The 226525-nt window shown below is 62.3% G+C and carries 207 protein-coding genes, 1 tRNA gene, 2 other RNA genes and 1 pseudogene (2 of these 211 cut by a window edge); 125 read left to right on the top strand and 86 right to left on the bottom strand.

Annotated features, from left to right (window positions below; all coding sequences use genetic code 11):
* Window positions 1-941: the 5' portion of a glutamine-hydrolyzing carbamoyl-phosphate synthase small subunit gene (gene carA, locus ACVTFQ_RS11330; RefSeq protein ID WP_111563009.1), read on the bottom strand. 265 nt of this gene lie to the left of the window's left edge; the window shows 941 of its 1206 coding nt (coding positions 1-941); the start codon lies at window positions 939-941; its stop codon lies off the left edge, out of view.
* A gap of 273 nt (window positions 942-1214) precedes the next feature.
* Between carA and ACVTFQ_RS11325 the strand changes: the two genes are divergently transcribed.
* A complete protein-coding gene (locus ACVTFQ_RS11325; RefSeq protein WP_026282805.1) occupies window positions 1215-1667 on the top strand; it encodes a GatB/YqeY domain-containing protein in 453 nt (150 codons plus the stop codon).
* Between the two features lie 19 nt (window positions 1668-1686).
* Here ACVTFQ_RS11325 and ACVTFQ_RS11320 read toward each other — a convergent pair whose 3' ends face one another.
* Window positions 1687-2565: a hypothetical protein gene (locus ACVTFQ_RS11320; RefSeq protein WP_470423893.1), complete on the bottom strand. Its 879-nt coding sequence runs from the start codon at window positions 2563-2565 to the stop codon at window positions 1687-1689.
* A 652-nt stretch (window positions 2566-3217) separates the two neighbouring features.
* Here ACVTFQ_RS11320 and dnaG point away from each other — a divergent pair.
* The 7 genes from dnaG (at window position 3218) to ACVTFQ_RS11285 (ending at window position 13815) form a co-directional block, all read left to right on the top strand.
* Complete coding sequence (gene dnaG, locus ACVTFQ_RS11315; RefSeq protein WP_112435317.1) at window positions 3218-5236, top strand: DNA primase; 2019 nt, start codon at window positions 3218-3220, stop codon at window positions 5234-5236.
* A complete protein-coding gene (gene recQ / locus ACVTFQ_RS11310; RefSeq protein ID WP_112949649.1) occupies window positions 5236-7092 on the top strand; it encodes a DNA helicase RecQ in 1857 nt (618 codons plus the stop codon). Before dnaG ends, recQ begins: the two co-directional genes overlap by 1 nt.
* Before the next feature lie 92 nt (window positions 7093-7184).
* Window positions 7185-8372, top strand: coding sequence for a glycine C-acetyltransferase (locus ACVTFQ_RS11305; protein ID WP_111562184.1), 1188 nt, complete (start codon window positions 7185-7187; stop codon window positions 8370-8372).
* A gap of 43 nt (window positions 8373-8415) precedes the next feature.
* The gene (tdh, locus tag ACVTFQ_RS11300; protein WP_111562183.1) at window positions 8416-9450 is read left to right on the top strand and encodes an L-threonine 3-dehydrogenase; all 1035 of its coding nucleotides are present in this window, start codon (window positions 8416-8418) and stop codon (window positions 9448-9450) included.
* A gap of 15 nt (window positions 9451-9465) precedes the next feature.
* A complete protein-coding gene (locus ACVTFQ_RS11295) occupies window positions 9466-9813 on the top strand; it encodes a GFA family protein (protein ID WP_047505981.1) in 348 nt (115 codons plus the stop codon).
* A gap of 475 nt (window positions 9814-10288) precedes the next feature.
* A complete protein-coding gene (gene rpoD / locus ACVTFQ_RS11290) occupies window positions 10289-12343 on the top strand; it encodes an RNA polymerase sigma factor RpoD (protein ID WP_018897453.1) in 2055 nt (684 codons plus the stop codon).
* Between the two features lie 191 nt (window positions 12344-12534).
* Window positions 12535-13815, top strand: a complete 1281-nt coding sequence (locus tag ACVTFQ_RS11285; protein WP_111562182.1) for a DUF930 domain-containing protein — start codon at window positions 12535-12537, stop codon at window positions 13813-13815.
* A 47-nt stretch (window positions 13816-13862) separates the two neighbouring features.
* On the opposite strand, the gene blaOXA is transcribed toward ACVTFQ_RS11285, so the two are convergent.
* The gene (gene blaOXA, locus ACVTFQ_RS11280) at window positions 13863-14675 is read right to left on the bottom strand and encodes a class D beta-lactamase (protein ID WP_111562181.1); all 813 of its coding nucleotides are present in this window, start codon (window positions 14673-14675) and stop codon (window positions 13863-13865) included.
* Window positions 14676-14781: 106 nt separating this feature from the next.
* Between blaOXA and ACVTFQ_RS11275 the strand changes: the two genes are divergently transcribed.
* The 4 genes from ACVTFQ_RS11275 (at window position 14782) to ACVTFQ_RS11260 (ending at window position 17333) form a co-directional block, all read left to right on the top strand.
* Window positions 14782-15675 carry a LysR family transcriptional regulator gene (locus tag ACVTFQ_RS11275; protein ID WP_111562180.1) on the top strand — a complete coding sequence of 298 codons (894 nt, stop codon included), beginning with the start codon at window positions 14782-14784 and terminating at the stop codon, window positions 15673-15675.
* A gap of 173 nt (window positions 15676-15848) precedes the next feature.
* A complete protein-coding gene (locus ACVTFQ_RS11270) occupies window positions 15849-16010 on the top strand; it encodes a hypothetical protein (protein ID WP_018897457.1) in 162 nt (53 codons plus the stop codon).
* Between the two features lie 46 nt (window positions 16011-16056).
* Window positions 16057-16830 carry an APH(3') family aminoglycoside O-phosphotransferase gene (locus ACVTFQ_RS11265; RefSeq protein WP_313760475.1) on the top strand — a complete coding sequence of 258 codons (774 nt, stop codon included), beginning with the start codon at window positions 16057-16059 and terminating at the stop codon, window positions 16828-16830.
* Between the two features lie 122 nt (window positions 16831-16952).
* Window positions 16953-17333, top strand: a complete 381-nt coding sequence (locus ACVTFQ_RS11260; RefSeq protein ID WP_111562178.1) for a DUF427 domain-containing protein — start codon at window positions 16953-16955, stop codon at window positions 17331-17333.
* Between the two features lie 194 nt (window positions 17334-17527).
* Here the strand turns inward: ACVTFQ_RS11260 and ACVTFQ_RS11255 are convergent, their stop codons facing one another.
* The gene (locus ACVTFQ_RS11255; protein ID WP_111562177.1) at window positions 17528-18547 is read right to left on the bottom strand and encodes a porin; all 1020 of its coding nucleotides are present in this window, start codon (window positions 18545-18547) and stop codon (window positions 17528-17530) included.
* A gap of 495 nt (window positions 18548-19042) precedes the next feature.
* Here ACVTFQ_RS11255 and ACVTFQ_RS11250 point away from each other — a divergent pair, with 495 nt between their 5' ends.
* The 5 genes from ACVTFQ_RS11250 (at window position 19043) to ACVTFQ_RS11230 (ending at window position 21967) form a co-directional block, all read left to right on the top strand.
* On the top strand, window positions 19043-20008 hold the full coding sequence (locus ACVTFQ_RS11250) for a LysR substrate-binding domain-containing protein (RefSeq protein WP_111562176.1): 966 nt from the start codon (window positions 19043-19045) through the stop codon (window positions 20006-20008).
* A gap of 124 nt (window positions 20009-20132) precedes the next feature.
* Entirely contained in the window at window positions 20133-20486 is a 354-nt protein-coding gene (locus ACVTFQ_RS11245; RefSeq protein WP_111562175.1) for a DUF1428 domain-containing protein, read from the top strand.
* Between the two features lie 81 nt (window positions 20487-20567).
* Window positions 20568-20990 carry a secondary thiamine-phosphate synthase enzyme YjbQ gene (locus ACVTFQ_RS11240; RefSeq protein WP_111562267.1) on the top strand — a complete coding sequence of 141 codons (423 nt, stop codon included), beginning with the start codon at window positions 20568-20570 and terminating at the stop codon, window positions 20988-20990.
* A gap of 101 nt (window positions 20991-21091) precedes the next feature.
* A complete protein-coding gene (locus ACVTFQ_RS11235) occupies window positions 21092-21406 on the top strand; it encodes a hypothetical protein (RefSeq protein WP_111562266.1) in 315 nt (104 codons plus the stop codon).
* A gap of 165 nt (window positions 21407-21571) precedes the next feature.
* Window positions 21572-21967: a hypothetical protein gene (locus ACVTFQ_RS11230; RefSeq protein ID WP_047506436.1), complete on the top strand. Its 396-nt coding sequence runs from the start codon at window positions 21572-21574 to the stop codon at window positions 21965-21967.
* A 107-nt stretch (window positions 21968-22074) separates the two neighbouring features.
* On the opposite strand, the gene ACVTFQ_RS11225 is transcribed toward ACVTFQ_RS11230, so the two are convergent.
* Both ACVTFQ_RS11225 and ACVTFQ_RS11220 read right to left on the bottom strand, forming a co-directional pair.
* Window positions 22075-23031, bottom strand: a complete 957-nt coding sequence (locus tag ACVTFQ_RS11225; protein ID WP_111562174.1) for a DMT family transporter — start codon at window positions 23029-23031, stop codon at window positions 22075-22077.
* Window positions 23032-23223: 192 nt separating this feature from the next.
* Window positions 23224-23601: a hypothetical protein gene (locus tag ACVTFQ_RS11220; RefSeq protein ID WP_313760477.1), complete on the bottom strand. Its 378-nt coding sequence runs from the start codon at window positions 23599-23601 to the stop codon at window positions 23224-23226.
* Between the two features lie 257 nt (window positions 23602-23858).
* Between ACVTFQ_RS11220 and ACVTFQ_RS11215 the strand changes: the two genes are divergently transcribed.
* Window positions 23859-24347 (top strand): GAF domain-containing protein, encoded by a 489-nt coding sequence (locus tag ACVTFQ_RS11215; RefSeq protein WP_111562173.1) that lies wholly within the window; start codon window positions 23859-23861, stop codon window positions 24345-24347.
* Between the two features lie 73 nt (window positions 24348-24420).
* Here the strand turns inward: ACVTFQ_RS11215 and cydX are convergent, their stop codons facing one another.
* The 7 genes from cydX to hemN all read right to left on the bottom strand — a co-directional run bounded on the left by cydX (window position 24421) and on the right by hemN (window position 32812).
* A complete protein-coding gene (cydX, locus tag ACVTFQ_RS11210; RefSeq protein ID WP_018897469.1) occupies window positions 24421-24531 on the bottom strand; it encodes a cytochrome bd-I oxidase subunit CydX in 111 nt (36 codons plus the stop codon).
* Window positions 24532-24543: 12 nt separating this feature from the next.
* Window positions 24544-25698: a cytochrome d ubiquinol oxidase subunit II gene (gene cydB / locus ACVTFQ_RS11205; RefSeq protein WP_111562264.1), complete on the bottom strand. Its 1155-nt coding sequence runs from the start codon at window positions 25696-25698 to the stop codon at window positions 24544-24546.
* Window positions 25699-25704: 6 nt separating this feature from the next.
* Complete coding sequence (locus ACVTFQ_RS11200) at window positions 25705-27285, bottom strand: cytochrome ubiquinol oxidase subunit I (RefSeq protein ID WP_112437269.1); 1581 nt, start codon at window positions 27283-27285, stop codon at window positions 25705-25707.
* Between the two features lie 74 nt (window positions 27286-27359).
* Window positions 27360-29051 (bottom strand): amino acid ABC transporter ATP-binding/permease protein, encoded by a 1692-nt coding sequence (locus tag ACVTFQ_RS11195; RefSeq protein ID WP_111562171.1) that lies wholly within the window; start codon window positions 29049-29051, stop codon window positions 27360-27362.
* Window positions 29048-30736: a thiol reductant ABC exporter subunit CydD gene (cydD, locus tag ACVTFQ_RS11190; protein ID WP_470423892.1), complete on the bottom strand. Its 1689-nt coding sequence runs from the start codon at window positions 30734-30736 to the stop codon at window positions 29048-29050. The genes ACVTFQ_RS11195 and cydD overlap by 4 nt, the downstream gene beginning before the upstream one ends.
* 4 nt (window positions 30737-30740) lie before the next feature.
* Complete coding sequence (locus tag ACVTFQ_RS11185; RefSeq protein ID WP_047506429.1) at window positions 30741-31319, bottom strand: GbsR/MarR family transcriptional regulator; 579 nt, start codon at window positions 31317-31319, stop codon at window positions 30741-30743.
* Between the two features lie 149 nt (window positions 31320-31468).
* A complete protein-coding gene (gene hemN, locus ACVTFQ_RS11180; RefSeq protein WP_112437422.1) occupies window positions 31469-32812 on the bottom strand; it encodes an oxygen-independent coproporphyrinogen III oxidase in 1344 nt (447 codons plus the stop codon).
* Window positions 32813-32930: 118 nt separating this feature from the next.
* Here hemN and ACVTFQ_RS11175 point away from each other — a divergent pair, with 118 nt between their 5' ends.
* Window positions 32931-33647: a Crp/Fnr family transcriptional regulator gene (locus ACVTFQ_RS11175; protein ID WP_210208044.1), complete on the top strand. Its 717-nt coding sequence runs from the start codon at window positions 32931-32933 to the stop codon at window positions 33645-33647.
* Window positions 33648-33739: 92 nt separating this feature from the next.
* Window positions 33740-34903 (top strand): aminotransferase, encoded by a 1164-nt coding sequence (locus ACVTFQ_RS11170; protein ID WP_111562167.1) that lies wholly within the window; start codon window positions 33740-33742, stop codon window positions 34901-34903.
* A gap of 49 nt (window positions 34904-34952) precedes the next feature.
* Here ACVTFQ_RS11170 and ACVTFQ_RS11165 read toward each other — a convergent pair.
* Window positions 34953-35108: pseudogene (locus ACVTFQ_RS11165) on the bottom strand (bifunctional diaminohydroxyphosphoribosylaminopyrimidine deaminase/5-amino-6-(5-phosphoribosylamino)uracil reductase RibD); the annotation flags it as partial.
* 77 nt (window positions 35109-35185) lie between these two features.
* On the opposite strand from ACVTFQ_RS11165, the gene ACVTFQ_RS11160 reads away from it, so the two are divergent.
* A complete protein-coding gene (locus ACVTFQ_RS11160) occupies window positions 35186-35524 on the top strand; it encodes a hypothetical protein (protein ID WP_162718235.1) in 339 nt (112 codons plus the stop codon).
* 19 nt (window positions 35525-35543) lie between these two features.
* Here the strand turns inward: ACVTFQ_RS11160 and ACVTFQ_RS11155 are convergent, their stop codons facing one another.
* The gene (locus ACVTFQ_RS11155) at window positions 35544-37265 is read right to left on the bottom strand and encodes a GGDEF domain-containing protein (protein ID WP_313760701.1); all 1722 of its coding nucleotides are present in this window, start codon (window positions 37263-37265) and stop codon (window positions 35544-35546) included.
* 203 nt (window positions 37266-37468) lie between these two features.
* On the opposite strand from ACVTFQ_RS11155, the gene ACVTFQ_RS11150 reads away from it, so the two are divergent.
* Both ACVTFQ_RS11150 and ACVTFQ_RS11145 read left to right on the top strand, forming a co-directional pair.
* Complete coding sequence (locus tag ACVTFQ_RS11150; protein ID WP_047505933.1) at window positions 37469-38377, top strand: DUF1003 domain-containing protein; 909 nt, start codon at window positions 37469-37471, stop codon at window positions 38375-38377.
* A 142-nt stretch (window positions 38378-38519) separates the two neighbouring features.
* Entirely contained in the window at window positions 38520-38780 is a 261-nt protein-coding gene (locus tag ACVTFQ_RS11145) for a hypothetical protein (protein WP_111562165.1), read from the top strand.
* Between the two features lie 73 nt (window positions 38781-38853).
* Here ACVTFQ_RS11145 and ACVTFQ_RS11140 read toward each other — a convergent pair whose 3' ends face one another.
* Window positions 38854-39663 (bottom strand): class I SAM-dependent methyltransferase, encoded by an 810-nt coding sequence (locus ACVTFQ_RS11140; protein WP_112437186.1) that lies wholly within the window; start codon window positions 39661-39663, stop codon window positions 38854-38856.
* Window positions 39664-39821: 158 nt separating this feature from the next.
* Here ACVTFQ_RS11140 and ACVTFQ_RS11135 point away from each other — a divergent pair, with 158 nt between their 5' ends.
* Window positions 39822-40295: a nucleoside deaminase gene (locus tag ACVTFQ_RS11135; RefSeq protein WP_112437187.1), complete on the top strand. Its 474-nt coding sequence runs from the start codon at window positions 39822-39824 to the stop codon at window positions 40293-40295.
* Window positions 40296-40354: 59 nt separating this feature from the next.
* Here the strand turns inward: ACVTFQ_RS11135 and ACVTFQ_RS11130 are convergent, their stop codons facing one another.
* From ACVTFQ_RS11130 to ACVTFQ_RS11105, 6 genes are all read right to left on the bottom strand, one after another.
* A complete protein-coding gene (locus tag ACVTFQ_RS11130; RefSeq protein ID WP_111562163.1) occupies window positions 40355-41461 on the bottom strand; it encodes a Gfo/Idh/MocA family protein in 1107 nt (368 codons plus the stop codon).
* A gap of 11 nt (window positions 41462-41472) precedes the next feature.
* Window positions 41473-42258: a ThuA domain-containing protein gene (locus tag ACVTFQ_RS11125; protein ID WP_111562162.1), complete on the bottom strand. Its 786-nt coding sequence runs from the start codon at window positions 42256-42258 to the stop codon at window positions 41473-41475.
* 74 nt (window positions 42259-42332) lie between these two features.
* Complete coding sequence (locus ACVTFQ_RS11120) at window positions 42333-43361, bottom strand: ABC transporter ATP-binding protein (protein WP_111562161.1); 1029 nt, start codon at window positions 43359-43361, stop codon at window positions 42333-42335.
* A 12-nt stretch (window positions 43362-43373) separates the two neighbouring features.
* Complete coding sequence (locus ACVTFQ_RS11115) at window positions 43374-44204, bottom strand: carbohydrate ABC transporter permease (protein WP_111562160.1); 831 nt, start codon at window positions 44202-44204, stop codon at window positions 43374-43376.
* Window positions 44204-45190, bottom strand: coding sequence for a carbohydrate ABC transporter permease (locus ACVTFQ_RS11110; RefSeq protein ID WP_111562159.1), 987 nt, complete (start codon window positions 45188-45190; stop codon window positions 44204-44206). Before ACVTFQ_RS11110 ends, ACVTFQ_RS11115 begins: the two co-directional genes overlap by 1 nt.
* A gap of 84 nt (window positions 45191-45274) precedes the next feature.
* Window positions 45275-46540 carry an ABC transporter substrate-binding protein gene (locus ACVTFQ_RS11105; protein WP_112437191.1) on the bottom strand — a complete coding sequence of 422 codons (1266 nt, stop codon included), beginning with the start codon at window positions 46538-46540 and terminating at the stop codon, window positions 45275-45277.
* A gap of 317 nt (window positions 46541-46857) precedes the next feature.
* Between ACVTFQ_RS11105 and ACVTFQ_RS11100 the strand changes: the two genes are divergently transcribed.
* Together ACVTFQ_RS11100 and ACVTFQ_RS11095 are read left to right on the top strand one after the other, a co-directional pair.
* Window positions 46858-47874 (top strand): substrate-binding domain-containing protein, encoded by a 1017-nt coding sequence (locus ACVTFQ_RS11100; protein WP_018897489.1) that lies wholly within the window; start codon window positions 46858-46860, stop codon window positions 47872-47874.
* A gap of 360 nt (window positions 47875-48234) precedes the next feature.
* On the top strand, window positions 48235-48600 hold the full coding sequence (locus tag ACVTFQ_RS11095) for a hypothetical protein (protein ID WP_018897490.1): 366 nt from the start codon (window positions 48235-48237) through the stop codon (window positions 48598-48600).
* Here ACVTFQ_RS11095 and ACVTFQ_RS11090 read toward each other — a convergent pair.
* The 3 genes from ACVTFQ_RS11090 to ACVTFQ_RS11080 all read right to left on the bottom strand — a co-directional run bounded on the left by ACVTFQ_RS11090 (window position 48597) and on the right by ACVTFQ_RS11080 (window position 51892).
* Entirely contained in the window at window positions 48597-48986 is a 390-nt protein-coding gene (locus tag ACVTFQ_RS11090; protein WP_111562158.1) for a DUF779 domain-containing protein, read from the bottom strand. The genes ACVTFQ_RS11095 and ACVTFQ_RS11090 overlap by 4 nt on opposite strands.
* Window positions 48987-49276: 290 nt before the next feature.
* A complete protein-coding gene (gene adh / locus ACVTFQ_RS11085) occupies window positions 49277-50785 on the bottom strand; it encodes an aldehyde dehydrogenase (RefSeq protein ID WP_018897492.1) in 1509 nt (502 codons plus the stop codon).
* A 147-nt stretch (window positions 50786-50932) separates the two neighbouring features.
* Window positions 50933-51892, bottom strand: a complete 960-nt coding sequence (locus tag ACVTFQ_RS11080) for a helix-turn-helix domain-containing protein (protein ID WP_112437188.1) — start codon at window positions 51890-51892, stop codon at window positions 50933-50935.
* Window positions 51893-52122: 230 nt separating this feature from the next.
* Here ACVTFQ_RS11080 and ACVTFQ_RS11075 point away from each other — a divergent pair, with 230 nt between their 5' ends.
* Genes ACVTFQ_RS11075 through ligD form a run of 3 tightly spaced genes read left to right on the top strand, consistent with a single transcriptional unit; the run spans window position 52123 to window position 55789 of the window.
* A complete protein-coding gene (locus ACVTFQ_RS11075) occupies window positions 52123-52389 on the top strand; it encodes a hypothetical protein (protein WP_111562156.1) in 267 nt (88 codons plus the stop codon).
* A 2-nt stretch (window positions 52390-52391) separates the two neighbouring features.
* Window positions 52392-53249, top strand: a complete 858-nt coding sequence (gene ku, locus ACVTFQ_RS11070) for a non-homologous end joining protein Ku (RefSeq protein WP_111562155.1) — start codon at window positions 52392-52394, stop codon at window positions 53247-53249.
* Between the two features lie 2 nt (window positions 53250-53251).
* Window positions 53252-55789 carry a DNA ligase D gene (gene ligD, locus ACVTFQ_RS11065; protein ID WP_112437190.1) on the top strand — a complete coding sequence of 846 codons (2538 nt, stop codon included), beginning with the start codon at window positions 53252-53254 and terminating at the stop codon, window positions 55787-55789.
* A gap of 18 nt (window positions 55790-55807) precedes the next feature.
* Here ligD and ku (ACVTFQ_RS11060) read toward each other — a convergent pair whose 3' ends face one another.
* Together ku (ACVTFQ_RS11060) and ACVTFQ_RS11055 are read right to left on the bottom strand one after the other, a co-directional pair.
* The gene (gene ku / locus ACVTFQ_RS11060; protein WP_111562153.1) at window positions 55808-56611 is read right to left on the bottom strand and encodes a non-homologous end joining protein Ku; all 804 of its coding nucleotides are present in this window, start codon (window positions 56609-56611) and stop codon (window positions 55808-55810) included.
* A gap of 514 nt (window positions 56612-57125) precedes the next feature.
* Window positions 57126-57323, bottom strand: coding sequence for a hypothetical protein (locus ACVTFQ_RS11055; RefSeq protein WP_470423891.1), 198 nt, complete (start codon window positions 57321-57323; stop codon window positions 57126-57128).
* Between ACVTFQ_RS11055 and ACVTFQ_RS11050 the strand changes: the two genes are divergently transcribed.
* Both ACVTFQ_RS11050 and ACVTFQ_RS11045 read left to right on the top strand, forming a co-directional pair.
* The gene (locus ACVTFQ_RS11050; protein WP_111562261.1) at window positions 57297-58217 is read left to right on the top strand and encodes an MYG1 family protein; all 921 of its coding nucleotides are present in this window, start codon (window positions 57297-57299) and stop codon (window positions 58215-58217) included. The two genes, ACVTFQ_RS11055 and ACVTFQ_RS11050, sit on opposite strands and share 27 nt — an antisense overlap.
* A 101-nt stretch (window positions 58218-58318) precedes the next feature.
* Window positions 58319-58495 (top strand): hypothetical protein, encoded by a 177-nt coding sequence (locus ACVTFQ_RS11045; protein WP_156144761.1) that lies wholly within the window; start codon window positions 58319-58321, stop codon window positions 58493-58495.
* Window positions 58496-58671: 176 nt separating this feature from the next.
* Here the strand turns inward: ACVTFQ_RS11045 and ACVTFQ_RS11040 are convergent.
* A tRNA-Ile gene (locus ACVTFQ_RS11040) sits at window positions 58672-58747 on the bottom strand.
* A gap of 152 nt (window positions 58748-58899) precedes the next feature.
* Between ACVTFQ_RS11040 and ACVTFQ_RS11035 the strand changes: the two genes are divergently transcribed.
* Together ACVTFQ_RS11035 and ACVTFQ_RS11030 are read left to right on the top strand one after the other, a co-directional pair.
* Window positions 58900-59643, top strand: coding sequence for an SIMPL domain-containing protein (locus ACVTFQ_RS11035; RefSeq protein ID WP_111562152.1), 744 nt, complete (start codon window positions 58900-58902; stop codon window positions 59641-59643).
* A gap of 250 nt (window positions 59644-59893) precedes the next feature.
* Window positions 59894-60277: a BRA0787 family protein gene (locus ACVTFQ_RS11030; RefSeq protein WP_047505903.1), complete on the top strand. Its 384-nt coding sequence runs from the start codon at window positions 59894-59896 to the stop codon at window positions 60275-60277.
* Window positions 60278-60669: 392 nt separating this feature from the next.
* On the opposite strand, the gene ACVTFQ_RS11025 is transcribed toward ACVTFQ_RS11030, so the two are convergent.
* Window positions 60670-61383 (bottom strand): GntR family transcriptional regulator, encoded by a 714-nt coding sequence (locus ACVTFQ_RS11025; protein WP_313761082.1) that lies wholly within the window; start codon window positions 61381-61383, stop codon window positions 60670-60672.
* Window positions 61384-61650: 267 nt separating this feature from the next.
* Between ACVTFQ_RS11025 and ACVTFQ_RS11020 the strand changes: the two genes are divergently transcribed.
* The 6 genes from ACVTFQ_RS11020 to ACVTFQ_RS10995 all read left to right on the top strand — a co-directional run bounded on the left by ACVTFQ_RS11020 (window position 61651) and on the right by ACVTFQ_RS10995 (window position 67409).
* Window positions 61651-62739: an ABC transporter ATP-binding protein gene (locus tag ACVTFQ_RS11020; protein ID WP_111562151.1), complete on the top strand. Its 1089-nt coding sequence runs from the start codon at window positions 61651-61653 to the stop codon at window positions 62737-62739.
* Between the two features lie 34 nt (window positions 62740-62773).
* Window positions 62774-64081 carry an ABC transporter substrate-binding protein gene (locus ACVTFQ_RS11015; RefSeq protein WP_111562150.1) on the top strand — a complete coding sequence of 436 codons (1308 nt, stop codon included), beginning with the start codon at window positions 62774-62776 and terminating at the stop codon, window positions 64079-64081.
* Window positions 64082-64325: 244 nt separating this feature from the next.
* Window positions 64326-65240, top strand: a complete 915-nt coding sequence (locus tag ACVTFQ_RS11010; RefSeq protein ID WP_111562149.1) for an ABC transporter permease — start codon at window positions 64326-64328, stop codon at window positions 65238-65240.
* Window position 65241: 1 nt separating this feature from the next.
* Window positions 65242-66063: an ABC transporter permease gene (locus ACVTFQ_RS11005; RefSeq protein WP_111562148.1), complete on the top strand. Its 822-nt coding sequence runs from the start codon at window positions 65242-65244 to the stop codon at window positions 66061-66063.
* A 4-nt stretch (window positions 66064-66067) separates the two neighbouring features.
* Window positions 66068-66808: an aspartate/glutamate racemase family protein gene (locus ACVTFQ_RS11000; protein ID WP_111562147.1), complete on the top strand. Its 741-nt coding sequence runs from the start codon at window positions 66068-66070 to the stop codon at window positions 66806-66808.
* Window positions 66809-66917: 109 nt separating this feature from the next.
* Complete coding sequence (locus ACVTFQ_RS10995) at window positions 66918-67409, top strand: heme-degrading domain-containing protein (RefSeq protein ID WP_111562146.1); 492 nt, start codon at window positions 66918-66920, stop codon at window positions 67407-67409.
* A gap of 52 nt (window positions 67410-67461) precedes the next feature.
* Here ACVTFQ_RS10995 and ACVTFQ_RS10990 read toward each other — a convergent pair whose 3' ends face one another.
* The gene (locus ACVTFQ_RS10990) at window positions 67462-67731 is read right to left on the bottom strand and encodes an antibiotic biosynthesis monooxygenase (RefSeq protein ID WP_111562145.1); all 270 of its coding nucleotides are present in this window, start codon (window positions 67729-67731) and stop codon (window positions 67462-67464) included.
* Window positions 67732-67896: 165 nt separating this feature from the next.
* Between ACVTFQ_RS10990 and ACVTFQ_RS10985 the strand changes: the two genes are divergently transcribed.
* The gene (locus ACVTFQ_RS10985; protein ID WP_313760865.1) at window positions 67897-68475 is read left to right on the top strand and encodes a hypothetical protein; all 579 of its coding nucleotides are present in this window, start codon (window positions 67897-67899) and stop codon (window positions 68473-68475) included.
* Between the two features lie 42 nt (window positions 68476-68517).
* Here ACVTFQ_RS10985 and ACVTFQ_RS10980 read toward each other — a convergent pair whose 3' ends face one another.
* Window positions 68518-69777: an AGE family epimerase/isomerase gene (locus tag ACVTFQ_RS10980; protein ID WP_111562144.1), complete on the bottom strand. Its 1260-nt coding sequence runs from the start codon at window positions 69775-69777 to the stop codon at window positions 68518-68520.
* Between the two features lie 173 nt (window positions 69778-69950).
* On the opposite strand from ACVTFQ_RS10980, the gene metH reads away from it, so the two are divergent.
* Window positions 69951-73724, top strand: a complete 3774-nt coding sequence (metH, locus tag ACVTFQ_RS10975) for a methionine synthase (RefSeq protein WP_111562143.1) — start codon at window positions 69951-69953, stop codon at window positions 73722-73724.
* 106 nt (window positions 73725-73830) lie between these two features.
* On the opposite strand, the gene ACVTFQ_RS10970 is transcribed toward metH, so the two are convergent.
* The 8 genes from ACVTFQ_RS10970 to ACVTFQ_RS10935 all read right to left on the bottom strand — a co-directional run bounded on the left by ACVTFQ_RS10970 (window position 73831) and on the right by ACVTFQ_RS10935 (window position 81663).
* Window positions 73831-74700 (bottom strand): hypothetical protein, encoded by an 870-nt coding sequence (locus ACVTFQ_RS10970; protein WP_111562142.1) that lies wholly within the window; start codon window positions 74698-74700, stop codon window positions 73831-73833.
* Window positions 74701-74776: 76 nt separating this feature from the next.
* A complete protein-coding gene (locus ACVTFQ_RS10965) occupies window positions 74777-75082 on the bottom strand; it encodes an NIPSNAP family protein (protein ID WP_018897517.1) in 306 nt (101 codons plus the stop codon).
* 69 nt (window positions 75083-75151) lie between these two features.
* Window positions 75152-76495 carry an MFS transporter gene (locus ACVTFQ_RS10960; protein ID WP_111562258.1) on the bottom strand — a complete coding sequence of 448 codons (1344 nt, stop codon included), beginning with the start codon at window positions 76493-76495 and terminating at the stop codon, window positions 75152-75154.
* Window positions 76496-76675: 180 nt separating this feature from the next.
* Window positions 76676-77737: an ABC transporter ATP-binding protein gene (locus ACVTFQ_RS10955; RefSeq protein WP_018897519.1), complete on the bottom strand. Its 1062-nt coding sequence runs from the start codon at window positions 77735-77737 to the stop codon at window positions 76676-76678.
* An 11-nt stretch (window positions 77738-77748) separates the two neighbouring features.
* On the bottom strand, window positions 77749-78537 hold the full coding sequence (locus ACVTFQ_RS10950; RefSeq protein ID WP_111562141.1) for an ABC transporter permease: 789 nt from the start codon (window positions 78535-78537) through the stop codon (window positions 77749-77751).
* A complete protein-coding gene (locus tag ACVTFQ_RS10945) occupies window positions 78534-79430 on the bottom strand; it encodes an ABC transporter permease (protein ID WP_111562140.1) in 897 nt (298 codons plus the stop codon). Before ACVTFQ_RS10945 ends, ACVTFQ_RS10950 begins: the two co-directional genes overlap by 4 nt.
* Before the next feature lie 77 nt (window positions 79431-79507).
* Window positions 79508-80611: an ABC transporter substrate-binding protein gene (locus ACVTFQ_RS10940; protein WP_111562139.1), complete on the bottom strand. Its 1104-nt coding sequence runs from the start codon at window positions 80609-80611 to the stop codon at window positions 79508-79510.
* A 179-nt stretch (window positions 80612-80790) separates the two neighbouring features.
* Complete coding sequence (locus ACVTFQ_RS10935; protein WP_047505874.1) at window positions 80791-81663, bottom strand: MurR/RpiR family transcriptional regulator; 873 nt, start codon at window positions 81661-81663, stop codon at window positions 80791-80793.
* Window positions 81664-81843: 180 nt separating this feature from the next.
* Between ACVTFQ_RS10935 and ACVTFQ_RS10930 the strand changes: the two genes are divergently transcribed.
* From ACVTFQ_RS10930 to ACVTFQ_RS10890, 9 genes are all read left to right on the top strand, one after another.
* Window positions 81844-82614: an N-formylglutamate amidohydrolase gene (locus tag ACVTFQ_RS10930; RefSeq protein WP_111562138.1), complete on the top strand. Its 771-nt coding sequence runs from the start codon at window positions 81844-81846 to the stop codon at window positions 82612-82614.
* Between the two features lie 126 nt (window positions 82615-82740).
* Window positions 82741-84288, top strand: a complete 1548-nt coding sequence (locus ACVTFQ_RS10925; protein ID WP_047505872.1) for an amino acid permease — start codon at window positions 82741-82743, stop codon at window positions 84286-84288.
* Between the two features lie 147 nt (window positions 84289-84435).
* Window positions 84436-85803, top strand: coding sequence for a glutamine synthetase family protein (locus ACVTFQ_RS10920; protein WP_047505870.1), 1368 nt, complete (start codon window positions 84436-84438; stop codon window positions 85801-85803).
* Window positions 85804-85882: 79 nt separating this feature from the next.
* Window positions 85883-86359, top strand: coding sequence for a helix-turn-helix domain-containing protein (locus ACVTFQ_RS10915; protein WP_111562137.1), 477 nt, complete (start codon window positions 85883-85885; stop codon window positions 86357-86359).
* Complete coding sequence (locus ACVTFQ_RS10910; RefSeq protein ID WP_112436868.1) at window positions 86352-86765, top strand: type II toxin-antitoxin system VapC family toxin; 414 nt, start codon at window positions 86352-86354, stop codon at window positions 86763-86765. Before ACVTFQ_RS10915 ends, ACVTFQ_RS10910 begins: the two co-directional genes overlap by 8 nt.
* A gap of 16 nt (window positions 86766-86781) precedes the next feature.
* Window positions 86782-88167 carry an aldehyde dehydrogenase family protein gene (locus ACVTFQ_RS10905; RefSeq protein WP_111562135.1) on the top strand — a complete coding sequence of 462 codons (1386 nt, stop codon included), beginning with the start codon at window positions 86782-86784 and terminating at the stop codon, window positions 88165-88167.
* Window positions 88164-89315 carry an iron-containing alcohol dehydrogenase gene (locus ACVTFQ_RS10900; RefSeq protein WP_111562134.1) on the top strand — a complete coding sequence of 384 codons (1152 nt, stop codon included), beginning with the start codon at window positions 88164-88166 and terminating at the stop codon, window positions 89313-89315. Before ACVTFQ_RS10905 ends, ACVTFQ_RS10900 begins: the two co-directional genes overlap by 4 nt.
* A 242-nt stretch (window positions 89316-89557) precedes the next feature.
* Entirely contained in the window at window positions 89558-90271 is a 714-nt protein-coding gene (locus ACVTFQ_RS10895; RefSeq protein ID WP_018897531.1) for a ParA family protein, read from the top strand.
* A gap of 215 nt (window positions 90272-90486) precedes the next feature.
* Window positions 90487-91590: a helix-turn-helix transcriptional regulator gene (locus ACVTFQ_RS10890; RefSeq protein ID WP_111562133.1), complete on the top strand. Its 1104-nt coding sequence runs from the start codon at window positions 90487-90489 to the stop codon at window positions 91588-91590.
* A gap of 278 nt (window positions 91591-91868) precedes the next feature.
* Here ACVTFQ_RS10890 and ACVTFQ_RS10885 read toward each other — a convergent pair whose 3' ends face one another.
* Entirely contained in the window at window positions 91869-93230 is a 1362-nt protein-coding gene (locus ACVTFQ_RS10885; RefSeq protein ID WP_470423890.1) for a L,D-transpeptidase family protein, read from the bottom strand.
* 242 nt (window positions 93231-93472) lie between these two features.
* On the opposite strand from ACVTFQ_RS10885, the gene ACVTFQ_RS10880 reads away from it, so the two are divergent.
* The 3 genes from ACVTFQ_RS10880 (at window position 93473) to ACVTFQ_RS10870 (ending at window position 95165) form a co-directional block, all read left to right on the top strand.
* A complete protein-coding gene (locus tag ACVTFQ_RS10880) occupies window positions 93473-94312 on the top strand; it encodes a DUF4432 family protein (protein WP_111562131.1) in 840 nt (279 codons plus the stop codon).
* Window positions 94313-94408: 96 nt separating this feature from the next.
* On the top strand, window positions 94409-94747 hold the full coding sequence (locus ACVTFQ_RS10875) for a protein tyrosine phosphatase family protein (RefSeq protein ID WP_018897535.1): 339 nt from the start codon (window positions 94409-94411) through the stop codon (window positions 94745-94747).
* A 76-nt stretch (window positions 94748-94823) separates the two neighbouring features.
* Complete coding sequence (locus ACVTFQ_RS10870; protein ID WP_047505852.1) at window positions 94824-95165, top strand: RidA family protein; 342 nt, start codon at window positions 94824-94826, stop codon at window positions 95163-95165.
* A gap of 46 nt (window positions 95166-95211) precedes the next feature.
* Here ACVTFQ_RS10870 and ACVTFQ_RS10865 read toward each other — a convergent pair whose 3' ends face one another.
* From ACVTFQ_RS10865 to ACVTFQ_RS10850, 4 genes are read right to left on the bottom strand one after another with little or no spacing between them, the layout of a single operon-like run.
* Window positions 95212-96870: a thiamine pyrophosphate-binding protein gene (locus ACVTFQ_RS10865; RefSeq protein WP_111562130.1), complete on the bottom strand. Its 1659-nt coding sequence runs from the start codon at window positions 96868-96870 to the stop codon at window positions 95212-95214.
* Window positions 96867-98063, bottom strand: coding sequence for a succinate--glutarate CoA-transferase (gene caiB, locus ACVTFQ_RS10860; RefSeq protein WP_111562129.1), 1197 nt, complete (start codon window positions 98061-98063; stop codon window positions 96867-96869). Before caiB ends, ACVTFQ_RS10865 begins: the two co-directional genes overlap by 4 nt.
* A gap of 17 nt (window positions 98064-98080) precedes the next feature.
* Complete coding sequence (locus ACVTFQ_RS10855; protein ID WP_111562128.1) at window positions 98081-99040, bottom strand: DMT family transporter; 960 nt, start codon at window positions 99038-99040, stop codon at window positions 98081-98083.
* A gap of 34 nt (window positions 99041-99074) precedes the next feature.
* On the bottom strand, window positions 99075-100013 hold the full coding sequence (locus ACVTFQ_RS10850; RefSeq protein WP_111562127.1) for an alpha/beta hydrolase: 939 nt from the start codon (window positions 100011-100013) through the stop codon (window positions 99075-99077).
* Window positions 100014-100168: 155 nt separating this feature from the next.
* On the opposite strand from ACVTFQ_RS10850, the gene ACVTFQ_RS10845 reads away from it, so the two are divergent.
* From ACVTFQ_RS10845 to metF, 5 genes are all read left to right on the top strand, one after another.
* Entirely contained in the window at window positions 100169-100903 is a 735-nt protein-coding gene (locus tag ACVTFQ_RS10845; RefSeq protein ID WP_111562126.1) for a ribonuclease T2 family protein, read from the top strand.
* A gap of 74 nt (window positions 100904-100977) precedes the next feature.
* A complete protein-coding gene (locus ACVTFQ_RS10840) occupies window positions 100978-102786 on the top strand; it encodes a hypothetical protein (protein WP_313760855.1) in 1809 nt (602 codons plus the stop codon).
* A gap of 134 nt (window positions 102787-102920) precedes the next feature.
* Complete coding sequence (gene ettA, locus ACVTFQ_RS10835) at window positions 102921-104570, top strand: energy-dependent translational throttle protein EttA (protein ID WP_047505839.1); 1650 nt, start codon at window positions 102921-102923, stop codon at window positions 104568-104570.
* A 168-nt stretch (window positions 104571-104738) separates the two neighbouring features.
* Complete coding sequence (locus ACVTFQ_RS10830) at window positions 104739-105764, top strand: ArsR/SmtB family transcription factor (RefSeq protein WP_111562124.1); 1026 nt, start codon at window positions 104739-104741, stop codon at window positions 105762-105764.
* Window position 105765: 1 nt separating this feature from the next.
* Window positions 105766-106665, top strand: a complete 900-nt coding sequence (metF, locus tag ACVTFQ_RS10825) for a methylenetetrahydrofolate reductase [NAD(P)H] (RefSeq protein ID WP_047505834.1) — start codon at window positions 105766-105768, stop codon at window positions 106663-106665.
* Window positions 106666-107188: 523 nt separating this feature from the next.
* On the opposite strand, the gene ACVTFQ_RS10820 is transcribed toward metF, so the two are convergent.
* The 4 genes from ACVTFQ_RS10820 to ACVTFQ_RS10805 all read right to left on the bottom strand — a co-directional run bounded on the left by ACVTFQ_RS10820 (window position 107189) and on the right by ACVTFQ_RS10805 (window position 111373).
* Complete coding sequence (locus tag ACVTFQ_RS10820; protein ID WP_111562123.1) at window positions 107189-108448, bottom strand: lytic murein transglycosylase; 1260 nt, start codon at window positions 108446-108448, stop codon at window positions 107189-107191.
* Window positions 108449-108530: 82 nt separating this feature from the next.
* The gene (locus ACVTFQ_RS10815; RefSeq protein ID WP_026282822.1) at window positions 108531-109328 is read right to left on the bottom strand and encodes a glycoside hydrolase family 25 protein; all 798 of its coding nucleotides are present in this window, start codon (window positions 109326-109328) and stop codon (window positions 108531-108533) included.
* A gap of 123 nt (window positions 109329-109451) precedes the next feature.
* On the bottom strand, window positions 109452-110132 hold the full coding sequence (locus tag ACVTFQ_RS10810) for a class I SAM-dependent methyltransferase (RefSeq protein WP_111562122.1): 681 nt from the start codon (window positions 110130-110132) through the stop codon (window positions 109452-109454).
* Window positions 110129-111373, bottom strand: a complete 1245-nt coding sequence (locus tag ACVTFQ_RS10805) for a BtaA family protein (RefSeq protein ID WP_111562121.1) — start codon at window positions 111371-111373, stop codon at window positions 110129-110131. Before ACVTFQ_RS10805 ends, ACVTFQ_RS10810 begins: the two co-directional genes overlap by 4 nt.
* A gap of 178 nt (window positions 111374-111551) precedes the next feature.
* On the opposite strand from ACVTFQ_RS10805, the gene ACVTFQ_RS10800 reads away from it, so the two are divergent.
* Window positions 111552-112943, top strand: coding sequence for a serine hydrolase domain-containing protein (locus ACVTFQ_RS10800; protein WP_111562120.1), 1392 nt, complete (start codon window positions 111552-111554; stop codon window positions 112941-112943).
* A 20-nt stretch (window positions 112944-112963) separates the two neighbouring features.
* On the opposite strand, the gene ACVTFQ_RS10795 is transcribed toward ACVTFQ_RS10800, so the two are convergent.
* From ACVTFQ_RS10795 to ACVTFQ_RS10785, 3 genes are all read right to left on the bottom strand, one after another.
* Window positions 112964-113878 (bottom strand): transglycosylase SLT domain-containing protein, encoded by a 915-nt coding sequence (locus ACVTFQ_RS10795; RefSeq protein ID WP_111562119.1) that lies wholly within the window; start codon window positions 113876-113878, stop codon window positions 112964-112966.
* Window positions 113879-114026: 148 nt separating this feature from the next.
* Window positions 114027-114662 (bottom strand): LysE family translocator, encoded by a 636-nt coding sequence (locus tag ACVTFQ_RS10790; protein WP_111562118.1) that lies wholly within the window; start codon window positions 114660-114662, stop codon window positions 114027-114029.
* 59 nt (window positions 114663-114721) lie between these two features.
* Window positions 114722-115933: a pyrophosphate--fructose-6-phosphate 1-phosphotransferase gene (locus ACVTFQ_RS10785; protein ID WP_018897553.1), complete on the bottom strand. Its 1212-nt coding sequence runs from the start codon at window positions 115931-115933 to the stop codon at window positions 114722-114724.
* Between the two features lie 400 nt (window positions 115934-116333).
* Between ACVTFQ_RS10785 and ACVTFQ_RS10780 the strand changes: the two genes are divergently transcribed.
* The 18 genes from ACVTFQ_RS10780 (at window position 116334) to murB (ending at window position 136314) form a co-directional block, all read left to right on the top strand.
* On the top strand, window positions 116334-117041 hold the full coding sequence (locus ACVTFQ_RS10780; RefSeq protein ID WP_111562117.1) for a J domain-containing protein: 708 nt from the start codon (window positions 116334-116336) through the stop codon (window positions 117039-117041).
* On the top strand, window positions 117038-117802 hold the full coding sequence (locus ACVTFQ_RS10775) for an N-acetylmuramoyl-L-alanine amidase (RefSeq protein ID WP_111562116.1): 765 nt from the start codon (window positions 117038-117040) through the stop codon (window positions 117800-117802). The genes ACVTFQ_RS10780 and ACVTFQ_RS10775 overlap by 4 nt, the downstream gene beginning before the upstream one ends.
* A 260-nt stretch (window positions 117803-118062) precedes the next feature.
* The gene (locus ACVTFQ_RS10770; protein ID WP_111562256.1) at window positions 118063-118719 is read left to right on the top strand and encodes a lytic transglycosylase domain-containing protein; all 657 of its coding nucleotides are present in this window, start codon (window positions 118063-118065) and stop codon (window positions 118717-118719) included.
* A 118-nt stretch (window positions 118720-118837) separates the two neighbouring features.
* Window positions 118838-120025 carry an FAD-dependent oxidoreductase gene (locus ACVTFQ_RS10765; RefSeq protein ID WP_111562115.1) on the top strand — a complete coding sequence of 396 codons (1188 nt, stop codon included), beginning with the start codon at window positions 118838-118840 and terminating at the stop codon, window positions 120023-120025.
* 12 nt (window positions 120026-120037) lie between these two features.
* Window positions 120038-121234, top strand: a complete 1197-nt coding sequence (locus ACVTFQ_RS10760) for an NAD(P)/FAD-dependent oxidoreductase (RefSeq protein ID WP_111562255.1) — start codon at window positions 120038-120040, stop codon at window positions 121232-121234.
* A 49-nt stretch (window positions 121235-121283) separates the two neighbouring features.
* Window positions 121284-121679: RNase P RNA component class A (gene rnpB, locus ACVTFQ_RS10755), an RNA gene on the top strand.
* 823 nt (window positions 121680-122502) lie between these two features.
* Complete coding sequence (gene mraZ / locus ACVTFQ_RS10750; protein WP_047505812.1) at window positions 122503-122943, top strand: division/cell wall cluster transcriptional repressor MraZ; 441 nt, start codon at window positions 122503-122505, stop codon at window positions 122941-122943.
* A gap of 14 nt (window positions 122944-122957) precedes the next feature.
* Window positions 122958-123983: a 16S rRNA (cytosine(1402)-N(4))-methyltransferase RsmH gene (gene rsmH, locus ACVTFQ_RS10745; RefSeq protein ID WP_111562113.1), complete on the top strand. Its 1026-nt coding sequence runs from the start codon at window positions 122958-122960 to the stop codon at window positions 123981-123983.
* A 1-nt stretch (window position 123984) separates the two neighbouring features.
* On the top strand, window positions 123985-124383 hold the full coding sequence (ftsL, locus tag ACVTFQ_RS10740; protein WP_018897561.1) for a cell division protein FtsL: 399 nt from the start codon (window positions 123985-123987) through the stop codon (window positions 124381-124383).
* Between the two features lie 2 nt (window positions 124384-124385).
* Window positions 124386-126137, top strand: coding sequence for a peptidoglycan D,D-transpeptidase FtsI family protein (locus ACVTFQ_RS10735; protein ID WP_047505809.1), 1752 nt, complete (start codon window positions 124386-124388; stop codon window positions 126135-126137).
* A gap of 67 nt (window positions 126138-126204) precedes the next feature.
* The gene (locus tag ACVTFQ_RS10730) at window positions 126205-127665 is read left to right on the top strand and encodes a UDP-N-acetylmuramoyl-L-alanyl-D-glutamate--2,6-diaminopimelate ligase (RefSeq protein WP_111562112.1); all 1461 of its coding nucleotides are present in this window, start codon (window positions 126205-126207) and stop codon (window positions 127663-127665) included.
* Window positions 127662-129095 carry a UDP-N-acetylmuramoylalanyl-D-glutamyl-2,6-diaminopimelate--D-alanyl-D-alanine ligase gene (locus ACVTFQ_RS10725; RefSeq protein ID WP_111562111.1) on the top strand — a complete coding sequence of 478 codons (1434 nt, stop codon included), beginning with the start codon at window positions 127662-127664 and terminating at the stop codon, window positions 129093-129095. Before ACVTFQ_RS10730 ends, ACVTFQ_RS10725 begins: the two co-directional genes overlap by 4 nt.
* A 22-nt stretch (window positions 129096-129117) precedes the next feature.
* On the top strand, window positions 129118-130218 hold the full coding sequence (mraY, locus tag ACVTFQ_RS10720; RefSeq protein WP_047505803.1) for a phospho-N-acetylmuramoyl-pentapeptide-transferase: 1101 nt from the start codon (window positions 129118-129120) through the stop codon (window positions 130216-130218).
* Between the two features lie 7 nt (window positions 130219-130225).
* Window positions 130226-131638: a UDP-N-acetylmuramoyl-L-alanine--D-glutamate ligase gene (murD, locus tag ACVTFQ_RS10715; RefSeq protein ID WP_111562110.1), complete on the top strand. Its 1413-nt coding sequence runs from the start codon at window positions 130226-130228 to the stop codon at window positions 131636-131638.
* Window position 131639: 1 nt separating this feature from the next.
* Window positions 131640-132794: a putative lipid II flippase FtsW gene (gene ftsW, locus ACVTFQ_RS10710; RefSeq protein ID WP_026282825.1), complete on the top strand. Its 1155-nt coding sequence runs from the start codon at window positions 131640-131642 to the stop codon at window positions 132792-132794.
* A gap of 6 nt (window positions 132795-132800) precedes the next feature.
* A complete protein-coding gene (gene murG / locus ACVTFQ_RS10705; protein ID WP_111562109.1) occupies window positions 132801-133931 on the top strand; it encodes an undecaprenyldiphospho-muramoylpentapeptide beta-N-acetylglucosaminyltransferase in 1131 nt (376 codons plus the stop codon).
* Complete coding sequence (gene murC, locus ACVTFQ_RS10700; RefSeq protein WP_111562108.1) at window positions 133928-135343, top strand: UDP-N-acetylmuramate--L-alanine ligase; 1416 nt, start codon at window positions 133928-133930, stop codon at window positions 135341-135343. Before murG ends, murC begins: the two co-directional genes overlap by 4 nt.
* A complete protein-coding gene (murB, locus tag ACVTFQ_RS10695; RefSeq protein ID WP_111562107.1) occupies window positions 135340-136314 on the top strand; it encodes a UDP-N-acetylmuramate dehydrogenase in 975 nt (324 codons plus the stop codon). The genes murC and murB overlap by 4 nt, the downstream gene beginning before the upstream one ends.
* Window positions 136315-136366: 52 nt before the next feature.
* On the opposite strand, the gene ACVTFQ_RS10690 is transcribed toward murB, so the two are convergent.
* Both ACVTFQ_RS10690 and ACVTFQ_RS10685 read right to left on the bottom strand, forming a co-directional pair.
* A complete protein-coding gene (locus ACVTFQ_RS10690) occupies window positions 136367-137464 on the bottom strand; it encodes a metallophosphoesterase (protein WP_111562106.1) in 1098 nt (365 codons plus the stop codon).
* 118 nt (window positions 137465-137582) lie between these two features.
* Window positions 137583-138887 carry an MFS transporter gene (locus tag ACVTFQ_RS10685; protein WP_111562105.1) on the bottom strand — a complete coding sequence of 435 codons (1305 nt, stop codon included), beginning with the start codon at window positions 138885-138887 and terminating at the stop codon, window positions 137583-137585.
* A gap of 499 nt (window positions 138888-139386) precedes the next feature.
* On the opposite strand from ACVTFQ_RS10685, the gene ACVTFQ_RS10680 reads away from it, so the two are divergent.
* The 8 genes from ACVTFQ_RS10680 to ligA all read left to right on the top strand — a co-directional run bounded on the left by ACVTFQ_RS10680 (window position 139387) and on the right by ligA (window position 150709).
* Complete coding sequence (locus ACVTFQ_RS10680; RefSeq protein WP_111562104.1) at window positions 139387-140313, top strand: D-alanine--D-alanine ligase; 927 nt, start codon at window positions 139387-139389, stop codon at window positions 140311-140313.
* Window positions 140301-141233, top strand: coding sequence for a cell division protein FtsQ/DivIB (locus ACVTFQ_RS10675; RefSeq protein ID WP_047505794.1), 933 nt, complete (start codon window positions 140301-140303; stop codon window positions 141231-141233). Before ACVTFQ_RS10680 ends, ACVTFQ_RS10675 begins: the two co-directional genes overlap by 13 nt.
* Window positions 141230-142561, top strand: a complete 1332-nt coding sequence (gene ftsA, locus ACVTFQ_RS10670; RefSeq protein WP_018897575.1) for a cell division protein FtsA — start codon at window positions 141230-141232, stop codon at window positions 142559-142561. Before ACVTFQ_RS10675 ends, ftsA begins: the two co-directional genes overlap by 4 nt.
* Window positions 142562-142618: 57 nt before the next feature.
* On the top strand, window positions 142619-144340 hold the full coding sequence (gene ftsZ / locus ACVTFQ_RS10665; RefSeq protein WP_111562103.1) for a cell division protein FtsZ: 1722 nt from the start codon (window positions 142619-142621) through the stop codon (window positions 144338-144340).
* Between the two features lie 288 nt (window positions 144341-144628).
* On the top strand, window positions 144629-145585 hold the full coding sequence (gene lpxC, locus ACVTFQ_RS10660) for a UDP-3-O-acyl-N-acetylglucosamine deacetylase (RefSeq protein ID WP_111562102.1): 957 nt from the start codon (window positions 144629-144631) through the stop codon (window positions 145583-145585).
* A 273-nt stretch (window positions 145586-145858) separates the two neighbouring features.
* The gene (locus tag ACVTFQ_RS10655; protein WP_181459232.1) at window positions 145859-146725 is read left to right on the top strand and encodes an outer membrane protein assembly factor BamD; all 867 of its coding nucleotides are present in this window, start codon (window positions 145859-145861) and stop codon (window positions 146723-146725) included.
* A 5-nt stretch (window positions 146726-146730) separates the two neighbouring features.
* Entirely contained in the window at window positions 146731-148404 is a 1674-nt protein-coding gene (gene recN, locus ACVTFQ_RS10650; protein WP_111562100.1) for a DNA repair protein RecN, read from the top strand.
* Window positions 148405-148546: 142 nt separating this feature from the next.
* Window positions 148547-150709, top strand: coding sequence for an NAD-dependent DNA ligase LigA (gene ligA / locus ACVTFQ_RS10645; RefSeq protein ID WP_111562099.1), 2163 nt, complete (start codon window positions 148547-148549; stop codon window positions 150707-150709).
* A gap of 52 nt (window positions 150710-150761) precedes the next feature.
* Here the strand turns inward: ligA and ACVTFQ_RS10640 are convergent, their stop codons facing one another.
* Window positions 150762-151295, bottom strand: a complete 534-nt coding sequence (locus tag ACVTFQ_RS10640) for a GNAT family N-acetyltransferase (RefSeq protein WP_112437075.1) — start codon at window positions 151293-151295, stop codon at window positions 150762-150764.
* A gap of 270 nt (window positions 151296-151565) precedes the next feature.
* On the opposite strand from ACVTFQ_RS10640, the gene ACVTFQ_RS10635 reads away from it, so the two are divergent.
* The 3 genes from ACVTFQ_RS10635 (at window position 151566) to ACVTFQ_RS10625 (ending at window position 153776) form a co-directional block, all read left to right on the top strand.
* Window positions 151566-152156, top strand: a complete 591-nt coding sequence (locus tag ACVTFQ_RS10635) for a 3'-5' exonuclease (protein WP_047505782.1) — start codon at window positions 151566-151568, stop codon at window positions 152154-152156.
* Window positions 152157-152303: 147 nt separating this feature from the next.
* Window positions 152304-152798 carry a CreA family protein gene (locus ACVTFQ_RS10630; protein ID WP_018897584.1) on the top strand — a complete coding sequence of 165 codons (495 nt, stop codon included), beginning with the start codon at window positions 152304-152306 and terminating at the stop codon, window positions 152796-152798.
* A gap of 108 nt (window positions 152799-152906) precedes the next feature.
* Window positions 152907-153776, top strand: coding sequence for an aldose 1-epimerase family protein (locus ACVTFQ_RS10625; RefSeq protein WP_111562098.1), 870 nt, complete (start codon window positions 152907-152909; stop codon window positions 153774-153776).
* An 85-nt stretch (window positions 153777-153861) separates the two neighbouring features.
* Here ACVTFQ_RS10625 and ACVTFQ_RS10620 read toward each other — a convergent pair whose 3' ends face one another.
* On the bottom strand, window positions 153862-154332 hold the full coding sequence (locus tag ACVTFQ_RS10620) for a chemotaxis protein CheW (RefSeq protein WP_037110830.1): 471 nt from the start codon (window positions 154330-154332) through the stop codon (window positions 153862-153864).
* A gap of 2 nt (window positions 154333-154334) precedes the next feature.
* Window positions 154335-156299 carry a methyl-accepting chemotaxis protein gene (locus ACVTFQ_RS10615; protein ID WP_111562097.1) on the bottom strand — a complete coding sequence of 655 codons (1965 nt, stop codon included), beginning with the start codon at window positions 156297-156299 and terminating at the stop codon, window positions 154335-154337.
* Between the two features lie 304 nt (window positions 156300-156603).
* Here ACVTFQ_RS10615 and ACVTFQ_RS10610 point away from each other — a divergent pair, with 304 nt between their 5' ends.
* From ACVTFQ_RS10610 to ACVTFQ_RS10600, 3 genes are read left to right on the top strand one after another with little or no spacing between them, the layout of a single operon-like run.
* Window positions 156604-157206: an SCO family protein gene (locus ACVTFQ_RS10610; RefSeq protein WP_018897588.1), complete on the top strand. Its 603-nt coding sequence runs from the start codon at window positions 156604-156606 to the stop codon at window positions 157204-157206.
* 4 nt (window positions 157207-157210) lie between these two features.
* Entirely contained in the window at window positions 157211-158335 is a 1125-nt protein-coding gene (locus ACVTFQ_RS10605; RefSeq protein ID WP_111562096.1) for an FAD-dependent oxidoreductase, read from the top strand.
* Window positions 158336-158350: 15 nt separating this feature from the next.
* Window positions 158351-159229, top strand: coding sequence for a 50S ribosomal protein L11 methyltransferase (locus ACVTFQ_RS10600; protein WP_111562095.1), 879 nt, complete (start codon window positions 158351-158353; stop codon window positions 159227-159229).
* Window positions 159230-159467: 238 nt separating this feature from the next.
* Here the strand turns inward: ACVTFQ_RS10600 and ACVTFQ_RS10595 are convergent, their stop codons facing one another.
* Window positions 159468-159617, bottom strand: coding sequence for a hypothetical protein (locus ACVTFQ_RS10595; RefSeq protein WP_018897591.1), 150 nt, complete (start codon window positions 159615-159617; stop codon window positions 159468-159470).
* 285 nt (window positions 159618-159902) lie between these two features.
* Here ACVTFQ_RS10595 and ACVTFQ_RS10590 point away from each other — a divergent pair, with 285 nt between their 5' ends.
* The gene (locus tag ACVTFQ_RS10590; protein WP_111562094.1) at window positions 159903-161738 is read left to right on the top strand and encodes an aminopeptidase P family protein; all 1836 of its coding nucleotides are present in this window, start codon (window positions 159903-159905) and stop codon (window positions 161736-161738) included.
* Between the two features lie 47 nt (window positions 161739-161785).
* Here the strand turns inward: ACVTFQ_RS10590 and ACVTFQ_RS10585 are convergent, their stop codons facing one another.
* Complete coding sequence (locus ACVTFQ_RS10585; RefSeq protein ID WP_018897593.1) at window positions 161786-162094, bottom strand: AzlD family protein; 309 nt, start codon at window positions 162092-162094, stop codon at window positions 161786-161788.
* 1 nt (window position 162095) lies between these two features.
* Window positions 162096-162812 (bottom strand): AzlC family ABC transporter permease, encoded by a 717-nt coding sequence (locus ACVTFQ_RS10580; RefSeq protein ID WP_018897594.1) that lies wholly within the window; start codon window positions 162810-162812, stop codon window positions 162096-162098.
* Window positions 162813-162945: 133 nt separating this feature from the next.
* On the opposite strand from ACVTFQ_RS10580, the gene ACVTFQ_RS10575 reads away from it, so the two are divergent.
* Window positions 162946-163194, top strand: a complete 249-nt coding sequence (locus tag ACVTFQ_RS10575; protein ID WP_111562093.1) for a DUF2164 domain-containing protein — start codon at window positions 162946-162948, stop codon at window positions 163192-163194.
* Here the strand turns inward: ACVTFQ_RS10575 and pncA are convergent.
* The 5 genes from pncA to ACVTFQ_RS10550 form a co-directional block, all read right to left on the bottom strand.
* The gene (gene pncA / locus ACVTFQ_RS10570; protein WP_112437073.1) at window positions 163191-163817 is read right to left on the bottom strand and encodes a bifunctional nicotinamidase/pyrazinamidase; all 627 of its coding nucleotides are present in this window, start codon (window positions 163815-163817) and stop codon (window positions 163191-163193) included. The genes ACVTFQ_RS10575 and pncA overlap by 4 nt on opposite strands.
* 103 nt (window positions 163818-163920) lie before the next feature.
* Window positions 163921-165216: a sugar MFS transporter gene (locus ACVTFQ_RS10565; protein WP_047505763.1), complete on the bottom strand. Its 1296-nt coding sequence runs from the start codon at window positions 165214-165216 to the stop codon at window positions 163921-163923.
* A 1118-nt stretch (window positions 165217-166334) separates the two neighbouring features.
* Window positions 166335-167975 carry a Na+/H+ antiporter gene (locus ACVTFQ_RS10560; protein WP_047505762.1) on the bottom strand — a complete coding sequence of 547 codons (1641 nt, stop codon included), beginning with the start codon at window positions 167973-167975 and terminating at the stop codon, window positions 166335-166337.
* A gap of 262 nt (window positions 167976-168237) precedes the next feature.
* Window positions 168238-168741 (bottom strand): hypothetical protein, encoded by a 504-nt coding sequence (locus ACVTFQ_RS10555; protein ID WP_111562254.1) that lies wholly within the window; start codon window positions 168739-168741, stop codon window positions 168238-168240.
* An 860-nt stretch (window positions 168742-169601) separates the two neighbouring features.
* A complete protein-coding gene (locus ACVTFQ_RS10550) occupies window positions 169602-170438 on the bottom strand; it encodes a siderophore-interacting protein (protein WP_111562090.1) in 837 nt (278 codons plus the stop codon).
* A gap of 288 nt (window positions 170439-170726) precedes the next feature.
* Here ACVTFQ_RS10550 and ACVTFQ_RS10545 point away from each other — a divergent pair, with 288 nt between their 5' ends.
* From ACVTFQ_RS10545 to ACVTFQ_RS10530, 4 genes are all read left to right on the top strand, one after another.
* Window positions 170727-171074 (top strand): hypothetical protein, encoded by a 348-nt coding sequence (locus ACVTFQ_RS10545; RefSeq protein WP_111562089.1) that lies wholly within the window; start codon window positions 170727-170729, stop codon window positions 171072-171074.
* A gap of 99 nt (window positions 171075-171173) precedes the next feature.
* Window positions 171174-171842, top strand: a complete 669-nt coding sequence (locus ACVTFQ_RS10540; RefSeq protein WP_162724736.1) for a hypothetical protein — start codon at window positions 171174-171176, stop codon at window positions 171840-171842.
* 3 nt (window positions 171843-171845) lie between these two features.
* Window positions 171846-172463 carry a DUF488 domain-containing protein gene (locus ACVTFQ_RS10535; protein ID WP_210208043.1) on the top strand — a complete coding sequence of 206 codons (618 nt, stop codon included), beginning with the start codon at window positions 171846-171848 and terminating at the stop codon, window positions 172461-172463.
* 1 nt (window position 172464) lies between these two features.
* Entirely contained in the window at window positions 172465-172908 is a 444-nt protein-coding gene (locus tag ACVTFQ_RS10530) for a DUF488 domain-containing protein (RefSeq protein WP_111562087.1), read from the top strand.
* A gap of 310 nt (window positions 172909-173218) precedes the next feature.
* Here the strand turns inward: ACVTFQ_RS10530 and ACVTFQ_RS10525 are convergent, their stop codons facing one another.
* Both ACVTFQ_RS10525 and ACVTFQ_RS10520 read right to left on the bottom strand, forming a co-directional pair.
* Complete coding sequence (locus tag ACVTFQ_RS10525; protein ID WP_111562086.1) at window positions 173219-175714, bottom strand: ATP-dependent helicase; 2496 nt, start codon at window positions 175712-175714, stop codon at window positions 173219-173221.
* Window positions 175715-176294: 580 nt separating this feature from the next.
* On the bottom strand, window positions 176295-177116 hold the full coding sequence (locus ACVTFQ_RS10520) for an alpha/beta fold hydrolase (protein WP_111562253.1): 822 nt from the start codon (window positions 177114-177116) through the stop codon (window positions 176295-176297).
* A gap of 352 nt (window positions 177117-177468) precedes the next feature.
* Here ACVTFQ_RS10520 and ACVTFQ_RS10515 point away from each other — a divergent pair, with 352 nt between their 5' ends.
* The 4 genes from ACVTFQ_RS10515 to ACVTFQ_RS10500 all read left to right on the top strand — a co-directional run bounded on the left by ACVTFQ_RS10515 (window position 177469) and on the right by ACVTFQ_RS10500 (window position 183937).
* Entirely contained in the window at window positions 177469-178668 is a 1200-nt protein-coding gene (locus ACVTFQ_RS10515; RefSeq protein ID WP_111562085.1) for an efflux RND transporter periplasmic adaptor subunit, read from the top strand.
* Entirely contained in the window at window positions 178668-181823 is a 3156-nt protein-coding gene (locus tag ACVTFQ_RS10510; protein WP_111562084.1) for an efflux RND transporter permease subunit, read from the top strand. Before ACVTFQ_RS10515 ends, ACVTFQ_RS10510 begins: the two co-directional genes overlap by 1 nt.
* 266 nt (window positions 181824-182089) lie before the next feature.
* Window positions 182090-183085, top strand: a complete 996-nt coding sequence (locus ACVTFQ_RS10505; RefSeq protein ID WP_111562083.1) for a flagellin N-terminal helical domain-containing protein — start codon at window positions 182090-182092, stop codon at window positions 183083-183085.
* 186 nt (window positions 183086-183271) lie between these two features.
* Window positions 183272-183937, top strand: coding sequence for a YiaD family glycine zipper/OmpA-like lipoprotein (locus tag ACVTFQ_RS10500; RefSeq protein ID WP_111562082.1), 666 nt, complete (start codon window positions 183272-183274; stop codon window positions 183935-183937).
* 117 nt (window positions 183938-184054) lie between these two features.
* Here the strand turns inward: ACVTFQ_RS10500 and ACVTFQ_RS10495 are convergent, their stop codons facing one another.
* The gene (locus tag ACVTFQ_RS10495; RefSeq protein ID WP_111562081.1) at window positions 184055-184462 is read right to left on the bottom strand and encodes a DUF2000 family protein; all 408 of its coding nucleotides are present in this window, start codon (window positions 184460-184462) and stop codon (window positions 184055-184057) included.
* Window positions 184463-184588: 126 nt separating this feature from the next.
* Here ACVTFQ_RS10495 and ACVTFQ_RS10490 point away from each other — a divergent pair, with 126 nt between their 5' ends.
* On the top strand, window positions 184589-185446 hold the full coding sequence (locus ACVTFQ_RS10490; protein ID WP_409527946.1) for an AraC family transcriptional regulator: 858 nt from the start codon (window positions 184589-184591) through the stop codon (window positions 185444-185446).
* Here the strand turns inward: ACVTFQ_RS10490 and ACVTFQ_RS10485 are convergent.
* Together ACVTFQ_RS10485 and ACVTFQ_RS10480 are read right to left on the bottom strand one after the other, a co-directional pair.
* On the bottom strand, window positions 185406-186494 hold the full coding sequence (locus ACVTFQ_RS10485; RefSeq protein ID WP_111562079.1) for an AbrB family transcriptional regulator: 1089 nt from the start codon (window positions 186492-186494) through the stop codon (window positions 185406-185408). The genes ACVTFQ_RS10490 and ACVTFQ_RS10485 overlap by 41 nt on opposite strands.
* Before the next feature lie 157 nt (window positions 186495-186651).
* Window positions 186652-187554, bottom strand: a complete 903-nt coding sequence (locus ACVTFQ_RS10480; protein WP_111562078.1) for a LysR family transcriptional regulator — start codon at window positions 187552-187554, stop codon at window positions 186652-186654.
* Between the two features lie 92 nt (window positions 187555-187646).
* On the opposite strand from ACVTFQ_RS10480, the gene ACVTFQ_RS10475 reads away from it, so the two are divergent.
* The 3 genes from ACVTFQ_RS10475 to ACVTFQ_RS10465 all read left to right on the top strand — a co-directional run bounded on the left by ACVTFQ_RS10475 (window position 187647) and on the right by ACVTFQ_RS10465 (window position 194195).
* On the top strand, window positions 187647-188681 hold the full coding sequence (locus ACVTFQ_RS10475) for an aldo/keto reductase (protein WP_111562077.1): 1035 nt from the start codon (window positions 187647-187649) through the stop codon (window positions 188679-188681).
* Window positions 188682-188787: 106 nt separating this feature from the next.
* A complete protein-coding gene (locus ACVTFQ_RS10470; protein WP_111562076.1) occupies window positions 188788-190200 on the top strand; it encodes an FAD-binding oxidoreductase in 1413 nt (470 codons plus the stop codon).
* A gap of 242 nt (window positions 190201-190442) precedes the next feature.
* On the top strand, window positions 190443-194195 hold the full coding sequence (locus ACVTFQ_RS10465) for an AsmA family protein (protein WP_111562075.1): 3753 nt from the start codon (window positions 190443-190445) through the stop codon (window positions 194193-194195).
* 36 nt (window positions 194196-194231) lie between these two features.
* Here ACVTFQ_RS10465 and ACVTFQ_RS10460 read toward each other — a convergent pair whose 3' ends face one another.
* The 5 genes from ACVTFQ_RS10460 to ssrA form a co-directional block, all read right to left on the bottom strand.
* On the bottom strand, window positions 194232-194741 hold the full coding sequence (locus ACVTFQ_RS10460) for a GrpB family protein (RefSeq protein WP_111562074.1): 510 nt from the start codon (window positions 194739-194741) through the stop codon (window positions 194232-194234).
* The gene (locus ACVTFQ_RS10455; RefSeq protein WP_112436497.1) at window positions 194725-194994 is read right to left on the bottom strand and encodes a ribbon-helix-helix domain-containing protein; all 270 of its coding nucleotides are present in this window, start codon (window positions 194992-194994) and stop codon (window positions 194725-194727) included. Before ACVTFQ_RS10455 ends, ACVTFQ_RS10460 begins: the two co-directional genes overlap by 17 nt.
* Before the next feature lie 79 nt (window positions 194995-195073).
* Window positions 195074-195268: a DUF4169 family protein gene (locus tag ACVTFQ_RS10450; RefSeq protein ID WP_018900293.1), complete on the bottom strand. Its 195-nt coding sequence runs from the start codon at window positions 195266-195268 to the stop codon at window positions 195074-195076.
* A 63-nt stretch (window positions 195269-195331) separates the two neighbouring features.
* Window positions 195332-195850 carry an SspB family protein gene (locus ACVTFQ_RS10445; protein ID WP_018900294.1) on the bottom strand — a complete coding sequence of 173 codons (519 nt, stop codon included), beginning with the start codon at window positions 195848-195850 and terminating at the stop codon, window positions 195332-195334.
* A 127-nt stretch (window positions 195851-195977) separates the two neighbouring features.
* Window positions 195978-196347: a transfer-messenger RNA gene (ssrA, locus tag ACVTFQ_RS10440) on the bottom strand.
* A gap of 116 nt (window positions 196348-196463) precedes the next feature.
* Between ssrA and ACVTFQ_RS10435 the strand changes: the two genes are divergently transcribed.
* The 5 genes from ACVTFQ_RS10435 (at window position 196464) to ACVTFQ_RS10415 (ending at window position 201767) form a co-directional block, all read left to right on the top strand.
* Complete coding sequence (locus ACVTFQ_RS10435; RefSeq protein ID WP_111562032.1) at window positions 196464-197258, top strand: thymidylate synthase; 795 nt, start codon at window positions 196464-196466, stop codon at window positions 197256-197258.
* Window positions 197259-197270: 12 nt separating this feature from the next.
* On the top strand, window positions 197271-197783 hold the full coding sequence (locus tag ACVTFQ_RS10430; RefSeq protein WP_111562031.1) for a dihydrofolate reductase: 513 nt from the start codon (window positions 197271-197273) through the stop codon (window positions 197781-197783).
* 154 nt (window positions 197784-197937) lie between these two features.
* Window positions 197938-199032 (top strand): FtsH protease activity modulator HflK, encoded by a 1095-nt coding sequence (gene hflK / locus ACVTFQ_RS10425; protein WP_047505628.1) that lies wholly within the window; start codon window positions 197938-197940, stop codon window positions 199030-199032.
* Between the two features lie 3 nt (window positions 199033-199035).
* Window positions 199036-199980: a protease modulator HflC gene (gene hflC, locus ACVTFQ_RS10420; protein WP_047505626.1), complete on the top strand. Its 945-nt coding sequence runs from the start codon at window positions 199036-199038 to the stop codon at window positions 199978-199980.
* A gap of 197 nt (window positions 199981-200177) precedes the next feature.
* On the top strand, window positions 200178-201767 hold the full coding sequence (locus tag ACVTFQ_RS10415) for a DegQ family serine endoprotease (protein WP_111562030.1): 1590 nt from the start codon (window positions 200178-200180) through the stop codon (window positions 201765-201767).
* A 66-nt stretch (window positions 201768-201833) separates the two neighbouring features.
* On the opposite strand, the gene serB is transcribed toward ACVTFQ_RS10415, so the two are convergent.
* Entirely contained in the window at window positions 201834-202724 is an 891-nt protein-coding gene (gene serB / locus ACVTFQ_RS10410) for a phosphoserine phosphatase SerB (protein ID WP_111562029.1), read from the bottom strand.
* Here serB and miaA point away from each other — a divergent pair.
* Window positions 202723-203616, top strand: a complete 894-nt coding sequence (miaA, locus tag ACVTFQ_RS10405; protein WP_111562028.1) for a tRNA (adenosine(37)-N6)-dimethylallyltransferase MiaA — start codon at window positions 202723-202725, stop codon at window positions 203614-203616. The genes serB and miaA overlap by 2 nt on opposite strands.
* Before the next feature lie 15 nt (window positions 203617-203631).
* Here the strand turns inward: miaA and ACVTFQ_RS10400 are convergent, their stop codons facing one another.
* Window positions 203632-205722 (bottom strand): ATP-binding protein, encoded by a 2091-nt coding sequence (locus ACVTFQ_RS10400; RefSeq protein ID WP_111562027.1) that lies wholly within the window; start codon window positions 205720-205722, stop codon window positions 203632-203634.
* Window positions 205723-206063: 341 nt separating this feature from the next.
* On the opposite strand from ACVTFQ_RS10400, the gene ACVTFQ_RS10395 reads away from it, so the two are divergent.
* From ACVTFQ_RS10395 to ilvN, 4 genes are read left to right on the top strand one after another with little or no spacing between them, the layout of a single operon-like run.
* Entirely contained in the window at window positions 206064-207857 is a 1794-nt protein-coding gene (locus ACVTFQ_RS10395) for an acetolactate synthase 3 large subunit (RefSeq protein ID WP_111562026.1), read from the top strand.
* Window positions 207858-207913: 56 nt separating this feature from the next.
* Window positions 207914-208204 (top strand): AbrB/MazE/SpoVT family DNA-binding domain-containing protein, encoded by a 291-nt coding sequence (locus ACVTFQ_RS10390; protein WP_111562025.1) that lies wholly within the window; start codon window positions 207914-207916, stop codon window positions 208202-208204.
* On the top strand, window positions 208185-208586 hold the full coding sequence (locus ACVTFQ_RS10385; protein ID WP_111562024.1) for a type II toxin-antitoxin system VapC family toxin: 402 nt from the start codon (window positions 208185-208187) through the stop codon (window positions 208584-208586). Before ACVTFQ_RS10390 ends, ACVTFQ_RS10385 begins: the two co-directional genes overlap by 20 nt.
* A gap of 25 nt (window positions 208587-208611) precedes the next feature.
* A complete protein-coding gene (ilvN, locus tag ACVTFQ_RS10380; protein ID WP_018900306.1) occupies window positions 208612-209184 on the top strand; it encodes an acetolactate synthase small subunit in 573 nt (190 codons plus the stop codon).
* Between the two features lie 41 nt (window positions 209185-209225).
* On the opposite strand, the gene ACVTFQ_RS10375 is transcribed toward ilvN, so the two are convergent.
* Window positions 209226-210074, bottom strand: a complete 849-nt coding sequence (locus ACVTFQ_RS10375) for an aldo/keto reductase (RefSeq protein WP_111562023.1) — start codon at window positions 210072-210074, stop codon at window positions 209226-209228.
* A 201-nt stretch (window positions 210075-210275) separates the two neighbouring features.
* Here ACVTFQ_RS10375 and ACVTFQ_RS10370 point away from each other — a divergent pair, with 201 nt between their 5' ends.
* Genes ACVTFQ_RS10370 through ACVTFQ_RS10355 form a run of 4 tightly spaced genes read left to right on the top strand, consistent with a single transcriptional unit; the run spans window position 210276 to window position 212627 of the window.
* Window positions 210276-210869, top strand: coding sequence for a LysE family translocator (locus tag ACVTFQ_RS10370; protein ID WP_111562022.1), 594 nt, complete (start codon window positions 210276-210278; stop codon window positions 210867-210869).
* 60 nt (window positions 210870-210929) lie between these two features.
* Window positions 210930-211613: a nitrile hydratase subunit alpha gene (gene nthA / locus ACVTFQ_RS10365; RefSeq protein WP_111562021.1), complete on the top strand. Its 684-nt coding sequence runs from the start codon at window positions 210930-210932 to the stop codon at window positions 211611-211613.
* A complete protein-coding gene (gene nthB / locus ACVTFQ_RS10360; protein ID WP_112435955.1) occupies window positions 211610-212269 on the top strand; it encodes a nitrile hydratase subunit beta in 660 nt (219 codons plus the stop codon). The genes nthA and nthB overlap by 4 nt, the downstream gene beginning before the upstream one ends.
* Window positions 212256-212627 (top strand): nitrile hydratase accessory protein, encoded by a 372-nt coding sequence (locus ACVTFQ_RS10355; RefSeq protein ID WP_111562019.1) that lies wholly within the window; start codon window positions 212256-212258, stop codon window positions 212625-212627. The genes nthB and ACVTFQ_RS10355 overlap by 14 nt, the downstream gene beginning before the upstream one ends.
* Window positions 212628-212654: 27 nt before the next feature.
* On the opposite strand, the gene ACVTFQ_RS10350 is transcribed toward ACVTFQ_RS10355, so the two are convergent.
* The 3 genes from ACVTFQ_RS10350 to ACVTFQ_RS10340 are packed head-to-tail and all read right to left on the bottom strand — an operon-like array spanning window position 212655 to window position 214351.
* On the bottom strand, window positions 212655-213437 hold the full coding sequence (locus tag ACVTFQ_RS10350) for an anti-sigma factor family protein (protein WP_111562018.1): 783 nt from the start codon (window positions 213435-213437) through the stop codon (window positions 212655-212657).
* Window positions 213434-213949, bottom strand: coding sequence for an RNA polymerase sigma factor (locus ACVTFQ_RS10345; RefSeq protein WP_111562017.1), 516 nt, complete (start codon window positions 213947-213949; stop codon window positions 213434-213436). The genes ACVTFQ_RS10350 and ACVTFQ_RS10345 overlap by 4 nt, the downstream gene beginning before the upstream one ends.
* 21 nt (window positions 213950-213970) lie before the next feature.
* Complete coding sequence (locus tag ACVTFQ_RS10340) at window positions 213971-214351, bottom strand: COG4315 family predicted lipoprotein (protein ID WP_111562016.1); 381 nt, start codon at window positions 214349-214351, stop codon at window positions 213971-213973.
* Between the two features lie 174 nt (window positions 214352-214525).
* Between ACVTFQ_RS10340 and ACVTFQ_RS10335 the strand changes: the two genes are divergently transcribed.
* Complete coding sequence (locus tag ACVTFQ_RS10335; RefSeq protein WP_111562015.1) at window positions 214526-215653, top strand: ATP-dependent DNA helicase; 1128 nt, start codon at window positions 214526-214528, stop codon at window positions 215651-215653.
* 2 nt (window positions 215654-215655) lie between these two features.
* Here the strand turns inward: ACVTFQ_RS10335 and ACVTFQ_RS10330 are convergent, their stop codons facing one another.
* Window positions 215656-216345, bottom strand: coding sequence for a MerR family transcriptional regulator (locus ACVTFQ_RS10330; RefSeq protein ID WP_111562014.1), 690 nt, complete (start codon window positions 216343-216345; stop codon window positions 215656-215658).
* A gap of 429 nt (window positions 216346-216774) precedes the next feature.
* Here ACVTFQ_RS10330 and ACVTFQ_RS10325 point away from each other — a divergent pair, with 429 nt between their 5' ends.
* Entirely contained in the window at window positions 216775-217527 is a 753-nt protein-coding gene (locus ACVTFQ_RS10325; protein WP_111562013.1) for a pyridoxine 5'-phosphate synthase, read from the top strand.
* Window positions 217528-217595: 68 nt separating this feature from the next.
* Here the strand turns inward: ACVTFQ_RS10325 and ACVTFQ_RS10320 are convergent, their stop codons facing one another.
* Window positions 217596-218483 (bottom strand): SDR family oxidoreductase, encoded by an 888-nt coding sequence (locus ACVTFQ_RS10320; protein WP_111562012.1) that lies wholly within the window; start codon window positions 218481-218483, stop codon window positions 217596-217598.
* A gap of 123 nt (window positions 218484-218606) precedes the next feature.
* Between ACVTFQ_RS10320 and ACVTFQ_RS10315 the strand changes: the two genes are divergently transcribed.
* A complete protein-coding gene (locus ACVTFQ_RS10315; protein WP_018900326.1) occupies window positions 218607-219026 on the top strand; it encodes a winged helix-turn-helix transcriptional regulator in 420 nt (139 codons plus the stop codon).
* A 53-nt stretch (window positions 219027-219079) separates the two neighbouring features.
* Here the strand turns inward: ACVTFQ_RS10315 and ACVTFQ_RS10310 are convergent, their stop codons facing one another.
* The 3 genes from ACVTFQ_RS10310 to ACVTFQ_RS10300 form a co-directional block, all read right to left on the bottom strand.
* Window positions 219080-220291: an MFS transporter gene (locus ACVTFQ_RS10310; RefSeq protein ID WP_111562011.1), complete on the bottom strand. Its 1212-nt coding sequence runs from the start codon at window positions 220289-220291 to the stop codon at window positions 219080-219082.
* Window positions 220292-220364: 73 nt separating this feature from the next.
* Window positions 220365-220982, bottom strand: coding sequence for a TetR/AcrR family transcriptional regulator (locus tag ACVTFQ_RS10305; RefSeq protein ID WP_111562010.1), 618 nt, complete (start codon window positions 220980-220982; stop codon window positions 220365-220367).
* Between the two features lie 65 nt (window positions 220983-221047).
* Window positions 221048-221965 (bottom strand): bifunctional helix-turn-helix transcriptional regulator/GNAT family N-acetyltransferase, encoded by a 918-nt coding sequence (locus tag ACVTFQ_RS10300; protein ID WP_111562009.1) that lies wholly within the window; start codon window positions 221963-221965, stop codon window positions 221048-221050.
* A 218-nt stretch (window positions 221966-222183) separates the two neighbouring features.
* Here ACVTFQ_RS10300 and ACVTFQ_RS10295 point away from each other — a divergent pair, with 218 nt between their 5' ends.
* Entirely contained in the window at window positions 222184-223446 is a 1263-nt protein-coding gene (locus tag ACVTFQ_RS10295; protein WP_111562008.1) for an NAD(P)/FAD-dependent oxidoreductase, read from the top strand.
* A gap of 152 nt (window positions 223447-223598) precedes the next feature.
* On the opposite strand, the gene ACVTFQ_RS10290 is transcribed toward ACVTFQ_RS10295, so the two are convergent.
* Entirely contained in the window at window positions 223599-224645 is a 1047-nt protein-coding gene (locus ACVTFQ_RS10290; protein WP_047505580.1) for an NAD(P)-dependent alcohol dehydrogenase, read from the bottom strand.
* A gap of 237 nt (window positions 224646-224882) precedes the next feature.
* On the opposite strand from ACVTFQ_RS10290, the gene ACVTFQ_RS10285 reads away from it, so the two are divergent.
* Window positions 224883-225785 carry an AraC family transcriptional regulator gene (locus ACVTFQ_RS10285; RefSeq protein ID WP_018900334.1) on the top strand — a complete coding sequence of 301 codons (903 nt, stop codon included), beginning with the start codon at window positions 224883-224885 and terminating at the stop codon, window positions 225783-225785.
* A gap of 120 nt (window positions 225786-225905) precedes the next feature.
* A protein-coding gene (locus tag ACVTFQ_RS10280) for a TetR/AcrR family transcriptional regulator C-terminal domain-containing protein (protein WP_037178795.1) crosses the window boundary here: on the top strand, window positions 225906-226525 show its 5' portion. The gene runs 34 nt beyond the window's last position; the window shows 620 of its 654 coding nt (coding positions 1-620); its start codon is at window positions 225906-225908; its stop codon lies off the right edge, out of view.

The following is a 226525-nucleotide window of genomic DNA, read 5'->3' as shown; positions in this document are numbered from 1 at the left end:
TCCTTGACCGGATGGTTGGCGCCGTGGTGGCCCTGGTGCATCTTTTCGGTCTTGGCGCCGAGCGCCAGGCCCAGCATCTGGTGGCCGAGGCAGATGCCGAAGAGCGGGATATCCGTCTTGATCAGCGACTGGATGACCGGAACGGCATATTCGCCGGTTGCGGCCGGGTCGCCCGGGCCGTTCGACAGGAAGATGCCGTCGGGCTGCATGGCGAGCACTTCCTCGGCGCTCGTCGTTGCCGGCATGACGGTGACCTTGCAATCGAGGCCGGCGAACAGGCGCAGGATGTTACGCTTGACGCCATAGTCGAGGCAGACGACGTGGTACTTGGCGTTTTCGGCCTTCAGTTCGCCGTAGCCTTCGTTCCAGACCCACGGGGTCTGCGACCACTGCGAGGACTGGCCGGAGGAGGCGATCTTGGCGAGGTCGAGGCCTTCGAGGCCGCTCCAGGCCTTGGCTTCGGCCTTCAGCGTGTCGACGTCGAAGACGCCGTTCGGATCGTGGGCGATGACGGCGTTCGGAGCGCCGTTCTCGCGGATCCAGGCGGTCAGCGCACGGGTGTCGATGCCGCAGAGGCCGATGACGCCGCGGGCCTTCAGCCAGGCGTCGAGATGCTTGGCGGCGCGGTAGTTGGAGGGGTCGGTCATGTCGGCCTTGAAGATGACGCCGACCGCGCCGTGGCGTGCTGCCGGCGTCAGGTCTTCGATGTCTTCTTCATTGGTGCCGATGTTGCCGATATGCGGGAAGGTGAAGGTGACGATCTGGCCGAGGTAGGAGGGATCGGTCATGATCTCTTCGTAGCCGGTCAGCGCGGTGTTGAAGACCACTTCGGCCTGGACCTTGCCGGTCGCGCCGATGCCCTTGCCTTCGATCACTGTGCCATCCGCCAGAACGAGCAGGGCGGTCGGCTTTTCGGTTGTCCAGGGTGCTGTCGCGGTCATCTTCATCCCGTTTCCGGCCGCCAGACGTCCTTGGGCAACGTTGGCCGGCCATTTTGGTTCGCAAGCGTGTACGCGCGGCAAGGCGCGCGCTCTCAGGCCTGATCACGAATTTTGGTGCAGGTGGCGGTAAATAGCCACGCTATTTCCTGAGGTCAATCTTTGTACCGCAGATTCTAAGGGTTTTCTGCCGCTTTATGTCGCGCGTTTCGCAATTTATTTGATCCCACGCATTCGTCTGGTTTATGAAGCGGCATTCAAACAGGAGTGTTTATGATGTTGCGCGATCAACTCGCCGCCGCCCTCAAGGATGCGATGAAATCCAAGAATGCCGAGCGTCTTTCGACCGTTCGCCTGATCCAGGCCGCGATCAAGGACCGCGATATCGCCAATCGCGGCGCCGGCAAGGAAGAGGCCAGCGACGACGAAATCCTGCAGATCCTGGCCAAGATGGTGAAGCAGCGCGACGAATCGGCGAAGATTTACGACGAGAACGCCCGCCCGGAGCTCGCCGCCAAGGAGCGCGCCGAAATCAAGGTGGTGCAGGACTTCATGCCGAAGCAGCTCTCCGATTCGGATGTGCGCGCCAATATCGCGGCGATCATCGCCGAGACGGGTGCCGCCGGTCCGAAGGACATGGGCAAGGTGATGGCGGTGCTGAAAGAGCGCTATGCCGGGCAGATGGATTTCTCTAAGGCCTCGGGCGCCGTCAAGGAACTCTTGAACTGATCGATCAAGTCATTCCCACTCAGGCGAGGCGCGCGGTCTTCGGGACCGCGGGCCCCAGCACGCTTGCTGCGGCCGCGTCGATGACGGCGAATTTCGCGGCCTGATAGCCCCAATATTCCCGCACGAACTTCTTCGACATCCAGGTCTCGCCCTTGAACGAGGCCTCCGACCAGCCGATGCTGCCCATCTCGGCTGCCTGCGACAGCAGTCGCTTCAGGTGCGTGTTGGAGATCATGAACTGGTCGCGGATTTCCTTCAGCGACAACCTCCCGATCGCGATGCGCTCCATCGATTTGTCGAAAGAGGTTATCCGCGTCATCAGCAAGTCCATGACGAGCCCGCCGGAGTTCGCCCAGTTGAAGAGATTGTAGGTGGCGCCGGGATCGCGCACCGCGTCGCTGTCGATGATGCCCTTGGCGATCAGCGGCTGCATGCGGGCAAAGACCATCGGATCCTTCATCGCCGCCTCGAGGCGATGGCCGCCATCGAGGTTGTCGAGGATCATCAGATGGGCGGCGAGCCATTTGTGGAAATGCTCGAGCGCCGTTTCGGTCGGCTCCAGCAGGCGCGTACGCTTGTCGGATGGGCTTTCGACGGGGCGCAGGAAACGATAGGCGAGCATTTCCTGCATGAAGGCGGCCGCCGTGTTGCGGCTGGCGATCTTCTTTTCGATCGCGAATGAAATGAAGCGGCCGGAGTAGAGGCCGCCCTTGGGATCATCGGGATAGCCGAAATAGAGAGCGAATCCGAGTTGCGCCATCAACCAGCGCTGCTGGGCGGCGAATATCGACGCGATGCGTGGGCTTTCGCGGTAGATCGCGAGCATCTCGCGCGCGAATTCCAGAACCAACGCGAAAAATGCGTCACTCTCTAAAAATTCTTCAACCTTATGTGGCATGCTTGGCAACCATCCGAAGTTGCCGCCTTCATTGGACTTGCGACCAACGACTGTCAATCAATTGCTGGTGGAATCTGCCTGTGATTGGCAGCTTGGAACCAAAATATAAAACGTCAGGTAGAAATTAAAGAAGGCAGGAACTGGGGGCGTTCCTGCCTTCTTGCTCTTTGCTCCGGCTGACGACGCAGGACCTGAGTCCTCATCAGCGGGTATTTGCAAAGGCACCCTTGCAAGGCGGCGCCGGGGGTAGGGATGGTGCCTTGCGAGGGGATCGCTTTGTTGAAACTGACGTTATTGCGATGCGGCATCGGATTCAAATTACAAAAAAATAATAATTGGCGGGAATCGCCGCCTTAAAGCGAACACCAGTTATGCCGTCCGGCTCGCAATCGGAATCGAGTCTCGGCCGTAAGGCCTTGTTTTGCTTATAGAGGGCGAGGGCCCCGCACCGCTGTTGCCTTCGTTCTGTCTGCAAACGCGGCAGCAGCTAACAGACGAGGGACTTCAACAGTCACGCTTTGTTGAATGTATGACGTGGCCGCTTGGTCGGGTGCCGGTCATCGAAGCAACCTGTGTATAGCGTGGCTATCGGCCAAAGTTCGTGGCATGCGCCCGGGAACTTGCTTATATGGAGGATAGCCAAGAGGTAGAAATGCGCTTTTCAAACTCCTTTCTCGACGAGATACGCGACCGCGTCCTGATTTCGGACGTGATCGGCCGCCGTGTGAGCTGGGACAAGCGCAAGACCAATGTCTCGCGCGCCGATTACTGGGCCTGCTGCCCGTTCCACGGCGAGAAGTCGCCTAGCTTCCACTGCGAGGACCGCAAGGGCCGCTATCATTGCTTCGGCTGCGGTGTGACCGGCGACCATTTTCGCTTTCTGACCGAGCTCGAAGGCTTGAGCTTTCCCGAGGCAGTGCAGACGATCGCCGATATGGCCGGCGTCGCGATGCCGGTCGCCGATCCCGCCATGGAGAAGCGCGAGAAGGAGCGGACCACGCTTCTCGACGTGATGGAGATGGCGACGCAGTTCTTCCAGGACCAGCTGCAGACGGCGAACGGCGCCCGGGCCCGCGCCTATCTGCGCGACCGTGGGCTGACGGGGCGGACGATCGAGACCTTCCGTCTCGGCTTCGCGCCCGATAGCCGCAACGCGCTGAAGGAACACTTGGCCGGCAAGGGGGCGTCCAAGGAGCAGATCGAGGCTTGCGGGCTGGTCGTACACGGCCCGGAGATCCCGGTGTCCTACGATCGCTTCCGCGATCGCATCATGTTCCCGATCCTGTCGTCGCGCGAGAAAGTGATCGCCTTTGGCGGCCGCGCCATGTCGCCGGACGCGCCGGCCAAGTATCTCAATTCCAACGAGACGGAGCTCTTCCACAAGGGCAACGTGCTCTACAATTTCGCCCGCGCGCGGCGCTCGACACAGGGCGCCAATGGCGAAGGCACGATCATTGCCGTTGAAGGCTATATGGACGTGATTGCGCTCTATCAGGCGGGTGTCGAGAACGCTGTGGCGCCGCTTGGTACGGCGCTCACCGAAAACCAGCTGGAGCTCCTCTGGAAGATGACGCCGCAGCCGGTGCTCTGCTTCGATGGCGACGGCGCCGGCATTCGCGCCGCCAACCGCGCGGCCGATCTGGCGCTGCCGCATATCAAGCCCGGTCGCACCGTGCGTTTCGCGCTGCTGCCTGATGGCAAGGACCCAGACGATCTCGTGCGCAACGAGGGGCGGGCGCCGTTCGACAAGGTGATGAGCCAGGCCAAGCCGCTGGCCGAGATGATCTGGGGCCGCGAGTTGAAGACCGGCTCGTTCGAGACGCCGGAGGCGAAGGCCGAGCTAGAGGCGCGGCTGAGGCAGCTGGTGGCCGTCATCGCCGACGAGGATGTGCGCCGGCACTACCAGCAGGACATGCGCGACCGGCTGAACGGCTTTTTCCGGCCGCAATTCCAGAACCGCGACGGCGGTGAGCGGCGCAATTTCGATCGCGGCGGCTTCGAGCGTGGCGGTTTTGAGCGTGGAGGTGGGCAGGGGCGCGGACGCGGAAACGATGGCCCGCGCGGTGCGCGTGTTTCCGGCGGTGGTATTTCGGATCGGCTGGCCCGCTCCGGGCTGGTGCGCGGACACCAGGAGACGCCGGCGCTGCGCGAGAGCGTCTTGGCGCTGACCGTCGTCAACCACCCGGCGCTGATGCAGGACGAATATGATGAGATTGCCTCGATCGATTACGACAGCCGCGAACTGCAGCGGCTCTGGTCGGGCATGCTCGGGGCAGCCGCGGCTGTCGCCGGTCCGCATCTCACGCGCGACTATCTGATCGAGCGGCTGGACGAGCAGGGCTTCGGCGGGCTGATCCAGACGCTGGAGCAGCAGATCCGCAATGCGCGGCTATGGATCGCCACCGAGCAGGCGGCGATGGAGGATGCGCGCGAGGGGTATCGCCAGGCGCTTGCCTTCCATAAGCGCTCCAAGGCGCTGCGCTGGCAGAAGATCGAGCTGGAAAAAGAGATCGCCGAAGCCACCGAAAGCGGCAACGAAGAGGTGATCGACCAGCTGATGCGGGCGCTGCAGGAGGTTCACTTCGAAGGCCTGCGGCTTGAGAACCAGGAAGCGATCATTGATGGCTTCGGCGTGCTCTCGGGTCGCGTCAAAGGGGCTGCGAGCCATTGATGGACGCGGCGGATACACGGTTTTCGGCGGGTGACGCGCTGTTTGGTGTCGAGCGCACGCCGCTCGGCATTCTCAACCACGTCTATGGCTACCCGGCCTTTCGCGGCAAGCAGCAGGCGGTCGTCGAACATGTGGTCGATGGCGGCGATGCGCTGGTGCTGTTTCCGACGGGCGCCGGCAAATCGCTCTGCTTCCAGATTCCCGCGCTCTGCCGCGATGGTGTCGGCATCGTCGTCTCACCGCTGATCGCGCTGATGCGCGACCAGGTGGAGGCGATGAAGCAGCTTGGCATCCGGGCGGCTGCGCTCAACTCGTCGCTGACGCGCGAGGAGTATGTCGAGGTTCGCCGGGCGATCTCGTCGGGCAATCTCGACCTGCTCTACGTGACGCCGGAACGCATCCTGATGGAGGGTTTCCGAGATATCATCGGCAATGCCCGGATCGCGCTCTTCGCCATCGATGAAGCGCACTGCGTATCCCAATGGGGCCACGACTTCCGGCCGGAGTATCGCGAACTCGGCAAGCTCGGCGAGCTTTATCCCGGTGTTCCCCGTATCGCGCTGACGGCGACGGCCGATCCGCATACGCGTGACGATATCGCCGCACGCCTGGGGCTCAACGGCGCGAAGATCTTCACCACCAGCTTCGACCGGCCGAACATCAGCTACGAAATCGTCGAGCGCGACCAGCCGCGCCAGCAGTTATTGCGGTTTCTCGCCGGCCACAAGGGCAATAGCGGCATCGTCTATTGCCTGTCGCGCGCCAAGGTCGAGGATACGGCCGAGTGGCTGAACGGCCAGGGTATCCAGGCTCTCGCCTATCACGCCGGTATGGACCGCGCCGTGCGCGACGCCAACCAGGATGCCTTTCTCAAGGAAGAGGATCTCTGCCTCGTGGCGACCGTCGCCTTCGGCATGGGGATCGACAAGCCGAACGTGCGCTATGTCGCGCATCTCGACCTGCCGGGGTCTGTCGAGGCCTACTACCAGGAGACCGGCCGCGCCGGGCGCGACGGTCTGCCCTCCGAGGTGTGGATGGCCTACGGCATGGCTGACGTCATCCAGCGCGGGCGGATGATCGACGAAGGCGGTGCCGCCGACGAGATCAAGCGCGTGGAACGCTCCAAGCTCAACGCGCTGCTGGCCATCTGCGAGACGGCGTCGTGCCGGCGGCAGGCGATCCTGTCGCATTTCGGCGAAAGCCATGCCGGCAATTGCGGCGGCTGCGACACCTGCCTGAAGCCGGTCGAGACCTGGGATGGGACGGATGCCGCGATCAAGGCGCTGGCGGCGATCTATCGCACGGGCGAACGCTTCGGCACGGGGCACGTGGTCGATGTCCTGATCGGCAATGTCAACGAAAAGACCGAGCGCTTCGGCCACACCGAGATGCCGGTTTTCGGCGCCGGCAAGGATATCGCCGCGCGCACCTGGCAATCCGTGTTCCGCCAGCTTTTGGCGATGGGGCTGGTGCGTGTCGACCACGGGGCTTTCGGCGCGCTGAAGCTGGAGGAGGGTGCGCGCGCCGTGTTCAAGCGAGAACGCGAGGTGTTCTTCCGCAAGGACCGCCCGGCCTCCGAACGGCGGCCGAAGAGGGCGGCGCAAGCGGAGCGGCGCTCGGTTCTGTCAGGCTCCGACGACGCGCTGTTCGAGGCGCTGCGCGCCGAGCGCACCGCCATCGCCCGATCCCTCAGCGTCCCACCCTACGTCGTCTTCCCCGACACGACCCTGATCGCCTTCGCAACCGAGCGGCCGCGCACGCACAAGGAACTGCTCGGCATTTCCGGCGTCGGGCAGTCGAAGCTGGAGCGATATGGGGACGCGTTTCTTGAGGTGATTTTGGGGTTTGACGGGTGATCCGATAACGGACTGGCCTTGGTCTCGCCAAGACAAACGGATGCCGATGTGCTAGTGCGATGGCATCGGGAAGTCTCAAAAAAGGGCCACCAATGACCTCGCAGTTCCTCTCCCATTTGCGCACCGAGCTTGCCGGCCTGAAGGAGGCCGGGCTTTATAAGGCGGAGCGTGTCATCACTTCGAAACAGGCGGGCGAGATCGCGATTTCATCCGGCGAGCGGGTGCTGAATTTCTGCGCCAACAATTATCTCGGCCTTGCCGACAACGCGGAGCTCGCCGAAGCCGGCAAGAAGGCGCTTGATCGCTATGGTTATGGCATGGCCTCGGTGCGTTTCATCTGCGGTACGCAGGAGGAGCACAAGCAGCTCGAGGCCAGGATTTCGTCGTTTCTCGGGATGGAAGACACGATCCTTTATTCCTCCTGCTTCGATGCCAATGGCGGCTTGTTCGAGACGCTGCTCGGCGAAGAGGATGCGATCATCTCGGATGCGCTGAACCATGCCTCGATCATCGACGGCGTGCGTCTCTCCAAGGCCAAGCGCTTCCGCTATGCCAACAATGACATGGCAGCGCTCGAGGAGGAGTTGAAGAAGGCCGAGGGCAGCCGGTTCAAGCTGATTGCCACCGATGGCGTGTTTTCGATGGATGGGATCATCGCCAATCTCAAGGGCGTTTGCGATCTCGCGGAAAAGTATGGCGCGATGGTGATGGTCGACGACAGCCATGCGGTCGGTTTTGTCGGCAAGCATGGGCGCGGTTCGGCCGAGCATTGCGGCGTCGAGGGGCGGGTCGATATCATCACCGGCACGCTCGGCAAGGCGCTGGGTGGTGCGTCGGGCGGCTATACGTCGGCGAAGGCGGAGGTGGTGGAGTGGCTGCGGCAGCGGTCTCGGCCCTATCTGTTTTCCAATACGCTGGCGCCTGTCATCGCGGCGGCGTCGCTGAAGGTCTTCGACCTGATCGATCATGGCGATGCGCTGCGGGCGCGGTTGTCGGCCAATGCGGATCTGTTTCGTTCGGAGATGACGAAGCTCGGCTTCACGCTTGCGGGCGAGGGGCATCCGATCATTCCCGTCATGCTGGGGGATGCGAAGCTGGCGCAGGATATGGCGGCGCTGATGTTGAAGAAGGGCGTTTACGTCATCGGCTTCTCTTTCCCTGTGGTGCCGAAGGGGCAGGCGCGCATCCGCACGCAGATGTCGGCGGCGCATTCGGTCGAGGATGTCGAGCGGGCGATTGAGGCATTTGCCGAGGCTGGGCGGGAGTTGGATGTGATTTAGCTGAGAAGCTCGCACAGACGCATTGGCAATTGGGAGGAATTGAATGTCGAACATGATGAAGGCGCTGGTGAAGTCGAAGTCCGAGGTCGGGCTGTGGATGGAGCAGGTGCCGGTGCCCGAGGTCGGGCCGAACGATGTGCTGATCAAGGTCAAGAAGTCGGCGATCTGCGGCACAGACGTGCATATCTGGAACTGGGACCAGTGGGCGCAGAAGACCATTCCGGTGCCGATGGTGGTGGGGCATGAGTTCTGCGGCGTGATCGCCGAGGTGGGCTCGGCGGTGACCAAGTATCATGTCGGCGAGCGGGTCTCGGGCGAGGGGCACATCGTCTGCGGCAAGTGCCGCAACTGTCGCGCCGGGCGCGGGCATCTGTGTCGCAACACGCTGGGCGTCGGCGTCAACCGTCCTGGTTCCTTTGGCGAGTTCGTCTGCATTCCGGAAGCCAACGTCGTGCCGATCCCTGATGATATTCCCGATGAGATCGCGGCGATCTTCGATCCGTTCGGCAATGCCGTGCATACCGCACTCTCTTTCGATCTCGTGGGCGAGGATGTGCTGGTGACCGGCGCCGGTCCGATCGGCATCATGGGGGCGCTGGTCGCAAAGCGGTCGGGAGCGCGCAAGGTCGTGATCACCGATATCAATCCGCACCGGCTCGATCTCGCCCGCAAGCTCGGCATCGATCATGTCGTCGATGCGTCGAAGGAAAACCTCTCCGACGTGATGACCTCGATCGGGATGACCGAGGGCTTCGATGTCGGGCTGGAGATGTCGGGGGCGGCACCCGCCTTTCGCGATATGATCGACAAGATGAACAATGGCGGCAAGATCGCCATTCTCGGCATCGCGCCCGCCGGTTTCGAGATCGACTGGAACAAGGTGATCTTCAAGATGCTCAATTTGAAGGGCATCTACGGCCGCGAGATGTTCGAGACCTGGTACAAGATGATCGCCTTCGTGCAGGGCGGGCTTGACCTTGCACCTGTGATTACCCACCGCATCGGCATCGACGATTTCCGCGAGGGCTTCGAGGCGATGCGGTCGGGCAACTCCGGCAAGGTGGTGATGGACTGGTAATGGGAGGAGAATGATATGAACTATGAAGGAAGCTGCCACTGCGGCCAGATCGCTTTCGACGTCGAGGGCGATTTCACGTCGGCGATCGACTGCAACTGTTCGCTCTGCCGGCGTCGTGGCGGATTGCTCGCTTTCGTGCCGCGCGACAAGTTCAGCCTGAAGACGCCGCGCGAGGCGTTGTCGACGTATACGTTCAACACTCATGTGATCCAGCATCACTTCTGCAGCAATTGCGGCGTTGGCCCGTTCAGCGAGGGCAAGATGCCGGATGGCACGGAGATGGCCTGCATCAATCTGCGCTGCGTGCCCGCCGTCGATCTCGCGACGATCGAGATTCAGCCCTGGGATGGCAAGTCGCATTAGTCTGTCGGTTGGCTAGAGCCTCGGCGTGAACGGAGGTCGGGCCGGGGTGGTGTGCGGGATATGTGCGACAACTGGTCGTTTCAGAAGAATGCGGCACGCTCTTGTCTTCCCGTGGTGACATCCTATCTATGCTTGGCAACCGCTTCGGCGGCTTGTGGCCTGTGGATAAGGCCTTTTCCGAGTTTTCTCGCGCTTTTTTGCTGGAAAAGCTTGACGAGAACTAAAATTGTGGGAATCACCGTTCGACTTGAATAGCGGTGAACTGGGTCAAGGGCAGATCGCACAACCATGGCCGGACATTTGGTGACATATGAACTCTGTCGTCCGGCGCCGGCAATCGTGGTTAATCAGGCATTAAATGTCATCCCGTTATTTGGGATCAGGTGATTCGAGACGGCCGTTTGCGGCGCGCCGGCTTTGATAGGGCCGTTTTACCGCAGCGAGTTTGAATAGCGTCAGGAAGGCGACGATATACATGGCAACGAAGGTCAAAGAGAACGAAGAAGCGGAAGTCGAACGCGACGGCGGTACCGACGGCCCTCTTCTCGATCTTTCCGATGACGCGGTCAAGAAAATGATCAAGGCCGCCAAGAAGCGCGGCTATGTGACGATGGACGAGCTCAATGCCGTTCTCCCGTCCGAGGAAGTGACATCCGAACAGATCGAAGACACGATGTCGATGCTGTCGGACATGGGCATCAACGTCATCGAAGATGAGGAAGCCGAGGAAGCTGGCGGCAACGACGGCGGCGACGACGATTCCAGCTCCGACGACGAAAGCGAAGGCGGCGAGCTTGCTCCCTCCGGCGGTACCGCACTTGCGACCGCCAAGAAGAAAGAGCCGACCGACCGCACCGACGACCCCGTGCGCATGTATCTGCGCGAAATGGGCTCGGTGGAGCTTCTGTCGCGCGAAGGCGAAATCGCCATTGCAAAGCGCATCGAGGCCGGCCGCGAAACGATGATCGGTGGTCTCTGTGAGAGCCCGCTGACCTTCCAGGCGATCATCATCTGGCGCGACGAACTCAACGAAGGCACGACGCTGCTGCGCGAGATCATCGATCTCGAAACGACCTATTCCGGTCCCGAGGCGAAGGCTGCTCCGCAGTTCCAGAGCCCCGAGAAGATCGAGGCTGACCGCAAGGCTGCCGAAGAGAAGGAAAAGACCCGCCGCACCCGTTCGGGCGACGACGACATCACCAATGTCGGTGGCGAGGGCCTGCCTCCGGAAGAGGAAGAAGAGGACGAGGACGAATCCAACCTGTCGCTGGCCGCCATGGAAGCGGAACTGCGCCCGCAGGTCATGGAAACGCTCGACATCATCGCCGAGACCTACAAGAAGCTGCGCAAGCTGCAGGACCAGCAGGTCGAGCAGCGACTGGCTGCGACCGGCACGCTGTCTTCCGCTCAGGAGCGCCGCTACAAGGAGCTCAAGGATGAGCTCATCAAGGCGGTGAAGTCTCTGTCGCTGAACCAGAACCGCGTCGACGCCCTCGTCGAGCAGCTCTACGACATCTCCAAGCGACTGATGCAGAACGAAGGCCGTCTGCTGCGTCTGGCCGAATCCTACGGCGTCAAGCGCGACTCGTTCCTGGAACAGTACCAGGGCGCCGAACTCGATCCGAACTGGATGAAGTCGATCGCCAATCTGGCCGCACGCGGCTGGAAGGAATTCGCCAAGGGCGAAAACACCACGATCCGCGACATCCGCCAGGAGATCCAGAACCTCGCAACGGAAACCGGCATCTCGATCGCCGAATTCCGCCGCATCGTGTCGATGGTGCAGAAGGGCGAGCGCGAAGCGCGTATCGCCAAGAAGGAAATGGTCGAAGCGAACCTTCGTCTCGTCATCTCCATCGCCAAGAAGTACACGAACCGCGGCCTGCAGTTCCTCGACCTCATTCAGGAAGGCAACATCGGCCTGATGAAGGCGGTCGACAAGTTCGAATACCGCCGTGGTTACAAGTTTTCGACCTATGCGACGTGGTGGATCCGTCAGGCGATCACCCGCTCGATCGCCGACCAGGCTCGTACGATCCGTATTCCTGTGCACATGATCGAAACGATCAACAAGATCGTTCGTACCTCGCGCCAGATGCTTCACGAGATCGGCCGCGAGCCGACGCCGGAAGAACTGGCCGAGAAGCTCGCCATGCCGCTCGAAAAGGTCCGCAAGGTCCTGAAGATCGCCAAGGAGCCGATCTCGCTCGAAACGCCTGTCGGTGACGAAGAAGATTCGCACCTCGGCGATTTCATCGAGGACAAGAACGCGCTTCTGCCGATCGACGCGGCCATCCAGGCGAACCTGCGCGAAACGACGACGCGTGTTCTCGCATCGCTCACACCGCGCGAAGAGCGCGTGCTGCGCATGCGCTTCGGCATCGGCATGAACACCGACCATACGCTCGAAGAAGTCGGCCAGCAGTTCTCGGTTACCCGCGAACGTATCCGTCAGATCGAAGCGAAGGCGCTGCGCAAGCTGAAGCATCCGAGCCGCTCCAGGAAGCTCCGCTCGTTCCTCGACAGCTAAGTCGCGGACATATGTCATTCGAAAAGCCGGGCCCTTGGTCCGGCTTTTCTCGTTTCTGACGGTGTCTGGCTGGGGATTATGTGCCCTGGCGTTCACGCCCTTGTCAGGTGTGCGTGTTTTTTGCCTTTAAGGCTTGATGATGCCTTCTTAAAAGGCCACATCGACAACTTGTCGTTCAGCATCGCGTGGGTATGGCCAAGGCAACGGAAAAGCAATTGGGAGTGTTCGGCTGGGGCGTCATCGCCTCGGTGCTGCTTCATATTGTCGTCGTTGCCGGCTTTCTGATCAAGCTGCCGCAGCCGGCGCCGCCTCCTCAGGAGGAGACGGTCAATATCGAGATGGTGCCGCCACCGGAAGAGCAGAAGCCCGAAGAGAAAAAGCCGGAGGAGCAGGCTGCGCTGAAGGTGCCGGAAGAGCCGAAGCCCGAGGAGAGGAAGCCCGAGCAGCCGGCTGCGGCCGAAAAGCCCGCCGACGAACAGAAGCCGGAAGAAAAGAAGGCCGAGCAGAAGCCGCCGGAACCCAAGCAGGAAGAGGCCAAGGCCGAACCGCCACCGCCGCCGCCAAAACCGCCGGAGGAGAAGCCGCCGGAAGCGCCCAAACCACCTGAAGAAAAACCACCTGAGCCGCCGCCGCCTGAAAAACCTCCGGAAGAAAAGCCGCCCGAGGAGAAGAAGGCCGAGGAGCCGCCGAAGCCTGATCCGGCCGAACAGGCAAAGGCCGACCAGCAGCCGAAGGGACCTGACGGCAAGCCGCAGCCGATCCAGCCGTTGCGCCCCGTGTTCGAATTCGGCGACAAGGCGAGCGGCCCGAGGAAGGCCGATGATGGCGATGCTTCCACCGAGACAGGCAAGCCCGCGGGCGCGCCCGATGCGGAGAAGCCCACGGATGATCCCGCATCGGCTGGAAAGCCCAATGCCGACGACAAGCCGCCGGCCAAACCGATGCCTGACGATATCAACCTGCCGCAGGTCGATGTCGCCGATGCGCATCAGGAAAACAACGGACCGGCCGCCGAGGCAACGGGTGTGGTGACGACCGAAATCACGCAGGCCAAGCCGAAGGAGATCGCCAAGGCGGATCCCGCCGCCAGTGCCGCTCCGGCGGCCGATCCGCTGACAAAGGTGAAGAAGCTCTATTCGCAAAACGATACGGGCGGCGACGTGGCGCGGACGGCGATCGACGGCATGCCGCGCGGCATGCGTGTTGCCGAGCTCTGCACGACGGAACTGCGCGAGCAGCTCAGGCACTCGCCGCAGGGGTTCCGGCCGGAGCTCTTGCCGTCCTATCGCCTGCAGCAGGGCAATGTGCTGGAGATCAAGCGCGGCGCGTTCCGCGCGAGTGCGCGCTGGTACGATATGAGCTTCCGCTGCGAGGTCGATACCGACGGAACCAAGGTGCTAAATTTCGCCTATGACGTGGGCGCCGCAATCCCGAAGTCGCAGTGGCGCAGCCGCGGGTTCCCCGATTTCTGATGGGTGGCTGCGGGCGCCGTTGTAGCCCCCGCAGGCCTGATCGAGACCTACTTGTTGCTGCCCGCTACTAGTGACGGGAGTTCGGCGAAGAGGGCGTCGCGGGCGCGAACACCTGCCGTGCCTTCCATCTTCTTGTCGTCCTGGATCAGGCGGGCGAAGACCACGGTTTGGTCGCCCTTCGTCGCCCAGCCGACGAACCAGCCCCAGGGGTGCTCCTCATCGAACGTGTAATCGGGCAGCCTCGGATAGGCCATGCCGGTCTTGCCCTGCACCGACCAGCCATCCGGCAGCTCGGTCTTCTCGACGACCTTCAACGTCATGTCGGTCGCGTGGGCGCTGACGGGAAGCTGGCGGTTCACCAGCTTGCGCAGGAACGCCACCTGTTCCAGCGGCGATATCTTCAGCGACGAGGCGATCCATGCCCGGTCGAGGCCGTTGTTCTTGCCCTTGTCGCCGGAGAAATCGGCATTGCCGTAGTTCAGCTTCGTCGCGTAGTCGTGCAGCGTCTTTTCGCCGAGCGCGTGGGTGATGCGCTGGGAGAACCAGACGACCGAGTATTTCAGCCAGCGAACGGCATCCGTCGGCTTCTTCCAGTTCTCGCCGCCCCAGTCGGGGTCGCCCTTGCGGAAGTTCAGGGTCGGGGTGTGCTCGTCCTTCAGGAAACCGCTTTCATAGCCCATGACGCTCAGCGCCACCTTGAAGGTGGAGGCCGGCGTGACGCGACCTCCGCAATCGCCCTCTTGAACAATCGTCTTTCCGGTCTTGGCGTCGGCCACGACAGTACAAATAGTTTTGGCTTGCGCGGCCGTGCCCATTGTGGCGATCGCTGCGGCGGCAAGCAGGGTGGAGCGGAGATGCATGGAATGGCCCTTTCTTGGTGGCTTTCGCAGGATAGCTACCAGTCGTTTGACCCAACGACAAAGGACCAATACTAGATGAAGCCATTAGAAAAATTGGGGGCTCATCATGGTTCGGTCATATCTACCGCTGAACGCCTTCCGGGCTTTCGAAGCGTCTGCGCGGCATCTGAGCTTCACCAAGGCGGCGATCGAGCTCAACGTCACGCAGGCCGCCGTCAGCCACCAGGTGAACGCTCTTGAGGCGCAGCTCGGAGTGACGTTGTTTCGGCGGCTGCCGCGCGGGCTGATGATCACGGCGGAGGGTGACAGCCTGCTGCCGGTGCTGCGCGACAGCTTCGACCGCATGGCTGATGCTGTAGAGCGGTTGCGCGACGGGCATGTGCGCGAGGTGCTGACGGTCGGCGCGGTCGGGACTTTCGCCGTCGGCTGGCTGTTGCCGCGCTTGCCGTCTTTTCAAGAGCGCTATCCCTATGTCGACCTCAGGCTTTCCACCAATAACAACCGGGTCGACTTGGCCGCCGAAGGGCTCGATCTCGCCATCCGCTTCGGCGGCGGGGCGTGGCATGCGACGGAGGCGACGCGGCTCTTCGAGGCGCCGCTGTCTGTTCTCTGCAGGCCCGATCTCGCGGACGGGCTTAAGCGGCCGGAGGATCTCATGGGGCAGACGCTCCTGCGCTCCTACAGGCCGGACGAGTGGACGCGGTGGTTCGAGGCTGCCGGCGTTTCGCATCCGGGGCTGATGCAGAAGAGCATCGTCTTCGACACCTCGCTGGCGATGATGGAGGCGATCCAGCAGGGGATCGGCGTTGGACTTGCGCCGCCGAAGATGTTCGAGCGCTATCTGGCGTCGGGCCTGGTGGTGCAGCCGTTTTCCATCACGGTGTCGATGGGCAGCTATTGGCTGACGCGGCTGCATTCGCGCCCTGTGACGCCCGCGATGGCGGCGTTCTCCGCGTGGATGACATCGGTGATTGCACAAAATGATGAGGCAGGATGTTAGGGAAATAACAGAAGTTTTGCTGAACGGTCTGGAAGCGTTTTCGAAATGCGCTAAGTTGGGTGTGTCGAAGTGAAACGGAATCGTTAATCGTTCTCCGCTCCAGTCCGACACAAGCATGACCGCCTAGCTTTGTCCCATCGCCGGATGTTAGCGGCACAAGAGGGGACAATGACATGTCGAACGAAATCGAGCGCTTTTTCGAACAGCAGGATGAAGCCACCAAGGTGGCGATTATTGAAAGCCGTGGCGACGAGTTGACCGACATGCTGGTATCCGCGCTGGAAGACGCGCTTTCCATCCTCCACGGCGAAATGCAGCCCGAAACATTGCACTGATCGCCGCAGCCTCGATCGAGGCGAGCACAACTGCCTGAGGCCTTGCTTGGCTCATCCCGTTGCATTGGACAGCTTCATTGCAGGCTATTCCTGGGATCGTGATCCCGTGGGCCGGTCTCCCTCCGAAGTGTTTCGCCTGGAGCGCGAAGGTGCGCCTGCGCTCTATCTCAAGCGCGAGGCGCAGAGCGCCTATGGCGAGTTGGCGGATGAGGCGGCGCGTTTGCGGTGGTTGTCCGGCCAAGGGCTTCCGTGTCCCGAGATTATCGCTTCCACCACGGACGATGGTTATGATTGGCTGCTGATGAGTGCCCTGCCAGGCCGCGATCTCGCGTCGGATTCGGCTGTGGATGCCGAGGCGCGGGTGGTCATGCTGGCCTCCGCGTTACGCGCGCTTCATTCTCTCGACATTGCCTCGTGCCCCTTCGATCACCGTTGGTCGAAGCGGCTGGCCGTCGCCGAGCGGCGTATGCGTGCCGGGCTGGTCGATGAAGAGGATTTCGACGAGACACGGCTTGGGCGCAGCGCCGCCGATCTTCATTCAGAGCTTTGCCAGATGCCTGTCGGCGAGGAGGATCTGGTCGTCACCCATGGCGACGCCTGCCTGCCGAACTTCGTGGCATCAGGTGATGCCTTCGCTGGCTATATCGATTGCGGACGTCTCGGTGTCGCGGATCGCTACCAGGATATCGCGCTCGCCTGCCGCAGCATCGCTGCGAATTTCGGTGAGGCGTTCGTTGAGCCGTTTTGTCGGCACTACGGCATCGTGTCGTTGGATGCTGTTAAAATGCTGCGGTATCAGATGCTTGACGAGTTCTTCTGAATGATTGATTCAGGCTGATCACGCTGCAAGCTCGTTTCGATCACCGCAACGTTATGCCGTCTTGCCTGCAAATGAGCGCGGCGCTCCCCATATGGATGTCATGAGCATTCAGGGAGCCTCCAATGTCCGCCCAGCCGATGAAGATCCCCGGTCCGGGGCATCCGATTACGATTACGCCCAATCCGAAGCGTGTGATGGTCACATGGAACCGCCGCGTGGTCGCCGATAGCCGCAAGGCATTGACGTTGAAAGAGGCGAGCTATCCCGCCGTCTTGTACATCCCACGCAGTGACGTGGATATGACCTTGCTGACCCACAGCACGCACAAGAGCTTTTGCCCCTATAAGGGCGAGGCGTCCTATTACAGCATCGCGTCGGATGGCGAGCGTTCGGAAAACGCGATCTGGAGCTATGAAGATCCCTCGGATGCCGTCAGCGAGATCAAAGGCTATGTCGCCTGCTACCCTGATCGTGTCGATTCCATTGAGGAGCTGACGATATAGGGGAGGCGAGACGCCGACGGCTTAGGGAGACGTGGGTTCGGCGATCGGTCGCTGCAAACCTGTCTCTGAAAAATCAAGGATCGGTCCGGCAGGGAAACCGGACCAATCCCCGTAACTGATCGGAGGTCAATCGGATCAGAAAAGGCAAACTTGTGAAAGGTGCCCCGGCCTAGACCGGGGCGCCGATAGTCAAATTAGAAAGCGCGCTGCAGGCGGAAGAAGCCCTTGGTTACGCTGTCTTCGTGGTCAACGTCGGTGTAGTCGACGGTAGCCTTGGCGTAGAGGTTGTCTACGATCTGGTAGTCAACAGTTACGCCGACCTTCCAAGCGTCGTTAGACGAGAAGTCGGTGTCCGTTGCATTGTGGCCGTAGTTGCCGAAGTACTGAGCCATCGGTGTGATGGTCCACTTGTCGGTAACCTTAGCTGCGTATTCAGCAGCAACGGTCCACTCGGATTCGTCGTAGTAGCTGTTGATGCCGGTTGCGTAGGCAGCGGCCAGGCCGAGCGTGCCAGGTCCGATGTCAGCGAAGAGCATGCCACGGATCGCGCCGTCTTCGGTGTCCGTGTCGTAACCGCCGATGAGCTGGTAGGATACTACGCCAGCCTTGCCGCCGATTGCAGCAGCGATACCAACAGCGTTGCCGGAGTTGGTGCCGCGCTCTGCGCCAGCGCCGTCTTCCAGTTCGTCAACCGAAATACCAGCGTAGAAGTCGCCGGATTCGTACTGGTAACGAATGGAGTTGTGCAGGGTCTGGTAGCTGGACAGAACGTCCGGCTCGCCGCTCAAATCGTCATCCCACCAGCTGTAGAACAGACCGGCGCGGATGCCAGCGATGTCGATGTAAGCCGAGTCGAGCGTGGACGTCGTCGAGGAGTTGTCGCCGTTGTTACGGAGAACGATAACGCCGGTCAGAGGACCGTATTCCGTGTCGCTCTTGGCGGTGAACTGAACCTGAGCACGCGTACGAGCGTTCCAGTCCGAGGTACCGTTCTGGTTCGGGCCGCCGTATACTTCAAAACGCAGGTAACCGCTGACCTTGAGGCAGGTTTCGGTGCCCGGGATGTAGAAGTAGCCGGTGCCGTAAGCGTCGCAGACGCGAACGTATTCTACTGCTTCAGGCTCAGCTGCTACGATAGCGTCGGCAGCGAAGACGGGGGACGCGGCGGCAGCGAGAGCTGCTGCGGACGTCAGCATAACCATCCGAATGTTCATTTGAAATCCATTTCCTTTTAGAAGAGACCGTCGCCACACACTGGGAGGTGATAGGCAACCGTTCCGGTAACAGCCTTTCGGCACGCGGATCAGCGAACCGCTGACACTCTTCTCTCATCCCTCAGTAATTCTATCAATTCAGATAGTGCCGAAATCGTTGTTTGTGAAACTTCTTAGGCATGAAATGTGGCGAATATGCCACAATATCAAATAGTTAGACAAATAGACGCAATGCCCCGGCAGCTGCGGAGCAACATAATATCAAAGCCATTTCGGTTGCTCCGGAGAGCACAGTAATGCCGCCATGCAAACACATTGACGCCAATGTCGGCGAGATAATGTCGCGCCGCAGCAAAATGAAGAGGGGCGATTGGAACGCTATGTTCCAAATTTGGAACGAAAGGTTTTCAGGCGGCAGTTGGCATCTTGAGCTAAGCGGCGTAAGCGACTCGCCCAGGGAGGCATTTTAGCAGCCCGTTGCAAAAGGAATAACTAATGCCGGCGGCTGACAATATTTTCCCGGACATGAACGATTTTGCTTATTTTGCAGCGGTTGTACGCTACGGTGGCTTCTCCGCCGCGGGGCGCGTGCTTGGCTTGCCGAAGTCAAAACTCAGCCGGCACATCAATGCGCTCGAAGATCGGCTGGGGGTCCGATTGATCGAAAGAACGGTGCACAGGTTCCGTGTAACCGAGATTGGTCAATCACTATATATTTACTGTGAGAACATGCTCCGTGAAGCGGAACGGGCCACGAAAGCCGTTGCCGATGTCAATGGTGAACCGCAGGGCACGATTAGACTCAGCGTTCCCACGGGCCTGCTCGAAGGGTCGCTTGGTGCAATCTTCCCCGAATTCCTGCTGCTTCACCCGAAGATCCAGCTGCAGATTCTCGCGACCGACCAGCGAGTCGACATCATCAATGACCGACTCGATCTCGCAATCCGGGCGCAATTGACCGAAGAGACCGATGCCGAGCTGACGATGCGGGTTCTGAGCAAGGTCGATCTCATCCTTGTCGCCAACAAGGAGATGGCGGCGCAGATGCCAAAGGGGGAGGGTATTGAATCGCTTGATGGCGTGCCGACCGTTTCGTTCACCAGCGGCATGGCCGAGTGGCGCGAGGTCGATGTCTGGGACTTCACCGGCCCCGATGGTGCACTGCACAGGCATGAGCATCGACCGCGCATGAGCTGTCGCAGCGTGCCCGCCGTTCTGGAAGCGATTCATGCGGGTGTGGGCGTCGGGTTGCTTCCCGACATCGTTTGCGCAGAGGGACTGCGGCACGGAACGCTGGTCCGCCTGTTGCCTGACTATCAGATGTCGCAGGCGACCATCTATCTGGTGTTCACGGCATCGCGGGGCCTGCCGACGGCGGTGCGCACGCTTGTCGATTTCCTTGTCGAACGCTTCCGCACCTTCAACGCGGCCATCGAGGGCGACCGTGCGGGCGCGGCATGAGTCGATTCTGCTCCTCACGTCCATATCTTGTCCAACGCGTATGGCGCCTATTTTGAAAGAGGTGTCGGTTCGGGTGCGTCTCGTTCGTCCTTGAAGCGATGCCAAGGTTCAAGGGAGAGAGAGCATGTCCTATGTCGACGGTTTTATCGTTGCCGTGCCGAAGAAGAATATAGAGGCCTACAAGGCGCTCTCGGCCAAGGCCGGCGCGATCTGGAAATCATATGGCGCCAAGGATTATGTCGAATGCGTCGCGGACGACGTGCCGTATGGCGAGCTGACGTCATTCCCGCGTGCGGTTCAGGCGACCGATGACGAAGTCGTGGTGTTCTCGTGGATCACCTATGATTCTCGCGAGCAGCGCGATGAGATCAATGCGAAGGTCATGGCGGATCCCGAACTGCAGGTCACTGAATGCCTTGATATCTTCGATGCCAAGCGGATGATCTACGGCGGCTTCGTTCCGCTGCTCTGGCTTTGATTTTAGCCCATCGCCGGCATTGACATGTCGGCGGGTGCGCGCGACCTCTGGGCGAAGTTTCATCGTCCGGAGGTGCACCCCATGCCACAAAAGATTCTCAGCCTGCAGACCCGCGGGCAGGGCCTTTATGAGTTTACCGATCAGATCGCTGCCTTCGTGCGCGCCGCCAATATCGAATCCGGGCTGCTTACCGTTTTCGTGCGGCACACATCCTGCTCGCTGCTAATCCAGGAGAATGCTGATCCTGATGTGCGCACCGATCTCAACGGATTCTTTCGCCGTCTCGTGCCGCCATCGTCCGATCCGTCGATGCGCTGGATCGTGCACACGATGGAGGGACCGGATGACATGCCCGCCCATATCAAGGCGGCGCTGACGCAGGTTTCGATCGGGATTCCCGTGATGGACGGGCGGCTCGTGCTGGGCACCTGGCAGGGGATCTATCTGTTCGAACACCGCGAAACTCCGCACCGGCGCGAGGTCGTGCTGCATCTTAGCAACTGAACCAAATGTGAACGGGCGGTTCGAACATCGTTCATTTTCAGGCGTTTATCTTTTGTCCAATCCCGCAAGGGAGACCATCGATAACAAATGAAAGCATGAACATGACCCATTTTATCGCCAAAGCTTCGTTCGCCGCCATCCTTGCAATTGCGTCCATTCCCGCGACGTTCTCTGTTGCTTCAGCCGCCAGCCCCGAGCGTGCATCGGTCATCGAGATTCAATATCACCGTCCCGCTCCGCCGCGCGCATGCTCGCCGATCCGTGCTGTCGAGAAGGCGCGTTATGCCGGTCTGCGCAATGCGCGCGTCACCGATATCACGCCGCGCCGCGTCGTCGTTTCCGGCCGTGGCTATCGCGGCCATTGGGACCGGATGTTCTTCGCGAATGTTCGCGGTTGCCCTGAGATCCGCCGCTGATCCGGCCTAGCCAACTATAGAGACTGCATCGCCTTGGCCGCGCCATTTTCAGGCTGCTTTGTGCGAATCGCATAACAATGCGTTTATCCGGGAGGGCCGATCTTCTGACCGGCCGAGAGAATCGAAAAAGGAGCGCGGTCGCAACCGCGTGATATGGAGATTTCGATGATGCAGTTTCTGACCAAGGCGGGGATTGCCCTGGTACTGGGCGTCGGCACGCTTGCCGGCGCTACGGTTCCGGCCTCCGCTCAGGTGGACATCTATATAGACGATGGTCGTCCACCACCGCCTCCGGGCTACGGACGCCCACCACCGCCTCCAGGCTATGGCCGTCCGCCACCGCCGCCGGTTTATGGCCGCCCACCGCCGCCACCGTATTATGGCGGCCGGCCGCGCGGTTGCGATCCGCGTCTCGCCGAGGACAAGGCGATGGACTACGGGTTCCGCCGCGCGCGTGTGGTCGATATCACGCCGCGCCGGGTGATCGTGCAGGGCTTCACGCGTCGTGGGCCTGATGAGATCACCTTCGGCAACGTTCGCGGTTGCCCGGTCCTGCGCTGACAGGCCGGCTTTCGCCAATTTGAAATGAAGCCACCCCTGCCTGCGTGGAAACGCGGACAGGGGTGGTTTTCGTTTTGGGGTGATGTTTCGGCTGCCGCCGATGCCTGTCAGGCCTTCGGCGCGCTCGGACCTTCGCCGGCGGCCGAGGTCGCAAGCGGCGCCTGGCTGTCGGAGGAGACGACGGATGTCGGCAGGGGCGTGCCGCGCTTTCGTTCGCGCGCCAGCGTCAGCAGGCCGGAGCAGATGATCAGCAAGATGCCGCCCGCCATCGGCAGGTCGATCGCGTCGTCGAAAATCAGGTAGCCGAAGGCGATCGCCCAGAGCATTTGGCTGTATTGCGGTGGTGCGACGAGATTGGCGGGCGCAATGCGCGCGGCGGTCATCAAGAGTACGTTGCCGGCTGCGCCGAGCAGTCCGTAGCTTGCGATGAACAGCCACTGCCGCGGTGTCGGCATGACGAATTGCGAGGCCATCAGGACGCCGCTGACGATGATGGTGCCGAGCAGGGCGGCGCCGTACAGCGACAGGCGCTTTTCGGCCGGACCCATCTTTCTAAGGACAACGATCGAGATCGCCGCCGTCAGGCCGCCGATGGCGGCCGCGAGATGGCCGACCGAGAGCTCGCGGAAGCCGGGGCGCAGCACCACCAGAACGCCGAGGAAGCCGACGATGACGGCCGCCCAGCGCTGCCAGCGGACATCTTCCTTGAGAAAGATGACGGACAGAATCGTCACGAAGGAGGGCAGCAGGAAGAGCAGGCAGAAGGCCTCCGCCATCGGCAGCAGCGTGAAGGTGATGATCGAGGCAATGGCGCCGATCGCGCCGCAGACGAAGCGCAGCAGCCACAATGTGCGGTTCGTGGTGCGCACGACATCCAGCCAGGAGTCGTCCTTGGCCTTGATGAAGGGCAGGGCGGCGGTGCCGAACAGCGCGCCGATGAAGGCGATCTCGTAGGATGGGATGCTGCCGTGGAGGATTTTGATCGAAGCGTCGCTGAACGCGAACACGGCATAGGCGGCAAACGCGATGAGAACGCCGCGCGCGGGCGAATGGGGAGCAGTCATGGGAGCAGTTTCAATTTGAAGAGAGCTTCGGGCGCCGGGGCATCGTTGCCGACAACAGGCGGTATAGTTGAGAATGCTGCCCTGCACAATTGAGGAGAAGGCCGCGCCTATCTTAAAGCGAAGGGTGTGATAGCCGCGCCACGCTGTGCCTGCGTGGCGGCGATCCGCCACCACGTATGATTGGCTATATCCTCAGTTGGAGCCGCGTCGGAGCGCCGGCCCATAGTCGCGGTAGATGCTGAGGCAATCGGTGTAGCTCAGCGATTCGTTGGCGCCGTAGATCACATGCGCGCTTGATGCGTTGGTAGACGCTTCCTCCGATACGAAGAGGATGGCCTCGCCCAGCGACTTGCCGGTGATCGGCGCATCGGTGCCATCGTCGAGCGTTATTCCCTTTATGACTGCGGCAATCTCGCGGTGGCTGAAAACTGCCTGTCTGTCTTCCGGTGTCATTGCCTTTACCTCGAACTGAAAATGGATGGTTCTATCGTTGCCGGCCAATACCTGCGCCGACGGTCGCGCGATGCCATCGCCTTGCGGGTTCGATGGCAGGCAGACGTGCGCGAGCACGGCCTTTTCGCATCTGTATTCGTCGACCGGATGCCGCCGGCGGCCGCGAGCGTCGGATATCCGATCGACATATTATGGACATATGGCCCGATCGCCGCCGGACAAGATCGCTTCCTTCAATCCCCTGTGAATTTGAAAGGAGCCGGCGTGAATTCGCGCGGTGATTGCCGGCTAGGCTGCACAGTGGCGAATTGGCAAGTGTGGGGCGGATCGCTATATCAAGCCAAGTGCCATGCACTGCTGAAAGGTGAACCGACATGTTTCAAACGGCGAAGATCGATCAGGCCGACAAGAAGGAATTCTATCGCGAGCTCGCGCAGCAGCTGACCGGGCTGCTTCATGGCGAGCGCGATGTGATCGCCAACGCGGCCAATACATCGGCGCTGATGTTCGAGATGATGCCGGAGCTCAATTGGGCCGGTTTCTATTTCCTGAAATCGAAGGACGAGCTGGTGCTCGGGCCGTTCCAGGGGCGCACCGCTTGCGTGCGGATCGCGGTCGGACGCGGCGTCTGCGGGGCCGCTGTCGCAAAGGGCCAGTCGATCCTCGTCGAGGACGTCCATGCCTTTCCCGGCCATATCGCCTGCGATGCTGCCTCGCGCTCGGAACTTGTCGTGCCGCTCAGCCACAATGGCGAGATCCTCGGCGTCATCGATCTCGACAGCCCGATCCCTTCGCGGTTCGATGCGGACGATCAGGCGGGGATCGAGGCGCTGGCCGACATCTTCGTTTCGGCCAGTTACTGACGTCAATTCCATTCAGTGAACGAGAAGAGGCTGCGCCCGGATCGAGCGCAACCTCTTTTGCTTATCCTGTCACTCAGGACTTCTTCTTCTTGGCCTCATCGTCAATCAGCTCGTACCACATGGCGTTGAGGACGGCGAAGGCGGCCGCGAGCGGCAGGCCAAGGATCCATGCGAAATACCACATCCTATTTCTCCTTCAGTATGCGTGACCGCTTTTGTCGGTGACCTGCTTCTCGTCGACCTTGCCCCAGAGCACTTTGTAGACCCAGGCCGTGTAGGCCAGGATGATCGGCAGGAAGATCAAGGTGACGACGAGCATGATGAACAGCGTCAGGTGGCTCGACGATGCATCCCAGACCGTCAGGCTCGACTTCGGATCGAGCGAGGAGGGCAGGATGAAGGGGAACATCGAGACGCCCACGGTCGAGATGATGCCGAAGATCGACAGCTTGCTGAAGAGCAGCGTGCCGACCTCCAGCCTGGCGCGCATTGCGATCAGGGTGGCGACGGCACCGGCGAAGCCGGCGACCGGGGCGATCATCATCCAGGGGTAGGTGCCGTAATTGGCGAGCCACGAGCCCTCATGCGCCGCCGTCTTCAGGAGCGGGTTCGAGGGGCCGTCGGGGACGATGGCGCTGGAGATCGTGTAGCCGTTGACACCAAGCGCCAGGAAGACGCCGCCGAGCGCGAAGAGCACGATGACGAGGATGGCGGCAATGCTGCCATAGCCACGCGCGCGCTCCGCGACCGGTCCGCTCGACTTCAGCACCAGCCAGGCGGCGCCGTGCATGCTGAGCATCGCTACGGAGAGCAGACCACAGAGCAGAGCATAGGGGTTGAGCAGGCCGATGAACGAACCCTCGTAGAAGATGCGCATGTCGGCAGGATCGAAGCGGAAGGGCACGCCCTGCAGCACGTTGCCGACGGCGACGCCGAAGATCAGCGACGGAACGAAGCCGCCGATGAAGAGCGCGAGATCCCAATTGCCGCGCCAGCGGGCGCTTTCCCGCTTCGAGCGGTACTTGAAGGCGACCGGCCGCAGGATGAGCGCAAGCAGGATGGCGAACATCGCCAGATAGAAGCCGGAGAAGGAGACCGCATAGAGCGGCGGCCAGGCGGCGAAGACGGCGCCGCCGCCGAGGATCAGCCAGACCTGGTTTCCTTCCCAGACCGGGCCGATCGTGTTGATGGCGACGCGCCGCTCCGTATCCGTCCTGGCGACGAAGGGGAGCAACATGCCGACGCCGAGATCGAAACCATCGGTGACGGCGAAGCCGATGAGGAGGACGCCGAGAAGCAGCCACCAGATGAGGCGCAGGGTTTCATAGTCGATGAGTTCGTGCAGGATCATGATCAATCACTCCGCGGCAGGAACGAGGGTTTCGGAAATCAGCTCGGCTTCCGGCTCGTTGTCCGGTTCCGGGCCTTTCTTGATGGCCTTCACCATCAGTGTCATCTCGATGATGATCAGCACCGTGTAGAGCGCCGCAAAGCCGAGGATCGTCAGAAGCACGGTGCTGGCGCCGAGGCTCGAGACCGCGGCGGCCGTCGGCAGCACGCCTTCGATGATCCAGGGCTGGCGTCCGACCTCGGCAACCACCCAGCCGAACTCGATGGCGATGAAGGGCAGCGGGATCGCCAAGACGGCGACGCGCAGCAGCCAGGGATGGGCGTCGAGGCGACGGCGGGCCGAGAGCCAGAAGAAGGTCGCCGTCAGCACGATGAAGAATACGCCGAGACCGACCATGATGCGGAACGACCAGAAGAGGGTCGGCACATGCGGGATGGTGTCTCGGGCCGCCTGGTCGATCTGCTGATCGGTGGCGGTGCGGGGATCGTCGACATAGCGCTTGAGGAGCAGGGCATAGCCGAGCTGGTGGCCGAGATCCTCGAAGGCGCTCTTGGTTTCCGCGGTGATCTTGTCTGGCGAGCCGGCGGCGCGGATCTGCATCAGCGCGTCGTAGGCCTTGATGCCCTCGCGGATGCGGGTCTTTGCGTGCTCCTCAAGTTCGTTGATCCCGGGAATGACGGTATCCAGCGAGCGGGTGCCGATCAGGCCCATGACCCATGGGATATGGACGGCGAAGTGGGTCTCGCGTGCCTGTTGATCAGGAAAGCCGATGGCGGTGAAGGGGGCCGGTGCCGGCTCCGTTTCCCACATGGCTTCGATGGCGGCGAGCTTCATCTTCTGGTTTTCGGTGGCGAGATAGCCGCTTTCGTCACCCAGCACGACGACCGAGAGCGCGGAAGCCAGGCCGAAAGAGGCGGCGACCGTCATCGAGCGCTTGGCGATCTCGATGTGCCGGCCGTTGAGCAGATACCAGGCCGAGACGCCGAGCACGAAGATGGAGGCACAGACGTAGCCGGCCGAGACGGTGTGGACGAATTTTGCCTGGGCGACCGGGTTGAAGACCACGTCGAAGAAGCTGGTCACTTCCATGCGCATGGTCTGCGGGTTGAGCGCCGATCCCACCGGGTTCTGCATCCAGCCGTTGGCGACGAGAATCCAGAGTGCTGAGAAGTTCGAGCCCAGCGCCACGCACCATGTCGCCACGAGGTGACCGACCTTGGAGAGTTTGTCCCAACCGAAGAAGAACAGGCCGACGAAGGTGGCCTCTAGGAAGAAAGCCATCAGCCCTTCGATCGCCAGGGGCGCGCCAAAAATGTCGCCGACATAGTAGCTGTAGTAGCTCCAGTTCATGCCGAACTGGAATTCCATGACGATGCCGGTGGCGACGCCGATGGCGAAGTTGATGCCGAAGAGCACGCCCCAGAACTTCGTCATCTGCCGCCAGATCTGGCGGCCGGTCATGACGTAGACGGTCTCCATGATGGCGAGCAGCACGGCGAGGCCGAGCGTCAGCGGTACAAAGAGGAAGTGATAAAGCGCTGTCAGCGCGAATTGAAAACGCGATAAATCGACAATGTCTAGTTCCATAGTCTTTCTCCCACGCCCCATGGGGGTACGAAGATTTTCCGCCGGGCCGGATTGCCTGGCGGTCATGCACGCGCTCAGTCCGGTCTCAGCCGATTCAGAGCTTCTTCGAACGCCGTCTCTCCGCGGCGCGAAGTGCTGGCGATGCGGCCGCCATCGAGCGTGGCGATCACATCAGCGATCTCCGCCTCACGGCGGATATGGGTGGCGATAACGAGCGAGCGAGCGTTCGCCCTCTCGCACAGGCGGGCCATGACATCGAGTGCTGTGGCGCGGTCGAGGCCCTCGGTCGGCTCGTCGAGCAGCCAGAGCGGCGTGTCGCGCAGGAAGAGGCGGGCAAGCGCCAGCCGGCGCGACTGGCCGCCCGAGAGGCCCATGCCGCCTTCGCCGAGACGGGTGTCGAGGCCATCGGGCAGGGCGGCGATATCGGCGAGAAGGCCGGCGGCGGCGAGTGCTGCCTTGAGATCGCTTGCCGTGGCATCAGGCCAGGCCAGACGCAGATTGCCGGCGACCGTGTCCTGGAAGAGTTCGGTGCGCTGGGTCAGCAGGGTTGCCGTGTCGTTGGCGACCGTGCCCTCGAGCGGTTCGATCTCTGCAGCGAGCAAGGCCAGCAGCGTCGACTTCCCGGCACCGCTGGTGCCGATGACCGCAAGCTTTTCGCCCGTTTTCAGCGCGAGGTTGATGTCGACGAGAACAGGCGCTGCGGCTGCGTCATAGGCGGCGTTGACGCCGGTGAGTTGGGCTGCCAGGTCGGCGGCCGGGGCCGGGTGTTGACGTGCGGATGCCTCGTGGGCGAGGCGCGGGCCGATGCGCTTTGCCGCCAGCAGCGTGCGCCCGAGTTCCAGCGCACCGCGACGCAACGCGCCGAAGGGTTCGACAGCGGCGAAGGCGATCAGGATGCCGAGGGCGGCAACCGGTGCGGTGATCGTGCCGGCGCCGGCCAGCGCCGCGACGGCCAGCAACGAGCCCGTTAGAAGGAGTGTCGAGGCGATGCCGAAGCCGAAGGTAACAGTGCTTTCGATCCGGTTCAGCTTGTTGTCGGCATTGGCCGAATAGAGATTGGCGGCGGCTATGGCTGCCGCTTGCGTCTCGATCCTGCCTGCCATCAAGAGGTCCGACTGACCGGCGACGAGATCGATGGTGCGGGCGCGCAGCGCCTCGATGCCATGGGCGCGGCGCCGGGCATGGGTGGCGGCAAGGCGGCCGGCGCAAAGGGGGATGCCGAGGCCGGCGACGATGAGGAGCATTGCCGCCGAGACGCCGAACAGAGGATGCATCAGGCCGAGCGCGATGCCTGTGGCGATGGCGGCGAGGATTGCGACGCCTGCGGGTAACAGCACGCGGAGATAGAGAGAATCGAGAGCATCGATGTCGCCGGTCAGGCGAAAGAGCAGTCGGGCCGGGCGTCTTGCGAGGTCACGGGCAGCACCGGCCTGCGCCCAGCCGCGAAACAGGCGTTCGCGCAGGGCGGCGAGCACGGCGAGCGTCGCGTCATGCGTCGTCAGCCGCTCGCCATAGCGCGAGGCGGTGCGGCCGATCGCCAGCAGGCGGATGCCTGCCGAGGGAGCGAAGACATCGAAGGTGATGGCGGTTGCAGCCGATGCGCCTGCGATCGCCGTTGCCGTGATGAACCAGCCGGAGAGGCCGAGCAGCGCGATGCCGGCACCGGCCGTCGCGGCCGACATGACGGCGCCCAGCAGCAGGCCGCGCTTCTTCTCCCTGGCGAAGAGCTTGAGGATGGGCTTCAGATCGGTCAGCGACGCGCTCATTCGGCGGCCTCCCGTGCGAGTTCCGGATTGAGATGGATCGTCCTGCCCATGCGAGCGGCAAGGCGGGGATCGTGGGTGGCGACGAGCAAGGTCTTGCCTTTGGCAAGCGCAAGCAGGCTCTCGGTGATGTCGTCGGCGGTTGCGCTGTCGAGATGAGCGGTCGGTTCGTCGGCGAGGACGATCAGCATCTCGGGGTCCACGGCAGCGCGGGCGATGGCGAGCCGCAGCGCCTCGCCGCCCGCCAGGCCGGCTCCGCTATCGCCGAGCGGACGGTTGCGGTAGGCGCTTGTGAGCCGTCCGAGCCGGGCGGCTTCGAGTGCGGCGGCGGCCTGTTGAGTGGAGACCTGCGGCCGGCCGAGCGTGACGTTGCGGGTGATGCTGCCGGCGAAGATATGCGGCTTCTGACCGATCCAGGCGATGCGTGTCCGCGACGATTGACCGGCCGGTTGCCCGCCGATCTCGACGCGGCCGCTTTCGCAAGGTGCCAGGCCGGCGGCGAGCGCCAGCAGTGTCGACTTGCCCGAGCCGCTTGGGCCCAGCAGCGCGACGTGTTCGCCGGCGCGGATATGGAGATCGAAGTCCTCGATGGCCGAGGTATCGCTGCCGGGATAGCGGAAGGTGGCGGTGTGGAAGCGGATATCCGCGCCAAGGGGGCCTTGAGCGGCCTCTCCCTGCGGCAGCAGCATCCCGTCTTCGCTGAGCGCATCGAGCACCTTCATCGCCGCTTCGCCCGAGGCGCGGTCGTGCCAGACGGCCGAGAGTTCGCGCAGCGGCTCGAAGAAGGCGGGTGCGAGCAGCAGCACGAAGAGGCCTGATGTCAGGTCCAGGCCGCCAGTCCAGGCGCCGAAGCGGATCTCGCCGAGCAGCGAGAAGCCGACATAGACGGCGACCATGGCGACGCCGAGCGCGGCGAAGAGTTCGAGAACCGCCGACGACAGGAAGGCGATGCGCAGCACGGCCATGGTCCGGGTCTTCAGGTCCTCGGCATCGGCGCGAAGGCGCGTTGCCGTGGCATCGACGGCATCAAGCGCGCGGATGGTGGCAAGGCCGCGCAGGCGATCGAGCAGGAAGCCGTTGAGGCCGCCGGTCGCGGCCAGCTGCTTTTCGCTGGCTGCCTGCGCGCGCCAGCCGATCAGCGCCATGAAGACGGGGATGAGGGGCATGGCGAAAAGCAGCACGAGGGCTGCAATCCAAGAGATCGGGAAGACGCAGGCGAGGATGACCATAGGCACGGCGCTGGCCTTGAGGCGGGCCGGCTGGAAACGTGCGAGATAGGGGACGATGAGTTCGGCCTGTTCGCCGACGATGCTGGCGACCTCGCCCGATGTCTGGCGGGTGCTGTCGACCGGCGACCGGCGCGCAAGGGCCGCGACCGCGCGGGCACGCCTCAGGGTGAGTTCGGACCGGGCGGCGCGGAAGGCGAGGCGGCCTCCTGCCGCTTCGAGACAGCTTTTTAAGACACCGAGCAAGGCGATGATGATCGCCGGCCAGATGACGGCCTCGACCCCGCCGCCATTGGCGATGCGGCCGATAGCGACGGAGAGAAGACCGGCCTGCGGGATCCAGAGAAGGGCGGCAAGCGTCTGGACCAGCGCCGCGTTCCGCAGGCCAGACGGTTGGCGGGCGCGCTTGCGCCGTCCGTCGCGGGCCTTATCTTGCTTGGCATCGAGAAAGGCACTGGTCATGGCGCTAACTCTTGTTCGCAGGATTGGGACGGCGGCCACGGCCGAGCGAGATGACCCGGTCCTTGGCCTCAAGCAGCTTCGTCACTTTCGCGCCTAGCGAGAGTAGCGTTGCAAGCCTTTCTGTTTCAAGTTGTTTCACATCGTCATACCAATGTGTCAGCTGTTCAATCAGTGCATGCATTTCGCTCATGCGTTCCTGGGCATGACGCTCGGCCTCGCTTGCCGGCCGCTGCATCAGGATTTCGCGCAATACCGATAGCGTCGGATCGACCTCGCGCTTCTTGCGTTCCTCGGCGAGCGTGCGCAGGATCAGCCAGACGTCGTCGGGCGTGGTGAAGAAGTCGCGGCGGTCGTCCGGCCGGTGCCTGAGCAGCACGAGGTTCCAGGTCTGCAATTCGCGCAGGCTCATCGAGACGTTCGAGCGCGAGATGCCGAGCGCGTCGGCGATCTCCTCGGCGCAGAGCGGCTGCGGGGAGACGTAGAGCAGCGCGTAAATCTGGCTCACCGTCCTGTTGATGCCCCAGCGCGAGCCCATCTCACCGAAGTGCAGGACGAAGGATTGGACGAGCGGCGCAAGGTTCATCATCTGGTTTCCGTTATGTCTGTGATTTCAGAAATTTCTGAAATCACTATAACTGGCAGTGCATGGCTAACAATCGGCAAGCCGGGGCTGCGACAATTGGCGCCGGATTTGACGATAGTCAGCTTTTCGCGCGAGTTTATTGATTCAGATCAAATGGCCGAGGAATGTTTGGCCTTGCCCTCAGCGAGGTAGCGATCGAACTTGGCGGCGATGGTGCGCACGAAGGGGCGGCCTTCATCGGTAACCACGAACCGGTCGCCGTCGAAGGAGACGAAGCCATCCTCGTTGAAGCTCGCATGCAGGGCGTCGTTGCAGGCATCGTCGGCGGCCTTGCCGAAGCGGGCGCGCAGCTCGGTGACCGAGAAGGCGTATTGGCACATCAGCTCCTCGATCGCCTGCGCGCTGGCGCGGTCGGCATCCGAGAGCGCGAAACCCCGGGCCACGGGAAGGCGGCCTTCCGAGATCGCCCGGCAATATTGTCCCGTTGCGACGATGTTCTGGACATAACCCTCAGGCAGCTTGCCGATCGAGGAGGCGCCAAGGCCGATCAGCGTATCGGCGCCATCGGTCGTGTAGCCCTGGAAGTTGCGCCTCAACGCGCCGTCGCGCAGCTTGCGGGCCATGCTGTCGTCGGGCTTCGCGAAGTGGTCGATGCCGACGGCGTCATAGCCTGCTGCAAGGATGGTGTTAGCACCGGCTGCGGCCATCGCGAAACGGTCGGCGGGGCCGGCGAGCGTTGCGGTATCGATCACCGACTGGTGCTTCTTGACCCAGGGGACGTGCGCGTAGCCAAACATGGCGATGCGATCCGGCTGCATCGACAGCGACAGCTCGATCGTGCGCAGCAGCATGTCACGATCCTGATGCGGCAGGCCATATACGATGTCGAGATTGATCGAGCCGATGCCGAGCTCGCGCAAGGTCCGCACGACCATCGCTGTCTGCTCGAAGCTCTGCGGCCGGTTGATCGCGGTCTGGACGATCGGCTCGAAATCCTGCACGCCGACGCTTGCCCGCGTCATGCCAAAATCGCGCCAGGCCCTCAGCTTCTCTGCATCGACATGCATCGGGTCGATCTCGACGCTGATCTCGCAATCCGGGCCGATGTCGAAATGGGCGTCGAGCGTGGCGCGCAGGTGCATGAGGTCGGCGGGGCTGACGATCGTCGGCGAGCCGCCGCCGAAATGGATGGCTGCGACCTTTCGCCGTAGCGGGAGATATGTCGCAACGAGCGCGATCTCGCTATTCAAGGCTTCCAGGTAGGTCGCGATGGGGTCGTAGCGGCGCACCTGCTTGGTATGGCAACCGCAGTAGAAACAGAGCCGGTCGCAGAACGGAATATGCACGTATAGCGATAGTGAGCCTTGCGAATTTGCTTCGAGCCACTGCCGGTAATCCGGCTCGCCGACGCCCTCGTGGAAGTGCGGCGCGGTCGGATAGCTGGTGTAGCGGGGGACGGGGGCGGAATAGCGGGCGATGAGATCGGCGTTCATGAGCGTGTCCTTTCAAGGACCGAAATAATGGGGGTTTTCGATGACTGCCTTGATCTCGATCAAGAAAACGCTGTTCTCCGAAGATGAGCTTGGCTATGCTTCAGGCGGAGCCGGGTGTATGCGAAAAGATATACATAATTCTAATATTCCAGTACGTTGCGTCAGTTGCGAGGTCCGCCACAAGGGGATGTGCGGGGCGCTGACGTCTGACGAATTGCTGTTGCTGTCGGCCCATACGCGGCTGGTCACGCATGATGCCGGCGAGGAACTGGCCGGCGAAAAGATGCCCGTCGAATCCTACGCCACCGTCATCAGCGGCGTAGTGAAGCTGACGAAGACGCTCGAAGACGGACGCCAGCAGATCGTCGGCCTGCAGTTCGCGCCGGATTTCCTCGGCCGGTTGCATGCCAATGAAAACGGCGTCTCGGCGGAGGCCGCGTCCGACGTGCATCTCTGCCGGGTTCCGAAGGCCGCCATGGAGCGGCTGGTCAAGAGCACGCCGGCACTCGCTGAAAGGTTGATGGACCAGACGATGCGCGAGCTCGACGAAGCGCGCGACTGGATGGTGACGCTGGGGCGCAAGACGGCGGCGGAGAAGGTCGCGAGCTTCCTGTTTCTGATCGCGACTCATCTCGATCCCGAAGCGAAGGGCGATAGCCGTCGCTTCGACCTGCCGCTGTCGCGCGCCGATATCGCCGATTTTCTCGGGCTGACGATCGAGACGGTGTCGCGGCAGATGTCGAAGCTGAAGAGCGAAGGCGTCATCTCCATTGTTGCTAACAGGCATATCGAAGTGCCCAAGCTCTCCAAGCTCAAGGCTTGCTGCGGCGCCTGACGGCGTTCACCGCGCGCCCTGCGAATGCGTGTTGCCGAGGCGGGGTGTTTTGTGCAGGAGTGATGGTTTCAATCATTGATTTGAGAGCCTCCATGCCCGCCGCTGAAGCCAATCTCCTCGTCTCCCGCCTGTCCCCGCCGCCCATCCCATCGGTGCTTGCCTGGGCACGCGAGTACAAGGGCGCCAAGGGGCCGCTGGTCGATCTCTCGCAGGCGGTTCCGGGCTATCCCGCGCATCCCGAGATGCTGCGGCTGCTGGGTGAGGCGGCGTCATCGCCCGCGACAACCGGCTACGGACCGATCGAGGGCGAGAGCGTGCTGCGCGAGGCCTATGCCCGGCAAATGTCCGAGGTCTATGGCGCGCCGGTCGCTGCCCGTAACGTCCAGATCACCGCCGGCTGCAACCAGGCCTTCATGGCCGCCGCCATCGCGCTTGCCAGGGCTGGGGACAGCGTGGCGCTGACCAATCCCTTCTATTTCAACCAGGAAACGACGCTGTCGATGCTCGGGATCAACAGGGTGCTGGTCGAATGCGATGCCGGGAACGGCTTCCTGCCCGATGTCGCCTCGGCCGAGAAGGCGCTCGCCTCGGGCGCCAAGGTGCTGGCGATCGTGACGCCGAACAACCCGACGGGAGCGATCTATCCGCCGGAACTGTTGCGTTCGCTGTTCGACCTCTGCCGCAGCCATGGGGCGTGGCTGATCGTCGACGAGACTTACCGCGACTTCCTGCCGGAGGACTATGGCGCGCCGCATCCGCTGCTTTCGATCCCCGGCTGGGAGGAGACGCTGATCCTGCTCTACAGCTTCTCCAAATCCTTCTGCATTCCCGGACACCGGCTGGGCGCGATCACCGCCGGGGAGCGTGTCATCACCGAGATCGTCAAGGTGATGGACAACATGCAGATCTGCGCGCCGAGGGCTGCGCAGGTGGCGGTTGCCGAGGCGATGCCTGTTCTGGCCGACTGGCGGGCCGCGAACCGGCTGGAGATCACCCGCCGGGCCGATGCGCTGCGGGCGGTGATGGCGGAACTGCCCGGCTGGGAGATCGGCGCGCTTGGTGCTTACTTCGCGTTTATCCGGCATCCGTTCGAGGATCTGAGTTCGTCCGAGGTTGCCGAGCGGCTCGCCAAGGAGGCGGGCGTGGTTTGCCTGCCGGGGAGCTATTTCGGGGTGGGGCAGGAGCGGTATCTGCGGTTGGCGTTTGCCAATGCGGATGCGTTGTCGATCGGGCGGTTGGTGGAGCGGTTGCGCTGACGTTGCCCTAGGTGGGGCGCGCTAGAGATTGGGCGTGGTGCCGTGTGATACCCCCCTCTGCCCTGCCGGGCATCTCCCCCACAGGTGGGGAGATTGGCTGGGGGCAGCCGCTCGCTCCACCTTCATTGTTTGATTGGGGAGCAAGCCACGAGTCGATCTCCCCCCTTGTGGGGGAGATGCCCGGCAGGGCAGAGGGGGTTAACGCAAGGCAAAACCTCTCTTTAGGCACCTCACAGCCGTATGCTATGTTTCAGCACACGACGCGTCATCACAGAGGTCCCCATGCCCCGATTTCTTGCCGTCTACACCATGAAGCACGAGGATTTCGACGCTTTCCGGCGTCTTCCCAAATCCGAGCAAGACGCCATCGATGCCAAAGGTGTGCCGCTGTGGATGGCCTGGGAGGAGCGGAACGCCGCGGCCATTCTCGATCGCGGCGGCATGGTGGGGAAGACGACGCGGATCAACAAGGATGGCATCGCGGCGGCTTCCAATGCGCTCTGCGGCTATCTTGTCGTCGAGGCGGAAAACGCCGAGGCCGCGGCACGGCTTTTCCTCGACCATCCCCATATCACCGTCTTTCCTGGCGATGGCGTGGATATCATGCCGTTCGTGACCTGATGTCGTTGCAGGTTTTGATCTAGGCGATCATCGCCCGATCATCCGGAAAGTCTCGCAGCGCCGGCGTCCTGTTGATCGCGCCGCGGGTTCTATTACGCCCCGCGCTCTTGGCTTCGTAAAGCAGCTTGTCGGCCAGTTCATAGAGCGTTGCGAAATCCTCATCGCCGACGATGCCAGTCACGCCCATGCTCGCGGTCACCGGCCGTTTGAGGCCCGGTACCGTCCGGGCGACGATGGCGGGAATGGCCTGGCGGCGCAGTTCAGCCTGGGTGTCGGCGTCCTCGCCGCGCAGGAGAAGTACGAATTCCTCGCCGCCGAGGCGGTAGGCGCGAACGATCGGGCCGGGCTGGAGCGCCTTAGCGACGGCCTTCAGCACCTCGTCGCCGACGCTGTGGCCGTTGATGTCGTTGATCGCCTTGAAATGATCGATGTCGATAACGGCAAGGGCCACGAAGCCTTTGGCTCGGAGCTGCTCGAATTGTTGTTCGATCGCACGCCGGTTCAGCAATCCGGTCAGCGGGTCGGTTTCGGACAGGCGTTCGAGCAGTTCGGCGTCATTGCGGGCGCCGTCGCGCTCGCGCTTCATGGTGACGAAGCGCTCGGCCACGCCAAGCGTCGTGAACACGACCTCGCACATGCAGCCGATATAGAAGAGCAGGGTGGCGTCGGTGCTGTGCAGCCAGGGAACGATACCCGTCACCAGACGGATCAAGCCGACCACGACCATCGGCGTGTAACCGACCGCCTGGAACCGCGCGGCGCGGCTTCCGCGACGTAGCGCATCGATCATCGACAGGATGAAGATCGCAAGCACCGGCGCGAAGGCGGCCGTATAGGCGCTCGACTGAATGGGGCGGGCGACGAAGGGGAAGGCGGCGTGAAAGACGCTCAGCGCTATCGCCCATGCCGCGCAATAGGGGAGTACGCGGCGCAAAAGCGGATGCATCAGGCCGGGCTCGACGAAGCTATAGGTGAACATCGCTCCCGACGCGATGGTCATGCCGAAGATCACCGTCGTCATCCAGCTCAGGGTCATCGCCGGCGGATCGAAGAGCATGACTGCCAGGCCGGATGTTACCAGAATGGTCATCAGCAGCGAGAATGTCAGCGCCGAGTGCCAGAGAACGAAGGGTTCTCGCAGCGCCCGGTAGAAGGCCGCATTGAAAATCAAGGGCATGACGAGCATGCCGGCAAGGCCTGCCAGCACAAGCATCAAGCGCATGTCGCCGATGCCGCCGGCCGCGTCCGTCGGCGCCAGATAGGCGCGCTCCAGCGTCATCCGGTGGCTTGGGAGGTCGATCACGGCGATCACCTGCCGCGTCTCGCGTGTCACATCGGGCAGGGGCGCCTTGAAATAGCCGCCGGCCATCGAGCTTGCGAGTGCTGCGGCGGGAATGCTGTCCTGGCGGATCGCGCCATCGCGATCAATGGCAATGAGATGCACCGCCTGAAGTGCCGCGCGCCTGGAGAGCAGATAGTGGGGAAGGGGCGCGCCCGCGTTGATATCGAAGCGCAGCAGCACTCGCTCGGCATCGATGGAGCGGGCTTGGTCGCCGCAGGACCATCGATCCTGGTTCCTGGCGATCGCGACCACGTCTTCAGACAGGCTGGCGGATGCCCAGCAGGAACTGCGTGTCTCGAAAGAATCCGCCGGGGCAGCCGATGCGGCGCTGAATTGCAGCAGCATCACCAGGAACAGAAGGGCCGCCGGAAGGCTATTTCGAAATCCACTCGAAGTCATGGCTTTAGCCTAGGGCGGAAAGCTTTTGATGCCGTTAATCGGAGCCATCGACTTGGCGGAGCGGTCGATCACGTTATTGGGAGGGCGAGCAATCAGTCGTTAACACCGCCCCAACAAATGGCCTCGCCGGGATCGCCAAGCAATGTCACAATCCTGTTCGATTTGATGTTTAGAGCGCAGGAATCGGCACAGAGGATCGTCGGATGGCAGAAGAGAAGTCGCTTGAGTTCGCCGGTGGGATCGTGGATTTCGATGCCGGGCACGGCGAGGCCGCCACCGTCGAGATGAAGGACTACAGCGACAGTCTGGAACGGGCCAAGGCGAAGTCCGTGCGCCTCGTCGATGCGATCACCGGCGCTGCGCTCAAGAAGAAGGACGCCATCCACTTCGACGATCTGCGCCCTGCGCTGGCCGAGTTCATGCGGCAAAAGCATCCGGGGCTGCACTCGGATGACTACATCAATCGCAAGGTGGTGGACGATTATCGCGGCCAGTACATCGCCGAATTGTTGCGCGACGAACGCGGCGAGCTCTCCAACCTCGAGGACGAGGTCGTCGAAAGCCTTCGCAGCCACGATACGCTGGCCGAAAACATCGAAGAGGACTACGAAGAGCATCGCTCGATCGGCGACCGCGTGGCAGATGTCGTCGCCACTTTCGGCGGCAGTTGGACCTTCATCATCTCCTTCTGTCTTTTCCTGGCCGTCTGGATGGGCATCAATCTCCTGATGGGCGAGCGGCAGGCCTTCGACGCCTATCCCTTCATCCTGCTCAACCTCATCCTCTCGACCATCGCCGCCCTGCAGGCGCCGATCATCATGATGAGCCAGCGGCGCCAGGAATCGAAGGATCGCCTGCGCGCGCTCAACGACTACAAGGTCAACCTGAAGGCCGAACTGGAAATCCGCCATCTGCACGAAAAGGTCGACCATCTTCTGAACCGACAGTGGGAGCGGCTGACCGAAATCCAGCAGATCCAGATCGAGATGATGCTGGAGCAAGCCAAGGCCGCCAACCGCGCGCTGAAGCTCAGCAAGGCGCAGAAGACCAAGACCAGTGCCTTGAAAAACCTCTTCAGCGCCGCGCCGAAGACGGACGAGGCGGACGGCTAGCGCGGAGTGCCGCCGGCGTGATCCTCATTGTAGAAGTGCCCCAAAATAGCCTATAAGATTCCGCTAGATAGCTGCTCCTGATGGCTCAACATCAGGTGGCGTTTTCGATGCTGATAACGGCAAATTGTGGGAGGAATAGACGATGAAAACGGTTATCATTGCAGCAGCCTTGATCCTGTCGGCCGCGACGGCTCATGCCGCCGATACATGCGCCTCCAAGGCAGTCGACAAGAACGGCAAGCCGCTGGCCGGCGCCGCCCTCACGTCGTCGATGAACAAGTGCCAGAAGGACGCCGCCGCCGCTTGCGACATGTCCGCCAAGGACAAGAACGGCAAGGCGCTGGCAGGTGCCGCGAAGACCGCCTACACCAAGAAATGCGTCAGCGATGCCGTCGGCGGCTGATGCTGTCTGAGACGAGCACGACCGCTATCGGTCGCGGGCCGCTTAGATTTGGCCGGTTATCGGGCGCGTTTGTCTAGCGGTGATCTGATCGCTGGAAGATGTGGGCTGCGGATATGCGGGTTGTCCGGATCGTCGGGCTGACCAAGGCGCTGAGGTTTTCGATCAGCGCTTTGGCTATCTTTGGCTGCTTTTCTGGAGCCAAAGCCAGAAAGGGCGAGAGGCTGCGATGAAGGGCGACGAAGCGCTCGACACTGTAGTCCTCGGCTGTCTCCACGTGGCAGAAGAGCTTTTCGGTAAAAACTGCCTTCTGTAGCGGCTTGGCAAGTTTCCAAAACACATGGGCAACCTCGTCGCGGGATTGCCGCTCGATCGGCTGCGGGTAGCCCGAGCGCCGGAATGCCTCGTCAACGGCCTCGACCTGCTGCGCGACGGGCTGGGGTTCCTTGTTCCACAACAGCACGACAAATCCGTGCGGCGCGAGCAATTCCTCGATCCGCTGGACACCGCGCTTCTGATCGACCCAGTGAAACGAGGATGCCGCGAGAACGATATCGAACGGACCGGCGAGATCGGCCTGTTCCAGCGTGCTCGTCTGGAAGCTGATATCCGGAAAACGAGCCAGAACGTCACGGGCAATAGTGACGAAGTCGGCGTTCGGTTCGACACAGGTAAATCGGCCGCCCAAGGCGGCGAAGTCCTGCGTGGCCGTGCCGGGGCCGCTGCCGATTTCGAGGACACGGCTGTCTTGCCGCCACTCCGCGGCCGCTGCCGACGCGGTTATCAGGGCGGGAGGATAGCGTGGTCGCCCTTCGACATAAAACCGTGCGCCGTTGGAATACCAGCACGCCTTTTCGGAGTCGGTCTGTTCGTCGTAGATCGCCATGTTTGATCCTCCGCGTTGGGGATGCGGATAAGGTAGTTCACGAGTTGATCCTGGCTATATTGGTTCTTTGATCTCAGGCAAGTCAGGTCTTAAACCCCTTGGAAATTCCGCGAACTCAAGACAAGATCGTCTCGCTTCAAATTTGGGGAGAGACTTCGATGGAAGGCCATGAGCCATTTTTACGTGAGGCGATTGCGCTCTCAATATCCGCGATGGAGCGCGGCGATGAGCCGTTTGGTTCGGTGCTGGTGAGGGAGGGTGAGGTCATCCTGCGCGCCGAAAACAGTGTCTTCACCGGCCACGACATGACGAACCACGCCGAGATGAACCTGGTCAAGCTGGCGGCGCAGCACTACGACACCGCTTTCCTCGCTGACTGCACGCTCTATACGAGCACGGAGCCGTGCGCGATGTGCGCCGGCGCGATCTATTGGTCGGGCATCGGCCGCATGGTGTTTGCATGCTCGGAAGTCCGGCTTGGAGAGATCGCCGGGATCGGGCTGAACCTGCCGAGCCGGGCGGTCTTGCAAACTGGCGCGCGGATCGTCGAAGTCGTTGGCCCAACGGATCTAGAAGATGAGGCTGCGGACGTGCATCAGCGGTTCTGGCCGAAGCATCTGGGCAAGGGCTGAGGTTTCGCAGACCAGGCAGCAAGGCCCGCTCTCGCGGGCCCTGCATCCTCAATCTACCCTTACACCACCACCGTCAGCGGCGGGATGCGCTTGTCGGGGGCGCTGTCCTGCTCTTGCGCGGCCAGGAGGTTGAGCTCGCGGCGTTCGCGTTCGGAGACGATCGCGAGGTCGATGACCTTCTGCAGGTTGGCGGCGTGGCGGAAGGTGGGGTCGTCCTGTTTGCCGGTGCGTACGGCCTCGGCGAAGCGCTGGTAGTTGGTCAGCACTGGCGGCACCTCGATGTCGCGCCAGGTGGCGCTTTCGATATCGTCGCCGAAGCAGCCGCGGAGATCCGAGCCATCGGGGCGATGGGTGACCTCGAGGCTGCCCTTTTCGCCGTAGATGCGCAGCTTCAGCTCGTTGAGGTGGCCGGTCGCCCAGCGCGTGGCGTGGATGACGCCGAGCGCGCCGTTGGTGAAGTCGACAGACATGGTGAAGCTGTCGTTGGCATCCAGCAGATATTCGCCGATCTGGCCGCCCGGCGCCTTGTTGAATGTCTTCAGGCGGGCGAAGACGTGGTCGATGTCGGTGGCAGCGCCATAGGCCGCGAAGTCTAGGATGTGGATGCCGACATCGCCGAGCACGCCGTTGGAGCCGTGGCCGGTGGACAGGCGCCACAGCCAGCGCGATTCCGTGCGCCAGTCGCCCCATGCGCGGGACACGAGCCAGCTCTGGAGATAGGAGGCCTCGACGTGCCTGATGGTGCCGAGTTCGCCAGCCAGCACCATCTCGCGGGCGCGCTGCAGGGGCGCGACGTTGCGGTATGTCAGGTTGACCATGTTGATGACGCCGGCGGCTTCCGCCGCTTCCGTCATCTCCAGGGCGTGGTCGTAATGCTCGGCCAGCGGCTTTTCGCAGAAGACGTGCTTGCCGGCCGCGATCAGCGCCAGGCTGGTCGCGTAGTGGATGCGATCAGGCGTGACGTTGGTGGCGCTGTCGAATTCGCCCCATTCGATTGCTTCTTCCAACGTGCGGAAGCGCTTTTCGATGTGGAAGTGATCGGCGAATTCGGTCAGCCGTGCGAGATCCGTATCGACGGCGCCGACAACCTCGACGCCATCGATGGCGAGAAAATTGGCGACCTGGTTTTTGGCCATGACGCCCGTGCCAAGAACGAGTAGACGCATTGCTGTTCTCCTCAGCGGTAACCGGCTTCGCCGGCCTGGTGCAGTCTCGGGCCGCGTTCGGTGATCGGCTCCAGCGCCTTCTCGACCGGGACATTCGGGGCATCGGTGATGCTCTTCAGGTCGCCCTCGGGATTATAAGCCCATTTGACGCCGTTGATCAGCACCTTCTGGACGTTGGCGTCGTGGTAGGTCGGATAGGTCTCGTGGCCCGGGCGGAAGTAGAAGATGTTGCCGGCGCCGCGGCGCCAGGTCAGCCCCGAGCGGAAGACTTCGCCGCCCTGGAACCAGGAGATGAAGACGGTTTCGAGCGGCTCCGGAACGGAGAACTGCTCGCCGTACATCTCTTCGTTTTCGAGCACGAAGTTCTCGCCGATGCCGGCCGCGATCGGGTGGCGCTGGTTGATCGTCCACAGACGCTCGCGCTCGCCGGCCTCGCGCCACTTCAGCGCGCAGGGTGTGCCCATCAGGCGCTTGAAGATCTTCGAGAAGTGGCCGGAATGCAGGACGAGCAGGCCCATGCCTTCCCAGACGCGCTTGGCGACGCGCTCGACGACGACGTCGGAGACGGCGCCGTGGTCCTTGTGGCCCCACCAGGTCAGCACGTCGGTTTCGGCGAGACGCGCTTCGGTGAGGCCGTGTTCCGGCTCCTGCAGCGTCGCCGTCGTGGCGCTGATATCAGGATCGGTGTTCAGCGCGTTGGCGATCGTCGTGTGCATGCCATCGGGATAGATGCCGCGGACGATCTCGTTGGTGTTCTCGTGGATGTTTTCACCCCATACGATGGTGCGAATAGCCAAAGTCATGCTCCTTCATGCGCGTGGTGGATCGAAACCGTTGGGAAGCGGCCGGGATCCGGTTGTTTGGGTTGGTTTCAGGCGGCGCCCTTCAATGGGATACTTTCGAGCGCGCGTCCGGATGGGTCGAAACGGTGGATGGCGCCGGCGACGGGCGAGACGCCGAGATTGTCGCCGGGCTGGTGGCGCGAAACGCCTGTTTCGCGAACGACCAGCGGTTCCGGTGTGCCGATATCGAGATAGACGAAGCTGTCGGAACCGAGGATTTCGGAGTGGATCACCGTGCCCTTCCAGGCGGGTTCTCTGCTGGTGATCTCGATGTGTTCGGCGCGCACCCCGATCGTGTGGGCGTTGTAGGGTGCGGAGAATTCGCCGGTGAGGAAGTTCATCTTCGGCGAGCCGATGAAGCCGGCGACGAAGAGGGAATTCGGGGTTTCGTAGAGCTCGAGCGGCGTGCCGATCTGCTCGACGACACCATCGCGCAATACGCAGATGCGGTCGGCGAGCGTCATCGCCTCGACCTGGTCGTGGGTGACGTAGATCATCGTCGTGTCATGCATGCTGCGGTGAAGCTTGGCGATCTCAAGCCGCGTGGCGACGCGTAGTGCGGCATCGAGGTTCGACAGCGGCTCGTCGAAGAGGAAGACCTTGGGATCGCGGACGATGGCGCGGCCGATCGCGACGCGCTGGCGCTGGCCGCCGGAGAGCTGGCGGGGCAGGCGCTCCAGATAGGGCGAGAGCTGCAGCATGCCGGCTGCCTGCTCGACGCGGGCCTTGCATTCTTCCTTCGTGCGGCCCGACAGTTTCATGCCGAAAGCCATGTTGTCGAAGACGGTCATGTGCGGATAGAGCGCGTAGGACTGGAAGACCATGGCGATGCCGCGCTTGGAGGGCGAGAGCTGGTTTACCGCCTGGCCATCGAAGGAGAGCGTGCCCTCGGAGATGTCCTCCAGGCCGGAGATCAGCCGCAGAAGCGTGGACTTGCCGCAGCCGGACGGGCCGACGAAGACCATGAATTCACCCTTGCGGATATCCATGGTGACGCCCTTGATGACTTCGAGAGCGCCGAAGCTCTTTCTGATATTGTCGAGTCTAATCTGTGCCATATCGTGCTTTCTTCAACCTTTGACGCCGCCGGCGGTGAGGCCGGAAATGATCCGGCGCTGGAATATGAGCACCAGGACAACGACAGGGACCGTGACGATGACGGATGCCGCCATGATGTTGCCCCACGGAATCTCGAACTGGCTCCCGCCCGACAAGAGGGCGATTGCGACCGGCACGGTTCGCTGCGCGTCCGAAGACGTAAAGGTTAGGGCGAAAAGGAATTCGTTCCAGGCCGTAATGAAGGCGAGCAGGCCGGTCGTGACCAAAGCTGGCCACATCAGCGGCATGAAAACCTGCGTGATGATGACCCATGGAGAGGCCCCATCGACGATCGCTGCTTCCTCGATTTCGATGGGCAGATCGCGCATGAAGGTGGTCAGAACCCAGACCGTGAAGGGCAGGGTGAAGATCATGTAGGAGAAGATCAGCGCGAACGGCGTGTTGAAGATGCCGATCCAGCGGATCAGCTCGAACAGGCCGGCCAGCACCGCGATCTGCGGGAACATCGAGACCGAGAGGATCGTCAGCATCAGCAGCGCGCGGCCGCGGAAATGCACGCGGGCGAGAGCATAGGATGCGGTGACGGCGAGCAGCAACGAGGCGGCGACGACGCAGACGGCGACCAGCAGCGAATTGCCGAGGCTGTGGATGAAGCTGCCCGTGGTGAGCACGTTGGCGTAGTTCGCAAACGAGATCGAGGTCGGCCAGTATTCGATTGCGAACAGCGCCGTGCCGGATTTGAAGCTGGTCAGGATCGCGTAATAGAAGGGGAAGACCGCGATGATGACGATGATGCCGACGAGGAGATAGAAAAGGGTGTTTTTCGTGGCTGTGAGAAGCATCAGCGTTCACTCCCGCCGAGGTTGACGCGGCCGAGCCACATGTAGAGCACGGTGACGGTGGCGATGAGCAGGAAGAGAACCGTCGAGGCGGTGGCGCCATAGGCGAACTTGTCGAAGTCGAAGAGGTTCTCTCTCGCCATCACCGACATGGTCTTGGTCTGCGCGTTGTTTGGCGTCAGCACGTAGATCAGGTCGAAGATGCGCATGGCGTCGAGCATGCGGAAGATGACGGCGACCATGATCGCGGGACGGATCAGCGGCAGCGTCAGGCGCCAGAAGACCTTGACCGGGTTGATGCCGTCGATCTTGGCGGCCTCGTAGATATCGCCGGGCACCATCTGCAGGCCGGCGAGGATGAGGAGCGCCATGAAGGGCGTGGTCTTCCAGACGTCGACGATCAGGACAGCGATCATCGCGGTTTCAGGATTGGCGGTCCAGGCGATCTTCTGGCTGATTAGGCCGAGCGCCATGAAGAGATCGTTCAGGATGCCGAACTGGTCGTTGAGCATCCAGGCCCACATCTTGGCCGAGACGATGGTGGGGATCGCCCAGGGGATGAGGATTGCGGCGCGCACGATGCCGCGGCCGACGAACTGGGCGTTTAGGACAAGAGCAACGATAAGGCCGAGGGCGGTTTCGATCAGCACGGAAAGCACGGTGAATTTCATCGTGTTCCACACCGCGTTCCACCAGGCGGGGTCGGCGAGCAGGCCCTTGTAGACGGTGCGGCCGCTCTTCAGCGTGATCCAGGTGAGGTAATTGTCGAAGCCGACGAACTTGGCGTCGCCGAGACTGGTGAGCGAGGCGTTGGTGAAGCTGAAATAGATGGTGCGAAACAGCGGCCAGCCGGCGACGACGGCGAGGATGAACAGCGTCGGCGCCAGGAACATCCAGGCGGAACGGACGCGGTCGGCCTTCAGGTCCGACGAGGTGGCCCTGGCGCGCGTCTGCGCTTTCAGGCCTTCAGATACTGCAACTTCACTCATGAGATACCCGCTTCCTGAGACGATTGACGGTGGCGTCCTTCGGAGCGCCGGCAGCGGATAGCCTGCCGCCGGCGCATCGATGGATTACCAGTTGTCGCCCTTAAGCGACGTCAGGTCGGCTTCGAGAAGCTCGAGGTTTTCAGCGGCCGTGCCATTGCCCGACAGCGTGTTGTGGACGGCGGTCCAGAACTTGGCCGAGACCTCGTTGTACTTGACCTTGGCCGAAGCCGAGGGGCGCGGCACGGCGTTTTCGAAGATCGGCTTCCAGTTCGGCATGAAGGGGGCTGCTGCAGCGATGTCCTTGTCGTCATAGAGAGCGGACAGCGTCGGCAGGTTGGAGAGCTCGATGGCGCGCTGCTTCTGGCTTTCCTTGGAGGTCAGGAACTTGACGAGTTCGATCGCGACCTCGGGGTTCTGCGAGTATTTGGAGACGGCGAGGTTCCAGCCGCCCAGCGTCGAGGACGGCTTGTCGCCATCGGCCGCTGCCGGAAGCGTGGTTACGTCGAACTTGCCCTTCACGGCGCTGTCAGGGCCGTTGCCGAGCGCATAGGCATAAGGCCAGTTGCGCATGAAGACGGCGTTGCCGGTCTGCCAGACGCCGCGTGATTCTTCTTCCTGGTAGGCGAGCACGCCGCCTGGAGAGATGGTGCCGACCCAGCCCTTGGCGCGCTCGATGGCGGCCGCGGCCTTCTCGTTGTTGATCGAGATGGTGCCGTCGGTCTCGATGATCTGGCCGCCGCCGGAGGATTTGATCCACTCCAGCGCGTTGCAGGTCAGGCCTTCATAGGCGTTGCCCTGGAAGACGTAGCCCCAGAGGTCCTTCTGGCCGCCTTCGCGCTCCTTGTCCTGGATTTCCTTGGCAGTCGCGGCCATCTCGTCCCAGGTCTTCGGCGGCTGCTTGCCGTACTTGTCGAGCAGGTCCTTGCGGTAGAAGAGGGCGGGCGCGTCGGTATAGAGTGGCATGGCCACGAGGCGGCCGTTAACGGTCTGCGACTGGATGATCGAAGGGAAGAAATCGCCCACGACGTCCTTGGCGGCATCCTTGAGATCGAGGAACTGGTCGGCCAGCTGCGGCGCCCAGATCACGTCGGTCTGGTAGACGTCGACGTCCTTGTTGCCGGCGGCGAGCCACAGGCGGTACTGCGAGAACTGCTCGGTCGACGAGGACGGCATGGTGACGATGCTGACCTTGTTGCCGGTCGCCTTTTCGAAGGCGTCGAGCTGCTTGCGGAACAGGTCGAGGTTTTTACCGGTGGAGCTTGCAGAGATGCTGATGTTGGCGGCGTAGGACGGCATGGCCACGCCGATGAGCGCGGCCGCGATGACGGCCGTCGTGAAACGAAACTTCATGATCTTCCTCCCAAAAAGAACCATTGCGTTCTCAAATTTGAAAACGATTTGGTTGGAAAAAATTGTCAGAAGCGCGATATCAAGTCAAGCGGGTAGTTTGGTGATGGCTTTGACTTGCCGAAATCGGCGATTTCTCATTTAAAAACAATGGAATGCGGCAATGCGTGGATGTGGAGAACGTCGGGCGCTGTGTGTCGATTGTAATTGAGCATTGAAATCGGTTTGGCTGATGTGCGGTTTTTGTGCCAAATATCGACGGATTGGCTTATAGGGTGTGTGAGGGGTTCAATAGCGGGCGATGAAAGACGTGTCGGTGCATGAAGCTTAGAGAGTTCGCAAAACAGCTCGGATTGTCGCCGACGACGGTCAGCCGCGCGCTGAGCGGCTATCCGGAAGTGAGCGAAGTGACCCGCGCGCGGGTGGCGGAGGAGGCCGTTCGGCTCGGCTATCGGCCGAACGTCAACGCCGTCAGATTGAAGACCGGGCGGGCAGGTGCGATCGGCGTGGTGATGGGGCGGGCGGGTGAGTTTCACTTCGCCGAGTTCATGGCGGGGATGGCCGAGAGGCTGTTGACCGAGGACACCGACATTCTCGTCATTCCGATGGCCGATCCCGATCACAATGACGAGATGCAGCTCTATCGGCGTCTGGTGGAAAGCCAAAGGGTCGACGCGATCATCGTGCATTCGCCGCGCCCCAACGACGAGCGGATCGCGCTGCTGCACAAGCTTGGCATGCCGTTTCTGGTCCACGGCCGCTCCGATATCGACGTGCCGCATGCTTGGCTCGACATCGACAACGAGGGTGCTGTGCGCCGCGCCACCTCGCATCTCATCGATCTCGGCCATACCAGGATCGCCATGATCAATGGCCGCCCGGGCGCGACCTATGCACTGCATCGCGACAAGGGCTACCGCGAGGCGCTGCAGAGCCGGGGTATCGAACTCGATCCCCAGTTGATCGCCAGTGGCAATTTCACCGACGAGCTCGGCTTCCGCTTCGCCCGCTCACTGCTTGAGCAGTCCAATCCGCCGACCGCGATCGTCGCCGGCTCGATGATGACGGCGCTTGGTGTCTATCGTGCGGTTCGCTCGCTCGGGTTGCAGGTTGGTCGCGAGGTTTCCGTCATCGCTCATGACGACGTGTTTCCCTATCTGACGGCCGACAACATGGCGCCTTCGCTCTCGGCGACGCGCTCGTCGATGCGCGCGGCGGGCACGCGGTGCGCGGATCTGGTGCTGCAGCTGGTGTCCGGCCGGTCGCCGCTCGACATCCACGAGCTGTGGCCGGTCGAGCTTATCCTGCGCGAATCAACGGCGCCGGTGCAGCGCTGATTTTGGCGGGCGACGCAGGTCGCTGAACGCCCGTTTGCTGGGTTGCAACCTGAAAGTGGTAAATTATCCCTCGTTTCCGGGCGGATCTGGAAATTTGATTTACGTCCCTCGATAAATTCAGCCGCCAATTGATTGAATTTTTACGATAGGGGACTAATATTACCTATAGTTGCTTATGCAGTCGGCCGGCCCGCTGGCCGATGACGCAACTGTTCCCCTCTGGAGGTTTTGAAGACCTTCATGACTACGGCCACCGTCACGAGCGGTGGCTTTTTTTTGGCCGCGCGATGGCGCCGGCCGTTAGCGGAACTTTGTCCGATGGCCGCCGTTGTCTCCTCAGATATGCAAAGGAGACAGTTCATGCAGGTCATCGGCACGCAGGTCATTCCGGAGCAAGGCGGGAGACGAGGATTTACGGTCGAGTTCGTCGGCAAGGGCGGCGAGGTCGTGTCCGTGCTGTTGCGCAAGGACATGGACCGGACGCTGACGTCGAACAATGCGATCGATCGGGCCAAGGCGGTCATGGGCGAGTTGGCGTCGTTCGATGAGACCGCCGCGCTTTCGAGCGTGGAAACCGGCGCGGCACAGCCGAGCGCCCGGGCAGCCGGCGATGTGGACGAGATGGAGGATCAGCTGGCGCAGGGGCTGGAGGACAGCTTCCCGGCAAGCGATCCGGTTTCGGTCACCTCATCCGCCATCCCGACGGGCAAGGTGCGCAAGCACTAGACTGCTCTCTCCACGCCTGGGATCGCGCAGGCCTCTCCACCGCCGAACATGCGCGAGCGGGTGAGGAAGCGCTTTTCCCGGCCGTTATCCAGCGAGAACATACCGCCGCGACCGGCAACGACGTCGATGATCAGCTGCGTGTGCTTCCAGGCTTCGAACTGGCTGGCGCTGATGTAGACCGGCACGCCCGATATTTCGCCAAGCTTCACGTCATGGTCGCCGACGATGAAATCGTCGGCCGGGTAGCACATGGGCGAAGACCCGTCGCAGCAACCGCCGGACTGATGGAAGAGGATGTCTGGATAATCGCGCCTGATTTCGTCGATCAGGGCGACGGCGGCGTCTGTTGCGAGAACGCGGAGTTCTCCATTGACTGTGGTGTCCATTGCGTTCTCCTCTGTATGCGGTGTGTTTCTCTCCTCCATATGCGTTCGTGGCCCCCTCATCCGGCTGCCGCCACCTTCTCCCCGAGGGGAGAAGGGGAATGCCGCGCTGGCCACGAGTCCCTTCTCCCCAGCGGGGAGAAGATGCCGGCAGGTCAGGTGCAACGCGTTGCACCGGAGATGAGGGGGCCACGCGCACGACTTCAAATAGAGCCCATCTCCGCTCGTGGAAGCCTCGTGGAGAAAGAGGCAAGGAGGGGTGTTGCGGATGCCCTCCCTGCTGTCGAAAAGCCTCAGAAGAAACCGAGCTTCTTTTCGCTGTAGCTGACCAGCATGTTCTTGGTCTGCTGGTAGTGGTCGAGCATCATCTTGTGGGTCTCGCGGCCGATGCCGGATTGCTTGTAGCCGCCGAAGGCCGCGTGGGCCGGGTAGGCGTGGTAGCAATTGGTCCAGACGCGGCCGGCCTGGATTTCACGGCCGAAGCGATAAGCGCGGTTGCCGTTGCGGGTCCAGACACCGGCGCCGAGGCCGTAGAGCGTGTCGTTGGCGATCGACAATGCTTCGGCTTCGTCCTTGAAGGTGGTGACCGACACGACCGGGCCGAAGATCTCTTCCTGGAACACGCGCATCTTGTTGTGGCCGGCAAAGATCGTCGGCTTGATGTAATAGCCGCTTGCCAGTTCGCCGCCGAGGTCGTTGCGCGAACCGCCGGTCAGCACTTTTGCGCCTTCCTGCTTGCCGATGTCGAGATAGGCGAGGATCTTCTCCATCTGCTCGTTGGATGCCTGGGCACCGATCATCGTGGCGCTGTCGAGCGGGTTGCCCTGCACGATGGCTTCGACGCGCTTGACGGCGCGTTCCATGAAGCGGTCGTAGATCTTTTCATGCACCAGCGCGCGGCTCGGGCATGTGCAGACCTCGCCCTGGTTCAGCGCGAACATCGCAAAGCCTTCCAGCGCCTTGTCGAAGAAGTCGTCGTCCTCGTCGGCCACGTCGGCGAAGAAGATGTTGGGCGACTTGCCGCCGAGCTCGAGCGTGACGGGGATCAGGTTCTGGCTGGCATATTGCATGATCAGCCGGCCCGTCGTGGTTTCGCCGGTAAAGGCGATCTTGGCGATGCGCGGGCTGGATGCCAGCGGCTTGCCGGCCTCGAGGCCGAAGCCGTTGACGATGTTGAGAACGCCTGGTGGCAGCAGGTCGCCGATGATCTCGGCCCAGACGAGCAGCGAGGCAGGGGTCTGTTCGGCCGGCTTGATGACGACGCAGTTGCCGGCGGCAAGAGCGGGCGCCAGCTTCCAGGCGGCCATCAGGATCGGGAAGTTCCAGGGAATGATCTGGCCGACGACGCCGAGCGGTTCATGGAAGTGATAGGCGACGGTGTCGTTGTCGATCTCGCCGATCGAGCCTTCCTGGGCGCGTACGCAGGAGGCGAAATAGCGGAAGTGGTCGATGGCGAGCGGAATGTCGGCGGCCATGGTTTCGCGGATCGGCTTGCCGTTGTCCCAGGTCTCGGCCTGCGCCAGAACTTCCAGCTTGTCCTCCATCCGCTGGGCGATCTTCATCAGGATATTGGCGCGCTCGGTGACCGAGGTGCGGGCCCACTTGTCCTTGGCGGCGTGGGCGGCATCGAGCGCTGCGTTGATGTCCTTTTCGCTGGAGCGGGGAATTTCGCAGAGCTTGCCGCCGGTGACGGGGGTGATGTTGTCGAAATACTTGCCTTCGATCGGCTCGCGCCATTCGCCGCCGATGTAGTTCCCGTATTTCAGCTTGAACGGCGACTCGACGATTTTCTGATGCAGCATGTCATCCTCCCTTGAGATGAGCCAGGTTCGGACGTGAACCCGTGGGAGGAAATCTGCGCGTCTTTTGTGTCGAGATACAGCGCCACCGAGCGATACCGCAGCGCACAGTGTCGCATCGCTGCTACATCAGTGCAGCCTACAATAGGATCAGTGCAGATTGAGCTTCTTCATCTTGCGATGCAGCGTGGCGCGGCTCATGCCGAGCGCGATCGCGGCCTGCGAGACGTTGCCGCTGGAGCGCGTCAGCGCCCTCAGCAATGCCGCGCGTTCGGCCTCGATGAGATCCTCGTCGTCGGACATGCGGGTCTCGTGCAGGGCATCGGCGGCCGGAATGCCGGCGGCGATGCTGCGGTCGTCGAGCTTCAGTGCCAGGCGTGCGGCGCGGGTGGCGCCGAGTACGAGGTCGTGGCGATCGACGGCGAGAAGGGCCGCCGCCGGGTTGGCGCCTGCGGGCACCATCACGAAGCGAGCGCCTGCATAGGCGCTGCGGAAGAGGTTAATCTCGATGCGCATGGCGGCGTCGCGCACCATCTGCGCGAGAATGCCGAGCGTCATTTCGTTGACGTCCTCGCGGCAGGTGGAGATGTCGAGCGCGGCCGCGAGTTGCCCGCGATGATCGCGGATCGGCGATGTCGTGCAGCTGAGCTTGATGTTGGAGCAGAAGAAGTGCTGGTCGCGGAAGATCGAAACCGAGCGCTCGTCTGCCAGCGCCGTGCCGATGCCGTTGGTGCCGATGCTGGCTTCCGTCCAGACCGAGCCGGTCCAGAGGCCGAGATCGTGAAACTCCTTGTCGTCACCGATGGCACCGCGGCGCACAAGCGCGATGCCGTCGCGGTCGGTCAACAGCAGGCAGCAGCCGGCTTTGCCCGCTGTGGTGAAAAGGCGGTCGAGCTCGTCGGTGGCGTTGGCGATCAGCTGCTCGGATTGTTCACGCGCCCGCTTGAACTCCTGGTCCATGAGGCGCAGTGGCGTGCGCCGCTCTTCGGGCGCCAGCTGGTGCATGGCGATGCAACGGCGCCACGAGGCGACCACCGAAGAACTTGCCGCGGCTGAATCGCGCTGCGTGCACGTATAGACATGCTCCGCATGGGCAGAGTGTTCGTGCATCGGGGTTCCTCCCATCAAAGAGCTGCAGCTCCTACCACCACAGATCATCGACAGGAGTGTGACGAAAATACATGTTCTTGGCAACTCGCGGCAATGTGAGCGTTCGCTTGGACTTCACGGCGCGGAGCGCACCTGTCTCAGATCTGCGACAGTTGGACGTGTGAGGACTACGCGGAACTTTCCTGCCGCTGCGCTGTTTCTGCTCCAATCGGCAAGGGAGGCAGGTTTCGATGACGCATGTCCGCAAGACCGAGCACAAACGCAGCCATTTCGATGCGCGCGATCGGCTGATCGTCGCGCTCTACGCGCAGCTGAAGGCCGAGCGTGAAACCCGCGAGACGCTGGAGTGGGTGATCCGCCACGGCGCGCTGTCGAGCGAAGTGCTGGAGGCGATCGCCGGCGATCCGGTTCCTGTCGTCACGAGCGAGGATATCGCCTCGGTGGAAAAGATCGTGGCGCTGGACCAGCGCCGGCGCAACAAGGGGCGGGAGGAATAGACATGGCAGCGCGGGCGAGCTGGAAGGGGCATCTGAAGGTGGGCGATCTTGTCTGCGCGGTGGGGCTCTACACCGCGGTATCGGTTGCCGACCGCATCTCCTTCAACATCATCAATCGCAAGACCGGCCATCGCGTCGAGCGCCAGTTCATCGACAGCGAGACCGGAAAGCCGGTGGAGCGCGACGACCAGGTGAAGGGCTACCGGCTGGATAGCGGCGACTATGTCATGATCGAAGGCGAGGAGCTTGCCGCGTTCGCACCCGAGAGCGACAAGCTTCTGACGGTGCAGGGGTTCGTTCCCTATGACGAGATCAACAAGCTCTATTTCGACCGGCCCTATTATCTGGCGCCAGTGAGCGAGGACGACGAGGAGGCGCTGGCGCTGATCGCGCGGGCGATGCGCGACCAGAAGGTCGCCGCACTGGGGGAGGCCGTTCTCTTCCGCAAGACGCGTACCGTGCTGATCAGGCCGCAGGACGACTGCATCGTGGCGACCACGCTGAACTACGATTACGAGGTGCGCAACGCCGAGACGGTGTTCAAGGATATTCCGGACATCAAGTTCGACAAGGAAATGATCGAGCTCGCCGGCCATATCATCGGCACCAAGAAGGGCAGCTTCAATCCCAGGGATTACGAGGATCGCTATGAGGCAGCGCTCGCCGAACTCGTGCAGGCAAAGATCGAGGGCAGGGCGCTGCCCAAGCGCAAGTCCGAACCGAAGGGCAAGGTGATCGACCTGATGGAGGCGTTGCGCGAGAGCGCGAAGATGAGCGGCAAGGCGAGCGGGAAAGCGACGGGCAAGACCGCTGCCAAGAGTGCTGCGCGCGGTAGCGGCGGCTCGAAGAAGGCGAGCTGACCATGGCGCTCGAGACCTATCACGCCAAGCGCGATTTCAAGCGGACGCCGGAGCCACGCGGCGGCAAACGCGCCAGTGCGGCGCGCGACAGCAATGCGCTGAGCTTCGTGATCCAGAAACACGACGCGACGCGGCTGCATTACGACTTCAGGCTGGAAATGGACGGGGTGCTGAAAAGCTGGGCGGTGACGCGCGGGCCGAGCCTCAATCCCGACGACAAGCGCCTGGCGGTGCATGTGGAAGACCACCCGCTCGACTATGGCGACTTCGAGGGCATCATTCCAAAGGGCGAGTATGGCGGAGGCACCGTCATCGTCTGGGATCGTGGCACATGGGCGCCGCATGGTGACATGCACAAGGCCTACAAGAAGGGCCACATGGAGTTCGACCTCGATGGCGACAAGCTGAAGGGGCGGTGGCATCTGGTGCGGATGCATGGCAAACCCGGCGAAACCAGGGAGAACTGGCTGCTGATCAAGGCCGAGGACGAGGAGGCGCGCGCCAAGGGCGATATCCTGAAGCTGCGGCCTGAATCGGCAAAGACCGGCCGGAAGATTGAGGAGGTGGCCAAGAATCCCGATGCCGCGTGGCACTCGCGACCCAAGGGTGCGGCTAGCGCGAATGACAGCAAGGCGTCCGCTCCCCGACCGAAGGCCGCCAGGGCCAAGGCGGCTTCGCGCCAATGGCCGGATGGCGCGGTAAAGGCTGATCTGCCTGACTTTATAGAGCCCGCGCTTGCCAAGCTGAAGCCGAAACCGCCTGCCGGCGACGAGTGGGTGCACGAGATCAAGTTCGATGGCTACAGGCTGCAGATCAGGATCGACCACGGCAAGGTGACGATGCTGACCCGCACGGGGCTGGACTGGACGGCGCGGTTTGGCGAGACGCTTGCCAAGGCGTTTTCGGAGCTGCCGGTGCAATCGGCCTTGATCGATGGCGAAGTGGTGGTCGAGCGCGACAATGGCGCTTCGGACTTCTCCGCGTTGCAGAGCGATCTCAGCGACGGGCGCAAGGACCGTTTCGTGTTCTACGCCTTCGACCTTCTGCATCTCGATGGGCATGACATGCGCGAGGTATCGCTGCTCTCGCGCAAGGCCTTGCTGGAGACGCTTCTCTCGCCCGACGATCCGACGCTGCGCTACAGCAGCCATTTCACGGAGAAGGGGTCTCTGGTGCTCGACCACGCCTGCGGGCTGGGGCTGGAGGGCGTGATCTCCAAGCGCGGCGACAGCACCTATAGCTCGGGGCGCACGGGCGAGTGGATCAAGTCCAAATGCTCGAAACGGCAGGAGTTCGTGATCGGCGGCTTCGTGCCCTCGACGGCGACGAAGAACGCCATCGGTTCGCTCGCCATGGGCTATTACAAGGACGGCAAGCTGCACTATGTCGGACGGGTCGGCACCGGCTTCTCGGTCGCGACCGCCAAGATGCTGCACGAACGTCTCTCGGAGGACACTCAAACGAAAACCGCCTTCGACGATGCGCTTTCGGCCGAGGCCCGGCGCGGGCTTGTGCACGTCAAGCCGAAGCTTGTGGCTGATGTGGAGTTTCAGGCATGGTCGGCGGACGGCAATCTGCGGCATGCGGCATTTCGCGGGCTGCGCGAGGACAAGGCGGCGGGGGATGTGATGCGCGAGACCGAGAAGAGCAAGGCCGAGCCGGCGCCGCAATCGAGCGTCACGCTCACCCATCCGGATCGCATCTACTGGCCGGACGAGGGTGTCACCAAGCAGGGACTTGCAGACTATTACGCGCAGGTCTGGCGCTTCATGGAGCCATTCGTGGTCAACCGCCCGCTGGCGCTGCTGCGCTGCCCCGATGGTATCGCCGGGCACCAGCGCTTCTTCCAGAAGCATGCCTGGAAGGGGATGAACGCCCATATCGAGGAGATCGCGGACCCGAAGGACAGGGGCGGCGAAAAGCTGCTGCGGATCGGCGATTTCGACGGGCTCGTCGCGCTCGTGCAATCGGCCGTCCTGGAGATCCACCCCTGGGGGGCGACGACCGCGAGCTTTGAGAAGCCCGTCATGATCACCATGGATCTCGATCCGGCCGACGATGTTGCCTGGGCCGAGGTGATCGCGGCGGCCGAAGAACTCAAGCAGCGGCTCGAGGCTGCGGGGCTGGCGGCCTTCGTCAAGACCTCCGGCGGCAAGGGTCTCCATGTGGTGACACCGCTGAAGCCGAAGGCCGGGTGGGTGCAGGTGAAGGCCTTCGCGAAGGGGCTGGCGGACGCGATGACGAAAGATCAGCCGGACAGATATCTGGCGACCGCCACCAAGTCGAAGCGCAACGGCAAGATCTTCATCGATTATCTCCGTAACGGCCGCGGCAACACGGCCGTCGCCGCCTATTCGACCCGCGCGCGGCCGGGTGCCGCCGTATCGATGCCGCTCGATTGGAGCGAATTGACCGAGGAGATTGGCCCGGCCTATTTCACGGTCGACAACACGCCGTCACGGATGAATTCGTTGGCAAGCGATCCCTGGGCGGATTTCTTCAAGGCCGCCGCGCCGCTTGAAAAGCGCAAGCGAGGCTAGCCTGGCATTCTCGCCGAGCTAGTGCTTCGGCCGTCCGCCATCCTTGGCGATGCTCTTCTTCAGCGCGTCCATGATGTTGACGACGTTGCCGGTGGATTTGACCGGCGTGCGCTTCGATGCCGCCACGGGCTTCGGCAGGCTCTTCTGCTTGGCGCGGATCATCGCCCGGATACGTTTCTGCACCGGGTCAGTAACCATCGAGGGTTTCCATTCCTCGGTGCGGTCCTTCACCAGCTTGCTCATCAGCGCGAGCACCTTCTGATCCGCTTTGGCGGCAAGATCGACCGTGCCAGCCGGCTCGCGGACCTCGTCGCCGAAGTGCAGCGTCCAGAGCACGATGCCCTTGCCCTGCGGCTCGAGCAGCACGGCGCGTTCGCGGCGGTAAAGCACGAGGCGTGCGATGCCGACGACATCGTTTGCCTTCATCGCCTCGCGGATGACGCAGAAGGCCTCGACGCCGACCTTGTCTTCCGGCGCCAGGAAATGCGGCTTGTCGTACCAGATCCAATCGATCGAGCCGCGCGGCACGAAGCTCGATATGTCGATCGTGCGGGTGCTCTCCAGCCCGACCTCGCTGATCTCGTCGTCCTCCAGAATGACATAGTCGTCCTCGCCACGCGGATAGCCCTTGACCTGGTCCTTGTCAGAGATCGGCTTGTGGGTGACGCTGTCGACGTAGCGGCTTTCGACGCGATTTCTGGTCTTGCGGTTCAGCACATGAAACCGCAGCTGGTTACTGTCCGTGGTCGCCGGCGTCAGCGATACCGACGCGGTCACGAGCGACAGCTTGAGATAACCCTTCCAATAGGTCTGACGCGCCATCCGATGCCGGCGCCTTGGCGCCCCTCCAAGCCGCAATACGGCGATGCCGCTTCAACGGTTGGAACGCGGATTTTGTTCCCTCGATTGGTGCTCGGCGCCGCATCTCCCAAGGGCGTCGAGCATCATATGGAGGTCAGCGGATCAGCTGAAAGCGCGTCTCGAACTCTCAGATCCAGCGAAATGTCGCGTTGCCGCGTTTATCGACCTTGCCGAGTTCGATAGAGGCCCATCTTCCGCTCGACGTGTCAGCGAGACGGACGCTCGGCTTCCCGAAAATCATCCCGAGAAAGCGTGGACAGCCGCGGATTTTTCCGCCGCCATCATCGGCTGTGAAAATGCACTGACGGGACATGGATGTCCCGGATACTGCTATTATTCCAGTCTTTGGCATGTGTGGTTCCCGTCACTATCATGCTCCCGACACGAATAGTTGCGCGGCTTTTTCCCGATGGCAAGCGTAAAATTCACGGGTTTGTCATATTCAGATACTTCGTATGAAAGCAAACGTTAACCTTCAACTATGTTCAAGCACATAGCCGGCGGCTGCTGACAATACACCCAATTGGATGATGCGGTGCAGCATCAATGGGAGAAAATGCTGCGCCTGCGGGTTGAGGTGATTTGCGCCAACAGCTATCTGGTGCCTGAATGTGCGGATGATCCGCAGACAAGAGGGCGCCGCTACATGATTCCTGAATTTCTCGTCACGCATTCCGGTGGCTTCCACGCCGACGAACTGCTGTCCACCGTCGTTCTGACCCGGCTTTTTCCCGAGGCGCGCATCATGCGCAGCCGTGCGCCGGAATGGATCACGCCCGGTCCCGACAGGATCATCTACGATGTCGGCGGCGCCTATGAAGCGGACGCTGGTATCTTCGACCATCATCAGCGCGGCGCGCCGCTGCGTGACGACGGCCAGCCCTACAGCTCGTTCGGCCTGATCTGGAAGCATTTCGGGCGCGACTATCTCGCCGCATCGGGTGTTCCAGAGGCTGACATCGACGATATTCACGCCTCCTTCGACGGCAGCTTCGTGCTGCCGATCGATCTTACCGACAATGGCGCGCTCAGCCCTTCCGGACCGCTGGCCGGGCTGACGCTGCCCGCACTTCTGGAAACGCTGAAGCCGGTCTTCGACGAGACCGATCCCGGCGCGGACGACCGCGCCTTTCACGCCGCACTTGCGATTGCCCGCAGCTTCGTCGAGGCGCGGATCGGCAAGAGTGCCGCGAAGCGCAGGGCCGAGGCGCTGGTGCACAAGGCGATCGTCGCCGCCGGCGACAACCGCGTGCTGGAACTGCCGATGGGCATGCCCTTTCGCCCCGCTATCATCAAGGCCGGCGCCGACCACCTGCTCTTCGTCGTCCACCCGCGCGACAAGGACTGGTGCGTGACCGGCATTCGCCGCGAGGAAGAAGGCTTCGCGCTGCGCGCCGACCTGCCGGCCGCATGGGCCGGCCTCACCAACGGCGACCTCGAAGCCGCCTCCGGCGTCCAAGGCGCCAGCTTCTGCCACAACGGCCGCTTCATCGCGGCGGCCAAGAGCCGCGAAGCGGCGCTGAAGATGGCGGAGATTGCGGTGGCTGAGGCTGTGGGGGAGGCATAGGGGGGAGTGCGAGAGGGACGTCTTCGTTTGCCTCACTCGGTACCTTCAAATGTTAATCGTCAGCAAGGTGCCAACTGACCACCACTAAGAGGAGGACTCGCATGCACGAAAACAAGGTCTTGGCCGCAATCAGAGACGCGCTCTATCGCAACCTTCCGCATATGAAGGAGACGTCCGAGGGGCGCTCTGAGATCGAGAAGATCGCAGTCGAGGCAATGACAAACATCAGGGAGCAAGCCATTATTTTTGCTTCCGCTGGCGAAAAGCCGAACCGGTGAGGCCCCTGCGTTTGCCACGACGCAAACCGCCCCTCAAATCGCCTTCAAGACTGCCTTGGCGGTAACTGTAGTTGCTTGATTATTTCCGGAATTGAAGGCCGAGATTCTGACAAGGACGTCCAGCCACACCGTGGATTGGGGTTGAAAATAAAAAAACAGATACTTCAGTGAGTAAATGGTGGGCCCGGAGGGACTCGAACCCCCAACCAAGCGGTTATGAGCCGCCGGCTCTAACCATTGAGCTACAGGCCCTGGCGGCCTTTGCGGCGCCGTGCAGCGGCGCAATGGTTCGCCGGTGCTCGTTGCGTCTAACGCAATTTCAGAGCGGTCACAAGTCATTGCCGCAATAGCTTCACAATCAAACGGCAAGAGGGATCGGTAAGTCACAATCGGGGAGTGAAACAATGCCATTGCTGAACACCAAGAGCTTTGCCGCCGGTCTCTTTCTCAGCCTGCCGGTGCTTGCTGCTGCAGGCCTGCCCGCATTTGCGGCCGATGCGCCGCGCCAGGCGGTCATCACCGTGATCGGCGAGGGGCGGGCGACGATGGCGCCGGATATGGCGGTCTTGACCTTCTCCGTCGTCAAGCAGGAGAAGACCGCGCGCGAGGCGCTCGACAACAACAACAAGGCGATGAGCGATGTGCTCGCGGCGCTGAAGACGGCCGGTATCGCCGAGCGCGATCTGCAGACCTCGGGCTTTTCCGTGCAGCCGCAATATCGCTATCCGCAGGGGACCGACGGGCAGCAGCTGCCGCCGGAGCTCATCGGCTATCAGGTTTCCAACGCCCTGACGGTGCGGGTGCGCGATCTCTCGAAGCTCGGCGGGATCATCGATCAGTCGGTGACGCTCGGCGTCAACCAGGGCGGTGATATCCAGTTCACCAATGACAAGCCCGACAGCGCGGTCGAAGAGGCGCGCAAGAACGCGGTGGCGGATGCCATCGCGCGGGCTAAGACGCTTGCGTCGGCCGCCGGCGTCAAGCTCGGCAATGTCATCGAGATCAACGAAAACGGTCCGCGACCGCAGCCAATGCCCGTCATGCGGGCGGCTATGATGAAGTCGGAGGCCGATTCAGCCGTGCCGATCCAGGGCGGCGAAAGCAGCTACAATATCCAGGTGAACGTTACATTCGCGATCGCCCAGTAGTCCGATCCGTCCCTTCGTTAATCTAAGTTACCAAAAGATTGCCGTTGATATTCGCTTGGATATCAACGGCTTATCTTTTTGTGAACACAGCTGTGGCCAGGCTGCGGCAGAAAAGCGCTTTATCACGCGTATATTACACTATAACATCGATCGTGTTATTCGGTCCGGCCGGGAACTTGAGTTCTGCTTTCGGCGTTAGTGCGGACCGATGAGGAGGAATTGGCTTTATCCCTGCAAAGAGGAGACAGACATGTCGAATGCCTTGCCGCCACTTCACAATGGGCACGCCCCGTTCACCCTTCAAGAGCTCTTTCGCGACGCTCTTTATGCGTTTGAAGAGTGGGATGCGGAACTGACCGAACCGATCGTCACGTTCGAAGGCCGGGTGGTTCCGATCAGCAGCGTCTTCGAGGCCATGCGCCAATGCGACGACATCGTGCCGATGAATATCGTCGGCGCCGTTACCGAGCGACTGACGAAACCCTGGGAGGGCGAAGGCCCGCTTGACCAGATGACGTTTTCGACCGCCGCCCGCGTCATGGGCGTGCTGGTGCGCAAGCGCCTGCACGTGACGGGAACGCCCGATATCGTGGCCGTTGCCGCCGTTCCCGATGAAAGCCGCTCGCGCGGTTGATTTTTCGATGCCGCGGTCGCTTCGGCGGCCGCGTCTCGCACTTGAGTCCTGAAGATTTGGGCTCTTTCTGGTGCTCGATTGATGCGCCACACGCGACCTAGAGCCTTTCCTGGTTAGATTGAAACATTCTGTTGGCTCAAACGGAGTCGGATGGTCGTCCGGCCGGCGCGCGTCGTAGCCAACGCATACGGCCAAGCCGGCCGGACGATCAGGCGGCCCGTTTCAGCCAACCCCCGCTGGTTTGCTTTGCAAACCGGCTAGGGGCCGGGCATCTTTCCGCCAGGATCAAAGGCGATTGGCTCGACCGTACCCGGGGTATGCCCTTCGCCAATCGCCTTTGCCCTGACGAAAACCTGCTCCGGCAGAATGCTTCAAGCTAACCAGGAAAGGCTCTAGAGGTCGAACGCTTCCTTCAGTCCCTGTCCCTTGCGCTCACGCAGATCGAGGTCGGCTTCGATATGCGCGATGTGATGCAGCATGAGATGACAGGCGCGGTCGAGATCCTTGGCTTCGATCGCCGAGACGATGTCGCCATGCTCGTTGTGGCCGCAGCTCGATATGGTCGACTGGCCGTAGAGCGCGATGACAAGCGAGGAGCGGGCCACGAGTTCCTCCATGAAACGCTGCATGATCGTATTGCCGGAGATGGCGGCAAGCGTCAGGTGAAAGTCGCCGGATGCCTTGATTTCGGCACGCCGGGCCGTCTGGCCACGCTCGCTTATCAGGCGGCTTTCTTCCAGCAGCAGTTGCCGCAGGTGCTGGATCTCTGATGTCGTGATCCTTGCTGCCGCCTCGCGCAGGATGCCGGGCTCGATCAGCCGGCGGGCGGCAAAGATCTGGCGGGCTTCATCGGGAGAGGGGTAGGCCACGAAGGCGCCGCGGTTCTTCTCGACGCTGACAAGCCCCTCATAGGAGAGCGCCTGCAGGGCCGCGCGCGCCAGTGTGCGGCTGACATTGAAGAGATTGCCGACATCGCTTTCCGACAGCTTGGTTCCCGGCGACAGGCGGCGCTCGACGATCGCGTCGCGAATGGCGTCGCGAATCCGCTGCGCGCCGGTCTCGGTGGGCTCTTCGGTCGTCAGAAGCGCATTGGCTGCGGAGTTCATGAGGCGGGATGTCCTGTGATCGGCCGATGATAGCCATATTCAGCCGAAAAGTTAAACGGAATTTGCGAGCAATGCAGCGGTCAAATTGTATACGATTATTTGCGCAAATTGCAGACGAAAGCCTATTTCATGTGCAGGCATATCCGAGGGTCGAATTTTAGTCATTTTGATATTTCCAGGAAAATTCAATATTCGTAATGACTTGATGCACTGCGGCAGAAACTGGCACGGCGAATGCATCGTATTCCTCGAACAGGGGAAGACACGATGTCGAAAGCGGCAGAGATCGATATAGCATCCGTTTCGAAGGTGTATGGCGCCACCACCGCCGTGCACGCAATCAGCCTGAAGATACCGGCTGGTTCCTATTGTTGCTTCCTGGGGCCATCGGGCTGCGGCAAGACGTCGACGCTTCGGATGATCGCCGGGCATGAAAGCATTTCGTCGGGCGATATCCGCCTCGGCAATACCGTCGTCACCGATTTTCCGCCGGCCAAGCGCGGCACGGCGATGATGTTCCAGTCCTACGCGCTCTTCCCGCATCTCGACCTGATCGACAATGTCGCCTTCAGCCTGAAGATGAAGGGTGTGGAGAAGGAGGAGCGTCGCGCCAAGGCGCTGGAGATGCTGAAGCTTATGCAGATGGAGGCCTATGCCAACAGGCGTCCGGCGCAGCTTTCCGGCGGCCAGCAGCAGCGCGTGGCGCTTGCCCGCGCGCTGATCACCGATCCCGAGGCGCTGCTCCTCGACGAGCCGCTGTCGGCGCTCGATCCGTTTCTCAAGATCCGCATGCGCGCGGAGCTCAAGAAGCTGCAGAAAACGCTGGGGATCACCTTCGTGCATGTGACGCACAGCCAGGAAGAGGCGATGGCGCTCGCCGATATCATCGTGATCATGAACGACGGCAAGATCGAGCAGGCGGCGACGCCGCGCAAGGTGTTCGAGGAGCCGGCCACCGCCTTCGTGGCGCGGTTCATGGGCGATCACAACGTGCTGACGGGCCGCGTGACTTCAGCCAAGGACGGCCTGATCACGCTCGATGTTCCGGAGGGGCAGAGCTTTACGGTGCGCGGCGCGGGCAGGGAGGTCGGCGAGGTCGTCGATATCGGCATCCGCACGGACCGGGTTCGTCTGGCCAGCGCCACCGACAAGACGCTCGGCTTCAACGGCATCATCTCCAACATCGAATATCGCGGCGCCTCGGTGAAGATCACCGTGGTCGGCGCGGGCAGCGATGACTTCACGGTCATTGCGTCCGACGGCGATTATTTCGCCAACCCCGCATCCGTCGGCGATGCGGTGTCCCTGAGTTGGGCTCTGGAGGACGCCGTTCTCCTTGGCCGCGTTTCGGCATGAATCTCAATTACCACAAAAACCAGAGGGAACTGACATGACTGATACAACGAAAACCACCAAGAAGGGTCTGCTCGACAAGGGCGTGTCGCGCCGCGGCCTGCTGAAGACGGGTGCTGCCGCCCTTGGTGCGGCCGCAGGCTCCGGGCTCATCACCGGTTTCCCGACCATCTGGGCGCAGTCGAACATCACGCTTCGCCAGTTCGGCACCGGCGTTTCCAACATCAACGCCATTGCCGAGCAGTGCAAGAAGGACCTCGGCATCACGCTCGAGATGACGGCGACCGATTCCGACGCCGCCGCCCAGCGCGCCGTCACGCAGCCCGATAGCTACGACATCGCCGACATCGAATACTGGATCCTGAAGAAGGTCTATCCGACCGGCGTCATCCAGCCGATGGATGTGAAGAAGCTGAAGTATTACGACAAGGTCGTTCCGCTCTTCAAGAACGGCAAGCTGAAGCCGGATAGCGTGATCGCGCAGGGAACCGCTCCGCACACGGTCGGCTATGTCGAGAGCGCGGATGCCAAGACCTTCGCCAAGGGCGAGACCGAGCTCTTCACCATGATGCCGACGATCTACAATGCCGACACGCTCGGCATTCGTCCTGACCTCGTCGGCCGCGAGATCGGCAGCTGGGCCGATATCATGGACCCGAAGTTCAAGGGCAAGACCTCGATCCTCAACATCCCGTCGATCGGCATCATGGATGCCGCGATGATCATGGAAGCGCTCGGCAACATCAAGTACGCCGACAAGGGCAACATGACCAAGGAAGAGATCGACAAGACGATCGAATTCCTGATCAAGGCCAAGCAGGACGGCCAGTTCCGCGCTTTCTGGAAGTCGTTCGACGAGTCCGTCAACCTGATGGCATCGGGCGAAGTCGTCATCCAGTCCATGTGGTCGCCGGCGGTTGCCGCCGTCCGCTCCAAGGGCATCGCCTGCAAGTATCAGCCGCTCAAGGAAGGCTACCGCTCATGGGGCGGCGGTCTCGGCCTTGCCTCGCACCTCAAGGGCGCCGAGCTCGACGCGGCCTACGAGTACATCAACTGGTACACATCCGGCTGGGTCGGCGGCTACCTCAACCGCCAGGGCTACTACTCGGCCTGCATGGACACCGCCAAGGGCTTCATGACCGAGGACGAGTGGGGCTACTGGATCGAAGGCAAGGCCGCCAAGGGCGATATTCTGTCGCCCGAGGGCAAGGTCATGGAGAAGGCCGGCGCTATTCGCGACGGCGGCTCGTTCGAAGAGCGCATGGGCCATGTCGCGTGCTGGAATTCCGTCATGGACGAGGACCGCTACATGGTTCGCCGCTGGAACGAGTTCATCGCGGCTTAAAGGCGATCTGGGATCTCTCCTTCCAATCGCGGGAGGGGAGGTTCTGCCGTGGGTTACCCCCCTCTGTCCTGCCGGACATCTCCCCCACAAGGAGGGAGATCGGCTCGTGGCCTGCTCCCCACCCAAGCAACGAGCGTGGAGCGAGCGGTTGCGCCCAGCCAATCTCCCCACCTGTGGGGGAGATGCCCGGCAGGGCAGAGGGGGGCGCCACGCAACGCAATGCCAACCGGAAAAGGGATCAGCGATGGCGACGATCGCTTCAGCAGAGACAAACGAGACGACCGAGCGGGTGCGCAGCCCGGGCTTTCGGCTGGCGCCGTGGGCGGCCTCCTATCTCCAGGCGACGCCGCTAATCCTGATCCTCGGCTTCTTCTTCATCCTGCCGATCGCGATGATCGCGGTGGTCAGCTTCTGGGATTACGACTTCGCCGGTCTCTATCCCGATTTCCTGACGATGAACTACACCGAGACGCTCGGCTCGTGGGTCACGTGGAAGACCTATCTGAACACGCTGAAATTCACCGTCATCGTCTGGGCGCTCACCGTCTTCATCGGTTTCTGGGTCGCCTATTTCCTCGCCTTTCACATCCGCCGCACGTCGACGCAGATGATCCTGTTTCTGGTCTGCACCGTGCCGTTCATGACGTCCAACATCATCCGCATGATCTCCTGGATCCCGGTGCTCGGCCGCAACGGGCTGGTCAATTCGGCGCTGATTAAGATGGGTATCATCCCGCAGCCGATCGAGTGGCTGCTCTATTCCGATTTCGCCGTGGTGCTTGCCATGGTGCATCTCTACACGTTGTTCATGGTGACGCCGATCTTCAATACGCTGATGCGCATCGACCGCTCGCTGTTCGAGGCGGCGCGCGACGCGGGCGCCAGCGGCTGGCAGATCCTCTGGAATGTCGTCATCCCGCTTGCCAAGCCCGGCATCGCCATCGGCTCGATCTTCGTCGTCACGCTCGTGATGGCCGATTTCTCGACGGTGCAGGTCATGTCCGGCGGGCAGAGCGCCTCGGTGGCGCTGATGATGAAGAACCAGATGTCGCTGCTGCAATATCCGGCCGCCGCCGCCAATGCCGTCGTGCTTCTGATCGTCGTGTTGATGATGGTCGCCGCCATCCTGCGCGTTGTCGATATCCGCAAGGAGCTTTGAGATGAGCCACGAAAAGCGCACCTGGGAATTCTATCTTCTGGCCGCCTTCTTCATCGTCTTCGTGCTGTTCCTCTACGGCCCGCTGTCGGCGATCCTGATCCTCTCCTTCCAGGGGCCGGATGGCGGCCTGACATTCCCGCTCAACGGCGTCTCGGTCCACTGGTTCTTCAACCTGTTCGAAAAGCAGGCGGTGGGTGACTTCGGGGCATCCTTCCGCCGGTCGTTCACGCTCGGCTTCATGGTGATGATCGTCACCGTCGTGGTGTCGCTGCTGGCGGGGCTTGCGTTTCGCCGCCGCTTCCGTGGCGCCACCTTGCTGTTCTACGCGACGGTCGCCAGCCTCGTGGTGCCGTCGATCATCATTTCGCTCGGTATCGGCGTGGTGTTCCAGCAGGGCGGGCTGAAGCCGGCCTGGTACTCGTCGGCCTTCGGCGCGCATCTGACATGGACGCTGCCCTTCGGCGTGCTGATCATGTTCGCCGTCTTCAACCGCTTCTCGCCGGCTTACGAAGAGGCGGCGCGCGATCTCGGGGCGACGTCGTGGCAGACCTTCGTGCATGTCGTGCTGCCGATGATCGCGCCCAGCCTGATCGGCGTCGGCCTGTTCGGCTTCACGCTCTCCTATGACGAATTCGCCCGCACGCTGATGACCTCTGGCAGCTACAACACGCTGCCGCTGGAGATCTACGGGATGACGACCAACGTGACGACGCCGGTGCTCTATGCGCTCGGCACGGTGACGACGCTGTTTTCCTTCACCATCATTCTCGTCGCGCTCGGCATCATGATGATGCTGCGCGGGCGCCAGGCAAAGACAAGCTGATCTCATGCGCATCCTCATCGTCAATCCGAACACGACATCAAGCATGACCGAGAAGGCGGCGACCGCCGCACGGCTCGTTGCCGCCAGCGGCACCGAGATTATCGCCGCCACCTCGAGAATGGGGCCGGTGTCGATCGAGGGGCATTATGACGGGGCGCTCGCCATTCCCGGTCTGCTGACGGAGCTCAAGGAGCGGGCAGGGACCTATGACGCCGCCGTCATCGCATGCTTCGATGATACAGGGCTTGAAGCGGCGCGCAGTTTCGCCGACGTGCCGGTGCTCGGGCTCTGCGAAGCCGCCGTCGCCACCGCCGGCTTCCTGGCGCAGCGCTTCACCGTGGTGACGACGCTGGAGCGCTCGCGGGTGCTGATCGACAATCTCGTGCGTCGCTATGGCATGGGCGATCGGGCAAAGGTCCGGGCGTCTGACATTCCGGTGCTGGAGCTCGAAGACGAGGCGTCGGGCGCGATCGGCAAGCTGCGCGCGGAGATCGAGCGGGCGCTTGATGAGGATGGCGCCGAGGCGATCGTGCTCGGCTGCGCCGGGATGACCGATCTGGCGCGTGAGCTGCAGGAGATCTACGGCGTGCCTGTCGTCGATGGCGTGGCGGCGGCCGTCAAGCAGGCCGAGGCGCTGGTGTCGCTTGGTCTGTCGACGAGCAAGCGCGGCTCCTACGCGGCGCCGCTTGCCAAGCCCTTTATCGGCGAGATGAGCCGGTTCGCACCGATGCAGGCAGCGGGCTGAGGCCTGCCGCGAGACCGTCGCCTCACATAGTGTATCACCACGATTCCGCTTTACTTTTTCGCTCTCCTGACGATGCTCAGCGAAAAGCATTTAAGGAGAGGAAGTAGACATGACCATGCCGGACGACGACCTTGCGCGCATTGCCGAACAGGAAAAGGTGCTGAGCTTCGACAGTTTCGATCTGTCGACCGCATGGCAGCTGGGCAAGCTGCTGCAGGAGCTGGGTTCTGAGCGTGGCCTGGGTATCGCGATCGATATCAACCTGCATTCGATGCCGGTCTTCTATGTGGCACTTCCCGGCGTGACGCCTGATAACGTGCAGTGGGTGCGCCGCAAGCGCAATCTGGTGCTGCGCTATTTCCGCAGCAGCTATGCGATCGGCCTCGACCTGAAGGCCAAGGGCAAGACGGTGGCGGACAACGGTCTTTTGGACGCCGATTACGCGCCGCACGGCGGCAGCTTCCCTATTAACGTCAAGGGCACAGGCTGCATCGGCTCGGTGACCGTCTCCGGCCTGCCGCAGCGCGACGACCACAATCTCGTCGTAGAGGCGCTGGCGCTGATGCTGGCCAAGGATCTGGACGCGCTGCGTCTCGCGTAAAGCGTCGTACGGAAAGGTTCCGGCCCGCCATGCCGATCGGGCCGGAACCGTTCTACGTCTTCTCGACCACCCAGACGGTCGGGGCGCCGAGGATGCCGCCGGTGCGCATCGCTGATCGCAGTTCCTCGAGCTGCATGAAGGCCTTCGCGGCCTCTGATGTCGCGAATTCATGGGTGACGGTGATGTCGTTGGGGTTGTCGGCGGATTGGTAGACCGCCTCTGATATCACGCCGTTTGCCGCCTGCACCGAACGGAAGCCGTCATACACCTTGCGCCAGGCCGTATAGTCCGAAACCTCATGCCGTACGAACACTGTCGTCATGTTCCGCTCCTGCGTTGCATTCACATGTTTCGTTGGGATGCCCAGGCGTCAGCGTATCACCGATGCGGGGTTCGCGCGCGTGGAAATCGGCTCGCGGGTATTGCGCATCGCATGCCGCTGAAATTGCATGTATGGTGACGACATCTCGATCAGGGAACAGGATCGATGACGCGTCGTTTGCGCATTCTTGCGGCGTTGCTCTCCCTGGCGCTGATCAGCGCCGGGCCGGCGGATGACGGGCGGTGGTATGCTGGGGACTACTCGTTTTCCGATGAACTCGGCGGTTTCCGCATCCTCTCCATATCAGGCGCGGGAACGCTCGAGGATCCGATCGAGATCCGCGAGGCGTTCGACAGCCTTGCGCCGGTGACGCTGGTGATCCGCTTCGCAAAGCCTTCCGAGCTGAAGACAACCGTGCCCGGCTCGTTTCATCTGCGCGTGGTGGCGGTGAACCGTAGCGGGCTCGCGTGGATAGGTTTCGGCTTCGAGCTTCAGGAAATCCGCGGCAAGCCCAGCGATTTCTATGACGGGCTGTCTTTCGGGCAGGCCGATCCCAATCCGTCGCTGATCTCGTCCAGCCGTTTCATGCATTTTGAAAGCCGCTTCGAGAGCTTCGATCGTCTGAATTTCGATGAGGGGCATCTCGATCCCGGGGAGCAATCGAGGTTCGGCTTCTTCGTGTCCGATGTCACGCCGGTCCCGGAGTTCTATCTGGTCGAGGAGCCGCGTATTCCGTCGTCGTGAAATAAAGGCGGCGCCGTGGATGCGGCGCCGTCTTGTTCAGTGTCAGATCTTGCCACCGGCTTCGGGGATCACCTTGGTCAGGCTGCCGGTCGCCGGGAAGAGGGGGATAAGGCAGGCTTGCAGGGCGTGGTAGATGTCGCCCTTGCCGGGGAAGATGGTGTGGGCGGGGACCATGTCTTCCGTCAGTTCCTCGTGCCAGCCGCCGTTTTTGTGGTCGATGAAGCGGCGCTCGATCACGTTCCAGATCTTGCGGTAGCTTTCCTCGTGGTAGTCGCTCGGCAGGTGTTCGTTGAGGTAGTGGGCGGCAGCCGCACCCTCGCAGGCGGGCCACCACATCTTCTGGCGCTTGTCCGGGCGGTCTTCCCAGTCGAGCGTGTAGAAGAAGCTGCCGTTCTCGTCGTCCCAGCCGAGCGCCATCGCCTGCGAGAACAGGCCCTTGGCGGCATCCGGCAGCCATTCCAGCTTCTTGCCGCCGAGCGCCCAGAGCTGCAGCAGCAGACGCGCCCATTCCAGCGAGTGGCCGGGCGTGGTGCCCGCGGGGCGAAACATCTCGTTGGGGTGATAGTAGTTCTTGTCGAGCTTCCACTCTGTGTCGAAGTGCTCGGCGACGCGCCAGTCGACGGAGCCGGCGGCGCGGCGGATGACGAGGTCGGCGATGCTTTCGGCCTTGGTGAGGTAATCGCGGTTGCCAGTTGCCTCGAAGGCGGCCATCAGGGCTTCGGTCAGGTGCATGTTGGAATTCTGGCCGCGATAGGTGCCGCCGTCGAGCGGCTGCCAGTCGGCGGTGAATTCCTCGGCGATGGCGCCGTGCTTTGCTTCCCAGAAGCGTGTGTTCAGCACCTCGGTGATATCGGCCAACATGCCGTCGGCGAGCGGGTGGCCGATGGTCTTGGCGGAGGAGGCGGCCAAGAGCACGAAGGCGTGGCCGTAGCCCTGCTTGTTGGTGTCGACGGGGCCGTCATTGTTCAGCGACCAGAAATAGCCGCCGTTCTTCCGGTCCCGGTGGTGGTTCCAGATGTACTGCATGCCGTGGTCGACGACATCGGATGCGCCGGGGCGGCCGAGCAGGGTGCCGATCGAGAAGCAATGGACGGCGCGGGCGGCGATATGGATGCCGCGCACCTGGCCCTCCGCGTCGAGCGGCTTGCCGGTGTCGTCAAGATCGTAGAACCCACCCTTGGGATTGATGGAGTCATGCTGGAAGAAATCGAACAGGCCGTTCGCCTGGGCGACAAGCCAGTCGCGGTGGTAGGTGCGCGTCGTCCAGTTGCCGAGCGCGGCGTCGCCGATTGCAGGTGCCATGATACTCCTCCGATTTCATACACAATGCTTTGAAATTGCCTATATAGGGGGCGTTCGAGTCTGTCATCCGCCGCGCGCCGGCAATGGCGAAATTGTCGCTGATATATTGACATAAAGATATCTTTATGTGATTTGGGCGGCTTGTCTTTGTAATGACGTCAAGGAGTCCGCCCGTGTTCAACAATCTGTTTGGCCCCGAAGGGGAAAAGCGCGACGGCAGTGAAGTGTTTGCAGCGCTCAGGAAAGCCGCCAGCGAACGCATTCTCGTCCTTGACGGCGCCATGGGCACGCAGATCCAGGGGCTGGGTTTCGACGAGGACCACTTCCGCGGCGATCGCTTCATCGGCTGCGCCTGCCACCAGAAGGGCAACAACGACCTTCTCATCCTCTCGCAGCCGGATGCGATCGAGCAAATCCATTACAAATACGCGAAGGCCGGCGCCGATATTCTCGAGACCAACACCTTCTCCTCCACCCGCATCGCGCAGGCCGACTACGCGATGGAAGGCGAGGTCTATGCGCTGAACAAGGAAGGTGCCGAAGTCGTGCGCCGCGCCTGCATCCGCGCCGAGCGCGAGGATGGCCGCCGCCGCTTCGTGGCCGGCGCCATCGGCCCGACCAACCGCACGGCCTCGATCTCGCCTGACGTCAACAATCCGGGCTTCCGCGCCGTCACCTTCGACGACCTGCGCATCGCCTATGCCGAACAGATCGACGGCCTGATCGATGGCGGCGCCGATATCATTCTGATCGAGACGATCTTCGACACGCTCAACGCCAAGGCTGCGATCTTTGCCTGCGAGGAGCGCTTCGAGGCCAAGGGCATCCGCCTGCCGGTCATGATCTCGGGTACGATCACAGACCTTTCCGGCCGCACGCTGTCGGGCCAGACGCCGTCCGCCTTCTGGAACTCGGTGCGCCACGCCAATCCGTTCACGATCGGCCTCAACTGCGCGCTCGGCGCTAACGCCATGCGTCCGCACCTGCAGGAGCTGTCGGGCGTTGCCGATACCTTCATCTGCGCCTATCCGAATGCCGGCCTGCCCAACGAGTTCGGCCAGTATGACGAGACGCCTGAGTTGATGGCGGCGCAGATCGACGAGTTCGCCCGCGAAGGCCTCGTCAACATCGTCGGCGGCTGCTGCGGCTCGACGCCTGAACATATCAAGGCGATCGCCGAGGTTGTCGCCAAGTACAAGCCGCGCCCGATCCCCGAGCATCGTCCGTTCATGTCGCTGTCGGGCCTCGAGCCCTTCGAGCTCACCAAGGACATCCCTTTCGTCAACGTCGGTGAGCGCACCAACGTCACTGGTTCGGCACGCTTCCGCAAGCTGATCACCAACGCCGATTACACGGCAGCGCTCGATGTCGCCCGCGACCAGGTCGAAAACGGCGCGCAGATCATCGACATCAACATGGACGAAGGCCTGATCGATTCCGAAAAGGCGATGGTCGAGTTCCTGAACCTGATCGCCGCCGAGCCGGATATCGCTCGCGTGCCCGTCATGATCGACTCGTCGAAGTTCTCGATCATCGAATCCGGTCTGAAGCGCGTGCAGGGCAAGCCGATCGTCAACTCGATCTCGCTGAAAGAGGGCGAAGAGAACTTCCTTGCGCAGGCGAGGCTGCTGCATGCCTATGGCGCGGCAGTCGTCGTCATGGCCTTCGACGAGACGGGGCAGGCGGATACCTATGACCGCAAGGTCGAGATCTGCACGCGCGCCTACAAGCTGTTGACCGAAAAGGCGGGCTTCCCGCCTGAGGACATCATCTTCGACCCGAACGTCTTTGCTGTCGCGACCGGCATCGAGGAGCACAACAATTACGGCGTCGACTTCATCGAGGCGACGCGCACGATCCGCAAGACAATGCCGCTGGTGCATATTTCGGGCGGTGTTTCGAACCTCTCCTTCTCGTTCCGCGGCAACGAGCCGGTGCGCGAGGCGATGCATGCCGTGTTCCTCTACCACGCCATCCAGGCGGGCATGGACATGGGCATCGTCAATGCCGGCCAGCTCGCGGTCTACGACCAGATCGACGCGGAGCTGCGCGAGGCCTGCGAGGACGTGGTGCTGAACCGCCGCGCCGATGCGACCGAGCGGCTGCTCGAAGTGGCCGAGAAGTTCCGTGGCGGGGCTGCCCGCGAGGGACGCGTGCAGGACCTCTCCTGGCGCGAATGGTCGGTCGAGAAGCGGCTTGAACACGCTTTGGTCAACGGCATTACCGAATATATCGATGCCGATACGGAAGAGGCGCGCCTTGCCGCGGCCCGTCCGCTCCACGTCATCGAAGGCCCGCTGATGGCCGGCATGAACGTCGTCGGCGATCTCTTCGGCTCGGGCAAGATGTTCCTGCCGCAGGTCGTCAAGTCGGCGCGCGTGATGAAGCAGGCCGTGGCCGTGCTCCTTCCCTACATGGAAGAAGAGAAGCGGCTGAACGGCGGCGACGATCGCAAGTCGGCCGGCAAGATCCTGATGGCGACCGTCAAGGGCGACGTTCACGATATCGGCAAGAACATCGTCGGCGTCGTGCTCGCCTGCAACAATTACGAGATCATCGATCTCGGCGTCATGGTGCCGGCGACGAAGATCCTGGAGACGGCGGTGGCCGAGAAGGTCGACGTCATCGGCCTGTCGGGCCTGATCACGCCGTCGCTCGACGAGATGGTGCATGTGGCGGCCGAAATGGAGCGCCAGGGTCTGGACCTGCCGCTCCTGATTGGCGGCGCCACGACCAGCCGTGTGCATACGGCCGTGAAGATCCATCCCGGCTACAGCAAGGGCCAGACCGTCTACGTCACCGACGCCAGCCGCGCGGTCGGCGTGGTCTCTTCGCTGCTCTCGCCGGAGAACCGCGATGGCTACATCACCGATATCCGCGCCGAATACGCCAAGGTCGCCGCGGCCCACGCCCGCAGCGAGGCCGAGAAGGTCCGCCTGCCGCTGTCGCGTGCTCGCGAAAACGCGCAGAAGGTCGATTGGGCCGCTTACGCGCCCGCCAAGCCAAGCTTCCTCGGCACCAAGGTGTTCGAGGATTACGATCTGGCGACGCTCGCCGAATACATCGACTGGACGCCGTTCTTCCAGACCTGGGAGCTGAAGGGCCGATATCCCGCCATTCTCGAGGATGAGAAGCAGGGTGAGGCGGCGCGTGCGCTCTGGGCGGATGCGCAGGGGATGCTGAAGAAGATCATCGACGAGAAGTGGTTCCGTCCGCGCGCCGTCATCGGCTTCTGGCCGGCCGGCACCGTCGGCGATGATATCCGACTGTTCAAGGATGATAGCCGCAAGGAAGACCTCGCGACCTTCTACACGCTGCGCCAGCAGCTTTCGAAGCGCGACGGCCGGCCGAACGTGGCGCTGTCGGACTTCGTGGCGCCTGTCGACAGCGGCGTGCAGGACTACGTCGGCGGCTTCGTCGTCACGGCCGGTATCGAGGAAGTGGCGATCGCCGAGCGCTTCGAACGCGCAAATGACGATTACTCGTCGATCCTCGTCAAGGCGCTGGCCGACCGTTTCGCGGAGGCCTTCGCCGAGCGGATGCACGAAGAGGTTCGCCGCGAATATTGGGGCTATGCCAAGGGCGAGGCGTTCAGCAAGGAGCAGCTGATCACCGAGGAATATGCCGGTATCCGCCCGGCGCCCGGCTATCCGGCGCAGCCCGATCACACCGAGAAGAAGACGCTGTTCGCGCTTCTCGATGCCGAAAACGCCGCCGGCGTGAAGCTCACCGAGAGCTACGCCATGTGGCCGGGCTCGTCCGTCTCGGGCATCTATATCGGCCACCCCGACGCCTACTACTTCGGCGTTGCCAAGGTTGAGCGGGATCAGGTCGAGGATTATGCCGGACGCAAGGGCATGGAGATCGCCGAGGTCGAGCGCTGGCTCGGGCCGGTGCTCAACTACGTGCCGTCGAAGCCGCGCGAAGACGTGGAAGACGCGGCCTGATCGGGCGCGTCTTCAGGCACTGATTTAATTGCCGGAGAAAATGATTCAGGATCATCGACCAAGGGTCTGATCCTGAATCGGAAATTGCCGTTTCGTCGGTCTGATGTCAGGTCGTGAGTTCGACCAGGATCGCGGTCGTGTCGTCGCTCTGCTTGAAGCGCGGATAGCGCAGGCCCTCAGGATCGGTCTCGCGCTCGAAGCGCCGGAGTTCCTCGATCATCGGGGCGAGGCCCTTGTCGCGCGCTGCGCGCACCAGGCTTGCGGCGTCGTAGGCTTCGTAGAGCACGACAAGATCGGCGAAGCCGTCGCTGCAGATGATGGCGTGAGCCTTGCCCTTGATCTTCAATTCTTCCGACACAAGATGATCGGCCGATTCAGGCACGAGGCCCAGGGTCCAGATGCCGCCTGCGGTGTTCTGGCTTTCACGGTGGCGGCGCAGAGCCGCGAGCGTTTCGGCATTGCCGAGCGCGCCGCCATCCTTGGTGATGCCGCCGGTGCGGGCGATATGGCTTTGTGCGTGTGCCTGCTCCCTGACATAGGCGTCGAGAAGGGCCATGTGAAAGCTCACCGATCCATCTTCCTGCAAGAGGAAGACGCAGGAATCGCCGAGGCCGTAGAAGGTCAGGCGATTGTCGGTGGCATGGATCATCGAAAAGGCGGAGAGCGGCCAGGCGTAGCGCGGGGCATCGGGGTTGTTGCCTAGGAATGTTGCCCTGGCATCCTGTGACACGGCGCGCGCGACATCCGAGACCGGGGTCTCACGCGTGATCTGCTGCCTGAAACCATCCGCGAAGCGTGCCGCGACCCAGGCGGCGTCGCTGCCGGATGCGTCCATGTATTGGCGGTCGCCAAGGCCGGTTGCGCCATCGATCACGAAGGCGCAGGCCTCGTTATATCCGAAGCGGTCGTCGTTTGGTTTGGCCGGGTTTCCCGGTACGGAGAGCGCGTCGAGGATCTTGATCTGAGGTGCCGGCATCGTTCTTCAGTTCCTCGTCATGGGAGCCAATGGAAGGCCGAGCATGTCGGCCTTCGCGAATTAGGTGACGTCTCGGTCAGCCGAGAACCGGGCGCATGAAGCTGCGCTCATAGCTGATGATGCTGCGGTTGCGCTTGTCCAGATCGAATGCCGCCTGGCACTCGGGATCGACGGCCATGCGGGTGCGGTAGTCTTCGTATGCGGCGAGGCTCGGGAAGGAGAACAAGGCGACCGCGATGTTGTTGGCTCCTTCGGAGGGCAGGAAATAGCCGTGGTGGTTGCCGCCCATGCGGTTGACGATGGGGATCCAGAGCCTGGCGTATTCCTCGAATTCGGCGAGCTTGTAGGGGTCGATGACATAACGCAGATGGCAGGTAATCATTGAAATATCTCTCGTTGATCGGGCCGGCTGAAATGCCTGCCGGCCCGCTATTGGCTTATTGTGCTGTTCTCAGGCGCCGGCGGCGAGGCGCTGGTTGAGTTCCTCGATGCCGACATCGGCCTCCACCGTGTCGCCCTTGACGAGCAGGTAGACGCCGAGCGCGAAGGCAAGGGCTGCGATGAACAGCAGGTAATAGGCATGCGCCATCGGGTTCAGCGGCAGCAAGGAGGCGACCGCCAGCGGCGTCAGGCCGCCGAAGATGGCGTAGGAGACGTTGTAGGAGAAGGAAAGGCCGGTGAAGCGGACGCGGGCCGGGAAGGCGCGGACCATCACGTAGGGTACGGCGCCGACGAGGCCGACGGAGAGGCCCATGATCGCGTAGAGCACGAAGAGCACGGTCAGCGATGTCGCGGCGTAAGTGTAGAAGGCGAAGGTGGCGGCGCCGAAGAAGATGCTGGCGACGATGAAGAAGCGGCCGGAGCCGACGCGATCGACGATCGCGCCCGCGGCCGCCGTGCCGAAGATCAGGAACAGCGTGCCGAAGCTGGTCGCAGCCAGCGATTGCTGCGCGGTGTAGCCGTAGAGTTTCTGCAGGAAGGTCGCGGTCATCAGCGTGGTGACGACGATGCCGGCCGAGAGGATCCAGGTGAGCAGCATCGAGATGATGACGCCGCGCGGATAGTCGCGCAGCACAGCCTTCAGCGGCAGTTCGCGCATCAGCGAGCGGCTCTGCTTCATTTCGGCGAAGATCGGCGTTTCCTGCAGCCAGCGGCGAAGATAGACGGCGACGAGACCGAAGATGCCGCCGAGGAAGAAGGGGATGCGCCAGGCGTAAGCCGCGACGTCCTCGGGCGTGAAGGCGGAGTTGATGATGGTGGCGATGAAGGAGCCGAGCAGGATACCGAGCGTCAGGCCCGAGCAGAGGAAGCCGCAGGCAAAGCCGACACGGCGGAAGGGAACGTGTTCGGCAACGAACGTCCAGGCGCCGGGCACCTCGCCACCGATCGCCGCACCCTGCAGGACGCGCATCAGGATCAGCAGGATTGGTGCCGCGATGCCGATCGTAGCATAGGTCGGCATGGCCGCCATGCCGAGCGTCGACAACGCCATCAGCATGATCGAGAAGGCAAAGACGCGCTTGCGGCCGAACATGTCGCCGAAATGGGCGAGCACGATGCCGCCGATGGGGCGCACCAGATAGCCGGCGGCGAAGATGCCGAAGGTCTGGATCGTCACCAGCCAGTCCGGCATGTCGGGCGGGAAGAAGAGGTGGCCGATCACGCTGGCGAAGAAGACGAAGATGATGAAATCATAGAACTCCAGCGCGCCGCCAAGGGCGGAGAGGCCGAGCGTCTTGAAATCCTGGGCGGTGAGGCGGCGAGGGGCGGCTGCGGGCGTCGTGGTGGGGGACATGATGCGGGCTTCTTGCGGTATGACTTCGGTTGTGCCGTCGTCGCGCAATGGGGTGGGGATTTCAAGCGTTTTCTGGTGTTTTCGCGTCATGTTGCGGCGTCGGCGCGCCCGCTGTGGCAAAGCCGCAAACAGAAAAGGCGCCGCGATGGGCGACGCCTTCAAGATCGGAAAGTCCGGTGATCAGTCCCGGATAACCAGCAGATCCGCCGCCATGAAGCGCAGGGTCACCGTTTCGCCGGTGGCCGGCGGCTTGACGCCGGGGCTGTTGAACATGTCGAAGGAGATGACGTTGCCGCCGACGTTCATGCGGGTGCGGATGACGGAGCCGAGGAAGTGGGCGGAGACGACTTCGCCCGTGAGCTTGGTGTCGCTCGGTGTGCTTTCGGCAAGCGATCCCGCTTCCGGGCGCAGCGCCAGCGAGACGGTGTCGCCGGCTTTGTAGGTGGAGATGTTTTCGCGGAGCGTCACGCCCTGGTCGCCGATCTGGATGCGGTTGACCGAGGGGTCTACGACCTTGGCCTCGATGATGTTCAACGTGCCGACGAAGGATGCCACGAAGCGCGTGGCCGGCGTGTTGTAGATCTCGAATGGGGTGCCGATCTGGTCGGCGCGGCCGCCGTTCATGACGACGATGCGGTCGGAGATCGACAGCGCTTCTTCCTGGTCGTGGGTCACGAAGATGGTTGTGATCCCCAGCGACTGCTGGATCTGGCGGATTTCCTCGCGCAGCGAGACGCGGATCTTGGCGTCGAGGGCCGACAGCGGCTCGTCGAGCAGCAGCACCTGCGGCTTGGCGGCAAGGGCGCGGGCAAGCGCCACGCGCTGCTGCTGGCCGCCCGACATCTGGTAGGGATAGCGGTCGGCGAGGTGGCCGAGGTGGATCAGCGCCAGCATTTCCTTGACGCGAGCGTCGATCTCGGCCTTCGGCTTGCCGGCGATCTTCAGGCCGAAGGCGACGTTGTCATGCACCGTCATGTTCGGGAAGAGCGCGTATGCCTGGAACACCATGCCGATGTTGCGCTGATTGGGCTTCAGCGGTGCGATGTCCTTGCCGGCGATGCTGAGATTGCCGCCGGTCGGGTTCTCGAAGCCGGCGATCATGCGCAGGACTGTGGTCTTGCCGCAGCCCGAAGGGCCGAGGAAGGAGACGAATTCTCCCTTCTCGATGTTCATGTTGAAGTTCTTGACGACCTGAACCTGGCCGAAGGATTTCTGAATGTTGGTCAGCGAGAGAAATGACATGTCGAAATACCTTAAGCCTTGGCCGGGCGGGATCTGCCGATGCGCGAGACGAGATTGAGCAGGCCCATGCTGAGCCAGGTGATGGAGAATGCGATCACGGCGAGCGCCGAGGGCTCGTAGGCCCGGTTGGCGCCGACCAGCTGCAGGTAGGGGCCGAAGGCCGGACGGCTCAGCAGTGCCGCGAAGGTGAATTCGCCCATGACGATCGCCAACGTGATGAAGGCGCCGGAGAGGATGCCGCTCATCACGTTGGGGAAGATGCACTTGAACATGATCGTCCACCAGCTGGCGCCAAGGCTCTGGGCGGCTTCGGTCAGCGTTCTGACGTCGATGGCGCGCATGGCGGTATCGACGGAGCGGTACATGTAGGGCAGCGACAGCGTGATGTAGGAGAAGACGAGCAGGATGTTGGTGCCCGTCGTCGAACCGGTCATCGGCAGGAAGGACGAGGAGTTGTACATCCTCAAATAGCCGAAGACGATGACGATGGCCGGGATGACCAGCGGCAGCAGTGTGATGAACTCCACGACCTGACGCATCTGCGGCATGCGCAGGCGCACCCAATAGGCGGTCGGCACGATCAAGAGCATGCCGAAGACGATGGTCAAAAGCGCCATCATCATCGAATAGCCGAAGGTCGCGCGGAAGCGCTCATCGGAGAAGACAGAGAGGTAGGCGTCGAAACTGTAGGCATCGCGGCGCATGCGCAGCGAGAACTCGATGGTTCCGAGCAGAGGCACGATGAAATAGGTCGCGCCGATGGCGATGGCGATCCAGGCGCCGAGTTTTTGAGCCTTCATTTCTGCCACCGTTCAGCGCGCATGCGCAGCATGAGATAGAGGATGTTGGACACGCCGGTGATGACGATCATGCCGAGCGCGATCGCATAGCCGAGGTTCGCATTGTGAAGGACGTCGCCGCGGATCTGCGCATAGAGCAGGATCGGGACGATGTTGAGCGAGGAACCGGTCAGCGCATAGGCCGTCGCGATGGCGCCGAAGGCGTTGGCGAAGAGCAGCAGCGTGGTGCCGAGAAGGCTCGGCCAGAGGATCGGAAGGGCGACCTTGGTCCAATATTGCAGATTGCTGGCGCCGAGGATTTCGGCCGCTTCGCGCCATTCCTTCTTCATGCCGTCGAGTGCCGGCGTCAGGATCAGCACCATCAGCGGGATCTGGAAGTACATGTAGGTGATGGTGAGGCCGAAGAAGGAGAGCAGGTTGAAGCCGGTGCCGTAGAGGTTGAAGCCGAACCAGTCCCTCAGGAAAACCGTCACCAGGCCGGTGCGGCCAAGGGTTGCCAGGAATGAGAAGGCGAGCGGGATGCCCGCGAAATTCGAGGCGACGCCGGAGAAGGTCAACAGCGTCGAGCGCACCGAAGTGGGCAGGCCGCCGAGCACGACAGCCCAGGCGAGGAAGAAGCCGATCAGCGCGCCGCCGAGTGCCGAGGCGACCGAAACGCGGATACTGATCCAGTAGGCGCTGAGGATCGACGGGGTGAAGAGATCCCCGATGTTCTTCAGCGTGAAATTACCCTCGGGCGTCAAAAAGGCGCCGACCACAAGGTAGAGCGTGGGAATAATAAGAAAAAGCAGGGCAAAAATAATGAAGGGTGTAATGCCGAGCCAGTCGATCACGCGGTCCTTGGTGATCAGCGGGGCCGTGCTCACCACGGGCGTCGTCGAAACAGTGCTCATTGAAAAAGCTCTTCTTGCGGCGTCGGAGGGGCAAAAGCCTCCCCGCCATAAGACGGGGAGGCCGGTTTCATATTGTATTACTGGACGTTGGCGCCGACGACGCTATCCCACTTGCCGGTGATAGCGGTCTTGCCGGCTTCCTGCTCTTCGAGCGTCGGGAAGACAGCCTTTTCATAGGCAGCAGCCGGCGGCAGCTTGTCGAGAAGGTCCTGCGGGATCTTCTTGTTCTTCGCCAGGTCGTTGAAGCGGATCGGGTGGCAATAGCCCTTCAGGTAGCCGAGCTGACCTTCGTCCGAATAGAGGTATTCCATCCAGAGCTTGGCAGCGTTCGGGTGCGGAGCGAAAGCGGAGATCGCCTGGACGTAAACGCCGGCGTTGACGCCCGATGCCGGAACGACGACTTCAACCGGCGGGTTGCCCTTCAGCGTATCGCGCCAGGACAGGCCGTTGTAGTCCCATGCGATGACGATCGGGGTCGAGCCCTGTGCCAGCGAAGCGGACTTGCCGATGACAGGAACGAGGTTGCCTGCCTTGTTGAGTTCGCCGAAGAAGGCGAGACCGGCTTCACCAGCCTTGGTCGCGTCCTTTTCACCAGCAGCGATGCCGGCAGCATAAACAGCCTGAACGGCCTGGTTGGACGCGCGCGGGTCACCGGCGAGAGCAACGCTGTTGGCGTAGTCCGACTTCTTCAGGTCGGCCCAGTCCTTCGGCACTTCCTTGACGATGTCGGTGTTCACGACGAAGGAGAGAACGCCGTAGTAATCGCCGTACCAGAAGCCGTCGGCATCCTTGGCGCTGTCAGGGATCGAATCCCAGGTCGAAACCTTGTAAGCTTGGATCAGGCCGTCAGCCTTTGCGGTCGGGCCGAAGGAGAGGCCGACGTCGATAACGTCAGGAGCCTGCGGGCCGGTGTTGCCCTTGTTGGCCTTGATGGCTTCGATTTCGTCGCCCGAGCCAGCGTCCGGGTTCAGTTCGTTCACTTCCAGACCATACTTCGCCTTGAAGCCGGCAATGACGTCGCCATAGCCGCACCAGTCGTGCGGGAGAGCGATCGTGGTCAGCGTGCCTTCCTTCTTGGCGGCGGCGATGAGTTCAGCGCTTGGCTCTGCGGCAGCAATTGCGGTTGAAGCCACAACAATTGCTGTAGAGAGCGAGAGCAGTCGAGAAAGATTAGAGATCACTGTTGTTCTCCTTCGGGTTTCAGTGTCCGACGATGCTGTTACTGACGTTACGTGAAGCTTGTGTGACAGTTGGATGACGCTATTTTTTCTTTGTATCGCGGGCGTTTGGCAAGGATGTTTCGATTGCGACACGTCCTTGTTTGCTGCCCGTTACATCTTCGCTGTCGTAATTGTCCCTCCTAACCAAGTTTGCGGAAGAGCCGCGTCTGTTCGAAAAGGCCTTCCAATGTCTTCATGCGCTCCTTCGTCTCGTCCCATGTCGAGTTCTGAACCGCTTCGATCAGCGCCTCGACGATGAAAAGGGTGACGACGGAGCTGTCCCATGCCGACGGCGCCTCGATCTGCACGCGAAACGTATGGCGTGCCAGCTTCGCGGCGGGAGAGGCCCACTGGTCGGTGAAGATGATGATCTCGGCGCCGCTGTTCTTGGCGGCGGTGGCGAGGCTGACGAGCTCCTGCTCGTAGCGCCTGATGTCGAAGATGATCAGGAGGTCGCCGGGGTTCATGTTCAGGACATATTGCGGCCAGCTGCTGGAATTGGCCGACAGAAGCGCCGTATTGGGGCGAATGACCTGCATATGCGTGAAGAAATATTCGGCCAGCGCGCCGGTGATGCGGCCGCCGACGAAATAGAGGTTGCGCTTGCGGTCCGACAGAAGGGTCGCGACGCTATCGAAGGTCGCGGTATCGAGACCGGTCAGCGTCTGGCGCAGATTGTCGATGATGGCGTCGGCGAAACGGTTGAGGATGTGAGTTCCTGGCGCGTTGGACGCCCAGCGGTCATGCTTGGCGATAGGATTGGAGATCGTCGCCTCGACCTCCTGGTGCAGATGCGCCTGGAAATCCGGATAGCCCTTGAAACCGAGTTTCTGGACCATGCGCACGACCGTCGGGGTCGATACGCCGGCGTTTTCGGCGATCGTCGTGATGCTCCCCAGTCCCGAGACAGGGTAGTTGTCCAACAGACTTTCAGCCAACTGCTTTTCGGCGCGCGTGAGCACGCCAAAATGCGAGTGGATTACGTCCGAAACTGTCTTCGACGCAACGGTCACGCGATCTTGCTCCCCGGGATTGGTCTTGTGCCACTTTCCCACTCAAAGTTAACAACGCTGTCACAATCCATGTCAACCACTGTCATGAAAAGATTTTTTCAGTACGTGCTTGACACTTATGGAAAGCTGAAGAATTCTTTTCTTAATAAGTATTTTATTAACAGTTGTGGTGGAGCGACTGTGGTGCTTGCTCGGTTGGAAGTGCTCGGCAAAGGGGAAGGGGAGTGCGTCGCGGTCGAAAGGCCAGATGGCGCCAGCCCGGTGCTTATCGTCTGCGAACATGCATCGCGGGTTCTGCCTGCCAGCTTCGGAACGCTTGGTCTTTCCGAGGAGGCGCTCAACAGTCACATTGCCTGGGATCCCGGCGCTCTTGCTGTCGCCAAGGGCATGTCCGAGGCGCTCGATGCCACGCTGGTTCACCAGCGGTTTTCACGTCTGATCTACGATTGCAACAGGCCGCCGGAATCGGCCGGCGCCATGCCTGAGAAAAGCGAGGTCTATGACATCCCGGGAAATGCAGGCCTGAGCGCGGAAGAAAAGACGGCGCGCACCGAGGCTCTCTACATCCCGTTTCATGACGCCATTCGCGCACTCATTCGTGAACGCCAAGCGCGGGGACAGGAGACCGTTATCGTCACCGTCCACAGCTTTACGCCTGTCTTTCACGGAAAGACGCGCGCGGTCGAGGTGGGTGTCCTGCACGACGCCGACAGCCGGCTGGCGGATGCGATGCTTGCCGCTGCGGGTCGGACGACGCACTATAGAGTTGAGCGCAACGAGCCTTACGGCCCCTCGGATGGCGTGACGCATACGCTGATCCTGCACGGGCTGTCGAACGGATTGCGCAATGTAATGATCGAGGTCCGCAACGACCTCATCGCAGACCCGGCTGGCCAAGGGGTCATGGCCAGCTATCTGACAAGGCTGCTCCAGCAGAGCCTGGACGCCTGACGACGAAAGATAAGACCCCAGGGAGCAGTCTAACTGCGATCCGCCCGCAGGCGAATACGTCGCGGGCACTTTGGCACTGGATAATCAGCCGCAATTCCGCGGTTGATGGCTAAACAGGGGGACGTCATGTCCGATTATTCGGAACTCGACAAGAAGCAGGATGTGCACATCCTGCATTCCATGGGCTATGCCCAGGAACTCGAACGGCGCATGAGCTCGTTTTCGAATTTTGCCGTTTCATTCTCGATCATTTGCATTCTTTCCGGCGGTATCAATTCGCTGGCGCAGGCAACGGCCGGCGCGGGTGGTGCTGCGATCGGCATCGGCTGGCCGATCGGTTGCTTCGTCTCGCTGGTGTTCGCCGTCGCCATGGCGCAGATCAGCTCGGCCTATCCGACGGCCGGCGGTCTCTATCACTGGGGTTCGATCCTCGGTAACCGCTTCACCGGCTGGCTGACGGCATGGTTCAACCTGCTCGGCCTCGTCACGGTTCTCGGCGCCATCAACGTCGGCACCTATTACTTCTTCATGGGCTCGTTCGGCACGACCTATTTCGGCCTGACCGATACGACGACGGTGCGCATCCTGTTCCTCGTGATCATCACCGGCGCGCAGGCGCTCGTGAACCACATGGGTATCGGCCTGACCGCGAAGCTCACCGACTTCTCGGGCTACCTGATCTTCGCATCGGCGATCGCGCTGTCGGCCGTGTGCCTGTACTTCGCGCCGTCCTACGAGATCGGCCGCCTGTTCACGTTCGCCAACTATTCCGGCGAAGCGGGTGGCAATGTCTGGCCGGCAACGTCGGGCACCTGGGTGTTCCTGCTCGGCCTTCTGCTACCGATCTACACGATCACCGGCTACGACGCTTCCGCGCATACCTCGGAAGAAACGGTCAAGGCCGCTCATTCCGTTCCGCGCGGCATGGTCTCTTCCGTGCTGTGGTCGGCGCTGTTCGGCTACATCATGCTTTGCTCGTTCGTGCTGATGCTGCCGAACATGGATGATGCCGCCAAGCAGGGCTGGAACGTGTTTTTCTGGGCGATGGACACGCAGGTCAACGCGACCGTCAAGGATATCCTCTACTTCGCTATCCTCGTGTGCCAGTGGCTGTGCGGCCTTGCGACCGTCACCTCCGTCTCGCGCATGATCTTCGCCTTCTCGCGCGATGGCGGCCTTCCGGCTTCCAAGGCGCTCGCCAAGGTCAGCCCGAAGTACCGCACGCCGGTTTCGGCGATCTGGACCGGATCGATCCTCTCGGTGCTCTTCGTCTGGGGCTCTTCGCTCGTTTCGATCGGTGACACGCCGGTTTACACGATCGTCGTTTCGTGCACGGTCATCTTCCTGTTCTTCTCCTTCGCAATCCCGATCACGCTCGGTCTCTTCGCCTGGGGGACTTCGAAGTGGGACAAGATGGGTCCGTGGAACATCGGCGAGGGCATGTACAAGCTGTTCTCGGTGCTGACCATCCTGGCGATGATCCTGATCTTCGTTCTCGGCGTGCAGCCGCCGAACGGCCCGGCGCTCTATGTGACCGTCGGCTTCCTGGTGCTGACCGCGATCGTGTGGTTCGGCTTCGAAAGCCGCCGCTTCAAGGGCCCGCCGATCGGCGAGGAAGTTGCGCGCCGCCAGGCCGAGATCGCGGCTGCCGAAAAGGCTGTCGGCGAAGGCTGATATATTCTTCCAAGAAAGCGGGGCCGCGTCCGGCGGCCCTGCATTGCGGTTGACCGACATTAGACTGCGCAGTCCGGCGCGGCATTGCCGCACGGAGCATGCCGTTTCGTTGGCCCGATTTCAGTTTAAATTTATGGGGAGGTCCATATGAGCATCTATACTCTCGACGATCTGAAGCAGGACGTTGCCGACGGACGCATCGATACCGTGCTGGCATGCCAGGTCGACATGCAGGGGCGGCTTATGGGCAAGCGTTTCCAGGCCGAATACTTCGTCGAAAGCGCCTGGAAGGAAACACACAGCTGCAACTATCTCGTTGCCACCGACATGGAGATGGAGACCGTCTCTGGTTACAAGGCGACCAGCTGGGAAAAGGGCTACGGCGACTACACGATGAAGCCGGATCTCTCGACGCTCAGGCGCATTCCCTGGCTTGAGGGGACCGCACTTGTGCTCTGCGACCTGCTCGACCATCACACACACGAGGAAGTGCCGCATTCGCCGCGTGCGATCCTGAAGAAGCAGGTCAAGCGGCTGGAAGATATGGGCATGAAGGCCTTCATGGCATCCGAGCTCGAATTCTTCCTGTTCGACCAGACCTACGAATCCGCGCAGGCATCCGGCTATCGCAATCTCAAGCTCGCCAGCGCTTATAATGAGGACTATCACATCTTCCAGACGACCAAAGAGGAAGAGGTGATGCGGGCGATCCGCACCGGGCTGCAGGGCGCCGGCATTCCCGTTGAGAACTCCAAGGGCGAGGCTTCGGCAGGCCAAGAGGAGATCAATGTGCGCTATGCCGATGCGCTCGCCATGGCTGATCGCCACTCGATCATCAAGAACGGCTGCAAGGAAATCGCCTGGGCCAAGGGCAAGGCGATCACCTTCCTCGCCAAGTGGCACTACAATGCTGCCGGCAGTTCGTCGCATATCCACCAGTCGCTGTGGAGTGCCGACGGCAAGACGCCGCTGTTTGCCGACGACAAGGGCAAGTACGGCATGTCCAGCCTGATGGAAAACTACATCGCCGGCCTGCTCGCGCATGCAAGCGAGATCACCTATTTCCTGGCGCCCTACATCAACTCCTACAAGCGCTTCATGGCCGGAACCTTCGCGCCGACCAAGGCGATCTGGAGCAAGGACAACCGTACGGCTGGTTATCGGCTTTGCGGTGACGGCACCAAGGCGATCCGCATCGAATGCCGCGTCGGCGGCTCCGACCTCAACCCCTATCTCGCCTTCGCCGCATTGTTGGCGGCAGGGATCGACGGGATCGAGAACAAGATGGAGCTGGAAGCGCCCTTCGTCGGCGACGCCTATGGCGCGCGCAAGGTGCGCGAGATTCCGCGGACGCTCCGGGCCGCGACCACGGCCATGACAAAGTCCAAGATGCTGCGCAATGCTTTCGGCGACGACGTCATCGATCACTATACCCGCGCGGCGGAGTGGGAGCAGGAGGAGTATGACCGCAGGATCACGGACTGGGAGGTAGCGCGCGGTTTCGAGCGAGCATGAGATAATCGCAACACTCGCTCTGATTGTTGCGTTGGTCGCATTGTGCTAATGTGCTCCGGCGTTTCCAGAGGAGATCGACATGGGTGTGATCGACAGCGCATGGTTCTACGAAAAGCTTTCACAGCGCGACGCTTCGCTTCGCGACATGGCCCGGTTCATGGGGCTTGAGCCGAGCGCCGTGTCGCGCATGCTGAGCGGCGAGCGGAAGATGAGCGCCGACGAGCAGGACCAGATCGCGGATTATCTCAGCGTTCCGTTGGAGGAGGTGGCAGCGCATCGACGCGGTGACGCCGCCGGCTTCGCGGAGAAGAAGCAGGCGGCCTATGAGGGCGGCGGCACCGCACCGGTTTTGGCCGACGAGCCGCCCGTCAAGATGTTTACGGAGGACGATGTCATCTACAAGGATGGCAAGCGCTGGATGGAGCTGGAGGATGGAACGCTGATCGAGGTGCACCCGGCCTGGGGCTGCATGAAGGGGACGTTGACCATCATGCCGGGGGTCGATCTGACCGCGCCTGCCGATCCGGATTGGGGTAAAGTCTACGACGATGACTGACCGCTTCCTCCTCGATACCTGCACGGTTCTCTGGCTTGTCGAGGGAGCGCCACTCAGCAGAGAGGCGAATGTTGCGCTTAGTAGTGGACGTGAAAAGCGCGGCCTGTTTGTTTCGTCGATGTCGGCGTGGGAGATTGGGATTTTGATCAGCAAGGGGCGGCTGCCAACGACGAAGGATGCGATGTACTGGTTTGAAGACGCTATGGAACTGATCGGAGCGCAGACCGCTGATGTTTCTCTGCAGGCGCTTGTCGCGTCATCTTTTCTACCGCAGCCCGTTCACAACGATCCAGCAGACCGCATCCTCATCGCCACGGCGCGGGAGAACGACCTGACCATCATCACGCGCGATCGCGCGATCCTTTCCTATGGCGTCGCGGGGCATGTCCGCACGCTGGCCTGTTAATGACTGGAGTTTGGAAATGACTGTAATTCAATGCATATCGCCGATCGACGGATCGGTTTACGCCGAGCGTCCGGCGCTGTCGCTGGAGGCAGCGAAGGAGGTCGTGGCGCGGGCGCGCAAGGCGCAGAAGGCCTGGGCAAGGCGACCGCTGGAAGACCGTGTCCAGCTGGTGCTGAAGGGTGCGGCGCGACTGAACGAAATGTCCGACGTCGTCGTTCCCGAGCTTGCCTGGCAGATGGGGCGTCCGATTCGCTACGGCGGCGAGTACAAGGGTTTCAACGAGCGCTCCAACTACGTCGCCTCGATTGCCGCCGATGCGCTGGCGCCGCTGGTTGTTGAACAGAGCGACAAGTTCGAGCGCCGCATCGAGCGCGAGGCGCATGGCGTCGTCTTCGTCGTGGCGCCCTGGAATTATCCCTACATGACCGCGATCAACACGATCGCGCCGGCGCTGATGGCGGGCAATACGGTTGTGTTGAAGCATGCTTCGCAGACGCTTCTCGTCGGCGAGCGGCTGGTACAGGCCTTCGTCGAGGCCGGCGTTCCCGAGGATGTGTTCCAGAACGTTTTCCTCGACCATGAGACGACATCGGCGCTTATTGCCGCCGGCAGCTTCAACTTCGTGAACTTCACCGGTTCGGTCGAAGGCGGGCGCTCGATGGAGCGGGCGGCGGCAGGCACGTTTACCGGGCTCGGCCTCGAGCTCGGCGGCAAGGATCCGGGTTACGTCATGGAAGATGCCGATCTCGATGCGGCGGTCGATACGCTGATGGACGGAGCGACCTACAATTCCGGGCAGTGCTGCTGCGGGATCGAGCGCATCTATGTCCATGAATCCCTTTATGACAGCTTCGTCGAGAAGTCGGTCGCATGGGTGTCGAACTACAAGCTCGGCAACCCACTCGATCCGGAAACGTCGCTCGGTCCGATGGCGAACAAGCGTTTCGCCAAGGTCGTGCGCGAGCAGATCGCCGATGCGGTCGGGAAGGGTGCCAAGGCGCTGGTCGATCCGAAGCTCTTCCCTCAGGATGATGGCGGCGCCTATCTCGCGCCGCAGATCCTCGTCAATGTCGATCACTCGATGGCCTTCATGCGCGAGGAGACCTTCGGTCCCGCCGTCGGCATCATGAAGGTGAAGAGCGACGACGAGGCGCTGGCTCTGATGAACGACAGCCAGTACGGCCTGACGGCCTCGCTCTGGACCAAGGATGCCGAGCGGGCAGGGCGGCTTGGCCGCGAGATCGAAACCGGCACCGTGTTCATGAACCGCGCCGACTATCTCGATCCGGCACTGTGCTGGACCGGCGTCAAGGAAACCGGTCGCGGCGGCTCGCTGTCGATCATCGGCTTCCAGAACCTGACGCGTCCGAAATCTTACCATCTGAAGAAAGTGACAGCATGAGCGCGCATATCACAGCCAACTGGAGCTACCCGACTTCATTCAAGCTCGGCCGCGGCCGGATCAAGGAACTGGCGGATGCCGCCAAGAGCCTCGGTATGAAGAAGCCGCTCCTCATCACCGATCGCGGCCTGGCGACGATGGCGATCACCACGAACGCGCTCGACATTCTCGAAGCGGCTGGGCTTGGCCGGGCGATCTTCGCCGATGTGGATCCGAACCCGAATGAGAAGAACCTTGCGGCCGGCGTCAAGGCGTTCAAGGATGGCGGCCATGACGGCGTCGTCGCCTTCGGCGGCGGTTCGGGCCTCGATCTCGGCAAGTGCGTGGCCTTCATGGCCGGCCAGACGCGTCCCGTATGGGACTTCGAGGACATCGGCGACTGGTGGACGCGCGCCTCGGTCGAGGGTATCGCGCCGATCGTGGCCGTGCCGACCACGGCGGGCACCGGCTCGGAAGTCGGTCGCGCCAGCGTCATCACCAATTCCGAGACGCATGTGAAGAAGATCATCTTCCATCCGAAGTTTCTGCCCGGCGTCGTCATCGCCGATCCGGAGCTGACAGTCGGTATGCCGAAGATCATCACGGCCGGCACCGGCATGGATGCCTTCGCGCATTGCCTGGAAGCCTATTCCTCGCCCTTCTACCACCCGATGTCTGCCGGCATCGCGCTTGAGGGCATGCGTCTGGTCAAGGAGTTCCTGCCGCGCGCTTACAAGGAAGGCACGGATCTCGAAGCCCGCGCCAACATGATGTCGGCCGCCGCCATGGGCGCTGTCGCGTTCCAGAAGGGGCTCGGCGCCATCCATGCGCTGTCGCATCCGATCGGCGCCGTCTACAACACGCATCACGGCATGACCAATGCTGTCGTGATGCCGGCCGTGCTGCGCTTCAACCGCGCCGTCATCGAAGACAAGATCGCCCGCGCGGCCGCCTACCTCGGCATTTCAGGCGGCTTCGACGGGTTCTACGATTACGTGCTGAAACTGCGCTCCGAACTCGGCGTGCCCGAGAGCCTCTCGGCGATGGGCATCAAGCCCGATCGAATCGATGAACTCTCGGCGATGGCGATCGAAGACCCGAGCGCAGGCGGCAATCCTGTTGCGATGACGCTTGAGAACACCAAGGCGCTGTTCAAGGACTGCTTCTGATACAAAATGCGGACCTGAGATTTGGCCCGGAAAGCACTGCGCTTTCCGGGTCTTTTTCGTTGTGCTGCAGGGCGTCCGGGGGCGAATGGCGAAGGCTGCTGCAAGAAATGCGGGCCGGGATTTCGGATGCCTTGTTTAGATATTGTTAACCATGTTTGGAAAGGATGCAGTAACCGCACGATGCATCCCGATGTGCGCAATAGAGCGATCCCGGCTCGCGACATTTCCCCCGAGGAACGAACATGGCAGTCATCACATTTGCAAACACCAAGGGCGGCGCCGGGAAGACCACCGCTGTTCTGTTGCTGGCCACCGAGCTTGCCCGCAAGGGCTACCGGGTCACCATCCTCGATGCCGATCCGCAGCACTGGATTTCGCGCTGGCACGAAATCTCCGGCCATGTGCCCAACGTCTCGGTGATCGACTTCGTGACCTCGGCATCGCTGCCGCAGCATATCTCCGAGAACAAGCACAACACCGACTATTTCATCATTGACCTGCCGGGCGCCCGCAATCCGATGCTGGCAACGGCGATCGGTCTTTCGGATCATGTCCTGATCCCGATCCAGGGCTGCGCCATGGATGCGCGTGGTGGGGCGCAGGTGTTGGAGTTGCTGCAGTATCTCGACGAGAAGGCGGGTATCCGCATCGGTCACTCCGTTGTGCTGACGCGCGTCAACTCGATGGTGACGACACGGGCGCTCGCGATCGTGAAGACGTTGCTCAACCAGCGGCAGGTGCCGGTGCTCGATACCGCGATCATCGAGCGTTCGGCCTTCCGCGATATCTTCGATTGCGGCGGCACGCTGCACACGCTCGATCCGGCGCGTGCCAGCAACCTCGACAAGGCGCGCGAAAACGCCCTCTGTTTCGCCGAAGAGATCATGCGCAAGCTGCCGGTGAGACTGCCGGCCGCGGCGCGCATGACCGGTCCGCTGATCCGTTCGGCTGCCTGATCACTCATTTTGTGATTGAAAATGCGCCCCGGTCCGCTGGGGCGCATTTTCATTGATGCAAGGTCGGTTTCCTCGTTTCGACGCGACCATGTATCTCCGCATCAGTGCCTGCTTTTCCCTCGGGTGGGTATCACCCGAAAAGGGTAATTTTCGTTGTTTCCAGAAGCTTTACACTGGTATCCTCGCCTGCGGTGCGGGCGCTTGCCGGGGGAACAATGATCGTCGCTGAAGATACCTATGACAGTCTGGTCGACACCATCTACGGTGTAATTTTCGGCGAGGCCACCTGGGACATGTTTCTTGGCCGATGGAACGACATCGTTCCCGGCGGCAAGACCACGCTGTTCTACCACGACCCGATGCGGGCGGAGGGCGCGTCTCATATAGACAAGGGTTTCAGCGATGAATGGGTTGAAAGTTACTCCGATCATTTCGCGAGCATAAACCCCTGGGCGCCGGCCATGAGCGTGATGCCGATGTGGCGCGGCTTCCTGTCCGAGGAGTTGCTGCCGCGTGAGCAGTTCGTGAAGACAGAGTTCTACAACGACTTCTGGAAGCAATGCGGCGAGACCGCAATCGGCATGGCGCTGGTGAAGCGAGACGGCCGGATGTTCAACATCTCCAGTTCGATCGCAAACGGCGGGCCCGAGGAAAACAGGGTTTACGCCGATACCTTCACGCGGCTTGCGCCGCATCTGCACCGGGCGGTGCGCTATTTCGAGGCTGGAAAGGGCGAGAAGAGCGCGGATGAGCTCGGTGGTCGGCTGTTCGACGCGATCGGCGTCGGCGTTTTATTGGTTGGGGACGGCGGCAAGCTGCTGTCGGCCAGCGCGGTCGGGGAGCAGGCATTGACCGAGGGGCGGTCCGTACGCCTCGACCTACAGGGAAAAGTCTGGCTCGCCGATGCCGACGCCAATGCGTGCCTCGGTCGATTGCTCTCGCAATGGCGTGACGGCGAGCGGCAGCAGGTGCTTGATGTGAATGGCGTCAAGCTTACCCTCGTCCGTCTGCAGAAGAGTGCCCGCATTCAATTCTTCGATGCGCCGAGCATTGCCATCATCATCGAGCCATCAGCCAAGCCCGTGGCGATGGATGTGCCGGGGCTTGGAGGCAAATTCGGGCTGACCAGGGCGGAGATCAAGATCATGCAGGGGCTGCTGCACGGATCATCGATCACCGATATCGCCATCGAGAGCAACAGGTCGCGCGAGACGATCCGCAGTCAGCTGAAGTCGGTGTTTGCGAAGACAGGGGTCAATTCGCAGTCGGAATTGTTGCGGCTCGTCTATTTCAGCGAGCAGGCGCGCCGCAACAACTAGAGCCTTTCCCGCTTAGATTGAAGCATTCTGCCGGAGCAGGTTTTCGTCAGGGCAAAGGCGATTGGCGAAGGGCATACCCTGGGTACGGTCGAGCCGATCGCCTTTGAACCGGGCGGAAAGATGCCCGGCCCCTCCGGGGTTGGCTGAAACAGGCCGCCCGATCGCCCGGCCGGCTTGGCCGTATGCTTTGGCTACGACGCGCGCCAGCCGGGCGACCATTCGACTCCGTTTGAGCCAACAGAATGTTTCAATCTAAGCAGGAAAGGCTCTAGCGCTTATCAGTCCACGAACTCGACGGTGACACCGGGCTTGACCATCTTGGCGAGTTCGGTGGCGTCCCAGTTGGTCAGGCGGATACAGCCGTGGCTCTGGGTGCGGCCGATCTTCGAGGGTTCGGGCGTTCCGTGAATGCCGTAGGTCGGCTTCGACAGCGCCATCCACACGGTGCCGACAGGGCCGTTCGGGCCCGGCGGGATGTTGAGGATCTTGTCGTTGGCGCCCTGCTGGAAGTTGATCTTCGGATTGTAGGTATAACCGGGATTGAAAGCGACGCGCTCGACCGTCACCGTGCCCGAAGGCGAGGGCGTGTCGGTGGAGCCGATCGAGGCCGGGTAGGCGGAGATCAGTTTGCCGGAGGCGTCATAGGCGAAAACCTGCTTCTTGCCCTTGTCGGCGATGATGCGGGCCACACTGCCGGTCTTGACCTCACCGGGATTGACCACCTTGATGATGGTGCCGGGGACGGTGAAGTCGGCGCCTGCGTTCAGCTCCTTCAGGAAGCCTTCGTCCATGTGGAAGCGTTCGGCCAGAGCCTCGGTTACCGAGGTGAAGGCGAGCGAGGTCATCTGCGACTTGTGCGCATAATCCTCGGGGATCTCGGCGACATAGGGGCCGGCCGCGTCTGCGGGCGTGATGGTGTAGCTGACGACAGGCAGGCCGCCGGACATGCGCAGCTGCTCGAGGATCGCGTCGGTATTGTTCGGATCGAGCGTCTCACCGGTCATCTGCTCATAGGCGTAGACCGCCTTGGTGACGTTAGCGCCCATGTGGCCGTCGATGGCGCCAGGCGAAACGCCGGCGCGGTCGAGGAAGACCTGCAGCGCGACAATCTCGGATTTCGACTTGTTCTTCAGCGTGATGACGGGATCGGCCGGACGGGTCGGCTGCGTGACCTGCGGCTGCTGCTGGTCTGGATCGATCGATGCGTAGTCGCCATCGTTCTGCGGGTAGGGCTGATCCAGCTGCTGGCGATCGATCGATGCCTCGCGCGGGATGGCGCCAGTGACCGCGCCGCGCTCGGAATAGCGCGTGTCGCCGTACTGGTCTTCGCTGTAATAAGGATCGTTGTTGTAGACATCGCGGCCGTAGACCTGGCGCGAGGGCGGCGGCGGATAGTAGCCGCGTGAGCGCGCCTCTGTGGCGATGATGTTGCCGTAGCCGTCGACCAGCACGCGGTTGCCGGCGCGATCGCGCGTGTAGCCGCTGCCTTGAGGCATGTAATCGAGGATCTCGCCGTTCGGCGTGACGAAGACGACGCTGCCCTGGCGGCGATATTGTTGCGCGGACGCATCCTGAACCACTGCCGACATGGCCAGCACGATAACGGTCCCAGATAATGCCGATTTCAGAAAGCGATTCACGTCTTCGTATCCTTCAGTGACTTGGCGACACACACCCGCGAATTTTGACGCTAGTGTGGAATTTATGAAATCGTGCTGAACAAAAAATGAAAAAACCAATAAATTTCCCTTTACTCATAAACATTTGAGAGGGCCAGCTGGTTCCAATCAAAATCTCGTTGGCGGTGGCGACACCTTGGATTGACGAAACAGCGGGTGCCGCCTAACCCTACGGAAGTTCATTTTGAGGGGGAGACGGGATCATGATGGAATTCGCAGCCGCGACGGGGCCGAAGCTGATGCTGGACGAGACGTCGCTGATGGATATCGGTGGCTGCTTGGTCGAGGGCATCGATATCGCCCCGAAGCAGGCCGTTCCCGACGACGGCGATGAGCGCATCTCGCATTCGGTGCAGGGGTTCCTTTTTACCTGCGGGCCCGACCACATCCGCCATCGCGAACCGATCCCCGGCCGCTCCGACGGCAAGGTCTTTCCGCTGCACGGCTCGGCCGCCGGCCATGCCGCCAAGGTGCTCTGGACCAAGTTCGAAAACGGCAATGCGGAATGCCGCGCCGATATCGACATTGTCACCGTTGAGGGGTTGCCTGCCCGGATCGAGCGCCATTGGTTCATCGACGGCAAGACCGGCGAGGCGCATCTGAAGGACAAGGTGATCAACACCAGCGACCAGACCGTGCCGACGTTCCTGATGTATCATATGAACATCGGCGGCAAATGGTTCGACGAGGGCACGCGGCTCGAAGGCGCAATGCTTGAGAATGGCGGCTTCCCCTGGCGTTTCGGCAAGGATGGCGGCGATATCTTCTGCGTGGAAGCGCCGGCAACGCGCGATGGCCTGGCGGAAGTGCGGCTTGGGCCGATGGCTTCAATCGGCGGCAAGACGCTGCGGGTGCGGGTGAAGGCCGATACGCTGCCGCATCTGCAGGTCTGGCGCAACCAGACGGCGCCGGCCGATGTGCTCGGCATCGAGCCGGTCTCGCACCGTTGGGTGCCGCGCGCGGAGCTTGAGGAAGCCGGTGAATTCAACATGCTCAAGCCCGGCGAAAGCCGCGAGTACGGGCTCAGCTTTGCTTTCGTTTGACACGCAAATCAACAGGCTGATTCAACCGTGTTGTGCGGTTGACGGCATTGATCGGGCGGCGTAGTCATTCAGCCCACGATTTCAGGAGTATTTGCGATGGACATCCGCCAGATCGACGACGAATATTCGGTTTCCGGCCAGATCACGGTCGATGAGCTCGACGAGATCAAGGCCATGGGCTTCAAGTCCATCGTCTGCCATCGTCCGGACCAGGAGAGCATGGACCAGACGCCGTTCGCCGATATCGCCGCGCGCGCCAAGGAGCTCGGTCTTGAGATCGCCCATGTTCCCGTTGGCCCCATGGGCGTGACGGAAGAGGCGGTCGCCGGCATGGTCGACGCGCTGGACGAGTTCCCGCGCCCGATGCTCGGCTACTGCCGCTCCGGCGCCCGCTCGACGGCGATCTACCAGAAGACCCATCACATCCGCACCTGATTCAAGGCGCGGGCTGTAAAGTCCGGCGCTGCGCTTGCGTGCGGCGCCTCTTTCATTTCATGACAAGGAGAACAACATGAGCATCAAGCGTATCGACGCCGGCGCCCGCATGAGCGGCGCGGTCATCCACGGCAACACCGTTTACCTCGCCGGCCAGGTTGGTGAAGGCGCAACCGTGACCGACCAGTGCAAGGACGCGCTTGCCGAAGTCGATCGCCTGCTGGCCGCTGCCGGCTCCGACAAGTCGAAGATCCTGCAGACGCTGATCTATCTCTCCGACATCTCGGATTTCGCTGAAATGAACGCTGCGTGGGAAGCCTGGGTCGACCCGGCCAACACGCCGGCTCGCGCCACCAGCGAAGCCAAGCTGGCCGCTCCGAAGTACAAGGTCGAGTTCATCGTCACGGCTGCGATCTAATATCGTTTCCATTGCGATTTCGAAAGCCGGTGAGGAGTTCAGCTCCTCACCGGCTTTTTATTTGTGCGATTTCCGAGAGCGTGCGGGTCGGGGTGATCGCCTCGGGGTCGAGCTTGATCTCGATGATAGCGGGCAGGCCGCTTTCGCGGGATCGCTCGAAGGAGGGGGCGAAGTCTTCGGTTTTCTCCACCGTCTCGCCATGGCCGCCATAGGCGCGGGCGAGGGCGGCGAAATCGGGGTTGGTGAGACCGGTGCCGCTGACGCGGCCGGGATATTCGCGCTCCTGATGCATGCGGATCGTGCCGTACATGCCGTTGTTGATCAGAAGCGTGATGAAGGGCAGCTTGTAGCGGATGGCGGTGGCGAATTCCTGGCCGTGCATGAGAAAGCAGCCGTCGCCGGCAAAGCAGATCACTTCGCGATCCGGAAACAGCGCCTTGGCAGCGACGGCTGAGGGGACGCTGTAGCCCATGGAGCCCGATGTCGGGGCTGCCTGGGTGTTGAACTGGCGGAAGCGATGGTAGCGATGCTGCCAGGTTGCGTAGTTGCCGGCGCCGTTGGTGAAGATGGCGTCGGGCCGTGTGTTCTCTTCGATCCAAGCCATGATCGGCCCCATGTGGACGTCCCCCGGTCCCGTTTGCGGCGGTGTCGACCAGGCGAGATAGCCTTGATGCATGCGCTCCGTGCGGTCCGCCCATCGCGCTTGCGTGGGGGCTTCGAGATCGGCAAGGGCTGCGACGAAATCCTGTGGGCTGGCCGCTATGGCGAGATCCGGGCGATAGATACGGCCGAGCTCGGATGGGTCAGGATGGATGTGGACGAGCTGCTGCTGCGTGTAGGGGATATCGATCAGCGTATAGCCCGAGGATGGCATTTCCGACATGCGGCCACCGAGCAAGATCAGCAGATCGCTCTCCTTGATCTCCCGCGCGAGTTCGGGATTGATGCCGACGCCGATATCGCCGGCATAGCCGGGATGCAGATGATCGAACAGCATCTGGCGGCGGAAGGAGCAGCCGACCGGCAGGCTGAAGCGTTCGGCGAAGGTCTTGAAGTCGGCCACCGCATCGGCATCCCAGCGCGAGCCACCGAGGATGACCATCGGGCGTTCGGCCTTCAGCAGGCGCAAATAGAAGTCGTCGACCTGGCTGCGGCCGGGATGGGCTTCGACGCGCGAGTAGCGCCTGGCGCGCGGTGCTTCGACCATATCGCGCAGCATGTCCTCGGGCAGTGACAGGACGACGGGGCCGGGGCGGCCGGAGGTGGCGAGCGCGAAGGCACGGGTGACGAATTCGGGGATGCGGGCTGCGTCGTCGATCTCGCCCACCCACTTGGCGTATTCGGTCAGCGCGCGGCGAAACTCGACTTCCTGGAAAGCTTCGCGTTCGCGGGCGTCGCGCTGGACCTGGCCGATGAAGAGGATCATCGGGATGGAGTCCTGCTTGGCGATGTGCAGTCCTGCCGTCGCGTTGGTGGCGCCGGGGCCGCGGGTGACCATGCAGATGCCGGGCTCGCCGGTGAGGCGGCCCCAGGTGTCGGCCATCATCGCGGCGCCACCCTCCTGGCGGCAGACGATGACCTCGATGTCGCTGTCATGGAGCGCGTCGAGGACGGCGAGGAAACTCTCGCCGGGAACGCAGGAGAGGCGTTTCACCCCATTTGCCTTCAATGCCTCGACGATCAGTTCTCCGCCTGTCCGTTTCATTTTTTCCCCTCCCATTGGATGAGTTCCGCGAGCACCTCCTCCTGGTGCTCTCCCAGTCTCGGACTGGGTCTTTCATAGCTGAGCGGCGTCCGCGACAGGACGACCGGGGTTCGGACACCGGGAATGACGGTGCCGGCGCTATCCTCGAGATCGATGCGCAGGCCGCGTGCGACGATCTGCGGATCGTTGAACATGTCCTCGATGGTGTTGATCGCGCCCGAGGGGACCGCATTCGCTTCGCAGGCCGCAAGAAGATCGGCCTTCGCCCATTTCAGCGTTTCGGTCGAGACCAAGCGTCTCATCTCGTCGCGATTGGCGACGCGGGCCTTGTTGGTGGCGAAGCGTTCGTCGTCGGCGATCCCGCCGAGGCCGAGGATGGCGCATAGGCGGCGGAACTGGCCGTCATTGCCGATGGCGAGGATGAGGTAGCCATCTGATGTGGGGACGACCTCGTAGGGCGAGATGTTGGGATGGGCGTTGCCGAGGCGCGTCGGCGGGCGGCCGGATATGAGGTAGTTCATGTTCTGGTTGGCGAGCACGGCCGACTGGACGTCGAGCAAGGCCATGTCGACCAGCTGGCCTTCGCCCGTCTTCAGGGCGTGGATGAGGGCTGCCTCGATCGCCGAGACCGCGTAGATGCCGGTGAAGATATCGGCGATGGCAACGCCCGCCTTCATAGGCTGTCCATCGGGCTCGCCCGTGATCGACATGAAGCCCGACATGCCCTGGACGATATAATCGTAGCCCGCGAGGCTCGCATAGGGACCTGTCTGGCCGAAGCCGGTGATCGAGCAATAGACGAGCTTGGGATTGATCTGGCGCAGGCTTTCGTAATCGAGCCCGTATTTGACGAGGCCTCCGAGCTTGAAATTCTCGATGACGACATCGGCGGTGGCGATCAGCCGGCGGACCAGCGCCTGGCCTTCCTCGCTGCGGAGATCGGCCGTTATCGAGCGCTTGCCGCGATTGGCGGCGTGGTAATAGGCGGCCGAGAGGTTTTCGCCATCGGCACCCTCGACGAAGGGGGGACCCCAGTGCCTCGTATCGTCGCCGCCATCGGGGTTTTCGACCTTGATCACGTCGGCGCCGAGATCGGCCAGCATCTGGCCGGCCCAGGGGCCAGCCAGGACACGCGCGAGTTCGATGACACGAATGCCTGCGAGCGGCGCTCTGTTAGGCTGGGTCTGCGTCATGTTCCTCCCACGATAGATCAGGGTGCCCGCGTCTCCTCAGATGTATCGGATACGGGCTTGGATGCAAAGCGCCGCTCGCGCCAGATGATATAGAAGCCGGAGCCCATGATGATCGATATGCCGAGCCATTTCAGCGCATCCGGGAAATCGCCGAAGACCAACCATGCGAAGGCCGTGGCGGAGACGATCTCGAAATATTGCAGCGGGGCCAGCGTCGAGGCCGGTGCCGAGCGATAGGCATAGACGCCGAAGATGCCGGCGATCGCTGCTGTGACGCCGACGCCGAGAAGATAGAGCCAGGCGCGGGTGTCGGGGATGACGGGGTCGAGTATATCGGAGCCGCTGCCATGGCCGAGATAGAGCAGGACGGCGCAGATGAGCAGGCCCCAGAGGCTCATGTGGAACTGCATGACCCACGGGTCTTCGCGCTGCGCCAGCGCCCGGTTCATCATCGCGGAGATGGCGATGCAGACCGCACAGACGACGGGCAGAAGTGCGACATAACCGACCTCCTGGAAGCTCGGCTGGATGATGAGGATCGCGCCGAAAAAGCCGACGCCGCAGGCCGTATATCTGCGCCAGCCGATTTTTTCCTTGAGGAAGATGCTGCTCAGGATCGTCAGGATGATCGGCTCGACGAAGAAGATGGCGATGGCATCGGCGACCGCCATGTATTTCAGCGCGGTGACGAAGGAGATCATCGAGACGGTGATGATGGCGCCGCGGATGGCGTGGAAGAAGCTCTGCTTCCAGGTGATGTCGGTGAGGTTGTGACGCCAGAGCACGATGGGCAGCATGCAGAGCGCCTGCACGCCGAAGCGCGCCGCGGTGATCTGGGCTGAGGGGACCGTGCTGATCGCAAGCTTGGAGAAAATGTCGATGATGGGCGACAGCAGCACCGAAATGAACATCAGGATCAGCCCCATCATCACTTCCGATGGGGTGTTGCTGGTACCGGTTGCCGCGTTGCTGCTCATGACGGAATTCTCTGATTGGGGTAGGGGACCGGGATCAGCCGTTGACGGGACGAGCGGTTGCCTGATCGCACCAATCGGCGAATGCCGATATGGCCGCGTCGGCGCCGATCTCGTTCAAGGTCTCGTGGCGCATGTCCTGATATATCTCAGTGCTAATACGGGAGAAGCCATGCGTTTTCAAATGGTTTGAGAGCCAGAGAATGGCTTTTCCATTCTCCGTCGCCGGATCCTTGCCGCCGCCGACCAGATGGATCGGCGTCTCGGTCGGCAGGCGGGCGAGATGTTCTTTCTGCGGCGCCCTGAACGTCAATTCGAAGAGGTCGAGCCAGAGCGAAACGGAGGCGCCGAAGCCGCAGAGCGGATCGGCCACATACTTGTCGACTTCAGCGGGATCGCGCGACAGCCAGTCGAAATCCGTGCGGCGGTTGGCGACCGATTTCGCCCAGGTGCCGAAGGTCAGCTTCGGCAGCAGGTCGCTCGGGACGTCGGAGCCTTTCAGCGCGCGCTCGATCAAGAGGATCGCCTGCGCGGCGCGGCCGGCGAGGCCGGGATTGAAGTTCGAGTTCCAGACGGCGACGGCGTCGAATTTTCGCGGGTAGGTGACGGCGGCGTTGAGGGCGATCAGCCCGCCCATGGAGTGGCCGAAGAGAATGATCGGCAGGCCGGGATGCTCGGTCGCGGCCTCGTCGCGCATCGCCTCGATATCGTCGACGACGTAGCTCGCGCCATTACGCCTTGCGAAGCGACCGATCGGCGCGTCCGGCGCGGTGGTCTCGCCGTGACCGCGATGGTCGTGGGCGTAGACATGGTAGCCGCGCGCGGCCATCGCTTGCGCAAAGCGCTGAAAGCGTTTCGAGTGCTCGGCCAATCCGTGGCTGATCAGCAGGATGCCGCGCTCAGTGCCTTCGGGCTGCTGATAGTGATAGGCCAGTGAAGCGCCCGCATGGTCGAGGCGCCGGGTTTCTGCAAACATGATTTCCTCCGTGGCGGGAGAAGACCAGAACAGCGGTCAAATGCAACAGGCGGAGCGGGTTGTGCCGGAGATTTTCGCTTGCCTCGTTTTGCCGCTTGCCTGCCGATGCGCCGCGTGCTTTGATGTTCATGAATTGTTCTTTCGTGGGGATGGGTATGGGCAATCTCGGTTTTCGTGTCATCGCATTGTTCCTGTTGTCGATCATGGCCGGCTCCGCTTTTGCGCAGGAGGGCGGCGGGCGCACGCGCTTCATTCTCGCGGCCAGTTGGCAGCCGGCCTTCTGCCAGACCAACCAGCGCAAGGCTGAATGCTCCAGCCAAGGCAGCGACCGCTACGACGCCAAGAACTTCTCGCTGCACGGGCTCTGGCCGATGCGCAAGGATTATTGCGGCGTTTCCGACGCTGATCGCTCCGCCGACAAGGGGGGCGACTGGAGGGACCTGCCGGAGGTGAAGCTCTCGGCCGAAACGAAGTCATCGCTCGACAAGGTCATGCCCGGCACGCAATCGGCGCTCGAGCGGCATGAATGGATCAAGCACGGCACCTGCACCGGCATGAGCGCCGACGCCTACTTCGCCGATGCCGCAAGGCTGATTGAGGACCTGAACGCATCCGCCGTCCAGGAGCTGTTCGCCGCCAATATCGGCAAGTCACTGGCTGGAGACGCGATCAAGGCGGCCTTCGACAAGAGCTTCGGCCCCGGCGCCGGCGACCGGGTGAAGATGAGCTGCCGCCGCGCCGGCAACAGCCGCGTTATCAGCGAACTGACGATCGGTCTGTCCGCCGATGCGACGGATGGGAAGGGCAAGGATCTCGCCGATCTCATCCAGGGCGCGGGCCGGACATCCTTCGGTTGCAACGAGGGCATCGTCGACGCGGCGGGATTTTGAGGTCGTAGGATAATCTCAATTTTTGACGTCTATCGTCTCGAGCTGGCGGTGACCAATAGCATGAGTGGCGACTGATGTCCGAGATGGTGGCATGTGAAAGCGATCAGACTGCTGCAGGCGAGATGCCGTTATGGCGCATGTTCCTGATCGTCTACGCGACCGCCCTGGCAATGGTGCTGTTCGATCTCGTTGATGGGATAAGGTTCGTCAGCGATATCGACGATCAGTTGCGCGAACTCCAGATTCGGCACCTGATGTCCCCGCAGGGGCACTGGTTCGATCTGTCGCTTCCCTTCATCTCGATGCCGACGACTTACGTGTCGCCATGGTCACGGCTGGTCGATCTTCCTTACGTGGCGATTGCCTGGTTGCTGCAGCCCTTCATGCCGACCGCGCAGGGGCTTTCCGTTGCCTTCCAGGTGTGGCCGCCGATGTTGCTCTCGCTATGCTGCCTGCTGGTCGCAACGACCGCACGGCGCTTGCTTGCGGGGTTTTCGCTGACGGAAACGACGCTCACGCTGTCGTTGATGCTCGCCACCGTTCTCATGAGCATGGGCGTGCTGGAGTTCACACCGGGTCGTATCGATCACCATAACGTCCAGATCGTCGCTCTCATGATGATCATCGCAGGGCTCGTTCGATGGGATCGGGCAGGGGGGCTGATGATCGGTGCCGGTGCTGCGATCTCGACGGTGATCGGGCTCGAGTGTCTTCCGCTCGTCGTGATCGCCTATGCCGGGCTCGTTGTCTGCTACATCGGAAATGTCGCCGGGGTGCGCACCGTCCTTGTCGCCGCATCCGTCTCGATGGTGATCGTCACGCTTGTGTCCGCCATGGCGTTCCTCGGCCCCGCCGCTGCCGTTTCGACGCAATGCGACGCCTTCTCCGCCCCCTACATCTTCCTGCTCTCGGCATTTTCCGCCGTTCTCGGTGCGGGCGTGGCGATCCAGAGTGATCGCGCGGGGCCTTTCATGCGGCTCGTTGCCCTGGCAATTCCGGCCGTCGCCGTTCTGGTCGTCGCCGCCTACCTCTTTCCATCCTGCATTTCGGGGCCCTACGGTATCATAGACCCGGTGTCGCGGGAGCTGTGGTTCGATCGGGTATGGCAGGAAAAAAGCATCCGGTATTTCTACGAGAACGGTCAATATGATCTGTTGCTCCTCCTGGCATTGACGGCTGCCGTCGGCGCCTATGTCGGTCCGCTCGTGTGGTTCAAAATGCGGGAGCGGTCGTTTGGACCAGCAATCGCCTATCTCATGGCGTTGGGCGCCCTCGTTCTCACCTGCTTCGTGACGCGCAACATTCGCTTTCCGATCGCGCTGATGCCGGTGTTCCTTCCCGTCGTCATCGCGACGATGACGATGAAATCACAGGCTTTCTACAAAATGTACCGGTTTTCCGCGGTGGCCGCTGCTGCCGTTGCGGCCGCGCTTTGTGTCTTCTTCGTGCTGGTGCCGTCGGTTCAGCATAAATTCGACGAGGTCGACTATATGGTGGCGAGCGAGTGCGAGCGGCAGGATTTCTCCGTGCTTCACACTGTCCCGCCGGGCCGCGTCGCCGCGCCGCAAGGGATCGCCATGCCTCTGATCCTGGCGGCGCCATCGGGCTTTTCGGTCGCCGCCATGCCGTTCCATCGTGCATCGCCCGGAATGAAGCGGATGTTCCAGGCGTTCATGACCTCGGATCCCCAGCTGCGTCGCGCGGCGCTGGCGCCTTTCGATTACGTCGCCGTCTGCCGCTTCCCCCTCGAAGCCGATCCGAAGCAGGCGCCGCTTTATGCCGCATTGGCGCGTGGGGATGGCTGGCCGGGGCTGGAGCGGGTCAATCCGCCCACACGCAGCGATTTCCAGCTTTTCCGGATCGATCACGCCGCCTTGCAATAGAGCGGGCTGATTTTCAGCCTCAAACTGCGGGTGATCTGCGACAAAGCGGGTGGATTTTGCCGCTGGCGCGTTGCCCCCGGGCGCCAATTCGCCTACATAGCGGCAAACCAATTTCCCCCGGAGCAGAATTACCGATGGCACGTCAGTTCATCTACCACATGTCGGGACTGAACAAGTCCTACGGCGCCAAGAAGATCCTCGAAAACGTCAACCTGTCGTTCTACCCGGATGCCAAGATCGGTATCCTCGGCCCGAACGGCGCCGGTAAGTCGACCGTGCTACGCATCATCGCCGGCCAGGACAAGGAATTCACCGGGGAAGCCTGGCTCGCCGAAGGTGCGACCGTCGGCTACCTCGAGCAGGAACCGCATCTCGATCCGGCCAAGAACGCCTTCGAGAACGTCATGGAAGGCGTGGCCGACAAGCAGGCCGTGCTCGACCGCTACAACGAACTGATGATGAACTATTCCGACGAGACCGCCGACGAAGGCGCCAAGCTCCAGGACATCATCGACAGCCAAAATCTCTGGGACCTCGAACAGCAGGTCGAGATGGCGATGGAAGCATTGCGCTGCCCGCCGAAGGATGCCGACGTCACGCTGCTTTCGGGTGGTGAGCGTCGTCGTATCGCGCTCTGCCGCCTGCTGCTCTCGCAGCCGGACCTGCTGCTCCTCGACGAACCGACCAACCACCTCGACGCCGAAACGATCGCATGGCTTGAAAAGCACCTGCGCGATTATCCGGGCGCCGTGATGATGATTACCCACGATCGCTACTTCCTCGACAACGTCACGGGCTGGATTCTCGAGCTCGACCGCGGCCGCGGCATTCCTTACGAAGGCAACTACTCCGCTTACCTGCAGGCGAAGGCCAAGCGCATGCAGCAGGAAGCCCGCGAAGAAGCCGGCCGCCAGAAGGCGCTGTCGCGTGAACAGGAATGGATCGCTTCCAGCCCGAAGGCTCGTCAGGCGAAGTCGAAGGCCCGTATCAAGGCCTACGAACAGCTGGTCGACGCGGCCGAAAACATCCGCCCCGGCGATGCGCAGATCATTATCCCTGTGTCCGAGCGTCTCGGCCAGGTCGTCATCGAGCTCGAAGGCATCAACAAGGGCTTCGAAGGCCGCACGCTGATCAACGATCTCACGATCAAGCTGCCGCCTGGTGGTATCGTCGGCATCATCGGCCCGAACGGCGCCGGCAAGTCGACGCTGTTCAAGATGATCACCGGCCAGGAAAAGCCGGATGCCGGCTCGATCCGCATCGGTGACACCGTTCATCTCGGCTATGTCGACCAGAGCCGCGATGCGCTCGACGGCAACAAGACCGTCTGGGAAGAAATCTCGGGCGGCGCCGAAGTCATCAAGCTCGGCAAGTTCGACATGAACTCCAGAGCTTATTGCGGCGCCTTCAACTTCAAGGGCGGTGATCAGCAGCAGAAGGTCGGCAATCTCTCGGGTGGTCAGCGCAACCGCGTTCACCTCGCCAAGATGCTGAAGGCCGGCGGCAACGTTCTGCTGCTCGACGAACCGACCAACGACCTCGATACGGAAACGCTCGGTGCGCTGGAAAGCGCGCTCGAAGCCTTCGCCGGTTGCGCCATCATCATCAGCCACGATCGCATGTTCCTCGACCGCCTGGCGACGCACATCCTGGCCTTCGAAGGCGACGGTCATGTCGAATGGTTCGAAGGCAACTTCGAAGACTACGAAGAAGACAAGGTTCGCCGCCTCGGTCCCGACGCGCTGAACCCGGGCAGCCAGGCCTACAAGCGCCTGACGCGATAAGCCTTCGCTCGGAAGAGCAACTGCAAGAAAAGCCCCGGTTCGCCGGGGCTTTTTTGTGAGGAGAGATGTCGCGATTTGCGCAGGGAATTTCGTGAACTGATCGAAATCCCGCTTGCACGACCAAATCATTTCACATAAAGATATCTTTATATGTTGATTGGATCGGATATGGGTGAGCCCGTCAGGCTAGGTTTGGATGCGTTGGTGGACGTGCTGCGGGCGGCGGGCGAGCCGACGCGCCTGCGTCTTCTGGCGCTGCTGGCTGCCGGCGACGTGACCGTCACCGATCTTACCGAAATTCTCGGCCAATCCCAACCGCGTATCTCGCGCCATCTCAAGCTGCTTGGCGAAGCCGATCTCATCGATCGCTACCAGGAAGGCGCCTGGGCCTATTTCCGGCTGCGGCAGGAGGGGAAGGCGGCGAGCTTCGTGCGCAATCTTCTGGCGCATGCCTCCGACAACGATCCTGTCATCCTGCGCGATGGCGAGCGGCTCGATGCCGTCAAGCGCCAGCGCTCGGAGCGGGCGCAGGCCTATTTCAGCCGCAACGCCGCCGAATGGGATGAGCTTCGCCGCCTGCACGCCGCTGACGAGGAAGTCGATGCCGCCGTGATCCGGCTGCTCGGCAACCAGCCGATCGATTCGCTCCTCGATCTCGGCACCGGCACCGGCCGCATCCTGGAGCTTCTGTCGGGGCTCTATCGTCGCGCGATCGGCGTCGATGCCAGCCGCGACATGCTGAGCGTCGCCCGCGCCAATCTCGACCGGACAGGCATCACCAAGGCCTCGGTGCGCCATGCCGATATCCTGAACCTGCCTTTCGAGGCGCAGGATTTCGACCTGGTGACGATCCATCAGGTGCTGCACTTCTTCGACCAGCCGGAAATCGCCATTGGGGAAGCGGCACGCATGCTGCGCCCGGGCGGACGGCTCGTCATCATCGATCTGGCGCCTCACACGCTGGAATATCTTCGTGACGACCACGCGCATGTGCGTCTCGGCTTCTCGCACCAGTCGATGACCGACTGGCTGCGCAAGGCGGGGCTCGATATCGAGCAGGTCGTCGATCTTCATCCGGGGCACGAGAGCGGGCAGGGGCTAACTGTTACCATCTGGCTCGCGCGCGACCCCAGGCGCCTGATGGCCTCCGCCGAGAGCGATCACGCCGCACCCACATTTGCCGGGAGAGACTGACATGGCTTTGAACCAGGACGCGCGCAACAGGATCGGCATCTCGTTCGAATTCTTTCCGCCCAAGTCGGAAGAGGCCGAGGGCCAGCTCTGGAAGACGGTCAGCGAGTTGCAGGACTGGAATCCCGACTTCGTGTCGGTGACCTACGGCGCCGGCGGCACGACCAAGGCGCCGACGCTTGCGACCGTGTCGCGCTTCATCAGCTCAACGCCGCTTGCCACGGCCTCGCACCTCACCTGCGTGGGCGCCACCAAGGAAGAGACGCACAGCGTCGTCGAGAGCTTCCGCAAGGCTGGCGTGAAGCACTTCGTGGCGCTGCGCGGCGATACGCCCGATGGCGTCGGCGCGCCCTATACGCCGCATCCGGGTGGTTATGCCAACGCCTCCGAGCTGGTCGCCGGCCTGCGCGAACTCGGCGATTTCGAAATCTCGGTCTCGGCCTATCCGGAAAAGCATCCTGAAAGCCGCGACGTGGCCGCCGATATCGACATGCTGAAGCGCAAGGCCGATAACGGTGCCAACCGGGCGCTGACGCAGTTCTTCTTCGACAACGACAATTTCGAGCGCTACCTGGAGAAGGTGCGGGCGGCCGGGATCACCATCCCCGTCGTTCCCGGCATCATGCCGATCATGAACCTGACGCAGCTGAAGCGCTTCGCCGGCGCCTGCGGCACCGTCATCCCGGCATTTCTCGACGAGCGCTTCGAGGGCTATGACGACAAGCCGGAAGAGCGCGCCAAGGTCGCGGCCGATGTCGCCGCCGAGCAGATCGAGGATCTGGCCCGTCGTGGTATCTCGGATTTCCATCTCTATACGATGAACCGCGCGCCGCTGGTCTCGGCGGTTCTGACGAACCTCGGCTTCAAGCGTAACGCAGCCAAGAGCGCGGGTGCCGCCGCCTGATCAAGGCGAAGTTTACAGTCTATAGAACTGAAAAAGCGCAGACCGCGATGGCCTGCGCTTTTTCTGTTTCATGAACTCTGCGCTATCTAGGAGTTTCGGCATAGTCCGTTTGAAGCGGCATCCTGTGTCAGATGAAAAGCATCGACAGCACGAAAAGAAACGCCGCACCGATCAAAAGGACATTCAAGGATCGTGTCAGTCCCATGTCTGTCTCCTCGCGTTAACGAGCTGATAATATGTCGGGACTGTGGCAGTTGGAAAGCGCTTTTTTTGCTGCGATGCGGCGAAAATGTCACATCTCCCACTGGTGACAAAAGCTACTTCGCTGAATTTTCACGACAAAATCGGTCGGAAAAATATTCACACATTTTAACGGAGCGTAAAAAAGGGCGACCCGCCGTTTACGCCTGTGGCGGATTGCAGGCGCGGTACAGGCCGCTGAAAACGCTCACGAAATCGGAAAACGAAAAAGCCGGGCGCTTGGCCCGGCTGTTGTCGTCGTTTTCAGCTTTCTCGCGGGCGCTCAGAGCGCGTTGAGGAGGGCGGGCGTTGCCCAGCCGTCGGCCGGCATGCCGAGACGCTGCTGCTGCTTCTGGATGGCGATGCGGGTGCCGGAGCCGAGGATGCCGTCGATGGCGCCGACGTCGTGGCCCATCGTGTCGAGCTTGGTCTGCAGTTCCTTCATCTGGTCGTTGGTCAGGCCCTGCTCAGGCGTGCCCTTGAGATAGGGCTCGGCGCCGGAGAGGCGGGTCGCGAAATAGGCGGCCGAGGTGGTGTAGATGAAGGACTTGTTCCACTCGAGATAGATGCCGAAGTTCGGATAGGCGATGAAGGCCGGTCCGAGGCGGCCCTGCGGCAGGACGAGATCGCCGCGCAGCGTGCCGAAGTTGGTGTCGCCGTTGCGCGGCTTGACGCCAAGCGCGAACCATTCACCTGCCGTCATCGTGCCGCCGAGGCCCGACTTCTCGAAGGGCAGATCCTGCGGGATGGTGACTTCCTGCAGCCAGGGCTGGCCCTTCTGGAAGCCGAGGTGCTGGATGAACTTGGCGGCGGTCAGGATGGCATCAGGGCCGCTCTGCTTCAGGCGCACATGGCCGTCGCCGTCGCCGTCCATGCCGTAGGCGATGATATCGCGCGGCAACATCTGCACCTGGCCGATTTCGCCGGCCCAGGCACCCGTGTTGGTCTCGGGGTCGAGGTCGCCGTGCTGGACCATCTCGATCAGCGCGATCAGCTGCGGGCGGAAGAGTTCCGGACGGCGGCAATCATGGGCGAGGGTGACAAGCGCGTTGCGGGTGTTGAAATCGCCCTGCACGGCGCCGAAATCGGTTTCCATCGCCCAGAAGGCGGTGATGACACCAGGGGGCACGCCGTATTCCTGTTCGGCGCGCGAAAAGACGTCGGCGAACTGCTTCATCTTCTGGCGGCCGATGTCGAGGCGGGCCTGGCTGACGGTGCGCTGCGAGAATTCGAGGAAGGTCTGCTTGAACACGCCCTGGGCGCGGTCGCGGCTCAGCACCTTCGGATCGATCTGGGCACCGGCGAGCGCCTTGTCGGCGGCTTCGGCGGAAGCGCCGGCTGCGATCGCTTCGGCCTTGACGCCGGCGAGGAAGGTGGAGAGATCGCCGTCACATGCGACAGCCGGAGCGGCGGGGGCTGCCGCCGTCGCGGGCGCCTGACCGGCCGGTGCGGCCGGGGCCGGTGTTTGCGCTGCCGCGCTGGTCGCCAGACCAGCGGCAAGGAGGAGAGCGAGCGCAGAACGGCTTGCAGGCGTGCGGTGCATGGAGTGTATCCTCGTCATTGCTTGAATTGCTGTCGATGTCCCAAATGATTGTGACAGAAGCAAGAAAGAAAACGGGACGTTACTAAGAATTCCTATCCTTGGATACGGCAGCGACCCAGTTATTCCAGTTCTTCGCCGAACCCGCGAACACGTTAATGTCAGTCGGGCCCTTGATCCCAGGGATCACGCCGGTCGAGGTGTACTGCCAGAAGGCCCAGCGACGGTTGGCATAGGTGACCTCGGGGTGCTTCGCGACGGAGCGAACCCAGAAGTGATAATCCTGGAAATAGCCGTCGAGATTTTCGCGGTGGAAGTCGACCGAGGTGTAGATGATCGGCCGCTTGCCGTAATAGGCTTCGAGCCTGTCCATGAAGCGCTTGATCTCGGAGCGCACGGTCTCGGGATCGGGGCGCGTGCGGCAGGTCTTCGATTCACCGTTCCACTCGACATCGAGCACCGGCGGCAGCTTCATGGATTCCTTCGGCACGTTGCTGATGAACCAGTCCGCCTGCTCGTCGGCGGACGAGCAGAAATAGTAGAAGTGATAGGGGGCGTGCGGAATGCCGACCTGGCGGGCTTCCTGCCAGTATTCGCTGAAGCGCGGATCGATGCGGTCCTTGCCTTCGGTCGCCTTGATGAAGGCGAAGTCGACGCCCGACTTGCGCACCGTCTGCCAGTCGATATCGCCCTGCCACTTGGAGATGTCGATACCGTGGATGGCGTTTTGCTGCGGATGCTTAGGCCCGAAATCCTGCGGATCGGTGTCCTGGAAGCGCATCTTCGGCTTTATCGAGGCGGTGGAGAGATAGTCATAGCCCGAGGAGGTGCAGCCAGCGAGCATGAGGGCAAGGGGCAATACGCATAACAGAAGCCGGCGCATGGATGTTCCGTCGTGAACCGAATGATCTTTTTGCCCCACAGCCTGACCTTCGAATTGACGCGTCCAGCGCTTAGATGCCCTCTCTATTCACCATATCAACGTAAAAAATCGGTTAGTTTCAAGCTAAATATTAGCGGCCTTAATTATTATCGCGCGCCAGGCATAACCGCCGCCGATCGTCTTGAAGATCAGCTGGGCATTTTCCTGTTCAGCCTTGGCCTGCAGGACCTCTCGCAGCGTCGCGCGCGGCGTGACGTGGAACTTGTCGAGCCAGGAGCGCAGCAGGGCGCGGAACCAGCCGGGCAAGCCTTCCTGTTGGCCGAAATCGACGATGTGCAATTGGCCGCCGGGGGCAAGCGCCGCGAGCGATGCGTCGATCGCGCGCTCCCAATCGGGGATCATCGACAGCGCGTAGGAGATCATCACCCGGTCGAAACCATCGACGCCGAAATCGCGGGCGTCAAAGGCCGTGGCGTCGGCGACGCGGAAATCGGCTGAGGTGTTCAGACCCGCAAAGGTCTTGCGGGCCGAGATAAGCATTTCCTGCGAGATGTCGAGGCCGTAGAGCCTGGCCTGAGGATAGTGCCGGTGGGCCAGCGCGAGATTGCGGCCGGTGCCGCAGCCGACCTCGAGCAGCGTGGCGCCCTGCTCAATGTCGAGATTGCGGATCGTCTGGTCGCGGCCAAGGAGATAGTATTTGCGCGTCAGGTCATAGATATGGCGCTGGTAGCGATACATGCCGTCCATCAGGTCGGCATGTTTCTCAGAGGGGGCGTCCACCGGGCTCATATCTGTCTGGCTCATGGCTTCTTCACATAGATGTGGAAGCCGCCGTAGATCGCCGAGCGGTCGAGCGCGGTCAGTTCGAGCGAGCGGTCCTCGAGATATGTCCACTGGTCGCGGATGGCGGGCGAGAGACGGCCTTCGATGATGCTCTTTTCGGCGGCGGTGCGGAAGATGACGCGGGCGCCGTCGCGGGCGGTGCGCGAAATTTCCGACCAGACGTCGTTCAGCTGCTGGTCCGTCATCCAGTCCTGCGCGTCGAGCAGGATGTAGCGGTCGCGCGAGGCGGCCGGCTCGCCGGCCAGCAGTTCGGTGAAGCTTGCGTGATGGACGCTGACGCGGTCGACATTGGCGCGGATCGCCTCGTAGTGCTCCGCCTTCAGGTAGGTCGGCAGCGGACCTTCGCCTTCATCGGCATAGCGGCGGGCGAAGGCCTGCCAGGCGAAGTAGTTTTCCTGCATGGGGAAATGACAGGTGAGCTTTTCCAGGCGGTGGCGCAGAACCGGCGCGATCGAATTGTCGGCGGCGAGGCTTGCGAGCTCGTCATACTGCTGTGGCGGAATGCCGAGGCCGAAGAGCGAGCTCTTGCGGCTGGTGATCCAGCGCACGACAGGCTTTTCGAACAGAGGCGCGATCTTCTCGTCGAAGAGCTGGCGCTGTTCTTCCATCGTCTTCGCCTTGGCGACGCCGGTGAGGTCGATGCCGTGGACGCGGGCGAGAAGGTGGGCGGCGCCGATGAAGCGGCCGAGCAGGCCCGTCTTGTAGATGTTGCGATCGAAGACCGTGATGCGGCGGCGGCCGAACTTGCGGCCGTTCCAGTAGTTGCTCGTGGCCTCATCCAGATTGGCCGAGAGGAAGCGATCGAAGGCCTGGCTGTTTGCGGACTGGTTCGGTCTTGCCAGGAAGCGAACGAGATCGGCATGGGCGGGAAGGTGGCGGAAGGCGCCAAGCTTCAGCTTGTTCAGCGCGATATGATGCGGGTTGAGGTCGACGACGTCGATCGAGGCCGGGCTCTGCGAGAGATAGGCGAGCATGTTGCAGCCGCCGGAGCCGATGGTGACGATGCGGTGATGAGGCTCGAGCTCCATCGCCTTCATGTCGAGATCGGGATCTTCCCAGATCTGCGGATAGACGAGGCCGGAAAAGAGCAGCCCGAAAAGACGTTCGGACAGACCCTCTTTCGAAAAGGCCTTGTGGCGGAGAAGAGCTGCCTTGAGTTTCCGGTTCTTGCGGAAGCCGGCATCCGGGGCAAATTCCGTCATAAGTGAGTCTCTCAACATTTAGCGTTCAGGGCGTTTAACGCGGCGGCGCTACAGTTTGATGACGTTGCCTGTGGGCGGCCTGGCTGCGGGCGCCTCGCGCAATTGGGAACGGCCGGGACTTGACGGGGCTTTCTAAACGACAATTTTCCTGCTTCTCTATCGGTTCGGAGGGGCGCTTATGGGACGTGTTCTGCGTATCTTGAAGGCGGCGGCTGCAGGCGTTGCCGTCATCGTCGTTGCGGGTGCTGCCTGGCTTTATGTCAGGCCGCCGGAGCTGCTGAGGATCGGCGACGGCTATGCCGCGAAGATCGTCTGCTCGAATGTCTTCCTGGCCGGGCGCGACGCAAACACCGTGCTTGCCGAAGATGTCCAGGCGCCCGGAAATCCCCTGCTGAGGCTGATTCGCGTGCATGTCGATGAGGCCGGCAAGCAAGTGACGGCGCGCATCCTCGGGCTGTTTGCCGCCAATTATGCGATCTACCGCGATGGTCTCGGCTGCACGGCCGTGCCGGATGGCGATTTCGCCGCCGCGAGAAAGGCGGTGCCCGAGCCCGTCGTCACGAAGCCTTCTGAAGACGCCCCCGTGCTGCCGATCGAAAACGATGCGGCGATCTCAGCGCTGCTCGCCGACCCCCGTTTGACCGGTGAAAACATGCGTGCGGTTGTCGTCGTCCATGATGGCAAGATCGTCGCCGAAAGCTACGGCAAGGGCTTTGGTCCGCAAACGCCATTGATCGGCTGGTCGATGACCAAGACGGTCAATGCCGCGCTCGTCGGCCGGTTGATGCTCGACGGCAAGATCGATGCCGGTGATGCTGGGCTGTTCCCGCAATGGCGCGACGACAAGCGGTCGCAGATCACCCTTGGGCAGCTGCTTGGGATGGAGAGCGGCCTCAGGTTCAACGAGAACTACGGCACGGTGGCTGACGTCACCCGGATGCTCTATCTCGACGCGGACCAGACGGCGCTGCCGGCAAGCCTTGATCTCGACGAGGATCCCGGCACGCAGTTCAATTATTCCAGCGGAACATCCGTGTTGATCTCCCGCATCTGGATGGATCGCTTGGGCAACGAGAAGCAGGCGATCGATTATCCGAGGACGGCCCTATTCGATCCGCTCGGCATGTCGAGCGCGGTGTTCGAGGTCGATGCGCGCGGAACTTTCGCCGGTAGCTCCTATCTCTATGCTACGGCGCGCGATTGGGTGCGGTTCGGGCAGTTCCTGTTGCAGGATGGCGTCTGGAACGGTGAGCGGCTGCTGCCCGAGAGCTTCATGAGCATGATGCGCACGCCGACGGCATCCTCCGGCGGCATGTATTCGCATGGCCAAGCCTGGCTTCGTCCGCCCGGCAGCGGTAGGAGCGGGGAGACCGGCATTCCGGACGACGCCTTCTGGCTGGAAGGACATGACGGGCAGAGCATGGTAATCGTGCCGTCGGCCAGTCTCGTCATGGTCAGGCTCGGGCTGACACCGAGCTGGCTCAGATACCGGCCGGAAATTCTGCTGAACGAGATACTGGCGACGCTGCCGCCGCCGACCCGATCGGCGTCTGCCGATCCCGCGCAATAGAGCCTTTGGGGCTGTAGGGCTTAGTAGTTGCCGTGGGCGATGTCGTCCATGCCCTTGCGCTTGGCGTCGTAGTAGTAGCCGCGGGCATAGAGCCTGACGGCGTTGTCTTCGCTGTTGTCGGACACCAGCCATGCGCCGCGGAGATACTTCGCGGCATATTTGATGTTGGTTTCGGCGTCGAACAAGCCTTCAGGCTGGCCGTCGTAACCCATCGACTTGGCGGTGTTGTACTTGATCTGCATCAGGCCGAAGTAACCGCGCTTGTTGTAGGCCTTCGGGTTGTACCGGCTTTCGCGATGAACGACGCGGTGAAGCAGCGTGGCGGGCACTTTGTAAATCTGCGAATACTTTTCGATGATCTTGGTGATCGCGCTCTTTTCGACCGTCGGCGCGCCATCGTCGTCGCTGTCATTGTCGCCGAACATGGGCGGCGCGGTCGGCGGGTCCATCGGGCCCGATGTGTCGAAGCCGTAGTCCATCATCGAATGCGGCGTGGTGTCGATCGCCGAAAGGGCGGCAATGGCATTGTTCTGCGGGCTGGCGGCGAAAGCGAGTTCGGTCGACGGAGCACCCGGTCGCGGTGTCGGCACCACGGACTGGATCGCGGTCATTTCAGGTGTCAGCGGGATCTGGCCATAAGCGGCGGGCTGCAACTGCGCGGTCTGCTGAGCCGAATCGACTGCCGGCATGGCGGCGGTTGCCACGGACGCAGCGGTCTGGTCGCCGCCGATCTGAGTACCAGGTGTGCCTTCGCCTGCTGGAATGGCCGCGAACATCGCGTCTTCGCCGGGCTTTGGCGTTGGGACGACGACCTGCTCGGCCATCAAATCTGCCTGGGATGTGTATTCGACGCTCGAGCAGCCAGCAGCAACGCAGCACAGCATCGTGGATACGATGAGATTGCGTTTAAAGCCGGAAAAACCGATCGCTGCCATACTCTCACTCTCGTGAAAACGCGCCACCCCGGCAGCGTCAAAAGTTACCAAAAACCTTAAGCCCTGAATTGCCAATTAACCTATTCGTTGCTTTGCGGCAACCCACGGAAAATTTCTTGAGCTTTTCGCGGTCGGTAACCTGAGATTTTCAGGCAGCGATGCGGCGATATCCGGCGGTCACGGCGCCGGCTGCAATCAGCAATGTGCCGCCCGTGCGATTGACCGCGCGCTGCACGGCAGCCTTGCGAATCAGGCCCCGCGCGGCGTGCGCGGCAAGCGCGTAAGTGGAGGCGTTGATGGTCGCGAGCACCAGGAAGGTGGCTTCCATGATCAGCATCTGGCCGAAGAACGGAAGTGCCGGGTTGAGGAACTGCGGTACGAAGGCGACGAAGAACACGATGCTCTTCGGGTTGAGCGCGGTCACCACATAGGCGTGGAGGAAGATCTTCAGCGATTTTTCCTCAGGCAGATTGTCATTGTCGGCCATCGGGCCGTCAATGATCGGCGCCCGCCAGAGCTTGATGCCGAGCCAGATCAGATAGGCGCCGCCGATGAACTTCAGGACGGTGAACAGCGTCGCCGATGCGGCCAGCAGCGCGCCGAGGCCGAACAGAGATGCCGTCATCGCGGTGAAATCGCCGAGCGCCACGCCGCTCACGGTCGCAAAGGCTGTCTTGCGGCCGTGGCCGAGCGCATAAGATACGACGAGGAGGATCGTCGGCCCTGGGATAGCCAGCATGATTGCCGATGCGGCAGCAAATGCTAGCCAAGCTTCGAGCGACATGGAATCTCCTCCTCTTTCATTAGAGGACAAGCAAAGACATCATATCTCGCCTGCGTCAATCATGCGTCTTCGTATTTCTGGCCGATCTCGTCCATCAGTTCGCCGAACCACTTGACGGAGGTGTCGAAAGCCTTGCCGCCCTTGATGCGCGGGAATTCGATGGTACGCAGCTTGCCGTTCTGGCCCTCGTCGTGGCCGGTGACGCCCGAGACCTTGTTCAAGGCGCTCTCGACGGCGAGGTCGGTCATGCTCTGGATCAGGCGCAGATCGTCGCCATTGGCAGGCGCGGAGCGGGCGAAATAGCCGGATTTCTGGACCAGCGAACGCTCGGCGTTCAACAGGCTCGCGAACTGCTTCTGGAACCAGCCGCCGACATTGATCGTGTCGATCTTCACGTGGCCGAAGGCGTCGCGCTTGACGGTTTCGCCGGCTGCCTCGCGCTCGGCGACGATGGCGTCGAGGCACGCGCCTTCCGAGACGAAGACGGTCGCATGGCCGGTGCGGTCCATGATTTCCTTTAGGCGCGCCGATTCTTCTTCGAGGTCGAACAGCGTTTCAGGCAGATAAACCGCGTCGATGCTCTTCATGCCGGCATTGGTCATCATGCCGTCGACATATTCATTGTTGCGGGTGCGCTTCAGGTAGGCGCGGGCGGTTGCCGCCGTCAGCCAGCCGCAGTGGCGGCCCATGACTTCATGGATGATGAGGGTGCGGGGAGCGGCAGTCTGCTCGTTGCTGACATTGTCGAAGAAGTGCGCGCCGACTTCGGCCGCCGTCCAGGCGCCGAGCGACTGGCGGATGGGGACAACGTCGTTGTCGACGGTCTTCGGCAGGCCGACCACCGTCAGGTCGTAGCCGTTGGCGGCGAGATAGGCGGCGAGGTCGGCGGCCGTCGTGTTGGTGTCGTCGCCGCCGATCGTGTGGAGGATGCTGACGCCATCATTGGCGAGGCGCTCGGCCGCGACCCGGAGCGGGTTTTCGCCTTCCTTGACGAGGCCGCGCTTGACGCAGTCGGCGGCGTTGGTGAGCTTGACGCGGCTGTTACCGATCGGCGAGCCGCCGTAGCGATGCAGCAGATAGGCCTTCTCGCGCATCTCAGGGGTGATCTTGATGCTGTCGCCCTGAAGCACGCCCTGGTAGCCGGAGCGGTAGGCGATCAGTTCGTGATCGGGAGCAATGTCGGTGTAGCGTTCGATCAACCCGCCGACGGCCGAAGAGAGGCAAGGCGCAAGGCCTCCTGCCGTGAGCATTGCGACTTTTTTCTTGGCCATGGGTGTCTCCGCTATCCGTGTCTAAACTTGGTTCGGTCGTGCATGGATGCGGCAGAGCGCGGATGGTGTAAAGTGTTGTTTCTGTGAAAAATGCGTGTTGCAGCGCGGTCAAGCAAGCAAGTCGCCCGCAGGCGCTGATCTAATCGGTTCAAGCCGCAACCGCGATTTGGATTGGATTGTGGAAATCGTCAGCGCGTCCGTTCCAAGACGTCTCGATGCGGCGCGACAAAGCGTCACGAGGTCATCGGGCGGGTGGCCGGCAAAGAGCGCGAATGTTTCGGTTACATGCGACCATTACCGAATTGTGAAAGGTGTTTTCAACCCTGCGGCCAATCCCCGTCTTGCAAAGGCAACCTTTATTTGTTCAAGGTGTTTCTCCTTTTATTAGACGAGAGACCTGATGTCCTTCTGGGAAAAACTGCTGAACGCCATAGGCAACGCTGCGGGAAATGCGCTTTCCGCCGTGGTCGAGGCTGTTCGCACGGTCTTTGAAGGCGATCCCGAGACCCGGCGCAAGGTGGCGTTTTCGGTCGCGATCATCGCGCTGTCGGCGAAGATGGCGAAGGCCGACGGGATCGTCAGCGAGAAGGAGGTCCAGGCCTTCCGCGAGATTTTCGAATTCCCCGACGATCAGGCCGCCAACGTCGCGCGTCTCTATAATCTCGCGCGCCAGGATGTGGCCGGCTACGAGGCCTATGCGGAGCGACTTTCGACGCTGTGCGTGACCTGCGCCGCCAATTGCCCGGTTCTGGAAGAAGTGCTCGATGGCCTATTCCATATCGCCAAGGCCGATGGCGTCATCCATGAGAAGGAATTCGCGTTCCTGGCGCATGTGGCCGAGATCTTCCACATGAGCGAGCAGCGCTTCGAGCAGATTGCCGCGCGGCATGTGTCGATCGGCGGCGATCCCTACAAGGTGCTCGGCGTTTCGCCGTCGGATGATTTCCCGACGATCCGTCGCCGTTACCACGGTCTCGTCAGCGAGCATCATCCGGACCGGCTGATCTCGCGCGGCGTGCCGGCCGAGTTCCATGCGATTGCCAATGAACGCATGGCGGCGCTCAATGCCGCCTACGAGGCGATCGAGAAGGAACGCCGCGCCGCATGACCGCCTTTGAGGCAGACTACACCAAAGCCAGCGTACGGCCGTCGCCGAACCATGGCGAGCGCGTCGACGGGCGAAAGCCCGATATGATCATTCTGCACTATACAGGCATGCCGACCGCGGACGGAGCGCTTGATTGGCTCTGTCGCGAAGAGAGCCAGGTCTCGTGCCATTACTTCGTGCATGAGAATGGCGACGTCGTGCAGCTCGTTCCAGAGGCGCGGCGCGCCTGGCACGCCGGCAAGAGCATCTGGCAGGGCGAGACCGATATCAACTCGTCTTCGATCGGCATCGAGATCGCCAATGCGGGACATCCGGGCGGTTGCCCCGAGTATCCGCAGGCGCAGATCGATGCGGTGATCGAATTGTGTCGCGACTGCGGCGAACGTTGGTCAATCACCCCGGAAAGGGTGCTTGGGCACTCCGATGTCGCCCCTCGGCGCAAGCTTGATCCGGGTGAAAACTTCCCCTGGGGATTGTTGCACTCGAGGGGCGTCGGCCACTGGGTGGCACCGGCCGCGATCACCGGCGGACGCTTCTTCCAGCGCGGCGACCAGGGCCAGCCTGTCGAAGCGCTGCAGTCGATGCTGTCGCTCTACGGTTACGGCACTGAGATCACAGGCGAATTTTCCGACAAGATGGCCGGCGAAATCGAAGCCTTTCAGCGCCATTTCAGGCCGGAAAGGGTGGACGGGATCGCCGATTTCTCGACGATCGACACGCTGCATCGGTTGCTATCGGCCCTGCCGCGCTACGGCGCCTGAGACCGGGGCGATTTGCCGGCATATACCCCTAGATTTTACGGGTTTGCCGCGCTGCCACATGTTTTCCCTATTATCTCCTCAATGCGATGGTCTAACCGCAGTCGCTAAACGGCGCCGGTTGTTTTGTTGTGTGTTGTCGACCGCCGTCAATTGAAACAGAAAAGAAATATCGCTGATACTTTGAGTATTGATGCGAATTTATGCTGCGTTCGGATTTCATTTATACGCGGCTTTTCTTTTGCTTGGAGTATCTGGACTACATGAGAAAGATTATTTCTGCTGTGGTGTGCGCCAGCACACTGCTGATGGGATTCAATTGCGCAAACGCAGGCGAATGGGGCAATAGAGCGCAAGCGACAGAGACGACGCAGACACTCAAGACGCAAAAGACAGAGAAGGCCAAAACGGCCGAAGTGGCCTCGAAGAAGGCTCCGAAAGTTCACAAGACCCAGAGGGTGCAGAAGGTCGCCAAGACCGATAAGGCCCAGAAGACCGTGGCACTCAACACCGTCGACCGTACGTCCGGTTTCGCGATGCCCGACATGCCCGGCAGCAAGTATGCGGCGATCATCGTCAAGTACGCCAAAGAGTACAACGTTCCGGTCGAACTCGCGCATGCCGTGGTTCGCGTCGAAAGCAACTACAATCCGAATGCTCGCGGCAGCGCCGGCGAAATCGGCCTCATGCAGATCAAGCCGGCGACGGCTCGCATGATGGGCTACTCGGGTTCCAGCAAGGGCCTTTTCGATCCCGATACCAACATCAAGTATGGCATGAAGTATCTGGCGGCTGCCCATACGCTTGGTGGCGGCGAGACCTGCGATACCATCCTCAAGTACAATGCCGGCCACGCGGCGACCCGCATGAACCCGGTTTCCAAGGCCTATTGCGGCAAGGTGCTGGCGATGATCAACTGATCGCCAGCGTGGGATAGCCACGGGCGAAAGCGCTTGTGGCTGAATCACCTGAGGGCATGACTTAACAATATGATTCAACTTGCAGATCGTGCTATCTCACCTTGAAACGAGGTGAGACATGGCATGTGATTTCAAGGCGATCATAATCGGGCGCGGAATGATGGGCGCGGCTGCGGCCCGCCATCTCAGCGCGATGATCGAAGCGGTGGCGCTGATCGGCCCGAGCGAGCCTGTCGAGCGCAAGAGCCATCACGGCGTGTTCGCGAGCCACTATGACGAGGCGCGCATTACCCGCACCTTCGACGACAATATCGTCTGGGCGACGCTTGCCGCCCGTTCTCTCGACCGTTACGCCGAGATCGAGGCGAAGAGCGGCATCTCCTTCTTCACCGAAGCCGGATGCCTGTTCGCCGGCCCGGTGCCGCAGCCGGGGCAGGGCTATCTCGGACGCGCGATCGAGGTCTCCGACGGGCTCGGCGTCGAGTATGAGGTGCTGGATCCCTCCACCCTGCGCCAGCGTTTTCCTGAGTTCACCCTGAGGGAGAGCTTCAGCGGCTATTACGAGAAACGCCGCGCCGGCCATGTCAATCCGCGCGCCCTGGTGCGCGCTCAGGCGGTGCTTGCAGAGGCGGGCGGCGTCACCATCATCGATGCGACGGTAACCAGCGTCCAGGATACCGGCTCCCATGTCGAGGTGAGCGTCGGCGACCGAATTTATACGGCGGAGCGCGTGCTTGTCGCGGCCGGCGGTTTCAGCAATTTCAATCAGCTTCTCCCTGCGCCCGTGGATACCCGCGTCGCGGCGCGAACGGTCGTGTTCTACGAGCTCGGCGAGCGCGAAAAGGCGATCTTCGGCGGCATGCCGTCGAGCATCGTGTTCGGCGATCGCGACGAGGATCATGTCTATATTCTCCCGCCGGTGCTTTATCCCGACGGCAAGACCTATCTGAAGCTGGGCGGCGATACCGAGACGCGCAGCTTCGATACGCTTCAGGATGCCGGGGCCTGGTTCCGGTCGGATGGCGACTCCGCCGAGCGCGACCTGCTGGTGGCGACAGCGCTGGAACTGATGCCCGACCTTGGCGGTTGCCCGGTGACATCGGCGCCCTGCGTCGCGACCTTCACGCCGACTGCGTATCCCTATGCCGGTTTCACCTCATCGCCACGCATCGCGGTGCTGACGGGCGGCAATTTCGTCGCCGCGAAGTCGTCCGACGAACTCGGGCGGCTGGGTGCGGTGCTGCTTGCGGAAGGCGCGCTCGGAGAGGCCGATTTCGGCCGGCAGTTGACGCCTTCTTTTCGATAGATGGGGACGGTCATGAGCGTGGATTTCAAATATATCATCGTCGGCCGTGGCATGATGGGTGCTGCTGCCGCCCGACATCTGGCGAAAGCGACCGATGGCGTTGCCGTCATCGGCCCGGACGAGCCTGAGGATCGCAAGCGGCATGACGGCGTCTTCGCCAGCCATTACGACGAGGGGCGCATCACCCGCACCATTGATCCCGACCGTGATTGGGCGCTTCTCGCCAATCGCTCGATCGGCCGCTACGCCGAGATCGAGCAAGAGAGCGGCGTTTCCTTCTATACGCCCGCCGGCTGCCTTGTGGTCGGCCCCCGGCGCGGCGGGGCTGATACCTATGTCGAGCGGACATCGGCGGCAGCCCGGTCGCTTGGTGTCGAGACGGCGCTGCTCGACGATGCCGGCCTGAAGGCGCGGTTTCCGTTCTTTGCTTTTGCCGACGGTACCGAGGGTGTTCATGAGCCGACGGGCGCCGGCTACATCAGCCCGCGCAATCTGGTCAGGGCGCAATCGATCGCCGCCGAGAGGGCCGGGGCTTCGGTCATCCGCCAGGTCGCGGTGTCGATACGCGACGAGGGCGGTCTGGCCGCCGTCGAGACGGCCGACGGTAAGGCATACCGGGCTGAGAAGGTGCTGCTCGCTGCCGGCGGTTTTTCCATTGCGGAGAATCTCTTGCCGCAGCCTGTTGATCTGAGGGTTTATGCGCGCACCATCGCTTTCTACGAGGTCGACGAGGCCGCCGCCGCACGGTTTGCCGGCATGCCGTCGCTGATCTCGCATGGCGTCGATGGTCTCGACGATTTCTACATGCTGCCGCCGATCCGCTATCCCGACGGCAAGGTCTACATGAAGATCGGCGGCGACCCCGATGATGTCAGGCTGGACCGCGAGCCTGAGCTGCGGGACTGGTTCAAGACCGATGGGCGCGAGAGCGTCCAGTCGCATCTGACGCGGCTGATCGAACGGGTCGTGCCGGAGCTTCGGCCTGTCTCCACCTCAAGCGGCTCCTGCGTCGTCTCGTTTACGCCGAGCGGGCATCCGATGATCGGCTATACCGCGTCGCCCCGCATCGGCGTTCTCACGGGCGGTTGCGGCACGGCTGCCAAGAGCTCGGACGAGATCGGCCGGCTCGGCGCGTTGCTGCTGCTCGAAGGTCGAATCAACGGACAGGGCTACGCGACGGATTTCAAACCGTATTTCCGCGAAGCCTGACGCGATATTTTGTTGGCATTCGCTCCCAGTCTCGGTTAAGGGAGCCGGGCCAGTTGGCCGGGCAGCCGCGCTTTACCAATGTCGAAAGACGGTAGGGTGAGGAAAGTCCGGGCTCCACGGAAACACGGTGCCGGATAACGTCCGGCGAGGGCGACCTCAGGGAAAGTGCCACAGAAAGCAAACCGCCTGCTTCGGCAGGTAAGGGTGAAAGGGTGGGGTAAGAGCCCACCGCGTCTCCGGCAACGGCGATGGCAAGGTAAACCCCACCGGGAGCAAGACCGAATAGGGATGACGCGGACGGCGCAAGCCGTCCGGCTGGTTTCCAGGCCAGTCATCCGGGTGGGTTGCGAGAGGCAACGTGCAAACGTTGTCCCAGAGGAATGGCTGCCACGTTCCGGTTTCGGCCGGAGCCATACAGAACCCGGCTTACAGGCCAACTGGCGATTGTCTTTTCATCGACGTCCATACGATTTCACTGGCCCTTTAGGGCTCAGTGAGACGTTGGTGGCTGGCGAAGACACTCCTCGCAAACGGTGCTGCTCAGCGAAAGTGCCGACCATCGCTTGAGTAGTTTTCCACAGTTTACACACTGAATTTCAGAAGTCATGCCGACTTTCTTCAGTGGAGGCTGAGTATTCGGCGACTTCATTCCAGCCAACATTCCCTTGAAGCTAAAACTCGCCATGGATTTTCTCCGTGCTTTCTTAGTTTGTTCTGCAAATGGATATGTTTTTGTCTTTGTGTATGCATGATATCTAAAATACATTATTTTCCGTTAACGACATAGTAGGCATGAAATGCCGGATGAACACATGCGGGTGAACGGGGAGGTGGTTCGAGGTGTTCACGACCAGATGCGCATTTAAAGTTGAGTTTTTCGATTTTCACCTGCGCGGCGTGTTCGAATTCATTTTCCGCAACCGGGGATGTTTTTCGCCGCAAGATGCGGTGCCGCTTTGGGGCGCTTCGGAGCCTGAGAATTCGGGTGTTCATAACCCTTTGTTAAACTTAACAGCTTATAAATTTTCGATACTGCGCTCATCGTGAGACGGGCGTTTCCCATTGACGCCCATATGGTCCCATGTTATCCCATTCCTGCACTGCGCAAGGGCAATCAAGTGCCCACCAATCGCAAAGTAAAGGCGTACTCCTCACCGGAGACGCTGGATGGAATGTCGTCCATCCAGCTGGCGAAGCTGTGTCTGAGAAATGGGGTTCGGGGCGCCTAATCGCTGTCCGGGCTCTTTCGGGAACGGATGTTTCGTGTCATGGGCCGCTTCCTTTCACATGCGACCAACAGGATCGATTCCAAGGGCAGGGTCTCCGTGCCCGCGGCGTTTCGATCGGTGATGGCGCAGAGCAACATCCAGGATTTGTACTGCTTCCAGGATTTTGTGTTTCCGGCGATCAGCGTCGGCGGTTCGGACCTTCTCGAAAGGTTCGAGCGGCAGATCGCTGCGGAAGATCCGTTTTCGCCGGAAGCGAACGAGATGTCGCTTCTCATTCATGGGGGCGGGGTCTTCATGAAGCTCGACGCCGAGGGGCGGTTGATGGTCACGGATTTCATTCGCGACTTCACCGGTATCTCGGACGAAGTGACCTTCGTCGGTCGGGCGGATCATTTTCAGCTGTGGCAGCCGAAGGAATTTCAGGCTGTGCAGCAACGAGCACGAGAGGAGCGCAGGCTGGCGGGCAAGCGTTCCTCGTAACACGAGGGAACGGAATGGCGGCGAATCCTGGCGAAGGTTCAACTGATGCCGGTGGCGGACCGGTTCGCCACATTCCGGTTCTTCTCAACGAGGTGCTGACGGCGCTGGAGCCTGCTGCCGGCAAGGTCATTGTCGACGGCACCTTCGGCGCAGGCGGTTACACGTCGGCCATCCTGTCTGGTGGTGCCGAGGTGATCGCGCTCGATCGCGATCCGACGGCGATCGCGGGCGGGCAGGCGCTGGTCGAGGCGCATGGCGGTCGCCTGAAGCTCATTCACTCGCAATTCTCGCAGCTGGCCGATCACGCGCCGGCCGGCGGCCTCGATGGCGTCGTGCTCGATATCGGCGTGTCGTCGATGCAGATCGACGAGGCCGATCGCGGCTTCTCCTTCCAGAAAAACGGACCGCTCGACATGCGCATGTCGGCATCCGGCGTTTCCGCCGCCGATGTCGTCAATCGCGCCAAGGTGGCCGAACTCATCCGCATCTTCCATTTCCTCGGCGAGGAGAGCCAGTCGCCGCGCATCGCGCATGCGATCGAGAAGCGCCGCGCCGAGAAGCCTTTCGAGACGACGCGCGATCTGGCGGGCCTGATCGAGATCGTCACGCCGCGCAAGATGAAGGACAAGATCCATCCGGCGACGCGGGTGTTCCAGGCGCTGCGCATCTTCGTCAACGACGAACTCGGCGAGCTGGCTCAGGCGCTGTTTGCGGCAGAGCAGGCGTTGAAGCCGGGTGGCCGTCTCGTGGTCGTCACCTTCCATTCGCTGGAAGACCGCATCGTCAAGACCTTCTTCTCCGATCGCGCCGGCAAGGCATCCGGCTCGCGCCACATGCCGATCGCGCACGAGCGCGCCGCCACCTTCGACCGGATCGGCAAGCCGATGGTGTCGGCAAGCGACGCGGAAGCCGAGGTCAATCCACGCGCGCGTTCCGCCAAGCTGCGTGCGGGTCTCAGAACCACCGCGCCTGCGGAAGCCGCCGACATGTCGATCTTCGGACTGCCCAACCTCGCAAGCCTCGGAAAGCTCGGAGCCTGATATGCTGAGAACCTTCGACCTCGTTCTTGTTGGCGTCATGACGGCCGCGGCCGCCGTGACCTATACGATCAAGCATCGGGCCGAACTCAAGCTCGAGGAGGTTCACCGCCTCGAAGCGGAGATCAAGCTCGAGAAGGACACGATCGATCTCCTGAAGGCCGACTGGGCGCTGCAATCGCAGCCGAACCGCCTGGAGCGGCTGGTCAACAACTACAATAGCGAGCTGCAGCTGCAGCCGACGGTCTCGACCTCGCTGGTGCATGCCAAGGAGCTGCCGATGCTGAAGGCGCAGGTGCCCGTGCCGGAGATTGCCGACGCCAAGACCGGCAAGCCGAAGCCGAAGGTCGTGGCGAAGCCCGTCGAGGAAGAAGACGAAATGACAACCGGATCTGTGGAGTAGAGATGTCCTTTCTTTCACGCATCATGGTTGCCAAGAGCCAGGCCCATTTCTCTTCCGGCGTCTACAGCCGGTTCGGCGGTCCATCAGGCAGCGTGTCGATCCAGGGCTCGCGCAAGAAGCGCAGCGGCCAGGCCAAGAGCCGCGTCGGCCTTCTGGCCTTCGCCTTCGTCTGCGTCTACTGCGTCATCGGCGGACGTCTCGTCGAATACGCGGTGCGTGACCCCGACGTCGTATCCAGCATCCTGCCGCCCGACCGCCTGCTGGCGTCGCGCCCGGATATTCTCGATCGCAACGGCGAAGTGCTGGCGACCGACATTCGCACCGTCTCGCTGTTTGCCGAGCCGAACAAGATCGTCGATGCCGACGAGGCCGTCGAAAAGCTGACGACCGTGCTGCCCGATCTCGACATGAAGGGCACCTACAAGAAGCTCGCCAACCGCAATTCGCACTTTGCCTGGCTGCGCCGCCAGCTGTCGCCGAAGCAGCAGAGCCAGATCTTGGCGCTCGGCATTCCCGGCATCGGCTTCCGCCCGGAGAAGCGTCGCTTCTATCCCGGCGGCGCGACCGCCGCGCATATCCTCGGCTACGTCAACATCGACAATCGCGGCGTTGCCGGCATGGAGAAATACATCGACGACCAGGGGCTGGCCGATCTCGCAATGGTCGGCATGACCAGCGACCAGCCGCTGGAGCCGGTGAAGCTGTCGATCGATATCCGCGTGCAGAACATCGTGCGCGATATCGTCGTCAACGCCGTGAAGAATTACGAGGCCAAGGGTGCGGGCGCCGTCGTCCTCGACATCCACACGGGCGAAGTGCTCGCCATGGCATCGGCACCGGATTTCGATCCGAACAACCCGCTCGAAGGCGCCAAGGAAGGCTGGCTGAACCGCATGTCGAACGGCACGTTCGAGATGGGCTCGACCTTCAAGACCTTCTCGCTCGCCATGGCGCTCGATACCGGCAAGGTCAACCTCAACTCCAGCTTCGACGCGACGCAGCCCTTGCATATCGGCGGCTTCACCATCCACGACTTCCACGGCCAGCGCCGTTGGCTGACGCTGCCTGAAGTGTTCCAGTATTCCTCCAACGTCGGCACTGCCCGCATCATCGACATCGTCGGTATCGATGCGCAGAAGGACTATCTGACGAAGCTTGGCCTGCTCACCAAGATGAAGACCGAGCTACCCGAGGTGAAGATGCCGAGCCAGCCGAAGGTCTGGAAGAAGATCAACTCGGTGACGATCTCCTTCGGTCACGGTGTTTCGACGACGCCGCTGCAGACGGCTGTCGCCGGTGCGGCACTCGTCAATGGCGGCAAGCTGATCGAGCCGACCTTCCTGCCGCGCAATCGCGACCAGGCCGACGAAGTGGCCGAGGTGGTCGTCAAGAAGAGCACCAGCGACGACGTGCGCTATCTCTTCAAGGTCAACGGCGTGAAGGGCTCCGGCCGCAACGCCGATGTTCCCGGCTTCAACGTCGGCGGCAAGACCGGTACGGCCGACAAGGTCGTCAACGGCCGCTACGCCACCAACCTCAATTTCAACGCCTTCCTGGCGGCATTTCCGATCGAGAACCCGCAGTATGTCGTGCTGACCTTCTGCGACGAGCCGCACAATGGCGAAAAGGGCCAGAACATCGCGGCTTATACCGCCGCACCGATGGTCAAGAACATCATCTCCCGTGCGGCGCCAATCCTCGGTGTGGAACCGAAGTTCGGTGACGACGGATCGGCCATGTTGGTGTCTTATTGAGTCTGGATGAATGTCGCAGCCGATTCGCCATGGGGGCTCGACGGCTCGAGAGAAAAGTGTGCGTTCGATGAAACTGAGGGACATCGCCGGAAATGCGTTTCCGGAATTGAAGGAAGAACTGAACGGCCCGGTGGGCGCGCTGGAGATTTCCGGCCTTTCCGCCGACAGCCGAAAGATCGCGCCCGGCATGGCCTTCGTCGCCGTCGCCGGCACCAAGGCTGACGGCGCGGGCTTCATCGCCGATGCTGCCGCGCGCGGTGCCGCGGTCGCGATCGCCTCGCATCCGACCGAAGCCTCCATTCCCGTTCTCGTCGTCAGCGAACCGCGCCGCTTCCTGTCGCTCGCAGCCGCCAATTTCTACGGCAAGCAGCCCGAGACGATGGTCGCCGTGACGGGAACCGCCGGCAAGACGTCGGTCGCTTCCTTCACGCGGCAGATCTGGGCTTTTGCCGGCCACCCGGCGGCGATGATCGGCACGACGGGCGTCGTCTCGCCGACCCGCAACGATTACGGCTCGCTCACCACGCCCGACCCGGTGTCGCTGCATGCGCTGCTGGCCGAGCTGACCGATGAAGGCGTGACGCATGCCTCGATGGAAGCGTCCAGCCACGGTCTCGACCAGTCGCGCCTCGACGGCGTCAAGCTCGCCGCAGCCGCCTTCACCAATCTCGGTCGCGATCACATGGATTATCATCCGACGATCGAGGACTACATGGCTGCCAAGATGCGGCTCTTCGATACGCTGCTGCCCAAGGGCAACCCCGCCGTGATCTTCGCCGACGATGCATGGTCGGAGCAGGCGATCAAGGCGGCGATCGATTCAGGACATGTCGTGCGCACGGTCGGCCGCAAGGGCGAATACCTGACGCTGAAGCGCGTCGAGCATTTCCGCCACAAGCAGGTCGCCGAAATCCACGCCGAGGGGCAGATTTTCGAGGTCGATATTCCGCTTGCCGGCGATTTCCAGGTGGCCAATGCGCTTGTCGCCGCCGGTCTTGCCATGTCCACAGGCGTGCCGGCCAAGGTCGCAATGGCCGCGCTTGAGAAATTGCAGGGCGCTTCTGGCCGCCTCGAGCTCGTCGGCCACACCAAGGACGGTGCGCTCGCTTATGTCGATTACGCCCATAAGCCCGACGCACTGTCGAATGTGCTGGAATCCGTGCGTCCGTTCACGACGGGCCGCGTCATCGTCGTCTTTGGCTGCGGCGGAGACCGCGACCGCGGCAAGCGGCCGATCATGGGCGAGATCGCCTGCCGGCTCGCCGATGTCGTTGTCGTCACCGACGATAATCCGCGTTCGGAAGAGCCCGCATCGATCCGCGCCGAGATCATGGCAGCAGCCCCTTGCGCCACCGAGATCCCCGACCGCGCCCAGGCGATCCGCGAGGCGGTCGCGATGCTGAACTCCGGCGACACGCTGATCGTTGCCGGCAAGGGACATGAAGAGGGGCAGACGATCGGTGGCGTCACGCTGCCGTTTTCGGATCACGCCGAGTTGCGCAAGGCTTTGGAGGAGCTGAAATCGTGAATTGGCTTTGGACAACGCAGGACATGATCACGGCCATGGCCGGGCGCCCGTTCGGCACCTTGCCGGAGGGGATTACCGGGATCGCGATCGACAGCCGCTCGATCCAGCCGGGTGAGGCCTTCTTCGCGATCAAGGGCGATCGGGTCGACGGTCATGACTACGCGTCGATGGCGATGGCCAATGGTGCTGCGCTGCTCGTCGTCAGCGAGGCGCGTCTGCCGGCCATGGGGCGCCTGACCGTGCCGATGATCGTCGTCGAGGACGTGCTTGTTGCGCTCGGCAAGCTCGGGCTTGCGGCGCGGGCGCGTTCGCGTGCGCAGATCATCGCGGTCACCGGCTCCGTCGGCAAGACAACCACCAAGGAGATGCTGCGCCGGGTTCTCGCGCCATCGGGCAAGGTGCATGCGTCGGTCGCGTCCTTCAACAATCACTGGGGCGTGCCGCTGACATTGGCGCGCATGCCGCTCGACACCTATTTCGGCGTCTTCGAAGTTGGCATGAACCACCCGGACGAAATCCGTCCGCTGGTCAAGATGATCGAGCCGCATGTCGCCGTCATCACCACGATCGCGCCGGCGCATCTCGGCAATTTCAAGAGCATCAAGGAAATCGCGACCGCCAAGGCCGAGATCTTCGAGGGCGTCGTGCCCGGCGGCCATGCCGTGCTCAACCGCGACAACGACCAGTTCAATTTCCTCGACCGCACGGCGCAGGCCTGCGGCATTCAGCACATTCACTCCTTCGGGCAACACGCCAAGGCCGATTTCCGCATGGCGGAATTCAACGGCGGCGACCAGAGCTCGACCTTGTGGATCACCATCGACGGCGAGACGCACGAGGTCGCGATCGGCGCGCCCGGCAGACACATCGCCGAGAACGCGCTGGCAGCCCTTGGCGTCGCCAGGATCGTCGGCGCCGACATGCAGTCGGCGATCTCAGCACTGGCAACATTGCAGGCCGAAAAGGGCAGGGGGCGTCGCCACAAGCTCTCGATCGGCCACGGCAGCTTCACCGTCATCGACGAAAGCTACAACGCCAATCCGACATCGATGCGCGCGGCAATCGCGCTGCTCGCCAGCTCCATGCCGACAGGATCGGGACGGCGGATCGCCGTGCTCGGCGACATGCTCGAGATGGGCGACTATTCGCAGAAGGTCCACACCGATCTCGCCGGGCCGCTGCTTGCCGCCGGCATCGAACATGTCTGGCTCGCCGGTCATGAGATGCTGGCGCTGAAGGAATCACTTCCCGAGAGCGTTTCGGTCGTGCATCGCGCGCAGACCGACGAACTCATCGACCACGTATTGAACTCTGTCGCGGTAGGCGACGTGCTGATGGTAAAATCGTCATTGGGCATCGGTTTCGGCAAGATTATTGCCGCGCTCCTTGACAAGTTCCCGCCATTTGCCGACACGCAACGCGAATTTTGAGCGGGTAAACAAGGGGCCCTGAATGCTGATTTGGCTAGTCGAACTGTCGGAACACCTGAAATTTCTGAACCTGTTCAGATACATTACGTTCCGCACGGGCGCCTCTCTCTTCACCTCCGCGCTGATCGTTTTCCTGTTCGGACCGATGATCATCAATTCGCTGCGCATCCGCCAGGGCAAGGGTCAGCCGATCCGCGCCGACGGGCCGCAGACGCACTTCAAGAAGGCCGGTACGCCGACCATGGGCGGCCTGATGATTCTCGCCGGCATCGTAGGTTCGTCGCTTCTGTGGGCGGATTTGTCGAACGTCTATGTCGTGGCGACGCTGCTCGTCACGCTCGGTTTCGGCGCGATCGGCTTCTATGATGACTATCTGAAGGTCAGTAAGCAGAGCCACAAGGGCTTCTCCGGCAAGGCGCGTCTCGGCATCGAGTTCGTCATCGCCGGCATTGCCGTCTATTTCATGATGCGGGCGTCGCTGGCCTCCGGCCCTGCGGGCTCCACCTTCGGTTCGTCGATCGCGTTCCCGTTCTTCAAGGACTTCCTGATCAACCTCGGCATCATGTTCGTGGTCTTCGGCGGCTTCGTCATCGTCGGCGCCGGCAATGCCGTGAACCTCACCGATGGTCTCGATGGTCTCGCCATCGTGCCCGTCATGATCGCGGCGGCCTCCTTCGGTGTCATTGCGTATCTCGCCGGTAACGCCGTCTTCGCGAACTACCTGCAGATCAACTTCGTGCCCGGCACGGGCGAGCTGTCGGTCGTTCTTGGCGCCGTCATCGGCGCCGGCCTCGGCTTCCTCTGGTTCAACGCGCCGCCCGCCGCCATCTTCATGGGCGACACCGGTTCGCTGGCGCTCGGCGGCACGATCGGCACGGTTGCCGTCGCCACCAAGCACGAGATCGTCATGGCGATCATCGGCGGCCTGTTCGTCATGGAAACGCTGTCTGTCATCATCCAAGTCGGTTTCTTCAAGATGACCGGACGCCGTGTGTTCCTGATGGCGCCGATCCACCACCATTTCGAGAAGAAGGGCTGGACCGAAAGCCAGGTCGTGATCCGCTTCTGGATCATCGCCGTCGGCCTTGCCATGCTCGGCCTCTCGACGCTGAAGCTGCGGTAATAAGATCATGATCCCGGTCACCACGCTTTCTGGAAAAAAGGTCGCGCTCTTCGGGCTCGGCGGTTCCGGCTTCGCCACTGCGCGCGCCCTGATCCTTGGGGGCGCAGAGGTGACGGCGTGGGATGACAACCCCGATAGCGTGACCAAGGCTGCGGCCGAGGGCATCCACACCGCCGATCTCCGAACGATCGACTGGAACGCGCAGTCGCTGTTCGTGCTGTCGCCGGGCGTGCCGCTCACGCATCCGAAGCCGCACTGGACGGTCGATCTGGCGCGTGCCGCCGGCGTCGATATCGTCGGCGATGTCGAGCTCTTCGTGCGCGAGCGCCGGGCGCATGCGCCCGATGCGCCGTTCATCGCCATCACCGGCACCAATGGGAAGTCGACCACCACGGCGCTGATCGCCCATATCCTGAAGTCGAGCGGCCGCGACACGCAGCTCGGCGGCAATATCGGCACGGCGGTGCTGACGCTGGAGCCGCCGAAGGCTGGTCGCTTCTATGTCGTAGAGTGCTCCTCCTACCAGATCGATCTCGCGCCGACGCTCAATCCGTCGGCCGGCATCCTGCTCAACCTCACGCCCGACCATCTCGACCGCCACGGCACGATGCAGCACTATGCCGACGTCAAGGAGCGGCTGGTCGCCGGCAGCGACGTCGCCATCGTCGGCGTCGACGACAGCCATTGCGAGATGATCGCCGACCGCATCGAGCGGGCAGGCGGCAAGGTCACGCGCATCTCCCGCCGCCATGTGCTCGCCGACGGCATCTATGCCGAGGGCACGATGCTCATCCAGGCGCATGCGGGTGCCGCACTGCCGATCGCCGATCTCGACGGCATCCCGACGCTGCGAGGCAGCCATAATGCGCAGAACGCGGCGGCAGCCGTCGCTGCCTGCCTTGCGGCCGGCGTCTCGGTCGAGGATATCCGCGCGGGGCTTGCATCCTTCCCGGGCCTGAAACACCGCATGCAGCCGGTGGGACGGCGCGGCAATGTGGTGTTCGTCAACGATTCCAAGGCGACCAACGCCGATGCGGCGGCACCGGCTCTGTCGAGCTACGACCGCATCTACTGGATTGCCGGCGGCCTGCCCAAGGCGGGCGGGATCACGACGCTTGCGCCGTTCTTCCCGCGTATCGCCAAGGCCTATCTGATTGGTGAAGCGGCCGCGGAATTCGCAGCCACGCTCGGCGAGGCGGTGCCCTACGAGATCTCGGGAACGCTGGACCAGGCGGTCGCGCATGCGGCCGAGGATGCGGCAAAGGACGAAAGCGGGCCATTGGCGGTCATGTTAGCACCGGCTTGCGCAAGCTTCGACCAATATAAGAACTTCGAAGTCAGGGGCGATGCATTTGTGAGCCATGTGGCAGCGCTCGACGGAATCACCATGCTGATCGGTTCGGCAACAGGAGAGAAGTGACATGGTAAGTCGTGCGGAACGCGGGGCATTGGCCGATTGGTTCTGGACCATCGACCGGTTCTTCCTGGCGATGTTCATCTTCCTGATGGGCATCGGCTTCATGCTGTCGTTTGCCGCATCGCCGGCGGTGGCCGAGCGCATCGGGCTTGAGCCGTTCCACTTCGTCAAGCGCCACGCGGCCTTCATGATCCCGTCGCTGGCGGTGATGATCGGCCTGTCGTTCCTGACGCCGCGGCAGGTGCGCCGCACGGCGATCCTTCTCCTGATCGTCGCGATCGCGATGATGCTCTTGGCGCTGTTCTTCGGTGTCGAGGTCAAGGGTTCGCGCCGTTGGGTGACACTTGCCGGCATCTCGATCCAGCCGTCGGAATTCATGAAGCCGGCCTTCGTGGTGGTCTGCGCCTGGCTGTTTGCCGAGCATGCGCGCCAGCCGGAAATCCCGGGCAATCTCTTCGCCATCATCCTCTTCGGCATGGTCGCGGCGCTTCTCGTGGCGCAGCCCGACCTTGGCCAGACCATCCTGACGACAGCGGTGTGGGGCGGCATGTTCTTCATGGCCGGCATGCCGTGGCTGTGGATCATCGTGCTCGGCGCCGGTGGCGTCGGCGGTCTCGTCAGCGCTTATTACGTCTTCCCGCACGTGGCGCTGCGTATCGACAAGTTCATGACCGGCGAGGGCGATACGTTCCAGATCGACACGGCGCGCGAAGCGATCATCCGGGGCGACTGGTTCGGCCAGGGTCCGGGCGAGGGCATCGTCAAGCGCATCATCCCGGATGCGCATACCGACTTCATCTTCTCGGTCGCGGCCGAGGAATTCGGCATCATCTTCTGCATCGCTCTGGTCTTGCTGTTTTCGGCGCTCGTGCTGCGTGGTCTGTCGCATGCCTACAAGGAGCGCAACGACTTCAACCGTTTCGCCGTCGCTGGCCTCGTGCTGCAGATCGGCATACAATCCATCATCAACGTGGGCGTCAATCTCGAGCTGCTGCCGGCGAAGGGCATGACCCTGCCGCTGATTTCCTACGGCGGTTCGTCGATGGTCGCCATCTGCGTCACGGCCGGGTTCATTCTCGCGCTGACGCGCCACAGACCGGAAAAGCGTGCGCAGGAGCGGAGCCTGTTTCGCGTCGCGCACGGCATTCCGGCGGAGTAAGACTATATGAGCAAAGGCATCGTTCTGCTTGCCGCCGGGGGAACCGGCGGCCACGTGTTTCCGGCGGAGGCCCTGGCCTACAAGCTGAAGGAACGCGGCTATTCCGTGCATCTGGTGACGGACAGCCGGGCGGAGCGCTATGCCGGCAAATTCCCGGCCGACGAGATCCATGTCGTACCGTCGGCGACGATCGCCTCGAAGAACCCGGTCGCCGTCGCGCGTTCGCTATGGAACCTGTGGAGCGGCATGCGGGCGGCCAAGCGGCTGATCGGGCGGCTGAAGCCTGTTGTCGTCGTCGGCTTCGGCGGCTATCCGACGGTGCCGCCGCTGCTCGCCGCCACGCGTCTCGGCGTGCCGACGATGATCCACGAGCAGAACGCCGTGATGGGCCGCGCCAACAAAGCGCTCGCCAATCGCGTCAAGGCGATCGCCGGCGGCTTCCTGCCTGAGAATGGCGGTGCCTTTCCCGAGAAGACGGTGACGACGGGCAATCCGGTGCGCCCTGCTGTCATCGAGGCGGCGAAGACGCCCTACACGCCGTCGCATGCCGGCGAGCCGTTCAATCTCGTCGTCTTTGGTGGCAGCCAAGGCGCGCAGTATTTCTCCAAAGCGATGCCGACGGCGATCAGCCTGCTCGACGACGATCTGCGTGCGCGGCTCCGGATCACCCAGCAGGTTCGCCCCGAGGACATGGGCATGGTCGGCGATTGTGTCGCCAAGCTTCAGATGGGCGCGGCATCCGACATCGCGCCCTTCTTCACCGACATGGCCGAACGGTTGGCCAAGGCGCATCTCGTCATCTGCCGCTCCGGCGCTTCGACCGTTTCCGAGATCTCGGTGATCGGCCGTCCGGCGATCCTGGTGCCCTATCCGCATGCGCTCGACCACGACCAGGCGGCCAATGCCGCGTCGCTGGCGGCTACCGGCGGCGCCAAGGTGATCGTGCAGGCCGAACTCTCGTCGGAGAAGATCGCCTCGATCCTGACGCACACGATGAACGACCCGGAAAAGCTGGCGCGTATGGCCGCCGCCGCCAAGCAGGCGGGTAAACCTGACGCCGCGAACTTGCTTGCCGACATGGTAGAGGCTATTGCGGCGGGACGTACAATTGCAGAGTTCAAGGGGAAAAGCGCATGAAAATGCCGAAGGCCATCGGCCTCGTCCATTTCATCGGCATCGGCGGTATCGGCATGAGCGGGATCGCCGAGGTGCTGCACAATCTCGGCCATCGCGTCCAGGGATCCGACCAGGCCGATAGCGCCAACGTCCAGCGTCTGCGCGACAAGGGCATCGAGGTCTTCGTCGGCCACAAGGCCGAGAACCTTGGCGATGCAGAGGTCGTCGTCGTTTCGACCGCGATCAAGAAGGACAATCCCGAGCTCATCGCCGCGCGCGAAAAGCTGCTGCCCGTGGTGCGTCGCGCCGAAATGCTGGCCGAGCTGATGCGCTTCCGCAATGCGATCGCCATCGGCGGCACGCACGGCAAGACGACGACCACCTCGATGGTCGCGACGTTGCTCGAAGCCGGCGGGCTCGATCCGACCGTCATCAATGGCGGCATCATCAATGCCTACGGCACCAATGCCCGCATGGGCGAAGGCGAGTGGATGGTGGTCGAGGCCGACGAATCGGACGGTACCTTCCTGAAGCTTCCGGCCGACGTTGCAGTCGTCACCAATATCGATCCCGAGCATCTCGACCATTACGGCAATTTCGACGCCGTGCGCGCCGCGTTCCGCCAGTTCGTCGAGAACGTGCCGTTCTACGGCTTCGGCGTCATGTGCCTCGATCATCCCGAAGTGCAGGCGTTGGTCGGCCGTATCGAGGACCGCAAGGTCGTAACCTATGGCGAGAACCCGCAGGCCGACGTGCGCTTCATGAATGTGCGCATCGACGGCGCGCGCTCGACCTTCGACGTCGAGATCCGTCGCCGCCGCACCGGCCAGGTCATCAAGCTCGACAATCTCGTTCTGCCGATGCCCGGCCGCCACAATGTTTCGAATGCCACCGCCGCGATCGCCGTCGCCAATCGCCTCGGCATGTCGAGCGAGGATATCGCCAAGGGGCTTGCCTCCTTCGGTGGCGTCAAGCGCCGCTTCACGCTGACCGGCGAATGGAACGGCGTGCAGATCTTCGACGACTACGGCCATCACCCGGTCGAGATCAAGGCCGTGCTGAAGGCCGCGCGCGAGGCGTGCAAGGGCCGCGTCATCGCAGTGCACCAGCCGCACCGCTATTCGCGCCTGGCGAGCCTGTTTGCGGAATTCGCGGCCTGCTTCAACGATGCGGACAGCATTTTCCTGGCGCCGGTCTATGCCGCAGGCGAAGAGCCGATCGAGGGTGCCAACGCCGAAGCGCTTGTTTCGCTGATCAAATCGGGCGGGCATCGCGATGCGCGCTTCCTCGCCTCTCCCGAGTTGTTGCCTGAAATGGTCGCAGAGATTGCAAAGCCAGGCGATTTCGTGGTTCTGTTGGGGGCTGGGAGTATCACTTATTGGGCGGCAGCACTGCCCAAGCAACTGGAAGGCCTTTCGGGTAGATCCGCATGAAACAGGTGAATGGGCAAAAGCTTCTTGCGTCGCTGGGCGACGGTGTAAAGGACATCCGCGGGAGGATTACACCGGATGCGCCGATGGACCGCGTCACCTGGTTCCATGCCGGTGGCCTTGCGGAACTGATGTTCCAGCCGCACGACGAAGAAGATCTGATCGCATTCCTGAAGATCCTGCCCGAGGATGTGCCGATGACCGTGGTCGGCGTCGGCTCGAACATTCTGGTGCGCGATGGCGGCATTCCCGGCGTGGTTCTGCGTCTTTCGGCCAAGGGCTTCGGCTCGGTTGAACTCGCGGGCGAAAACCGCGTGCGCGCCGGTGCCATCTGCCCGGACAAGCATGTCGCGGCCATGGCGATGGACAACGGCATCGGCGGTTTCCACTTCTACTACGGCATTCCCGGCAGCATCGGTGGCGCCGCGCGCATGAACGCCGGCGCCAATGGCGGCGAGACGCGTGATCGCGTCGTCGAGGTCACCGCGATCGACCGCAAGGGCAACAAGCACGTGCTGTCGAATGCCGACATGGGCTATGAGTATCGCCATTCGTCGGCCGCCAGCGACCTGATCTTCACATCGGTGCTGTTCGAGGGCTATGCCGAGGACCGCGCGAAGATCCGCGCCGACATGGATGCCGTGCGCAGCCATCGCGAGACGGTGCAGCCGATCCGCGAGAAGACCGGTGGCTCGACCTTCAAGAACCCCGAGGGTCACTCCGCGTGGAAGCTGATCGACGAAGCGGGATGCCGCGGTCTCGTCATCGGCGGCGCGCAGATGTCGTCGCTGCATTGCAACTTCATGATCAACAACGGCCAGGCGACCGGCTATGACCTCGAATATCTCGGCGAGCAGGTTCGCCGCGAGGTGTTCGAGAATTCCGGCATCAAGCTGGAATGGGAAATCAAGCGCCTGGGCCTGTTCATGCCGGGCCGCGAAGTGCGTCCGTTCCAGGGCGTGACGAGCGAGTAAGCTCCATGCCTGTCGGTGCCGCGCAGTTGCGGCACCACTTGCGCGATGTGCCTTAGCCGAAACGTTTGGTGAAGGCGGTGGTGAAGGTCACCCCGCCGACATCGTCGCTGGCGTCACCGATCGCCACATCCATCACATTCCCCTTGATACGCACGAGGCTGAAGCCGCCCATGAAGGCGGCGCGCGCCTTGAAGACGTCGATGCCGCCGGCCTGGTAGGCCATGCGCGTGTCGTGCTCGTGGCCGTGGAAAATGCCGATTACGTTGTAACCTTCAAGGGTTGCGAGCAGTTGCTGACGTTCTGATTCACCCCACCAGTGCGGCGCGCCGCTGCCCTCAACGGTGAAGGTGCTCTTTTCCGGGTCCCAGCGTTCGAGCGAGAACTTGTCCCATCCATAGTGCTGGAAGATCACCACCGGGCGGCCGTCGGCGGCATAGGCTGCGAGGTCGCGCTTCATCCAGTCGAGGCTGTTGGCGGTGCCCTTGGTGTTGTCGCCGCCATAACGCTGCGCCTGGATGAGGTGCAGCCCGCCCCAGTTCCAGGAGTAGTTGTCGGAGGCCTCGTCGTAATTGTCGACGGGCACGACCGGCTTGAAGAAGACGCTCGGCTTGTGGTTCAGCTGCACGTAGTCGCGCAATTCGTCGCGGTACCAATCGACCTGCGGCGGATGGCCGTCCTGGTCGAGATCGTGGTTGCCGAGGCCGACATAGACGGGGAAGTGGATGTGGTCGGCGCCTGGTCCCTGCTGATAGCGATGCGAGAACTGCAGGAGCTGCGACCCCTCCGCGAACTCCGCCATCTGGCCGCCGCCGTCGTCGGTGACGTCGCCGCAGACGATGACGCCCTGCGGCTTGGCGATCGGCTTACCCGCGAGAGCAAAGCCGGTCGGCTTTCCCGATATCGCTTCCGGCCAGGTCTGGTGGTGGATGTTGTTGAGCGCCCTGATGTGGCGCAGCAGGTTGGCGTCGGTCTTGCCCTCGGCCTCGCAATTGGGGCTGAGGCCGTCGCCGATGCGGCAGGCGTGGATGTCGTTGATGACGAGGAAGGTGACGTCGGTATCGGGGACGCCGGCAGCGCGGGCGAGGGGTGGGAGAGATAGCGACAGGCCAGCGCCCAGGCCATGCGTCAGCAGCGATCGTCGTGTCAGCATTCGTCTCTCCCCAGCCAGATTCTCGCATCGAAAATAGTGGCAGGGCGTTAACAGACAACAACGAAAAAGGCCGCGGCGGTTTCCCGTCAAGGCCCCGAATTTGCGATCAACGCTTCGATCAGACTTCGTCGCGACCGGAGGCCAGGATGCAGATCAGCGTGATGACGGCGGAAAGGCCGAGATAGTAGCCGACGTAGAGCATGCCGTAGTTCGCCTGCAGCCAGGTGGCGATATAGGGCGCCAGCGATGCGCCGAAGATGCCTGCGAGGTTGAAGGTGATCGACGAACCGGTGTAGCGCACGGCGGTCGGGAAGGGGGCTGCGAGCGCCGTGCCGATCAGGCCGTAGGTCATGCCCATCAGCGCCATGGCGACGATCGCGAAGACCAGGATGCTGCCTTCGCCGCCAGCCATCAGACCGGGGAGCAGGAAGGAGAACAGGCCGATCAGGACGGTCGTCAGGATCAGCATTTCGCGGCGGCCGAAGCGCTCCGCAAGCTTGCCGATGATAGGGATGAAGATGCCGAAGGAGATCGAGCCGACGATCTGGATCTCAAGCGCGTCGAGGAACGGGATCTTCAGGACCTTGACGTTGTAGGAGAGCAGGTAGGCCGAGCCGATGTAGAACAGCACGAAGGTGGCGAGGGCCACAAAGGTGCCGAGGAACAGGCTGCGCTTGTGCTTGCGGAAGACTTCGGCAACAGGAACAGCGACGCGCTCCTGCTTGTCGATGGCCTTCTGGAAGTCAGGCGTTTCGGTGATCGAGAGACGGACCCAAAGGCCGATGACGATCAGGACGATCGAGGCGATGAAGGGTACGCGCCAGCCCCAGGCGAGCAGCTGTTCCTGCGGCATGAACTGCAGCAGCACCCAGAAGATGCCCGAGGACAGGAAGAGGCCGAGCGGTGCGCCGAGCTGCGGGAACATGCCGTACCAGCTGCGCTTGCCTTCCGGTGCGTTTTCGGTTGCCAGCAGCACCGCGCCACCCCATTCGCCGCCGAGGCCGAAGCCCTGGCCGAAACGGCAAAGCGCGAGAAGCAGAGGTGCTAGAACGCCGATCGATTCATAAGAGGGGAGCAGGCCGATGATGACGGTGGAGATACCCATCGTCAGAAGCGCTGCGACCAGCGTCGTCTTACGGCCGATCCTGTCGCCGAAGTGGCCGAAGACCACGGCGCCGAGCGGGCGCGCGAAGAAGGCGATGGAGAAGGTCGCGAAGGAGGCGAGCAGCGCGGTGGTCGGATCGCTGTTCGGGAAGAACAGCGTCGGGAAGACCAGCACGGCGGCCGTCGCGTATACGTAGAAGTCGAAGAATTCGATGGTGGTGCCGACGACGCTTGCGATCAGAACGCGTGCCGGCGAGTTGAGCGGTGCACTGTTCGATGAAGCTGATGTCGGCGATACTGGAGATATCGCGTCTGACATTTTCATTCCAATCGGGATTTCGGTTGTATGCCTTTGGGAGGCTAGGGGCTCATAACGCAATTTTAGTTCGGCGCAAACGTTAATCGCGCAATAAACCGACAAAAACTAGGGTGCTTCCTTTTGGGGCCGGAACGCCGGGCGCCCGATCGTGCTCCAATCCGTGTTTCCAGCGGGTGCAGGCGCGATTTGAGGCCAGATTTGCGCCGGCGCAATTCCTGCTGCGCCCGGCGTTCGCGGCCTGCTTGGCACGATCGCTTAAACTTTTTGTTTCGCTTTGACATATCGGCGGTAGCGCTTGGCGCTGCGGGGTTTTCACGTTTCGCCGGCTGCGCCCGAGTGTCACAATTCATGCCACTGCAGCCAGGAAGTTAACAAAAGTAAACGCTTCGTTAACCATAATGACGCTCTAATACACGTGCGCCAGGCGAGCCAGATTCGGAAGAAAGCCAGCTTGGTGCAAGCCTTGGAATGCAAAGTACGGATTATTTTGGGGGTATCTATGAGTCGCAAGCATGTCGCTGTCCTTATGGGCGGATTTTCCTCGGAGAGGCCTGTCAGCCTTTCGTCCGGGGCGGCGTGCGCGGATGCTCTCGAGGCTGAAGGCTTCCAGGTGACCCGTATCGATGTCGATCGCGACGTCTCCGCCAAGCTGTCTGCTCTGCGTCCCGATGTGGTGTTCAACGCGCTGCATGGGCCGTTCGGCGAGGACGGGCTGATTCAGGGTATCCTCGAATACCTCGAGATTCCCTACACCCATTCCGGCGTTCTGGCCTCCGCACTTGCCATGGACAAGAGCAAGGCAAAGGGTGTCGCTGCTGCTGCCGGCATTCCTGTCGCGCAGTCGCAGGTGATCAACCGCTTCGCTTTCCCCGCCGAACATCCGATGAAGCCGCCTTATGTGGTGAAACCGGTGCGCGAGGGTTCAAGCTTCGGCGTCGTCATCGTTCAGGAGGATCAGTCGCGTCCGCCGCAGATCATCGGCTCGGCCGAGTGGCGGTATGGCGAGGAGGTTCTCGTCGAGCGTTACGTGCATGGTCGCGAGCTGACCTGCGGCGTCATGGGCGATCAGGTGCTGGGTGTGACCGAGATCGTTCCGCAGGGTCACAGCTTCTACGACTATGATTCCAAGTATGTGGCCGGTGGTTCGAAACACGTCATTCCGGCGAAAATTTCACCGAATATTTACCAAAAAATACAATCATTGTCCCTAAGGGCGCATCAAGCAATTGGTTGCCGTGGAGTGAGTCGGTCGGATTTTCGGTACGACGATCGCTTCTCCGAGGACGGCGAAATCATCTGGTTGGAGATCAATACTCAGCCAGGCATGACTCCAACCTCGCTTGTGCCCGAAATGGCCGGTCATGCCGGCTACTCGTTTGGTGAATTTCTTCGTTGGATGGTGGAGGACGCTTCTTGTTCTCGGTAACGGTCAAAAGGATGGGGCGCCCAAGCCATCAAGCCGAGCCTTCCTATGCTGAAGGCGATGGGCGCATCGTGCTGCCGCGGCCTCTGCGTCGCGTCGTCCGCTTTCTTGTGAGCCTCGGTAGCGGCCGCATCTATATTCCTGCCCATACGGGTACGGTGTCGGCGCTGGCGTTCTTCGCCGCGACGGGCCTCTACGGCATGTCTCTGGGTGGTCACACGGAAGTCGTTGCCCAGGCGACGACGGCCGCTGCCGGCTTTGCTGTCGAGGACGTGAAGGTATCCGGCAACTCCGAGACCTCCGAAATCGATATCCTTCAGCTGATCGGTCTCGACGGCACGACCTCGCTCGTGGCGCTCGATGTGGATGCGGCGCGTCAGAAGATCGCGAAGCTCCCCTGGGTCGAAAGCGTCGAGGTCCGCAAGGTCTATCCGAAGACGATCGAGGTGAAGCTGAAGGAGCGCGAAGCCTACGCGATCTGGCAGCATGGCGCCGAGCTCTCGCTGGTCGAGAAGGGTGGCGCGGTCATTGCACCGCTTCGCGACAACAAGTTTTCGCAGCTTCCGCTGGTCGTTGGTCGCGGCGCCGAAGTGGCTGCCGCTTCGCTCGCAGACGAGTTCTCCAAGTGGCCCGATATCAAGGCGCGCGTGAAAGCCTATGTCTGGGTCTCCGGTCGTCGCTGGGATCTGCACATGGATAACGGCGTCGTCGTCAAGCTGCCGGAAGACGATGTTGACCAGGCGCTGGCGCGCCTTTCGAAATTCAACGGCGAGCAGGCGCTTCTCGATCGCGATATCGCGGCCGTCGACCTTCGCCTCTCCGACCGTATGGCCATCCAACTGACGCCTGAAGCCATGGAGCGCCGTCAGCTTGTTCTCGATCAGCGCACCAAGGATTTGAAGAAGGCGGGGCAGAATATATGAGCTTGTTCGGTTCGTCCCATTTTGGATTGCCGCGCCTGAAGCCGCTTTCGTCCAAGCGGTCGCACGTCGTTTCCGTGCTCGACATCGGTTCGACGAAAGTCGTCTGCATGATCGGCCGGCTGACGCCGCGCGAGGAGAGCCAGATCCTCCCCGGTCGCACGCATAACATCGAAATCATCGGCATCGGCCATCAGCGTTCGCGCGGTATCAAGACCGGCGCGATCTCGGATCTCGATGCGCTGGAAAGCGTCATCCGCCTGGCGGTCGATGCCGCCGAGCGCATGGCCGGCCTTACCGTCGAGAGCCTGATCGTCAACCTGACGGCCGGACGCCTCACCAGCGACATCTACACCGCCACCATCGATCTCGGCGGCCAGGAAGTCGAACTGAACGATCTGAAGAAGGTTCTGGCGGCAGCCTGCCAGCAGTCGCTGCGCCAGGATCGCGCCGTGCTGCACTCGCTGGCCACCGGTTTCTCGCTCGACGGCGAGCGCGGCATTCGCGACCCGTTGTCGATGTACGGTGACGTTCTCGGCGTCGACATGCATGTCGTGACCGCAGAGCGCACGGCTCTGAAGAACCTCGAGCTCAGCGTCAACCGCGCGCATCTGTCCGTCGAAGGCATCGTCGCGACGCCTTACGCCTCCGGTCTTGCTGCCTTGGTCGACGACGAAGTCGAACTCGGATGTGCTGCCATCGACATGGGCGGCGGCACGACGACGATCTCGGTTTTTGCCGAAGGTAAGCTGGTGCACACGGATGCCGTCGGTCTCGGCGGTCATCACGTCACAACCGATCTGGCTCGTGGCCTGTCGACCCGCATCGAGGACGCCGAGCGTCTGAAGGTGGTTCATGCCTCGGCCATGGGGAACTCTTCCGATGAGCGCGAGCTGATCTCGATCCCGCCGATCGGCGAGGACGATCGCGATCTGCCGACGCAGGTGCCGCGCGCACTGGTGTCGCGGATCGTCAGCGCCCGCATCGAGGAGACGATGGAACTCATTCGCGACCGCATCCAGCGCTCGGGCTTCAGCCCGATCGTCGGCAAGCGCGTCGTGCTGACAGGCGGCGCAAGCCAGCTGACCGGCCTTGCCGACGTTGCCCGCAAGATCCTTGCCCGCAACGTCCGTATCGGCCGCCCGATGGGCGTCTCGGGTCTCCCGACCGCTGCCAAGGGTCCGGCCTTTTCGACGGCGGTCGGCCTGATGATCTATCCGCAGGTTGCGGACCAGGAAACACATGCGTCACAGAGCGGTCTGCTCATGTCGCTTGGCGGAAATAGCAGCCGCTTCGCCCGGATGGGCCAGTGGCTGAAGGAAAGCTTCTAGAAATTGAGTGAATTGGCCGGCGTGGCGATGCGGCCATAAAGAGAAGGAACGGGTACCATGACTATCAAGCTGCATACGCCAGATATCACTGAGCTGAAGCCGCGCATCACCGTGTTCGGCGTCGGCGGTGGCGGTGGCAACGCTGTCAACAACATGATCTCCGCTGGTCTCCAGGGCGTCGACTTCGTCGTTGCCAACACGGATGCCCAGGCACTGACGATGACCAAGGCAGAGCGCATCATCCAGCTCGGCGCCAGCGTCACCGAAGGTCTCGGCGCGGGTTCGCAGCCGGAAGTCGGCCGTGCAGCTGCTGAAGAATGCATCGACGAAATCGTCGATCACCTGAACGGCACCCACATGTGCTTCGTCACCGCCGGCATGGGCGGCGGCACCGGCACCGGTGCGGCTCCGGTCGTTGCCCAGGCTGCCCGCAACAAGGGCATCCTGACGGTTGGCGTCGTGACCAAGCCGTTCCACTTCGAAGGCGGCCGCCGCATGCGTCTGGCCGAAGCGGGCATCCAGGAACTGCAGAAGTCGGTCGACACGCTGATCGTCATTCCGAACCAGAACCTGTTCCGTATCGCAAACGACAAGACGACCTTCGCCGACGCATTCGCGATGGCCGACCAGGTTCTCTACTCGGGCGTTGCCTGCATCACCGACCTGATGGTGAAGGAAGGTCTCATCAACCTCGACTTCGCCGACGTTCGTTCGGTCATGCGCGAAATGGGCCGCGCGATGATGGGTACCGGCGAGGCTTCCGGCCAGGGCCGCGCGATGCAGGCTGCGGAAGCCGCGATCGCAAACCCGCTGCTCGACGAAACCTCGATGAAGGGCGCACAGGGCCTGCTGATCTCCATCACCGGCGGTCGCGACCTCACCCTCTTCGAAGTCGACGAAGCTGCTACCCGTATCCGCGAAGAAGTCGATCCGGATGCGAACATCATCCTCGGCGCGACCTTCGACGAATCGCTTGAAGGCATCATCCGCGTTTCCGTCGTCGCCACCGGCATCGACCGTGCGATGAACCAGGACGCCGGCAAGACCTTCCAGCCGGTCCAGAAGCCGATTATCCGTCCTTCGGCGGCCGTTGCTCCGGCTCCGGCCGCAGTCCAGCCTGCCCCTGTCATGCAGCAGGCACCGAAGGCCGACCAGATCGCGCAGACCATCCGCATGGCCGAAGCCGAAATGGAACGCGAACTCGACATCCACGCTCCGCGCGCGGCTGCCCCGGTTCACCAGCAGCCTGCTCCGCAGGAAACCTTCCGCCCGGCGAGCAAGATCTTCGCAGCTCCGGAAGCCGCACCGGTCATCCGTCCGGCTCCGGTCCAGCAGCAGGCACCCGTGATGCAGCAGCCGGCTCCGCAGCCTGTGATGCATCAGCCGGCGCCGGTCATGCAGCAGCCTGCTCCTGTCATGCAGCAGCAGCCGGTCCGCATGCCGAAGGTCGAGGATTTCCCGCCGGTTGTTCAGGCCGAGATCGATCATCGTTCGCAGCCGGCACCGGTGTCGCATGCGCATGAAGAGCGCGGTCCGATGGGTCTCCTGAAGCGGATCACCAACTCGCTTGGTCGCCGCGAAGAGGAAGTCGCGCCCGAGATGACGTCGGCTCCGGCAGCGTCCTCGCAGCAGCGCCGCCCGCTGTCTCCGGAAGCAAGCCTCTATGCTCCGCGTCGCGGAAACCTGGATGATCAGGGCCGTGCCGTACCGCAGGCCCGCATGATGCAGGAAGACGATCAGCTCGAAATTCCGGCCTTCCTTCGCCGCCAGTCGAACTGATAAAGACACGCAGAATCGCCACGCAACAGCCCGGGAGTTCGCTCCCGGGCATTGTTGTATCAGGCACTCCGATTTGCGCCTGATTGCCTTGTGATTTCAGATGCATGCTTTCGTAACAATGCGAAAGAAACAGTGATTTGGATTGCGGAGCGGGCACACGTATGTATGGGCTGACAAACCGTCTACGTGCGCCTTGACGCAGCACTGCGATGGAGAGAATAAGCCTTGGCGGATGAGTTTCGGCATACGGGTCGTAGCGGATCGCCAGGGATAATAAAGGCAAGATTAATGGTTATTGGCATGTTGGGTTTTCAAACGACGGTATCGCGTCCGGTCACTCTTTCGGGTATCGGCGTTCATTCTGGTGCCGACGTTTCGATTACCTTCAACCCCGCTGAAGCCGACACTGGTGTCGTATTCAATCGCATGCATGACAACGGCGAAGTCACCGAGCTTCGCGCTGTTTCCTCGCAGGTCGGCAATACCGACCTGTGCACTGTTCTCGGCTTTTCTCCGGCGCGCTCAGTCGCGACGGTCGAACATGTGATGGCCGCCGTCTACGCGCTTGGCCTCGACAACGTCGTCATCGAAGTCGACGGCGCCGAAATGCCGATCATGGATGGCAGCTCGATGCCGTTCATCGATGCCATCGAGCAGGTGGGTCTGGTATCGCTGGGCGTCAAGCGCCGCTACATCCGCATCACCAAGCCGGTTCGTATCGAGCATGGCGGCTCCTGGAGCGAGTTTCGCCCCTATGACGGCATGCGCTTCGAAGTCGAGATCGATTTCGACACGCCGCTGATCGGCCGCCAGAAGTGGGAAGGCGACATGACCGCCGCCACCTTCAAGTCTGAACTGTCGCGCGCCCGCACCTTCGGCTTCATGCGTGACGTCGAACGTCTCTGGGCCTCGGGCCACGCGCTCGGCTCTTCGCTGGAAAACTCGGTCGTCATCTCCGACGATCACACCGTCATCAACGTGGAAGGCCTGCGCTACGCCAAGGACGAATTCGTGCGTCACAAGACGCTCGACGCCGTCGGCGACCTTTCGCTTGCCGGCGCTCCCTTCATCGGCTGCTACCGCTCCTATCGCGGCGGCCACAAGATGAACGCCAATGCGCTGAAGGCGCTGCTCAGCGATCCGACCGCCTATGAAGTGGTCGAGACCTCGGCACCGCGCCAGCGTGTTGCCCCGCGCGATTTCATCCGCGTCAACGCTCCTGAATTTGCTCCCTGGTCGGCTTGACCTCCATCGCATTCTTTAGGCCAGGGCCGCCTCCTTCGGGAGGCGGTTTCTTTATGTGCAACAGCCAAGTGTGATTCCCGATAGACCTTTCGCGGCAGATATTTAGCTGGGCATAATCGAGAATTATCCGGACAAAACAGACGATTATGGGCGGGGTCGCCACAAAAATGCGTTAATGCATCATCAATGCGTTGCTCTGGCCATGCATTTGTGGCTAGAAACGCCAGCGAGGCGTGGCTGCCGTTGAGGGATGGCGGCTCTTGGGATGTTCCGATGGGTTATGCAGGGTCTGAAAGTATGATGAAGACAGCGCGTGCTTTGTTCGCATCGCTCCTGGTGCTGAGCGCAGGTGCCTTGATTTCCGGATGCCAATCGGACCCCGATATCGATATTACCAAGCTCGGCCTGCAGAGCGATCCGCCTGATGTTCTCTACAATCAGGGTCTGGCCAACATGAAGGCCGGCAACATGGCGGAAGCCGCGCGCAAGTTCGATTCGATCGACCGCGAAAATCCGTTCTCGGAATGGGCCCGCAAGGGTCTGGTGATGAGCACCTTCGTGAAATACCGCCAGGGCCGCCTCGACGAAGCGCTGGCCTCGGGCAACCGCTACATGGCGCAGTATCCGAAGTCCAAGGATGCCGCCTATGTGCAGTATCTGATCGGTCTTACCTATTCCAAGCAGATCGTCGACGTGACGCAGGACCAGCGCGCTGCGTCCAGAACCGTCGAGGCCATGCAGGCCGTGATCGACAACTATCCAGATTCCGAATATGTCGACGACGCGCAGGCGAAGATCCGCTTTGCCCGCGACCAGCTCGCCGGCAAGGAAATGCAGATCGGCCGCTACTACATGGAGCGCAAGGAATACCTTGCCGCCATCTCGCGCTTCCGCATCGTCGTCGAAAAGTACCCGAACACGAACCAGGTCGAAGAGGCGCTCGCGCGTCTGGTCGAAGCCTATTACGCGATGGGTATCGTCGAGGAAGCACAGACAGCAGCCGCCGTTCTCGGCCACAACTACCCCGACAGCCAGTGGTACGCGGATTCCTACAAGCTCTTGAAGAACAACGGCGCCGAGCCGCGTGAAAATCAGGGCTCGTGGATTTCGCGAGCTGGCAAGAAACTCCTCGGTACCTAAAGCCGATGCTGATCCAGCTTTCGATCCGCGATATCGTCCTGATCGAGCGGCTGGATCTTGCCTTCGAGGCGGGTCTCTCCGTTCTGACGGGGGAGACCGGCGCCGGCAAATCCATCCTGCTCGACAGCCTGTCGCTCGCCCTTGGCGGGCGCGGCGATGGCAGTCTGGTCCGCCACGGCGAGGACAAGGGGCAGGTGACGGCCGTTTTCGACGTCGGCCCCGACCACCGGGCGCGCGTGCTGCTACGCGACAACGGCATCGACGATGACGGCGACCTGATCTTCCGTCGCGTGCAGAGCGCCGATGGCCGCACCAAGGCCTATGTCAACGATCAGCCGATCAGCGTGCAGCTGATGCGCCAGGCCGGCCAGATGCTGGTCGAGATCCACGGACAGCATGACGACCGCGCTCTGGTCGATACCCACGCCCACCGTATCCTGCTCGACGCCTTCGCTGGCATCGCCGACGAGGTGGCTGGCGTCTCGCAGCTCTATCGCGTCTGGCGCGACACCGAGCGCACGCTGAAGAAGCACCGCGAGAAGGTCGAGGCGGCTGCCCGCGAGGCGGATTACATTCGCTCGTCCGTCGAAGAACTCGACAAGCTGGCGCCACAGGACGGCGAAGAGGACGAGCTCGCCGAACGCCGCCAGAAGATGATGAAGGCCGAGCGGATCGCCGGCGATATCGCGGAAGCCTCCGAATTCCTCAACGGCAATGCCTCGCCCGTGCCCCATATCGCCTCGCTGGTGCGCCGGCTGGAGCGCAAGAGCCATGAAGCGCCGGGCCTGCTCGAGGACACCGTGGCGCTGCTTGATGCGGCGCTTGACCAGCTGTCCAACGCGCAGATGGAAGTCGAAGCCGCACTTCGCAAGACTGAATATGATCCCAAGGAACTCGAGCGCGTCGAGGAGCGGCTTTTCGCGCTGCGCGGCGCCTCGCGCAAATATTCGGTGCCGGTCACCGAGCTGCCGGCGCTCGCGATCCGCATGAGCAATGATCTGGCCGATCTCGACGCCGGCGAGGAGAAGCTTGCCAAGCTCGAGGCTGAGGTCGGCGTCGCGAAGGTCGCCTATGAGGCTGCCGCGCAGGTGGTCTCGGCCAAGCGTCAACAGGCCGGCGAAGCGCTTGCTGGCGCCGTCATGGCGGAGCTTCCGGCGCTGAAGCTCGAGCGCGCCCGCTTCATGGTGGAGATTGCTTCCAACCCTGAAGAGGCCGCGGCCGAGGGCATCGACGTCGTCGAATTCCACGTCCAGACCAACCCGGGCACGCGCCCCGGCTCGATCATGAAAGTCGCATCCGGCGGCGAGCTCTCGCGCTTTTTGCTGGCGCTCAAGGTGGCGCTTGCCGATCGCGGCTCGGCGCCGACGCTGGTTTTCGACGAAATCGACACAGGCGTCGGTGGCGCTGTCGCCGATGCGATCGGCCAGCGGCTGAAGCGGCTGTCGGCGAAGGTGCAGGTGCTGTCCGTCACCCACGCGCCGCAGGTGGCCGCACGGGCTGCGACGCATCTTTTGATCTCCAAGGGGCCGGCTTCCGAGGGATCCGAAAAGATCGCCACCCGCGTGGCGACGATGGAGCCGCACGACCGCACCGAGGAAATCGCCCGCATGCTGGCCGGCGCTTCGGTAACGGAAGAGGCGAGGGCGGCCGCCAAGCGGTTGTTGACGGCGGGCGAGTAGGTCGCGGGCGAGAGCGTCGGCAGTGACGGTCCCTCCAGTTAATCATTGGACTGATCTGCAACCAGTTGCTGACAACCAGAAAGCGGCGCTTTTTCCTCGGCGAGAATTGCTCTAGAAAACGACTCCTCACAGGAGCTCCGCCATGTCCGCCGCCAATCAAACGCCCGTCGAAACCCTGAGCGAAGAACAGGCCGCCGCAGAGCTTGCCTTTCTGGCGGCCGAGATCGCCAGCAATGACGAGCTCTATCATGGCAAGGACCAGCCGGCGATTTCGGATGCCGAATACGATGCGCTGAAGCGGCGCAATGATGCGATCGAGCAGCGCTTTCCCGAACTCATCCGCGACGACAGCCCGTCGCGCCGGGTCGGCGCCGCACCGCTGCCGACCTTCGCGCCGATCACCCATTCGCGGCCGATGCTGTCACTCGACAACACGTTTTCCGACGAGGACGTGCAGGATTTCATCGGCTCGGTCTATCGCTTCCTCGGGCAGCTGCCCGACGGCTCCATCGCGTTTACCGCCGAGCCGAAGATCGACGGCCTGTCGATGTCGATCCGCTACGAGAACCGCAAGCTGGTGAGTGCCGCAACCCGCGGCGACGGCACGACGGGCGAGAACGTCACGGCGAACGTGAAGACCATCAAGCAGATCCCGAACACGCTGCCTGCGGACGCGCCCGATATCGTCGAGGTGCGCGGCGAGGTCTATATGGCCAAGAGCGACTTCTTGGCGCTCAACGCGCAGATGGAGGCCGAGGGCAAGCAGACCTATGTCAACCCGCGCAACACGGCGGCGGGGTCGCTGCGCCAGCTCGACGCCAAGGTGACGGAGAGCCGCAAGCTGCGCTTCTTCGCCTATGCCTGGGGCGAGATCTCCGAGATGCCATCGGATACGCAGATGGGCATGGTCGAGACCTTCGGCAAATGGGGTTTTCCCATCAATCCGTTGATGAAGAGGCTGTCCTCGGTCGAGGACATTCTCGGCCATTACCGCGAGATCGGTCTTCAGCGGCCGGATCTCGACTACGATATCGATGGCGTCGTCTACAAGGTCGACCGGCTCGACCTGCAGCAGCGCCTTGGCTTCCGCTCGCGCAGCCCGCGCTGGGCGACCGCCCACAAGTTCCCGGCCGAGCAGGCATTCACGACTGTCGAAAACATCGACATCCAGGTCGGCCGCACCGGCGCGCTGACGCCGGTGGCGCGGCTGATGCCGGTTACCGTCGGCGGCGTCGTCGTCACCAATGCGACGCTGCACAACGAGGATTACATCAAGGGCATCGGCAATTCCGGCGAGCGCATCCGCGAGGACGATCACGATATCCGCATCGGCGATACCGTCATCGTGCAGCGGGCGGGCGACGTCATTCCGCAGGTGCTCGACGTGGTGATGGAGAAGCGGCCGGCGGGGGCTGAGGCCTATGTGTTTCCGAAAACGTGTCCGGTTTGCGGGTCGCATGCGGTTAGGGAGCGCAACGAGAAGACCGGCAAGCTCGATTCCGTCACCCGCTGCACCGGCGGCTTCGTCTGCCGCGCGCAGGCGACCGAGCACCTGAAGCATTTCGTTTCGCGCAACGCCTTCGACATCGAGGGTTTTGGGACCAAGCAGGTCGATTTCTTCTTCGAGAGCGAGGACGAGGCGCTGAAGATCCGCACGGCGCCGGATATCTTCACGCTGAAGAAGCGGCAGGAGGCGTCGACGCTCACCAAGCTCGAGAATATCGACGGCTTCGGCAAGGTGAGCGTCAAGAAGCTGTTCGACGCCATCGACGAGCGCCGCTCGATCGCGCTCAACCGCTTCATCTATGCGCTCGGCATCCGCCATGTCGGCGAGACCACCGCCAAGCTGCTCGCCCGCCACTACGGCACCTACGAGGCTTTCGAGACCGCGATGAAAGAGGCCTCGTCACTTAGTGGTGACGCCTGGCAGGACCTGAACAATGTCGAGGGCATCGGCGAGATCGTCGCCCGCGCCATCGTCGAGTTCTACAAGGAGCCGCGCAATCTCGATGTCGTCGGCCGCCTGCTGGACGAGGTGACGCCCGAGGCCGCCGAGCAGATCGCCGCCTCCGACAGCCCCGTCGCCGGCAAGACCGTCGTCTTCACCGGCAGCCTGGAGAAATTCACCCGCGACGAGGCGAAGGCCCGCGCCGAAAGCCTCGGCGCCAAGGTCGCCGGCTCGGTCTCGAAGAAAACCGACATCCTGGTCGCCGGCCCCGGCGCCGGATCGAAGCTCGACAAGGCAAAAGAACTCGGCGTCCAGACGATGGATGAGGATGAGTGGCTGGCGTTGATTGGTGGGTGAGGTATCAGGCGTTTGATAGACGGTGATCGGTTGATTGCCGACCACCGTACCCTCATCGCAAGCGCCCCATGGCATAGGCGTCGACATACTCGCCGGCGCGGTATCCGAAGGATTTCAGCAGCCCTTCCTGCTCGAAGCCGAATTTTCGGTAGAGCGCGATGGCGGGTTCGTTGTCGGTGTAGACGGTGAGCTCAAGGCGCTTGATGTCGAGCCAGTCATCCGCCGCCTCGACCATCGCCGCCAGCAGCCTTCTGCCGAAACCGCGGCCGACGAAATCATCATGCACGCCCATGCCGATGCTCGCGACGTGCTGTCGGCGTCCGGAAAAACGGTTGAGACCTCCGGTGGCGACGATCCTATCGTCGAGCGTCACGACGAGATTCAGCGCGTCGGGCGAGGGGTTCTCCGCGCGCTTGCGGACCTCGGTCACCGATGGGTAGGGCAGACGCAGCGTGCCGGCGCGAAAACCGGGAAGGTTCGTCAACTCGGCGATTGCTTCGGCGTCCGATGAAAGCAGGGCGCGCACGCGGATGTCTCCCGCCGGTGCGGCTTTATTAGGCTGCGGATTTTCAGGATCTCTGGGCATTCTGGCTCTCCTTTGTTGATACGAGGAGAGCCGGTACCCAAAACCCTGCTCGCCTCGGCAGGGTTCTCGGGATGATCGCTATGCGTTCAACACAGCACAGCACCCGCGCACCCTTGATGGGGCGTGGTGATATGAAGGGTCATCATGGTTGCGCTGGCGATCATGGCGCGAGGTTGCGATATGTCGTTACCTTTGTCAACTCATCCGGGTATTTGCCTCGCCGGCCGGCTGCCGGTATGTCTGGGAGATACCAGAGAATCGGACATCCCCTTGAAAACCATCGCCATCGATTTCGAAACCGCCAACGAGCAGCGCGGCAGTGCCTGTTCGGTCGGGCTTGCCTGGATCGAGGATGGGGTGGTGACCAGGGTGGAGGAGCGGCTGATACGGCCGCGGGAGATGCGGTTTTCCGGCATGAACATCGCCATCCACGGCATCCGGCCTGAACATGTCGAGGACGCGCCGGAGTTCCCTGAAGTGATGGACGAGTTCATCGATGACTTCAGGGGGGCGACGATGATCGCGCATAACGCTTCCTTCGATTTCAGCGTCTGGCGTGCCTGTCTCGATGGCTACCGGCAGGCCTATCCCGAGCTCACCTATCTCTGCAGCCTGAAGATGTCACAGCGGATCTGGCCGCATTTTCTGTCGCATCGGCTGAATATCCTGGCCGAGCATCTCGGCCTGCGTTTCGTGCACCACAATGCCGCCGAGGATGCAGCCGTGTGCGCGCAGGCGGCGATTGCCATGGCGCGGCATGTGGGGGCTGCGGCGGTGCATGCTATCCCCGAATTCATCGGCATGAAGCCGGGGCGGCTGACGTCGCGCGGCTACGAGCCCTGTACCTGCCGCAAGGGCTAGCTGCGCGGGCCTCCTGCTGGCGGTGAAGCCGGCGTGGCGTGTCTCTCGTCATGGGCTCGATTCATGGGTATGGGGTTTCTTGCCATGCGGCAGGCCCCGCCTATCTTAGCTTGCGCAACATTGAAGCGCCGCTGAGGGAATATCGCCATGTCCAGACTTCGCAATCTCGTCCTTTCCGCAGCCGTTCTGGCTGGTGTGTCCGCAGGTGCCGCGTCCGCGGATGTCGTCGGCAAGGTGGGGGTCGACTGGATCGGCAATGATATCCTCGTCGATGCGGTGGCCGACCCCGAGGTGAAGGGCGTCACCTGCCATGTCAGCTATTTCGACCGCAGCGTGATCGATCGCGTCAAGAACGGCAACTGGTTCGAGGATCCTTCGAACAGCGCCATTTCCTGCCATCAGACCGGGCCGATCGAGATCGGTGATATCGACCTGTCGAAGGGCGGCGACGAGGTGTTCAAGTCGGGCATCTCGCTGGTGTGGAAGAAGCTCGTCGTCACCCGCATCTACGACAAGCAGAACGACACGCTGATCTATCTGGCGCATTCGCGCGAGCTCACCAACGGATCGGCGAAGATGGCGATCTCCACCGTGTCGCTCTACGGGCAGACGGTGACCTGGAAGAACGGCAAGCCGCAATAGGACGCGCAACTTTCGGTGAAGCCCGCTCTTGTCGTCTCGTGCGATATGGCAATCGTCATGCGGCGCGGATAAGGTCCGCGCCGGAGATCATATGGAAGAGGACTGACGATGCCTGAGACCACCCGGATAGCAAACGAGTTTCTGAGCGTCGACGTGTCGTCGCTGGGTGCCGAGATGCAGGCGCTCGATACCAGCGATGGCCGTTCGCTGCTGTGGAACGGCGATGCAGCCTTCTGGAGCGGGCGGTCGCCGATCCTGTTTCCGATCGTCGGCAAGGCGCCTGATGATGCGGTCGAGATCGAGGGCAAGAGCTATCCGATGAACCAGCATGGCTTTGCCCGCCGCGCCGAGTTCGCGCTGGCTGCGTCCAGCGATACGATGTGCCGCTACGAACTTGCGGCGTCGGAGGCGACCAAAGCGATCTATCCTTTCGATTTCGTGCTGGCGGTCGAGCACAGCCTTGAGGGGCGCAGGCTGACGGTTGCCGCAGAGGTGAGCAATCGCGACACGCGACCGATGCCCTTCGGGCTCGGCTTTCACTCCGCCTTCGTCTGGCCGCTGCCGGGTGCCGAGGGAAGCGATCATGTGATCACGCTCGACAATGGCGCCGAGCCCGCGCTCATCCGCCTCTCCGGCGGGCTCTTGTCGTTCGCCAAGCATCCGTCGCCATTCAAGGACGGCCGGCTGGTGCTCGATCACAGCATGTTCGATGAAGACGCGATGGTCTTTCCTGAGGGAGCCGGCGAGGGGTTGCGCTATAGCGCCGAGGGCGGACCGACCCTGCATTTCAGCTTCGAGAACCTGCCCAATCTGGCGCTCTGGCAGAAGCCCGGCGCGCCCTTCATCTGCATCGAGCCCTGGCATGGCATGGCGGCCGAGAACGGCGGCTCCAAGGCGCTTGCCGAGCGGCCCTACAGCCAGACGCTCGAAGCGGGCAAGACCGCGCGCTTTGCTTTCTCCGTCGAGATCTCGGGCTAGGCTCAGGCTGGCTGCCGGTTGAAATGAAAACAGCCCGCGACGGATGCCGTCGCGGGCTGTTTCGTGTCGAGGTGCTCGATCAGGCTTACGCGGCTTCGCGGGCCAGTTCGTCGGCGATGACTGTGTCGAGGTTGAGGAAGCAGACCATGGTCTTTTCCAGGGCCACGATGCCGCGGCAGAAGGCGCGCTGTTCTTCCGGAATGATTTCCGGAGCAGGCTGCAGGTCTTCGCTCTTGATGGTCATCATGTCGGAGACCTGCTCGACCAGCAGGCCGACCAGCTTGCCGGCGATGTCGGTGACGATGATGGCGGAGCGCTCGGAAGGCTCGGTCATCTTCATGCCGAGGCGGCAGGCCATGTCGATGACGGGGATGACGGCGCCGCGCAGATTGATCAGGCCGAGAACGTAGGGCGGCGTGTGCGGCATCGGGGTGACCGGCGCCCAGCCGCGGATTTCGCGGATCGCCATGATGTCGATGCAGAATTCCTGCTCGCCGAGATGGAAGGACACGATCTCCAAATGAGAACCGGTCTGGTTGATGACAGTGCTATTCATGATCAAAATTCTTCCCAGTTGTCTCCGGCCGGAGCGGCCATGGCTCGTGCGGCGCTGCCGCCGCTGAATGCGCCCGCGACCTTGCCGATGAGGGCTCGGGCGGGAGATGATTTCGGATGCGAGGCTGCTGATGCTTCCCGCGGCGTGTGACGGGCATTCATGCCCTCGCCGATATTGAACGTGCCGATCAGCTGGATCAGGTGGTCGGCGTCGGTGGCAAGCGTATGGCTTGCCGCGTTCGTCTCTTCCACCATGGCCGCGTTTTTCTGCGTGACCTGGTCCATCTGGCTGATGGCTGTATTGATCTCGTTCAGTCCTACCGATTGTTCGCGTGCAGAGGTTACGATTGATTTAACATGTTCGTCGATCCGCGAAACATCTTCGCCGATTTCGCGCAAAGCCTGTCCCGCCGCCGTCACCAGCTCGCCGCCGGTCTTCACTTCGGCGCCGGATTTGCCGATCAGCGTCTTGATGTCCTTGGCGGCGTTGGCGGCGCGCACGGCGAGTTCGCGCACTTCCTGAGCCACGACCGCGAATCCCTTGCCGGCTTCGCCGGCACGCGCCGCCTCGACGCCTGCGTTCAGCGCCAGCAGATTGGTCTGGAAAGCGATCTCGTCGATGACGTTGATGATCTGGCCGATCTCACGAGAGGCGGTCTCGATGCGCTCCATCGCCGCCATCGCGTCGTTGACGACGATGTCGGATTTGGCGGTGTTCTCACGTGTGTGGGCTACCATCTGGCCGACGCTCTCGGCACGGTTGGTGGCGTTGCGCACCGTGGTGGTGATCTGGTCGAGTGCGGCCGATGTCTGCTCCAGCGAGGCTGCCTGCTGCTCGGTGCGCTTGGCGAGGTCGTCTGCTGCCGAGCGCATCTGCCGGCCATTGGCCTGGATCGATGTGCCGTTGCGGGTGATCTCGGTCATCGTCTGGCGCAGCGTCGCGGTGGTCTGGTTGAAGTCGGCGCGCAGGCCCTCCAGCTCCGGCTTGAAGGCGTTTACGATCGTCGCGGTCACATCGCCGGCGGCAAGGCGCTTCAGGCCCTGGCCGAGCGCTGTGACGGCGGTGCTGAGCGCTTCGGTGTCGGCGAGCTTGGCGGCGTCGCGGCTGCGGCGCTCAGTGTCCGATTGCTGGCGTTCGCTTTCGCTGCGCTGCTCCAACGCGCGCTTGTCGATCGCCGCCTGGCGGAAGCCTTCGGCGGCGCGGGCCATGTCGCCGATCTCGTCGCCACGTTGGGTGGCGGGGACGGGGCTGTCGAGATCGCCATTGGTGATCCGCTGCATGCTGGCGCGAACGCTCTCGATGCCGCGGCGGATCGAGCCGCCGTGGATGTATTGGAGGCCGGCCATGCAGAGCATGGCGATGATGCCGAGGCCGATCTGGATGTAGACGGCGTTCTGGGAAATGACGTTTGCCTGCTCGATGCGTTTCTTGGCGATCGCGCCGCCATCCAGCGCCAGCTTGTCAAGCGTTGTCGTCAGCTTGTCGCCGCCGCTATCTATGGCGTCGTCCAGCTGGTCGAAGGCGGCTGGCGGAGCACCTGTCTCGACGGCATTCCTGAGGTCGCCGAGGATGCTCTGCTTGAGGGCGGCGACATCGCCGTCGTAATTCGAGACGAGGCTGGTGGCGTTCATTTCGTCGGCGAGCAGGCGCATCTGGCTGGAGCCGCTTGAGAGCTGGGCGATCGAATCGTTCATCAGCTTCAGGCGTTCCGCCGTGACCACCTTGCTGTCGCGATCGACGATGGTGTCCATCGCGGCCAGAATGAGGGTGAGGTTGGCGGTGCGCATCTCGTTGATGTAGTCGACGCTTGCCTGGATTTCGTTGGCCCGATCGAGCGCCTTGCGCACCGTGATGTTTTCATACCATCCGATGCCCATCATCGCGCCGAAACCGATCAATGCCGCGCCGGCGAGCGTTCCGAGCCTCTGGCTGACGGAAAGGCTCTTACGCACTGTCATGTCTGTCATGTGAAGACTTGTCCCCTCCCGCGATGAGCGCGGTCATGTTCTCATTCGCCAGCAAGCGGATATGCGGGATCAAGCTCCAGCCGGACATCATGTCAGTCGAACGGCGAGCGTCCTATCCGGGGCTAAATATGCCAATGATTTTTTAAGTATTTGCTAACGATAAACGGCCGGTCTGCGATTGCACTCAGCATGGGGTGAGGCAATTCATCACGGCTCGAAAAACGTCTTGTTGAATTGCGCGGCCGCCGGCGACGCGATATCAGGCAAGGGGACGGGATTGCTTTCCCGGGCGAGGAAATTATCGATGAAAACAGTGCGTATCGCCGTGTGGGTTGCCGTGTTCCTGATGGCCGGTATCCTGGGATGGCTGACCTTGAACGTGACGCAGACCAAGGAAGTGGCCTCCGATGGTCCGTTCGGCGTGCCGTTCACGCTTGTGGCCCAGGATGGCAAGCCGATCACCGAGCAGGCGTTTCGCGGCAAGCCGTCGGCGGTGTTCTTCGGCTTCACCCATTGCCCCGAGGTCTGCCCGACGACGCTGTTCGAGCTGGATGGCTGGCTGAAGCAGGTCGATCCCAATGGCGACAAGCTGCATGCCTATTTCGTCAGCGTCGATCCCGAGCGCGATACGCCCGATGTGATGAACCAGTATGTGTCGAATGTCTCCAAGCGGATCGTCGGCATTTCGGGCGCGCCGGACAAGGTGGCGGACGTGATCAAGGGTTACCGCGTCTACGCCAAGAAGGTGCCTGTCGACGAAAATAACCCCAATGGCGACTACACCATGGATCACACGGCCTCGGTGTTCCTGCTCGATTCCCAAGGGCGTTTCGCTGGAACGATCGCCTATGGCGAAAATCCCGATACGGCGGTAAAAAAGCTGGAGAACCTCGCCAACAAGGGATGAGATCATGGCGCCGGGGCATCGCAGCATTCTGATTGCAGGCGCCGGCACGACCGGTCTTACCGTTGCCCTCGAACTCGCCCGACGCGGCTTTCGGCCGCGTGTCGTCGACAATGATGTCGGTCCCGTTCCGCTTGCCGAAAGCAGGGCTCTCGGCGTCAATGCGCGGACGCTGACGCTGCTTGGTCCATCGCGGGTGACGGATGCCATCCTGCAGGAGGCGCAGCAGATCGCGCAGTTTCGCGCGACCTCAGAGGGGCACCGCCTGGCGACGGTCGACACGACGAAGCTGCCGGGGCGCTTCAGCGCCATTTATGCGCTGGCGCAAGGTCATACCGAACGACTGCTCTTGAGCAAGCTCGATGATTACGAGGTCGATCCCGAATGGCAGACCGCCATCGAGAGAGTATCCGGCGATACCAAGCCTGTCGTCACGCTGCGCAAGCCTGACGGGACGGTCGAGACCGCCACGTTCGATATCGTCATCGGGGCGGATGGCGCGCATTCGGTGGTGCGCAAGGCTGTCGGCATCGGCTTTCCGGGCGAGGCGCTGGAGAGCAGCTTCTATCTCGCCGACTTTCGCTACAAGAAGGAGATAGACCCGCATTTCATCGAGATGCAACTGGTCGATCCCGGGATGATCGGCAGGATCCCGGTCGAGCGCGATGTGCTGCGGTTCATTTCGACGCTGCCGGATTTCGAGACGAAGATCGTCCATCCCGGGCCGGTGGCGGAGCGTCTCTGGGCCTCGGAGTTTCGCATTCATTTTCGGCATGTCGAGGAGATGGCCAAGGGCAATGTGTTTCTGGCCGGCGATGCCGCGCATATCCATTCGCCAGCAGGCGCGCGCGGCATGAATCTCGGGGTCGAGGATGCCTGCTGGCTCGCCTATCTGATCTCAGAGGGGCGCGAGAGCGAGTACAGCCGGCTGCGGCTGCCGGCGGTGAAGACCGTGCTGAAGCAGACGCGGCAGCTGACAAGGCTGATTGCGATGCGCAATCGACTGGCTATTTCGATCCGGAACCTTGCGGTGCCGGTGCTTTTTAGACTACCTGCATTCCAACGAAGATTGCTGACCGGCGTTGCGGGATACGACACGCCGCCGCCGCCGTGGATCGACGGCGCGTTGTAACGGGAAAGACCGACCTTGAGTGAAATCCGCCTCTATGTGACGACGACAGAAGTGCTGGCCGGGGATGTGCTCGACCTTTTGTCCGAGGTGTTCGGCGAAGAAGACTTCGCCATCGCCACCACCGAAATCGACGAGAAGAAGGACATCTGGGAAGCCTCCGTCTACATGATGCAGGTCGACGAGGATGATGTCCGCGTCCGCGTCGAGGCGGCGCTTTCCGAAGCGTTCCCCGATATGACCGTCGAGCGCGAGGTCATTCCCGATGTCGACTGGGTTGCGAAATCGCTTGAGGGGCTGAGGCCGGTGCGGGCAGGGCGGTTCCTGGTGCATGGCTCGCACGACCGCGACAAGGTGCGCTCCGGCGATATTGCCATCGAGATCGATGCCGGCCAGGCCTTCGGCACCGGCCACCACGGCACGACGGCGGGCTGCCTCGAGGTCATCGACCGCGTGGTGCGTTCGCGCCGCGTCCGCAACGCGCTCGATCTCGGCACGGGCAGTGGCGTTCTGGCGATCGCGGTGCGCAAGCTGAAGAACATTCCGGTTCTCGCCACCGACATCGATCCGATCGCCACCCGTGTCGCGGCCGAGAACGTCCGCCGCAACGGCATCGCGTCGGGCATCGTTACGGAGACGGCGCCCGGGTTTCATTCGACGGCGTTTTCGAACCACGGTCCGTTCGACCTCATCATCGCCAACATCCTGGCGCGGCCGCTGATCAAGATGGCGCCGCAGCTCGTCACGCATCTGGCGCCGGGCGGATCGGTGATCCTGTCGGGTATTCTGGCATCGCAGCGCTGGAAGGTGCTGGCAGCCTATAATGGCGCGCATCTGAGACATGTGCGCACCATCTGGCGCAATGGCTGGGTGACGATCCATCTCGACCGGCCGTAAGGTCAAGGATTCTAAATCCCGAATCAAAAAAGCCCCGAGCGCCTGAAGGCCTCGGGGCTTTTGCATTTCTTGTCGCGTCACATCGCGACAAAAAGAAAAGGCGGCGCCGATGGCACCGCCTTGCGACCGGTTTCCCGATCATGTCTGCGAGCTTGATGAGGAGGAGTGCTCAAGCAGACGTCTACTTATTCTGATCGCCGTTCCGGTGAGGGAGGAGGAGAGCGGAGCGGCGCGTTGCTCAGAATGCGTAGCTTCTTGCGGCGCCCGCGAGAATGGTGCGGGGGCCTTCGTTCAGCGGGCGACGAGCGCCGATGATATGACGGACAGTCTGGCGCTCGCCAGCCTGTACCGGGCTGCTGTAAGCGGAGCGCGACAGAGAGGCAGTCATTTCAAAATTCCTTTTGTTTCCGGTTCACTTTGAACCATTCGATGAGCGCCTTATAGCCGATTGAAAAAATCGAGGCAGAGGGTTTGTCTCATGGGAGCCATGCAGCCAATGCATAAAGCGTGCCAAGCCGGTGAATTACGCCTCATTTCCGCCCAAATATTACGCGGCTTTCGGTTGTCGGCGAGACGCGGTTTTTCTCCCGTTCGCGTGAAATTCCGATAACATAGCGGCATTCCGCCTGCCGGATTCGTGTTGAATGTCGGACCAAACATCAGGTTTTTGAGCATGTACCAGTCTTTCGAAGTCACCTCCACGCCACAATTCGGCCGCGATCGCACCTCTGCGCTGCGTGCAAGTTTCGACGATCTTGCGATCGACGCCTTTCTTGTCCCCAGGGCGGACGAGTTCAACGGCGAATATGTGCCGGCATGTTCGGAACGGCTGGCATGGCTGACGGGCTTTACCGGCTCGGCCGGCATGGCGCTGGTGACGCGCGCTGAGGCGATCGTGTTCGTCGACGGCCGCTATGTGACGCAGCTTGCCGAGCAGGTGGACGGTTCGGTCTTTACGGGCGGCGATCTCGTCAACGAGCCGCCGCATCTGTGGCTCGGCAATCACGGCGCCAAGGGCCTGCGGCTCGGGATCGACCCGTGGCTGCATTCGGGCGCCGAGGTCAAGCGGCTGGAAAAGGCGCTGGACGCGATCGGCGGCTCGCTGGTCATCCTGCCGCACAATCCGCTCGACAGGCTCTGGGCCGACCGGCCGCAGGAGCCGCTGGGCGCCGTGGCCATCCAGAACGTGGCGCAGGCGGGTATTCTCGCCGATGAGAAGATCGCCAAGATCGCGGCCGATCTTAAAGCCAAGGATATAAAGGCGGTTCTGATCGCCGATCCGTCGTCGGTCGCCTGGATCTTCAACATTCGCGGCGCCGACGTGCCGCACACGCCGCATCCGCTGGCGCGCGCCATCATCTACGCCGACGGCAAGGCCGACCTGTTTCTCGACAAGCGCAAGACCGGGATCGAGCAGGAGGCCTATCTCGCGCAGATGTGCGTGCAGCTGCCGCCCTCGGCGCTCGAGGAAAAGCTTTCGGCGGTCTCCAGGGATGGCGGTCGGGTGCTCGTCGATCCTGATCTGACCTCCTACGGGCTTGCCAGCATCATCCGCACGGCTGATGGTGTCGTCGTCGAGGGCAACGATCCGGCAAAGCTGCCGCGTGCTGTCAAGAACAGCGTCGAGATCAACGGGTCTGCGGCGGCGCATCTGCAGGATGGCGCGGCGATGGTCGAGTTCCTGTGCTGGCTGGCGCAGACCAAGCCCGGCACGGTGACCGAGATCGAGGTCGCCGAGAAGCTTGAGGCGGCGCGCGCCAAGGTCGGGCAGAGCATGCAGAACCCGCTGAAGGACATCTCCTTCGACACGATCTCCGGTGCCGGACCGCATGCGGCGATCATGCACTACCGGGTGACGACCGAGAGCAACCGCAAGCTTGAGGCGGGCGAGCTGTTCCTGATCGATTCCGGCGCGCAGTACATCAACGGTACCACCGATATCACCCGCACGGTGGGCGTCGGCACGGTTTCGGAAGAGCAGAAGCGGTTCTTCACGCTGGTGCTGAAGGGGATGATCCAGATCAGCACCGCGCGGTTCCCAAGGGGTACGCGCGGCTGCGATCTCGATCCATTGGCGCGCATCGCGTTGTGGCGGGCAGGGGCCGATTTCGGCCATGGCACGGGGCACGGCGTCGGATCGTATCTCTCGGTGCACGAGGGGCCGCAGCGGATCTCCCGGATGTCGACGCAGGAGCTTTTGCCGGGGATGATCCTTTCCAACGAGCCCGGTTACTACCGGCCGGGCGCTTTCGGGATCCGCATCGAGAACCTGATCTATGTGCGCGATGCCGAGCCCGTGGAGGGTGGTGACATGCCGGTGCTGAGCTTCGAGACGCTGACCTTCTGCCCGATCGACCGCAGCCTCGTCATTCCGGAGCTGCTCACCCATGACGAGCTGCACTGGTTCAATGACTATCACGTGAAGACGCGTGAGGCGCTGATGCCGCTGATCCATGACCACGAGGTCAAGGCGTGGCTGGAGAATGCGACGCTGCCGCTGGAATATTGAGAACTATTGAAACTGTGGGGGCGGCGACCGTTTGATCGGTCGCCGCGTCAGCCGCCGATCGTGTGGCGCCAGGCCATGACGACCGCCCAGGCGGCGACCAGCATCCATGTGTGCGAGACGCGCAGGCCGACGAGTAGGGCGACGACCAGCGCCAGCTTGGTTTCCCAGCCGCCGGTGAAGAAGGCGGGGGCGACGAGCGTGGTCAGAACCGCTGCCGGCACGGCGGCAAGGGCTGCTTCCATGCGCGGCGGGATGCGCTTCATCGTGGTGATCAGAATATAGCCGCCGATACGCGTCGCATAGGTTGCGACGGCGGCCGCCAGGATGATCAGCAACATGTGGGGATCGAAGGTCACGTCACACCTCGTGCAGATCGGATTCGAGTTCCTGCGCCGTCGGCGGCGGCGGGAACAAAGCGGCAAGCAGGATGCCGGCGGCGGCGCCCAGGCTCACATGCCAGGGCGAACCGACATAGTGATAGGCGACGACCGAGGCGACGGCGCTGACGGCTGCCACGGGAATGAAGTTGTCGCGGTGGCGGAAATCGAGAACGATGCCGAGGAAATAGGCCGGCAGCAGGATGTCGAGACCGATCGACTTCGGATCGCCGATATAGCGACCGAGCGTGCCGCCGAGCAGGCTGACCAGCGTCCACGGGACATAGATGATCAGGCCGAAGCCGAGATACCAGGAGAAGGTCACCGGCTTTCCGGCTTCGCCGCGCTTGACCGTCTCGGCGAACTGCGGGTCGACGAGCAGGAAGAAGGTGAAGAACTTCTGCAGCTTGGTGAAATGCTTGATGTAGGGCGCGATCGCCGCCGAATAGAGCACGTGGCGGAAATTGACGGCGAGGATGGAGGCGACGATCAGCCATGCCTGGACGTCATGGCCGAAAAGCTCGAGACCGACCATCTGGCTCGCGCCGGCATAGACGGTGGCGCTCATGAAGGTCAGCTCGAACAGCGACATGCCGTGATCGGCGGCCAGAGCGCCGAACAGCGCGCCAAACGGGGCGGACGCAAGCGCAATGGGGAAACCGCCGCGCAGGCCGTCGATAAAATTCGCGCGTGACATCGGCGATCATCCTCCTGGAATTTGGAACCCCTCTAAGGGGAGGCGGCTACGGCGGCAAGCGAATTTCCTTGATTGACCGATCGATTTCGCTGAACGGTGCCAATGCAGTAGCCGTGAAGCCAATGAGGGGACGATGAAGCCGATCGAATTTTCCAAGGACGAGAAGGCGGCGCTGATCGCGCGCATCCAGCATCACTTCGACCGCGAGCTCGACCAGCCGATCGGCCTGCTGAAGGCCGAGCTGGTGCTCGATTTCTTCGCCAAGGAGGTGGGGGCTGCCTATTATCGCCAGGGCATCGACGATGCACAGGCGGCGCTGGCGCGGCGCATCGATGATTTCTCGGATGATGTCTATCAGTTGCAGCGCGATGCCGGCGATTAGTTTTCGATCAGCTGCTCGCTGGTGACGATGTCGATGCCGCTTTCGCGCATCTCCGTGATCGCGGTGGCAACGCCTTCCGGCGTGATGCCGCGGCTGGCGTCCTCGATGAAGCGCACCTTGACGCCGGGTAGCATTTCCAGCGCATCGAGGGCCGAGAACTTGACGCAGTAATCGGTGGCGAGGCCGCAGAGGTCGAGCTCGGTGACGCCCTGTTCCTTGAGATAATCGGCAAGGCCGGTGATGGTGTGCTGGTCGTTGTCGCGGAAGGCGGAGTAGCTGTCGACGTGGTGTTTTTCGCCCTTCTGGAAGATCACATCGATCTCGGGCACCCTGAGCTCGGGATGCAGTTCGGCGTCTTTCGTGCCCTGGACGCAATGATCCGGCCACATCATCTGCGGCTTGCCTGAGAGCTCGTGGAGCTCGAAGGGTTGCTTGCCTTCATGAGAGGAGGCGAAGCTGCCGTGGCCTTCCGGATGCCAGTCCTGCGAGGCGACGATCAGGTCGTATCGGTCGCTTGCGATCAGCCGGTTGGCGATCGGGACCACCTTGTCGCCATCGGGAACGGCGAGGTTTCCGCCGGGGCAGAACCCGTTCTGGATGTCGATCAGCAGCAAGGCCTTCATCGGCAGTTTCTCCACCTATTGTTGCACGGCAACATGCCAAGACGTGTGTGATGGCGCAAGAATGGAAACGCCCCGCCAGGACGGCGGGGCGCGATTTTATCGATCAGGCGTGACGCGCGATCTGGTGCGATACCGGGCGGTGACCCTTCAGGCCGTAGAAGACGATGTATGCATAGCACACGATCGGCATCAGGAAGGCGAGGTGGATGCCGATGGTGTCGGCAAGAACGCCCTGGAGGACAGGAAGGAGCGCGCCGCCGACGATCGCCAGGCACAGGATGCCGGAGCCCTGGCTGGTGAACTTGCCGAGGCCATAGAGACCGAGTGAGAAGATCGTCGGGAACATGATCGAGTTGAACAGGCCAACGGCGAGGATCGCCCACATGGCGGTGTGACCGGTCGTGAACACGGTGACGAGCAGCAGGATGATGACGGCGGCCGCGTTGAAGGCGAGCGCCTTGCCATCGTCGACATAGCGCATGGCAACCGCGCCGATGAAGCGACCGACCATGGCGCCACCCCAGAAATAGGAGACGTAATGGGCGGCGTCGGCCTCGGAGAAGCCGGCGATGTCGGGCTGGCTCATGAAGTTGACGAGGAAGCTGCCGATGCTGACTTCAGCGCCGACATAGACGAAGATGCCGATGGCGCCGAGCACGAGGTGGCGGAACTGCCAGGCGGAACCACCGCCGACGATCGGTTCGATCTCCTCATCGCCTTCGACCTGCGGCAGCTTGAGGGCCGCGAACACGGCTGCGAGCACCAGGAAGGCTGCTGCGAGCAGCATGTAGGGGAACTTCACGGCGCCGGCTTCGGCGACTCTGATCGCGTCCAGCTGTTCGGGCGTGGCGCCGGAAACGGCAGCGGTGGCCGCCGACAGGATCAGGAAGGCACCGAAGATCGGCGCGACCGTCGTGCCGAGCGCGTTGAAGGCCTGGGTCATGGTCAGGCGGCTGGCGGCGGTATCCGGCGGGCCGAGAACGGTAACGTATGGGTTGGCTGCGACCTGCAGCAGCGTGACGCCGCATGCCAGCACGAAGAGCGCACCGAGGAACAGGCCGTAGACGCGGTAGCTTGCGGCAGGAACGAAGAGCGCGCAGCCGATGGCGGCGACGATCAGGCCGAGCACGATGCCCCACTTATAACCGATGCGCTTGACGATCGCGCCCGATGGCAGCGAGGCGATGAAATAGGCGCCGAAGAAGCAGAGCTGAATGAGCATCGACTGCGTGTAGTTCAGCTGGAAGACGTTCTTCAGATGCGGAACGAGAATGTCGTTCAGGCAGGTGATGAAACCCCACATGAAGAACAGCGATGTCAGGGCAATGAGCGCAAACTGATAATTGGCTGCCGGAGACGAGGACGTCTTCGCAGCATTGCTTGTTGTTATACTGGCCACTTTGGTACCTCCTGTTGTGGACGCCGGGTATTTTCCTTTGAATGCCGTTGTCAAAACGGGCCGGCGGTGGCTCGGCGGGGCGCTCTGGGAGAAAGCGTGCAGCAAGCCACGATGCGTCATATACGCGCAATTCCGAGATTTCGATAGTATTCAAAGTATTTTGTTGTGCTTTGCGGTAAAATGTTTCGCATTTGCGAGATGAGGGTGGGGAGAGGGTGGTTTTTGGGGCGGCGGGGCCTCTCTGTTGTGCCGTGTGTTACCCCCCTCTGTCCTGCCGGACATCTCCCCCACAAGGGGGGAGATCGCCCCGCGGCTTGCTCCCCAACCAAACAATGAGCGTGGAGCGAGCGGGCAAGTCCAGCCAATCTCCCCACCTGTGGGGGAGATGCCCGGCAGGGCAGAGGGGGGTATCACACGGCAGAACGCTAACCGTCATCCAGACCACGCACGCACACCAAATCCGCGCGCGAAGCAAAACCTCGCGACGGTCGGCGGCATAAAACGGGAAGGGCAGGCGGTTGTTATAGGTGGTATTGGTTGTCAGGCTGTCCGCCTGCCCGATCACCTCGGTTTCCGGTTCGCCCGACCCGACAGGAGCGTCTCTCGGATCGGTCTTGCCGGTGGATCATCAGCCCTGACGGCGTCATATCCCCTTGGCAACCATCACCACACGCCGGACTTCGAGCGGTACGGGCTTCCGGTTCGCGACCCGGCTCCCTGTGCGGTGACGAGGGGAGTATGTGCGGGGTGGTGTGGGGTGGGGATGAGAAAAGTGGGGTGACGGGGTTAGTGTGTTGAGCGGGCTTGCGGATTTGTTTTGTGGGGTGGGTGGTTGTGCCCGTCAGGTGGGGTGGTGGTATGGGGAGGGTTCGATGGCAATGTCGCTGATGTCAGTGCCGAGCCATACCCCCCTCTGTCCTGCCGGACATCTCCCCCACAAGGGGGGAGATCGACTCGTGGCTTGCTCTTAGCCAAACAATGAGAGTGGAGCGAGCGGCAGCGTCCAGCCAATCTCCCCACCTGTGGGGGAGATGCCCGGCAGGGCAGAGGGGGGTATCACACGGTAAAACCTCACCTACCGACACACCAAAACCCCCACACCACCCCAAAGCTCGCCCTCACGGCCCCGAAAAACGCGCCTCGGCAAGATCAGCCTCACGCACCAGCTTCTTCATCAGCTCTTCCGAGAGCTTGCGGTTCCTGGCCAGCCGGAAGAACTCGGCGCGTTCGGCCTTGACGCCGGCCAGCCGGAGCTTGCGTTCGATCTCTTCGCTGCGGCGGGCGAGCATGGCGTCGTCGCCGGTCTTGGAGCGGCCGGCGATGCGCTGGCGGTAGATGTCCATCAGGCGGGCGCCGGCGTCGGCGTAGAGGTCGGCGTCGGCGCGGCCTTCGCCCATGTCGTGCTGCAGCTGCTCGATCGCCTTGATGGCGGCCTCGGCGCCGCGGATGCGGGCCTCGTCTTCCTCGCGCTGGTGGGAGGGTTCTGCCGGCACATGAAGGTTCTTCAAGAGGAACGGCAGGCCGATGCTGGCGGCCAAGAGCGAGACGATGATGACTCCGGCGGCGAGGAAGATCGCGAGGTCGCGGCCCGGGAAGGGGGAGCCATCGCCCATGGTCAGCGGCAATGTCAGAACGCCGGCAAGCGTGATGGCGCCGCGGGCGCCGGCAAGCGAGGTGGCAGCCACAAGGCGCCAGCTCGGGCGGGTGAAGTCCAGGCCGTTTCGGGCAGCGCGATAGAGCGTGAAGCGCAGCGATACCCAGACCCAGGAGAAGCGCAGCACCCCCAGCGCCACGTTGATCGCGACGATATAGACGATGAGCCACAGCGGGTCGTAATGCCCGGTTTCGCGCACGATATTGATGGCGCTGGAGGCGATCTGCGGCAGCTGCTCTCCGAGAAGCACGAAGATGACGCCGTTCATGGCGAACTGGACCGTATCCCAGACGGCGGTGCGGCGCACGCGGGTGACGGCGGATGCGCGGCCGCTCTGCTCGCCGAAGCTCATGGTGATGCCGGCCGCGACCGCCGCCAGGATGCCGGAGCATTCCAGGTGTTCGGCGATCAGATAGGCGGCAAACGGCAGAAGCAGGCTGATGAGGATCTGCGAACCGGTCTCCTCGCCAAGCCGGCGGGTGAGGAAACGCTGCAGCTGCATGACCGCCCAGGTGACGCCGATGCCGATCACAATGCCGCCGATCGCCACCCAGAAGAAGGTGCCGACCGCATCCGTGAGCGAGAATGTGCCGGTGAGGGCGGCTGCGACCGCAAAGCGCATGCAGACGAGGCCGGACGCATCGTTGAGCAGCGATTCCCCCTCGAGAATGTGCATCAGACGGTTGGGGATCGGTACGCGGGCGGCAATCGCGGAGACGGCGATCGGATCCGTCGGCGAGACGACTGCCGCAAGCGCGAAGGCGACCGCGAGCGGCATGGAGGGGATGAGGAGGTGAACGAGGAGACCGACGCCGAGCACGGTGAAGATGACGAGGCCGAGCGCCAGCTCGAGGATGACGGTCTTGTCGCGCAGCAGGCCTTCCTTGGGGATGCGCCAGCCATCGAGAAACAGCAGCGGCGGCAGGAAGAGCATGAAGAAGAGGTCGGGATCGAGGCTGACGCCGAGATCGGCCACCGAGGCGATGACGGCGCCGAGCGCGATCTGCACGAGAGGCGGCGGGACCGGGATCGGGGAGAGCCTGGTGAGTGTTCCGCTAACGACCACTGCAAACAGCAGGATCAACGAAACGCTGATGCTTTCCATGAAATGCCATGTCCTTCGTTCTTACCGTCGAAGTTCGGTTTTGCGGGTTTTTGGCTGTCGTTGCAACGGTCGTGGACCCTGTTTCGGGCCACCTGCGACATTGCGCCATCGGCGCGTGCGCTGCGGTCAAGTCCTTGATGACGATGGATCCGTTTGCCCATACACGGCGGGCGGTATCGAAAGGACAGGCTGTTTCGGCTCCCCCGGCGGAGCCGTGTTGCACGCCAATCAGGCGGTCTTACGAGTCAGGCAGTCTGGTCAATCACGCGGTCTGGGTCGTGTCGGTATCGGAGGCGAGTGAGGCGCCGTAGGTGGTCTGGTAGGCGCGGATCGCGGTCTGCATGTCGGTGAGGACCTGCGTGACGGCGGTGTTGTCGCCGGCGCCGGCACTTTCGGCGATCTTCGACGGATCGGCGGAGAGAACTTCGCTGGTCGTGAGCTTGCCGTCGTTGTTGCTGTCCATCAGCGCCAGAATGCCCTTCGGGCTGTTGCCGGAGAGGCTGCCGTCGTCGCTGGACCCATCGTCGCTTTCGCTCGACTGCTGCAGCTGCAGCATCAAGGAGAGGATATCGGCTGCGATCTTCTGGGTAACGCTGGCGCTGTCGGCGGTGCTATTTGCCGTCGAGGCCTTGGTCGTCGCTGTCGCGGTCGTGCTGCTGGTGTTGGCTGCGGCCAGCTCGTCGGCGGAGATGATGCCGTCGCCGTTCTTGTCGAGGCTGGAAATATACTGGGCGCTGTTGCCGCCCAGGGAGGAAACACTGGTCACTTGAATCTCCTTTGCGAGTCCATCGTGAAAGCCGTCCTTCATGGACGAACAGGGACGGGCTAAGGTGATTTGCCGGTGACGTCAAAAGGGGAATGTTGTGATGAATTTCAGCCGATTGACCGAGGTCGACGGGTGGGATTAAGATTTCGTTTACGCTATGTGTGGGCGATTCGGGGTGGCAACCGGCAGCCGATTGTTTTCACAGCGAAAACCCCATTCGTGACGTCATCCTCGGCCAAGGTGCCGAGGATCTGAGCACGTCGCCGAGAGTTTAACGGTGCGGCTGTGGCTGGACGGCGGCAAGCACCCGCAGCGCTGTCTTTCCTCGCGTCCATTCCCGTCGAGCAAGTGGGATGCTTGGTAGATACCCGGGACGAGCCCGAGTATGACGCGGAGAGTGGAGTGACGGTGCACCCATACATCGGGTGTCAGCCACCAACCATTTGTTTCCGCAGCGAAAACCACATTCGCGACGTCATCCTCGGCCAAGGTGCCGAGGATCTAAGCACGCCGCCGAGAGTACGACGGTACGGCTCTGGGTGGACGGCTGCGAGCACCCGCAGCGCTGTCTTTCTTCTTGTCCATTCCCGTCGAGCAAGTGGAATGCTTAGCAGATACTCGGGACGAGCCCGAGTATGACGCCGAGAGTGGGGCGGCCGCTCGCGACGCACTGGATAGTGGTTGCCACCAACCGCTTGTTTCCGCAGCGAAAAACCCACCCGCGACGTCATCCTCGGCCAAGGTGCCGAGGATCTAAGCACGTCACCGAGAGTGCAACGGTGCGGCTTTGACTTGGTGCCTGCGAACACCCGCAGCGCCGCCTTACCCCGTGTCCATCCCCGTCGGCATCGTGCCGCGCCTTAATCCCCGTGCGTCTCGTGGAAATCGGCCTGGCCGCGCTTCCAGTAGCCGGCGGCCTTGATCCAGGGTTTGGGGTGCCCGCGCTCCTCGACCATGACGACACGCAGGCGCTTGGCGAGCACGGTTTCGCAGGCGATCCAGACATAGCCGTCGCCTTCAGGCAACATGATATCGCGCAGCACCTGTTCGAGATCGTCCGTGGTGCCCGCCGGCTGCGCGCCGCGGTGCAGCCAAGTGACGGAGAGGTCGGCCTTGCTGGCGAAGGGCTGCTCTTCCTCGGGACCGGCGACTTCGGCGATGACGATCGCCTTGGCGCCTTCCGGCAGTTCCTCAAGGCGGCGGCCGATGGCGGGGAGCGCGGTTTCGTCGCCGACCAGCAGGTACCAGTCGAAATCGGTGGAGACGACGAAGGAGCCGCGTGGGCCGCCGAGGCCGAGCCTGTCGCCGGGCTTGGCGTTGAGCGCCCATTCGGTGGCGGGGCCTGCCTCGTGCAGCGCGAAGTCGATGTCGAGTTCACCCGCCACGGGATCATAACGGCGGGGCGTGTAGTCGCGCAGCGACGGGCGGTTTTCCGGGTCGATCAGCAGCTTGCCCTCGGGGCCCATTTCCGGAAAAGCCGGCTCCTCGCCGGGGCGGGGCACGAGGATCTTGACGTGGTCGTCATGGCCGAGGCTGACGAAGCCTTCGAGATCAGCACCCTCGAGCGTGACGCGCAGCATTTGCGGGGTGACATATTGGACGCGGCGGACGGTGAGCACGCGGCGCTTCAGTTCATGGCGGACGCGTTCGATCAGGTGGCGTTTTTCGGTGGGGGATGGCGTGGTATTGGCCGTCATCTTTGGTTCCTTCTTCAGAACCGGGACGCTCAGGACGCAGGCACGCCGCGCCGCTCGCACCCCGGCTTCGGGTTCGATCAGCGCGTTGGTTGACGTTAACGCTTACGTGCGGCGCCGCTTCTCAAGAAGCGGATGCGGCAGATGTGTTTCTTACCTAGCGGGGGCCGAGAAGGCTGGCAAGATTAAAACATGATTTTTAAGTGAAGCTTTTGTAATCTTCGGCCGCTCTTGCCGTTTCGCGCGATTTCTGCCTTGCTTCGATCAGCCGTTCAACCGAAAGCCAGAGCCATGCCCGAGCCGGATCCGGAAGAAAAGATCGACGCCACCTTCCGCAACGGCTCGCTGACCGCCGCCGGCATCATCCTCGGCTTCTGCCTCACCTTCATCAGCCGCTGGGTCTCCAACCCGAACGACTGGAGCCCCATCGACATCCTGCCGATGCTGCTGCTTGTCGTCGGCATCGCGCTTCAGGTGAAAGTCTTCGCCGATCTCTTGGCGCGGGATTCGCTGATCGCCGCCAAATACGACCGTTCGCGACGGCTGTTTCTGATCGGGCTTACGATCGTGGCGGCGGGGATCGGGCTGGCGCTGCTCAACGATATATTGGGACTGGGGTCGATGCCGATCTTGGGGTGAGGGGTGTAAATGCATTATCCAGGTTGAATTAATCCAAGATACACCCTTGCTTCTGTGATTGGTACCGATCACTTTATTGGCATTTGGCGAGGGTCTTTTATGCGGCTGCTTATTACGGATGTAACGGAAATGAGTACGGGCAATTTTTGTGTTGCCGGCTGGGATGTAAATCAATTGCGGATGGTGCGACCACTACCAGGTGGTAGAAACTGGACAGCAGCTTTGCTCGCACAATATGCGGTCGTACCCGGTGCTCTCATCGAGTTTAGCCCGACGGGAGTGGCGCACAACAGCTCTTATCCGCATTTAACCGAAGACACGCAGGTCGATATTATGGCGACCATCACTCTCAACGCGCCCGCTGCAAATTGGTTTGGACAAAATGCACCACCGGCAAGCGCCTCAGTTGCAGCTGTGTTTTACGACAACGTAATGTGCAATTCCATATGGAACGGAAGGCATCAAGGTGCATACGTTCCAATCGGAGCGCCCATCGGTTCTCTCGGCACCGTAGTGTTGCCTCGGTCAAACATCTCCTTTGAGGAGGCGTTCGGCAAATTGAAGGCGGTGGTCAATGATGGGAATGTAGAGTATGTCCTCGCTGTCAGTAGCGTGGTATTAAAAACTGCTTGGCGACAGGGTGGGTTGCTAGCCGTTTCAAATGCTTTACCGGCTTCGCCGTTCGTCCACGTCCGTTTAGGTCTGGCGCGCGCATTCGACCAGCCACTGCACAAGTGCTATCTGATGGTGAACGGAATTCATGGATAGATGATGTCTGGCGATAACAGAACAATATGGACGGTAGGTCACTCCACTCACGATTATGAGCGATTTTTTGGGCTGCTCAGAAGCGCACAAATCACTGCGGTTGCCGACGTTCGTTCCGTTCCGCATTCGCGACATTTCAGCCAATTCAATAGAGATACATTAAAAGATCAGCTGCGGATGGATGGTATCGCCTACTCTTTCCTGGGAGAGGAGCTAGGGGGGCGGCCAAAAAGCAGCGCGTATTATTGCGACGGCATCGCCGATTACGAGAAAATGGCTCTATCAAAAGATTTCAGTGCTGGCATTGAGCGAGTAATAGAGGGAGCGGGCCGTTACCGCATCGCGTTGATGTGTTCCGAGCACGATCCTTTGGACTGCCATCGCTGCCTGTTGGTTGGCCGCAGCCTTGCTGAGCGTAGCCACAATGTCGAACACATCCTTTCGGACGGAAACATCGTCTCACATAAACATATCGAGGATCAACTGCTGGATATGGCTGGTTCACGTGATGGCGATCTGTTTCTTCGCCCGGTCGATCGTCTCACTGCAGCATATAGAAAGCGTGCGTTGAAAGTTGCCTATACGGATGTTTCGGCGCGATCGTACGGACAGACAGCCTGAGATGAGCATTTCCGTATCAACCATCGGATTCACAAAGACTTCGGCCGAGAGCTTTTTTGGACGATTAGCTGAAAGCGGAGCCAAAAAGGTCTTGGACGTTCGTCTTCACAACACCTCACAGCTCGCCGGTTTTGCGAAAGCGGACGATCTCGCCTACTTCCTGCGTAAGATAGCTGGAATTGAATATGCGCATCAGCCTCTCCTTGCGCCTACTGACGAGATGCTGAAGGCCTTCAAAAAAGACAAAGGCGATTGGTGCGTTTATGAACGCCGTTTTATGGATCTGATGTCATTGAGGAAAATAGAACAGCGTCTGAAACCGGAGATGTTTCGAAACGTTTGTCTCTTGTGCTCCGAAGACAAGCCACATCAATGCCATCGGCGGCTCGTCTGCGATTATCTCAATAGTCATTGGGATGCAAAGCTCAAGGTTCGTCACCTCTAGAAAGACGCGTGAACCTGATCACCTTCTCTGACTGACTTTTGTACATTTGGAAGTGAGCGGGCTCGCACCCGCTCACCCTATTCATTCAGCTGATCACGTCCCGACGATCTTGTTGCAAGCGAGCGCGATCGCCGGGTTGCCGACGATGGCCAGTGCAAGGGACATTGCGATCAGGGATAGCGAGTAGCGTTTCATGGCATCCTCCTATTTAGGCCCGTGATTATGGTGCGGGCGCGGGGAGTATGCGGGAGGTGGGCGTATATGCGAAGTCACGAAAGGGTGACGGCGGCTTTGGGCCGCCGCGTGTTCTCTAGCCGACCGCCTCGACGAACCCGTCCAGCACCCGCTTCTCGCCGGCCTTGTCGAAGTCGATCGTCAGCTTGTTGCCCTCGATCATCTTGATGTTGCCGTTGCCGAACTTCATGTGGAAGACGCGGTCGCCGATGGTGAATTTCGAAGGTTGGGTGGCTGTCGACTTGGCGACGAGTTCGCCGTCGATGGTGCGGGTCTTCGGGCCGCTTTCGCCGTAGCCGATGCGCTCGACCGAATGGCCGGAGCGGGAGCCCCAGTTGTCGCGGGTGGCGTCGTTGCGGTTTTGCTGGGCGCGTTTCCAGCCGGGGGTGGAGTAGCTGTTGGCGAAGGGCTCGGCCTTGTCGAAGCGCGACTGGCCGTAGCCGCCGCGGCCGTAACCGCCATAGCTCTGCTCGACTTCGGCGACCTCGACATGGGTATCGGGCAGTTCGTCGAGGAAGCGTGAGGGGATGGTCGATTGCCACAGGCCGTGGATGCGGCGGTTGGAGACGAACCAGATGTGGCAGCGGCGCTTGGCGCGGGTCAGCCCCACATAGGCCAGTCGGCGCTCTTCCTCCAGCCCGGCGCGGCCGGTTTCGTCGAGCGAGCGCTGGTGCGGGAAGAGGCCTTCTTCCCAGCCCGGCAGGAAGACGGTCTCGAATTCGAGGCCCTTGGCCGAGTGCAGCGTCATGATCGAGACGGCGTCGAGATTCTCGTTCTGCTCGGCGTCCATGACCAGCGAGACATGCTCGAGGAACCCGCGCATGGACTCGAAGCTCTCCATCGAGCGGATGAGTTCCTTCAGGTTGTCGAGGCGGGCGGGGGCGTCGGCGGTCTTGTCGGCCTTCCACATGTCGGTATAGCCGGACTCTTCGAGGATCTGCTCGGCGAGCTCGGTATGTGATGTGTTTTCAAGCCTTTCCTGCCATCTGCGGAAAGATTGAATCACATCGAACAGCGCCTTGCGGGCCTTCGGCTTCAGTTCGTCCGTCTCGATCATGTCGGCGGCTGCCGCCAGCATCGGGATGTCACGGGCGCGGGCATAATCGTGCAGCGCGCGCACGGTGGTGTCGCCCAGGCCGCGCTTGGGGGTGTTGATGATGCGCTCGAAGGCGAGATCGTCGGCCGGCTGGGCGACGAGGCGGAAATAGGCCATGGCATCGCGGATTTCGAGGCGCTCGTAGAAGCGCGGGCCGCCGATGACGCGGTAGTTGAGGCCGAGGGTGACGAAGCGATCTTCGAACTCGCGCATCTGGAAGGAGGCGCGCACGAGGATCGCTATATCGTTCAGCTTGTGCTGGTTGCGCTGCAGCTGTTCGATCTCGTCGCCGATGGCGCGGGCTTCCTCCTCCGAATCCCAGGAAGCGTGGACCTGCACCTTGATATCATCGGGGTCGCGGCGGTCGGTGAACAGCGTCTTGCCGAGGCGGCCTTCATTATGGGTGATCAGGTGCGCGGCAGCGCCCAGAATATGGGCGGTCGAGCGGTAGTTGCGCTCGAGCTTGATCACCTTGGCGCCGGGGAAATCCTTTTCGAAGCGCAAGATGTTGTCCACTTCGGCGCCGCGCCAGCCGTAGATCGACTGGTCGTCGTCGCCGACGCAGCAGACATTCTGCGGCTCGCCCTTGGGGCGCTGGGCGAGCAGGCGCAGCCACATGTACTGCGCGGTGTTGGTGTCCTGATACTCGTCGACCAGGATATAGCGGAAACGCTGATGGTATTCCTTGAGCAGATCCGGGGTCTTCCTGAAGATCGCGATCGGATGCATCAGGAGGTCGCCGAAATCGCAGGCGTTCAGCGTCGAGAGGCGCTGCTGGTAAGCGAAGTAGAGTTCGCGACCCTTGCCGTTGGCGAAGGCGCGCGCGTCGCCCTCGGGGATGTCGGCGGGGCCCAGCCCCTTGTTCTTCCAGGTGTCGATCATCCCGGCGAACTGCTTGGCCGGCCAACGCTTGTCGTCTAGGCCTTCGGCCTGGATCAGCTGCTTGACGAGGCGCACGACGTCGTCGGTGTCGAGAATGGTGAAATCGGAGCGCAGGTTGACGAGCTCGGCGTGGCGGCGGAGCAGCTTGACGCCGATCGAGTGGAAGGTGCCGAGCCATGGCATGCCCTCGACCGCGCCGCCGACCAGATGCGCGATACGCTCCTTCATCTCGCGGGCGGCCTTGTTGGTGAAGGTGACTGCCAGGATCTGCGAGGGGAAGGCGCGGTTGGTGTTCAGGATATGGGCGATGCGGGTGGTCAGCACGCGCGTCTTGCCGGTGCCGGCGCCGGCGAGCACGAGGACCGGGCCTTCAAGCGTTTCGACTGCCTCGGTCTGCTCGGGATTGAGGCCATCCAGATAATCCGGCCGCTCTCGAGCGCCGCCACGGGCGGCCATGGCGCGGGCGGCGAGACCTCCCGAGGCCGGGGCCGAAACGGGCGCTCCTCGTGCGGGAGCTGCGGGGGCCTGCTGCTTGCGCGGCGCTTCGCCCGGCTCCTCGTCGAAGAAGGGCATATCGTCGAAACTGTTGCTCATGCCGCGTAATGTAGTGATTCGGATCGGAAAGACCAGAAAAGATGTTCTGCTTTCATTCCCGGTCCACGGGATGTTTGTCGTTGTGGGGTGGTGACGACGAGGAGCGGGTGATACGCGGGTTGCGCCTCGCGTCCATTCACGTCGAGCAAGCGGGACCGTGGTTAGATCCTCGGGACGAGCCCGAGGATGACGGTTGAGGGTGGGGATGGCGTTGGTAAGCTATTGATGTGGAAGCGCTTTCTCCTTTCTCTGCGTCATCCTCGGCCTTGTGCCGAGGATCTAAGCACGTCTCCGCGAGTTCAACGGTGCGGATGAGCGTCAACGCTTCAAAGGCAATGGCGCGGTGCGGCGCCAAGTGTCCATTCACGTCGAGCAAAACGAGGGCTTGGCAGATCCTCGGGACGAGCCCGAGGATGACGGTGGAGCATGGGGTGGCGCTTCGTAACCAATTGAAGTGGAAGCGCTTTCCTCTCGCTCGGCGTCATCCTCGGCCTTGTGCCGAGGATCTAAGCACGTTTCCGCGAGTTCAGCGGTGCGGATGAACCTCAAGCGTCCAACACCCGAGGGCGCGGCGGGCCGATCACCCCTTGATGAACGCCAACACGTCCGCGTTGAAGCGTTCAGGCTCGACCTGGGCGAGGCCGTGGCTGGAGCCTTCGTAGACCTTGAGCACGGCGCCCTTTACGATCTTCGAGGACTTCAGGGCGGCAGCGACGATGGGGACGATCTGGTCGTCGTTGCCGTGGATGAAGAGGGTCGGCTTGTCGATCTTGCGGAGGTCGTCGGTGTAGTCGACCTCGGAGAATTCGTGGATGCAGTCGTATTCGCCCTTGATGCCGCCGGCCATGCCCATCAGCCAGAAGGTCTCGCGCAGGCCTTCGTTGACCTTGGCGCCGTCGCGGTTGAAGCCGTAGAAGGGCATGGAGAGGTCGCGGAAGAATTGCGAGCGGTCGAGCGCGGTGCCCTTGCGGATGCCGTCGAAGACGTTGAGCGGCAGGCCCTCGGGGTTGGCGTCGGTTTTCAGCATCAGCGGCGGAACGGCGCCGACCAGCACCACCTTGGCGACGCGCTTGGTGCCGTGGCGGCCGAGATAGTGGGCGACTTCGCCGCCGCCGGTGGAGTGGCCGATCATGATCAGGTTCTTGAGGTCGAGATGCTCGATCAGTTCGGCAAGATCGTCGGCGTACTGGTCCATATTGTTGCCGTCCCAGGTCTGGGAGGACTTGCCGTGGCTGCGCCGGTCATGGGCGATGACGCGGTAGCCGTTCTGGCCGAAATAGAGCATCTGCGCTTCCCAGGCGTCGCCCGAGAGAGGCCAGCCATGCGAGAAGAGGATCGGCTGGCCGGTGCCCCAATCCTTGTAGAAAATCTTCGTTCCGTCCTTGGTGGTGATCTTCGGCATGCTCGTCATCCTCTTTGCGTTCGCGTTTGAATGAATGGAGCGGCGGGCGCGCTTGCGGCCCATTGCGCGACGGCAGAGAACATCGGAATGATCAGAAACGAAAGCACTATTTGCCGGTCCGGCGGACATTTGCTCCTGTGGGTCTAGTCTTTTGCGAAGACGGCAACGTCAGGGTGAGATGACTGACATTCGCCGGTCACCAACAGTTGACATTACAATGCTGTAATGGGCGGCCAATTTGCTTGCCGCTGACCTGCAATCGGACAATAATTCCGGCGTTGCGCGGCGATTTGCCACGTATGCGCCTCTTTCGATCGACCCTGGACAACCTCGAGTCCCTCTGGAGACGTGAATGTCATTTTGGAAGCAGTTTGCGATCTGTCTTGTCGTTATCGCCGCTGGCGTTACCGGATGGGCTGTCTTTGTGCCTGGCGCGCGCGATACGCTGCGCAATGCCGGCGTTCCCGAAGCACTTGTCGGTAAGGCGATCGATCCTGACAATGCAGGCCGCGCGGCGGCGCCTACAGCTGGCGGCGAGCAGGCTGGCAACCGTCGCCAGGGCGGCGGCAATGGCGGCGGTGGCGGTCGCAACGGCGCTGTGCTTGTCGTCACGCAGGCCGTGGTTCCTGGCGTGGTCAACGACCGGCTGGGTGCGATCGGCACGGGGGATGCGATCCGCTCGGTGGTGGTGACGCCGCAGGCAAGCGGTCTCATCCGCGAGATCCTCGTCAAGTCCGGCGACCGGGTCAAGCAGGGGCAGATCATCGCCAAGCTCGACAGCGAGGAGCAGGTGATCGTCAAGGGGCAGGCGGAAGTCGCGCTGAAGTCGGCGGTCGAGAAGTCCAGCCTCTACAACAATATCAAGTCCAGCGTGTCGCGCATGGACGTGTTCGATCAGGAGATCGCCGAGCAGAACGCGCGGCTGCAATTGCAGGCAGCGCAGCTGAGCCTCGACCGTCGCAACATCCTGGCGCCGATCGACGGTATCGTCGGCATCATGCCAATCAATATCGGCGACAACGTCTCGACGACGACGCCGATCGTAACGCTCGATGATCGCACCGAAATCCTCGTCGACTACTGGGTGCCGGAGCGTTTCGCCAATACGGTCAAGGTCGGCCAGGCGGTCGAGGCGACGTCGGTGGCGCGGCCGGGGCAGGTGTTTTCGGGCGCCGTCGAGGCGATCGACAACCGCGTCGATCCGGCGAGCCGTACGCTCCGGATGCGGGCGCGGATCAACAATGCGGCCGATGAGCTGAGGGCAGGGATGTCGTTCAGCGTCGGCATGCGGTTCGATGGCGACCAGTATCCGGCAGTCGATCCGCAATCGGTGCAGTGGGATTCGCAAGGGTCCTTCGTGTGGCGCGTGGCCGAGCAGAAGTCGCACAAGGTGCGCGTCAGCATCGTCCAGCGCAATCCCGACTATGTGCTGGTCAAGGGCAACCTCGATAATGGCGACCTGATCGTCACGCAGGGGCTGCAGCGCGTGCGCGAGGGCGGGCCGGTGCGCTCCGAAGGGGGCGAACTTGCCGCCAAGGAGCCCGTCACCTGATGAGCGACAGCGGCACCCACAACAACACGCCATCGGGCAAGCAGACGTTCACGGCGCTCTTCGTGCGCCGGCCAATCCTGGCCCTGGTGTTCAACACGCTGATGATCGTTGCGGGTCTCGCCGCCTATGTCGGCATCGAGGTGCGCGAACTGCCTGACGTCGACCGGCCGGTCGTGACCGTGCGCACCACCTTCGACGGCGCGTCGCCGCAGACGATCGACCAGGAGGTGACCAAGGTCATCGAGGGCGCATCGGCGCGCGTCAGCGGGCTGAAGTCGATCTCGTCGAGCTCGCAATTCGGCCAGAGCCGGGTGACGCTGGAGTTTTCCGATACTGTGGACCTCGCGGTCGCCGCCAACGACGTGCGCGATGCGATCGGACGGATCACCGACCGGTTGCCTGACGACGCCGACGCGCCGCAGATCGTCAAGGCGGATTCGGATTCGCAGCCGATCATGCGTCTCGCCGTCACCTCCACCAAGCTCAACATGGACGACCTGACGCTGCTCGTCGACAATGAGGTGATCGACCGGCTGGCCTCCGTCGACGGTGTCGCCGATGTCGAGAGCTACGGCGACCAGGAGAAGGTGTTTCGGGTCGATGTCGATCAGTCGGAGCTCGCGAGCCGCGGGCTGACGATCGGCGATCTCACCAATGCGCTGTCAAATGCAGCACTCGACGTGCCGGCCGGTTCGCTGAAGAGCCCGACGCAGAATATCGTGGTGCGCGCCACCGCCAGCCTGCAGAAGCCCGAGGATTTTGCCAACGTCATGTTGCTCGACCGCGTGCGTCTCGGCGATGTGGCGACGGTAACGCTCGGGCCGCGCGACGGGCAGACGGCGCTGCGCTCGAACGGGGTGCCGGGCATCGGCCTCGGCGTCATCCGCCAGGCGCAGTCCAATACGCTGAATATTTCCAACGGCATCAAGGCCGCGGTCGAGCAGCTGTCGACGACGTTGCCCGAGGGTACCAAGATCGCCATCACCAGCGATGACGCGGTGTTCATCCAGGGCGCCATCCACGAAGTGGTGCTGGCGCTGGTGCTGGCCGCCGTCATCGTTACCGCCGTCATCTATCTCTTCCTGCGCGACTGGCGGGCGACGATCATTCCGGCGGTGAGCATGCCGGTGGCGCTGATCGGCACGCTGGCCGCGATCTACATGGTCGGCTTCTCGATCAATATCCTGACGTTGCTGGCGATCGTGCTCGCGACCGGTCTGGTGGTCGACGACGCCATCGTGGTGCTCGAAAACATCGTGCGCCGGCGCGCGCAAGGCATGGGGCCGCGCGCGGCCGCCGTGCTTGGCACACGCGAGGTGTTCTTCGCTGTTATCGCCACGACGGCGACGCTGGCAGCCGTGTTCATTCCGCTGTCGTTCCTGCCGGGGCAGGTGGGCGGCCTGTTCCGTGAGTTCGGCTTCGTGCTCGCATTCTCCGTCGGCCTGTCGTCGCTGGTGGCGCTGACGCTTTGCCCGATGATGGCGTCGCGCATGCTGACCCGGGAGATGAAAGAGGATCACGGGATGCTCGGCCGCTTCGGCGACCGGTTTTCCAGCGCCTATGAGTGGTGCCTGCAACGCTGCCTGAATGCGCCTTTCGTCGTCATCGTGTTCTCGGTGATCTTCGCCGGTGCCGCCGTCCTTGCCTTCACCGGTGTGAAGAGCGAGCTGACGCCCAACGAGGACCGGGCGATGGTGATGATGCGGCTGACGACGCCGCAGGGATCGAGCCTCGAATATACGCGCGACAAGCTGCAGCTGGTCGAGGAATATCTGCAGCCGCTGGTCGATAGCGGCGACATCCGCAACGTCTTTTCCATCTCCGGCCAGAACGGGCAGGCCAATAGCGGCTTCATGGTGCTGACGCTGGCACCCTGGGGCGAGCGCGAGCGCACGCAGGGCGAGATTGTCGCGGATATCAATCGCGCCGCGCTGAAGGTGCCGGCGCTGCGCGGCAATGCCATCCAGTCCAACAGCCTGCGCATTCGCGGCGCCGGCAACGGGTTGCAGATGGCGCTGATCGGCAGCGATTACGATGCGCTCACGCAATCGGCGCTGAAGCTGGTGCAGGCGCTCGACGCGACCGGCCGCTACGACACGCCGCGCCTCGCCAACGAGCCGACGCAGGCGCAGGTGTCGATTTCGATCGATCGCGAGCGGGCGTCGGATCTCGGCATCAACATCACCGGCCTGTCGACCGCCATCCAGTCGCTGCTGGAAGGGCGCTCGGTGGTCGACGTGTTCGTCAAGGGCGATGCCTATCCGGTGCTTCTGACCTCGAACACGCGGCCGCTCGACGATCCGACAGATCTTGAGAACGTCTTCCTGAAAACCGGCGACGGCAAGATCGTGCCGATGTCGGTTATCGCCTCGCTGCAAGAAGGCGCCGTGGCGCCGCAGCTCAATCGCGAACAGCAGCTGGCGTCGGTGGCGATCACGGCGGGCCTCAAGGATGGCGTGTCACTTGGCGATGCGGTGAAAGAGGCCGTGACGCTGGCCGCGCCGCTACTTCCCTCGGGTGCGCGGTTGATGCCGCTTGCGGAGGCGGCGACGCTGGAAGAAAACGCCAACGGCATGGCGCTGACCTTCGGTTTCGCGATCATCATCATCTTCCTGGTGCTGGCGGCGCAGTTCGAGAGCATGCTCTCGTCCGTCATCATCATGTCGACGGTGCCGCTGGGGCTTGCCTGCGCGGTCTTCGCGCTTGTGATCACCGGTTCTAGCCTCAACATCTACAGCCAGATCGGCCTAGTGCTGCTTGTCGGCGTCATGGCCAAGAACGGCATCCTGATCGTCGAGTTCGCCAACCAGCTGCGCGATGAGGGCGAGGATGTCAGGGCGTCGATCGAGAAGGCCTGCGCGCTGCGGCTGCGTCCCGTGATGATGACGATGATCGCCACCATCCTCGGCGGCGTGCCGCTGGTGTTCGCGCATGGCGCGGGTGCGGAGGCGCGCGTGGCGCTCGGATGGGTGATCGTCGGCGGACTTGGCTTCGCGACGCTGGTGACGCTGTTCATCACGCCCGTCGCCTATCTGTTGATCGCCCGCTTCGCCAAGCCGCATGCGCATGAAGAGGCACGGTTGCATCAGGAGATGGAACATGCCGAGCGGCCGAAAATCGTCGCCGCGCCGGATCAGCTCGAAGCCGCCGAGTAACGAACGCCGCCCTACAATCGTGCCTTCGCGGCGGTTGCGGGCGGCGTTTTCGTATAGTTTCCGAATGGTTGCATAACAGGCTAAATTAATTGCGACTTTTAGCTGTTTTTTAAGCATAGTCCGTAATCATTGGCATCGATACCGATGGTCTTCCAGCGTTTCGGGAGGCTGCACGGCGCCGCTGTTTGGCGCCCCCGGACATGAGTGTTCGCGGCACCGGTTCATTTGTACCTGTTGCGTATTGTTGTGTTCGGAGTTCAGTATCCGTGAGTATTTATCGGCGCACTTCGGTGGATGCCGCGCTTTATGTATTGCGCGACATCGGGAATAAACTGACGACGACCCAGAGGCAGGTCTCGACCGGCCTCCGGGTCGAACGCGCCTCTGATAACGGCGCCTATTGGGCAATCAGCTCGACATTGAAAAGCGACCAGAGAGCGCAGTCGGCGGTGCGCGACGCGCTGGGGCTGGCGGCCGCGACGATGGACACGGCCTATACCGCCGTCGGCGAATCGACCGATCTCGTCAGTCAGATCAAGGCCAAGCTCGTGGCCGCGACCGAGGATGGCGTCGACAAGGACAAGATCAATCTCGATATCACCCACCTGAAGCAACAGCTGCGGGCCGTCTCCGGTGCCGCCAGCTTCAACAACGACAATTGGGTGGCGATCGACGATGCCGACGATCCGGCGAGACCGCGCGAGATCCCGGCGTCTTTCACAAGGCATCCCGACGGAAGCGTCGAAATCGGAACGTTGAGCTACGAGGTCGATATCGCGCCGGTGGGGTCGACGACATCCAAGGACGCTCGCTACCTGATCGACGATCGGACAACGGGATCAGGTGAATACGGCGCGTTGACCTCGCAATATTTCGCGACGGAGCTTGGCGCCTCGCAGAACTATGTGATGCTTGCCAGCGCCGGCAATACGGCAGGGCAGGTCGAGATCGGGGTGTCGTCGAGCACCACCACCGCGGAGGTGAAGGAGATGGTCTCCGTCGTCGACAAGATGCTCGGGCAGATGACGACGATCGGCTCGTCCTTCGGCGCGCTGGAAAAGCGCATCAGCCTGCAGAGCGATTTCGCGCAGACCCTGGGCGATGCCTTCGCGCGCGGTATGAGCAGATTGATCGATGCCGACATGGAGGAGCAATCGAGCCGGCTCGCGGCACTGCAGACGCAGGAGCAACTGGGCCTGCAATCGCTCAACATCGCGAATGCCACCTACGATACGGTACGTCAGTTGTTCCAGAACTTCTGACGTGTCACCGTTTGTAGCGGCCGCCATTGGCGACCGGCGTCGCCGACGCCGGTGACTTTTTCGGGAGTTCTGGCTCTAAGGCTGTGCAATCCATCGATTTTCCAGTATTCAGGGCACGCGCTTCATCTTCTTGCCGCATTCCTTAATACTGCTCGCATCACCATCGAATTGGAGATACGCCTGTCCATGATCAAGAAATTCATCCTTCTCGCCGTTGCCGCGACCTACCTCAGCGCCTGCACGACGACGGATCCGTATACGGGCCAGCAGAAGATGTCGAACACATCGGGCGGCGCGCTGCTCGGCGCCGGTGTCGGCGCATTGGCGGGTCTGGCCGTGGGCGGTTCGCCGGTTGGTCGGCGTAACGCGGCGCTGATCGGCGCCGGTGTCGGCGCTCTCGCCGGCGGCGCGATCGGCAACTACATGGACCAGCAGGAATCGGAACTGCGCGCGCAGCTGCAGGGCACCGGCATCTCCGTTACCCGCAACGGCGACAACATCATCCTGAACATGCCGTCGAACATCACCTTCGATGTCGACCAGGACGCCGTGAAGCCGGGCTTCTACCCGACGCTGAACTCGGTGGCGATCGTGCTGCGCAAGTTCAACCGCACGCTGATCGACGTCAACGGCCACACCGATTCGACCGGCAGCCTGCAGCACAACCAGGATCTGTCGCAGCGCCGCGCCGAGTCTGTCGCAGGCTATCTCGGCGGCCAGGGCATTGACCAGCGCCGCATGTCGGCCGTCGGCTTCGGCCCGTCGCAGCCGGTTGCCTCCAACGCCTCGGAAGCCGGACGCTCGCAGAACCGTCGCGTCGAAATCCAGATCGCGCCGATCACCCAGAGCTGATCGGGCTCGATCGAGAGTTAAAACGGCCGGGCTCGATGCCCGGCCGTTTTGCGTTAGAGTAGTTTGAATTACGCAATTCCGGACGGAAAACCGCTTCACACTTTTCCTGGCATTGCTTCAAGGGTGCATGACAGCGCCCTTGGTGATCTTGTCGACGATCTTCTTGTCGGCGCGGATCGCGATGCCGACGACCTTGGCGTCATCGGGCGCGTATTTTTCGAAGACGGCGCGGTTGGCGGCGTCGTGGCCGGTCGCAAACATCTCCTCGATGAAGAGTGACGCGGTGATGCCGCGCTCCAGCGTGCGGCGATGGATGGTGGACATGGTCTCCTCGGGCGCTGCAAGCACGATGATCGGCTGGATCGAGAGCGGGTTGTAGAGATTGCCCGAGCGGTCCTTGTAGGCGTCGCCGATGATCTCCGGGTTCTGGCCGGTGATCCCGCTCATCAGGAAGGCGGTGACATTCAGCGTCTGCCAGGATGGAAGATTGTTTCGCAGCACGATCGCAATTTTGGTATCAAACATTCCAGTCTCTTTTCATGCGGGTTTCGACGTCGGTTGGATGAGGATCTAAGCCATCACGCCCTTGAGGGTCTTGAACGTTTGTGCACGGAGCCGGGTGCGGACGGGCGCGCGGTCGCTTCCGGTGCGATTGCACATGGCGCGATTGCGCCTGGGATCGTGACCGCGCCGGCCTTTCCTGGCATCGAGCGCATCGAGGCGCAGTTCGCGGGAAATGCGTTTGAGCCGCATCGTCACGATACTTATGCGCTTGGGGTGACGATCAAGGGCGTGCAGACCTTTTCCTATCGCGGCGAGCGGCGTTTCAGCATGCCGGGGCAGGTGATCGTGCTGCATCCCGACGAAGAGCATGATGGCGGGGCGGGCACGGATCACGGGCTGCAATACCGCATGCTCTACCTGGAGCCGGCGCTGCTCTTCGACTGTCTTGAAGCGGCGCGCATCGGCTTGCCCTTCGTCGATCAGCCTGTCTTCAACGATCCCGTGCTGGCCGGCACGCTTCTGGCGGCGCTCGGTGAGCTCGACCGGGAACTGGACGAGCTCTTCGTCGACGACTTCGTGTCACGCGTGGCGGATGGTCTGGCGCGGCATGCGGGCGCTCCGCCCCGGGCGCTTGGCAGCATTGCCTGGCAGCGCGCGAGGCTGGCGCGGGATTATCTGGAGGCGCATGCGACACGGCCGGTGACGTCGGGCGAGCTGGAGGCGGTGACGGGGCTCGACCGGTTTCAGCTGGCGCGGCATTTCCGGGCGGCATTCGCGACCAGCCCACACCGCTATCTGTTGATGCGGCGGCTCCAGCAGGCGCGCGCGATGATCGGGGGCGGGGAGGCGCTTGCGGAAGTGGCGTTCGCCACAGGCTTTGCCGACCAGAGCCATTTCAACCGGCATTTCAAGAAGGCCTACGGCATGACGCCCGGGCAATGGGCGGGGTTGAGGCGAAATCCCTCTACGCCGGATTTTCCGCAAGGCCGGAGCGCTTGGCGATGAAGCGCGCGAGCATCGGGCCGGTCAACAGGATGATGAGCAGGCGGCCGATCTGCATGGCCATAACGAAGGGCACGTCGACATTGCTGGAGGCGGCGATGATGGCGACGGAATCGGCGCCACCCGGGCTGGTGGCGAGATAGGCGGTCAGCGGATCGACGCCGGCGAAGACATGCAGCGCATAGGCCATGCAGCCGCACAGCGACATCAGGATCAGGATCGAGGCGGTCACGCGCGGCAGGGCGCGGGCGGCATGGGCGATGATCCCGCGCGTGAACCGCAGGCCGATGCTCCAGCCGATCAAGGCATAGCTGATCGCCAGCAGCCACATGGGGAGTTCGATCTTCAGGAGGCCGAGGCCCTGCAGCAGCGAGCCCGTGAACAGCGAGACGATGATGGTGCCGCCGGGAATGCGGAAGCGCGTGGCGCAATAGGCCGAGAGACAGGTGAGCGCGACGGTTGCGGCCAGGGCCGGCCAGTCGATCGGCGGAAACAGGATGAGCGGCGGCGGCTCGCCGCCATCGGCTGCCACCCACAGGCGGGCGACGACGGAGGCGGCGACGGCCACGAAGACGACGCGCAGATATTGCATGAAGGCGACGAGGCGCGCATCGGCGCCATAGGCTTCCGACATGACGACCATGGCCGCCGCGGCGCCCGGCGATGAGCCCCAGACCGCCGTCGTGCCCGGCAGCACCTGCCAGCGGGTCAAGAGCCAGCCGAGCAGGCCCGCGGCGGCGATGACGGCGAAGATCATGGAGAGGAAGAGGGGGGCGTCGCTCGCCATCGTCTGCAGGATATCGACGGTGATGGCACGGGCCATCATGAAGCCGACCAGCGCCTGGCCGAAAAGCAGCGGCCAGCGCGGGACACGCAGCGAGCCTTTGCCGACCGAGACGGCGAGCAGGATCGCGGCGACCATCGGGCCGATCAGCAGCGAGGCGGGCAGGCCGAGCATTTCCAGGCCAACGACAAGAATGGTGGAGAGGGCGAGCAGCAAAGCCCAGCGCGGCAGGCTGGCGGTTCGGAACTGGCGGCTGGCGTCTTTCAACGGCTTATCCGATGCATGTCTTGCCAATGCTGATGACGGGTCGATGCGACGTCTGGGGGAGCGGCAGAGGCTTTGCTGGAAAATCGGCGGGCGCCGATGGCGTGCCGTGGATATAGGCGCGGGCGGGGCCGGGGGTCAATTGCGAATTCTTGGGCTTTTACATCCTGACGTTAGCGGCGAGGAAATCGAGGAGCGCGCGCACCCGCGCCGGCAGCGGGCCGCCCTGGCCGATATAGACGGCGTGGAATTCCTCGGTGTCGTGGGGATTGAGGTCTTCGAGAAGCGGGATCAGGCGGCCGGCCTCGATATCGGCGCGAACGGTGAAGCGGGCGAGGCGGCCGAGGCCGGCGCCCGACAAGGCCATGTGCCGCATCGCCTCGCCATCGGCGACCTGGATGCCCGGCGTGAGAGGTAGCCGCATGACGTCGCCGGCATCGCGCATCGGCCATCCCTCGACGCTGCGGGCATAGGAGAGGCCGATGCGGCGGTGGTGTTCGAGATCGGACACGGTGGCGGGTGTGCCGTGTGTTTCCAGGTAAGCGGGCGAGGCGACGATGACCATGTCCGTCGCCCCAAGCTTGCGGGCGATCAGCGTCGAGCTTTTCAGCGGTCCGGCGCGGATGGCGACATCGGCGCGGTCGTCGAGCAGGTCGACGACCTTGTCGGTGTGGGAGATATCGAGCGTGATCCTGGGGTGCAGCGCGAGGAAGCCCGAGACGAGCGGCGCCAGGATGTGATTGCCGAAGGAGGCGCTGGTGTTGATTCGGACCGGACCGGCGGCAAGTTCTCCAGATGATGCGGAACGCTCAGCTTCGGCGATATCGGCGAGAATGGTGACGCTGCGCTCATAAAAGGCGCAGCCTTCGGGGGTCAGTTGCAGCTTGCGGGTGGAGCGGTTGACGAGGCGGGCGCCGAGCCGGGCTTCCAGCCGCGCGACCAGCTTGCTGACGGCCGACGGCGTCATACGGCAGGCGTGGGCGGCGGCGGTGAAGCCGCCCAGTTCGACGGCGCGGACGAAGACTTCCATCTCTCCGGAGCGGTTAATGTCCTGTCTGCTCATGATGACTTCAATTCATGAATTGTGTGCCTGAAGGCAATCTATTTCATCGCGTGTGGAGTGTCTATCTCTAGTGAAACAACAGGAGACTTGCCATGGAATACAGACAGCTTGGTGCATCCGGCCTTCGCGTGCCGGTGTTGAGTTTCGGCGCGGGCACGTTCGGCGGATCGGGGCCGCTGTTCGGTGCCTGGGGCAACACGACGGGCGCCGAGGCGTCGCGGATGGTGGATATCGCGATCGAGGCGGGAGTGACGCTGTTCGATACCGCCGACGTCTATTCGGCGGGTGCGTCCGAGGAGGTGCTTGGCCATGCGATCAAGGGCAGGCGCGATCAGGTGTTGATCTCGACCAAGACCGCGCTTCCTGTCGGTGACGGACCCGGGGATTGGGGGACGTCGCGTGCTAGGCTGTTGCGGGCGACGGATGCGGCGTTGAAGCGGTTGGGCACCGATTATATCGACCTGCTGCAGCTGCACGCCTTCGACGCATCGACGCCGATGGAGGAGGTGCTGTCGACGCTGGATCAGCTGATTGATGCCGGGAAGGTCCGCTATATCGGCGTTTCCAACTTCTCCGGATGGCAGCTGATGAAATCGCTCGGCGTCTCCTCTCAGCATGGCTATCCGCGCTATGTGGCGCATCAGGTCTATTACTCGCTGGCCGGCCGCGACTACGAGTGGGAGCTGATGCCGCTTGGCGCCAACCAGGGTGTGGGAGCGCTGGTGTGGAGCCCGCTTGCCTGGGGGCGGTTGACCGGGAAGATCAGGCGCGGGCAGCCGCTGCCTGAAGGAAGCCGGCTGCACCAGACGGCGGAATACGGGCCTCCCGTCGACGATGAGAAGCTCTACGATATCGTCGATGCGCTCGACATCGTGGCCGAGGAGACCGGCAAGACCGTGCCGCAGATCGCGCTCAACTGGCTGATCGGCCGCCCGACGGTATCAAGCGTGATCATCGGCGCGCGTAATGAGGAGCAGCTGCGGCAGAACCTCGGTGCTGTCGGCTGGTCGCTGTCGAAAGAGCAGGTCGAGCGGCTCGACAAGGCGAGTGCCGTCAGCGCGCCCTATCCGTATTTTCCGTATCAGCGGCAGGAGGGTTTCGCGCGATTGAACCCGCCGCTCGTCTGAGCTCGGCAATGGCCGTACCGCTGCGGCTATTCTGCTACTAGACAGCCGCCATCTCTTGTCTCATACCAACGTGCCCTCGGGCAACGACGGTAAGGAGATCAAAGAGATGGCGCTCAAAGACGCAAAGGCCGGCACACGCAACGAGGCGGGTATCGCCAGCGTTCTCGGCATCCTGAAACAGAGCTTCGGCGAGCGCTTCCAGACCGGCCAGTCGTTTCGCGAGCAGCATGCGCACACGACCACCTACATTCCCTCGCAGCTGCCCGATGGCGTGCTCTTTGCCGAGAGCGCCGATGATGTGAAGGCGGTCGTCAAGGTCTGCGCCGAGCACAAGGTTCCTGTCATCGGCTTTGGTACTGGTTCGTCGCTGGAAGGGCAGGTCAATGCGCCGAATGGCGGCATTTCGATCGATTTCAGCCGGATGAACCGCGTGCTCGAGGTCAATATGGAAGACCTCGACTGCACCGTCGAGCCGGGCGTCACCCGCGAAGACCTGAACACCTATCTGCGCGATACCGGCCTGTTCTTCCCGATCGATCCCGGCGCCAACGCCTCGATCGGCGGGATGACGGCGACGCGGGCATCCGGCACCAATGCGGTGCGCTACGGCACGATGAAGGACAACGTGCTCTCCGTGACCGCCGTTACCGCCAATGGCGAGGAAATCCGTACGGCGCGCCGCGCCCGCAAATCCTCGGCCGGCTATGACCTGACGCGGCTTTTCGTCGGCTCCGAGGGTACGCTTGGGATCCTGACCTCGGTGACGCTTCGCCTGCAGGGCATTCCGCAGAAGATCGGCGGCGGCGTCTGTGCGTTTCCGACGGTGCGTGCCGCTTGCGACGCGGTGATCATGACGATCCAGATGGGCGTGCCCGTCGCGCGCATCGAGCTTCTCGACGCCCTGCAGATCCGCGCCTGCAACGCCTATTCGAAACTGAACTACGACGAGAAGCCGACGCTGTTCGTCGAGTTCCACGGCACCGACGAAACCGTCGCGCTGCAATCGGCGCAGTTCGGCGAGATCGCGGCGGAATGCGGGGGCGGCGAGTTCGCCTGGACCGTCAACGCTGAAGAGCGCAGCAAGCTCTGGAAAGCCCGCCACGATGCCTATTGGGCTTCGCGCGCGCTAGCGCCGGAGATGGCGGCGCTGTCGACCGACGTCTGCGTGCCGATCTCGCGCCTGGCCGATTGCATCGGCGAGACGCAGGCCGATATCGAGGAGCATGGGTTGCTGGCGATGATCGTCGGCCATGCCGGCGACGGGAACTTTCACGTCCTCTTGCTGTTCGATGACAAGACGGAGGCGGGGATCGCCGTTGCCGAGGGCTTCGTGTCGCGGCTCAACAAGCGGGCGCTTGAAATGGACGGCACCTGCACCGGCGAACATGGTATCGGCCAGGGCAAGATGGCGTTTCTCGAAGAGGAGCTTGGGGGCGCTGTCGACATGATGCGCCAGGTCAAGCATGCGCTGGACCCGGATAACATCTTCAATCCGGGCAAGATTTTCCATTCTGCCTGAAAATCAACACTCTGTTTTGATCTTGGCTTGCTTGCGGCATGAATGCCGATAGGGATTGAGAACAGCGTAGCGAATCGGAGCGCCGCCGGTAAAGCGCGGGCGTAACAAGGAATTGCGCGGTTTGTTGCCTGAAAGCGGCTTCACACGCTTCGGGTTGATGATCTAGGGTCAAAACTCGATCGGGTTTCCTGATCGAGTTTGGCCTTGTGTCCGCGGTGTAGCCCGAATGGAGAATGATTGACTTGGTAGGCCGGTTTCTCGTCGTACTGGGTGGTGTGGTTGTCGTGGCGCTGTTCGTGGCGCTGTTCGCGCCTATGTTCATCGATTGGACGGGCTTCCGACAGAATTTCGAGGATCAGGCCAGCCGCATTATCGGCAAGAAGGTCGTGGTCCACGGCGCGGTCGATGCGCGCCTTTTGCCGTTTCCCTCGGTGACGATGCATGACGTGCGCGTCGGCCAGGAGCAGGACGGCTCGCCGATCGTGCAGGTCGAGCAGTTTTCCATGGATGCGGAACTGGCGCCGTTCCTCTCGGGCGAGGCGCTGATCTTCGACATGCGCGTGGTCAACCCCAAGGTCAAGCTGCGGCTCTTGAAGGACGGTACGCTCGACTGGACGCGCGGCAGCCAGCCGGAAATCCCCGCCAAGACCGTCGTTCTGGAGAACGTGCATGTCAGCGGCGGCGATGTTCAATTCATCGACGATCAATCGGGCCGCACGCGGCTCGTCACCGGAATCAACGCCGAGATGTCGGCGAAATCGCTGGCCGGGCCGTGGCGGATCGAGGGTGACGCGGCGCTTGACGGCGAGCACGGCAACTTCCTCATCTCCAGCAATCAGCTGGACGAGAACGGCGTTCTGAGGATGCGCACCCGGCTGCAGCCGGACAAGCATCCTGTTTCGGTCGATCTCGATGGCGAGCTGAAGCTCGTCGACCGCAAGCCCAACTACCAGGGCACGATGTCGGCGCAGATCGAGCGCACGGGCACCAACCAGGCCAAGGGTACCGACAAGAGCCAGCCGCCGCGGCTGAAGGGCAAGTTCGAGCTTACCAACGAGAGCATCCGCATCCCCGAATACCGTCTCGAGATCGGCGCGGTCGAAGACCCCTATGTGGTGACCGGCGAAGCGACGCTCGATACCGGCGTGAAGCCGCAATTCCTGCTCACGGCCGATGGCCAGCAGATCGACGTCAACCGCATCGGCAACCAGGGCTCCGGCGGCAAGACCTCGCGCGATCCGAGCCTGTCGGCCAAGCAGCGGCTGAACGCGCTGATCCAGATCGTCTCGCAGATCCCGGTGCCGCAGGTGCCCGGCAAGGCGAGCGTGCGGCTTCCGGCGATCGTGGCCGGCGATACCACCATTCGCGACGTACAGCTCGACCTGGAGCCGGCCGGCAGCGGCTGGACGATCGACCACGCCTTCGGCACGCTGCCGGGACGGACGCTCGTCGAGGGCAATGGGCAGCTGACACTGCAGGGCCAGCCATCCTTCAAGGGCGCGATCACCGTCGCCTCGAAGCAGCCGACCGGGCTTGCCTCGTGGCTCTCGGGTGATGTCGATCCGGCGATCCGGTCGCTGCAGCAGGCCGGCTTTTCGGCGAATGTGAATTTGACGCATGAGCGGCAGACGTTCGATGATCTCGAGATCGCGGTCGGTCCGGCGACGCTGAAGGGCAGGCTTGACCGCCAGGCGGTGCCGAACCAGGCGCCGACGCTGGATGTCGCCCTTGCCGGCGATGCGTTGGATCTCGATGCTCTGAGAGCACTGACCGGCCTGTTTACCGGGCAGGATGCGGGTAACAATGTTCTCGACCACAAGATCAAGGCAGAGCTCAAGGCCGACAAGTTCACGGCGTTTGGTGTCGAAGCGGGCGATGTCGAGACGAGCTTCACGATCGCCGACGGGGCGCTCGGGGTGGACAAGCTTTCGGTAAAGAACCTGGCGGGCGCGGAGTTCACGGCAACCGGCCGCGCCGAAGGCTCGCTGCTCGACTACAAGGGCTCGGGCGAGATCACCTTCAAGGCGGCCGATCCCGGTCCGTTCTTCACGATGCTTAAGCAGAAACTGCCGCAGCACCCCGTCATGGACCGGCTGGTGCGCAATGCGGCCTGGTACACGAATACGGCGCTGCGCGGCGCCGTCACGCTTGGCGGTGATCAGGGCGATGGCCTCTCGGTGACGCTGGCCGGTGTCGCCAATGGCAGCCGCGTGAACCTCGATTACCGCATGTCCGACCTTCTGGCGCTGACCGGCAAGGGCACAACGAGCCTCGAGGCGACGCTTGAAAACAATGTGACCTCGGTGCTGTTCGGCCAGGCGGGGCTTGATCCGTTGCCTGTCGATGCGGATGCCAACGGCCGCATGACGCTGAAGGTGCAGGCGGAGGGGACCGATCCGGCCGACGCCAACCTGACATTTGCCACGGACCGCACCTCGTTTACAGCCGCCGGGAAGGTCGATATCCGGCCGCAGAGCTTCATGAACGGGCAGCTGGCGCTGTCGCTGGAGAGCGCCGATCTCGACCCCTATCTGGTCATGAATGGCATCGGCGTGCCGCAGATGGGCACCGGGCTGCCGTTCAAGCTGACGACGACGGCGGCGATCGATGGCGACAAGGTCGCTTTCGGCAACATCGCCGGCCATGCGGCGGACAATGAATTCACCGGTGCCATGACGCTGGATCGCAAGGCCGAGCGGACGACGGCCTCGGGCGAACTTGCCCTGACGAAGGCCGATGCCACCTGGCTTGGCGAGGCGGTCTATGGGCCGATGACGGATCCCGCGAATGGCAATCTGCTCGCGGCGCCGCTCGGCATTCCCGTGTTCAAGGACATGGATGTCAACCTGAAGCTTAACGCCAAGCAGTTCTGGCTCGGCTGGTCGAACCCGATCACCGACTTCACCTCCAACGTCGCCTACAAGGGTGACGAGCTGCAGCTGAACGACATGAAAGGCAATTGGGACGGCGGCACTGTTGATGCCAATGTGAAGTTCACCAATGCCGATGGAACCGGTTTCCTGCAGACCAAGCTTGCGCTTGCCGATGCCGATCTCGGCGGCGTCGTCTGGCAGCGGGATGGCGGTTCGCCTGTGGCCAGCGGCAAGTTCGGGCTGGCGCTGTCGATGGAAGCGTCGGGCAAGTCGATGAAGGATATCGCAAGTTCGCTCAACGGTTCCGGCGAGATGAAGCTGGGTGATACCAGCGTGCGCGGTCTCAATCTCGGCATGCTGGCGCCGCTTCTTTCGGCGACCGACCCGATGCAGGATCAGCTGAACGCAGGCAAGGTGCATCCGATCGTCGAGACGCTGCTCAACAATGGCGAGGCGAAGCTGCCGGCGACGGCGGTGCCTTTCAATGTGACAGACGGGGTGCTGAGGGTTCAGAACGTGACTGTCGCCACCGACCAGGCGACGCTAACAGGCAATGCGCAGATCGACCTGCCGCAGGAGCGGATCAACGCGTCGCTCGACATCAACCTCAATCCGATGGGCGAGGCGCTGACCGGTGCCGACCCGTCGATCCGGCTCGATTTCTCCGGCGTTCTTGGATCGCCGGGCCGGGTGATGGATGTCACCGATATCACCGGCTACCTCTCTCTGCGCGCCTTCGAGCGCGAGCGTCGGCGGGTCGAGAAGCTGCAGTCGAACGTTCTCGAACAGCAGAGGCTGCGCCGCGAAGTGTCGCTCGCCAAGTTCAACGATCAGGAGCGCGAGAAGGCCGCTGCGATCGAGGCACAGCGCAAGGCGGAAGAGGAGCGGCTGAGGCTGCTTGCGACACAGCAGGCCGAGCGCGACCAGGCGGTAGCAGCCGCCAAGGCCGAGGCGCAAGCCAAGGCGCAGGCGGAAGCCGCCGCCAAAGCCAAGGCGGAAGCGGATGCCAAGGCCGCGGCCGAGGCGGCGCGCCGGGCGCAGGAGCAGCTGATCACGCCGCCGCAGAACTCGCTGAACTTCAATACGGTGCCCGGATTGCCGGGCGTGCAGGTTCCGCAATAGCGTCTTGCGCTGCCGGTGCCGGCTGTGGGTGAGGTCTCAGCGCTGCTGGCCGGCGCGGGCGACGATATCGTCGACGAAGGCGGCCTTGGCGGCGGTGTAGCCGTCGCCGTCATATTCGAAGTCGTGAGCCAACTTGAGCTTCAGCGCTTGGTAGTCGGCGGCGGCTTGCGGGTGGGTTCTCAGATAATCGCGAAACTGCATGCGCCGGTGGTGCGTGTCGTGGCCTTCGGGGCATAGGTATATCCTCTGCTTGGGTGCTGCGGTGCGCTTCATGAAGGCGAAGATATCCGCGTCGTAGCGATTGCCGCGCGGCTCGTAGCCGGCCGCTTCCATCAGCGGGCAGGCGTCGATCACGTCGGCTGCGGTGGGCATTATCACATCGATATCGATCAGCGGCTTGGCGGCCATACCCGGGATCGAGGTGCTGCCGATATGATGGATGTCGAGTGCGCGATTGCCCAGCAGGGTTTTCAGGATGGCGGCGATTTCGCGGAAGCGTGCCGGCCATGCCGTGTCATAGGGGACGATCTCAACGCGCTCCGGCATCCGCTGTTTCCCTGTCGCCGTCCTGGCCCTCCGGTAGTGCAGTGCCCATCGCTTTCAGCCAGGCGAGCACGTGGAGACGCAGTGCCGAGGAGAGGTTGCTGTCGGCGTCTCTGTTGTCGTCGATTTCGGAGATCAGGCCGGCGAGCGGGATGGTGCGGGCGGCGGCGATGGCGGTGAGCTCGGTCCAAAACTCGTCTTCCAGAGACAGGCTGGTGCGGTGGCCGTGCAGCGTGATCGAGTGCTTGCGGATCATTGCGCGTCGTGTTCGGAAAATGATTCCGCAAACGCACACAAGGGATTGATCGCGCAGTCTTTTTCGCGGTTGCGCGCAGTCATTCGGCGTCGTCGTTCTTGTCGATGCGGCCCTGGTCGTGAGCGCGCTCGGCCTTGTCGTTTAAAGCCTTGGTGAGCTGCTTTTCCTGCTTGGTGCGGCCGAATGAGATCCGGTTCTGCTCGGCCTGCTTCTCCTTGTCGGAGCGGGCCTGCTTCTTCTTGAACTGGCGGAGATTGACGATTTCGGCGCTCACGGGACACCTACAATATAAGAACAGGCGATATGAAAAAGGGAAGCGATTGCTTCCCTTTGGTTCTTACTGCTTCTTGCGGAAGGCGTCGAGAGAGACGACCGATCCGGCTTTCTTCTCGTCGCCGTCGGCAGGCTTTGCCGCCGCGTCTTCGGTCTTTTCCGCCTTTTCGGGGGCGACCGGGTAGGCGGTGATCTCGGCTTCCGGCAGTTCGTCGCTATCGGCCAGCGGCACGTCGAACTCGAGCTCGAAATTGACCGACGGATCGTAGAAGCCGCGGATGGCGTTGAATGGGATGAAGAGCTTTTCCGGAACGTCGGAGAAGGAGAGGCCGATCTCGAAGCTCGATTCGGTGACCTTCATTTCCCAGAACTGGTGCTGGATGACGATGGTCATCTGCTCGGGATACTTGGACTTCAGGGCCTGCGAGATGCGAACGCCGGGAGCGCCGGTCAGAAAGGTGATGAAAAAGTGATGCTCGCCCGGCAGGCGGCCGGTTGCCGCAACTTCCGACAAAACCTTGCGGATGACGCCGCGAAGCGCGTCCTGTGCCAGAATGTCGTACCGGATATGATCCTGCCCCATGCTTTCCCTGTCTTTCTTTCGTCCGTACGTCTGTTCCAAGCCTATATGCCATGCTCAAGCGGCTTGGAAAAGCCCGCAGCCGAGTCATGCTTTCGCAAATCATACATGATTTGAGCTTGGGGGAGAAGGTGAAGGCTTCTGTTGCCAGGTGCCTTCGGACCCCGCCTTAAGGTGCGAACCTTCAGGACTTAATTTGAAGTGTCACACCGCGATTAAGCAGCGAGACGAGCTTCCGCATAGTTGTCGTTTGCAACTACAATTTTAGCCCGATAACGGCGGTACAATGCCGAGCAAAAAGACGATCTTTACACCCTTGTCGATCCTGTTTCGCCCCCATCAAAAGCCGGCCATCTCTTTGTAAGGCCGCCGGTTTTTGGTGGAGGCGCCGGGTACCGCCCCCGGGTCCAATAGGCTTATTACACCGCTCATTTATCGCCATAGCCAATCCGAAGACTGGCAAGCGTGATATAGTGTTTTCCTGAGCGCATGGGAAGAGCCATCGTCACAAAAGCATCGTGGTCTTTCAAGGAATCACCGGGAAAAACACGGGGGCGTGATTGGTTTTGCCGGTCGATGGGCTTAAATATGGGAAAAATGGAATCGGCGGCGGGCGATGAAGCAATATCTCGATCTCTTGAACCACGTGATGGAAACCGGAACCGACCGCGGCGACCGGACCGGAACCGGCACGCGTTCGGTGTTCGGCTACCAGATGCGCTTCGATCTGCAGGAGGGCTTTCCGGTCCTCACGACAAAGAAGCTGCACCTGCGCTCGATCATCCATGAGCTCCTGTGGTTCCTGAAGGGCGATACCAATATCGCCTATCTCAAGGAGCATGGTGTCTCGATCTGGGACGAGTGGGCCGACGAGAAGGGCGATCTCGGCCCTGTCTATGGCGCGCAGTGGCGCTCCTGGCCGGCGCCCGATGGCGGGCATATCGACCAGATCGCCAACCTGGTGTCCGGCCTGATCAAGAACCCGAATTCGCGCCGCCACATCGTTTCGGCCTGGAATCCCGCCGAAGTCGACAACATGGCGCTGCCGCCGTGCCACTGCCTGTTCCAGTTCTATGTGGCCGACGGCAAGCTGTCGTGCCAACTCTATCAGCGTTCGGCGGACGTATTCTTGGGCGTGCCCTTCAATATCGCCTCCTACGCGCTGCTGACGATGATGGTCGCGCAGGTGACCGGTCTGAAGCTCGGCGACTTCGTGCACACGCTTGGCGACACGCATATCTACCATAACCACTTCGAGCAGGCGAAGCTGCAGCTGACGCGCAAGCCGAAGCCGATGCCGTTCATGCGCATCAATCCCGAGGTGAAGGACATCTTCGGTTTCAAATTCGAGGATTTCGAGCTGGTCGGCTACGAGGCCGATGCCAGCATCAAGGCGCCGATCGCGGTCTGATTAAGGGGTCTCATGTCCGATATCCGCAAGACGATCGTGGTTGCCGCTGCGCGCAACGGCATCATCGGCCGGGACGGCGACATGCCATGGCGGCTTTCGACCGATCTGAAGCGGTTCAAGGCGCTGACAACAGGCAAACCCGTGATCATGGGGCGCAAGACCTATGATTCGATCGGCCGCCCGCTGCCGGGACGGCCGAATGTGGTGATCTCGCGTTCGACGGTCATCGATCACCCCGATGTCCGCACCGTCGGATCGCTCGACGAGGCGGTGGCGCTGGCCGAGAGGCTAGCGGTGGAAACCGGCGTGGACGAGATCTGCATCATCGGTGGCGGGCAGATCTACGGCCAGGCGATCGATATCGCCGATCGTCTCTGCGTGACGCATGTCGAGACCGATGTGGACGGCGATACGTCGTTTCCCGCGATCGATCCCGCGATCTGGCGTGCCGGCGAGACCCTTAGCGTGCCAGCGGGCGAGAAGGATACCTATCCGACCCGCTACGTCGTTTATGACAGGCGCTAAGCGGCGAAAAGAAACTATTTTCCAATAAACATTGCCAAGTTCCTCATGCTGCGTTGAAAGCCGATGCAGCGATACCTATAACGGTTTCGAGCGCGAATATCCGTCGCCCCCGTGGGTTAAGCGATCGCAGAGTGTAACGAACAACGAGGTTTTGATGCCCTGGAGCAATCAGAATGGCGGCGGCGGCCCTTGGGGCGGCGGCGGCGGTGGAGGAAATAATCAGGGACCATGGGGGCAGGGGCCGAACCGTCCACGCGGTGGTGGTGGCGGCGGAAAGGGCGGACCTCCCGATCTGGAAGACATGATCCGTCGTGGTCAGGACCGGCTGCGCGGCGTCGTGCCCGGCGGGTTCAACACCGGCGTTCTCTTGATCGTCGCGGCTGTCATCGTGGCTTTCTGGCTTTTCCAGTGCATTTACATCGTCCAGCCGGACGAGCGCGGCGTGGAACTGCGTTTCGGTAATCCGAAGCAGGAAGTGGCCGCACCGGGCCTGCATTTCCACCTGTGGCCGATGGAAACGGTCGAAATCGTCAAGGTCACGGTTCAGCAGCAGAATATCGGCGCGACGTCGTCTTCTTCGTCGAACGGCCTGATGCTGTCTGGTGACCAGAACATCCTCAACGTCCAGTTCTCGGTGTTCTTCACCGTGACGGATCCGAAGGCCTATCTCTTCAACGTCGAGAACCCGGCAGAAACGCTGCAGCAGGTCGCCGAAAGCGCCATGCGCGAAGTCGTCGGCCGTCGTCCTGCCCAGGACGCGTTCCGTGACAATCGTCAGCCGATCGAAACCGAAGTGGCCGCCATCGTGCAGGGCACGATGGATCGCTACAAGAGCGGTATCTCGATCAATGCGATCACCATCCAGGACGTCGCGCCGCCGCGTGAAGTCGCCGATGCCTTCGAAGAAGTGCAGCGTGCCGACCAGGACAAGCAGCGCCTCGTCGAGGAAGCGAACCAGTATGCCAACCAGAAGCTCGGTCAGGCCCGCGGTGACGCGGCGCAGATCCGCGAAGCGGCTGCCGCATACAAGGATCGCGTCGTGAAGGAAGCGGAAGGTGAGGCGCAGCGCTTCAGTTCCGTCAACGACGAATACACGAAGGCTCCCGAAGTGACCCGCAAGCGTTTGTTCCTGGAAACCATGGAACAGGTGCTGAAGAACTCCAAGAAGGTCATCATCGATGAGAAGCAGGGGGTTGTGCCCTATCTGCCGCTCAACGAAATCGGCAAACCGGCGCAGCAGGGAGGTTGATCCATGACGTCGAATAAACTTCCCATCTTTCTCGTCGTCTTCGCCGTGGTTCTCATGGTGCTCTACTCGTCGATCTTCGTGGTCAACGCGCGTGAGCAGGCGATCGTCGTCCGCTTCGGTCAGATCCAGTCGGTGAAGACCGAGCCCGGCATCTACTTCAAGCTGCCGTTCACCTTCATGGATGCCGATCGCGTCCAGATCGTCGAGAAGCAGGCGCTTCGCTTCGACCTCGACAACATCCGCGTGCAGGTTCGCGGTGGCGCGACATTCGATGTCGATGCCTTCGTGATCTACGACATCCGCGACGTTCGCCGCTTCCGCGAAACGGTATCGGGCGATCGCGAATCCGCCGAAGCACGTCTCCGCACGCAGCTCGATTCGTCGCTGCGCCGCGTCTACGGTCTGCGTGATTTCGATGCCGCTCTTTCCGAAGAGCGCGTAGCGATGATGCTCGAGGTGCGTGACGATCTGCACAAGGATGCCGAGGCGCTTGGCCTCAACATCCAGGACGTGCGCATTCGCCGTACGGATCTGACGCGCGAAGTCGCGCCGAAGACCTATGACCGCATGCGCGCCGAGCGTCTTGCCGAAGCCGAACTCCTGCGCGCGCAGGGTGGCGAAGAAGGTCAGCGCCGTCGCGCCATCGCCGACAGACAGGTTGTCGAAATCACCGCCGAAGCGCAGCGTGATTCCGAAATCCTGCGCGGTGAGGGCGAAGCGGAACGCAGCAGGCTCTTCGCCGACGCGTTCAACAAGAACCCCGCGTTCTTCGAGTTCTACCGCTCGATGGCGGCCTACACCACGGCCATGTCCTCGCAGGACACGACGCTGGTGCTCTCGCCGGACACGGACTTCTTCCGCTACTTCAACAGCGCGACCGGCCAGCCCGGCCAGGTTCCGTCGGCAGCACCAAGCCTGCCTCCGGTTCCGGCAGCGCCGGCGAACTGATCGACTTGATCTGAAGACCTATCGGGGCCGGCATCTTGCCGGCCCCTTTATTTTATGGGGATTTCACCGCGGTTCCCTGAGTTCACGAACACCCCACGCAGATTGCACGGGATTTCGCGAAAAGGTGATTTCACCCTCCATCATTACGCCTTATGCTCATGATCAGAGTGCGTTTTTGACACACATGAGGATGCTTGATGGCCCCCACGATCCGCCCGACCTTCAGACGATCGCTCGCGCTTCTGGCCGGGGCAGCAATGCTGGCTAATGTCGGCTTTGCCGGGGTTGTTCATGCACAGACCACGCCGCCGACCAATGGTCCGGCGTCGGTTGCCGATCTCGCGGAAGGACTGCTCGACGCGGTCGTGAACATCTCGACATCGCAGAACGTCAAGGACGACGAGGGTGCCGGTCCGGCACCGCGCGCGCCCGACGGATCGCCGTTCCAGGAGTTCTTCAACGACTTCTTCAACAAGCAGAAGGGCAAGCCCGGCGGCAACCACAATGTCAGCTCGCTCGGCTCCGGCTTCGTCATCGATCCGCAGGGCTTCATCGTCACCAACAACCACGTGATCGAAGGCGCCGACGATATCGAGGTGAACTTCGCCGACGGTAGCAAGCTCAAGGCGAAGCTGATCGGCACCGACACCAAGACCGACCTCTCGGTGCTGAAGGTCGAGCCGAAGGCGCCGCTCAAGTTCGTCAAGTTCGGCGATTCCAGCGGCATGCGCATCGGCGACTGGGTGATGGCGATCGGCAACCCGTTCGGCTTCGGTGGATCTGTGACCGTCGGCATCATCTCTGGGCGCGGACGCAACATCAACGCCGGGCCCTACGACAACTTCATCCAGACGGATGCGGCGATCAACAAGGGCAATTCCGGCGGCCCGCTCTTCAACATGAAGGGTGAGGTTATCGGCATCAACACGGCGATCATCTCGCCGAGCGGCGGCTCGATCGGCATCGGTTTCTCGGTGCCGTCGGAACTCGCGGCCGGCGTCGTGCAGCAGCTGCGCGACTTCGGCGAGACGCGTCGCGGCTGGCTCGGCGTTCGCATCCAGCCTGTCACCGACGACGTGGCCGACAGCCTTGGCCTCTCGAGCGCCAGGGGCGCTCTGGTCGCGGGTGTCATCAAGGGCGGCCCTGTCGACGACGGCTCGATCAAGGCTGGCGACGTGATCCTGAAATTCGACGGCAAGGCCGTCAACGAGATGCGCGACCTGCCGCGCGTGGTGGCTGAAAGCCCCGTCGGCAAGGCGGTCGATGTCGTGGTGCTGCGCGATGGCAAGGAGCAGACCGTGAAGGTGACGCTCGGCCGTCTCGAAGACAGCGACCAGGCGGCGGCGGACAGTTCTGACAGCAACGGCGGCGTGATCAACCCGGATCCGCAGGAAAACCAGGACATGGATGAGCCCGACAGCGATCAGGCCCAGCCTATGCCCGACGGCAAGGGCAAGCCAGCCCAGCCGGCGCCTGATGTCGGTGACGCGAAGAACGTGCTCGGCCTGTCGCTATCGGCGCTCAATGCAGATAACCGCAAGAGCTTCGGCATCGCCGAGAGCGTCGACGGCGTTCTCGTCTCCGAGGTCAAGCCGGGCTCGCTTGCGGCCGAAAAGGGTCTGAAGGCCGGCGACGTGATTGTCGAAGTGGCGCAGGAATTCATGCGGTCGCCGGAGACCGTCGTCGCCAAGGTGCAGTCGCTGAAGCAGGAAGGCCGCCGCAACGCGCAGATGATGATCGCATCGGCGAATGGCGACCTGCGGTTTGTCGCGGTGCCGATGGAGTAGGGCGGGGCGTCAGCCAATCTAGCTATGAATATCTGAAAGCCGGACCCCAGTGGTCCGGTTTCTGTTTTAAACCGTCACGAAATCCGTCTTGCGGTAGCCCTGGATGTAGAGAAGGGCACTGAGGTCGGCGTGGTTGATCTGGATCTTCGCTTCAGCGGCGACGGCGGGTTTGGCGTGGAGGGCGACGCCGGCGCCGGCGAGATGCAGCATGCCGAGATCGTTGGCGCCATCGCCGACGGCCATCGCCTCTTCAGGGGAGATGCCGAGTTTCTTGGAGATATCCTCGAGCGCATCGACCTTCGCCTGCTTGCCGAGGATCGGCTCGGCGACGAAGCCGGTGAGGTGGCCGTTTTCCTCGAGAAGGATATTGGCGCGGTTCTCGTCGAAACCGAGCGTTGCGGCGATGCGGCTGGTGAAGACGGTGAAGCCGCCGGAGACGAGGGCGGTGTAATAGCCCTTCGCCTTCATCGTCGCGATCAGTTCCATGCCACCCGGCGTCAGCGTGATCCGCTTGGCGATCACCTCGTCGACGACCGAGATCGGCAGGCCCTTCAGGAGCGCGACGCGTTCGCGCAGGGCGGGCTCGAAGGCGATCTCGCCGTTCATGGCGCGGGCGGTGATCGCGGCCACCTTGTCCTTGAGGCCGACTTCGGCTGCCAGTTCGTCGATGCACTCCTGGCCGATCATGGTCGAATCCATGTCGGCGATCAAAAGCTTCTTGCGGCGCGTGTCCTGATCCTGGATGACGAGATCGATCGGGGCGCTGCCGATGACGGATGTTATCGCGGCGTGGGCGGCCGTCGCATCGGTGCCGTCGCGCAGCGCGATATCGCAGGCTACTCCGTCGGCCAGCCAGTAGAGGCCGGATGCCTTGGCGGCGTCGGCGGCCTTCTCGGCGATGGCGGCTGTCAGAACAGGATTTGACGGATTGGCAACAAGCGTGGCAACGAGAGCCATGATGGAAAACCTTCTGAACGCAATGGACGCGATCCTGATAACCGGGCCGACGGCCAGCGGCAAGTCCGCGCTGGCCGTTGAGCTTGCGAAACGTCACGATGGCGTCGTGATCAATGCCGACAGCATGCAGGTCTACGACACGCTGCGGGTGCTGACGGCGCGGCCGTCGGACGAGGATATGCAGGGCGTGCCGCATTATCTCTACGGCCACGTGCCCGCCGCGACCGCCTATTCGACCGGCGCCTGGCTGCGTGATGTCACCGAACTTCTGCCGCAACTGCGGGCGGAGGGGCGCCTGCCTGTCTTCGTCGGTGGAACGGGGCTCTATTTCAAGGCGCTGACCGGTGGGCTGTCCGACATGCCCGCGATCCCCGAGGATATCCGCACGCGGCTCAGGGCGCGGCTGATCGACGAAGGGGGCGCGGTGCTTCATGCGGAGCTTGCGGCGCGCGATGCCGATGTGGCGGCGACGCTCAATCCCCAGGATGGTCAGCGGATTGTTCGGGCGCTGGAGGTGCTGGAGGCGACGGGGCGGTCGATCGCCGAGCTGCAGGGGCGGTCCGGTCCTGTCGTCATCGATCCGGACAGGGCGCGAAAGATCGTGGTGTTGCCCGAGCGCGCGGTGCTGCATGACCGGATCAACCGGCGTTTCGAGCTTATGCTGGCTGAGGGTGCCGCGGATGAGGTCAGCGCGCTCCTGGCGCTGTCGCCTGCACCTGAGATGCCCGTGATGAAGGCGATCGGCGTGTCGCAGATCGCGGCCATGCTTGATGGCGCGATGTCGCGCGAGGATGTGCTGGAAAAGGGAGCGGCTGCGACGCGGCAATATGCCAAGCGGCAGATGACGTGGTTTCGCAACCAGATGGATGATAGCTGGGAGCGGCGGAGCTAAATCGGTCCCGCCTGCTCAATCCTTGTCGTAAAGGCTGCTCAGCGGCTTCTTCAGGATGCTCTCGCGCAGTGACACGCCGGGTTCGCGACGAATGCTTGTCGGCTGCGCTTGTGGGTCGGCGGGGCGCGGGGCTGGATTTTGTTCGCCGCGCATTTCGCGTCGCAGCGCTTCGAGGCGGCTGTCGATCGAGGTGTCGGCTGCGACGCCGAAGGATTCGCGCGATGATCTCGGCGGTGCTGGCGGTTCGCGCGATACCGGGGCTGATGGCAGCATGTCGCGGCGGTAGGGCTCGATCGGGGCGAGCGGCGGTGTGATCGGGATCGGCGCCGGGATGATCGGCGGATAGACGTCGGCCGCGAAGACCTGGTTGTAGTCCGCGTCCTCTTCTTCCCCGAGGTCGAGGCCGGCGTTCTTGACGCTTTGCTGGAAGGCCGAGATGTCGGGGCCGCTCACCGCGCGCATGCGGGTGACGATCTTGCGCAGGTCGACGTTATCTGGATCTTCCTCGGTGAACTTCGGCGTGGCGCCATTGGCCTTCGGCAGCAGGTCTTCGCTGACGCGCGAGAAGCGCATGCGCATCGGCACGCTGATCGCCTCGCCGAAGGCAATGGCTTCGCCGTTGCCGATCGAGGAGATGAAGCTCGTCGTCGATATCGACGAGTTCGGGATGGCTGAGCGAATGATTTCCTGGTCGCGGTCGTTGGCAAGGCGCATGGCAAACAGCGTCGAGCACTGCGACAGGATGGTCTGGTCGAGTTCGCCCGGGCGCTGCGTGATGATGCCGAGCGACACACCGTATTTGCGGCCTTCCTTGGCGATGCGGGCAATCGCCTGACGGGTCGGGAAGAAGCCGAGCGTGGGGTCCGACGGAATGTAGCGGTGCGCCTCTTCGCAGACGACGAGCATGTGGATGGCGCCATCGCTCCACAGCGCGATTTCGAACGCCATGCGGCACAGCACCGAGGCCACGGAATTCACGACCTCGGAGGGGATGCCCGAGAGCTGGAAGGTGCAGATCGGCTTGTTGTCGCCGGGCACGCGGAAGATCTCGGCCACCGTCTCCATGATCGTGTCCGAGATCGTGTTGTTGGAGAACATGAAGTGGTAGCGCGGGTCGTTGATCGCGGCGATGATGCGCATCTTCAGCGACCGCAGGAACGGCTTTTCTCCGCGCCCTTCCAGGCGGCCGATGCGCTCGTCGATCAGCGCCAAGAGATCGGCCATGCGGTAGGGGACCGGCGTGTCGGCGGTGATCGAGCTCTTTTCGGTGGTGCGGCGAACCAGCGAATTGTCGCTGCCGCGGAAGGCGCGCTTGGCTTCCGGCAGGATGTCGCGCAGCATGTCGAGCTCTTCCGGCACCGGCGTGCGGCCACGGAAAACCACTTCGGCGAATTCTTCCAGGCGCATCAGCCAGAAGGGCAGGTCGAGCGTATCCGTATCGACGACGACGGAGTGCTTGGGGAAGGCGGCGGCGAATTCGTTGTGCGGATCGAGGATCAGGACGCGCAGCTTGGGGTCGGCCTCGATCGCCTTGTGGAGCAGCAGCGATACGGCCGTCGATTTGCCGACGCCGGTTGAGCCGACGATGGCGAAGTGTTTCGAGAGCATGGAGGGGACGTGGATCGATGCATCGATGCTGTCGTCCTGGGTCAGCTTGCCGATGACGGCGGTGGTTCCCGTGCCCGCGTCATAGATGCGCATCAGGTCGGCGGAGCGGATGCGGTGCGCGACGGCGCCGAGATAGGGGTAGCGCGAGATGCCGGTCGAGAATTGCTCCGTACCGTCCTCGTCGACGCGGACCTCGCCGAGCAGCTCGGTCTCGATCTTGAAATAGTTGTCTTCGCCTTCGCCCCAGGCATGTGTGCCCGTGTTCATGGAATAGACGAGCGCCACGACGCGATTGCGACCGACGGTGATCGAGATCAGGCGGCCGACGGACCAGAGCTCGGTGAGGTCTGTGCCGCCGGCTTCGGCGACCGCTGCGATGGTGGCGCGGGACCCGCTGCACGCGACAACGCGGCCGAGGAAACGGTTTCCCGGCGCTAGTACATCGCGGCGGTCATGCTCGCCCGCGCTGCCTGACGTCTGCAAGTCGTTGTTCTGCAAAGGGCTACTCCCTGAGATTGCAGGGCAGGATATTAGCGAACGTTTAATAAAACCTTTGCCGCAAGGGCTTCTGCGGCCATGTTTATTACCGACAGCGCATGCTCGGCTTTTTATTGCTTTAAGCGTTGACGCTGCGAAATTTTCTGTCTATCACTTCCGGCCATGAAGATAGCAGCAATTCTTATTGTGGTGGGACAGCGCATGGGCAGGATGGTGTAACCATCCGGCGATAGCCACCCATGCGCTAGATAACAGGCTCCCCAAGGGGCCTTTTTTTATGCCTGAAATTCAGGCTCGCCGCTAAGACCTTCAAATCCCAGCAGTCAAAATGGAACAAAAACATGACGGGCACGGACAAGCAGACGGACGAAAATCGGATGACAGGCGCGGAAATCGTTATCCGCGCGCTCAAGGACAATGGTGTCGAACACCTGTTCGGCTATCCCGGCGGCGCCGTGCTTCCGATCTATGACGAGATCTTCCAGCAGGACGACATCAAGCACATCCTCGTTCGCCACGAGCAGGGCGCCGGCCACGCGGCCGAAGGCTATGCCCGCTCCACCGGCAAGGTCGGCGTCATGCTCGTCACGTCAGGTCCCGGCGCGACCAATGCAGTCACCCCGCTGCAGGACGCGCTGATGGATTCGATCCCGCTCGTCTGCCTCTCCGGCCAGGTTCCGACCTCGCTGATCGGCTCCGACGCCTTCCAGGAAGCCGATACCGTCGGCATCACGCGCCCCTGCACCAAGCACAACTGGCTGGTCAAGGACGTCAACGATCTGGCGGCGATCATCCATGAGGCCTTCCGCATCGCGCAGTCGGGTCGTCCGGGTCCCGTTCTGGTCGACATTCCGAAGGACGTCCAGTTCGCCACCGGCACCTACACGCCGCCGGCAGCGCATGCGATCCAGAAGAGCTACCAGCCGAAGGTTCAGGGCGATCTGAACCAGATCCAAGCTGCGATCGAGCTGATGTCGAAGGCGCGTCGTCCGATCATCTATTCCGGCGGCGGCGTCATCAACTCCGGGCCCGAGGCTTCCAAGCTGCTGCGCGAGCTGGTCGAGCTCACCGATTTCCCGATCACCTCGACGCTGATGGGTCTCGGCGCCTATCCGGCATCCGGCAAGAACTGGCTGAAGATGCTGGGCATGCACGGCTCCTATGAAGCGAACATGGCGATGCACGATTGCGACGTCATGGTCTGCATCGGTGCCCGCTTCGACGACCGCATCACCGGCCGCCTCAACGCGTTCTCGCCGAACTCGAAGAAGATCCACATCGATATCGACCCGTCGTCGATCAACAAGAATGTGCGCGTCGATGTTCCCATCCGTGGCGACGTCGGCAATATTCTGGAAGACATGGTTCGCCTGTGGCGAGCCCTGCCGAAGAAGCCGGAGAAGAGCCAGATCGCCGATTGGTGGGCCGATATCACCCGTTGGCGCGCGCGCAACTCGTTTGCCTACACGCAGAACAACGACGTGATCATGCCGCAATATGCGCTGGAGCGCCTCTATGCGCTGACCAAGGATCGCGACACCTTCATCACCACCGAAGTCGGTCAGCATCAGATGTGGGCGGCGCAGTTCTATGGCTTCGAGAAGCCGAACCGCTGGATGACATCGGGAGGTCTCGGAACGATGGGCTACGGCCTGCCGGCAGCGCTCGGCGTGCAGATCGCGCATCCGGAGAGCCTCGTCATCGACATCGCCGGCGATGCGTCGATCCAGATGTGCATCCAGGAAATGTCGGCCGCCATTCAGTATGAAGCGCCGATCAAGATCTTCATCATGAACAACCAGTACATGGGCATGGTGCGCCAGTGGCAGCAGCTGTTGCACGGCAACCGCCTGTCGAACTCCTACACCGAGGCGATGCCCGATTTCGTCAAGCTGGCGGAAGCCTATGGCGCCGTCGGCCTGCGTTGCGAAAAGCCCGGCGATCTCGACGCGACCATCCAGGAGATGATCGACGTCAAGAAGCCCGTCATCTTCGATTGCCGCGTCGCCAATCTCGCCAATTGCTTCCCGATGATCCCGTCGGGCAAGGCGCATAACGAGATGCTGCTGCCGGACGAAGCCACCGACGAGGCCGTCGCCAACGCCATCGACGCCAAGGGTCGTGCGCTCGTTTGATCGAAGCGAGGGGACGCGCTAGATTGATCGCGTCCCTTCCTTGAGGAGCAGGTGCCATGGCCAGAGTGAGGATATCGGAGAACGGGAGCGTACCACTGCCACAGGCGGTTCGTGATGCGCATGGCTGGAAGCCGGGCGCCGAGCTCGAGATCGTCGATGGCGGGCGCGGGGTCGTGTTGCAGCCGGTGGAGGCGGAGCAGGAAGTACCTGCCAAGAAGAAGCTCACGATCGAGGAGTTTCTGGCGATGCGGCCCAAATACGACGGGCCGCCGATCACAGACGAGATGATCGAGCAAGCGGTTCTGGAGGAGGCCAAGCGGCGCTGGGATGAGAAGAATAGTCGTTGATACCAACGTCTTCGTGCGTGCACTGGTGAAAGAAGCGTCAGAGCACGGCCGTATCGCCGAAGCTTTGCTGTCATCCGCTACCCTTGTGGTGACGCCGACTGTTTTGCTTGAAGGTGAATGGGTGATGCGCGGGATCATGAAAATCTCGCGTCAGACAATCAATCAGCTTCTGTCTGCGGCTCTCGAGATCGGCGCTTTCGAATTTGAACAGCATGCATCCGTGACGGTTGCCGTTCGCGCTCATGCAGCGGGCATGGACTTCGCCGACGCGCTGCACGTCAGCCTCACCGCTGCCGGCGAGACCTTTCTCACCTTCGACAAGGGTCTCGTCAAGCTTGCTCAAAAACACATCAATTCCGTCAGCGTTGAGCTGGCGTCCTGACATAATCTGAGGAACGGACCAAGACATGAACGCACACCTACAGCCGACGGGCTCCGCCTACTTCATTTCGCCGGAAACGGCGGCAATCGAGAACCACACGCTTTCGGTTCTCGTCGACAACGAGCCGGGCGTTCTTGCCCGCGTCATCGGCCTGTTTTCCGGCCGCGGCTACAATATCGAAAGCCTGACGGTGTCGGAGACCGAGCACCAGGCGCATCTGTCGCGCATCACCATCGTGACGCGTGGTACACCGCAGGTGCTGGAGCAGATCAAGGCGCAGCTCGAGCGCATCATTCCCGTGCATCGCGTTGTCGACCTGACGGTGCGTGCCCGCGAACTCGGCCAGGAGCGGCCGATCGAGCGGGAAGTGGCGTTGATCAAGGTGGCCGGCGATGGCGAGACGCGCGCCGAGACGCTGCGCCTGGCCGATGCCTTCCATGCCAAGGTCGTCGATGCGACGGTCGAGCACTTCATTCTCGAATTGACCGGCAAGTCCTCGAAGATCGACCAGTTCGTGGCAATCGTGAAGCCGCTCGGCCTGATTGAGGTCTGCCGCACCGGGATCGCGGCGATGAACCGTGGTCCGCAGGGCATGTAAGTCCTGACACCTAAGTCCGTTGGATAGGAAGCCGCTGGAGGTCAGAGCATCTCCAGCGGCTTTTTTCTTGATGGCGGCGGGAAGGCGGCGTCGAGGGCGGCGAGGTCCTCGTCGCTGAGATCGAGCGAGACGGCGTCGCGGTTTTCTGCGACGCGGGTGGCATTGGAGGTCTTGGGGATGGCGATAACGCCTTCGCGCTCCAGAAGGAAGGCCAGCGCCAGTTGGGCGGGCGTTGCCTGGTTGGCCTTGGCGATGCGGATGATCTCGGGGTGGTGGATGATGCGGCCCTGCTCGATCGGCGAATAGGCCATGACGGGAATGTTGCGCTGCTGGCACCAGGGCAGGAGATCGAACTCGATGCCGCGACGGCCGAGATTGTAGAGCACCTGGTTGGCGGCGACATTTTTGCCTGCGGGAACGGTGAGCAGTTCCTCCATGTCGTCGGTATCGAAGTTGGAGACGCCCCATTGGCCGATCTTGCCTTGAGACTTCAGCGTCTCGAAAGCCTCGACGGTCTCGGCCAGCGGGTGATTGCCGCGCCAGTGCAGGAGGTAGAGATCGATGCGGTCGGTGCCCATGCGCGACAGGCTGTTTTCGCAGGCCTCGATCGTGCCGTTGCGGCTGGCATTCCAGGGATAGACCTTGCTGACCAGATAGACCTCGTCGCGGCGACCACGGATCGCTTCGCCGACAATCTTCTCGGCGCCGCCTTCGGCATACATCTCGGCGGTGTCGATGAGCGTCATGCCGAGGTCGAGCCCGGCGCGCAGGCTTTCGATCTCGCGCTTGGCCTCCGAGGCTTTCTCGCCCATGTTCCAGGTGCCTTGACCAAGCACGGGCACTTCCTTGCCATCAGGCATGGTGAGCGTTGGGATCGGGTCGTCTTGCATGGTCGGCCTCGTCGTGTTCGTCGTGAATTGTCTACATCATCGATGACGGATGGCTCATGACATATGACATGCGTTCCGAATTCAACCGCGGCAATCCTGTCACCATGACAATATGCAAGTGGCCCCGCCGATTTAGGTCAATTATGCTGACCTAAATTAACAAGGCTCGTGGCGATGATCGCGGGCCACGGAGGTTGCCCCATGCCGCTGGATACGTTTCTGGCACTGCTTCTCTTTGCCTTTACCACATCGATCACGCCCGGCCCGAACAACATGATGCTGTTCACCTCTGGCGTAAATTTCGGCTTTCGCCGGACAATCCCGCATATGATCGGCATCGGCGCCGGGTTCTTCTCGTTGTTGATCGGCGTCGGGTTGGGGCTAGGCGCGGTGCTGCATACGGTGCCGGCGGTCTATACGGCGCTGAAGTTTGCGGGTGGCGCCTATCTGGTTTGGATCGCCTGGAAGATCGCGACGTCGCGGTCGCTGAGCGAAGGCAAGGGCGCGGTGAAGCCGATGTCTTTTCTGTCGGCGGCGGCGTTTCAGTGGGTCAATCCGAAGGCCTGGGTGATGGCGGTGACGGCGATGGCGACCTATACGATCCAGGATATCTATTTCGTCAGCGTCATGATCGTCGGGCTGGCCTTTGCCGCCGTCAATGTGCCGAGTGTTTCCACGTGGGCGGGTTTCGGCTCGGCCCTGCGCGACTGGCTGTCCGATCCTGTGCGGCTTAAGTGGTTCAACATCACCATGGCGGTGCTTCTGGTGCTTAGCCTGTGGCCGATGCTGAAATAGGCCGATCGCGTCGGTCGGGGCTTGGCGTTCGCTCCGTGAGTGCCTAAGGATAGGTCGACAATGGCGGAGGGTAGTCTCTTGCACGACGACCACGAACATCACGACGATAACCATGATCACGACCATCATCATGGCCATGATCATCACCACGACAACCACTATTCCGACATGCAGGCCCGCGTGAAGGCGCTGGAGACGGTGCTGACGGAGAAGGGGCTGATCGATCCGGCGGCGATCGATGCGATCGTCGATACCTACCAGACCAAGGTCGGCCCCAGGAACGGCGCGCGGGTTGTCGCCAAGGCGTGGAGCGATCCCGATTTCGCCGAATGGCTGAAACGGGACGCGACGGCTGCGATCGCCAGCCTCGGCTACACCGGACGCCAAGGCGAGCACATGCGCGCGGTGTTCAACACGGCGGAGACGCACAATCTCGTCGTCTGCACGCTGTGCTCCTGCTATCCATGGTCGGTGCTGGGGCTGCCGCCCACATGGTACAAGGCGCCGGCCTATCGTTCGCGGGCGGTGATCGATCCGCGCGGGGTGCTCGCCGAATTCGGCGTGAGCCTGCCGGAGAAACAGAAGATCCGCGTCTGGGATTCGACGGCGGAGCTGCGCTATCTCGTCATTCCGCAGCGGCCCGAGGGCACGGAGGGCTTGAGCGAGGAGCAGCTGGCCGATCTCGTCAGCCGCGATGCGATGATCGGCGCCGGCCTTGCCGCAGCACCGGGAGCAGCGGCATGAACGGGCCGCACGATCTCGGCGGGCAGATGGGCTTCGGACCTATCGCGCCGGAGAAGAACGAGCCCTATTTCCACGCGGAGTGGGAGAAGCGGGCGCTGGGGCTGACGCTTTCCTGCGGCGCCTTCGGCGCCTGGAACATCGACGAGAGCCGGCATGCGCGCGAGAGCATCCCGCCGGCCAACTATCTCTCCGCCAGCTATTACGAGATCTGGACGCGGGCGCTGGAGGTGCTGCTCGAGCGGCACGGCTTTACCAGCGCCGACGAGGTCGAGAGCGGCCACAGGCAGTTCGACGGCGCTGCGCCGAAGCGGGTGCTGAAGGCCGACATGGTCGCAGGTGTTCTTGCCAAGGGTGGCCCTTGCGATCGGCCGCTGGATCAGCCGGCGCGGTTCGCTGTTGGCGACAAGGTGAAGACGCGGAACTTCAATCCGACGACGCACACGCGGCTGCCGCGCTATGCGCGCGCCAAGGTCGGGGTTATCGAGGCGGTGCAGGGCTCCTTCGTGTTTCCTGACGATAACGCCCATGGCAAGGGTGAGAACCCGCAATGGGTCTATACCGTCGTGTTCGATGGTGGCGAGATCTGGGGCGAGGGGGCTGATGCGTCGTTGACGGTGTCGATCGATGCCTGGGAGAGCTATCTTGAGCCAGTGTGACACGCGCTCGCCGCTTGCCCAATCGCCGCAGCTGCCACGCTCCCACGACGGTGAGCCGGTGTTTCCGGAGCCGTGGGCTGCCGAGGCGTTTGCGATGACGGTGCATCTGCATGAGCGGGGGCTGTTTACGTGGACGGAGTGGGCGGAGGCTTTGTCCGGTGAGCTGCTCAAGCCCGGCCGGGCCGCCGATGGCAGCGACTATTTCGATTGCTGGGTGGCGGCGCTGTCTTCGATCCTCGTCGATCGCGGTGTGGCCGATGCGGAGACGATTGCCGCTTTGCAGCAGAGTTGGCAGCGGGCGGCGGAGGCGACGCCGCATGGGAAGCCTATTGAGCTTGCCAATGATCCGCAGCGCTAATGGTTCGATCGTCTCCTGGTGGTGACATCACGATGGAAACTGGCGGTAGCATTCCTCGGCGACCTTCCTCAACTCCTCGCGTGAAATCTCGCCGGTGACGGCGTAGCCGAGTTCGCCGTCGATCCAGTAGAAGGTCTCGATGTTGTCTGCTGAGGCGAAGCGGAAGCTGGTGGTCTTGTTCGCCGTGTTGCGGCCGACGAGGACGGTGAGGCGTTCGCCGGTCTGGTTCTCGTACATGAACATCGCGCCCGGCTTGCCGTCGACAGGCAGCAGGCGGCCGCCGACGAGATGGTAGTTCAGGCTCGTGAGATCGGGGACCTTGAGGTTCGATATAGCCAGGCGCTTGCCAAGCCATGTGGCGAGGTGGGCTTCCTCGTTGGCGAAGACTTCGACGGGGTGGCGGACTTCGCTGGCGTAGATGAGGAAGGCGTTCTGGGCTTCTTTCGGAAAGGTCTCCTGCGCCGTCAGTTGCAGTTGGGGGCGCTCGAAGAGAGCGGGGCCGTAGTGGCCGGCAAGCGTGCCGGCGGCGAAGATGGCGACGGTTGCCGCGACGGCGGCGAGGCGCTTCAACGAAGGGGAGAGCGCGGGTGGTTTGCCGATCATGTCGCCGTCGCCGGGCCTGCTCTTTTCGTAGCCTGAGAACATTGCCTTGATGCCGGCGTTTTGCGCCTGCCATTCGGCTATTCTTGCGGCATCCTCGGGATTGTCTCGCAGCCAGGCTTCGATGCGCGAACGGTCGGCATCGGCGAGCAGGCCATCGGTGTAGGCGTGGAGGTCCGCTTCGGTCACGGGTTGGTCGGCGGCGTTCATTTCGGTCTCCGAAGCGTAATGACGTTGTCTGATTTCATGTGTTCGGCCAGTTGCTGGCGCGCGCGCGACAGGCGCGACATGACAGTGCCCAAGGGTATGTCGAGCATGTCGGCCACTTCCTGGTAGGTGTAGCCCTCGATGACGACAAGCATCAGCACGGCGCGGTGATCTTCCGAAAGACCGTTCAGCGCGTCCTCCAGGCGGGAGCGTTCGAGCGGGTCGGTTGATTCTTCGGGTGCGGCCACGTCGATCGCACCATCTATGTCCACGAGGTTACCGCGCACGATGGTGCGGCGCTGGTTGCGGTAGAGGTTGGTCATGATCGTCAGCACCCAGCCGCGCAGGTTCAGGCCGCGCCACTGCGTGCGGCGGGCGAGCACTTTCTCGACGCAGTCCTGCAGCAGGTCCTCGCCATCGCTGTCGGAGCGCGTCAGACTGCGGGAATAGCGCCTGAGCGACGGGAGGAGGGCCAGGATCTGGCCCTCGAATGTTTCGGGTGCGGGTGGCTTCATGCGATCAAGCCTGCCCAGCGCTTATGGCTTTGCGACATCCCATACATCCTTGACGCCGTCACCGGTGATATCGCCCATCTTCTTGTCCTTGACCCAGAAGTAGAGTGGCATGCCGTCCTTTGCCCATTGCTTCATGCCGTCCTTGCGGTCCACGATCGAGTATGCCCCTTCCGGCTTGGCATTTCCATCGGCCATCAGCGGCGGCCAGTTCTTGGCGCAATCGTCGTAGCAATTGGAAACGTCCTTGGTGTCCTTCTTGAAGGTGTAGAGCGACATGCCGTTTTCGCCCGCGAGCACCTTGCCCTTGGCGGAATCGACCGTCTTGACGGGCGGGGCGGCGAGGGCGGCGGTGGCGGCTGCGGATGCGAAAGTGAGAGCGATCAGGAATTTCGCGGATTTCATCGGGTGTCTCCTCGGGTTGGGCGCACGCGGTTTGCGTTGCCTGACATGAGACAAAGCGAGGGGCGATTTTATTCCCTGGTATCGGCGATTTTTTTCGACAGCGCACGAGGGTCGACCGTCTCGCGGCATTTTGCGGTTGCCTATCGCTGACGAATCCTGCCAAGTCGATGGATCATGCAATTTGCTCCGCAACAAGACGAAGCCCTGAAAGCCGTTGCCAAATGGCTGAAGGAGGGCAAGGCCCCGATTTTTCGCCTGTTCGGCTATGCCGGCACGGGCAAGACGACACTTGCGCGGCATTTCGCCGAGCATGTCGATGGCGAGGTGCTGTTTGCGGCATTCACCGGCAAGGCGGCGCAGGTGTTGCGTACGCGTGGCGCCAGCAATGCGCGCACGCTGCATTCGCTGATCTATCGTCCACGCGGCGAAGAGGCCGTCGAGGACGAGGAGACCGGCAAGACCTCAATCGCGCCGATGTTCACCATCAACCGCCAGAGCCCCGTTGCCAAGGCGGCGCTGATCATCGTCGACGAATGCTCGATGGTGGATGAGGCGCTGGGCAAGGACTTGATGAGCTTCGGCACGCCGATCCTTGTTCTCGGCGATCCCGGCCAGCTGCCGCCGGTCTCCGGGGGCGGGTTCTTCACCAACCAGGAACCCGACTATCTCTTGACCGATATCCACCGGCAGGCGCGCGACAACCCGATCATCGGGCTCGCCATGCAGGTGCGCGAGGGCAAGGAGATCATGTATGGCGATTATGGCGCGGCGCAGGTGATCTCGAAGAACGAGGTCAACCAGTCGCTGGTGCTCGATGCCGACCAGGTGCTTGTCGGCACCAACCGCACGCGGCGGCGCTATAATCAGCGGCTGCGCGAGCTGAAGGGTTTCTCAGCCGATTATCCGCAGACGGGCGACAAGCTGGTCTGCCTGCGCAACGATCCGGCCAAGGGGCTGCTCAACGGTTCGCTCTGGCAGGTGATGACGTCGTCGAAGGAGACGACGAAGCCGGGGATCAACCTTCTGATCCGGCCAGAGGATGACGATATCGATCGCGGGGCGGCGAAGATCAAGCTGCTGAAGCAGGCCTTCGAGGATGTCGAGGGCGAGATTCCCTGGAATACCCGCAAGCGCTACGACGAGTTCGATTTCGGCTATGCGCTGACCGTGCACAAGGCGCAGGGTTCGCAGTGGAACAATGTCGTGCTGTTCGATGAAAGCTGGGCGTTTCGCGATACGAGGGAGCGCTGGCTCTACACGGCGATCACGCGCGCGGCTGAAACGTTGACGATCGTCCGCTGATTTTAAATTTGCACGATACCGAGCAGGACCGCCTTGGCGATTGCCTGGAAGCGGTTGTTGGTGTCGAGCTTTCTGATGATCGCGGCCTCGATCGACTTCGCGTCGTCCTCCTTGAGATCAAGCGTGCGGGCGATGCGTTGGGTCGATAGTCCCTCGGTCATCAGCACGAGGCAGCGATATTCCTGTTCGGTGAGCGTGCGCTCATGCTGGTTGTCGTTGAGCGGCGGCTCGTCGCCGGGGGCGGTGTTTTCGAGCAGTTCGGTGACCTGCTGAAGCTGGCGGTGCAGCGTCGACATTTCCGCCGTCAGTTCGCGCTTTCGCGAGGCAAGGGCGGCGGCGAAGACGGCGTCGGCATCCTGCTGCGAGGTTGATCTGCAGAGATCGGCCATCAGTTCCTGAATGACGGCCACCGGCATGCCCGCCTCGCGGCAGACGTTGATGACGGCCATGCGCCTGATGTCGGCGTGCTCGTAGACGCGCATCAGCCCGATGCGGCTCGACGCTATCAGCCCTTTCTCCTCGTAGAAATGCAGGGTCCGGTGGGTGACGCCGAAGGCGTTGGCCATGTCGGCGATCGCGACCTTGCCGCCGGGCAGGCTTGCCGGGCGGGCGACGCGCGGCAGGAACCTGAAATCGGGAGGTGCCTGGGGCGGAGCGTTTGGTCTTGCAGCCTGCTTATGTCGTTCGGACATGAGCCCTCCTGTTCTACGCATGATCAAGTGCGCGCATGACACGGATACGGGCGCGGTCGAGCGGTTTTGACGATGCATTCCCGGTCGGCATGCAAAGCAACGGATCCTCGATTTGGTGATCCATTGCGATCAGACTATGCGTTAAACGACTGATTTGTTATCCTTAAAAATAGTCACTTGTAAATAATAGTCGAATGTACATGCGACAGCACTGCAACTTCTGAACGAATCATCGGGCGCGTTTCGGTCCCGGATGCTTAATCGTTTTTCTGATGCGTCTTGCCGTTGGCGTTACTTTGCTTGCGGCGATGTGGCGACGGTGAGCCATCAATCAGAAATTCACATGCAATCATGCACGAATCTCGTTGGCCGCGACGGCGTCCTTGGCTTAAAAGCGGGGCAGCTTCTTTCATTGAATGGAAACTCGCCATGCCCACCACGCTTTCCGTCAATCTCAACGCCATCGCCATGCTGCGCAATCGCCGCGATCTGCCCTGGCCAAGCGTCGAGGCGCTGGGGCGCATCGCGCTCAAATCGGGCGCGAGCGGGCTGACGGTGCATCCGCGCCCCGACGAGCGGCACATCCGGTTTTCCGATCTGCCTGTCATCCGCAACCTGATCGACGATGAATTTCCTGAAGCGGAGTTCAACATCGAGGGCTATCCGACGGATGAGTTCCTCGACCTCTGCGTCAAGGCCGCGCCCGAGCAGGTGACACTGGTGCCGGATCATCCCTCGCAGGCGACCTCCGATCACGGCTGGGACTTCCGCAAGGACCGTGAACTGCTCACGGATGTGATCGCGCGGCTGAAGAAGATGGGTACGCGTGTATCGCTGTTTGCCGATGGCGACGGGGACGAGGAGGCGGTGGCGATTGCCAAGGCGGTCGGCGCCGATCGGATCGAGCTCTACACCGGCCCCTACGGCGGCTGTTACGACGCGCCGGAGCGGGTGGGGCCTATCCTCGAGGCGCTCGGCAAGACGGCGGATGCCGCGCTGGCGATCGGGCTCGGCGTCAATGCCGGCCATGACCTCACCGTCGCCAACCTGCCGCCGCTGGTCAAGCGCATCCCGAAGCTTGCGGAGGTCTCGATCGGCCACGGGCTGACGGCGGATGCGCTGGAGTTCGGCATGGCCGAGACCGTGCGCCGCTTCTGCCGCGCCTGCGGCCAGAAGATCTGAGCCTAGCCAGACAAACAAAAGCCCGCCCCGGTGGTGCGGAGCGGGCTGTGGCTTCAGGGAACGCGCTGTCAGGCGACGAGCGCTGCCTTGTTGGCCACGAAGTAGTCCTTCAGCGACTGCGGCTGCTTGCCGGTCAGTTTGTTGAAGTCCTCGGTCACGTGATCGAAATTGCCGGCGCGGACATTGGCGTCGGCCGAAACCAGCATGTCAGCGACAAAATCAGGAAGACCGGCGCCGAGCAGGCCCTGGCGCAGTTGGTCGTCCGTGACCTTCACGGCGGCGAGCGGCTTGCCGACGGCTTGCGAGATGGCGGCGGCGATCTCGTCGGCGGAAAGCGACTGCGCGCCGGTCAGCGTGTAGGTGGCGCTGTCCTTGGTGTCCGATGTGAGGGCCGCGGCGGCTGCAAGGGCGCAATCGTCACGCGAAATGTTCGGCACCTTGCCGTCGCCCGATGCCGTGTACCAGCTGCCGCCCTGCAGATTGTGCGGCATGGAATGCATGTAGTTGTCGAGATACCAGGCGTTGCGGATGATCGTGTAGGGCAGGCCGCTTGCCTTGACGGCGTTTTCGGTGCCGAGGTGATCGGGCGCGAAGGTGACGAGCGACTTGTCGGGCGAAGGCATCGAGGTGTAGGCGATGTGCTTGACGCCCGCCTTGACGGCGGCGGCAACAGCAGTCGTGTGCTGCTTCAGGCGCTGGCCGGGAACGGCGAGTGCGTCGGTGCTGATGATGAGCACGCGATCGGCGCCCTTGAAGGCTGTTTCCAGCGAGGCGGCGTCGTCGAAATCGGCCTTGCGGGTCTGAACGCCCTTGGCGGCAAGGTCAGCCAGCTTGGAGGTGTCGCGGCTGGCGGCGATCAGGTTGGCCGCGGGAACCTTGTAGGTCTCGAGCAGGTGATGGATGACGCGCTGGCCGAGCTGTCCGGCGGCACCGGTGATGAGGATCGTTTCGCTCATGTCTGTAAACCTCTAGGTTCGATTGCTGGTCTCGAAAAGAGACTAGGGCTAAAATAGGGATTGACCGGCAGCTGTAAAGGAGGCAGTTTTTGCGCCGTAAGTTACCAAAAGGGAACCAGCAGAATGGCCGGCACCGTCGTCAACCTGAAGAGCAAGGCCGAGCCGCGCGTGCGGAACGAGGTCGATCTCTCCAAGCTCGATTTCAACAATTGCCCGGTGCGGGACATGATGCAGCAGATCGGCGGCAAGTGGTCGACGCTGATGCTGGAGGCGCTGTCGCAGCAGCCTTACCGCTTTGGGGAGCTTCGCCGGATGATCCCGGATATTTCGCAGCGCATGCTGACGCAGACGCTGCGCGACCTGCAGCGCGACGGTTATATCGAGCGCGAGGTGTTTCCGACCAAGCCGCCGAGCGTCGAGTACCGGATGACGGATCTCGGAAACTCGCTCTACCAGACGCTGGCACTGCTTTTGAACTGGGCGGAGAACAACCATGAGGCCGTTCGCTCCGCCCGGGTCAAGTTCGACGCATCGGGCGCGTGACGCTTGCGTGCCTTGCGGCGCTCATTGAAGCGTCACGCCGTTCCCGATCGTGATCAGCGCTTCCGCAGCCCTTCCGTGAGGAAAAGCAGGAAGGCGAGGCTGGGGAAGCAGAGGCCGATCCAGGCAGTCAGCGTCCAGCCGCCGGTGGCGAATGCCCAGCCGCCGATGGCGGAGCCGAGCGCACCGCCGGCGAAGAAGGTTGCCATGAAGAGGCCGTTGAGGCGGCTGCGGTGCTCCGGGCTGATCGCGTAGATCGCCCTCTGGCCGACAACGAGGTTGGTCGTTACCCCGAAATCCAGAATGATCGCGGCCGCTGTCAGTAGCGTCAGCGCGAGCGCCGAGCCGTCGGTCGCGAAATGGCTGATCAGGAAGGCGGTGATGCCGCAGAGCATGGCGATTGTCGAGGCGATCCTGGTGAGGCCGCGGTCGGCGAGGCGGCCCGCGATCGGCGAGGCGATGGCGCCGGCGGCACCGGCAAGCGCGAAGAGCGCGATGCCGTTCTGCGTCAGGCCGAAGGCGGGGCTGGCGAGCAGGAGCGGCGTCGTCGTCCAGAACAGGCTGAATGCGCCGAACATGCCCGCCTGATAGAGCGCACGGCGCTGCAGGACGCGGGAATGCAGGGCGAGGTGCGCCATGGAGGCCAAGAGCGCGCCATAGCTCAGCCGAGTGTGCGGGGTGCGCACGGGCAGCTGGACGCGCAGGATGGCGGCGAGCAGGATCATGACGACGGCCGACGCGTAATAGACGACATGCCAGGAGGTGGCTTCCGCGAGGAAGCTTGCGACCGGGCGGGCGAGCATGATGCCGCAGAGCAGGCCGCTCATGACATTGCCGACGACACGGCCGCGCGAGGCATCGGGCGCCATGTTGGCGGCGAAGGGGACGAGGACCTGAACGGCGACCGAGCCCATGCCGATACAGAGCGAGGCGGTGAGGAACATGGTTGGCGTCGTCGACAGGGCGGCGCCGATCAGCGACACGGCCGAGGCGGCGACCAGGGTCAGCACCAGCCTGCGGTTTTCCATGAGGTCGCCCAGCGGCACGATCAAAAGCAGGCCGAGGCCATAGCCGATCTGCGTCAGCGTGACGATCAGGCCGGTGGCGGCCGGGCTGAAGCCGAGCGAGGCGCTGATCGGGCCGGCGAGCGGCTGGCCATAATAGAGATTGGCGGCCACGAGCCCGCAGGCGGCGGCGAAAAGGAATGTCATCAAAGGCGAGATCGTTGGCGCGGCAACGGTCTCAGGTGTGGTGGACGAAAGGCTCATGCTGGGCTCCGGTGGGGCAGACGGACAGTAGAGGTGATCGAGGGCGCGGTTTTGCGCGCTCATGGGAAAACAATCAGGTCAGAAGCTTCATCGCCTCGCGGGCGACGGCGTCCATATCCGGCGCGGTGCGACCGGTCTTGCCGACGATACGCATGCCTGCGGTCAGGCAAAGCAGGGTGCGCGCGGTGGCTTCGACATCGAGCGTGGCTGAAATGGAGCCATCGCTCTGGCCGAGGCGGATGAGTTCGACCAGGTGCGCTTCATTGGCGTCGAAGGCGTCCGAGACACGTCGCGCGGCTTCGCCGTCGAAGATCGCGAGCTCATTGGCGCTGCCGACCACGAGGCATCCTCGCATGCCGGACGCACCATGCGAAGACGATGCGTAGGAGCTCAGAAGCTCACGGACCTTGTCGCGGCCGGTGGCGGCTTCTTGAAGGCGGGCGTCGAGCAGGGCGCGGCGGATGCGCCTATAGCGGTCGAAGGCGGCGAGGAAGATGCCGCGCTTGTCCTTGAATGCCTTGTAGACGCTGCCCGAGGTCAGCTGCATCGCCTCGGTCAGCTCGCTGATCGAGGCGGCGTGATAGCCGCGTTCGGAAAAGACGTCGAGCGCCTTGCCAAGCGCTGCGTCCATATCGAATTCACGCGGGCGTCCGCGCGCTCGGCCGGTGTCGATGAGTGCGTGTGTGGTCATGGATCGACTGATTAGGAAATGATCGTTTCCAAATCAAGCCGAAACTTGCGGTTTCGCAATTTAGTCTAAAGATCGAGAACCCAGGTCTGCCCGTTGAGCTCGGGGCCGAACATGCGATGCTTCTCCTCGGATACGAGCTGGAAGCCAGCCTTCACGTAGATGGTGCGCGCGGTAGACAGGATGTCGTTGGTCCAGAGCGAGATCTGCCGGTATCCCTTGGCTCTCGCGAAGCGGATGCATTCGTCGACCAATGTCTTTCCAAGGCCGAGCCCGCGCGCCGACTTGTCGATGTAGAGGAGCCGCAGCTTGGCGATGCCGTCGCCGCCGTTGGTCATCAGGACGGAGCCGATGTTGATGCCGCCGCGCTCGGCGATCCAGCCGTATTCCATCGCCGGATCGAAGTTGGTGAGGAAGCGCCCCGCAACTTCGGCGACAAGGCCCTCGAAGCGCATGTCCCAGCCATATTCCTCGCTGTAGAACTTTGCCTGGCTCTCCACGATCCAGCCGATATCGCCGGAGCGGTGCGGGCGGATGACCAAAGGCGGAAGCGTCGCTTCGGGATCCAGCAGGGACCGGATCGTCTTCATCGCCGCGACGACATTCTGCGGTTCGCCTGCCGCCAGTTTGTCGAAGCGTCCGGCGATCTGGGCGTTGGAGCGCCTCACGAGGTCCTGGAACTGTTGGCGTCCCTGGTCGGTGACAGAGATGATCTGGCTTCGCCGATCGTCGGGATCGGGCGTTGTCTCAATCAAGCCTTCGGCCTTGAAACGCTTCAGGATGCGACTGAGATAGGCCGGGTCCAGGTGAAGGTCGCGGACCAGCGCCACGGCGCTGACGCGTTCCTGCGAGCCGACTTCGAAGAGTACGCGGGCGTCTGTCAGCGTGAATTGTGTGTCGAGATAGGCCTTGTTCAGGACCCCCAGGAAGTTGGTGTAGAAGCGATTGAAGTCGCGGGCGGCGTCGATAAGGGCGGAATCGGACATGGATCAGGTCTCCTGTTGAGAGACCCTGTCCTTCAATTGATTGACTGAGTCAACTAAATTGTTGCGGCTAGGCTGCCGACTTAGTTTTGCTTCTGGCCCGCGCGCTGATTGGTCGCAGCCTCGTCAACGCAGGTTAGCTATGCTGAAACGGTGGTTGAAACGGGGGTATGTTAGATGACATTGATCAATTCTTATGCAAATTACCAAAAGGGTAACTTATGGCTGATCATCACGTCGTCGTTGTTGGAGGAGGCTTCGGAGGGCTGCAACTCGTAAACGACCTTAAAGGCGCTGGTGTCCGTATTACGCTCGTCGATCGGCGCAATCACCATCTGTTCCAGCCCCTGCTATACCAAGTCGCCACAACGATTTTGTCGACCTCCGAGATCGCCTGGCCGATCCGCCATCTCTATAGCGACCGCCCCGAAGTGACGACGCTGCTGGGCGATGTCTCGGGCGTCGATACCGGCACGAAGTCGGTCACGCTGCGCGATGGCAACGTCCTGAAATACGATACGCTGGTGCTCGCCACGGGTGCGACCCATGCATATTTCGGGCGCGACGACTGGGCGCCGGTGGCGCAGGGCCTGAAGACGCTCGAGGATGCGACGACGATCCGCCGCCGTGTACTCCTGGCCTTCGAACGTGCCGAGACCGCACGCGATCCGGCGGAGCGCGATGCATGCCTGACGTTCATCATCATCGGCGCCGGCCCGACCGGCGTGGAGCTTGCGGGCATCATCGCCGAACTGGCGCACAAGACGCTGCCGCGGGAGTTCCGCAATATCGACACGCGCAAGGCCAAGGTCATCCTCGTGGAGGCCGGACCGCGCGTCCTGCCGACCTTCGTGCCTGAACTGTCCGAATATGCCTTGAAGGCGCTCAACGATCTTGGCGTCGAAGTGCGGCTTGGAAAGCCTGTCACCGAATGCACGGCCGAGGGTGTGCAGATCGGCGAGGAGTTCATCCCGAGCCGGACGATCAGCTGGGCCGCCGGCGTTCAGGCGTCGCCGGCCGCCAAGTGGCTGGGCATCCCGGCGGACCGCGCAGGGCGCGCGATCGTCGAGAAGGACCTTACGGCACCGGGTTTGCCCGAGGTCTTCGTCATCGGCGACACCGCCTCGGTGACGCAGGAGAGCGGTGCGCCGGTACCGGGTGTCGCGCCCGCCGCCAAGCAGCAGGGCGCCTTTGTCGCCAAGGTCATTCACGCACGGATGAAGGGCAAGACGCCGCCGGCCTTCAAGTACAAGCACCAGGGCAGCCTGGCGACGATCGGCCGGAGTGCCGCGATTGCCGATTTCGGCAGGATCAAGCTCAAGGGTGGGCTCGCCTGGTGGATCTGGGGCATCGCCCACATCTACTTCCTGATCGGCACGCGTTCGCGCTTTTCGGTCGCCTGGAGCTGGCTGTGGATCTTCCTCAGCGGCCAGCACAGCGCCCGACTGATCACGCAGCGCGAGACCATCGCCGACGAGAAGTAAGCCCCGTCGGACTATCGCGACGACCATTCCAAAGCCTCCGGTGCGAACCGGGGGCTTTTCTGTTTCTGGCGTACGCAATGAAAAAGCCCCCGCCAGATAACGGGGGCTTCGGTTTTCGACTGATGGAGCGGACGAAGCCGCTATCCGTTCGATCAGGCCGCCAGCGAGGCGATGTCGATGACGAAGCGGTAGCGAACGTCGCTCTTGAGAACGCGTTCGTAGGCTTCGTTGACGTCCTGGATGTTGATCTTCTCGATTTCCGAGACGATGTTGTGCTTGCCGCAGAAATCCAGCATTTCCTGGGTTTCCTTGATCGAGCCGATCATCGAGCCGGACAGGCTCTTGCGGCCTGGGATCAGCGAGAAGGCGTGAACCGGGATTGCATGCTCCGGCGCGCCGACGATGACCATCGAGCCGTCGACCTTCAGCAGGTTGAGATAGGCATTCCAGTCGATGGCGACGCCAGCCGTGCAGATGATCAGGTCAAAGGTGCCGGCGAGCTTTTCGAAGGTCGATGCGTCCGAGGTCGCATAGTATTCCTTGGCGCCGAGGCGCAGGCCGTCTTCCTTCTTCGAAAGCGTCTGCGAGAGAACGGTGATGTCGGCACCCATGGCCGCACCGATCTTCACGCCCATGTGGCCGAGGCCGCCCATGCCGACGATCGCGACCTTCTTGCCGGGACCGGCCTTCCAGTGTGCGAGCGGCGAGTAGAGCGTGATGCCGGCGCACAGCAGCGGTGCGGAAGCGTCGAGCGGCAGGTTATCCGGGATCGACAGGACGTAGCCTTCCTTGACGACGATCGAGTCGGAATAACCGCCCTGGGTCGCCGTCTTGCCGTCGGCTTCGACGCTGTTGTAGGTCTGGACGAGGCCCGGCATGTAGTGCTCGTTGTCGACGTCGCGGGTGGCGCAGCCGACGCAGCTGTCAACGAAGCAGCCAACACCGACGCGGTCGCCGACCTTGAACTTGGTGACGTTGGCGCCAACGGCCGAAACGATGCCGGCGATCTCGTGGCCCGGTACGATCGGGTAGACGGCATTCTGCCATTCGTTGCGAACGGTGTGAATGTCGGAGTGGCAGATGCCTGCAAACTTGATGTCGATGACGACGTCGTCCGCGTTCGGTTCCCGACGCTCGAAGGTGAACGGCGTCAGCGGCTTGGAGGCGTCTGTAGCAGCATAGCCTTTTGCGATAGCCATGGGAAAACTCCATATATTTAGAGGGGTGGTTCGGACGAGGGCATTTATGCCGCAACGCAGTAAGAAGCGTTAGAGCGATCCTCTCTGGTTTTTGCACGATCCTGCAAAAGTCGCTTGGCCTGCAAAAGTCGCCTGGCCCGCAAAAGTCGATGGGCGATCTATTTGCGAAGCGGCAATTCCATTCTACATAAGCCTCCAATACGGCGACGAGGCCGTTCCCACCGGAAAGTGCGACTGATGAGCTTGCTGTTTAACCGCTACCAGGAGATCGCGTCGATCGCGGGCCGTTTCGCGCTTGCCGAAGGCGAGGTGCAGACGGGGATCGACGGGCTCGGGATAAGCCGCCGCACGACACCGAGCGCGCCTTGCCACAGCAGCTACCGGCCGTGTTTCGCCATGGTCATCCAGGGGGCGAAAAGCCTGCAACTGGGCGGGGATACGATCAACTACGGAGCGGGCGACTATCTTCTGACTTCAGTCGATCTGCCGGTCACATGGCGGGTCGTGGAGGCGAGCGCCGAGGTTCCGCACCTGTGCATCACGCTTGCGATCAATAGCGAGAAGCTGCTGCATCTCCTTAGCCGCTCGACCATCCAGCGCAGCGCAGCACCTCCATCCGGCCAGCGCGGCATCGTCGTCAACGTGGCGACGCCAGAGCTTCTCGATGCGGCCGTGCGACTTCTGCGCTTGCTTGATAGTCCGGCCGATATCGCGGCGATGGCGCCGCTGATCGAGCAGGAAATCCTCTATCGCATCCTCACGGGACCTGCCGGCGACCAGCTGATCGATATCGCGATCGCCGACAGCCAGGGTAACCGGATCGCCCGCGCCATTGCCTGGCTGCGCGAGAATTTCGCGCGGACGCTGCGCATCGAGGAACTTGCCGAGCACGTCAACATGAGCGTCTCGTCGTTTCATCATCACTTCAAGTCGATCACGGCGATGACGCCGGTGCAGTATCAGAAGCAGATCCGGCTCCACGAAGCACGGCGTCTGATGTTGATCGAGCGGCTGGATGCTGGCACTGCGGGCCACCGCGTCGGATATCAGAGCCCGTCACAGTTCAGCCGCGAATATAGCCGTCTATACGGGATGTCGCCGGCGCGCGATGTGGATGCCGTGCTGAACGCTGCCGAATAAACGAGCGCGGCACGCCGAAAATTTATGCTTCTGCCTTTTGCGGGCTCTTGACGAGAGAGTGCTTCTGGGCGATAAGCGCTCACGAACCGTACCGTACGGTACTTATCGGGAGCGAATGCCGTGTCTGTCGAAAACTTGGAGCCCAGCGAATTCTCGCCGCGCCAGAACGCCGTTCTGGAGCAGGCGCTGCGGTTGCTCGTCGATGGCGGCGAAAAGGCACTGACGACATCGGGCGTCGCGCGCGCGGCCAACTGCTCAAAAGAAAGCCTCTACAAGTGGTTTGGCGACCGCGACGGCCTGCTGTCGGCGATGATCGCCTACCAGGCGAGCAAGGTGCGCACCTTCGAGCGCAACGGCGAGCGGCTGACTTCGGCCAGCCTGCACGACCATCTCGTTATTTTCTCGCGTGATCTGCTGGAGGTTCTGGCGGGCGACGTGTCGCTGGCGCTGAACCGGCTGGCGATCGGCCAGTCGCCGCGCGACGGCTCGAAGCTCGGCAAGCTTTTGCTCGAGCGCGGCCGCCGGCAGATCGACCGCCGCGCCATGGGGCTGATCGATTCAGGCAAGCGGGCAGGGCTGCTGCGCTTCAACGATGCCGACGAAGCCTATCACACACTCTACGGCCTGATCGTTTCCGACCTGCATGTGCGCATGCTGCTTGGAGACACCACGGGCGTTACGGATACCGCGCGCCAGGCGGAAAAGGCGGTGACCGCCTTCCTCCGGCTCTACGGGACGGA

It is taken from the genome of Rhizobium sp. O111, assembly GCF_055616315.1.
This window is presented reverse-complemented; position numbering and strand designations above follow the sequence as displayed.

Excerpts from the sequence above, each read along its gene's own strand:
- ftsZ (WP_111562103.1), top strand. The coding sequence starts at position 142,619 with ATGACTATCAAGCTGCATACGCCAGATATCACTGAGCTGAAGCCGCGC.
- ACVTFQ_RS10960 (WP_111562258.1), bottom strand. The coding sequence starts at position 76,495 with ATGTCCCCCACCACGACGCCCGCAGCCGCCCCTCGCCGCCTCACCGCC.
- ACVTFQ_RS10510 (WP_111562084.1), top strand. The coding sequence starts at position 178,668 with ATGAGCGACAGCGGCACCCACAACAACACGCCATCGGGCAAGCAGACG.
- ACVTFQ_RS10345 (WP_111562017.1), bottom strand. The coding sequence starts at position 213,949 with ATGAAGCCACCCGCACCCGAAACATTCGAGGGCCAGATCCTGGCCCTC.
- ACVTFQ_RS10775 (WP_111562116.1), top strand. The coding sequence starts at position 117,038 with ATGACCGCCTTTGAGGCAGACTACACCAAAGCCAGCGTACGGCCGTCG.
- ACVTFQ_RS10980 (WP_111562144.1), bottom strand. The coding sequence starts at position 69,777 with ATGGCACCTGCAATCGGCGACGCCGCGCTCGGCAACTGGACGACGCGC.
- ACVTFQ_RS10850 (WP_111562127.1), bottom strand. The coding sequence starts at position 100,013 with ATGTTTGCAGAAACCCGGCGCCTCGACCATGCGGGCGCTTCACTGGCC.
- ACVTFQ_RS11305 (WP_111562184.1), top strand. The coding sequence starts at position 7,185 with ATGACCTCGCAGTTCCTCTCCCATTTGCGCACCGAGCTTGCCGGCCTG.
- ACVTFQ_RS10830 (WP_111562124.1), top strand. The coding sequence starts at position 104,739 with ATGGGTGAGCCCGTCAGGCTAGGTTTGGATGCGTTGGTGGACGTGCTG.
- ACVTFQ_RS11270 (WP_018897457.1), top strand. The coding sequence starts at position 15,849 with ATGTCGAACGAAATCGAGCGCTTTTTCGAACAGCAGGATGAAGCCACC.
- nthA (WP_111562021.1), top strand. The coding sequence starts at position 210,930 with ATGGCGGAGGGTAGTCTCTTGCACGACGACCACGAACATCACGACGAT.
- ACVTFQ_RS10950 (WP_111562141.1), bottom strand. The coding sequence starts at position 78,537 with ATGAAGGCTCAAAAACTCGGCGCCTGGATCGCCATCGCCATCGGCGCG.
- ACVTFQ_RS10895 (WP_018897531.1), top strand. The coding sequence starts at position 89,558 with ATGGCAGTCATCACATTTGCAAACACCAAGGGCGGCGCCGGGAAGACC.
- ACVTFQ_RS10770 (WP_111562256.1), top strand. The coding sequence starts at position 118,063 with ATGAGAAAGATTATTTCTGCTGTGGTGTGCGCCAGCACACTGCTGATG.
- ACVTFQ_RS11275 (WP_111562180.1), top strand. The coding sequence starts at position 14,782 with ATGGTTCGGTCATATCTACCGCTGAACGCCTTCCGGGCTTTCGAAGCG.
- ACVTFQ_RS10575 (WP_111562093.1), top strand. The coding sequence starts at position 162,946 with ATGAAGCCGATCGAATTTTCCAAGGACGAGAAGGCGGCGCTGATCGCG.
- ligD (WP_112437190.1), top strand. The coding sequence starts at position 53,252 with ATGGCGCTCGAGACCTATCACGCCAAGCGCGATTTCAAGCGGACGCCG.
- caiB (WP_111562129.1), bottom strand. The coding sequence starts at position 98,063 with ATGACGCAGACCCAGCCTAACAGAGCGCCGCTCGCAGGCATTCGTGTC.
- rsmH (WP_111562113.1), top strand. The coding sequence starts at position 122,958 with ATGGCGGCGAATCCTGGCGAAGGTTCAACTGATGCCGGTGGCGGACCG.
- ACVTFQ_RS10920 (WP_047505870.1), top strand. The coding sequence starts at position 84,436 with ATGAGCATCTATACTCTCGACGATCTGAAGCAGGACGTTGCCGACGGA.
- ACVTFQ_RS10595 (WP_018897591.1), bottom strand. The coding sequence starts at position 159,617 with ATGACTGCCTCTCTGTCGCGCTCCGCTTACAGCAGCCCGGTACAGGCT.
- ACVTFQ_RS11230 (WP_047506436.1), top strand. The coding sequence starts at position 21,572 with ATGATGCAGTTTCTGACCAAGGCGGGGATTGCCCTGGTACTGGGCGTC.
- murG (WP_111562109.1), top strand. The coding sequence starts at position 132,801 with ATGAGCAAAGGCATCGTTCTGCTTGCCGCCGGGGGAACCGGCGGCCAC.
- ACVTFQ_RS11120 (WP_111562161.1), bottom strand. The coding sequence starts at position 43,361 with ATGGCACAGATTAGACTCGACAATATCAGAAAGAGCTTCGGCGCTCTC.
- tdh (WP_111562183.1), top strand. The coding sequence starts at position 8,416 with ATGTCGAACATGATGAAGGCGCTGGTGAAGTCGAAGTCCGAGGTCGGG.
- ACVTFQ_RS10445 (WP_018900294.1), bottom strand. The coding sequence starts at position 195,850 with ATGGGGCAGGATCATATCCGGTACGACATTCTGGCACAGGACGCGCTT.
- ACVTFQ_RS10515 (WP_111562085.1), top strand. The coding sequence starts at position 177,469 with ATGTCATTTTGGAAGCAGTTTGCGATCTGTCTTGTCGTTATCGCCGCT.
- murC (WP_111562108.1), top strand. The coding sequence starts at position 133,928 with ATGAAAATGCCGAAGGCCATCGGCCTCGTCCATTTCATCGGCATCGGC.
- ACVTFQ_RS11030 (WP_047505903.1), top strand. The coding sequence starts at position 59,894 with ATGTCGAATGCCTTGCCGCCACTTCACAATGGGCACGCCCCGTTCACC.
- hflC (WP_047505626.1), top strand. The coding sequence starts at position 199,036 with ATGACGTCGAATAAACTTCCCATCTTTCTCGTCGTCTTCGCCGTGGTT.
- ACVTFQ_RS10335 (WP_111562015.1), top strand. The coding sequence starts at position 214,526 with ATGCAATTTGCTCCGCAACAAGACGAAGCCCTGAAAGCCGTTGCCAAA.
- ACVTFQ_RS10985 (WP_313760865.1), top strand. The coding sequence starts at position 67,897 with ATGACGCGTCGTTTGCGCATTCTTGCGGCGTTGCTCTCCCTGGCGCTG.
- ACVTFQ_RS10620 (WP_037110830.1), bottom strand. The coding sequence starts at position 154,332 with ATGAATAGCACTGTCATCAACCAGACCGGTTCTCATTTGGAGATCGTG.
- ACVTFQ_RS10875 (WP_018897535.1), top strand. The coding sequence starts at position 94,409 with ATGGACATCCGCCAGATCGACGACGAATATTCGGTTTCCGGCCAGATC.
- ftsA (WP_018897575.1), top strand. The coding sequence starts at position 141,230 with ATGAGCTTGTTCGGTTCGTCCCATTTTGGATTGCCGCGCCTGAAGCCG.
- ACVTFQ_RS10395 (WP_111562026.1), top strand. The coding sequence starts at position 206,064 with ATGACGGGCACGGACAAGCAGACGGACGAAAATCGGATGACAGGCGCG.
- adh (WP_018897492.1), bottom strand. The coding sequence starts at position 50,785 with ATGCTGCATCAGAAAATCGTCGAGTCGCCGTTCAAGCTGAAATACGGG.
- ACVTFQ_RS10910 (WP_112436868.1), top strand. The coding sequence starts at position 86,352 with ATGACTGACCGCTTCCTCCTCGATACCTGCACGGTTCTCTGGCTTGTC.
- miaA (WP_111562028.1), top strand. The coding sequence starts at position 202,723 with ATGATGGAAAACCTTCTGAACGCAATGGACGCGATCCTGATAACCGGG.
- ACVTFQ_RS10840 (WP_313760855.1), top strand. The coding sequence starts at position 100,978 with ATGTCCGAGATGGTGGCATGTGAAAGCGATCAGACTGCTGCAGGCGAG.
- ACVTFQ_RS11215 (WP_111562173.1), top strand. The coding sequence starts at position 23,859 with ATGTTTCAAACGGCGAAGATCGATCAGGCCGACAAGAAGGAATTCTAT.
- ACVTFQ_RS11135 (WP_112437187.1), top strand. The coding sequence starts at position 39,822 with ATGGAAGGCCATGAGCCATTTTTACGTGAGGCGATTGCGCTCTCAATA.
- ACVTFQ_RS10630 (WP_018897584.1), top strand. The coding sequence starts at position 152,304 with ATGTCCAGACTTCGCAATCTCGTCCTTTCCGCAGCCGTTCTGGCTGGT.
- ACVTFQ_RS10970 (WP_111562142.1), bottom strand. The coding sequence starts at position 74,700 with ATGCCGGCACCTCAGATCAAGATCCTCGACGCGCTCTCCGTACCGGGA.
- ACVTFQ_RS11295 (WP_047505981.1), top strand. The coding sequence starts at position 9,466 with ATGAACTATGAAGGAAGCTGCCACTGCGGCCAGATCGCTTTCGACGTC.
- ACVTFQ_RS10625 (WP_111562098.1), top strand. The coding sequence starts at position 152,907 with ATGCCTGAGACCACCCGGATAGCAAACGAGTTTCTGAGCGTCGACGTG.
- ACVTFQ_RS10865 (WP_111562130.1), bottom strand. The coding sequence starts at position 96,870 with ATGAAACGGACAGGCGGAGAACTGATCGTCGAGGCATTGAAGGCAAAT.
- ACVTFQ_RS10580 (WP_018897594.1), bottom strand. The coding sequence starts at position 162,812 with ATGTCACGCGCGAATTTTATCGACGGCCTGCGCGGCGGTTTCCCCATT.
- ACVTFQ_RS10820 (WP_111562123.1), bottom strand. The coding sequence starts at position 108,448 with ATGCACCGCACGCCTGCAAGCCGTTCTGCGCTCGCTCTCCTCCTTGCC.
- ACVTFQ_RS11175 (WP_210208044.1), top strand. The coding sequence starts at position 32,931 with ATGCGAAAAGATATACATAATTCTAATATTCCAGTACGTTGCGTCAGT.
- ACVTFQ_RS10540 (WP_162724736.1), top strand. The coding sequence starts at position 171,174 with ATGCGGCTGCTTATTACGGATGTAACGGAAATGAGTACGGGCAATTTT.
- ACVTFQ_RS10795 (WP_111562119.1), bottom strand. The coding sequence starts at position 113,878 with ATGGCAGCGATCGGTTTTTCCGGCTTTAAACGCAATCTCATCGTATCC.
- ACVTFQ_RS11075 (WP_111562156.1), top strand. The coding sequence starts at position 52,123 with ATGACGCATGTCCGCAAGACCGAGCACAAACGCAGCCATTTCGATGCG.
- ACVTFQ_RS10560 (WP_047505762.1), bottom strand. The coding sequence starts at position 167,975 with ATGGAAAGCATCAGCGTTTCGTTGATCCTGCTGTTTGCAGTGGTCGTT.
- rpoD (WP_018897453.1), top strand. The coding sequence starts at position 10,289 with ATGGCAACGAAGGTCAAAGAGAACGAAGAAGCGGAAGTCGAACGCGAC.
- ACVTFQ_RS11130 (WP_111562163.1), bottom strand. The coding sequence starts at position 41,461 with ATGCGTCTACTCGTTCTTGGCACGGGCGTCATGGCCAAAAACCAGGTC.
- hemN (WP_112437422.1), bottom strand. The coding sequence starts at position 32,812 with ATGAACGCCGATCTCATCGCCCGCTATTCCGCCCCCGTCCCCCGCTAC.
- ku (WP_111562153.1), bottom strand. The coding sequence starts at position 56,611 with ATGGCGCGTCAGACCTATTGGAAGGGTTATCTCAAGCTGTCGCTCGTG.
- ACVTFQ_RS10325 (WP_111562013.1), top strand. The coding sequence starts at position 216,775 with ATGCCCACCACGCTTTCCGTCAATCTCAACGCCATCGCCATGCTGCGC.
- ACVTFQ_RS11025 (WP_313761082.1), bottom strand. The coding sequence starts at position 61,383 with ATGAACTCCGCAGCCAATGCGCTTCTGACGACCGAAGAGCCCACCGAG.
- ACVTFQ_RS10810 (WP_111562122.1), bottom strand. The coding sequence starts at position 110,132 with ATGAGCCAGACAGATATGAGCCCGGTGGACGCCCCCTCTGAGAAACAT.
- ACVTFQ_RS10605 (WP_111562096.1), top strand. The coding sequence starts at position 157,211 with ATGGCGCCGGGGCATCGCAGCATTCTGATTGCAGGCGCCGGCACGACC.
- ACVTFQ_RS10780 (WP_111562117.1), top strand. The coding sequence starts at position 116,334 with ATGTCCTTCTGGGAAAAACTGCTGAACGCCATAGGCAACGCTGCGGGA.
- ACVTFQ_RS10470 (WP_111562076.1), top strand. The coding sequence starts at position 188,788 with ATGGCGCTCAAAGACGCAAAGGCCGGCACACGCAACGAGGCGGGTATC.
- ACVTFQ_RS10455 (WP_112436497.1), bottom strand. The coding sequence starts at position 194,994 with ATGATCCGCAAGCACTCGATCACGCTGCACGGCCACCGCACCAGCCTG.
- ACVTFQ_RS10900 (WP_111562134.1), top strand. The coding sequence starts at position 88,164 with ATGAGCGCGCATATCACAGCCAACTGGAGCTACCCGACTTCATTCAAG.
- ACVTFQ_RS10500 (WP_111562082.1), top strand. The coding sequence starts at position 183,272 with ATGATCAAGAAATTCATCCTTCTCGCCGTTGCCGCGACCTACCTCAGC.
- ACVTFQ_RS11140 (WP_112437186.1), bottom strand. The coding sequence starts at position 39,663 with ATGGCGATCTACGACGAACAGACCGACTCCGAAAAGGCGTGCTGGTAT.
- ACVTFQ_RS11050 (WP_111562261.1), top strand. The coding sequence starts at position 57,297 with ATGATTCCTGAATTTCTCGTCACGCATTCCGGTGGCTTCCACGCCGAC.
- ACVTFQ_RS11010 (WP_111562149.1), top strand. The coding sequence starts at position 64,326 with ATGGCGACGATCGCTTCAGCAGAGACAAACGAGACGACCGAGCGGGTG.
- ACVTFQ_RS11020 (WP_111562151.1), top strand. The coding sequence starts at position 61,651 with ATGTCGAAAGCGGCAGAGATCGATATAGCATCCGTTTCGAAGGTGTAT.
- ACVTFQ_RS10550 (WP_111562090.1), bottom strand. The coding sequence starts at position 170,438 with ATGACGGCCAATACCACGCCATCCCCCACCGAAAAACGCCACCTGATC.
- ACVTFQ_RS10610 (WP_018897588.1), top strand. The coding sequence starts at position 156,604 with ATGAAAACAGTGCGTATCGCCGTGTGGGTTGCCGTGTTCCTGATGGCC.
- metF (WP_047505834.1), top strand. The coding sequence starts at position 105,766 with ATGGCTTTGAACCAGGACGCGCGCAACAGGATCGGCATCTCGTTCGAA.
- ACVTFQ_RS10955 (WP_018897519.1), bottom strand. The coding sequence starts at position 77,737 with ATGTCATTTCTCTCGCTGACCAACATTCAGAAATCCTTCGGCCAGGTT.
- ACVTFQ_RS10495 (WP_111562081.1), bottom strand. The coding sequence starts at position 184,462 with ATGTTTGATACCAAAATTGCGATCGTGCTGCGAAACAATCTTCCATCC.
- ACVTFQ_RS10965 (WP_018897517.1), bottom strand. The coding sequence starts at position 75,082 with ATGATTACCTGCCATCTGCGTTATGTCATCGACCCCTACAAGCTCGCC.
- ACVTFQ_RS11035 (WP_111562152.1), top strand. The coding sequence starts at position 58,900 with ATGCCATTGCTGAACACCAAGAGCTTTGCCGCCGGTCTCTTTCTCAGC.
- cydB (WP_111562264.1), bottom strand. The coding sequence starts at position 25,698 with ATGATCCTGCACGAACTCATCGACTATGAAACCCTGCGCCTCATCTGG.
- ACVTFQ_RS10990 (WP_111562145.1), bottom strand. The coding sequence starts at position 67,731 with ATGACGACAGTGTTCGTACGGCATGAGGTTTCGGACTATACGGCCTGG.
- ACVTFQ_RS11185 (WP_047506429.1), bottom strand. The coding sequence starts at position 31,319 with ATGAACCTTGCGCCGCTCGTCCAATCCTTCGTCCTGCACTTCGGTGAG.
- ACVTFQ_RS11255 (WP_111562177.1), bottom strand. The coding sequence starts at position 18,547 with ATGAACATTCGGATGGTTATGCTGACGTCCGCAGCAGCTCTCGCTGCC.
- ACVTFQ_RS11195 (WP_111562171.1), bottom strand. The coding sequence starts at position 29,051 with ATGAGCGCGTCGCTGACCGATCTGAAGCCCATCCTCAAGCTCTTCGCC.
- ACVTFQ_RS10655 (WP_181459232.1), top strand. The coding sequence starts at position 145,859 with ATGGGTTATGCAGGGTCTGAAAGTATGATGAAGACAGCGCGTGCTTTG.
- ACVTFQ_RS10945 (WP_111562140.1), bottom strand. The coding sequence starts at position 79,430 with ATGAGCACTGTTTCGACGACGCCCGTGGTGAGCACGGCCCCGCTGATC.
- ACVTFQ_RS10340 (WP_111562016.1), bottom strand. The coding sequence starts at position 214,351 with ATGAAATCCGCGAAATTCCTGATCGCTCTCACTTTCGCATCCGCAGCC.
- blaOXA (WP_111562181.1), bottom strand. The coding sequence starts at position 14,675 with ATGCATCTCCGCTCCACCCTGCTTGCCGCCGCAGCGATCGCCACAATG.
- ACVTFQ_RS10480 (WP_111562078.1), bottom strand. The coding sequence starts at position 187,554 with ATGAGCAGACAGGACATTAACCGCTCCGGAGAGATGGAAGTCTTCGTC.
- ACVTFQ_RS10855 (WP_111562128.1), bottom strand. The coding sequence starts at position 99,040 with ATGAGCAGCAACGCGGCAACCGGTACCAGCAACACCCCATCGGAAGTG.
- ACVTFQ_RS10530 (WP_111562087.1), top strand. The coding sequence starts at position 172,465 with ATGAGCATTTCCGTATCAACCATCGGATTCACAAAGACTTCGGCCGAG.
- ACVTFQ_RS10925 (WP_047505872.1), top strand. The coding sequence starts at position 82,741 with ATGTCCGATTATTCGGAACTCGACAAGAAGCAGGATGTGCACATCCTG.
- ACVTFQ_RS11285 (WP_111562182.1), top strand. The coding sequence starts at position 12,535 with ATGGCCAAGGCAACGGAAAAGCAATTGGGAGTGTTCGGCTGGGGCGTC.
- ACVTFQ_RS11095 (WP_018897490.1), top strand. The coding sequence starts at position 48,235 with ATGCAGGTCATCGGCACGCAGGTCATTCCGGAGCAAGGCGGGAGACGA.
- ACVTFQ_RS11090 (WP_111562158.1), bottom strand. The coding sequence starts at position 48,986 with ATGGACACCACAGTCAATGGAGAACTCCGCGTTCTCGCAACAGACGCC.
- recN (WP_111562100.1), top strand. The coding sequence starts at position 146,731 with ATGCTGATCCAGCTTTCGATCCGCGATATCGTCCTGATCGAGCGGCTG.
- ACVTFQ_RS11100 (WP_018897489.1), top strand. The coding sequence starts at position 46,858 with ATGAAGCTTAGAGAGTTCGCAAAACAGCTCGGATTGTCGCCGACGACG.
- ligA (WP_111562099.1), top strand. The coding sequence starts at position 148,547 with ATGTCCGCCGCCAATCAAACGCCCGTCGAAACCCTGAGCGAAGAACAG.
- dnaG (WP_112435317.1), top strand. The coding sequence starts at position 3,218 with ATGCGCTTTTCAAACTCCTTTCTCGACGAGATACGCGACCGCGTCCTG.
- ACVTFQ_RS10915 (WP_111562137.1), top strand. The coding sequence starts at position 85,883 with ATGGGTGTGATCGACAGCGCATGGTTCTACGAAAAGCTTTCACAGCGC.
- ACVTFQ_RS11200 (WP_112437269.1), bottom strand. The coding sequence starts at position 27,285 with ATGGAACTAGACATTGTCGATTTATCGCGTTTTCAATTCGCGCTGACA.
- ACVTFQ_RS10680 (WP_111562104.1), top strand. The coding sequence starts at position 139,387 with ATGAGTCGCAAGCATGTCGCTGTCCTTATGGGCGGATTTTCCTCGGAG.
- ACVTFQ_RS10690 (WP_111562106.1), bottom strand. The coding sequence starts at position 137,464 with ATGCTGACACGACGATCGCTGCTGACGCATGGCCTGGGCGCTGGCCTG.
- ACVTFQ_RS10790 (WP_111562118.1), bottom strand. The coding sequence starts at position 114,662 with ATGTCGCTCGAAGCTTGGCTAGCATTTGCTGCCGCATCGGCAATCATG.
- ACVTFQ_RS11000 (WP_111562147.1), top strand. The coding sequence starts at position 66,068 with ATGCGCATCCTCATCGTCAATCCGAACACGACATCAAGCATGACCGAG.
- cydX (WP_018897469.1), bottom strand. The coding sequence starts at position 24,531 with ATGTGGTATTTCGCATGGATCCTTGGCCTGCCGCTCGCGGCCGCCTTC.
- nthB (WP_112435955.1), top strand. The coding sequence starts at position 211,610 with ATGAACGGGCCGCACGATCTCGGCGGGCAGATGGGCTTCGGACCTATC.
- ACVTFQ_RS10430 (WP_111562031.1), top strand. The coding sequence starts at position 197,271 with ATGTCCGATATCCGCAAGACGATCGTGGTTGCCGCTGCGCGCAACGGC.
- mraZ (WP_047505812.1), top strand. The coding sequence starts at position 122,503 with ATGGGCCGCTTCCTTTCACATGCGACCAACAGGATCGATTCCAAGGGC.
- ACVTFQ_RS10845 (WP_111562126.1), top strand. The coding sequence starts at position 100,169 with ATGGGCAATCTCGGTTTTCGTGTCATCGCATTGTTCCTGTTGTCGATC.
- ACVTFQ_RS11150 (WP_047505933.1), top strand. The coding sequence starts at position 37,469 with ATGGCAGAAGAGAAGTCGCTTGAGTTCGCCGGTGGGATCGTGGATTTC.
- ACVTFQ_RS10475 (WP_111562077.1), top strand. The coding sequence starts at position 187,647 with ATGGAATACAGACAGCTTGGTGCATCCGGCCTTCGCGTGCCGGTGTTG.
- mraY (WP_047505803.1), top strand. The coding sequence starts at position 129,118 with ATGCTGATTTGGCTAGTCGAACTGTCGGAACACCTGAAATTTCTGAAC.
- lpxC (WP_111562102.1), top strand. The coding sequence starts at position 144,629 with ATGGTTATTGGCATGTTGGGTTTTCAAACGACGGTATCGCGTCCGGTC.
- ACVTFQ_RS10525 (WP_111562086.1), bottom strand. The coding sequence starts at position 175,714 with ATGAGCAACAGTTTCGACGATATGCCCTTCTTCGACGAGGAGCCGGGC.
- ACVTFQ_RS10640 (WP_112437075.1), bottom strand. The coding sequence starts at position 151,295 with ATGCCCAGAGATCCTGAAAATCCGCAGCCTAATAAAGCCGCACCGGCG.
- cydD (WP_470423892.1), bottom strand. The coding sequence starts at position 30,736 with ATGACCAGTGCCTTTCTCGATGCCAAGCAAGATAAGGCCCGCGACGGA.
- ACVTFQ_RS11055 (WP_470423891.1), bottom strand. The coding sequence starts at position 57,323 with ATGCGTGACGAGAAATTCAGGAATCATGTAGCGGCGCCCTCTTGTCTG.
- ACVTFQ_RS11245 (WP_111562175.1), top strand. The coding sequence starts at position 20,133 with ATGTCCTATGTCGACGGTTTTATCGTTGCCGTGCCGAAGAAGAATATA.
- ACVTFQ_RS10760 (WP_111562255.1), top strand. The coding sequence starts at position 120,038 with ATGAGCGTGGATTTCAAATATATCATCGTCGGCCGTGGCATGATGGGT.
- ACVTFQ_RS10815 (WP_026282822.1), bottom strand. The coding sequence starts at position 109,328 with ATGCGCCGGCTTCTGTTATGCGTATTGCCCCTTGCCCTCATGCTCGCT.
- ACVTFQ_RS10890 (WP_111562133.1), top strand. The coding sequence starts at position 90,487 with ATGATCGTCGCTGAAGATACCTATGACAGTCTGGTCGACACCATCTAC.
- ACVTFQ_RS11225 (WP_111562174.1), bottom strand. The coding sequence starts at position 23,031 with ATGACTGCTCCCCATTCGCCCGCGCGCGGCGTTCTCATCGCGTTTGCC.
- ACVTFQ_RS11160 (WP_162718235.1), top strand. The coding sequence starts at position 35,186 with ATGCCCCGATTTCTTGCCGTCTACACCATGAAGCACGAGGATTTCGAC.
- ettA (WP_047505839.1), top strand. The coding sequence starts at position 102,921 with ATGGCACGTCAGTTCATCTACCACATGTCGGGACTGAACAAGTCCTAC.
- ACVTFQ_RS10390 (WP_111562025.1), top strand. The coding sequence starts at position 207,914 with ATGGCCAGAGTGAGGATATCGGAGAACGGGAGCGTACCACTGCCACAG.
- ilvN (WP_018900306.1), top strand. The coding sequence starts at position 208,612 with ATGAACGCACACCTACAGCCGACGGGCTCCGCCTACTTCATTTCGCCG.
- hflK (WP_047505628.1), top strand. The coding sequence starts at position 197,938 with ATGCCCTGGAGCAATCAGAATGGCGGCGGCGGCCCTTGGGGCGGCGGC.
- ACVTFQ_RS11320 (WP_470423893.1), bottom strand. The coding sequence starts at position 2,565 with ATGCCACATAAGGTTGAAGAATTTTTAGAGAGTGACGCATTTTTCGCG.
- ACVTFQ_RS11110 (WP_111562159.1), bottom strand. The coding sequence starts at position 45,190 with ATGAGTGAAGTTGCAGTATCTGAAGGCCTGAAAGCGCAGACGCGCGCC.
- ACVTFQ_RS11325 (WP_026282805.1), top strand. The coding sequence starts at position 1,215 with ATGTTGCGCGATCAACTCGCCGCCGCCCTCAAGGATGCGATGAAATCC.
- ftsL (WP_018897561.1), top strand. The coding sequence starts at position 123,985 with ATGCTGAGAACCTTCGACCTCGTTCTTGTTGGCGTCATGACGGCCGCG.
- ACVTFQ_RS11015 (WP_111562150.1), top strand. The coding sequence starts at position 62,774 with ATGACTGATACAACGAAAACCACCAAGAAGGGTCTGCTCGACAAGGGC.
- ACVTFQ_RS10785 (WP_018897553.1), bottom strand. The coding sequence starts at position 115,933 with ATGGCCAAGAAAAAAGTCGCAATGCTCACGGCAGGAGGCCTTGCGCCT.
- ACVTFQ_RS10385 (WP_111562024.1), top strand. The coding sequence starts at position 208,185 with ATGAGAAGAATAGTCGTTGATACCAACGTCTTCGTGCGTGCACTGGTG.
- serB (WP_111562029.1), bottom strand. The coding sequence starts at position 202,724 with ATGGCTCTCGTTGCCACGCTTGTTGCCAATCCGTCAAATCCTGTTCTG.
- ACVTFQ_RS10300 (WP_111562009.1), bottom strand. The coding sequence starts at position 221,965 with ATGTCCGATTCCGCCCTTATCGACGCCGCCCGCGACTTCAATCGCTTC.
- ACVTFQ_RS11080 (WP_112437188.1), bottom strand. The coding sequence starts at position 51,892 with ATGCACGAACACTCTGCCCATGCGGAGCATGTCTATACGTGCACGCAG.
- ACVTFQ_RS10535 (WP_210208043.1), top strand. The coding sequence starts at position 171,846 with ATGTCTGGCGATAACAGAACAATATGGACGGTAGGTCACTCCACTCAC.
- ACVTFQ_RS11045 (WP_156144761.1), top strand. The coding sequence starts at position 58,319 with ATGCACGAAAACAAGGTCTTGGCCGCAATCAGAGACGCGCTCTATCGC.
- ACVTFQ_RS11115 (WP_111562160.1), bottom strand. The coding sequence starts at position 44,204 with ATGCTTCTCACAGCCACGAAAAACACCCTTTTCTATCTCCTCGTCGGC.
- ACVTFQ_RS11155 (WP_313760701.1), bottom strand. The coding sequence starts at position 37,265 with ATGACTTCGAGTGGATTTCGAAATAGCCTTCCGGCGGCCCTTCTGTTC.
- murB (WP_111562107.1), top strand. The coding sequence starts at position 135,340 with ATGAAACAGGTGAATGGGCAAAAGCTTCTTGCGTCGCTGGGCGACGGT.
- ACVTFQ_RS10375 (WP_111562023.1), bottom strand. The coding sequence starts at position 210,074 with ATGCAAGACGACCCGATCCCAACGCTCACCATGCCTGATGGCAAGGAA.
- ACVTFQ_RS10295 (WP_111562008.1), top strand. The coding sequence starts at position 222,184 with ATGGCTGATCATCACGTCGTCGTTGTTGGAGGAGGCTTCGGAGGGCTG.
- ACVTFQ_RS10880 (WP_111562131.1), top strand. The coding sequence starts at position 93,473 with ATGATGGAATTCGCAGCCGCGACGGGGCCGAAGCTGATGCTGGACGAG.
- recQ (WP_112949649.1), top strand. The coding sequence starts at position 5,236 with ATGGACGCGGCGGATACACGGTTTTCGGCGGGTGACGCGCTGTTTGGT.
- ACVTFQ_RS10305 (WP_111562010.1), bottom strand. The coding sequence starts at position 220,982 with ATGACCACACACGCACTCATCGACACCGGCCGAGCGCGCGGACGCCCG.
- ftsW (WP_026282825.1), top strand. The coding sequence starts at position 131,640 with ATGGTAAGTCGTGCGGAACGCGGGGCATTGGCCGATTGGTTCTGGACC.
- ACVTFQ_RS10765 (WP_111562115.1), top strand. The coding sequence starts at position 118,838 with ATGGCATGTGATTTCAAGGCGATCATAATCGGGCGCGGAATGATGGGC.
- ACVTFQ_RS11240 (WP_111562267.1), top strand. The coding sequence starts at position 20,568 with ATGCCACAAAAGATTCTCAGCCTGCAGACCCGCGGGCAGGGCCTTTAT.
- ACVTFQ_RS10590 (WP_111562094.1), top strand. The coding sequence starts at position 159,903 with ATGTACCAGTCTTTCGAAGTCACCTCCACGCCACAATTCGGCCGCGAT.
- ACVTFQ_RS10285 (WP_018900334.1), top strand. The coding sequence starts at position 224,883 with ATGAGCTTGCTGTTTAACCGCTACCAGGAGATCGCGTCGATCGCGGGC.
- ACVTFQ_RS10905 (WP_111562135.1), top strand. The coding sequence starts at position 86,782 with ATGACTGTAATTCAATGCATATCGCCGATCGACGGATCGGTTTACGCC.
- ACVTFQ_RS10370 (WP_111562022.1), top strand. The coding sequence starts at position 210,276 with ATGCCGCTGGATACGTTTCTGGCACTGCTTCTCTTTGCCTTTACCACA.
- ACVTFQ_RS10735 (WP_047505809.1), top strand. The coding sequence starts at position 124,386 with ATGTCCTTTCTTTCACGCATCATGGTTGCCAAGAGCCAGGCCCATTTC.
- ACVTFQ_RS10310 (WP_111562011.1), bottom strand. The coding sequence starts at position 220,291 with ATGAGCCTTTCGTCCACCACACCTGAGACCGTTGCCGCGCCAACGATC.
- ACVTFQ_RS11105 (WP_112437191.1), bottom strand. The coding sequence starts at position 46,540 with ATGAAGTTTCGTTTCACGACGGCCGTCATCGCGGCCGCGCTCATCGGC.
- ACVTFQ_RS10685 (WP_111562105.1), bottom strand. The coding sequence starts at position 138,887 with ATGTCAGACGCGATATCTCCAGTATCGCCGACATCAGCTTCATCGAAC.
- ACVTFQ_RS10350 (WP_111562018.1), bottom strand. The coding sequence starts at position 213,437 with ATGAACGCCGCCGACCAACCCGTGACCGAAGCGGACCTCCACGCCTAC.
- ACVTFQ_RS10870 (WP_047505852.1), top strand. The coding sequence starts at position 94,824 with ATGAGCATCAAGCGTATCGACGCCGGCGCCCGCATGAGCGGCGCGGTC.
- ACVTFQ_RS10330 (WP_111562014.1), bottom strand. The coding sequence starts at position 216,345 with ATGTCCGAACGACATAAGCAGGCTGCAAGACCAAACGCTCCGCCCCAG.
- ACVTFQ_RS11005 (WP_111562148.1), top strand. The coding sequence starts at position 65,242 with ATGAGCCACGAAAAGCGCACCTGGGAATTCTATCTTCTGGCCGCCTTC.
- ACVTFQ_RS11260 (WP_111562178.1), top strand. The coding sequence starts at position 16,953 with ATGTCCGCCCAGCCGATGAAGATCCCCGGTCCGGGGCATCCGATTACG.
- pncA (WP_112437073.1), bottom strand. The coding sequence starts at position 163,817 with ATGAAGGCCTTGCTGCTGATCGACATCCAGAACGGGTTCTGCCCCGGC.
- ACVTFQ_RS10800 (WP_111562120.1), top strand. The coding sequence starts at position 111,552 with ATGGGACGTGTTCTGCGTATCTTGAAGGCGGCGGCTGCAGGCGTTGCC.
- ACVTFQ_RS11145 (WP_111562165.1), top strand. The coding sequence starts at position 38,520 with ATGAAAACGGTTATCATTGCAGCAGCCTTGATCCTGTCGGCCGCGACG.
- ACVTFQ_RS10730 (WP_111562112.1), top strand. The coding sequence starts at position 126,205 with ATGAAACTGAGGGACATCGCCGGAAATGCGTTTCCGGAATTGAAGGAA.
- ACVTFQ_RS10460 (WP_111562074.1), bottom strand. The coding sequence starts at position 194,741 with ATGCCGGAGCGCGTTGAGATCGTCCCCTATGACACGGCATGGCCGGCA.
- ACVTFQ_RS10545 (WP_111562089.1), top strand. The coding sequence starts at position 170,727 with ATGCCCGAGCCGGATCCGGAAGAAAAGATCGACGCCACCTTCCGCAAC.
- ACVTFQ_RS10315 (WP_018900326.1), top strand. The coding sequence starts at position 218,607 with ATGGCCGGCACCGTCGTCAACCTGAAGAGCAAGGCCGAGCCGCGCGTG.
- ACVTFQ_RS11170 (WP_111562167.1), top strand. The coding sequence starts at position 33,740 with ATGCCCGCCGCTGAAGCCAATCTCCTCGTCTCCCGCCTGTCCCCGCCG.
- ACVTFQ_RS10615 (WP_111562097.1), bottom strand. The coding sequence starts at position 156,299 with ATGACAGACATGACAGTGCGTAAGAGCCTTTCCGTCAGCCAGAGGCTC.
- ACVTFQ_RS11250 (WP_111562176.1), top strand. The coding sequence starts at position 19,043 with ATGCCGGCGGCTGACAATATTTTCCCGGACATGAACGATTTTGCTTAT.
- ACVTFQ_RS11235 (WP_111562266.1), top strand. The coding sequence starts at position 21,092 with ATGACCCATTTTATCGCCAAAGCTTCGTTCGCCGCCATCCTTGCAATT.
- murD (WP_111562110.1), top strand. The coding sequence starts at position 130,226 with ATGATCCCGGTCACCACGCTTTCTGGAAAAAAGGTCGCGCTCTTCGGG.
- ACVTFQ_RS10320 (WP_111562012.1), bottom strand. The coding sequence starts at position 218,483 with ATGAGCGAAACGATCCTCATCACCGGTGCCGCCGGACAGCTCGGCCAG.
- ku (WP_111562155.1), top strand. The coding sequence starts at position 52,392 with ATGGCAGCGCGGGCGAGCTGGAAGGGGCATCTGAAGGTGGGCGATCTT.
- ACVTFQ_RS10520 (WP_111562253.1), bottom strand. The coding sequence starts at position 177,116 with ATGCCGAAGATCACCACCAAGGACGGAACGAAGATTTTCTACAAGGAT.
- ACVTFQ_RS10290 (WP_047505580.1), bottom strand. The coding sequence starts at position 224,645 with ATGGCTATCGCAAAAGGCTATGCTGCTACAGACGCCTCCAAGCCGCTG.
- ACVTFQ_RS10995 (WP_111562146.1), top strand. The coding sequence starts at position 66,918 with ATGACCATGCCGGACGACGACCTTGCGCGCATTGCCGAACAGGAAAAG.
- ACVTFQ_RS10435 (WP_111562032.1), top strand. The coding sequence starts at position 196,464 with ATGAAGCAATATCTCGATCTCTTGAACCACGTGATGGAAACCGGAACC.
- ACVTFQ_RS10805 (WP_111562121.1), bottom strand. The coding sequence starts at position 111,373 with ATGACGGAATTTGCCCCGGATGCCGGCTTCCGCAAGAACCGGAAACTC.
- ACVTFQ_RS10415 (WP_111562030.1), top strand. The coding sequence starts at position 200,178 with ATGGCCCCCACGATCCGCCCGACCTTCAGACGATCGCTCGCGCTTCTG.